Origin of the sequence: Rhodococcus oxybenzonivorans, assembly GCF_003130705.1 — a bacterium.
GTDB classification, from domain to species: Bacteria; Actinomycetota; Actinomycetes; order Mycobacteriales; family Mycobacteriaceae; genus Rhodococcus_F; species Rhodococcus_F oxybenzonivorans.
In genome coordinates this window covers 5,449,219-5,679,904 of sequence record NZ_CP021354.1, presented here as the reverse complement: position 1 = coordinate 5,679,904, position 230,686 = coordinate 5,449,219, and the positions used below count along the sequence as shown (strand labels likewise).

Here is a 230,686-nt window from a genome sequence, read left to right as displayed (position 1 = left end):
GTCTTCGCCGCGCTGCTGACCGCGCTGGTCCAGCAGATCCCGATGGCCGCGCTCGCCGGACTGCTCATCGTGATCGGTATCCAGCTCGTCAAGCTCGCCGATTTGCGCACGGCCCGGCGCACCGGCGACCTGTGGGTGTACGGGGTCACCGTGGCGGGTGTCGTCTTCCTCAACCTGCTCGAGGGAGTGCTCCTCGGCCTGGCTCTCGCCGTGATCCTGCTGCTGTGGCGGGTCATCCACCCGAAGATGCGTGCGGAGCCCATCGGTGGTTCCGGGACCGAGGGATCCGGCCGGTGGCGCGTGACCGTCGAGGGGTCATGCAGCTTCCTGTCCATGCCTGCATTGACCGGGCTGCTCGCGAAGGTGCCCGACGGTGCGCACGTCACCGTGGAACTGGCTGTCGACTTTCTGGACCACGCCATGTTCGAGGCGATCGACGAGTGGAAGCGGCACCATGAGCGGTCGGGTGGGATTGTGGTGATCGATGCTCTCGGCACCGTCGACATGGACTCCATCGGTGACGCGCCTCCACAGCGCGGGGTCGGAGTGGCGAGCGCCCGGAGGTTCGCCCCCTGGAAAAGCTGGCAGCCGCGGCACTCTCGCGCAGACGACTCCACGCCGGTCGCCCTGCGCCCACTGCTGGCGGGAGTGGCCGAGTACCACCGGCGCAACGCCGCACACCTGCAGTCGCACCTCGACGACCTGAAGGACGGTCAAAGCCCCGATTCGCTGTTCCTCACCTGTTCCGATTCTCGCATCGTGCCCAACGTGATCACCAGCAGCGGTCCGGGCGATCTCTTCACGGTGCGCAATGTCGGCAATCTCGTCCCGGTGGGCCGACAGGACGTGTCGGTCGAAGCCGGGCTGACGTTTGCATTGGAGGAACTGAACGTCAGCTCCGTCATCGTGTGCGGCCACTCGGGTTGCGGTGCCATGAAAGCTGTACTTGGACAGGGGAAAGAACGAGACGACCACTCGATCGCCGAGCAGGGGCCCGTCGAGCAGTGGCTGACGTTCGCGCAGCCGAGCCACAAGGCGTTCCTCAGTGGTCATCCGGTGGCACGTGCGGCTGAGGAGCTCGGCTTCGACGAAGTGGACCGGTTGGGAATGGTCAACGTCGCGGTACAGCTACAGACCCTGCAACGGCATCCGGTGGTCGGCGCAGCAGCGGCCGAGGGCCGAGTGCGCGTGGCGGGAATGTTCTTCGACATCCCTTCGGCACGCGTACTCGAAATCACCTCGACCTGTGTGTCCTATCTGGACACTGTGCCCAGCTGACTCAGAGCAGGTGGACCTTCTTGTACAGCCGCTTGGACGGGCCGCCGACGAGGCCGACGCTGTCGAGGAACTGCATCAGCTTGGAACCGGACGTGCGGACGGTGTCCTTGTAGTGCTGGTTCCGCTTGGCCTCGGCGATGGCACGCTCCGGATCGAGGCCGGCATTCGAGTACACCTCCTTGCGGATCATGCTCTTCATGACGAAGTAGACGACGACGGCCGTGTTGAGGCGCTCCAGCTGCAGTCGTGCCCAGCTGGCGCCCTCGATGCGTCGTCCGACTTCCTCGCGTGCGAAGCGGATGTGCCGGGCTTCTTCGAGGACGTGGATCTTGCTCACCGTCCGAGTGACGGGCTGCACCCGCTCGTCCTTCATGAAGTCGCGCTGCATCATGTCGAGGATCTCCTCGGCGGCCATCACGCTGGCGTACGCATTGGCGCCCTTGAAGAAGCCACCCCAGATACGTCCGAGCTTGTGGATCACGGGGTGCGGGCCGTAACTCGGCATGTCGAGGCGTTCGCCGGCGCGAGCGAACATCACCGAGTGGCGGCACTCGTCGGCCACCTCGGTGAGGGCGAACTGGACGTGCCGGGAGTGCTTGTCGCGCCCGTACACGTCGCGGAGCAGCATCTGCATCAACAGGATCTCGAACCACAACCCGACGCTCGAGACGCTCGCCGCCTCGTGCTTGGTGAGCTCGATCTTCTGCGCGTCGGTCATCTCGTCCCACAGCGCGGTGCCGTACAGGGTGCTCCACTCGGGCGTGAGCCCGAACTTGTCGTCGGGAATGGGTGCTTCCCAGTCGACCTCCACCATCGGGTCGTAGGACTTGCGGGCCGAGGACGCCAGCAGGCGCTGAGCGGTCTCTTCGCGGTCGGAGACGACAATCGATGCGGTCATGACTACCCCTTGATCAGTGGCCGGTGCGGTCAATTAAGTGTGACATCGTGTTACTGATACTGAACGATACAATGACAGGGGTCACAAGGGCAACGTTCATTCAGTCGATGTCGGCCGTTCGCTCGGCGGCATCCCGCTCGGCTGCATCGACGCGAACCGACGGGTGTCGGCGACCGGGCGCCCACATTCCGAGCAGGACCGCGGAGGCGAACAACACTCCGGCCAAGACGACGGAGGCCTCGTCCATTCCCTTCAGGAATGCGTCGCGCGCGAACGTCGCCAGCTGCTCGCCCTGTGGGCCCGCCGTTTCGGCGACGTGCAGTGCGGCCGCCAGTGAGCCGGAGACCGGTTCCTTCGCTTGTTCGGGAAGTGCGTCGACCGCCGGCTGGACGTTCCGGCTGTAGCCGGTGGCGAGGATGCTGCCGGCCAGGGCCACTCCGATGGCCGACCCGATCTCGCGGGCGGCGTCGTTGACGGCAGAGGCGACGCCCTGCTTGGCATCGGGAGTGTTCTGGACAATCGCGGCGGTGGCAGGTGCGGTGCACAGCCCGATGCCCAAGGCCGCGACGATGAGGGGGAAGGACACCTCCAGATAACTCGAATCCGCATCCAGGCGAACCAGCAGGAAGATTCCCGCGCCGAGGATGGCGGTCCCGGCCGCCAGAAGTGGCCGGAGGCCGACGTGCGGGACGACCAGCGGCATGACGGCGGACATCATGACGACCGGAACCGCAATGGGCGCGAGCGCCAGCGCCGACTGCAGGGGCGAGTACTCCAGCACCAACTGCAGGTACTGGATCGCCAGGAAGAAGAGCCCGAGGGAGGCGAGAAACTGCAGGAGCAGTGACATCGACCCCGACCCGAAGGCACGATTGCCGAACAATCGCACGTCGAGAAGGGGATGTTCTCGGCGGAGTTCCACCCAGGCGAAAGCGCCGGCGGCGACGAGTCCGCCGACGAGCAGAACCAGGACGACAGGATCCAGCCAGCCTCGATGCGGGGCCTCGATGGTGCCGAAGACGAACATGCCGACGGCGGTCACGATCAATGCAGTGCCGGGCAGGTCGAGCGGAGAATGGCTCGCGTCCCTGGACGAGGGAATGGTGAAGCTGACGAGCAGGATGAGCCCGGACACCACCGCGAGGCTGACGAAGATCGCCATCCACGACCACTTTTCGAGAAGCGCACCGGACACCAGCATTCCGGCGATGGCACCCGAACCGGCCACGCCGGACCAGATGCCCACGGCCCGCCCGCGCTGCGACGGCGGAAAACCCGCTGTGAGCAGCGACAGCGTCGCGGGCATCACGAAGGCTGCCCCCACTCCCGCAGCCACTCGCGATCCGATGATCCACTCGGGCGCGTCGTTGATGAGGGGCACCGCGGTGGCGGCGCCGAAAACGAGCAGTCCCAGCATGAGAAGTTCACGTCGGCCGTACCGATCCCCGAGTGCGCCTGCGGGCAGGAGCAGGGCCGCGAGCGTCAGGGTATAGCCGTCAACGATCCAGGTGAGCTGACTCTGGGTGGCCCCGGTGTCGCGTGCCAGGTCCGGCAACGCGGTGTTCAGCGCCGCCATCGCTGCGACGACGAGCGCGACCGCACAGCAGGAAACCACCAGCATCCATATCTGCCGGAACGTCCATCCAGTCGTGTCCGGTTGGTCGGCCTGTACCTGTGGTGCCTCGTTGCGAGGATGCACGGTGGTCCTCCCGATAGGAAATGAGACTGTCAGTATCGTTGGTAGACTGTTAGTTCACAAGTGGTGTCCACGGCGAGAACGGCGGCCAGATGACCGAGCAGGATCCCCGCAAGCAGCGTTCCCGCGCGAGGCTTCTCGACGCAGCGACGACTCTGCTCGCCAAGGGTGGTACGGAAGCCGTCACCATCGATGCCGTCACCGCACTGGCGAAGGTGGCGCGTGCCACGCTGTACCGGCATTTCGGCAACGGCACAGAGTTGGTGGCCGCTGCATTCGGACGACTCATTCCGCCCGCTCCGACCGTTTCCGAGGAGGGCGATCTCCGCGACCAGCTGGTCGAGTTGATGGTCAGTCAGGCCACCCTGATCGAGAGCGCGCCGATGCACGTCACCGCGATGTGCTGGCTGGGAATGGGCCCGGCGCTGGAGGACTATTCCAGTGCGGCTGCGCTGGAGTCGGACAAGCCGGAACTGCGCACGCTGAGGCAGACGATCGTGGAACAGTACCGCGCGGCCTTCGACCGGATCTTCGGGACACCGGAGGCCGCCGAGCGGCTCGGTGAATTCGACTACGACCTCGCGCTCGCTCAACTGGTCGGCCCACTCGTCTTCACTCGCCTCGCGACGCTGACCCCGCTGGGCCGGGAGGCCTGCGAACGGATCGTCGACGACTTCCTGGCCGCGCGGGCCGCGCAGATCGCGTCGCGGCCGTCGCCGGTGATTGCCGAAGTTCCGCCAGCTCAGGCTCTGTGACGTCGACAGCTCGGGACCGCGTCGTTACCGTGGCACCTGCGCCCGGCATCCAATTGCCGGTCGTGTCGACAAGATGATGTGGGAAGGGCTTTCTCGATGATCACTGAAGCACTCAACTGGATCCTCGGTGCGTGGGGCGGGGTAGCCGCAGGAAGCAGTGGATACTCCATTCCGCCCGGAACCCTGCCCTTCGGAAGCTGACACCAGAGAATTAGCCCTCGCGGTCTCGTCGCAGCACATACTGCTCGAGCCGCCGTATACCCCGGACCCGTCGTGGTCGTAGCTGCTTGAGATAGCAGCCGGGGGTGTCGGCCAGTGCGCCGGCGAGCTCGTCGTCGATCAGCACCGTGCCGGGACGTGCCGAACTTGTCAGTCTCGCCGCGGTGTTGACGACGGAGCCGTAGAGATCCCCGAATCGTACGAGAGCCGGTCCCATCGCGAGGCCCACTCGGAGATTCGGGTCGCCCTCGTCGGGGAGTACCTGTTCCTGGAGAGTGAAGGCGATGGCGGCGGCGTCGGCCGGCGACTCGACTGCGAACATCACCTCGTCGCCCACGGTCTTCACCACCCAGCCGTGGTGTCCGCTGATCACGGACGCCGAAGCCGACTCGAACCGTTCCAGCAGGTCGGCGAGATCTCGCGCGCCCAATTGGCGGGTGAGCGAGGTGTACCCGACGATATCCGCGAAGCCGACGACCAAAGTGCGGCTAGCCACTTCCTCGCCCGGGTTGCCCACGTTGCGGCCCGTCGTGGACGCGATGTGCCGTCGCCACACGTAAGCCTGCAGCGACTCGACCGCGGGCAGGATGTCGGCGGTCAGTTCGCGCACTTGCCGCCGGATCGCTTCCGGGTCACTATCGGTGGAGCCGGCGAGCTGTTCGATGATGTGGGTGCTGATCAGCGACACCTGCCACTCGGCCAGTCTGGACATCGATTGGCCGAGCGCGCGGGCAGCCGCCACTTCGCGGTCCGGCGAGATGATCCCTCGATCGACGAGAGACGCGATGGTGCGCAGGGCTTCGATGTCTCCCTCGGTGAACATCACCCCGTGTGGGTCGGTGTCCACTGCGTAACCCATGGACACCCACAGTCGGTCCGCACGTTCGACCGATACTCCCGCGAACTCGGCGATCTCCAGTCGGGTGTATCGCCGAGGGCCACCGAGCAGCGACTCCTCCAGGTCGGCCTGGATGTCGCGGAGCAGGCTCGGCTCGACCTCCGGAACCGTCTCCGTCTCGTCGTCATTGGTGTCCGCGACCACTGCTGTCCTCTCGCGCGCTCATCACTTGCCTTCGATCTGCTCTCAATCTGCCATTGTGCGGGCCCGCCCGGTGCGGAAACGTCGGTGGTGTGTGCGAGAGTTGCTGGGCTCACGAGCCCGTTCGCGAGATCACCCCAGAAAGGACAGCGCCATGCCGCCCCGTAGACGTTCCGGTGCAGCCGCCACACCGGATCACCTGACAGCGGAGAATCTCGAGACTCTCGCTGCTGCGATCGCGGAGGGCAGACGCGCCACCGTGTATCTGCGCGAGGCGATGCCGAGCCTTCGTCTCGAAGCAGGCGCGTCGGCGAGAGCTCTTTCGGTGCAGGGTAATACGGTGATGATTCGGCCCAAGGGTGTCGACGACGAGCTTCCGTTCGAAGCGGAGGAGCTCATGATGAAACGCCTTCCGGCACCGAAGACCGCACCCGCGACAGTACCCGCGAAGCCCGCTGTCCACCAGGAGATCGAGCCCGGTCCGCCCGCCGCCAAGGCTCCGGCGCCGAGCACCGTGTCGGCGCCCGAGCCCGTCGCTGCCGCACCGAAACCCGCCGCGACGCCCGCGAAACGGACAACGAAGAAAGCCCCCGCCGGCGTGAGCGTCACCATCCACGCCGGAGCGGACAACGACTGGAGTGTCACCGTCGCGCACGGGGCCAAACGTCCGGGTAAGGCCGTCCCCGTCTCGCCGGAGGCCGTGGAGCGTGCCGTGCGCGAACTGGGCGAGGAGACGGCGATCGAGGCCGTCGAGTCGATCATCGTTGCGGCGCGCAACCTCGCCGCGGCGAGGGTCGAGGAGCTGAGCAGGCAACTCGAGGACGCCCGGAAGGCGCTGGAGGCGCTCGGCGCCGGGGAGTGAGCTGGCTGGCGGTCGCGATTCTCCGTCGCATTCCCCCACGCGCGCAATGGGCGGGGTGGGATTCTTATGGGGAGACACGCGGCCGTCGGGGCTCATTTTCCGGGAAGGTTCGAACAATGTTGAAACGATTCGCGGCGGTTGTTGCAGCCACGGTGGGAGTTCTGGGTTTTCTTGGCAGTGGTATCGCGACGGCCGCGCCTCCGGCGGTCCTCGGGGGTGGGTCGGGGATCGTGGTGAATGACGAGTTGGTGTGCACGCTCACCACGATCGGGAATGACAGCGGCGGTCGCCTGGTCGGTGTGACGGCGGGCCATTGTGGTGATGTCGGTTCCACCGTGGTCTCCGAAGCTGCGTTGGACACCGGAGTGGTGGGCACGTTCGTGAAGTCGAACCCGGCGCTCGACTACGCGGTGATCCAGTTCGATCGGGCGAAGGTGGTGCCGGTCAACCGGGTCGGCAATGTCACCATCACCCAGATCGGTGCCCCGGCCAGCTTCCCGCAGGTCGCATGCAAGGAAGGACGAACCACCGGCAACACCTGCGGAATCGTGTATGGCGACCTGATGCAAACCCAGGAGACGTGGACGCAGGCGTGCGTGGTGGAGGGCGATTCCGGTGCACCGCTGGTCGTCGGTACCACCCTCGTTGCCATGGTCAACGCCTATTTGGCTGCTCCGTGCATCGGCCCGGAGATCGGAACCAACATGTCGGTGATCGTCGGCGACATGAATGCGAGCGGCGGTCCGGGCGCAGGCTTCCGGCCCATTTAGGCGCCTTCGGCGCTCGTGAGTGGTTAACGAGTCTCTGGACTCGTCAACCACTCACGGGCGCGGAGCGCCTACCCGCAGACAGCGCCGCCGGAAGCGGAGCCGACCAGCTTGGTGTACTTGGCCAGAACGCCACGGGTATAGCGCGGCGGGAGTGGCTCCCACCCGTTCTTCCGGGCGGTGAGTTCCTCTTCGTCGACGAGCAGATCGAGGGTCCCGGTGCCCACGTCGAGCCGAATCTGGTCGCCGTCGCGGACGAAGGCGATGGGCCCGGCGTCGACGGCCTCGGGTGCGACGTGGCCGACGCACAGGCCGGTGGTGCCGCCGGAGAAGCGGCCGTCGGTGAGGAGCAGCACGTCCTTGCCGAGGCCGGCGCCCTTGATCGCGGCGGTGATGGCCAGCATCTCCCGCATTCCGGGACCGCCCTTGGGTCCCTCGTAGCGGATGACGACCACGTCACCGCTGGTGATGGTGCCGTCCTCGAGGGCGTCCATCGCGGCTCGCTCGCGGTCGAAGACGCGGGCGGTGCCGGTGAACACGTCGGAGTCGAAACCCGCCGACTTCACCACGGCACCCCCGGGTGCGAGTGAACCCTTCAGGATGGTGATGCCACCGGTCGGGTGGATGGGTGAACTCATCGCGCGGAGCACCTTGCCGTCCGGGTCCGGGGGCGCGATGTCCGCGAGGTTCTCCGCCATGGTCTTGCCGGTGACCGTCAGGCAGTCGCCGTGAAGGAGTCCGGCGTCGAGAAGCGCCTTCATGACGACGGGAACACCGCCGATGTGATCGACATCCGTCATGACGTGTGAGCCGAACGGTTTGACATCCGCCAGGTGCGGGACACGTGCTCCGACCCGACTGAAGTCGTCGAGGGTCAGTTCGACCCCGGCTTCGTGAGCGATGGCGAGAAGGTGCAGGACGGCGTTGGTGGATCCACCGAACGCCATGACGACGGCGATCGCGTTCTCGAATGCCTCTTTGGTGAGGATGTCGCTGGTGGTGATGCCCCGGCGAAGCAGTTCGACCACGGCTTCGCCGCTGCGCCGGGCGAAGCCGTCGCGGCGGCGGTCGGTCGCCGGGGGAGCGGCGCTGCCGGGAAGGGACATACCCAGTGCTTCCGCGGCACTGGCCATGGTGTTAGCGGTATACATTCCGCCGCAGGCACCTTCGCCGGGACAGATTGCGCGCTCGATGGTGTCGACATCTTCACGACTCATCAGTCCGCGGGAGCAGGCGCCGACCGCTTCGAACGCGTCGATGATGGTGACTTGTCGTTCGCTGCCGTCGGACAGTTTCGCGATACCGGGCAGGATCGAGCCGGCGTAGAGGAAGACGCTGGCCAGGTCGAGCCGGGCGGCGGCCATCAGCATTCCGGGCAGCGATTTGTCGCACCCGGCAAGGAGGACCGAACCGTCGAGGCGCTCGGCCTGCATCACCGTTTCGACGCTGTCGGCGATCACCTCGCGCGACACCAAGGAGAAGTGCATGCCTTCGTGCCCCATGGAGATCCCGTCGGAGACGGAGATGGTGCCGAACTCGAGCGGGTATCCACCGCCCGAATGAACCCCGTCCTTCACCGACTTCGCGAGGCGGTCGAGCGAGAGGTTGCAGGGGGTGATTTCGTTCCACGACGATGCGACGCCGATCTGCGATTTCCCCCAGTCGTCGTCGCCCATGCCCACCGCGCGGAGCATTCCGCGGGCTGCGGTCTTCTCCAGTCCGTCGGTGACGTCGCGGCTGCGGGGCTTCGGATCCGAGATTGTCATGAGTCACAGCCTAGGCGCGCGCCGACAGCCCGGTCGCCCGAATCCCGTGGCAGGCCGGTGCTACCCGACCCGCATATCGATCAGTGCGATTCCAGACGGTGCACGGTGCCGCCCAGTCGGTAAAGATGGTCGGCATGAGTAACTCCCTCCCCACCGTGCAACTGTCCGACGGGCTGACCGTGAGTGCGCAGGGATACGGGGCCATGTCCGTCGCCCCCGTGTACGGACCCGTGGATCCCGGTGAAGCCCTCGCGACCCTGCACCATGCAATCGACATCGGTGTGACGTTCATCGATACGGCCGACGTGTACGGCGGAGGTGCCAGTGAGGTGGCGGTGGGCAAGGTCCTGAAGGAACGCCGCGACGAAGTGCAGTTGGCCACCAAGTTCGGTCTCGTGGGCAACATCGCCAATGGTCAGCGCGGCATCAACGGCAAGCCCGAGTACGTGGCGCAGGCGCTCGAGGCTTCGCTGGCCCGGCTCGGTGTCGACCACATCGACCTCTACTACCTGCACCGCGTCGACCCGACAGTGCCGATCGAGGAGACCGTCGGGGCAATCGCCGAGCAGGTCGCCGCAGGCAAGGTCCGGCACATCGGACTGTCGGAGGCCACCGGGGACGAACTGCGGCGAGCGTCGGGAGTGCATCCCATCGCCGCGATCCAGAGCGAGTGGAGTATCTGGAGCCGCGACGTGGAACGGCAGGTCGTCCCGGCGGCGGCAGAGCTCGGCATCGGATTCGTCCCGTACTCGCCGGTCGGGCGCGGCTTCCTCACCGGCACCTACGACCCGGCCGCCCTGGACGAGCACGACCTGCGCCGGCGCTTCCCGCGGTTCGGTGACGACGCACTGACCGCGAACTCGAAGGTGCTCGACGTCGTTCGCGAGGTGGCCGCCGAACTCGAGGCAACCCCCGCCCAGGTGTCGTTGGCGTGGCTCGACGCGAAAGGACGCGCATTCGGGCTGCCGACGGTGTCCATTCCCGGGACCCGGTTCGCTGCCCGCGTCACCGAGAATGCCGGTGCGCTCGCGCTGACGCTCACCGACGACCAGATCGCTCGTCTCGACCTGCTCGCCGATCTCACCGTCGGCCACCGCTCGGCCGATCCCCAGTGGGTGTCCTTCGGGCGGGAGTAGCGCAACCGGCGGGTAACGGTCGCCGGGGAGTAGTTTGATCTGCGATGAGCAGAGTGTGGTTGGTGTGGGGTGTCGGGGTCATCGCCTACATCGTCGCCGTCCTCCACCGCACCTCATTCGGTGTTTCGGGTCTCGCTGCAACCGAACGGTTTTCGATCAGTCCCAGCGTGCTCTCCAGCTTCGTCGTCCTGCAGATCGTGGTGTACGCAGGAATGCAGATTCCGGCGGGAGTGCTCCTCGACCGGTACGGTTCGCGGCGCATGATCGCGTCCGGCGCCCTCATCATGGCGTCGGCGCAGATGCTTCTCGCGGTCACCGAGTCGCTGCCGATCGCCATCGCCGCGCGGGTGCTCGTCGGAATCGGCGACGCGATGACGTTCATTTCGGTGCTGCGTCTGGTGCCGCAGTGGTTTGCGCCGCGACGCGTCCCGCTGGTGTCCCAGCTGACCGGCATCTTCGGGCAGATAGGCCAGATCCTGTCGGCATTGCCGTTGATGCTGTTGCTCAACGGTCCCGGATGGAACTTCGCCTACGGCAGCGCCGCCTCACTGGGGTTGCTGTCGTTCGTGCTGGCCGTCTCGGTGATCCGGAACTCGCCGCCCGGCCTCGAGGTAGTGGCCGCGCCCGCGGGACTGCGGGAGGTGGGACGGCAGATCAGAACCGTGTGGGCGCGTCCCGGCACTCGGCTCGGATTCTTCACGCACATGGGCACACAGTTCTCGATGACCACGTTCGCGCTGCTGTGGGGGGTGCCCTACCTGCGGTCTGCGCAGGGTCTATCAGCGGCGGAGGCAGGCTCGCTGCTCACCCTGTCGGTGATCTCGGCGATCGTCGCGGGGCCGATCATCGGCGTCCTCAGTGGGCGTTTCCCCATGCGCCGGTCATATCTTGTTTTGTCGATCATGATCAGCAACGCCGCGATGTGGACGGCGGTCCTCGCTCTTTCGGAGCCGGCGCCGATGTGGATGCTGGTTCTGCTCGTGGTGGTCGTTTCGGTGGGCGGTCCCGGTTCGATGATCGGGTTCGACTACGCCCGGATGTTCAACCCGAGCACGAGCATGGGTACCGCGCAGGGGATGGTCAACATCGGCGGTTTCCTCGCTTCGTTGCTGGTCATACAGGCGATGGGGCTCATCCTCGACGCGATGGGAGGGTACTCGTTCGCGGCGTTCCGCGTGGCGTGGCTGGTGCAGTACCCGGTCTGGGCGGTCGCGATCATCGGTGTGCTGGTGACCCGCGGCAAGACCCGCAGGCAGATGGGACTGGTGTTACGACCCATCCGGCAGGTGTGGCGGGAGCGCGGTCGACGGTGAAGCCTAGTTACACTCTTACATGATGTGTAACACTATAACGCATGAGCAATGAGCGATCGGATGATCAGGCCGTCCTGACGGCACCCCCGATGCAGTGGGATGCCTGGGGTGCGCCGGAGAAACGGAAGGTTCTCTCTGACGGGATCAAAGCCCTGCTGCAGCAGGCGCTGGGGGTGTTGATCACCGAGGCTCCGGAGCGGAACCCGGGGGATGTCGTCCTCGCTCCCAGCGCCCTGTCCGAGAAGGACCGGGCCGCCCTGGCGACCATCGTCGGGGAGCGGTTCTGCAGTACCGCGCACACCGATCGCCTCCTGCGTGCCGGCGGAAAAAGCACTCTCGACCTGCTGCGCCGTCGCAGCTCGGAACCGCAGGATGCGCCCGACGCGGTGATCACCCCGGGAACCGACGACGAGGTCGGTGAAGTGCTGCGCTACTGCACGGACAGCGCGATCGCCGTGGTGCCGTTCGGGGGAGGCACGAGCGTTGTGGGCGGTCTCGATCCGGTGCGCGACCGATTCGCCGCCGTCGTGTCGCTCGATCTGCGGAGGTTCGACACCCTGCTCGACCTCGATGCCGAGTCCGGTGTCGCGACCCTGGGCGCCGGTGTGACGGGACCGCGTGCCGAAGAGCTGTTGGGGGCGCACGGCTTGTCGTTGGGGCACTTCCCGCAGAGCTTCCGGTTCGCCACCATCGGCGGCTTCGCGGCGACCCGGTCCTCGGGGCAGGCGTCCGCCGGCTACGGCCGGTTCGAGGACATGGTGGAGGGGCTGCGCGTCGTCACTCCGGCCGGCATTCTCGACACGGGACGGGCGCCGGCGTCCGCTGCGGGACCGGACCTGGGGGAGTTGTTCGTCGGCTCGGAGGGAACCCTCGGCGTGATCACCCGGGTGCGCGTGCGGGTGCATGCCGTTCCCGAGTCGACCGTCCGTGAGGGCTGGAACTTCCCCGACTTCGAGACGGGCGCTGCCGCTCTGCGCGCCCTGCGGCAGGAAGGTGCTGTTCCCACCGTGCTGCGACTGTCCGACGAGGCCGAAACCGGTGTGAATCTGGCGACCACCGACAAGATCGGTGACGAGGCCGTCGCCGGTGGCTGCCTGGCGATCACCACGTTCGAAGGCACCGCCGCACACACCGCCGAGCGGGTGGCCGAGGCTCGCGCGGTGCTGCAGGCGCACGGAGGCACGTCGTTGGGGGCGGATCCCGGGAACAGCTGGGAGCACGGACGTTTCGATGCACCTTATCTACGCGACTCCCTGCTCGACGCCGGTGCACTCTGCGAAACGCTCGAAACCTCCACGCACTGGGGCAATCTCGCCGCGCTGCGTGCGGCGGTCACGACGGCGCTCACCTCGGCTCTCTCCGAGCAGGGCACTCCACCGCTCGTCCTGTGCCACATCTCCCACACGTATCCGACGGGGGCCTCGCTGTACTTCACCGTGGTCTGCGCTCAGGCGGCCGACCCACTCGAACAGTGGCGACAAGCGAAAACCGCTGCGGGTGACGCGATCGTCGCCACCGGCGGGACCATCACGCATCACCACGCGGTCGGCGTCGACCACCGCCCGTGGATGCGTAAGGAAATCGGTGATCTCGGGGTCACCATCCTGCGGGCCATCAAGGATGCGGTCGACCCGGCCGGAATCCTCAATCCCGGAAAGTTGATTCCGTGAGCACGACGAAGACCGTCGAGCGGGTCACGGTCCTGATCAACCCGCTGGCCGGGCACGGCCACGCCCCGGTCGCCGGACGTAAGGGCGTGGCGCGGCTGCGTGAACGCGGTGTAACGGTCACCGAGATCATCGGGACCGACGCCGATCATGCGCGCACGCTCGCCCGCCGGGCCATCGATGACGGCACCGATGCGCTGGTCGTAGTCGGTGGGGACGGTGCGATCAGTATCGGCTTGCAGGCCGCGGCACGGTCGGGAACACCGATCGGACTGATCCCCGCAGGTACCGGAAACGATCATGCGCGCGAGTTCGGGGTTCCCGTCGGCGATCCGGTCGCGGCGGCCGATGTGATCGCGGACGGTGAGGTCCAGGAGTCGGATCTCGCCCGGATCACGCTCACGGATGGGGCGGTGGTCTGGGCGGGCACGGTGGTGGCGAGCGGTTTCGATTCGCTCGTCACCGATCGGGCCAATCGGATGACGTGGCCCAAGGGGCCGATGCGGTACAACTTGGCCATGCTGGCGGAGCTCACGCGGCTTCGTCCCCTGGACTATTCGATCGAACTGGACGACGCCACCGTGCAGGTGGACGCCACGTTGGTTGCGGTGGGCAACGGCCGATCCTACGGCGGCGGAATGCAGATCTGCCCCGGAGCGAACAAGGCCGACGGCCTTCTCGACGTCACCGTGGTGGGATACGGATCACGGGCGCGGCTGGTCCGGTTGTTCCCCCGGGTCTACAAGGGCACCCATGTCGATCTTCCCGAAGTGCAGACCTACCGTTCGCGGACGGTGCGGTTGCGGTGCGAAGGCATCACGGCCTACGCGGACGGTGACCGCGTCGGTCCGCTCCCGGTAACGATCGAGGCCGTGCCCGGCGCGCTACACATCCTCAGCCACACCCCGGTCTGAGTCCGTCATCCCACGGAGCCGATCCATCTCCCGACGTTCGCGTTTGGTCGGCCGGCCGGCCCCGCGGTCGCGTCGGGGAAGAGAGGCGAGAACCTCGAGAGGAGGAGGTGGCGGTGTGGTGTCGGTGTAACACTCCGCGGCGATGACAGCACCGACTCGCTTGGCGATGGGGCGGGTCACCTCCACGATGCGTTCGGTTCCGGCGGCGCGAATACGGACCTCGTCGCCCACCTTCACCGGCTGCGCAGGCTTGGCCGGGGAGCCGTTGACCCGCACGTGCCCCGACCGGCACGCCGCAGCTGCCGCCGAGCGCGTCTTGAACAGCCGGACCGCCCAGGTCCAGCTGTCGACGCGCACGCTCGCGGGGTCGGTACCCGAAGTCACCACGCGACCAGAATACGAGAGGCCCGACCTCGATAAGCGGAGGCCCTCATCGACCAACGGCGCGAGTTCACTCGCTTCCTGATGTCGTACAAGTTCGGGATCGACGAGATGATGACCAAGATCAACATCCTGAAGGACGAGTTCACCTACATTCACGACCACAGTCCGATCGAACATGTGAAGTCGCGCCTGAAATCGGCAGACAGCGTCCTCGGCAAGACCGCCCGCAAAGGACTCCCGCTCACCCTGGACGCCCGGCACCTCGACGCTAAGATGGAGGGTTTGCACGAGGAGGTGCGCGGGCCCGGCGCTGCGGGTCATGCCGGACTAGTCCCGGACCGGATAGTGGTCGGTTGTACCGCGGGTCCGGTGACGTCGCAATGTGGTTGGCAGGCAACGGAATCTGGGGGAACCTGTGCCGGCGCCGCCGGCGTGCGAATGAGGGCGGCTGCGATGATCGCGCCGACGACGAGCATGGCGACGCACAGGTACATTGCGATCCGGAAGCCCTGCGAGAAGCTGTCGGGTTCGGCCAGGCTGGCGGCGTCGATCCCGGCGAGACCCGGCAGCGCGGCCACGGCGAGTAGCTGGCTGGTGCGCGCCACGGCGTTGTTGACCCCGGACGCGACACCGGCTTGCTCGACGGGGACCGACCCGAGAACCGCGGTGGTCAGCGGGGCGACGATGGCCGACAGTCCGAGTCCGAACACGATCACGCCCGGCAGGACGTCGGACCAGTACGACGCGTCGGACCCGATCCGTGTCATGAGGAGGAGGCCAATGGCCGCGAGCGCGGGGCCGAGCGTCATCGGCAGTCGGGGACCGTGGTTCTGCGAATAGCGACCGGCGCGGGAGGAGAGGGCCAGCATCGCGAGAGTGATCGGCATGGTGGCAAGGCCGGCGGCAACCGGCGAATACCCCGCCACCAGCTGAAGCTGCATCACCAACAGGAAGAAGACCCCACCGATCGCCGCGTATACGGCGAAAGTCACCAGGTTCGCTGCCACGAACATGCGGGACCTGAAAAGCGCGGGTGGCACGAGGGCATCGGGGGATCGGCGTTCCACCACGACGAACGCGGTGAGCGCCACGGCCCCGAACGCACCGGCGATCGGATTCATTTCGATCAGCCCGTAAGTGAGGGCGCCCAGCCCGAACACCGCGAACACCGACCCGAGGACATCCAGATGATCCGGCGGATGAGGGTCGCGGCTTTCGGGTATGTGTCGGATAGACGCCCAGATGACTACGGCGGCCAGCGGAACGTTCAGGAAGAAAACGGATCGCCACCCCGCCACTTCCACCAGCCACCCGCCGAGCAACGGCCCGATAGCCCCCGCCACCCCGCCGAGTCCGGACCACAGTCCGATCGCCGCACCGCGGTCGTCCTCGTGCAGGGACGCCGAAATCAAGGCGAGACTCCCCGGGGTCAGCAGCGCGGCTCCGATTCCCTGGAGAATGCGGGCGACCACCAGAAAGGTGATGTCGGGCGCGAGGCCGCACAGCACCGACGCGACGGTGAACCACACTGTCCCCCAGACGAAGACACGTCTTCGGCCCCAGCGGTCGCCGAGGGCCCCGCCCAGCAGAATCAGGGACGCCAGCGCAAGTGTGTAACCACTGAGGGTCCACTGCAAACCCTCGACACCCGACCCGAGATCCTCGCCGATGTGCGGCAACGCGATATTCACCACCGTGCCGTCCAGAAGGGCAAGGCCGGAGCCGAGGACGGTGGCGACGACAACCCAGCGGCCCTGTCGCGTGTTCAATCGGAGAGCCGCCGCCATGTCAGGCTCCGGCCGGGATGCCCGGAGCGTCGCCGGGAGCGAGATACGCGCCGATTTTCCGGAACAGAATATCGGCTTCGTTCTTGTACGCACCGGTGTCGTCGAACGCGGCTTGGTCGTAGGTGACGGCCACGGCGATCGCGATCTTCTTCGACGGCAAGTACGCCTCGGCCGCCGCGTATCCGCTGAAGAGGGGATTCTGCATCAACCAGTTGCCGACGATGGGCTGCCCGAGCCCGTAGGTGTAGTCGTCCGATTGCGGGAAACACGTGGGACAGCCAGGCAGGGTGGTCGTCTTGCCCCGCAGGTCCGTCGAGATCATGGCCTCGTACGACTCACGGGACAGGAGTTTGCCTGTGCCGATGGCTATCGCAGTGTCGTGGAGGTCGTAGATGTTCGAGGTCTGGATGGCGCCGTGGGTGATCGTCCACGACGGGTTCCAGAATGTCGATTCCTCGTAGAACGAGGTGCCGGGCGGAATCTGCAGTGCCTCCCGCCGCTCGGACGAGAACGCGTGCAGGACCGGTTCGGTGATCGCCGCCGTCCCCGGATCCGTGGTGTTGTCCAGGCCGAGTGGTCCGAGCACCTTGTCCTGCATGAGAGTCGTCATCGGCTGACCGGTGATCTTCTCGAGCGCCAACCCGAGAATGACGTAATTGGTATGGGCGTAGTTCCAGTTGGTTCCGGGCTCGTAGAGCAGTGGCTTGGAGGTGGCGTAAGCCAGAAGTTCTTCGGGGGTCCAATTACGGAAGGGGTCGGCGTAGATCGCCTTGTCGAAGTCGGTATTGCCGAGCACGTAATCGACGTAGCCCGAGGTCATCTGGGCGAGCTGACGGAGCGTCACGCGGTCGGTGTGGGGAATGTCGGGCAGCCACGTCGACACCTTGTCGTCGAGGCTCACCTTTTTCTCGTCGACGAGTTGGAGCAGCAGCGTGGACACGTACGAGATGGCTACCGCGCCATTGCGGAAGTGCATGTCGGTGGTGGCCGGCACCCCCGTCATCGACTCGCCGACGGCCTCGGTGACGATTTCCTTGCCGTCCACCGTGACACGAACGATCACCGCCCGTAGGTGGGCCTGCGCCATCGCGTCGCGCACGATCGTCATCACCCCGTCCGCCTGCGCCGAATCTGTGGATTCTGTTCCCGACGCGGCCGCGCTCGCCGAGGTGTCCGGGCCCGACGCCTGATCTGTCGTCGTACACGCAGCTCCCAGAGCCAGGACGCACGCCAACAGGAAAGCCCGCCGATGAAGTGCCATGAACCAGCTTGGCACTATGGGGCCGGTCGGCGCTGGAGATAGGCGATCGCCAGCCCACACGCCACCACTGCGACCACCGGAGCCGCGGTCGACATTCCGTCCCACGCGCTCGGTTCGAGCGCGGAGTCTCCTCCCTTCAGGGGCGCATAGGCGGTCCAACCGAAATCGGCTGTCAAGGGAATCGCGAACGCCGCCGGTCCAGCCAGCGACGTGGTCACCACGGGAGCGCTCGACGGCAGGCTCGCTGTCAGGGTGAACGCGGCGGCGGCCGGCAGAAGAAGCACCACGGCACCGGTGTACACATTGTCCCAGGGCGCCGTGTCGAAGACCGCCGACACCGCCACGAGGGCGAGCGCCGCGATGCCGAACAGAGGTTGGGGCAGTACCCGGCCGAGTGCCGCGCCGAGCGCCACGAGTGCGGCGGGAACGAGTAACCACAGCCACGAATCCGTGAACCAGGCCGTCTGCGCGCCCTCGCTCGCCGCGATGAACGCCGTCGCCGCGAGAAGCACTGTTCCGGTACGGTTCTCCAACCACACTGCCGCGGCGATGACGACCGGAACCAGAGCGACCCCGAGTATCCACCGATCCTGCACCGCGGGGCCGGTACCCAGAGCATCGATCGCACGGACGAGCTGCCAGTACAGCAGCAGTCCGAGCACCGGCAGGACCAATCCGACCACCAGCGGCCTGGTGCGGCGGTCGGGCGAGGACTCCGACGATGCGTCGAAGTCGCCGGACTGCAGCGCGACCATGACCACGATCGCGGTCACCGCGAGGAACGCCAGGGCGAGCAGATCCGTGTTGTGCGGCGGCTCGGGTAGGTAGTCCGCGTACCTCCTCGGCACAGCGGTGGAGTGCCGGTACTGGTCGAGTGGTCCCGCCAGGAGCAACCCGCCGACCACGCCCGCCGCGAGGGCGGTCTGGAGTCGGGCGCGGTCGCTCGCGCCGGACAGACCCGCCAAGCCGCCCAGCAGCAGTCCCACACCGATCCCGTTGGTGTACAGCACGAACGGTGAAGACCCGACCACCGGGCCGATCGCCAGAAGCGTCAGGCCGGACACCGCCGACATCGCCAGGCCGAGTCGGGCGCGCAGGCGTGTGGCCACCACCACGGCGACGAGCGCGCCGAGGACTGCGCCGACGACGCCGCTGGTGAACAGCGTCCCGACGCGGGAGCCCACGATCACGAACGCGTACTCGGTGGGCATCGGCGAGGTCGACGCCACGCCGACGGCGAACCCACCGAGCACCATGCCGACGTGTGCGGCCCGGATTGTCATGGAACGAGCATTGCGCACACCCGCCGGGTTGAAGAGATCGACGCGCAGGGGAAGGGTGGACCGTGTCTTCGTGCGTCCTGGGTTGGGAAGGTGGTCCGTGGTCATCGACAACGACGTCTACAACCGTCGAGGCGAGTCATGGTGGGAGGAGGACAACCCACTGAACTTGCTGCACGGGAGCCTCACGCCAGGACGTTTTGCATACTTCCGCACGGTGCTCACCGAGCATCTGGGGTCCGACTATCGCGGTCTCTGCGCGCTCGATGTCGGCTCCGGCGGCGGATTTCTCGCCGAGGAGTTCACCCACATCGGTTTCCGGGTGGTCGGGGTCGACCCATCGGAGGTGTCGATCGCTACTGCGCGCAGGCACGCCACCGACGCCGATCTGGACATCGAGTACCGCATCGGTGCCGGGGAGAAATTGCCGGTGCCCGACGCCTCGTTCGACGTCGTCTACTGCTGCGATGTCCTCGAACACGTCTCCGATCTCGACGGCGTGATCGCCGAGACGGCCAGGGCGCTGAAGCCGGGTGGTCTGTACCTGTTCGACACCATCAACCGGACCTTCGTCAGCAAACTGGTGGCCATCAAGATCATGCAGGAATGGCGTATGACCAGAATGTTCGATACACCCATCCACGACTGGTCCATGTGCGTGCGGCCGCAGGAACTGGAATCCGTGATGGGGCGGCACGGGCTGCGACTCGGGGCGATCGTCGGACTCGGGCCGCGGTCGAGAAATCCACTGCGCCTCCTCGACCTCGCCCGGGCAGGCGGGCGAACACTGACCTACGGAGAGCTGAGCCGCCGACTCGACTTCGGGCAGGTGCGCAGCACCGCCATCTCCTACATGGGGTACGCGGTCAAGAACGGCGAAAGCCCGCCGCGACGTCGCGACGGGCTCCCGCAGACGCGGAACTAGCTGTAGTCGTAGAAACCCTTACCGCTCTTCTTGCCCAGATGTCCCGCATCGACCTTGCGCTTGAGCAGCGTCGGCGGGGCGTAGTGAGGCTCGGCGAACTCGGCATACAGCGACTCCGCCGCGGCGAGCGTGATGTCGAGGCCCACGGTGTCGATGAGGGTCAGCGGACCCATCGGGTAGCCGCAGCCGCCCTTCATCGCCTCGTCGATGTCCTCGGCGGTGGCGTAGCCCGACTCGAGCATGCGGACCGCCGACGTGAGGTACGGGATGAGGAGCGCATTGACGATGAATCCCGCGCGGTCGCCGGCACGCACCGTCTTCTTGCGCAGGGTGTTCTTGACGTAGTCGGTGACTACGGTGACGGTCTCCTCGGAGGTGACTAGGCTGACCACGATCTCGACCAGCGGCATCACGGGAACCGGGTTGAAGAAGTGGATACCGACGACCTGTCCCGGGCGCTGCGTGGCGTTGGCCATCTTGATCAGCGGGATGGACGACGTGTTCGACGCCAGGATGCCGGACGGCTTCACGATCTTGTCGAGCTTCTGGAAGATGTCGACTTTGAGCGACTCGATCTCCGGTGCAGCCTCGATCACGAGGTCGCGGTCCGCGAAGTCGTCGATGTCGAGGGTGACGCGCACGCGGGCGAGGGCGGCGTCCGCGGCGTCCTGGTCGAGCTTGCCCGCCTTCACCGCTCGGGCCAGCGATTTCTCGATCCGACCCTGCGCGGCCTCGGCGTACTCCTGCTTGGTTTCGAGGATCAACACCGAGCTACCGGCCTTGATACATACTTCGGCGATACCGGCGCCCATGGTGCCGCCGCCGATCACTCCTACTAGTTCCACGATTCTCCTTAGTCATGCCCGTGAGTGGTTAGCGAGTCCAGAGACTCGCTAACCACTCACGGGCGGCGTAGCCGCCTACTTCAACAGGGCACGCGACATGACGACGCGCTGGATCTGGTTGGTGCCTTCGTAGATCTGGGTGATCTTCGCATCCCGCATCATGCGCTCCACCGGGAAGTCCGTGGTGTAGCCGGCTCCACCGAACAGCTGGACTGCGTCCGTGGTGACCTCCATGGCGACGTCCGAAGCAAAGCACTTGGCGGCGGCGGAGATGAAACCGAGATTCTTCTCGCCACGCTCCGCGCGGGCGGCGGAGGTGTACACCATGAGGCGCGCGGCCTCGACCTTCATCGCCATGTCGGCGAGCATGAACTGCACGGCCTGGAAATCGCTGATCGACTTGCCGAACTGTTTGCGGTCCTTGGTGTACGCGATCGCCGCGTCGAGAGCGCCCTGCGCGAGGCCGACGGCCTGCGCGCCGATGGTCGGCCGCGTGTGGTCGAGGGTCTGCAGCGCCGTCTTGAAGCCGGTGCCGGGCTCGCCGATGATGCGGTCTCCGGGGATCTTGCAGTTCTCGAAGTACAGCTCCGCGGTGGGTGAGCCCTTGATGCCGAGCTTCTTCTCCTTGGGGCCGACGACGAAGCCCTCGTCGTCCTTGTGCACCATGAACGCGGAGATGCCGTTGGCACCCTTGTCGGCGTCGGTGACGGCCATGACGGTGTACCAGCTCGACTTGCCGCCGTTGGTGATCCAGCACTTGGACCCGTTGAGGATCCAGTCGTCACCTTCCTGCTTCGCGCGGGTGCGCATGCTCGCGGCGTCCGACCCGGCTTCGCGCTCGGAGAGTGCGTACGAGGCCATCGCCTCACCGGAAGCCAGCTGCGGCAGCACCTGCTGCTTGAGTTCCTCGGAGCCATTGAGGATCAGGCCCATGGTGCCCAGTTTGTTCACTGCAGGAATCAGGGAGGAGGAGCCGCAGACGCGGGCGACCTCTTCGATCACGATGCAGGTGGCGACCGAGTCGGCGCCCTGGCCGTCGTACTGCTCCGGAACGTGGATGGCGTTGAAACCCGAGTTCACGAGAGCGGTGAGCGCTTCCTCGGGGAACCGCGAGTCCTCGTCCACCTCCTTCGCGTATGGCGCGATCTCCTTCTCGGAGAGCGCGCGGATCGCGGACCGCAGTTCGTCGTGCTCTTCTGCGAGCTTGAACAGATCGAAGTCCGGATTTCCGGCCATGTTGGCGCTCCTTGTCGATTGCAACGGCATCGAACGCGAGCGGCACTCCGTGCCAGGGCTATCTTCGGCTACGCGTGCCACAATGTTCGTCGTCGGGCATAGTACTGCTAGTACTGTGCAGTCAACCACGGCACTGAGTGCCAGTCAAGAGTGACGGGCGCCTCAGGGATGACGCTGCGACAACTGCGTCGCGATGCCATCCGTAATCTTGTCCACCGGGTCCCCGGCGGATACGACACGACAACCACCGCATTCTGTTCCCGCGATGGCGCGCCCGCGGCGACCCCGAATGTCCGGCGAACATCGAGCAGGGCGCGTTCCAGCGCGTCGGCGGTGGCCGCCGGATCACCCTTGATCATGTTCCGCAGGAGATGGTTGTGGCACGCGGTGACGGCGGCCGCGAACCCGATCACCTTCAACACCGGCTCGGTAGGGACCACGTTCCGGAGGTAGTCGACGAACAGTCGCTCGTACCGCACGCCGGTCACGATCTCACGGTCGCGCAGCGCCGGGACGCGCTGCACCACCCGATACCGGCGCTCGGACAGTTCCCGGTTTTCCTGAAACCGGTCGAACACCAGGCAGGCGGTGCTGCAGACCGCCGCCCACGGGTCGTCGGATTCCGACGTCAGGTAGTCGCCCGCCTGCTGGAGCAACGATTCGTGGTCGGCGAAGATCACGTCTTCCTTGGAGCGGAACTGACGGAAGAAGGTGCGGCGGGACACGCCCGCGGCCGTCGCGATCTGCTCGACGGTCGTGGCCTCGTATCCGTTCTCGGCGAAGAGACGAATGGCCTGCGTGACGACATGGACCCGGAAGTCCGCCGCATCGATCCCTGGGGTGTCGAGTCGCTCGGGCATGGCCTCAGTATCCATTGGTGCCGAACCTGCCGTTTCCTGGACGCCGGTGCTCCGCGGGGCGGATACTCGTAAATAGTGTGTCCGTCCTGGTGAGGGCGGGGCGAGGTCGAGTTCGAGTGTGCCCTGGACTACGTGAGGTACCCATTCCGGAGACGGGAGAAGAGCGCCGGCTCCCGACTCCCTCTGTCTCGGCAGACTCACCGCGCGCGCTGATCCTGTCGGGGATCCGTTTCCGAAGGGAAAGACAGTGGCACCCGCCAAATCGCAGAAAACGGTCAGTTCGGGTCCGGGTCACGCGGAACCGTTTCCCCTGTCGGCAGCGCAACGGGCCACCTGGTTCGCTCAGCAACTCGAACCCAGGGTCCCGATCTTCATCGCCCAGTACGTCGAATTCGCGGGCGCCCTCGACGTCGACCTGCTCCGGCGGGAGACGGTCGAGGCGGCTCGCGAGTTCGAGTCGCCGTTGCTCAAGGTCGACGACATCGACGGTCAGCCGCTGCAGTACGTCGATCACGCGACCGACACGTCGATCGCCTACCTCGACTTCCGCGGCGAAGACAATCCCGAGGCTGCGGCGCACGACTGGATGGAACGTGACTACGTCACCCCGATAGACCTCAGCACCGATCGCCTGGTGGAGACGTCGATCCTGCAGATCGGTGACACGCACTTCCTCTGGTACAGCCGGATTCACCACGTGGCGCTCGACGGATACGGTGCCATGACGATGCTCCGCCGCATCGCGCACCGCTACTCCGCGTCGGTTGCCGGTCGGGCGCCGGATGCGAACCGCGCGGTGAGTCTGCGGCAGCTGTACGACCTCGACAACCGGTACCGCACGTCCGACCGATTCGTCAGCGACCGGGAGTACTGGGCGCAGCGGGTGGCCGGGGTCGAGGGGACCACTCTGGCTCGCACGACGGGACACGTGTCGGCTACCAGCACGGTCGAGAGCGCCGCACTGTCCGAGGCCGTGGTGGCGGTGCTCGATTCCCGCGACAATCTGTCGGCGGCCACCCTCATCGCCGCTGCCGCCTGCTATCTGTCGCGGCGTACCGGCAGGACCGATGTGCTGGTGACCATCCCGGTGTCGGCGCGGACCACAGCGGTGCTGCGCAATTCAGGCGGGATGCTGGTCAATGTGGCGCCGTTGCCGGTCAGTGTCCGCGGGGAGGACGCCGTCGGCGAGCTCGTCGAACGGGTGCAGCGCGAACTGGTGGGCGCGTTGCGGCATCAGCGGTGCAGTCTCGACGACATCCGCCGCGATGCCGGTGACAAGGCGGCGGAGCTGTACGGGCCCATGGTGAACGTCATGCTGTTCCGTCAGGAGGTGGCGTTGGGCCCCCTGACGGGGGATTTCCACATCGTCACGTCCGGTCCGGTGGAAGACCTGCTGATCAACGTGTACCAGAGCGGGACCCCGACCAAGATTTTCGTCGACTTCCGGGCCAACCCCAGCCGTTACGAGCGCACCGAGCTGCGGGAGCATCATCGACAGTTCCTGGAGCTGCTCGAGGAACTCGCCACCGCCGATCCGCAGTCGCGGGTGGACAGTGTTCACCGGATCAGTGCCCGCACCGGTGAGCGCCTGCTGCGCGAGGCGGCGGAAGTGGAGTACTGGCGCAGGCAGCTGGGTGGGCTGCCCGACCTGCTGCCGTTGCCCAGTGACCGGCCGCGGCCCGCGCAGCTGTCGCAGGCGAGTGATCGAGTGTCCGTGATGCTGACGGGTGCGCTGCACCGACGTGTCGCCGGACTCGCCGCAGCTGCGGGCACCACCACCCGCACGGTGTTCCTCGCGGCTCTGTCGGTTCTGCTCGGCCGGGTCACCGGCAGCGAGGACCTCGCCGTGGGAATCCCGGTGGACGTGAGCGAGCGCACCGATGTCGTCGTGGTCCGGACCCGGTACGCGGGCGAGGTGTCGTTCCGGGACTTCCTGCATCAGGTCCGGGACGTCGCCGCCGAGGCAACGGCCCACACCGAGGTCCCGTTCCAGCAGCTGGTGCGGGAACTCGACATCTCGGTGTCGGATGCGTACGCGCCGATCTTCCAGGTGCTCCTCGACACCCGGGAGGACAGCGCGCGCAGTGCGCCCGTCGCGGGCCTCGATCTGTGCGCGTCGGTCACCGAGGCGATCGACGAGTCGGGTGAACCGGCGGGTGTCACCGTCGAATTCGGCTTTGCCGCCGACCTGTTCGACCCTCACACCATTCGCATCGCGGCCGAGCGGTTCGGCCGCATCCTCGACGCGGTGGCCGCGGACCCGGACGTTCCGATCGGCGACATCGCCATCCTGTCCGACCAGGAACGTGCCGCGCTGACTCCGGTGCGGGGTTTACCCGGCCGGTCCGAGCGAACCCTGTCCGCCCTGTTGGCAGACGCTGCGGCGCTCGATCCGGCGGCGACGGCTCTGTACCAGCAGGGCGAGGAGGTGTCCTATCGGGAATTGGACACCTGGTCGACCCGGGTCGCGCGAGTGCTGATCGATCGTGGGGTGGGCCCCGAGTCGTTCGTGGCGACGGCGTTGCCGCGGTCGTTCCGTTCGGTGGCCTCGGTCTGGGCGGTCACCAAGACGGGTGCGGCATTCGTGCCGGTGGACCCGAACTATCCCGCCGACCGAATCGACTACATGCTCGGCGACTCCGGTGCGGTGGTCGGTCTGACGGAAGAAGCACTGCGTGAGCGGTTGCCCGACTCGATCCCCTGGCTGGCGCTCGACGATCCCGATTTCCGGTCCGAGTGCGCCGCCCGGTCCGACGCGCCGCTGACCGAGGCAGACCTCGAGGGGCCGGTGTCGCTCGACAGCGCCGCGTACCTGATCTACACGTCGGGCTCCACGGGGCAGCCCAAAGGCGTGGTCGTCACGCACCGTGGTCTGGACTCCTTCTCGGTCGACCAACGGGAGCGGTTCGGCGCCACCAGATCGTCTCGCACGCTGCACTTCTCGACGCCCAGTTTCGACGCGTCCGTGTTCGAGTACCTGCAGGCATTCGGGTGGGGGCGACGATGGTGATCGTGCCGCCGACCACTTACGGGGGCACGGAGATCGCCGATGTACTGCGATCGGAGCGCGTCACGCACGGCTTCATCACCACGGCGGCGCTCAGTACGATTCCGCCGGATTCGCTCGGCGACTTCCTCGACGTCGTCGTGGGCGGGGAGGCCTGCCCGCCCGAACTGGTGGCCCGGTGGGCTCCGGGCCGCCGGTTGCACAACGCGTACGGCCCCACCGAGACCACCGTGATGGCGAACATCAGTGCGCCGATGACACCCGGCGGCCCGATCACCCTGGGCGGGCCGATCCGCGGCACCCAGCAGGTGGTCCTGGACGCTCGGCTGCATCCGGTACCCGTCGGCGCACCGGGCGAGTTGTACATCGCCGGTGCCGGCGTGGCCAGGGGTTATCATGGACGGCCCGCGCTCACCGCTGTGCGGTTTGTCGCTGACCCGTACGGCCCCGGCCGGATGTACCGCACCGGCGACGTAGTGCGTTGGCGGCCCGACTACACGCTGGAGTATCTGCGGCGCAGCGACTTCCAGGTGAAGGTCCGAGGATTCCGGATCGAGCTCGGCGAGATCGATGCCTTACTGCAGGCGCATCAGGACGTGCGGTTCGCGGTCACGATCGGGCGGCCGGGCCCGTCCGGGGACACCGTGCTGGTGTCGTACGTCGTGCCGGCCGCCGGCAGGCCGATCCAGACCGCTGAGCTGTTGCGGCAGGTGCGGAATCGGTTGCCGGCGTACATGGTGCCCGCGGTCATCATGGTGCTGGACGACATCCCGTTGAACCCGGTCGGGAAGGTAGACCGGGCAGCGTTGCCGGAACCGAAGTTTCTGTCCGCCGCCGCGGAGTTCCGGGCGCCCGCCGATCCGGTGGAGGAGTCGATCGTCGAGGTCTTCACGGAGATTCTCGGTGTCGAGCGGATCAGCGTCGACGACAGTTTCTTCGACCTCGGCGGCAACTCGCTGGTCGCGACGCGGGTGATCGCGCGGATCAATGCCGCCCTGGGATCGGACGTGGGCGTGCGTGCCCTGTTCGATGCACCCACCGCCGAACTGCTGGCCGCGCATATTCGGCGTGCGGGTATGCAACTCGCGGATCGCCGGCCTCTCGTCGGGGGTGAGAGGCCCGACCGGATTCCGCTGTCACTGGCACAGCAGCGCATGTGGTTCCTCAATCAGTTCGACACGGGGTCGGTGGCCTACAACATTCCGATGGCGGTACGGCTCCTCGGTCCGCTCGACTCGGACACCCTGAGGGACGCGGTCGGTGACGTGATCGAGCGGCACGAAGCGCTGCGCACCAAGTACCCCGCGTCGGCGGACGGCCCGTACCAGGAGATCGTCGACGCAGCACAGGTTGTTCCCGACCTCACCCCGCGGGTCGACGGCGACGAGTCACTGAACGAGCGGATCGAGACGCTCCTCGCGGTCGGCTTCGACGTCAGCCGGGCCGTGCCGCTGCGCGCCGCGCTGCTGTGGATCGGCCCGGACGAACACGTGCTCGTCATGGTGGTGCACCACATCTCGGCCGACGGTGCGTCGCTCGCACCGCTGGCCCGCGATCTCATGGTGGCGTATTCAGCCCGGCGGGCGGGTGCCCGTCCCAATTGGGAACCGTTGCCGGTGCAGTATGCCGACTACAGCGTGTGGCAGCGTGCGCTCCTCGGTAGCCCTGAGGATCCCGGCAGTCTCATGTCCCGGCAACTCGGGTATTGGCGGGATACGTTGGCGGAACTGCCCGAGGTCACCGATCTGCCGCTCGACCGGAACCGGCCCGCCGCACGGTCACTTCAGGGTCGATGCGCGTCGTTCCCCATCGACGCCGGTCTGCACCGGCAACTGCTTCTGCTTGCGCGCGAGCACAATGCGACGCTGTTCATGGTGATGCACGCGGCCTTCGCCGTGTTGCTGTCGCGCATGTCGGGATCGGGCGACGTGGCCGTGGGCACACCGATCGCAGGGCGCGGTGAGGCGGCGCTGGACGACTTGGTGGGGATGTTCGTCAACACGCTGGTGCTCCGGACCCGGGTCCGGTCGGACGCGTCCTTCATCGACGTGCTTGCCGAGGCCCGTGACACGGACCTCGCTGCGTTCGGGCATACCGATGTGCCCTTCGAGAGCGTCGTCGACGAGCTCGCTCCCGTGCGTTCGACGTCGTATTCACCGCTGTTCCAGGTTTTGCTGGAATTCCAGAACACGGTGCGAGCGCACCTCGAGCTGCCTGGTCTGACCGTCGAAGCGGTGGACGTCGACCCGGGTGTCGCCAAATTCGACCTGCAACTCTCACTGGCGGAGCATTACGACGACAAGGGCTCTGCGGCAGGCATGTCGGCGGGTTTCCTGTACGCCACCGACGTCTTCGAACGCGCGTCGGTGATCAGATTCGGGGAACGGCTCCTCCGCGTACTGCGGGCGGTCGTGACGGATCCGGCCACGACGGTGGGGGACATCGACGTCATGGGCGCGGTCGAGCGCGGCCTCGTGCTGGACCAGTGGAATCACGCGGGCGTTCGCGCCGGGTCGCTTACCCTCGTCGAATTGTTCGCACGCGCGGCGGCCCGGACCCCGGAGGCCGTCGCGGTGGTGTGCGGCGAAGACAGGATTACCTACGCCGCGCTCGAGGAACGCGCAAATCGGTTGGCCCGATTGCTGATTGCGCGTGGTGTCGGTACCGAATCGCTGGTCGCCGTGATGGTGGACAGGACACCGAACCTGCTTGTTGCGTTGCTGGCGGTGCTCGGGGCCGGCGGCGGCTACGTCCCGGTCGACGTCAGCTATCCGGCCGAGCGCGTTGCCGCGATGTTCGAGGATGCGCACCCGGTGTGTGCTGTGGTGAGTGCGGAGTTCGGGGCCCTGGCGCCGGACGGCACCGCGCTGGTGGTGATCGACGATCCGGCGACGCACCGCGCCCTGAACAGCTTCTCGGGCCTGCCCGTCACCGACTCGGACCGGTTGCGTCCGCTACGGGCGGACGCCGTCGCCTACGTCATCTTCACGTCGGGGTCGACCGGACGCCCGAAGGGTGTGCAGGTATCGCACCGCTGTGTGGTCGCGTTGCTCGCCAACACCCGGGACCTGTTCGGGTTCGACTCGTCCGATGTGTGGACCCTCTTCCATTCGTACGCCTTCGACTTCTCCGTGTGGGAACTGTGGGGGGCACTCGTCCACGGTGGCCGGCTGGTCGTGGTCGACTACTTCACCGCACGGTCGCCCGATACGTTCCTCGAACTGCTGCACCGCGAGCGGGTGACGGTGTTGAACCAGACGCCGACCGCCTTCTACCAGCTGATGGAGGCGGATCGTGCGGCGAGCGCGGTCGAGGACGCCGCCGACGGGGCGGCTCTGTCGTTGCGGTACGTGATCTTCGGTGGTGAAGCGCTCGACATCGGTCAACTCGGCCGGTGGTACTCCCGGCACGACGACCGTGCACCCGTACTCGTCAACATGTACGGCATCACCGAGACCACGGTGCACGTCAGCTTCCTCGCACTCGATCGCGCGCTGGTGTCCGCGGCGTCCGGGTCGGTGATCGGCGGCGGGCTCCCGGGGTTGCGGGTGTATGTCCTCGACGGCAGGCTCCATCCGGTGCCGCCCGGTGTGGTCGGCGAGTTGTACGTGTCCGGCGAACAGGTGTCCCGCGGGTACGTGGGCCGATCCGAGCTGACGGCACACCGTTTCGTTGCCGACCCCTTCGCCCGCGACCGGGTGGGTGCGCGCATGTATCGTTCCGGCGACATCGTGCGGTGGGGCCCCCAGGGCCGGCTCGAGTACGTGGGCCGCAGTGACTTCCAGGTACAGCTTCGCGGCTTCCGGGTCGAACTCGGCGAAGTGGAGGCGGCCCTTGCCGCGTGTGCCGGGGTGGCGCAAGCGGTGGTCGTGGTCCGCGTCGACGACCGTGACGGCGATCGGTTGGTGGGGTACGTCGTTCCCGAGGCGGGCGCCGCCGTCGACCCGGCAGCGGTACTCGATGCGGTCGGGTCGTCGGTACCCACGTACATGGTGCCGTCGGCAGTGGTGGTTCTCGACGCGCTGCCTCTGACCGTGAACGGCAAGCTGGATCGTAAAGCGCTGCCGGAACCGGACTTCGGCACGGCGACGGTTGGGTTCGTCGCTCCCCGTAACCCGGTGGAGGAGATCGTCGCCGCGGTGTTCGCCGACCTTCTCGGCATCGCGCGCGTGGGCGCGCACGACAACTTCTTCGACCTGGGCGGCAACTCGCTGACCGCCACCCGGCTGGTGGCGCGCATCAATGGCGCAGTCGGGGACCGTCTCGGCGTGCGCGACGTGTTCGACGCTCCCACCGTGGCCGGGCTCGCCGCCCGTGCCGAGGCGGGGATCGCGGTGGACTGGGCGCGGCCGACGCTGGCCCCGAGGGATCCGGCGCGCGAGGTCCCTGTGTCGCTTGCGCAGCAGCGGATGTGGTTCATCAACCAATTCGACACCGCCTCGGCGGCCTACAACGTGGCCATTGCCCTGCGGCTCGCCGGCACGCTCGATGTACCTGCCCTGCAGGCGGCGATCACCGACGTCGTCGAGCGGCACGAGTCGCTCCGCACCGTCTTTCCTCTGACCGATCGGGGGCCGCGGCAGGTGATACTGCCCGCCGCTGAGGTGGTGCCGATTCTTCACCCGGAGCCCACCACCGGGCTGGACAACCTCCGCGAGCAGGTCGACCGGTTACTGTCGACGGGGTTCGACGTGACGGTGGAAACCCCGCTACGGGCCCGGCTGTTCGAGCGGGGCGTGGCCGAACACGTGCTCGCCGTCGTGGTGCACCATATCGCCGCCGACGGCTTCTCCATGGTGCCTCTTGCTCGCGACGTTCTGGCCGCGTACACCGCCAGACACCATGAGACTGCACCGGATTGGCGCCCCCTGCCGGTTCAGTACGCCGATTACACCCTGTGGCAGCGGGACTGGCTCGGTCCCGAGGACGATCCGTCGTCGCCGCTCGCACGTCAACTCGGCTACTGGACCACGACTCTCGCCGACCTTCCGGACGTGCTGGAACTTCCCACGGACCGGCCGCGTCCGCCTGCCCGTTCTCTGCAGGGCGGCCGGGTCGAGTTCAGGATTCCTCCCGAACTCCACAAGGACATCGTGCAGGTCGCGCGCACCCACGGCTCCACCGTCTTCATGGCCCTGCACGCGGCCTTGGCGGTGTTGCTGTCGCGGCTGAGCGCCTCGGACGACATCGCCGTCGGCACCCCGATCGCGGGACGAGGCGAGGCCGCGCTCGACGACGTGGTGGGAATGTTCGTGAACACCCTCGTGCTCCGCACCCGCGTCGACGGAGCCCGCACGTTCGCCGAACTCCTCACCGGCGTACGTGAGACCGACCTGGGTGCGTTCACCCATGCGGACGTCCCGTTCGAGCGGGTCGTCGAAAGCCTGCGACCCTCGCGGTCGACGGAGTATTCGCCGCTGTTCCAGGTGATGCTCGAATTCCAGAACACCGAGCGGCCCGTACTGGAACTGCCGGGTCTGCACGTCGAAGCGCTGGACCTCCCCTTCGACACGATCAACTTCGACCTGCAGGTAAGCATGCGCGAGAACACCGACAGTGACGGCGCTCCCGCCGGTGTCACCGCCGCGCTCGGGTACGCCACCGACATCTTCGACGAAGGCACCGTGGCCGGCTTCGCGGAGCGCCTGGTCCGGATCCTGGCCGCAGTCGCGGCCGATCCCGACGTCCGGGTCGGCGACGTCGACGTGCTCGCCCCACTGGAACGGGCCGCCCTGACCTCGGTGACCGGCGGCCCCGGCGTGCCTGCGCGCACGTTGCCCGAACTGCTGGTCGACGCCGCCGTCGACCCGGCCGCCGAGGCGCTGTCCTCCGAGGGGCGGCGCGTGACCTACCGTGACCTCGACGACCGGTCGAACCGGCTCGCGCGACTCCTGATCGCACGCGGGGTGGGTCCGGAACATGTGGTCGCGCTGGCTTTGTCGAGGTCGATCGAGTCGGTAACGGCGGTGTGGGCGGTGGCGAAGTCCGGCGCCGCCTTCGTGCCGGTCGACCCCAACCATCCCGCCGAGCGCATCGAGTACATGCTCGACGACTCCGGCGCCGTGGCCGGCCTCACGACGGCCGAGCTCCGGCCGTCCCTTCCGGGTGCGCTCCCGTGGCTGGCGCTCGACGATCCCGGGATGGAGGCGGAGCTGGCGCTTCTCCCGGCGACGGCGGTGTCGGATACCGACCGGACATCGGCCCTGCAGGTCGATCACCCGGCGTATCTGATCTACACGTCGGGTTCGACCGGCAGGCCGAAGGGAGTGGTGACCACGCACCGTGGCCTGGCGAATTTCGCTGCGGCGCAGCAGCGCACGTTCGCCACGACGTCGGCGACACGAGCGCTGCACTTCGCCTCCCCGAGCTTCGACGCCTCGATTCTCGAGCTGATGCTCGTGGTGGGACCGGGCGCCACGATGGTGATCGCGTCGCCGTCCGTATTCGGCGGCGAGGAATTGTCGGACCTGCTGCGTCGTGAGCGGGTCACCCACTGCTTCGTGACGCCTGCGGCACTGGCCTCCGTCGATCCGGCCGGGCTCGACGACCTGGTCTGTGTGGTCACGGGTGGCGAAGCCTGCCCGCCCGAGCTGGTGGCACGCTGGGCGCCGGGCCGGAACATGTTCGACGCCTACGGGCCGACCGAGTCGACGGTGGTGTCGAGTATCAGTTTCCCGATGGTGCCGGGTGAGCCGGTGACCATCGGGGCACCCACTCTCGGCTTCGGTGAGGCCGTCCTCGACGCGCGGTTGCAGCCGGTGCCGGTGGGAATCGCGGGTGAGTTGTATCTTGCCGGTCCGGCGCTCGCGCGCGGGTATCACCGCCGCTACGCCCTCACCGCCGAACGTTTCGTCGCCAACCCGTTCGGGCCGGCCGGCAGCAGAATGTACCGGACCGGTGACCTCGTGCGGTGGATGAAGGACGGGCAACTGGAGTATCTGGGGCGCACCGACTTCCAGGTGAAGATCCGCGGCTTCCGGATCGAACTGGGCGAGGTGGCCTCGGCGTTGCTCGCACACGAGGATGTGGCGGCCGCCGTCGCGGACGTGCGGCACAGTGCAGGGTCGGCCGATCGCCTGGTCGGGTACGTGGTTCCGGTGCCCGGGGCCGACCTCGACACGGGGGTGCTCCTCGACTTCGCCGGTTCGCGCCTGGCGTCGTACATGGTGCCTGCCGCGATCGTGGTGATCGAGGCGCTGCCGCTGACCGTCCACGGAAAGCTCGACCGGAAGGCATTGCCGGAACCGGATTTCGGCGCTGTCGTCACCGGCGGCCGGGCGCCGGGCACGGAGACGGAGGAACTGCTTGCCGCGTTGTTCCGAGACGTGCTGGGACTGGACTCGGTGGGGGTGGAGGACTCGTTCTTCGCGCTGGGCGGCGACAGCATCATGTCCATCCAGTTGGTCGCGCGGGCGAAGGCGGCGGGTCTGATCCTTTCACCGCGTGATGTCTTCGAGCGTCGCACCGTGGCGGGCCTGGCTGAGGCGGCACACCGCGAGCGACCGGATTCTGTTGTCCTCGAGGAGCTTCCCGGTGGCGGTGTCGGTGCGGTACCGCCGACGCCCGTCGTCGCGTGGATGCTCGACCGCAGCGGGGGCAAACTGAACCGCTTCTCCCAGGCGGTGCTGGTGACGGCGCCCCCCGGGCTCACCCACGAGGACCTCGTCGGTGCCGTCGGCGCGGTGCTGGATCGTCACGACATGCTGCGCGCACGACTCACCCGGGACGACGGGCAGGAAGGACTGGGCGGGCAGTGGGGAATGACGGTGCTGCCGTCGGGGTCCGTGTCCCCGGAAGCGGTGATCCACCGCGTACCCGTCACCTCGCTCGACGGCGGGGAGTTCGCCGCGATCGCGGCCGCCGAACTCGATGCGGCGGCGGACCGCCTGGATCCGGCCACCGCGAGCATGGTGCAGGTGCTGTGGTTCGACGGCCCCGGCGGGCTCGGACGTCTGCTGCTGGTCGCCCATCACCTGGTGGTCGACGGGGTGTCGTGGCGCATCCTGATCACCGATCTGGCTGCGGCGCACGCACGCATCGCCGAAGGCTTCACCGCCGCGTTGCCGGGCATCGGCACGTCGATGCGGAGATGGGCGCACGGACTGGTGGACGCCGCGGAACGACGAAGCGACGAAGTCGAGCTGTGGCAAGCCATGCTCGACGGAGCCGACCCACTCCTCGGCTCCCGGCCGCTGGATCCGGCGATCGACGTCGACACTGCACAGGGCAGTATCACCGTCGAGGTTCCGCCGAGCGTGACGGGCGCCCTGCTCACCACCCTTCCCGCGGCGTTCCACGGCACCGTCGGCGACGGCCTTCTCACCGCGCTGGCGCTCGCCATGATCCGCTGGCGTCGGCAGCGCGGTGTCGACACGACCGATGCCCTGATCAATCTCGAAGGCCACGGTCGCGAGGACCACGTCGTCCCCGGTGCCGACCTGTCCCGGACCGTCGGCTGGTTCACCAGCCTGTTTCCCGCACGTCTCGACCTCACCGGTATCGATGTCGATGCCGTCCTCGTCGGCGGTGCCGCTGCCGGAACCGCGATCAAGACGGTCAAGGAACAACTCCTCGCGATCCCCGACCACGGGATCGGGTTCGGGCTGCTCCGGTACCTGTACCCGGAGACCGGGGAGATGCTCCGCCGGTTCCCGCCGCCGCAGGTGAGCTTCAACTACCTCGGCCGGGTGGCGACCAGTTCGGGTGATGTGCCCTGGCTTCCCGTCGAGGGTAGCTCCGATCTCGGGGGAACACAGAACCCCGACATGCCCGTGGCGTGGGTCGTGGATGTCAACGCCGCGACGACCGTCCGGGACGGTGACCCCGTCCTGGCGGCAACGTGGACGTTCCCGACCGGTGTGCTCCGCAGTGCGGACGTGGAAGAGCTCGCCGACCTCTGGGTTCGGACCCTCACCCTGCTGGCCGAACACGCGAACCGGCCTGACGCCGGCGGCCTGACGCCGTCCGACCTCGATCTGGTGTCCCTCGGGCAGGCGGACATCGACCGCCTGGAGAACGCATATCCCGCACTCGCGGACATCTGGCCGCTGTCGCCGTTGCAGGCGGGCCTGCTGTTCCATGCCCAGTTGTCCGAGGAACACGTCGACGCCTACATGGTCCAGTTGGTGCTCGACCTGCACGGCGTCGTCGACGCCGGCCGCCTGCGCCGCGCCGCGCAAGGCCTGCTCGACCGGCATTCCAACCTGCGAGTGGCATTCGCCGAGACCAGCACGGGACCGGTGCAGGTAGTCCTCGAATCCGCCACGGCGCCGTGGTCACACATCGACCTGTCTGGGCAGCCGAGCTCCCGGATCACCGCGGAAGTTGCGGCGGCGATGGCCATGGACCGCGCCCTCCCGTTCGATATGTCCGCGGCCCCGCTGCTGCGATTCACGTTGCTGCACACCGCACCCGGCCGTTACCGACTGGTGCTCACGCACCACCACATCCTTCTCGACGGCTGGTCGACGCCCTTGGTGATCAAGGACCTGCTCGTCCTGTACGCCACCGCGGGCGACACCACCGCGCTCCCGGCGGTCACCTCCTACCGTGACTACCTTCACTGGATTGCGACACAGGATTCCGAACGGTCCACCGGCGCCTGGGTGTCCGCACTCGCCGGCGCGGACGAGCCGACCATCGTGGCACCCGGCGCGCGCGGCGAGCCGAGCTTCGCCGACCCGGAGGACGTCCGCCTGGACGTGGGAGACGAGAAGACCCGGGTGCTCGAGGGACTCGCCCGCGCACGCGGTCTCACGACCAACACGCTCGTGCAGGTCGCCTGGGGGCTGGTACTCGCGACACTGAGCACCCGCGAGGACGTCACGTTCGGAGCCACGGTGTCCGGACGCCCGCCCGCGATCGCCGGGATCGAGTCGATGGTCGGCCTGTTCATCAACACCGTGCCCGTCCGGCTGCGCCTGCGCCGCGAGGAGACACTCGCCGAACTCCTCGAACGGTTCCAGGCCGAACAGTCGGCCCTCCTCGACCACCACTACGTGGGCCTGACAGAAATTCAGCGCGCCGCTGGAGACGGTGCCGTCTTCGACACGTTGACCGTGTTCGAGTCGTATCCGGTGGACCGGATGGGGTTGTCGGAGAACACGGACATCGACGGCATACGGCTCGCAGGGGTAGAGGGGATCGACGCCACCCACTATCCGCTCACCCTGATCGCGCATGTGGACACGGCACTGCATCTGCGACTGCGGTACCAGCCGGCCGTGATCGACAGCGAGTTCGCCGAGTCGGTGGCGGCCCGGGTTGCCCGGGTCCTGCAGATCATGCTGTCGGACATCGACATTCCGCTCGCCCGGCTGACCCTGCTGTCGGAGGCGGAACTGCAGGAATACACCGCCGTGTCCGGCGCACCGTCCGGCGCACCACGCACGCTGCCCGAGTTGCTCACCCAGGTGGCCGGCGAGCGTCCCGGCGCCGCCGCACTCCTCTTCGAGGGACGGGAGACGAGTTACCGCGAACTCGACGAGCGATCCAACGCCCTGGCTCGCGTGCTGATCGCGCGGGGCGCCGGACCGGAAACGTTCGTGGCACTCGGCCTTCCGCGCTCACCGGAGTCGGTGCTGTCGGTGTGGTCGGTCGCCAAGGCTGGTGCTGCGTTCGTGCCGGTGGACCCGAACTATCCCGCCGACCGCATCGAGCACATGCTCGCCGACTCCGGTGCGGCGCTCGGGGTGACGACCTCCGCGTACCGGCACCGCCTACCCGATTCGGTGCCGTGGCTGGTGCTCGACGACCCGGATATCGACGACACTCTGGCCGCCGCGTCCTGTGCTCGCGTCACCGACGTCGATCGCCGTTCACTGCTCGTCGTCGACCACGCCGCGTACGCGATCTATACGTCCGGCTCGACCGGCCGACCGAAAGGTGTCGTGCTCACCCACCGCGGACTGGCGAATCTTCTCGCCGAACAGAGCGCGCACTACGTCATCTCTCGTCAGGCGCGCTGCCTCCACATCTGTTCTCCCAGTTTCGATGTGGCCATCCTCGAGCTGATCCAGTCGTGCGCCGCCGGGGCGACGCTGGTCATCGCGCCCCCCGGGATCTACGGCGGTGCGGAACTCGCGGCGCTGCTGCGGCGTGAACGCGTCACCCACGCGTGCATTACTCCGGCGGTACTCGCCACGGTGGACCGCGACGGCATCGAGCACCTCGAGGTGCTCGTGGTGGCCGGCGATGCGGTCGGTGACGAACTGGTGGCCAACTGGGGTGTGGGCCGGGCGATGTTCAACGGGTACGGGCCTACCGAGGCCACGATTCTCACCACGTTGAGCCGGCCGATGATGCCGGGTGAGCCGGTCACGATCGGCAGCCCGGTGCGCGGCATCACCCTGTCCGTTCTGGACCCGCGACTGCAGCCGGTGCCGGCCGGGGTGCCGGGCGAACTGTACATTTCGGGACCGGCCCTGGCCCGCGGGTACCACCGTCGTCCGTCGCTCACCGCCGAACGGTTCGTTGCCAATCCCCACGGCGCCGGCCGGATGTACCGGACCGGTGATGTCGTGCGGTGGCGCCGCGACCACACCCTGGAGTATCTCGGACGCAGCGACTTCCAGGTCAAGATTCGCGGGCAGCGGGTCGAGCTCGGGGAGATCGACTCCGTCCTCACCACCCACCCGAATCTCGACTTCGCCGCCACCGTGGGAAGGCCCGGTCCGCTCGGCGACACGGCGTTGGTGTCGTATGTCCTGCCGCACGATGGTGACGAAGTGGTGGCGCCGGAGGTACTCGCGTTCGCGGGACGCATCCTGCCCAAGTACATGGTTCCCGCCGCCGTCGTCGTACTCGACGAGATCCCCCTGACACCCGTCGGCAAACTCGACCGGAAAGCGTTGCCGGCGCCCGACTTCGCGTCGACGTCCACGGGTTTCCGGGCGCCTGCCACACCGGTCGAAGAGGCTGTCGCACGGGTCTTCTCGGAGGTCCTTGGAATCGCGCGGGTCGGGGTCGACGACAGCTTCTTCGAACTGGGCGGTGATTCACTCAGCGCCACCCGCGCGGTCGCACGCATCAACGCGGCACTCGACGCCGGGGTCGGGGTGGCCGCCCTGTTCGACGCACCGGTAGTGGGAGACCTCGCCGTGCGGATCGAGTCGGCGGCCACCGCGAGTGTTTCCTCGGAGGCTCTCACCGCCCGGCCGCGTCCCGAGCGGGTACCGTTGTCGCTGGCGCAGCAGCGCATGTGGTTCATCAACCAGTTCGACACCTCGTCGCCGGCGTACAACATTCCGATCGCACTGCGACTGACCGGTGTACTCGACCGTGCTGCCCTGCTCGCGTCGGTCGGTGACGTCGTGGAGCGGCACGAATCCCTGCGCACCGTGTTTCCCGGTTCGATCGACGGGCCGCACCAGGTCATCGTCGATCCGGGGCGGGCAACCCCATCCCTGCACCCGGTCACAGTGTCCGGTGACCATGATCTGCGGGACGCGATCGCCGCCCTGGCCGCCACCGGCTTCGATGTGAGCGTCGACGTGCCGTTCCGGGCGACTCTTTTCGAGGTCGATGCCGAGTCACACGTTCTTGCCATCGTCGTCCATCACATCGCGGCCGACGGGTTCTCGATGATGCCGCTGGCCCGCGACATCATGCTCGCCTACACCGCTAGAACTATGGGGGAGACACCCGCGTGGACTCCGCTGCCGGTGCAGTACGCCGACTTCAGCGTGTGGCAGCGGGGCGTTCTCGGCGCCGAGGAGGACCCCGACTCTGTTCTGTCGAGACAACTCGGGTACTGGACCCGCACCCTGTCCGGGATACCGGAGGTGCTGCAGATCCCGCTGGACCGGCCGCGCCCGCCCCAGCGCTCGTACCGCGGCGACGTCGTGGAGTTCACCGTGCCCAAGCAGCTGCACACAGCGCTGAACGAGATTGCCTCCGAGCATAATTCGACGCTGTTCATGGTGGTGCATGCCGCCTTCGCAGTGCTGCTGTCGAGGTTGTCCGGAACGGACGACGTTCCGATCGGCACACCGGTCGCCGGCCGGGGGCAGGCGGTACTCGACGACGTCGTGGGCATGTTCGTCAACACCCTGGTTCTACGAACTCCGGTGGACGGCGGGGCATCTTTCTCCGAGGTGCTGACCGCGGTGCGGTCGGTGGACCTCGGTGCATTCGAGCACGCCGACATCCCGTTCGAGCGGCTGGTCGATCAGCTCACCCCGGAGCGGTCGACCGCTCACGCCCCGCTGTTCCAGGTACTCATCGAGTTCCGCAACGCCACCGGCACCCGCCTCGAGCTGCCCGGCCTCGTCGTCGACTCGCTCGAGGTCGATCTCGGCGTCGCGAAGTTCGACCTCGAACTGAGCCTCGCCGAACACGTCGACGAGGACGGCGCCCCCGCCGGAATCGGCGCGGGTCTCCGATACGCCACCGACGTGCTCGATCGCGCATCCGTCCTCCGTCTCGGGGAGCGCTTCGTGCGTCTACTCGAATCGGTGACCTCCGACGCGTACACGCCCGTCGGGGACATCGACATCCTCGACCCCGGCGAACGCGACCGCCTCCTGCCCGTCGCCGCCCCTGCCGCGGCCGAGCCGGCCGAGCCGGTGACGACACTGCCGGAGCTCTTCGCCCGTGCCGCGGAACGGAACCTCGCAGCGACGGCCGTCGTGTACGAGGGCGCTTCGCTCACGTACCGAGAACTCGACGCGAGGTCGAATCGCCTCGCACGGCTCCTGATCGCCCGAGGCGCAGGCCCCGAATCGCTGGTAGCGGTGGCCACAGCACGATCCCTCGAACTCGTGGTGGCGTTGCTTGCGGTGGTGAAGTCGGGCGCAGGGTACGTTCCGGTCGACGTCACATACCCGGCCGAGCGGCTGGCTTTCCTGTTCGCCGACGCACGACCGGTGTGCGTGCTGACCACCGAGGCAGAAGCCGAATCGGTGCGCACGCAGGGCTTTCCGACCATTGTTGTGGACAGCCCCGACACCGTGGCCGAATTGGGCGGTGTGTCGGCCCTGCCGGTGACCGACGCGGAGCGGACCGGACCCCTGCACCCGGATGCCGTCGCGTACGTCATCTACACCTCCGGGTCGACGGGGCAACCGAAAGGCGTTCAGGTATCGCACCGCAACGTCGGCACCCTCTTTGCACAGACTCAGCCGCTCTTCGGGTTCGATGCCTCCGACGTGTGGACCATGTTCCACTCTGCTGCGTTCGATTTCTCCGTCTGGGAGTTGTGGGGTGCCCTCCTCCACGGCGGACGGCTCGTGGTGGTCGACTACTTCACGACGAGGACACCCGACACGTTCCTGCGATTACTCCGCGACGAGCGGGTGACCGTGCTGAACCAGACGCCTACCGCCTTCTACCAGCTGGCGGAGGAGGACCGGGTGGCCGGCGGCACCGAGTTGGCGCTGCGTTACGTCATCTTCGGCGGTGAAGCCCTCGACCTGGCGCAACTGACCCGCTGGTACAGCCGGCACGACGACTCGGCGCCGACGTTGGTCAACATGTACGGCATCACGGAGACGACCGTGCATGTCAGTCACCTGCCGATGACCGAGGCGCTGGCCGCCGGGGCCTCGGCGTCCGTCATCGGGCGGGCACTCCCGGGACTGCGCGTGTACGTGCTCGACGGGCGACTCCACCCGGTGCCGCCCGGAGTGGTGGGGGAGCTCTACGTGTCGGGCGCGCAGGTCTCGCGCGGATACCTCGGCCGGTTCTCCCTCACCTCCACCCGGTTCGTCGCAGATCCGTACGTGCCGGGTTCCCGGATGTACCGGTCGGGCGACCTGGGTCGGTGGAACGCGGACGGGCAACTGGAATACCTCGGCCGCAACGACTTCCAGGTTCAAGTGAAGGGCTTCCGGATCGAGCTCGGTGAGGTGGAATCCGCGCTTCTCGCCTGCGAAGGGGTGGCGCAGTCGGTCGTGTTGTCGCGCCGTGAACGATTGGTGGGCTACGTCGTACCCGAGGCTAGCCGGTCGCTGGACCCGTCGTGGATCATCGAAACGCTGGGCGGCCGGCTGGCCGCGCACATGGTTCCGGCCGCCGTGGTGGTGCTCGAGAGCCTGCCGCTCACGGTGAACGGAAAGCTCGACCGGCGTGCGCTGCCTGATCCCGACTTCGGGCGGCAGGTGTCGATCGGGCGTGTTCCGGCAACCGAGACGGAACGCATACTCGCAGATTTGTTCGCCGAGGTGCTGGGCCTCGAGTCGGTCGGCGTCGACGACTCGTTCTTCGCCGTCGGCGGCGACTCCATCATGTCGATCCAGCTCGTCACCCGGGCGAAGGCGTCCGGGGTGGGCATCACCCCGCGGGACGTGTTCGAGCGCAAAACCGTGGCCGCCCTCGCCGAGATCGCGACGGCGGGAGAGCAGGCGATCACCCTCGACGAGTTGCCCGGGGGAGGCGTCGGCGAGGTTCCCCTCACGCCGATCGTGCAGTGGATGCTGGGCAGGGGAGGAGACTTCCGCCGGTACTCGCAGGCCGCACTGTTCACCACCCCCGCCGACCTGGACGCGGCCACGCTGACGGCGGCCCTGGAGGCGGTCCTCGACCGTCACGACATATTGCGGGCCCGACTGTCCCGAAGCGAACGGGCGGAGCACGGTTGGTCGATGGTGGTGCAGCCGACCGGCTGGATGCGGGCCACCGCGGTCGTGCGCACGGTGCCCCTCGACCTCCCGGACACCGAGCGAGGAGCCGAGGAGACGTTCGGTGACATCGCCGCGCGGGAACTCGACGCGGCCACCGACCGGCTGGACCCGGAGTCGGGTGTGATGGTTCAGGTGGTGTTGTTCGAGAGCGCGGCCACCCCCCGGACCGCCGGACGGCTGCTGATCGTCGCCCATCACGTCGTCGTCGACGGGGTGTCGTGGCGGATCCTGATCCCCGACCTCGCCACGGCGTGCGCCCAGGTGCAGTCGGGGGTGCCGCCGGCCCTGCCCGCCGTCGGAACGTCGATGCGCCGGTGGGCGCACGGGCTTGCCGACGCGGCGCTGGAACCGAGTCGCACCGAGGAACTCGCGTTGTGGCGAGGGATGCTCGGCGCACCGGACCCCCTGCTCGGCTCCCGAACCCTCACCGCATCCGACATCCGGACCGCCGAGGTCGAGGTACGGGTGCCGGTGGACGTGACCGAGGCGCTGCTGACCGCGGTCCCGCAGGCCTTCCACGGCAGCGTGGGGGACGGCTTGCTGACGGCCCTGACCCTGGCGCTGGTGCGATGGCGGCGGGCACGCGGAATCGAATCCGAGGGCGCTCTCGTCACTCTCGAAGGACACGGACGTGAGGAGCAGGTGGTTCCGGGGGCCGATCTCGCCCGGACGGTGGGCTGGTTCACCAGCATCTTCCCCGTCCGGCTCGACCTCACCGGGGTGGACGTGGACGACGCCTTCGCCGGAGGCCCGGCGGCGGCGGTCGCGCTCAAGGCCGTGAAGGAGCAACTGCACGCCATCCCCGACCACGGCATCGGTTTCGGCCTTCTGCGGTATCTCAATCCCGAGACGGCGCTCCCGCTGTCGGCTCTGCCTTCACCGCAGTTGAGTTTCAACTACCTCGGCAGGCTTGGTGCCGCCTCCTCCGGGGACGGCGATTGGACCCCGATTTCCGAGGCCGGACTGGCCGAGGCAGCACACACGGGTCTGCCCGTGCCTGCTGCGGTCGACGTGAACGCCAGAACCACCGACTCCGGCGCGGGCGCCGAACTGGCCGCCACGTGGGCGTTCCCGCTCGGGGTGCTCACCACAGCGGATGTCGGTGAGCTGGCGCAGCTGTGGGTGTCTGCCCTCGCCGCGCTGACCACGCAGGTGAAGTCCGGGGGTGGCGGTTTCACCCCGTCCGATCTGAACCTGGTCCGTCTCGATCAGGGTGCGATCGACGACCTGGAGCGGCGTTACCCGTCGATGATCGACGTGTGGCCGCTGTCGCCGTTGCAGGCGGGCATGTTGTTCCATGCCGAGCTGGCCGACGAGTCGGTGGATGCCTACCTCGTCCAACTGAGCCTCGAACTCGACGGCCACGTGGACGCGTCCCGGCTGCACCGGGCGGCCGCCGCACTCCTCGAGCGGCACCCCAATATGCGCACCGCCTTCGTCCACGACACCGAAGGGCGGGCCGTGCAGGTCGTAGAACGCGGAGTGACCGTGCCGTGGCGGGAGATCGACCTGAGCACGTTCGGTGACGAGGGAGCCGTCGTCGAACTCGAGCGGCTGCTCGCGGCCGACCGGACCACCCCGTTCGACATGGCGACGGCCCCGCTGATCCGGTTCCTGCTCGTGACCATGCCGGGCGGTCGATACCGGCTGGTGTCGACGAACCATCACATCCTCCTCGACGGCTGGTCGATGCCGTTGCTGATCCGGGAACTGCTCACGCTGTATGCCACGGACGGCGACCTGTCACCGTTGCCGCGGGTGCGCGACTATCGCGACTACCTCGCGTGGATGACCGGACGCGACCCCGATGCGTCGGCCCGGGCGTGGGCGAACGCCCTTGCCGGCGTGGAGGAACCGACGTTGCTCGTCCCCGGGGACCGCGCCCGGCGCCTCTCCACCGTGTCGCGGGAGTGGGTGTTCGACCTCGACGAGGACCAGACCGACCGCTTGCGCGAGTACGCGCGTTCGCGGGGGCTGACCCTCAACAGCATCGTGCAGACCGCCTGGGCAATCGTGCTCGGGATGCTCACTGGACGAGGCGACGTCGTCTTCGGCGCGACCGTGTCCGGGCGGCCGCCGGAGCTGTCCGGCATCGAGACGATGATCGGCCTGTTCATCAACACCGTGCCGGTGCGGGTGACGTTGCGCCCTGACGACACGCTGGGCGCGCTCCTCGAGCGGGTGCAGGCCGAACAGGCGGCCATGCTCGACCACCACTACACCGGTCTCGCGCAGATACAGGAAGTGGCGGGGGCGGGCGTGGGGTTCGACACGCTGACGGTGTTCGAGTCGTATCCGGTGGACCGCGCCGGGATGTCGGAAGACACCGATATCGCGGGCCTGCGGGTAATCGGCGTGGAGGCGGCCGACGCCGCCCACTACCCACTGAGTCTCGTCGCCTCGGCGGAGGCCAGGCTGCATCTGAAGTTCGAGTACCTTCCCGACCTCTTCGACGCGCCCGCGGTCGAGAGCATCGCGGGGCGGGTGGTGCGGGTACTCGAAGCCTGTGGCGGTCCCGACGTGCCACTCGCGGGACTGTCGCTGCTCACCGATCGCGAACGCGACACGTTGGTGCCGGTGCGCGGCGCGCCGGGCGTCTCCACTCGAACGCTCGCACAACTATTCGCGGACGCGGCCGCGCAGGATCCTGATGCGGTGGCGCTCTCGTCGGGCGAGCGTGACGTGTCCTACCGGGAGCTCGACGAACTGTCGAACCGCCTCGCGCGCGTCCTCCTCTCCCGCGGCGCCGGCCCCGAAATCCCTGTGGCCGTCGGCATTCCGCGCTCGGTCGAGTCGATGCTGTGCCTGTGGGCGGTGGCCAAGGCCGGGGCCGTCTTCGTCCCCGTCGACCCGAATTATCCCGACGAGCGCATCGCGCACATGCTCACCGATTCCGGATGCGCCCTCGGCCTGACGACGGCAGAACATCGGCCCCGGCTGCCCGGCGACACCACCTGGCTCGTTCTCGACGAACCGTCGTTCGTCGACGAGTGCGCGTCCGCGTCCGCGGTGCCGGTGACCGACAACGAACGCGCCGCTCCCGTCACACTCGACAGCGCCGCCTACCTCGTCTACACGTCGGGTTCCACCGGTCTGCCCAAGGGTGTCGTGGTGTCGCATCGCGGCCTCGACAACTTCGCGCGCGAACAACTCGCCCGCTTCAGCGCCGGTCCTGGGTCCCGCACACTGTACTTCTCGACACCGAGTTTCGACGGGGCCGCGTTCGAATACCTGCTGGCGTTCGGAGCCGGAGCGACGATGGTGATCGCACCGCCCACGATGTTCGGCGGTGACGAACTCGCCCACCTCATCGCACGCAGACGTGTCACGCATGCGTTCGTAACCACCTCGGCGCTCGCGTCCCTCGATCCGGCCGGACTGGAACACTTCACCGACGTCACCGTCGGCGGGGAAGCCTGCCCACCCGACCTCGTGTCCCGGTGGGCGCCCGGGCGCCGGCTGTACAACGGCTACGGGCCGACCGAGACCACGATCATGTCGAACATCAGCGAGCCCCTGGTAGCCGGTGAGCGCGTCACGATCGGCGGACCGATCCGCGGGGTCACCGAGCTGGTGCTGGACGCCCGCTTGCAGCCGGTGCCCGTGGGTGTCCCGGGAGAGCTGTACGTGGCCGGGGCGGGCCTGGCTCGCGGCTACCACCGCCGTCCCGGGCTCACCGCCGAACGTTTCGTGGCCGACCCCGCAGGATCCGGCGAACGCATGTATCGAACCGGCGATATCGTGCGCTGGACTGCCGACCGGACCATCGAGTACGTGGGCCGTCGCGACTTCCAAGTGAAGGTTCGTGGATTCCGCATCGAGCTCGGCGAGATCGACGCCAACCTCACGGACGAGCGGGACGTCCGATTTGCGGTCACCGTCGCGCATCGCGGTCCCGCGGGCGACACGCTCCTCGCGTCGTATGTGGTGCCGATACCCGGCCGCCAACTCGACACCGCCGAGATCGGCCGGCACCTCGCCGAACGTCTGCCCGGCCACATGGTGCCGTCGTCGATCACCGTGCTGGAGAAGATTCCGCTCACCGCGGTCGGCAAGCTCGACCGCAGGGCACTGCCGATACCCGATTTCGGACTTGCCGCAGGCGAATACCGCGCGCCCGCGAATCCGGTGGAGGAGACGGTGGCCGACACGTTCGCCGAGGTCCTGGGCATTGACCGGGTAGGTGCGGACGACAACTTCTTCGACCTCGGCGGCAACTCCCTCAGCGCCACCCGCGCCGTGGCCCGCCTCCGCGGTGCCCTTGGTGCCGATGTCGGCGTCCGGGTGCTGTTCGAGGCGCCGACGGTCGCCGCGTTGGCCGCGCGCATCGAACACGCGGGCGCAGGCCCGTCGGGTCGCCCCGCCCTCACCGCGGGGCCTCGTCCCGACCGCATCCCGCTGTCGTACGCCCAGCAGCGCATGTGGTTCATCAACCAGTTCGATACGTCGTCGCCGGCATACAACATTCCGATGCTGGTGCGGCTCACCGGCGAACTCGACGTCGAGGCACTGGCTTCCGCGCTCACCGACGTCGTGGCCAGGCATGAATCGCTGCGCACCCGTTTCCCGCTCAGGGACGGTGAGCCCGTGCAGGAGATACTCGAACCGGCGGTTCCCGATCTCATGCCGATCGCCCTCACCGACGAGTCCGTGCTCGGGCAGGAACTGACGCGATTCGTGTCGACCGGTTTCGACGTCACCACCGCCCCGCCGCTGCGCATCGCCCTGTTCTCGCTCGGCGACGCCACTTCCGTACTCGCCGTGGTGGTCCACCACATCTCGGCGGACGGATTCTCGATGGCGCCGCTGGTGCGCGACGTGATGATCGCCTACGAATCCCGCGTGCGGGGCCTGCCACCGGCCTGGACGCCGCTGCCCGTCCAGTACGCCGATTACACGTTGTGGCAGCGGCGACTGCTGGGCTCCGAGGACGATCCCGAGTCGTTGCTGTCGCGGCAACTCGCATTCTGGGAGTCGAACCTGTCCGGGCTCCCCGAACTCCTCGAGCTTCCCACCGATCACCACCGGCCCGCTCAGCAGTCGTTCATCGGCGACCGGGTGCGGTTCGTGGTGGACGCCGAGCTGCATGAGCGAATTCGGGCAGCGGCGCGTCTGCATCACTCGACGGAGTTCATGATCATGCACGCCGCGCTGGCCGTGCTACTCGGCCGCCTCGGCGGTACCGGGGACGTCGTGATCGGCACCCCCATCGCCGGACGTGGGGAAGCGGCACTCGACGATCTGGTGGGGATGTTCGTCGGCACGCTCACCCTGCGCAGTACCGTCGAACCGGGACAACCCTTCTCGGGTCTCCTCGCGCAGGTGCGGGACGCGGACCTCGCTGCGTTCGCGCATGCCGACGTTCCCTTCGAGCGCGTGGTGGACGCGGTGGGACCGGTGCGCTCTACCGCTCATTCACCGATCTTCCAGGTTTCCCTGGAGTTCCAGAACAACGAGCGCCCCGTGCTGGCATTACCGGGACTGCGAGTAGAGGGCCTCGACCCTGCCCTCGACGTCGTGAAGGTCGACCTCGAGGTAATTCTCGCCGAGAAATTCGACGCGGACGGCGCGGCGGACGGGATGGACGGTGCCATCGACTTCGCCACCGACCTGTTCGACGCGAGCACGGTCCAGGGCTTCGCGGAGCGGTTCGTGCGTATCCTCACCGCCGTTACGGCGGAGCCGGGAATCCCCGTCGGCGACATCGAGATACTTCGCGCCGACGAGGTCGCGGAACTGACGCCTGCCCGGGGACCGCTCGATGCGCCCGCTCTGTTGTTGCCGGACCTGCTGGCTGCGGCAGCCGAGCACAACCCGGCTGCGGCAGCGATCCGTTATCAGGGTCGGTCGATGTCGTACCGCGAACTCGACGAGGCCTCGAACCGCCTGGCGCGCAGACTGATCGAGCTGGGGGTCGGACCGGGAACTTCGGTGGCCCTGAGCGTGTCGCGGTCGGTCGAGTCGGTGCTGTCGGTGTGGTCCGTCGCCCGGACCGGCGCGGCGTTCCTGCCGGTCGATCCGGGATATCCCCTCGAACGGATCGAGCACATGCTCGCCGACTCCGCCGCGGTGTCCGGCATCACGGTCCGCGCACATCGAGATCACCTGCCCGACCTCGTGACCTGGCTCGTGCTCGACGATCCGGATGAAGAGAACCGGATAGCCGCACAGTCGCCCGACCCGGTCACCGATGCTGATCGCACTGCGCCGCTGCACGAATGGCATCCCGCCTACCTGATCTACACGTCGGGCTCCACCGGAATGCCGAAGGGTGTGACGGTCACCCACCGTGGCCTGGCGAATCTGGCGGCCGAGGAACGCGACGTGCTGGCCGTCACCGATCACTCCCGGGTGCTGCACTTCGCGTCGCCGAGCTTCGATGCGTCGGTATTCGAATTGGTCATGGCATTCTGTGCGGGTGCCACCCTGGTGATCGCGCCGCCCACGATCTATGGCGGCACGGAACTTGCCGAACTTCTCGGCAGCGAACGAGTGTCCCACGGGTTCGTCACCCCCACGGCGCTGGCATCGATGGACCCTGTCGGCTTCGAATCCTTGCGGACGCTGGTCGTTGCCGGAGAGGCGTGCCCACCGGAACTCGTCGCCCGCTGGGCACCGGGCCGCCGGATGTTCAATGCCTACGGGCCCACCGAAACCACGATCATGTCGAACATCAGTGCCGCTCTGGTGCCGGGTGAGCCGATCACCCTCGGAGCTCCCACCCGGGGGGTGTCGGAGGTGGTCCTCGACTCCCGCCTGCGGCCGGTTCCGGTGGGCGTGGTGGGTGAGCTGTACGTGTCGGGGCGGGCACTGGCCGCGGGCTATCACCGACGGCCTGCGTTGACGGCGTCGCGTTTCGTGGCCGCCCCCTGGGGTGCTCCAGGGGAGCGGATGTATCGCACCGGTGACGTGGTGCGCTGGCGGTCGGACGGAACGCTGGAGTATGTGAGCCGCAGTGACTTCCAGGTGAAGATCCGCGGTTTCCGCATCGAGCCCGGAGAGATCGACGCCGCTCTCACCGATCACCCCGCGGTCGGGTATGCCGTGACGATCGGCCGGTCCGGGCCGAGTGGCGAGTCACTCCTCGTGTCCTATGTGCGCCCGGCGGGAGGCGGGAACGTCGACACCGCCGAACTGATCCGCTTCGTCGGTGAGCGGCTACCCGCACACATGGTGCCCGCCGCCATCGTCGTGCTCGATCAGATTCCGCTGACCCCGGTGGGAAAGTTGGACCGCGCCGCCCTGCCGGCGCCGGAGTTCCTCTCCGGGCACCGGTTCCGGCCACCCGCGAACGATCTCGAGGCGGTGGTCGTCGACGTCTTCACCGAGATCCTCGGCCTCGACGGAATCGGTGCTGACGACAACTTCTTCGAGAGGAGCGGCAACTCACTGCTCGCCACCAAGGTGGCCGGGGCACTTCAGCAGAGACTGGACCGAAAGATCCCGTTGCAGTGGATGTTCCTCGATCCGACACCGTCGGGGATCGCCCGCCGACTCGCCCTGCCGACTGCCGCGGGAGGAGTGGAGGATGTGCTGGCGGTGCTGATTCCGTTGCGCAGCGAGGGCACAGAGCGCCCGCTGTTCTGCGTGCACCCCGGCATCGGACTCTCCTGGGGGTACGCCGGCCTCGTCCGTCACCTGCCCGCCGACCGCCCCGTCTACGGACTGCAACTGCCCACGATCAGCGGTGACGGCGAATACTCGTCCCTCGAGCAACTTGCGCACCGCTACGTCGAGGAAATGAAGGCAATCCAACCCGAGGGTCCGTACGACCTGCTCGGCTGGTCGCTCGGCGGCGTGATCGCCCACGCCATGGCCGTCGAACTACAACACGACGGTGACGAGGTCGGGGTGCTGGCCGTGATGGACAGCTATCCCGACAACGGTGAGGACCCGCTGTTCGGGAAGCTCGACATGCGCGATCTCCTACGCGGACTCGGACTCGTCGTCGACATCGAGGGCGACCTCACCTACGAAGAAGCTGCCCGGCTGCTCAACGAATCCTGGGGAACCGACTCCGGGGTGCGAGCCGAGCATCTCGAGCGGATCAACGCCGGGTACGAGAACTCCCGAAACCTGGTCCATCGGTTCGTGCCGCAGGTGTACGAGGGCAGCCTGCTCATCTTCCCGGCGACCGCCGCCGACGACACCACCACGCGACCGCGGTCGGCGCAGGAATGGCAACCCCTCGTCACCGGAAACATCGACGAGCACCCGGTCGACTGCGGCCACAACGACATGATCGAGCCGCAGTCCGTCGCCGTCATCGGACCCGTGCTGACGCGATACCTCGAAGCCCGAGGGGGGCCGACGCCATGACGCTGCTCGCCACCTGGGCCGCCACCAACCTCCGGATCGCCTGCAGTGGGCGATGAATTCCTGCTTGGCGCAAATCGGAATCGAGCACGCCGAGCACCGAGCACGCGCCATCGACATCGGCGAGCGGCTGCACGTGCTCGAGGATTACCCGACGCCCCCGAACTGCACCTCACCCTTCGCGCCGGTCTGGATCACCGAGATGGTGAACCGACAACAGGAGAAGTAGGAGCATTCGAGCTCACGTCCGTGGCTCCACTGCTCATCGGTACGGGCGGCAGCGTTAGTCCTCTCGGCGCCTGACCTTTCCGGCTCGCGGCGCAGCGGTGTTTTCGAACGCCATCACAGGCGGGCGGTGACTGTCTTCAGTTGGCAGTAGTGCTTGAGTGCCTCAAAGCCCTTCTCTCTCCCGAACCCGCTTGTTTTATAGCCTCCGAACGGGGTTTCGACACCACCAGCGAAGTACTCGTTGATGAACACCTGGCCCACCTCGATCGCACCGGCGACACGGTGAGCTCGGCCGAGATCTTGGGTCCACACGCCCGCGACAAGTCCGTAGTCGCTGTCGTTGGCGATTTCGACGGCCTCTCGGTCAGACTCGAATCGGAGCACGGTCAGCACTGGGCCGAAAATTTCTTCGCGGGCCACGCGCATGGTGTTATCGACGTCGACGAAGACTGTCGGCTCGATGAACAACCCGCGGCCGAGCCGTCCGGTGTCGGCCACTTTTCCCCCTGTCGCGACGCGTGCACCTTCACGGGGTCCCAGCTCGAGATAGGAGCGGACCTTGTCGAATTGGCCGCGGGTGGCCAAGGATCCGATGTCGGGGTCCTCGATGCCCGGTCCAATGACCGTAGTCTTCGCTTGAAGGACGAGCCTGTCGACCAACTCGTCGTGCACTGATGAATGCACGAGTAACCGGCTGCCGGCAGAACACACCTGTCCAGCCTTGGTGGTGAAGGCAGTCCACGCGCCTGCCGCCGCGGCGTCGAGGTCGGCGTCGCTGAAAACTATGTTGGGCGACTTACCGCCCAACTCGAGAGTAAGCGGAATCAGTCGTCGGGCGGCGGCTCGCATAATGGCCCGGCCAGTTTCGACTGAACCGGTGAAGACAACCTTGCGGACGAGGTCGTGGCCTGTCAGCGCAGCGCCTGCGTCGGCGCCAAACCCGGGGACGACATTCAGGATGCCCGCGGGTAATCCGGCTTCCACGGCGAAGCGGCTCATCTCGAGGGCAGACAGTGGTGTGTCTTCCGCGGGTTTGAGAACCACCACATTGCCCATCGCGAGCGCCGGGGCAATCGCCCGCGCGGCCTGGTTGATCGGCGCGTTCCATGGGGTGACGACACCGATGACACCGAACGGTTCATTACGGGTATACGAGAGATAGTCGGGTCCGAGTGGAATCGTCTCGCCGTGGACCTTGTCTGCGGCTCCACCGTAGTACTCGAAGTATCGTGCGGCGGTCTCGATATCTATCTTCGACTGCGAGAGCGTCTGACCAGTGTCCAGCGTTTCGATTCGGGCGAGGTCCTCCGCGTGTAGCCGCAGTGTGCGAGCTATCTCGAGCAGGATACGACCGCGGGTGGCGGCCGGAGTATCACGCCATGAGGCGAAGGCGCCCTGCGCTACGGCGACAGCTGAGTCGATGTCTTCCGCCTGACCGAGCGCAACCTCGGCGATGACCTCGCCTGTTGCGGGGTCGCGGGTGGAAAAGTACTTCCCACCCTTGGTGGGCTCGTCATGTCCGCCGACGAACGCTCCGTACCGTTCTCGCATGGTGCTTCCTTCTTCGAGTGTGCACCGCGTGGCCGCCGGTCACGTCTCGGTGAGGCCGCACATCGGCACAGCGTTTCTGCTTTATAGCGTCGATCGCCTCAGCGATCTCTGTCAAGCACAGCCGAATCGGGGTTCGGTGCGGCTGGCGTATGAACGTCCATGGGGCGGGCTGGGTGCTTCACTGATCGGGTGGACACCCAGCCCACTCCGGGACGAGCGGGGGAACGAAATACCCATATCGGTCCGGCACAATCGAGCTTGCCGGTTGGTCACCGACGACGAGGGTGTGAATGATCCCGCGCAGTCGACTACGCGTGTGGCACGGGGCGAGCGGGTTGATCGCCGCCGTGTGTGTCACCGTAGCTTCGCGTGGGTACGAGAACTTTGCGTCTGAAAATGCACACGACTTGCCCGTCCTGCTTGTAGCCACGGGTTTCGACGTACACGACGCCCCGGTCCGCCTTCGACTTCGAGGGGGTAACGTCCAGGACCTGTGTTTCACCGTAGATCGTGTCACCGTGGAACGTGGGTTTGACGTGCCGCAGTGATTCGATCTCGAGGTTGGCGATCGCCTTGCCGGAGACATCCTGTACCGACATGCCGAGCAGCAGCGAATAGATGTAGTTGCCCACCACCACGTTGCGGCCGAAATCGGTCGTCTCGTCGGCGAAGTGACTGTTGATGTGCAAGGGATGGTGGTTCATCGTGAGGAGACAGAACAAGTGGTCGTCGTACTCGGTGACGGTCTTGCCTGGCCAGTGCTTGTAAATGGCGCCGACCTCGAAGTCCTCCAGGTAACGGCCGAACTGCATGTTCTGTTCTTTTTCGATGGTTGTCATGTTCAGACTCCAGTCTTCACGGTTTCGGGTTCGGCCTGCCACACGTCGAGGCGTTCCATGCCCGCGGCGCGGCCCTGACCTGCGATGACCAGGGCCATCTTGCGGGAAGCTTCATCGATCATCTCGTCGCCGAGCATGACGGCGCCCTTGCGGCCCCCTCGATCAGAGGTAAACCACTCGTAGGCGGCGAGAATGTTCTCGGCATGGTCGTAGTCGGCTTGTGCGGGACTGAAGGTATGGTTGGCCGCCTCGATCTGGCCAGGGTGCAGCACCCATTTTCCGTCGTAGCCGAGGGCGGCGGCGCGGCCGGCTACCTGGCGGAAGCCGTCGACGTTTCGGATTTGCACGTAGGGACCGTCGATCGCCTGTAGCCCGTTTGCCCGAGCCGCCATCAAGATCCGCATAAGCGGGTAGTGGAATGCATCCCCGATCTCGTAGCCTGGGGGCTGCTCACCGATGACCAGTGACTTCATATTGATGCTTGCCATGAAGTCTGCCGGTCCGAAGATAATTGTTTCGGTGCGCGCCGAAGCGGCCGCGATCTCGTCGACGTTGATCAGTCCGGCGGCATCCTCGATCTGCGCTTCGATGCCGATACGCCCGACCTCGAACCCCATAGTCTTTTCGATCTGCGTCAAAGTCAGGTCCAGCCAAGCGATCTGTGCTGCGGACTGCACCTTGGGAAGCATGATGCAGTCGAGGTTCTCACCCGCTCCCTCGACGACCTCCACCACGTCTCGGTAGGTCCAATGGGTGGTGAGGTCGTTGACTCGCACTACGCGAATCTTCGATCCCCAGCCGCCTTCGTTGAGTGCGGCGACAATGGTTTTTCGTGCGCCGGGCTTCGCGAGTGGTGCGCAGGCGTCTTCGAGGTCGAGAAAGACCTGATCAGCGTCGAGGCCCTTCGCCTTCTCGATCATCTTCGGGCTCGAGCCGGGGACTGCGAGGCAGGACCGCCGCGGTCGTTGCGTTTTCGTCATTGAATCTCCCTATCTTGTTTCTTCGAGTTGGTAGATGGCTGTGGTGCTCTCGGGCCGGCCCAACACTTCGTCGGTATGTTCGCCGAGCAGTGGTGCTCGCCGAAGGCGGGTCGGGGGAGCATCCGCGAATTTGATCGGGGTATTGGCGATCGTCAGCGGACGGGGTACGCCGGGATGCTCGACCTCGACCAGCATGTTTCGGGCGTGTACATGTGGATCGGTGTAGATGTCTTCGATGGTATTGACCGGCGCGACAGGCACCTTGCCGCCAAGTGCTTCTATGATCTGATTCTTGGTCCGCGTGGTGGTCCACTCGGTGATCGCAGACATGGTGAAGTCACGATTGGCGAGTCGCCTGACGTTGTCCAATGTGCGACTGTCGGTTGCCAACTCGGGGCGACCGATCACCACGCAGAGTTGCTTCCAGTGATTATTGCCCGGCGCAGCGATACTGACCCACCCATCAGCGGCGGGGACAACATCGAAAGGACAGAGCAGGGGATGGCTATTTCCTTGACGCGTCGGCACATCACCTGTGTAGGAGTGCTGGTACACGGTTCGTTCGCACATTGCCAGCATGGCGTCGTACATCGATACGTCAACGAAACTACCCACCCCGTCGCGACGCGCACGGTGCACGGCCGAAAGCACGCCGATAGCCGCAAACAGTGCCGGCACGGTATCACCGAGCCCGGGACCCGTCTTGATCGGGGGGCGGCCGGGTTCGCCTGTGATTTCCATCAGGCCACTGAGAGCTTGGACGGTGATGTCGTAGGCGGGCCAGTCCCGCATCGGGCTGCTGCCGGTGCGTTCGTCACCGAATCCGCGGATCGCCGCGTACACCAGGTGCGGATTGGCTTCGCGGAGACGCTCGTACGACAGTCCGAGCCGGTCCATGACCCCGTGACGAAAGTTCTCCACGACGACGTCGGCGTGGGCGACGAGTTCGAGCAGCGAGGAGCAACCCGCTTCGGTGGTGAGGTCGAGCACGACCCCGCGTTTGTTGCGATTGACGCTCTGGAAATATCCGCCGAACGCGCGTAATTCGTCGTCGGGTGCGAACGGTCCCTGTGCTCGGATGAAATCACCGTGAGGCGGTTCGACCTTGATCACGTCGGCGCCCAGATCCGCCAAGACCATGGTGGCGAAAGGGCCGGCGAGCATTGTGGTCAGGTCGACCACCACCACATCGTTCAGTGGTCCCTCGGTCGGGGATTTCATCGCGCCGGCCTTCCGAGGATCGAGTCCGAGATGATCTTCAACTGGATCTCTGAGGTGCCCTCGAAGATTTTTGTCAGCTTCGCGTCCCGCCAGTGCCGTTCGACGGCGAAATCGGTGGTGTAGCCAGCACCACCGTGAATGTGAAGTGCCTCGCTGGTTACCCGCTCGGCCATTTCCGTCGCGAAATACTTGACCATGGACGCCTCCACCGGGCTCGACTTCCCCGCGTCGACTGCCGCGCATACGCGATACATCAGTGAACGCGCTGCCTCTACCTCGGTGGCCATGTGTGCGATCTTGAATCGTATTGCCTGGTTGTCCCCGATTGGCCGGCCAAACTGAACACGCTGCTGCACATAGGAAATCGAGTCCTCGAGCGCCCCCCTGGCGACACCGATCGCTCGTGCGGCGGTATGAACCCGGGCGGTCTCCAGGTCTCCCATGGCGACTTTGAAACCTTCGCCCTCCGGCCCGACCAGGGCATCGGATGCGGCGTATGCGTTGTCGAACGAAAGCTCCCACGTTCGCCATCCGTGGTAACCGATCTTGCGCACCGGGGTACCTGTCACGCCCTCAGGCAGCTCCCCGCGAGGTTTCGGCATGATGAAGCAACTGATTCCCCGGGAGCGATGTTCCCGATTGAGCGGTGCGGTACGCGCAAAAACCTGAAGGTAGTCGGCTCCGTCGGCGAACGTGCACCACATCTTCTGGCCGCTGATCCGCCACCCGTCTGCGTCCCTGGACGCCCTTGTCGACAGAGCTGCCACATCGGATCCTGCATCGGGCTCGGAAAGAGCAAACGCGCTGAGGAATTCTCCAGTCGCCATGCGCGGTAGGTACTTTCGGCGCTGCTCCTCGGTGAACCCCGCCGTGAACTGCTGCCCACGAGCAATCAAACTCGACACACTCATCCACGCGCGGGCGAGTTCCTCGACGATGACGGCGTACTCGAAGACCCCGAGGCCCAGTCCACCGTACTCCTCCGGAATGAGGACACCGAAGAATCCCAGATCCGCCATCTTCCGGCGCAGTTCCATTGGGATGTCGCCCTTGATCGGGTCGAGTTCGTTCGCCACCGGCAGTACTTCCTTGGCGGCGAATTCCCGTGCCATTGCCTGAATCGCGAGACGCTCTTCGGTGAGATATTCGCTTCCGGGCGACTCGACGTCGCCAACTACAGCAGTCATAGGACTCAACCCTTCGTGTGTGCCGTATAGCGGCACGGTGTTCCGATATCGATAAGGATGCCGTACAGACGTCGATTGAGTCAACCCCCGTTCGGGATAGCTACAGCGATGTGGAGGTGTCTTTGTGCACGTCAAAGTGTGCGACGGCCTCGTCCCTGCCTGTGGTCGGTACGGACAGGCATCCGAAACGGGGAGGTGAGGCGGGCGGAACCGTGCCCATAGTTAGCACGGTATGTCTATCCGAGGCAGCCGACAGCCTCAGTGCCGCGTCCGGTCGGTTCCATGGGGCCACGCCTCGAAACCCCGACCGTTCTGTCGCAGCGCTCCCCGCGCGGTCGATGGCACGCAGTCTCAGTTTCGGTGCAGAATCCCGGGTGCGGGAAGTACCCGGATGGTGTCACGTCGACTGACGGGGTTGGCCCGTCCGCGTACATCATGCCGCGGCTGTGCGCCGGTAGAAGACTGCCCTGGACTCCGCTCTGGCTCGACTGCGATTGTGCGCGGAAGAGGGAGCTCATCTGGTGTCTAACGGCCCGCGACCTACCGGTTGAGCAAGTCGTCAACGCACGCGAGTAGATGTTCGTTCTCGCGTCGGCTGCCTATGGAGACTCGAATTCCCTCGGGTCCGACCTGTCGGACGAGCACACTGCGATCCGCCAGCCGTCGGACCTTCGTCATGGCACCGTATTGTCGGGGGAGGAACAAGAAATTCGCCTGGCTGGGGACGACCTCGACTCCCTCGGCCGACAACGCGCGAGAAATCCGGCTTCGCTCCGACACCGTTTCGGTGATTCGGGATTCGAGCGCACTCGTCACCTCGGGTTCAAGACATGCGAGGGCAGCAGCCTGGGCGACAGACGAGACGGAGAAAGGAACCTGTACCGCCCTGAGGAGAGCACAGACCTCCGGGGACGACAGTGCATAACCGATACGCAGCCCGGCCAAACCTGCCGACTTCGACAGTGACTTCAGGACGACAGCGTTGGGAAACCGGCCGAGAAGTCTCGTACCGCTGGCCGCGTTCGGATCGGTGACGAACTCGCGATAGCATTCGTCGACCACGACTACTAGATCCTCGGGCACAGACTCCAAGAAGGATTCGAGGGCGGCATGATCGACGGTCGTGCCGGTGGGGTTGTTGGGAAGGCACAGGAACACCACACGTGTGCGGTCGGTGATTGCGGCGGCGATGCGGTTGAGGTCGAGTCGGTACTCGGAGGTGAGCGCAGCTCGAATGGGTGTCGCGCCCACTAATTGCGCAGCGTGTTCGTAACTCGGGAAGGACGGCCACGGGCAGACGACATCGGTTTCGGGGCCCGCGCAGGCGATCACGATGTTGCGCAGCAGGGTGCTCGATCCGCTTTCGACGACGACGTGATCGGCCGGGAGATGCCATCGTTGCGCGAGAGCGCCGGTCAGGTCGCTGCTTGTGAAGTCGGGGTAGCGGTTCGCGTGCGTAATGCTGGTGCGGATCGCCGCCTGCACCCTCTCCAGCGGGGGGAAGGGTGATTCGTTCGATGCAAGTATCGCTGTTGGACGAGCGAGTGGCCCGACGCGCCCGGGTAGATAACCGTCCATTTTGAGGATGCCGGCGCGATGCCGAATCATGTGAGAGCGGATTCCGCGGCGCGCTGCACCCAGGACGCGAACTCTTCTGCTTCGTTGCGGTCGGCGACATAGCGGCGAACCACGCGTTCGACGTAGTCGGCGACCTCGGTCGCAGGCAGTTTGTGGCCACGCACCTTGCGTCCGAAGCTTGTGTCCAAGCCGAGGCTTCCCCCGAGATGCACCTGGAATCCCTCTACCTGGTTCGAGTCGGCGTCGGTGACGATCATTCCTTTGAGGCCGATGTCTGCGACTTGTATCCGTGCGCAGGAATTCGGGCAACCGTTGAAATGCAGAGTGATCGGGCGTTCGAGCTGATCCTCGATATCGGTCAGGCGTTGTTCGACCTCGGTGATGACGGTGGCCGCCCGCGCCTTGGTCTCGACGATTCCGTACTTGCAGAATTCGATGCCGGTGCACGCCATGGTGCTTCGACGCCACCGCGTCGGCCGCGACGGGAATCCGAGGGTTTCGAGGTCGGATTGCAGTGGGCCGATCTGCTTGCCAGGCACATCGAGGATCACGAGTTTCTGCATCGGGGTGATGCGGACTCGACGCGACCCGGCGGCTTCGGCGGCATCCGCGAGGGCGATGAGCATGCTTCCGCCGACCCTGCCGACGACGGGTGCGATTCCTACCGCGTGGAGACCATTCTTTTGGCGCTGAATTCCGACGTGGTCGCGTGGTTCGTCGAGCGGCTCCGGCGCGGGCCCATCTGCCATCGGCCGTCCGAGGTACTCCTGCTCCAGTACGTTGCGGAACTTTTCGACGCCCCAGTCCGCCACCAGAAACTTGAGCCGCGCCTTCGCTCGCAGGCGTCGGTACCCGTGGTCACGAAAGAGGGACACGATGCCGATCCACACGTCGGGCACGTCCTCGAGCGGCACCCAGGCGCCCAGGCGCTCCCCGATCCGAGGATTCGTCGAGAGCCCACCGCCGACCCAGACGTCGAGTCCCGGGCCGAAGTCCGGGTGTTCGACCCCGATGAACGCGACATCGTTGATTTCGTGAACCACGTCCTGCAGTCCGGAGATGGCGGTCTTGAACTTGCGAGGCAAGTTGGAATACTCAGGGTTGGCGATCAACCGTCGGGTGATTTCATGTACGGCCGGCGTAGCGTCGAGGACTTCGTCGGCAGCGATTCCGGCCATGGGTGAACCGAGTACGACACGGGGAGTGTCCCCCGCGGATTCTGCGGTCGTCAGGCCGACACCTTCGAGTCGACGCCAGATCTCCGGCAAATCCTCTACTCGAATCCAGTGGAGCTGAATGTTCTGACGGTCGGTCAAATCCGCTGTATCGCGGGCGAATTGCCTGGAGACTTCGCCGACGACCCTTAGCTGCTCGGTTGTCAGAGCCCCACCGTCGATTCGGATCCGGAGCATAAAGTGCTCGTCCTCGAGCTCCTCAGGGGTCAGGGTGGCGGTTCGACCACCGTCGATGCCTGGTGCTCGCTGGGTGTAGAGGCCCCACCAGCGAAAGCGACTGCGTCGATCAGTCGGGTCGATCCCGGCGACACCGGTGTGGCAGTACACCTCCTCGATCCGCTTACGGACATTGAGGCCGTCGTCGTCCTGCTTCACCTTTTCGTTTACGTTGAGGGGCTCGCGTTCGCCCTGTGCCCACTGCCCCTCTTTTCGTAGGGGCTTCACCGCGGTGGGGCGGGTTCTCGGTGTCGTCATCGATGGTCCTCCAAGTAGGGTGACCCAAAATATAGCGCACGAATAGATCGTGTGCTAACTATGTATGCACTACCTATTTGCCCGAGTGAAGGATGAACATGAGCAGAAGTACTTTTCTGGTCGACGCCGACTGGGTCGTCGACCACGGGCAGGACTCTGATGTCGTACTGGTGGAGGTGGACGAGGACACCGCGCAATACGACATCAACCACATCGACGGCGCTGTTCGTATCGACTGGAAGCGCGATCTGCAAGATCCGGTCCGCCGCGACTTCATCGACAAGCGATCGTTCGAAAAGCTTCTGTCCGCCAAAGGTATCGCGAACAGCGATACGGTGATTCTGTACGGCGGAAACAACAACTGGTTCGCCGCCTACGCCTACTGGTACTTCAAGCTGTACGGGCACCGAGACGTGCGGTTGCTCGACGGCGGACGCAAGAAGTGGGAACTCGACGGACGCCCGCTCTCGCGCGAAGACGTCATCCGACCGGGCACCAACTACGTCGCCTCGGAACCGGTGTCCGGGATTCGCGCGCACCGCGACGAGGTCATCGACCAAATCGGAAGGTCGAGCATTGTCGACGTCCGCTCTCCCGACGAATTCTCAGGCAAGATCCTCGCCCCGGCGCATTACCCGCAAGAACAACCGCAGGTTGCCGGGCATATTCCGACGGCTGTCAACGTTCCGTGGTCCAAGACGGCAGCCGACGACGGCACCTTTCTGCCAGATGACGACCTCCGCGCCCTCTACGCCGATGCGGGTCTTGACGAGGTGAGCGACATCATCGTCTACTGCAGAATCGGAGAACGTTCGGCACACAGCTGGTTCGTACTCCACGAACTGCTGGGCTATTCCGAAGTTCGAAACTACGACGGCTCGTGGGTCGAATACGGCTCGTTGGTCGGCGTACCGGTCGAGAAGTAATCAGCCGTGTCGCGCTCTCGCATCAACGAACTCAACCAACGGGTCCGCTACATGATGTTCACGGTTTTCAAGGTGACCGCAGGTGCACTTCCGGACCTGCGGGGCGGCGTTGCCGAGGACGCGCAGGCCGCCTTCGACGGGTTCGCAGAATTGGGTGTCACCGTCCGCGGTATCTACGACGTCTCGGGTCTGCGCGCAGACGCTGATTTCATGATCTGGACGCATGCCGAGTCCGTCGAGGAATTGCAACGCGCGTACTCGCATTTTCGGCGTTGCTCCCTCGGGCGCGCATGCGCCCCGGTGTGGAGTGCGGCCGCGCTTCACCGGCCCGCCGAATTCAACCGCAGTCACATCGCCGCCTACGTGGCCGATGAGCAACCGGGGCGGTACGTCTGTGTGTACCCGTTCAATCGGTCACTGGAGTGGTATCTGCTGCCGGACCCGGAACGGCGCCGCCAGCTTGCCGAGCACGGTCGTGCGGCCCGCAACTACGCGGACGTGCGGGTCAATACCGTGAGTTCCTTCGGGTTGAGTGACTACGAATGGATCCTGGCGTTCGAGGCGTCTGATCCCAGTCGAATCGTGGACATGATGCGGGATTTGCGCGCGACGGACGCGCGTCGTCATGTTCGGCTGGAGACGCCCTTCTTCTCGGGGCCTCGCACGGAGCTGGGCGTCCTCATCGATTCACTCCCGTGAACCGGCCAGAATGGTTAGTGCAATATTAATTATCGCACTAACCATTCTGGTATCGTGATCTTATGACCTTGGACAGTGACCAGCGAATCGCGGGTAACGACTTGCTCGCGCTCGATCGGCAGGTGTGTTTTGCGCTCGCCATCGCGAACCGAGCCGTGCTCTCCGTCTACCGTCCACTGCTCGAGCCGATGGGGTTGACCCATCCGCAGTACCTGGTGATGCTCGCCCTCTGGGGGAAGTCGCCGATGGCTGTCAAGGAGATCGGCACAGCCTTGCAACTCGATTCCCCAACCCTCTCGCCGCTCCTCAAACGCCTCGAGGCTTCCGGATTGATCACGAGGACCCGCAGCCGGGCCGACGAGCGGCAACTGAACGTCGAGTTGACCGATGCCGGAGTTGCACTCCGTGCCGAGGCCGAAAAAATTCCGCCGGCCGTCATCGACAAGCTCGGCGTCAGCTTGACCGAACTCGAAGAACTCCACAAGATCCTCACCCGAATCAATCAAGCCGCGCTTCGAGCGGGAGCGCTGGACCACTGACGGCCCAGGCGTCGATATCAACCTCAGCGCAATGTGAACAGGATTCGTGATGTCGCGACAGACCGAACGCACACGGCCGAGCCCGATCCAATGGCTCGGATACGCACTAGGCCGCAAACTCCCTCACTCGATGCAGGACTGGGTTCGAAACGACCTGACAGGGGATCGGGCGGTTCCACGGCACCTCGTACGCAGCATGGTGCCGTTCATCCCCGTCTTCGCCGCCTTCCTGCTTTTTCCCGGTCCCTTGTGGTTGCGCGGCTCGATGATTCTGCTCGGCCTCCTGCTCGCCCTCTTCTACGCGGTGTCCTACATGGCCCAGAATCGTGCACGACGACTCGAGCGTCACGGATTACCGCCCGATCTCGAGAATCCGAAGAAGGCCTCTCAACACGAAGCAGAAAAGGCGGCATACGAGAGACTTCACGGCCCGGCGCACCTTGGGCATGTAGAACTGCGACGGAGCGGGAACGAACTCGCCTAGCATCGCAGATTGGGTGACAGGTCCTTCTGGAACCCGCGTGAATGTACGCTGGATTTCCTGAGGAAGCTGTGTCAGCCTCCGGATTGAAGCAGTCCGATGACGGAACCTGGATCGCAAGATACACAGCGCGCCGATCTAGACGCGGTCGCAGATGAATTGACTGCGGTCGGCTTCGAGGACGTCCGAGAAATCGGCCGCGGTGGATTCGGCGTGGTGTACCGCTGTACACAACCGATGCTGGATCGAACGGTGGCGGTGAAGGTCCTGACCGCACATCTGGACGAAGAGAATCGAGCCCGCTTCTTTCGCGAACAACGCGCGATGGGACGCCTCACAGGACACCCGAATATCGTCAGCGTTCTCAATGTCGGTTCGACCGCCAGCGGGCGTCCTTACCTGGTGATGCAATACCATCCACAAGACTCACTCCAGGCCCGGCTTCGACTATCCGGCCCGCTGGGCTGGTCCGAAGCACTCCGCTTGGGCGTGAAGATAGCGGGTGCACTGGAGGCCACGCACCGGGTCGGTGTCCTGCACCGCGACGTCAAGCCAGCGAACATCCTGCTCACCGACTACGACGACCCTCAGCTGACCGACTTCGGCATCGCTCACATCGCCGGTGCCTTCCAGACCGTGGAAGGTACTATCACCGGCTCGCCGGCTTTCACCGCCCCCGAGGTCCTCGCCGGCGGTCCCCCTAACGCGGCTTCCGACATCTACAGCTTAGGTACGACACTTTTCTGCGTCATCACCGCGCACGCACCGTTCGAACGGCAAGAGGGTGAGCAAGTAGTCGCCCAGTTTCTTCGCATCACCACGGCACCCGTACCTCGCCTCGAGGATCAGGAGGTTCCAGGTGACGTCCGGGAGATCGTCGAACGAGCGATGGCTCGCGACCCGGCGAACCGGTTTGCCACCGCCGAAGAATTCGGGCACCAACTGCAGACTGCACAGGCACGACACGGCCTTCGTGTCGACGACATGGCGATACCGAACGGTTCTCGGCAGGACTCAGTCGGTCCTCCCTCGCCCGGCGGGCTGGTGAGTGGGCGCACACTTCCAGGCCACGCAACGCCGAATACTGCAGAAGTGGCCTCAGCAGTCGGAAACAGTGCTGACTCTTCGCCGCGGCGGCGTGGTAGTGCTGGAAACCTTCCCCTTGATTTGACCGGCTTCGTCGGTCGCCGACACGAGATTGCTGAGACACGCCGACAGCTCGCGGCCTCCAGGATCGTCACACTCACAGGTATGGGCGGCGTCGGCAAGACGCGGCTTGCTCTTCGGGTCGCCCACGATGCGCGGCGAGGATTTGCGAACGGAGTCTGGTTGGTCGAGCTGGGGGAGCTGCGGGATGCGCAGCTGGTGACCAATACCATCTCGGAGGCCCTGGGGTGCCGCCACCAATCGGGTAACTCCGCCCTGTCGGCGCTCACCGAGTATCTCGCCGACAAGCAGCTGCTTCTCGTTTTAGACAATTGTGAGCATCTGCTCGAAGCGGTGGCTGCACAGGCAAATACGCTGTTGCGATCGTGCCCGGGACTGCGCATCCTGGCGACGAGTCGCGAGCCTGTAGGACTTGCCGGGGAGGTGGTGCTGCGCGTACCCCCGCTGTCGGTCCCGGATGACCGGCGTGTTCCATCGCTTCGAGAGCTACCACAATACGAATCCGTCATGCTCTTCGTCGAGCGGGCAACGACAGTTCAACCCGACTTCGAACTGACGGCCGAGAACCAGTCCGCCGTGACTGCGATTTGTCAGCGGCTGGACGGGCTTCCGCTCTCCATCGAGCTGGCAGCGGTGCGCTTGAGAGCGATGTCCGTGCAGCAAGTGCTCGATCGACTGACCGATCGACTTCAGTTGTTGAAACTTGGCAGTCGGGCGGCGCCGAGTCGCCAGCAGACACTCCGAATGTCTATCGATTGGAGTTACGAGCTGTGCTCGCCCGACGAACAGCAACTGTGGGCGCGGTTGACGATATTCGCCGGCAGCTTCGAACTCGATGCGGCCGAGGACATTTGTGCCGGCGCCATCGCGTCGGCCGATCTACTCGACCTGCTTGCGGCCTTGGTCGACAAATCGATCGTGATCAAGGAAGAAGCAGGTTCGGTGGTCCGCTACCGCCTCCTCGAAACCCTGCGAGACTACGGGCGGGAAAAACTCCAGCGACTAGGCGGCCTCGCAGTTCTGCGGGAACGGCATCGCTGCTGGTACCAGAAACTGGTCATCGGAGCGGAGACGGACTGGGTGAGCCCCCGGCAACTGGACTGTATTCGCCGGCTCGACCGCGAACAGCCCAACCTACGAGACATCCTGCGATTCTGTTCAGAATCACCGGAAGGAGCTGAAACTGGTCTACACATCGCGTCCGCGCTCTTCCCTTACTGGATCTCCCGGGGACACCTCAGCGAAGGCCGCCTCTGGTTCGGACGGCTTCTGCAGGCGCACGACAGGCAGCCCACAGTTGATCGCACCAAAGTTCTTTACCAGTCCAGTGTTCTCGCCGGCATGCAAGGCGACACCGCTGACGAGGCGGCGCTACTCGCCGAGGCTGATGCTGGGACCGATCAAGGCCCCGATAGCTCGCTCCCCGCGTTGGCACATTTCGCCGCCGGATGTCTGGCGCTGTACAGCGCCAACCCGGTGCGCGCCGCTGCGTCGTTCAACAGCGCTGTCACCGCTGCGGTCGACGAGAACTACCTTTTCTGTCGTATCGCCAGTCTGTTAGGTCTCGAGTTTTGCAGCATCTCGACAGGTGACGCGCGAACCGGGTACCAGTGTCATGAGGAAATGTATTCGCTGACCGAACAACACGGCGAAATCGTGTACCGCGGACGATCATGCATGACCGGCGGATGGGCATTGTGGATCGAAGGTGAGCTGGCGGGTGCTGTGTCTGTGCTCGAGGAGGGTCTACGGTTGTCGAGCCAAGTTGATGACCAGGTCGGCGTCGCTCGGTGCCTCCAAGTCTTGGCTTGGGTGGAAGCCGACCAACGCCATGCAGTTCGTGCCGCGACCTTGCTCGGCGCAGCGGAAGGCATGTGGCGCGAGATCGGCGGATCGGTTTCGACCTTCCTCGACAAGACTCACTATCAGCGGGAGTGTGAACAATGGACTCGCCGGGCGCTTTCCGAGCGGGAATACCAACGGCAACTTCTGTATGGCCGGAATTTGGGTGACGACGAGGCAGTCGCGTTCGCCCTCGGCAGGCAGTCGCAGGGTGCAAAGACGTCTCTGCCGGATACCCCGGTCGCATTGACCCGTCGTGAACGCGAAGTGGCGAACCTCGTCGCAGAGGGGTTGACCAATAGACAGATCGCCGAGCGGTTGGTCATCGCACAACGCACGGCGCAAGGGCATGTTGAACATATTTTGTCCAAGCTCGGCTTCACGTCGCGAACGCAGATCGCCGCGTGGGTTGCCGGCCGGCCTCCGAAGTAGTGACGAGCAGAACCTCGCACCTGCAGCGCCGGTACCGACCGTCATGGAAGCCGATTTAGACCAGAATCGCGTCGTCGGCCTGTTCGCAGATCGCTACATTTCCTCGGACAGCGTTACCTGAGTGCCGACCTGTACTGATCCGCACGGCTACAAGTGCGATGAGTGCGCACACGATGACGATTCCGGCGAAGGTGGTGACGGCCGAGTGGAAGGAGGTGAACTGTATGAGGTAACCGGTTCCCACGGGAAGTAAAGCAGCCGGGATGTAACCGGCGATGTTGAGTGCCGCGTTGGATTCCGCGCCGTTTCGTGATGGGACCCGGGTGCTTATCAGCGTCAGGGCGGCCAGCTGCCCCAGGCCCTGCGCGGCACCGGCAAGACCCGCAGCAATGACGAACACCGCGGGTGTCGATACGACGGTAATGCTCACTATGAGGGACGACATCGCGGCAATCGCGGCTATCGAACTCAATGCAAGGTGGGTTCGGAAAGAAAAACGGGCAAAGGCGAACTGAATACCGGTGGCCACCAGGAACATGCTGCATGCCGTCACCCCGGCGAGTAGGGTACTGCGATTGCCGATCCCGGTAACGAGGACAGTTGGACCTAGGGAAAGAAAGAAGGACGTCGACGTTATTCCTGGGGCGAAGGCCGCGATCCCCCATGTAAGTTCGCGTCGATTGGGCCGAGGAGCCGAAGGCCACGTCCATAGGGGATCAGAAGGGCGTTGCTCTACGATGGCGCGTTGAAGCGGTAGCTTCGTTGCGAGAACAAGTGCAAACAAGGATATGGAAACCACGATCCCGAATATCCAAAGCTGAGGCGTATCCACCGCTTGTGTAAGGGCACCGGAGAGCATTGGGCCGAGCCCTGCCCCGAATACCATTGCTGCAGAGGCGATCATGGAACCCGCCCGGCGGCGGTGTTCAGGTGCAAGGTCGATCGTTGCCGACATCCCTGCGGTGACGGCCGCGCCTACTGCGGCACCCGCCAAGAGCCTGGCCGCGAACAACCATAAGACGTCGGTGGCCAACAGGAAGAGTGAGGACGCCACTACTGCGGCAAACAGGCCGGGAACGAGAACGATCTTTCGTCCGTATCGGTCGGCGAGTTTACCGGCGACGACGAGTGTGCCGATCAATCCAACCATGTACGCGCCGAAAACGACGGTCAAGGTTCCGGAGCTGAAACCCCAGGCAGCCTGCCAGCGCGCGTACAGCGGCGTGGGCGCATTCGACAGTACGAATATGGCTGTCACTGTGCTTGCGGCCGCCAGCGACCATTTCAGCTTCCGTCGGGGGATTGATGCCTCCATGCGAAGGTCCTCCTGTTCGATACTGGTCGTACCAGTACGCAATTATTCGTACTTCATAGTACGACAAGATTCGTACTTAGGCTATGGTGGATTCATGACCCACCTCGCGCCGACTTACCGCAAGACAGAGAGCGAGGCGGCTCTGCCGCCGGCGCTTCCTGAACCGGCAACATCCGCGCTACGCCTGGAGCGAGTGATGGGCGTTCTTGCCGACCCGCTGCGGCTTACGATCGTCAAGCGACTCCTGACCGACTCGGAGGAGTACGACCACACGTGCGGTTGGTTCGGCTTCGACCGTCCCAAGTCGAGCCTCACCCACCACTTCAAGGCACTCAGAGAAGCGGGTGTCATTCGGCAGCGGCAGCATGGTCTCGAGCGCCGTAGCCGCGTTCGGCTCGAGGACCTCAATGAACGTTTTCCCGGCCTCGTGGAGCTGGTTCTCAACTGGCAACCGGGCGACGGCGATGTTCTGTGAGCTCATGCCCGCGGAGGTTCGGCCCACTCTCGGATGCTTTGATCTCTGTCACTCTTGTCAGGAGCGCAGCTCAGGCGTTTGACTGAGGTATGGGCTTCGATGGCTCACGATGCCGGCCTGGGTCCTCTCGAGACTCGGCTCGGGCAACTCTGTTCTGCCTGTGGCGTCGTGCGGTGCGCCGGATTGCGGAGTCGCAGCGTCTACCCCAATTCGAGGGTGGATTCGAACGCTTGTCATTCTCCGACGAGCACGCCGGCCATCGTGCACAGCGGCGCCCGGCCCGACAGTGAGGATTTACATGCCTACTCATCACGCTGTTCACGTTCGGTCCGCCGGCGAACCGATGACGGTGGTCGATGTCGAAACCACTTCACCCCCACCTAATTACGTCCGGATCACCGTCTCTGCCTGCGGAGTCTGCGGTACCGACCACGCCTTCGTCAACGGCGGATTCCCCGACATGTGCTGGCCCCTCACCCCTGGGCATGAGATTGCCGGAACGATTGCCGAACTCGGTGCTGGGGTCGACGACTATACAGTTGGCGACCGGGTCTCGGTAGGTTGGTTCGGGGGACATTGCGGCCACTGCACTCCCTGCCGTCAAGGTGCCTTCATCTACTGCGAGAAGCTGCAGGTGCCGAGTTGGCAATACCCCGGAGGCTACGCCGAGTCGGTGACAGTACCTGCCAACGCACTCGCCCGGATACCGAGTGAACTTTCCTTAACTGAGGCAGCACCGATGAGCTGTGCCGGCGTCACAACTTACGACGCGCTACGGAAATCCAAGGCTGTCCCGGGTGACCGGGTTGCCATCCTTGGAATCGGCGGTCTTGGCCACCTCGGAGTGCAGTTCGCGCGGGCGATGGGATTTGAAACGATCGCTGTCGCCCGTGGTGCCGGCAAGCGCGAGGACGCTCGTGCACTCGGCGCCCACCACTACATCGACTCCACCGACGGCGACGTCAGTCAAGCTCTGCGGGCGCTGGGGGGCGTGGCGGTCATTCTGGCAACCGCCGCGAACTCGAAGGCGATGGGGGAGATGATCGGCGGGCTGCTTCCGCGCGGCGAACTCACGGTCGTCGGCGTCACGCCCGAGCCATTGCCCATCAGCCCGCTTCAACTGATCACTCCGGGCATCACCGTGACCGGCCACCCCTCCGGTACCGCCCGAGACGTCGAAGAGACGATGCAATTCGCTGTCTTGTCGGGAGTGCGCGCCCGAATCGAGGAACGACCACTGGCCCGAGCCGCGGAGGCCTATGCCGCGATGGAGGAAGGACGAGCGCGCTATCGCATGGTCCTCACGATGTAAACCGTCTTCACGGAATGCTTTGCGCCAAAGGTTTTAGGATGAAAGTAAGAATCATTTAGCCGTCTGAGCGTGCTTGGCACCATCGTGAGATGCGCGAGTGCTGAATCTCCGCCATGAACTCTGCCCAGGAGCCGCGATTGGCGCCGCGACGGCAACCGACGGTATCCCACCTCGATCTCCATTGACTTTCTGTGAAACCGTGCACATACTCATTACTGACACGGCGTACCGCAGAGCGGCACAGAGTCGGGCGTCGTGGTCGCCGAGCCTCCCGTGTGGTCGGTGTGGTTCGCGGTCGGACAAGCGACTTCCCTTGGAAAGGAACAGACTCATGCCATTTGTGGACACGGAGAGGTTCACTGAGGCGCTCAACTTGGATCCGGAATTCAAGATTGCGGCACGCTTCTGGGACGCCATCATCCGTTTGGAGATCGGCGACGAGACGTACATATTGGTGGTCCGCGAGGGGCGGCTGAAGTCGATGGCACCGCCGGCGGGCAACAACTTCATGACAGTCTCGCGAAATTACGACATAGAGGTCTCGGCACCGGCCGAGGAGTGGAACAGATTCTTCCAGCGAGTGCCGCGGCCGTTCTATCAGGACCTCTTTTCCGCGATTTCCCGGCACAACTTCCGATATGGCGGGGACATGAAGATGTTTTTCGCCTACTACGCCGCCCTACGGCGGCTGTTCGACTTCATGCGTTCGTACACCAGGGTTGCCGAGGAGGCGAAATGACCACGACCAAGTTCGACAAAGCAGTTGGACGGTATGTGCATCTGACGATCGACGACATCGAGTATCGGGTCTACTACGAGGAGAGCGGCTCGGGTATTCCCTTGCTGCTGCAGCACACCGCAGGCTGCGATGCCCGCCAGTATCGCCATCTACTGGAGGACGAGGAGATCACGGCAAACTTCCGGGTGATCGCATGGGACCTGCCGTATCACGGCCGGTCGCTACCGCCGCTGTCGGTACGCTGGTGGGAGCAGGAGTACACCCTGACCCAGGATTTTTTCATGAAGTTCGTGGTGGCCATCGCCGACGCTCTCGACTGCCCGGACGCGGTCTACATGGGTAGTTCGATGGGCGGCAATCTCGCGCCGGATCTGGCTCTGCATTACCCGGGGATGTTCCGTGCCGTGATCGGCCTGGAGGCGGCCTTGCATTCGCCGGGCTTCTACCTCGACTACTGGTTCCACCCCGAAATCAGCAACGACTCGAAGCCGGCAGCGATGTACGCGCTCACATCGCCGACTGCACCCGAGGTCGGCCGCCGGGAGACAACATGGGTCTACAGTCAGGGGTCGCCGCCGGTGTTCAAGGGTGATCTGCAGTACTACAGCGTCGAGCATGATCTTCGGGATACGGCGAAGGACATCGATACCTCGAAGACCGCCGTATACATCCTCAATGGTGAATACGATTTCGCTACAGGACCCGAGGAGGCTGAGGAACTCGGGGCGCAGATTAAGGGTGCGAAGGTAGTCCCGATGAGCGGCCTCGGCCACTTCCCGATGAGCGAGGATGCGGAGCAATTCTTCCGCTGCATCAAGCCGGTGCTCTGGGAGATTCGGGACGCTGCCGTGCCGTCGAAGGCCCTTTCGGCTACCCAGTAGCTCCACCGACCGGTTGTGCGGCCGCGGACTCGTGGTGGTTGCGAGGGTCAAGCCGACGGAACCCGCGCGGGGCCGCTAGCGGTGGGGCGCCTCCAACCCCCGCCCTTGGTGGCCGCGCCACCCTCCACCGAAGGCGGGTCCGGCATTTCTGCCATTGCGGTCGGCCGGCCCGTTGGGTAGGAGAGGCCGAAGCAAGAAAGGGAATAGGGGTTGTGGTGACTGAGGCCGCGTGGGCGGAGATACACGACGACGGGTTCATCGGGATGATTGGTCCATTACTCCGCCGCCACACAGCAACTGGCGCGCGAGAATACGGGCTGCGGTGCGGACTGAAACACCGCAACCTTCGAGGAGTAGTGCAAGGGGGATTGATTACGGCCTTCGCCGACCGGGCACTAGGATCGACTGCCCTCCATGAATCCGGCACGCAGAACATGGCCACCGTGCAGCTGAACGTCAACTTTCTCAGTACCGTTCGGGTGGGCGACCTGCTGACGAGTTCGCCACGCATCGTGCGGCGTACGGCATCGATCGTTTTTGCCGATTCCGACCTGCGCGTCGACAACGTGGTAGTCGCCACGGCAACCGGAGTCTTCAAAATCCTTGCCAACAGTTCGCCATCAAGAAAATATGGCACAGGCGAGGGCGGATACAGCTGACCTGCGAGTGCGTAGACCCGAGGGCTGGACATTTCGACATGCTGTGCCGATAATCGGCACAAGAGGAAATGTGTGCTGTCAGCGGCGCTCATTCAACGGCGGTCGAAGGGATTGCAAGTGCAGGGCATCGAACGGGGTTTGCGGGTACTCGAAGCTGTGGCAGAGGCTCAGCCGGTGGGGGTCGGGGAACTGTCACGGACCCTTCAGCTGCCGAAATCGACGGTTCAGCGCACTTTGCAGGCTCTGGCATCGGCGGGTTGGATCCGTAGTGACGGAAGCGAATACACGAGGTGGAAGCTGACCTCTCGGGCGCTCGCGGTGGGTAGGCGTGGATGGGACAAGGGTGACCTGCGTACCGTAGCCCTCGAGCCGATGCGGGAGCTCCGGGATTTGACGAACGAAACCATCACTCTACAGGTTCGCGATGGCGCCGAGCGTGTCGTGCAGATCGAGCGGATGGACTCACATCAGGCGGTCCGCACATTTATCAAGGTCGGTGCCACGTATCAGCTGCCCCATACTTCTGGCGGGCTGGCCATCCTCGCGCAGTTACCGGACGACGAGGTGGACCGAGTGCTGTCGAGTCCGATCGAACAGCTGACTCCGCAGACCGACACCGATCCTGAGTCGATCAGGAAAAAGATCGACGAGATTCGCAGGGTCGGATATGCGGTCAGTATCAACCAGAATCGCATGGGGGTGTGCGCTGTCGGAGCGGCCGTGCGGGGGGAGGACGGATGCCCTGTCGGGGGCATCGGAATCTCGATGCCCGAGACGCGGTTCGACGAACAGCGAGTGTCTTGGTGGGGAAAGCAGGTGAGCGACACAGCAGCGAATGTGAGCTCACTGCTCTGATCCCCGAAAGAGGTGCGTCGCACCGAGCTGCGCGCGGCGACTCCCGCGCAGCGATCGTCACGAATTCGGCTGGCGCGACGGTATCCGCTCAGCCGCGCGAGATCGATGAGCGTTCAGTCTCCGATAGACGGTGAACGGTGCTGTCACGAGCTGCGCATTCCCGCGGGAGCGTACGCGGCGGGCCAGCGCCCATTTGGCAAGGGCGGGTCACACCAGATCTCCCGAGGCGGGACGCACGCGTGCCGCACACTGGCATAGTGTCTCAAAAAACGCTATTCTGATGGCTGGACCTTTTCGACGGATCGGTATGCGATGGACGCCGCAGCGCGACACTTGAACGAATCGGTGCGGGCGCATGGGTGACCGCAACAATGGAAATGAGCCAGCACATCGACGGGTGTCTATTGCGCTGCGCGAGCAAATTGCTGCAGGTCACTTCCGCGGTGGCCGACAGCTTCCCACTGAACTTTCGCTTGCCGAAGAATTTGCGGTGAGTCGGCAGACGGTGCGCCGAGCATTCCACGACCTGGTAGCGGATGGCCTTGTGTACCGAATTCCGGGCCGGGGTACGTTCGTCTCCGAAGACGCGAGTATGCGCCTTCGCCGTCTTGGACACATTGAGGCACTGACCAACCTCCCTTCTGATACCACCACCGAAATAGTTGCGCCCCTTCGGCGCCGGATTGACATCGAAGCCGCAAGCAGACTGCGCCTCGACAGCGATTTCGTCAGCACGATCACGTACGTACGTCGCCATGCAGGTGGTGTGTTCGTGACGACGACTGTTCACCTTCCCGACGCGCACGCGCGCCACCTGTCCGGTGGCACGGAGATGCAATCAGGTGAGATCGGGTCGCAGACGATCATTGGCCTTCTGGAACCACATCTGGCGTCACCCGTGGCAGATCTTGTGCAGTCGATCACGGTCGCACCGGCCGCCGAGGACATCGCCCACTATCTCGGCTGCCCCACCGGGCACCCGTTACTCCGTGCCGATCGCTTGTACCTCGACTCGGACAGTCAGGTAGTCGAGCTGGCGGTCAACTACTACTTGCCCGAGAACTACACCTACCGAATCACTATGGGCAGAAGTCGACAGTCCGCGGCGAGCCACTACTGACGTCGACAGGAATCCGGGCCGTCGGCGGAATCCTCCAAATCGCCATGTCCGATGAACACCCGAGAAGAACCAACCCGGCCCTGTGAGTCATGGTTCAGGTGGAGTGTCGACTACAGGGGCGGCCTGTAACAGATTCGCTCGATCGCGTACTGAATGGGGCAGGGTGTTGGAGGCCCGGGTGGCGGTGGATACCCGCTCGCTAAAGCGCACAGATCGGCAGAAGCATAATTTGATGCAGGGGTGACCCGGCAGAAGCGTTCGATGAACCGGCGGGTTGTCATGCCGAAATGCTCGAGGATTTTCTCGGAGATAGGGTCCCCGTGTGGTGCCCACATGCTGGCGAAGAGACTGATGCGCTCAGACTCGAGCCCAAGGCTTGGTCTGCAACGACGGTTTTGAGGGACACGTACCGAATCTGCAGAATGTCCGCTGCTGGGGCTTCGCCGTCCGAGTGTTTGCGTCCTTTGCCGGCTTCGATCGGAGCAGCACGACGCCGTTCACGCCATCGGCGATACTCACGCGAGTCCACGTACTTTCCGCACTCATCGGAATCGGTGACGCCTGGCACCGCGGGAATGATGATTCGATCGGTCAACCGCTCGGCCGCTACAGTGTTTGGCGTGATGCCGTCTGTAGCGACCGAGCGCTGGCGGTAACCCCCGGCAGCTACGCGGGCACCGAGGGTTTCCGATCGGCATCACCCGATATGTCGCTTCGATACGTTTCCGGCACCGATATGGCACCGAGCAGCGTGATTATGGCGGTGACCACGATGTACCACGGAAAAAACTGGGCGTAGCCGGCATTGGCCAGGCTAGTGGCAACAAGCGGGACCGTTCCGCCGAAGAGTGCCACTGAGAGCGAGTACGGGAATCCCAGGCCGCTCACTCGGACGTGCGGTGGGAAATTCTCGACCATCACGGCTGACGTGATCGATGTGCACAGGCTCAACAGCAGTAGACCGATGAGCTGGATGATGATGAGTGTTGTGAAGTTCGTGCTCGAGATAGAGAGCAGGAAAGGCGTGACGATCACAGTGCCGATGCTGAATGCATACATGCACGGTTTGCGCCCGTATCTGTCGGAGATCAACCCGGCGAGTGGCTGGGCAGCGGTGTAAAGAATCAGGGTGATGATCCCGACTGTCATGGCAGTGGTGGCAGAGACACCGTTCTGGATCTGGAAGTAAGTTGTCAGGTAGGTAGCCCAGAAGTACTGTCCCACGCCCATTCCGGTTGCGATCGCGAACACAATGATGGACTGTCGGGGATAACGTTGCAGGGCAGCGAGTGGATTGCGGCCTGTCGGCGTGGCACCCGATTCGGAGTCGGCCACTTTGAGCGTTTCCTGGGTCCCGCGGCGGATATACCAGGCGGCGACCGCGGCTAATGCGCCGACAGCGAAGGGAATTCGCCAACCGTAGTCGCGCATAGCGTCTTCACCGATGAGTGCGACGAACGCAGTAATGAAGGCAAGGCACGTCAATTTGCCCAGGCCGGAGGCGACGAACATGAAGCTCGAGTAGAAGCCGCGCCGCCCGGCTGGCGCGGATTCGACGATGAAGGCACCCGCCGTCGTGTACTCGCCTCCTGCGGACAATCCCTGCAGGATGCGGGCAACAGTCAAGATTATGGGCGCGGCGACGCCGATCTGGTTGTACGTGGGGCATAGGGCGATTAGCAAGCTACCGCCGGCCATAAGGGTGATGGTCAGACTCAGGGCTCGTCGGCGGCCGTACCGATCTGCGAAGTGTCCAATGAAGAGTCCTGCCAACGGCCGCGCGAGGAACCCGACGGCGAAAACTCCGAATGCGCCCAGGAGGGGCACTAGTCCCGACGATTCCGAGGAAGGGAAGAAGGAAGACGCGAAGTACACCGCTAGGTAGGAGTATGCGAGGAAATCGAAGAACTCGACCGAGTGTCCGATAGTGCCGGCAATCAGCTGCCGTCTCGGGTTTATTATCGCCGTCTCATCGGATGTGTCCATTTTCATTTGCTGGGCGCCTTTCGCGGAGGATGAGGTCGTTGACGGTGGTTTTGAAGGTTCTCGGGTGGTTCCGCGTGGTGGCGTTCGGCCCGGTAGGAACCGTCAGGAACCTTCGAATTCGCGGAACAAAGATGCACGGAAGTGCCTCTACAGGTGAAACTTCGTTCAACTCGGTCCGGCTTCGATGCCACTGGGGCACGGTCGTTGCAGTTGGAAGTGAGACGTTCGATGCGAGTGCGGAAGCAGGAGAGGCAACTCGTCCGTGCTGCTGAACGGCACAGTGTTTCGCTAGGTAAGTATCGTGCTTAGGGTCACAGCTGTCAAGGTTGACGTGCATGTGGTTGCTGCCCCCATATTCCCCGGGTTGAACGGCTCAGTAGCTGATGGTGAAGGCCTCTCGCAAGGCTTGTGGGGTATGCCGCTCAGCGGTATGGTGTTCCGAACTGGGGTTTTTTCAGGAGAACTCTGCAGAAAAGGAGTGGGTAATGACTGGTGCGGTGCAGGAGTCGAGCGTCGTCAGCATGCGTGATCTCGCACGATGGGCTGCCGGTATCGACCCAACGTCCGCAGATCTCGAGCTTGCGCAACGTGCTCTGATTGATACCGTCACCGTTACCCTTGCGGCACTCGATGATCCGGTAGCGGCGTGGACTGATGGCCTGCCGGCTGCGCTGCGTTGGGCAACGGTCGGGCACGTACTCGATTTCGACGATCTGCACATACCGTCCACGACGCACATCAGTGTGGTGTGCGTACCCGCCACCTTGGCAGCGGGCGGTGGTGCGCGAGAGTACCTAGCGGCGGCGGGAGTGATGGCGCGCCTTGGTAGCGCTCTCGGTTGGAACCATTACACGCAGGGATGGCATTCCACCGCGACGGTCGGTGCCATCGCGGCTGCTGTCGCAGCGGGGCTGTCTCTCGGGCTCGACTCGGACGGCGTTGCTACAGCGATGGCGCACGCTGTTCCCGCCGCGGGCGGTGTCCGTCAAGCATTTGGCACCGCAGGCAAGCCGATGCAGGTGGGATTCGCTGCGGATGCCGGCGTACGTGCAGCCCGACTCGCCGCAGCAGGCGCGACTGCCGACCCGCGCGCTGTCGATGAGTGGTTTCGGCTCGTCGGAGGCCGGAACTCCCCGCAACTTGCAGGTCCCCCCATTCCGGATGGTCTGGGGCTAAAGCTTCATCCGTGCTGTTACGCCCTTCAGCGCCCTATCACCGCGATTCGGTCGCTGGGTGCGCTTCCGATCGACGAGATTGCCGGCATACGACTGCACACTCCACGGAGTGCAGTTCTACCTTTGATTCACGACTATCCGAGTACGGGTCTGGAAGGCAAGTTTTCGCTGAATTACGGCATAGCCGCCACCCTGTTGGACGGGTTCCCCGATATCACAAGCTTCACGGATACTGCTGTACAGCGTCCGGAGGTGCGGAGCATCCTCGACCGCATCGGCCTGATAGCTGATCCTGAGGGGGATGGGGTACTCGCCGGCAACTGCAGGGTAACTGTCGAGTTCAGTGACGGATCACAGGTCGAAGCGGTAGAGGAACTCCCGATGGGGCATCCGCGTAGGCCTGCATCCAGCGAGGACTTCGAGGCTAAAGTTCGCGGATGTGTTGGTGAGGAGCGCTCAGGCGAGGTAATGACATTGGACTGGCTTTCGGCAGCGGAGTTGTTACGGCGGTGTCTGCCAGGTAGTGGGTAAGGGCCCGCTCGATTCCAAAACGCATGCTGCACCGGTGGTTTCTGTGCTTCTTGTGGGTATTACCCGAGCCGTGTGCGGTTGCAACCTGGGTGCATGTAAGCGCTCCTTGGGATCGTCAGTCGATGGGGACCGGCGAACGCACAGGACGGTTCCGGCTCGGCGGTAGGCTGGATTGGACACGGGCTGCAGACTGCTCCGGTGACGTGAGGAGGGGAACCTCACGTCACCGGGTTGGGTATCGCCGCGATGAGCAGGGGAGTCGGAGGTCGTGGCTGGACGAGTCACGCCACGACAAATCGCCTTCGGCGCCGTGAGTGGGGTGAATCCTAGGCCGTCAGCCGCCGGTACAGCTCCCATGCATTGCGCTCGACGCGGTTGGACTCGAGCATCCCATCGGCGCGGACGTTCCACACAGCGGTGCCCGTCAGATGAATGGGTCGCCCGTCCGGTTCGGTGCCCATGATGCCGCGGTTGCGCCCGGTCATTTCCCAGAGCGAGGCGACGCGCGAACCGTCCGAGTTTTGGAAGGTCTCGATGGGGATGAACTCCAGATCCTCGACAGTGGCTTGGAAATTACGCACCCATTCCTTGAAGTCGGCTCGGCCGCGGATCGCCTGTCCGCCGGTGACGATGACGAAATCATCGACGACGAGTTCGTCGATCGCCTGGGGATTCTGGGGTGACTGCCACACCCGGGCCCAGAAATTCTCGACTGCGCGAACTCCGTGTTGCACTGCCATTTTGCCTCGATTCTCTCTAACTTGGAAATACCAAGTTAGCATGGGTATGACGAGGCACCTCTGCCGGGCTGCACGAGTTACCCATGCGCCTGTGAGCTGCCGCCCTCGAGTTGCTGTGCGGGGAGGCACTTCTCGTCAAGGCATCGGGAGTTTCACGGACAGAATGGGCTGCGATCGACGAGGACTAACCCTGTGTGCCGGCCGTCAAAGCCGGATCAGATTTCTGGACATGAAGGCTGGACGCGCTCACGCGTCGACCGTCGTCGGTGACGAACGCCAGGGACACGGCCTCGCCAGTGGTCTCGTCGGTGTACTCGGGGGAGGTGCTACCCGGACGCGGCAGATGGTCGCGACCGAACTGGCCCAGTGCCCCGATAACGACGTGCAACTGCTTGCCCTTCTCGGTCAGAACGTACTCCTGACGTTCCCGCGACCCTTCCTGACGATAGGCGCGGCGTTCGAGGATTCCTTCGTCGACGAGCATCGCCAACCGTGCGGTGAGCACATCGGACGCCACCCCGAGACTGCGGGTGAACTCCGAGAACCGACTGTGGCCCCAGAAGGCGTCGCGGACGATGAGCAGCGTCCATTTGTCCCCCAGGACTGCGAGGGTGCGCGCGATGGAGCAACGGGCAGGGGTGGCCGGCGAGGGATTCATGCGACGAGGATAGTCCTCACTGGCTTGGTGCGTCCAAGTCAGCGGCTCCGCCGCCCGTGAGTGGTTAACGAGTCCCTGCACTCGCTAACCACGCACGGGCGCGCAGCGCCTCAGGCCCGAATCCCCGTGACGACGGCGTCGAGGAACTCGTCCGCGATATCCTCGGGTGTCTCGGCGCCCGCGGGGGTGATCCAGAGGTAGCTGTAGTTGAACATGCCCAGCAGGCCCTTGACCATCAGCCGCGGGAGAGCACGGAACTGGCCGTCGCGGATGCCCTGCTCCAGCGCGTTCCGCCAATGGGATTCGTACCGTTCACGTTCGGCGATGATGCGATCGCGACGCTCGTCCGTCAGGGCGTGGTACTCGCGGAAGAACACCGTCCACTCCGCACGGTGGTCGGCGATGTTCCGCATGAGCGCCCGTGCGAGGCCACGCAGCCGTTTCTCCGGGTCGGCCTCGGACAGCGCGAGTTCGTCGGCGACCGTGTTCATCTGCGCGAGTTGCCGGCTGCTGATCTCGTAGAGGATTGCCTCCTTGCTGCCGATGTAGTGATACAGCGCGCCCCGGCCCAGCCCGGTGGCCTCACCGATCTCGGCGACCCCGGTGCCGTGGTAGCCCGACTTCGCGAACAATTCGGCGGCCACCTGCAGGACTCGGTCCCGGTTGGCGTCGTACTTGTCGCTCATCGAAGGGCCCCTTTGTCTCCCGGCGGTCGAAGATGTGAGTCTAGACGGCCCAGATCACGGGTTCGGCGCGGCCAGCCCGGTGATCAGGGCGTCGAGAAAGCCGTCGGCGATCTCCTCAGGGGTGCGGGCGCCGTCGGCGGTGAGCCAGAGGTAGCTGTAGTTGAACATGCCGAGCACACCCTTGATCATCAACGGCGGCAGCAGGGTGAACACCCCGTCCCGGACGCCCTGGTCGAACGCATGCCGCCAATGCGATTCGTACCGTTCGCGCGCCGCGACGACCCGCGCACGCCGATCACCGGTCAGGGCGTGGTACTCGCGGAAGAACACCGTCCACTCCGCGCGGTGCTCGGCGATGTTGCGGAGCAGGGCCCGTGCCAGACCGCGGAGGCGGCGCTCCGGATCCGGTTCGGTCAGGGCGAGTTCGTCGGCCACGTCGTTCATCTGCGCGAGTTGCCGGCTGCTGATCGCGAACAGCACCTCCTCCTTGCTGCCGATGTAGTGGTACAGGGCCCCGCGGCCGAGCCCCACCGCCGTGCCCAGGTCGGCGATCCCGGTGCCGTGGTAGCCCGACCTCGCGAACAACTCGGCGGACACGCGCAGAATTTCTGCGCGGTTGAGGTCGTACTTGGTGCTCATCGAATCACCGTTCGACGTGCACGATCAGGGCCTGCCCCTGGCCGCCGCCCCCGCACAGCGCCGCTGCGCCGACGCCACCGCCGCGGCGGCGCAGTTCGAGCGCGAGGTGCAGGACGATCCGTGCCCCGGACACACCGATCGGGTGGCCGAGCGCGATCGCGCCGCCGTTGACGTTCACCCGGTCCGCGTCGAGACCGAGGCGTTCGGACGAAACGAGTGTGACCGCGGCGAACGCCTCGTTGATCTCGACGAGATCGAGTTCGCGGGGCGCGATCCCTTCGCGTCGGCACGCGGCCTGGATGGCGTTCGACGGCTGCTCGTGCAGACCCGAATCGGGTCCGGCGACCACGGCGCGTGATCCGATCTCGGCCAGCCACGACAGTCCGAGCCGGACAGCCGTCGACTTCCGCGTGACCACGACGGCGCAGGCACCGTCGGAGATCGGTGACGAGTTCCCTGCCGTCAGCGAGCCGCCTGCGGCGAAAGCCGGAGGCAGACCGGCGAGGTCCGCTGCCGTGGTGTCGGCCCGGATGCCCTCGTCGTGGCTCACGTCGGTCGACTCACCCCGCCCGGACCTGATCGGAACGGGAACGATCTCGGCCGCGAAGACGCCGTCCTTGCGCGCGCGTGCGGCCGCACGGTGCGAGCGAGCGGCCCACTCGTCCTGGGCATCCCGGGTGATCCCGTACTCGGAATTCCGCGACTCGGTCAGCGCCCCCATCGACGACCCGGTGAAGGCGTCCTGGAGCCCGTCGAACGCGAGGTGGTCGATCAGTACCGTGTCGCCGTACTTGTGCCCGCGACGGCTGTTCGTCAGGAGGTGCGGCGCCGTGCTCATCGACTCCTGGCCGCCGGCGACCACGATGTCCGCGTCGCCGGCGACGATCATCTGGTGCGCCAGCGTTATCGCGTCGATTCCGGAGAGGCACATCCGGTTGATGTTCAGTGCCGGTGTCGTCATGGGGATTCCGGCGGCCGCCGCCGCGACGCGCGCCGGCAGCTGTCCGCTGCCTGCCGTGAGCACCTGACCCATGACGACGTGGTCGACGGCGCGTGCGTCGACACCGGCGGATTCCAGCGCACCGCCGATCGCGTGGCTACCGAGTTCCTGGGCGCTCAGGCTCGACAGCGATCCCATGAAGCGTCCGAACGGGGTTCGTGCCCCCGCGACGAGGACGGTGGGGTCGTGGTCGGTCATTGTTCGTCTCCTTCGCGAGCGTGGTGCCGCCCTGCGGCCGTTCCGGCCGCAGGGCGGTTGATGTCAGTTGGTACGCGACGTCTCGAAGGCGTCGGAGAACGCGTACCCGTCGAGCAGGCGTCCCGCGGTGACCAGGTACTGGATCGTCGGGGTGCCCTCCTCGAGCCAGTTGAGGCGGGCATCCCGGTAGAGGCGCTCGATCGGGTGCGCGCGCGTGTATCCGATTCCGCCGTGGATGAGCAGAGCCCGGTCGGTCACCCGGCCGACGGCCTCGAGGCCGAACAGCTTGCACATGCTGGCCTCAGCGGGAATCCGTTCGCCGGCATCCCACTTCTGTGCTGCGTCGGCGAGGATCCCGCGCAGGGCGTAGACGTCGGTGGCCATTTCCGCCAGGTAGCGCTGGATGGCCTGCCGTGTGCCGATCGGCTTGCCGAATGTGACACGGCTCTTCGCGTGGGCGATCGACAGTTCGAGGGCGCGCTCGGACGTGCCGAGGGAGCTTGCGGCGATGAACACCCGGCTGATCTCCAGTGCGCGTTCGAGGTGCTCGTTTCCCTGCCCCTCCACGCCGACGAGGGCGGTGGCGGGCACCCGGACGGAATCGAGGGTGACGCGTCCGTGCTCGGTGCCCTTGCATCCCATCGTCTCGGGAAGCGCTGCGATCGAGAGACCGTCGGTCTCACGGGGAACGAGAAACGCGGAGACGTCGGTCGCGGTCGTCTTCGCGAAGACGATGAAGTGAGACGCGATGTCGGAGTTGGTGATCAACCACTTCTCGCCGTTCAGGATGTAGTCGCCACCCTCGCGCACCGCGGTCGACCCGAGGTCGGCGCCCGTCCCGAAGCCCGGTTCCGTCAGCGCGAACGCGACCGAGTTCCGGCCCGTGGCCGTGCTCGGCAGGACATCCGCCTTCTGTCGGTCGCTGCCGATCTCGGAGAGCGCGTGGGCGAAGGAGTTGTGCACGTGGACGATGACCCGGAGCCCGCCCTGTACTTTGGCAAATTCGGCGATGATCGGCAGGTACTGGGCGATCGAGAGGCCGCTGCCGCCGTACTCGCGGGGGACGAGCAGGCCGAGCGCGCCGATCCGGTCGAGGATGGGCATGACGATGTCGTGCGGAACCTGCTCGGCGTCCTCGATTTGCTGTTCCAGCGGATCGAGTTCGGACCAGATCGCTTCGAAAATGCGGTCCCGGAGCGCCCGGTACTCCGAGTCCGGAATGCCGACCGAATGCGTGAGTGTCGCGGTCATGATGTTGTGTCCCTTCGTTGTTTGTCGTTGCGGTCGTGGTGTGTCACAGCGCCCAGCCACCGTCGACGGTGAGGACGGAGCCTGTGCAGAATGTGGCGTCTTCGCTGAGGAAGACTGCGGCCTTCGCGATTTCCTCGACGGTGCCGAATCGGCCGAGGACGGTTTCTCGTTCTATGCGCCTGCGTGCGGAGACGGGCACCGCGTCGGTCATGTCGGTGGTGACGAAGCCGGGGGCCAGCACGTTGACCCGGATGCCGTCACGTGCGACTTCCTTGGCGAGTGAGCGACCGAAGCCGATCATCGCGGACTTCGCACCCGCGTACGCGGTGTCGCCGGCGTGACCGATCAGGCCGACGACCGACGACACCAGCACGATGCTCGGTGACGTGCCGTGCACGAGGTGGGGTAGCGCCGCCCGCGCGAGGGCGACGGTGCCGCGGAGGTTCGTCTCTATCACGCTCCACCAGGCGTCCGGGTCCGTCTCGACGAGCCGCCCGCCCGACCACTGGCCCGCGTTTAGGACGAGCGAATCGAGGTGTCCCCAGTGGGAGACGACGCGCTCCACCGCCGTGAGCGCCGTGGTGTCGTCGTGCAGGTCGAAGCGGATCGGAAGTACCTGTTCGGGAGCGTCCGCTGCGAGTTTCTCGGCGTCCTCACGTCTCGTCCGGTACGTGCAGCCCACCCGGCAGCCGCGCTGCGTCAGGGCCGTGGTGACGGCGGCCCCGATGCCGCGGGACCCGCCGGAGACCAGCGCGACGCGGGCGGCGTCGTGATCGTTCTCGTTCATGCCCAGAAATGTACTGATCGATCCAAAAATAGTCCAGCGTGTGCGTAGAAGTCGATCTGAACGCAGCATACCTGGATATTTAGGCGGGTTTACGACTTGGATCGATCGGTACAAGAATGCTTGCGGTCGACGTCCGGGATGTGCTAGACCTGTGATCGTGGCCACACGGGGCGACGGCGCGGACGATGTCCGATCGGCGAATCCCGGACGAGGCCCGACGGCCCGATCACAAGCGCGGTGGCACCGGATCGACACGGCAGCCACACGCCCCACATCAGCAGCGATGGGAGATTCGATATGAGAGTCATCGACGACCTGGAGGTCACTCGGGTCAAACCCCAGAAGGTTGCCTTCGCGTCCTTCGTCGGAACGGCAATCGAGTGGTACGACTTCTTCATCTTCGGGACCGCGGCCGCCCTGGTATTCGGGAAGGCGTTCTTTCCGTCGCTGAGTCCGCTGTCGGGAACGCTGGCAGCCTTCGCGACATTCGGTGTCGCGTTCGTGTCGCGTCCCGCAGGCGCGATCGTCTTCGGGCATTTCGGAGACCGGATCGGCCGCAAGAAGATGCTGGTGTTCTCCTTGGTGCTGATGGGGTCGTCGACGGTCGCGATCGGACTCATTCCCACGTACGGAGCGATCGGCCTCGCGGCGCCCGTGCTCCTCGTCGTCGCGCGCCTGGCGCAGGGCTTCGCGGTCGGCGGCGAATGGGGCGGTGCGGTGCTGATGGCAGTCGAACACGCACCGCGCGAGAAGCGGGCGTTCTATGGCAGCTGGCCGCAGGCAGGTGTACCTGCCGGACTCGTTCTCGCGACGCTCGCATTCCTCCTGGTCGAGCAGCTTCCGGAGGACCAGGTACAGGCGTGGGGATGGCGGCTTCCGTTCCTGGCCAGTGCCGGGTTGGTCGCGGTCGGCATGTACGTGCGACTGAAGGTCGTCGAATCGCCGGAGTTCGAGAACGTCAAGCGCAACAAGAAGATTGCCGACTTCCCGATCCTCGCGGTCCTGCGGGGTGAGAAGCGCGCGCTGGGCGTCGGGATTCTCACCCAGGCCGCCTCCCTCGTGCCGTTCTACCTTGTCACCGTCTTCGTTCTGTCGTACGGTCCGAAGGATCTCGGCATCTCGCGGCAGACGATTCTGTTGAGCATCCTCGTCGCGTGTGTCCTCGACATCCTGTCGGTGCCCTACGCGTCGATGATCGCGGACCGGATCGGAGCACGGAAGATGTTGATCTACGGGTCCCTCTACATGGCCGCGATCGCGTATCCGTTCTTCTGGTTGCTGTCGACCGGTGTGGGTCTCGCCGTCCTGCTGGCGATGATTCTGATCATCACCATCGGTCACGCCGTCACCTATTCCGCGGTGGCCGGATACGTCACCGGTCTGTTCCCGGCCGAAGTCCGGTACACCGGCGCGTCCGTCGCCTATCAGTTCGGTGGTGTCGTGTTCAGTGCTCCCGCTCCGTTCATCGCGGTGGCGATCGCTGCCGAGACGGACGGTTCGTGGGCCCTGGCCGCGTACATCGCCGCGGCGTGCGCCATCACGGTCCTGGTCCTGACCCTGACGAAAACTGCAAAGGTGAATCACTGATGTCTTTCGACAGACTCGCAACGTCCGCACTCGCCGGTGCCTGGCAGGACATCGAATCCCTGCTGGACCGCGACCCGTTCGGTGGCGACTTCAACACGGCCCACGAAATCTGCACCCGCTATGCGGCCGACCCGAATCGGGTGGCGCTGACGGTCCGGCACGAGGACGGCTCGGCCGATCGCTGGACGTACCGCGAACTCGACAGGCTCGCCGCCAAGGCGGCACGGGTGTTCGCACGCGCGGGACTGAAGCGGGGAGATCGCGTCGGCGGACTGCTCTCGCGACAGGTCGAGAGTTGGATCACCGCACTGGCGGCGTGGCGCTCCGGGCTGGTGTACGTGCCGCTGTTCGGCGGGTTCGCCCCGGACGCGATCGGCCTGCGCCTCGACGCGGCGGGAGTCCGCGCGGTCGTGGTCGATCAGCGGTACCGGCCGGCCCTCGCGCAGGCGCAGGCGACCCACGGACTCGATCCCGCCGTGTTCGTCGTCGGCGACGTCGCGGCCGGCACGGACGACAGGTCTTTCTGGACCGAGGTCGACCGGGCCGACGCCGACGGCCCGCTCGCGACCACGGCGCTCGGGGACACCGCCACCCTGCTGTTCACCAGCGGAACATCCGGAACACCGAAGGCGTGCACCATGACCCACGCCACCTTCGTCTCGGTCATGCCCTACGCGAAGTGCGTTCTCGGGGCGACCCGCGACAGCGTCGTCTTTTCGACGTCGGACCCGGCGTGGGCGTTCGGGCTGTACAGCACCGGTGCCGCCGTCATGGCGCTGGGCGTGCCGCGCGTCATGTACTCCGGGAAGTTCGTCCCCGAGGCCTGGCATCGCGTCATCCGGGAAGAGAAGGCCACGATCCTCACTACCGCGCCGGCTGCCCTGCGACGACTGACGGACACCTTCGCACAGGACGGGGTGCCGCCGACGCTCCGCACCGTCGCCGCTGCCGGTGAACCGCTCACCGCAGCGGTCGCCGCGGCCTGGGCCGGCACCGGTGCCCCCGCCGTGCGCAACGGGTACGGACTGTCCGAGGTCGGCATGCTCCTGGGCGACACCCAGGGCACCGAAACGAGGTCCGGCCCGGGCTGGATGTCCGCCACGATTCCGGGGTTCGACACCTTCCTCGCGGACCGGGACGGGCAACCGGTGGCCGACGGCCAACCGGGTTTGATCGCGGTGCGGCGGCCCCGGCACCAGATGTCCAGCGGCTACGAGAACACCCCCGACCTGTGGGCCGACCGCTGGCGCGGCGACGTATTCCTCACCGAGGACCGAGCAGTCACGGACCCCGGGGGACGGTGGCAGATACTGGGCCGGGACGACGACATGATCATCGCGTCGGGGCACAACATCAGCCCGGTCGAGGTCGAGAACGCGCTGTTGCAGCACCCGGCGGTCGCCGACGCCGCGGCAGTCGCGTACGACGATCCGATCCGCGGTGGAGTGGTCCGGGCCGTCGTCGTCCGCGCGGACGCCCGGGCTGACGACGGCGATCTTGTCACGCAACTCACACACCTCGTCGCGCAGCGCGTCGGACCCTACGCGGCACCCAAAGTCGTCGACTTCCGGTCCGACCTCCCGCGCACCGAAGTCGGCAAGCTGCGCCGGGCGGCCGTCCGCGAACTCCCGATCACATGAGCGGGGGCAACCGCATGCGCGCACTGATGGTCACCGCGCTCGACGGTCCCCGGGCGCTCGCCCCCGTCGAGGTCGACGAACCCGTCGCGGACGAATCCGCGATCCTCGTCGAGGTTCATGCGGTCGGGGTGTCATTCCCGGATCTGCTTCTCACCCAGGGCCGGTACCAGTACAAGCCGGAACTGCCCTTCGTCCCCGGCGGCGAAGTCGCCGGGATCGTGCGGTCAGCACCCGATGGCAGCGGATATTCTCCGGGCGACCGGGTCGTCGGATTGACCGGTGTGGGCGGCGCGATGGCCGAAGTGGTCGCACTGCCGCCGGAGACGACGTTCCCTCTCCCCGACACAATTTCGATGGCCGCGGGCGCCGCCCTCCTGTTCAACTACCTCACCGTGCATTTCGCGCTGGTACATCGTGGACGCCTCGAGAAGGGGGAGTCGGTGCTCGTCCACGGCGCGGCCGGAGGCATCGGCACCGCCGCGATGACACTGGCGCCCCACCTCGGCGCGTCGCGGACCATCGCCGTCGTCAGCAGTGAGGAGAAGGCGCAGTACGTGCGGAGCCTCGGCGCCTCCGACATCGCGGCCACCGGGAACTGGCGGGACCAGGTCCTCGCGATCACCGACGGCCGCGGGGTCGACGTCGTGGTCGACCCCGTCGGCGGCGACCGCTTCACCGACAGCGTCCGATCACTGGCCACGGGCGGGAGGATTCTCGTGATGGGCTTCACCGGCCGGGACATCCCCTCGGTGAAAGCGAACCGACTGCTCCTCAAGAACGCATCCGCAGTCGGAGTCGCGTGGGGCTCGTGGTGGGCCGAGGACCCCCGACGACTGTCGGCGCAGTGGAGCGAATTGTGTCCCTTGCTCGCATCGGGCGCGTTGACGATTCCGGAGCCGAACCGGTACCCGTTCGAGGCGGCGGCCGAGGCCCTGCTCGATCTCGAACACCGCCGAACCGTCGGGAAGAGTGTCCTGACCCTCCGGTGAGGCGGCTCCGCCGCCCGTGAGTGGTTAACGAGTCCCTGCACTCGTCAACCACTCACTGGCCGTAGGCCTGGGGTTTGATTTGAGAAAGCTACCGGTCCTGATTCACATTCGGCCCGAAAGACCCTGCGGCTGAGCCCACACAGGCGGCCCTCGGTGCTGCCTCCGGTTAGGAAAACACCTCGTCCTTGTAATACCGATCTGGGATGTCTGGAAATAGTCGGTATGGTCTCCGCCATCGACGGCGGACGAACCATGAACTGAAGGGCTGACGGTTGACCGCTGATCGGGAATCCTGGTTCCGGCTGATCCGGCGGCGCCTTACCGTGGCCGCAGGAACGCGCCGACCGACCAGGAGATCCCATCATGGCAGTTCGACCCACCCTGCATCCCGAAGTTGCAGCGATGCTCGCCACCCTCGATGCGGGGTTTCCGGACATCACGGCGGTGCCGCCCACCGAACTGCGTGAGCTGATCCGCGATCGGCGCGCACCCTTGCAACACCTACCGGACATGCGTGAGGTCACCGATCTCACCATCGAGACTGCCGACGGCAACCTCGCGCTACGGATTTTCCGGCCGCACTGCGGCGATCCGGAACTGCCTGTGGTGGTGTTCGCCCACGGTGGCGGATTCGTGTTCTGCGACCTCGACAGTCACGACGAATTGTGCCGCTCCATGGCGCAAGGCGCCGGCGTGGTCGTGGTGTCGGTCGACTACCGGTTGGCCCCCGAGCATGCCGGCCCGGCCGCGCACGACGACGTCTACGCCGCCCTGGAGTGGACCTCGAAGAACGCCGCCGAATACGGCGGTGACCCCACCCGGATCGCACTGGCGGGCGACAGCGCCGGAGGTAACCTCGCCGCGACGGTCGCGATTGCGGCCCGCGACCGGGGTGGCCCGGCCGTCGCCGCGCAGGTGCTGCTGTATCCGGTGATCGACGACGACTTCGGCACCGAGTCGTACCGCCTGTACGGGACCGGGTACTACAACACCACCAAGGCGATGAAGTGGTACTGGCAGCAGTATGCGCCGAACGGGACCGAGGATGTGCGTCTCGTTCCCACCCGGGCGGAGACACTGGCCGGTCTGCCGCCGGCGGTCGTGATTACTGCCGAACTCGATCCGCCGTGCTCATCGGGTGACGCGTACGCGGCGCGCCTCACCGCGGACGGTGTCCGAGTCCGTCACCATCGGTTCGACGGACTCTTCCACGGATTCCTGACCTTCCCTTCGCTCTCGCTCACCGCGCCGGCACGCGAACAGATCTGGGAAATGATGCGCGACGTACTCGATAACGCATAGCACCTGCGCTACCTGTGGTGCGGTCGGCCGGTCACCGGTCCGGCCGCCCCACATCAATTTTCGAGGGAATTACCGGTCGGGGATGACGAGGTCGTCGAGTTCACAGAAGGTATGGCACACCCGGTCTCGGACAATGATGTCGGTGCACTCGGGGTCGAACCACCGGTCCACGACGCTCCAGTGGATCGGATGATCCAGGTATTGACCCGTCACGGCACCATGGTCGGTGAACTCCTGCTCGAACACGTGAGTCCACCGCTGCCGACCCAGGGCGGCGTCGACTCTGCTGAGCTGCCACGCCGTGATCGACGAAATATGTTCGGGCATCCGGAGCAGGTCCCGCTCGAACCGTTGGACGACGGAGTCCGGTGTACCCGACTCCACACGGAGCAGCAGTGCGCGGTACAGGCGGCTCGAATGCTGTCCGGGTCCCCGACCGCCGAGTCCGGGGTAGTACTCGACCCCGTCGACTCTGTCGGCAATCGGCTGGGACAGTGCGGAGTCGATGTCGTCCGCGCGGTTCCGCCAGCTGGCGGTGTCGGTGAGCTGAAGATGCACGATCAGGTCGCCGCCATTGATGACCCCCGGCAAAGTCGGGGCGATGAGTAACCGTTTCACGCCGACGGCAAGGATGGCGTGACGCGCATTGTTCACGTACTCGTCCCGCGCAATGGCATCGGCTGCCTCGGTGAAGTGAACGACCCTCGTGACGTTATACATCGCACACACCGTCGACGTCCTCGGCCGCTGCCGCCATGGAACGGGTTCGGTCGAGGATCATCGGGTCCATCCGCGACCACCACCGGCCGAGCTCTGGGTCGGGGCGGCCCCGCCGGGTCATGTCCCACCAGGCGTCGACCCCGTCGACCACCCACGTGATCGTGATGGTGTTGGGCTCGTCCGCCCACCAGATCGGGGGGCTGACGAGAATTCGATCCAGGGTCATTCCGCGTATCCGTCCCCCTGGTACATACTCGGTGACGTACGCGTCGACGAACTCCCGGGCACGTCCGGGTTTTGTGACCACGCGATCGACCACGTATACCTTCTCGCCTACCATGGCCTGAACGTAACGGTACTCGAGCCGTTGGAGCACAGGCTCTCCCTCTTGGCGGGAGAGGTGCGGTTCCGGTGAGACGGGCGCGAACGTCATCGAGGACCTGTATCCGGCGTGGGAAACCCTCACTGCGCGAGGGACGTTCGGCGATCCTCACTGCTGGTACACCCGGAGCCGGCAAGAGCACTTTGCTCCGCGACCACATTCCCGACCTGGATGGATACCGCAGCCCCGACGCAGACGTGGTCAAGGATCACCTGATCGAACAAGCACTCAGCGACGGCGATTATGCGGAACTACTCGGCACCGAACTCGCGGAGGGAGCCCCGCTGGCGCCGCGGGAGCTGACAGCGCTGGTCCACGACGAATCCACCGCCCTGATCGATCAGATCCGACGGCTCTGTTTGGACCGCGGCGAGAACGTTCTGATCGAGGGAACACTCCGGTGGCCAGGACAGGGCCCGAAGGTATACGAGGAACTCGTCCGCGCCCAATACACCTCGCAATGCGCCCGCAACGCCCAAGCACTCGCCGAGACAGCACGCAACCGAGAAGGCGTGACGGTGGTGCAACTCGAGCTGTTCCGCCGCGGTACCGCCGGAGGCTTCGAAGTCTTCGAGTAAGTCGCCGAAGAGGTTGGGCCGGGCGTCGGTCTGCGACCTCTGGATCGCGACGTGAGTCGTCCTGCCCCGCAAGGGCCCGGCGGACCTGTCGGCCCCTTCACGGAGGTACAAGAAGTGGATATCTTCGTGCCCCCAATGGTGCAGCACTACGGTTGTTCCGGTTCTTCACGTTTGACGCCGTCATCAGGGTTCGGCTCCGATCGCATCGCCCCGTTGTCCTTAGCCCAGAAGAACCCGAAGATCCCCAGCTCGAAGAGCCTACCCAGGCATATCCGCCCGATTCTCGGCGAGTACTACCGCAACGCCCGGCTGACGGGCGGCGGTGTCATCGCGTCCCGCCGCGGCCAGGTCAATGCCCTTGAGGTATGGATGAGTGAAGGGCGACCCGTAGGACAATCGTGCCCACTGGGGGTATGGAAGCGCCCTTCTCCATCCAGTTCGAGTATCAGCTTCCAGGAAGGGACTGGAACATCGTGAAGCTGGTCACGACATGCAGGTACTCGGGCCAACGGAGTATCGAGGCCTTGCACCTAGGTTCCCCAGTTCAGCCGGGAACGCCGGCCCGGGGAGATCGGTCCTCCACGGCGACTGGGCTTCACGCGCCCGCTAACCGAGGCGCAACTGCTGGCTCCGAGATCGCGAGGTCACCGTGTCGGCGACAGTCGCCGCCCAGCTATCACCGATTTGGCGATTCCGGCGCGCGCCGTTGTGCCACCCAGGTCGCGATCTGAGTGCGGGAGTTGAACCCAAGTTTCCCGAAGATGTGCTCCACGTGTACGTCGACGGTGCGTCGGGAGATGACCAGCTTGGCCGCCACGTCCTTGCTCGACATTCCCTGCGCCACCAGGTCCGCGACCTCGCGCTCTCGAGGTGTCAACAAGCTGTCGGCCTGTCGGGGCTCGACGGGGGAGACGCGGCGCTCCCGGAGCGCGAAGGTCAGCATGTCCTCGACGGTGAGCTGGCCTCCGCGGGCAAACGCGGTGTCGAAGCCAGTATTGCCCATCGCCTGCCGAGCCATGTTCTCGAACTGTTCGCGTCGCGCGAGCAGGTGTTTCGCTCCGAATAGAGGGACCCCAACGGTCTGCCAGACCTGGTCCGACGCGCCCAGGAGCACCGCGGCCCGCTCGCAGTCGCTGCTCGCCGCGGCGGTCCAGGCGAGAACGTCCAGGATGAAGGCCAAGCCCAGACTGTCCTGGGTGAACCGCTTGAGCTGGAGCGCCTCACACAGATCGGCTTCGGCCTGCTCGAGCTCGCCCTGGAGGAGCCTCAAGAACCCCTTCGCCCACATGGCGTAGGACAACAGCCAACGCTCGCCGGCCTGCTCACATTGCGCGCAAGCCTCCTCGACCACATCGGCGGCTCTGTCAAGCTCGCCCGACAGCACGTAGGCCATGGTCAGCGCAGGCCGCACACTGTTGGGGTAGTCCGCAGGTACGTCGGCGCGCCCATATCGCTCGAGCGCTTCAACCAACAGTGGAATCGCAGCGCTCGGGTCGCTGCCCAGTGCGCGCAGACCGCGCATATGGGCGGCGTAAGCCAAGCCTTTTGGCTCGTCGAGTTGCACCGCAAGCTCTTGGACGGCGTCAATCAACGCAGCCGCAGCAGCCTCATCGCCCTGGAAGACAGCGATGTCAGCGGCGGTGCCCAGCGCCCAAACCCGCTCGAGACTCGGTTCTTGATCCATTGCCAACGCCCGGTCAAGCCACAGGCGGCCTTCGGTCATGAAGCCGAGCGCAGCCCAGAGAAACCAGGGCAGGCCCGCCATCCGCAGTCCGACGCGCACCTCGTCCGGCCGCGCGAGGCAGAACTCGAGCGCCGAGCGCACGTTCGGATGCTCCACACGGAGCAAGGCCGCCCACTCCTCCTGACCCGGACCGAACCAGTCCGCGGCAGCCTTCTCGATCAGCCGCCAGTACCAATCCCGGTGCCTGCGCTGCACCTTCGCTTCAAAGCCGGACTCTCGTAGTCGGGCCTGGCCGTACTCCCGGATGGTCTCCAACATGTGGAACCTGACACGCCCGCCGTGCTCGCCTCGGATCAAGATCGATTTGTCGGTCAGCCCGGCCACCGTGTCGAGAAGGGCCTCCTCGGCAAGCAACTCGTCCGCGCAGACAGCCTCGAGCGCGTCAAGACCGAACCCCCCAGCGAACACTGATGCACGCGCCCACAGCGTCTGCTCCGTTGGCGTGCAAAGCTCGTAGCTCCAGTCGATCAGTGCCTGAAGAGTCTGATGCCGCTCCGGCAAGTTACGACTGCCCTCGCGAAGCAATTCGAACCGACTATCCAGCCGATGCGCGAGCTCCTCGACCGTGAGCACGCGCAACCGTACTGCTGCCAGTTCGATCGCCAAGGGGATCCCCTCCAGCCGCTGGCAGAGCTGGATGACCGTGTGTTCATTGTCAGGGGTGATCTCGAACCCGGGAACGACCGCAGCCCCCCGGGCGGCGAATAGGTTGACAGCCGCGAACTGCGTCGCCGAGCCGGGAGTGAGACGGACATCGACGTCGGGCACCGGCAGCGTCGGAACCGGGTACACATGCTCACCGGCGATCATCAGCGCTTGTCGGCTCGTGGCGAGGATCCGCAGTTTCGGCGCCGCCCGGAGCAGCCGGTCCACCAGGTCCGCGGCTGCCTCGAGTATGTGCTCGCAGTTGTCGAGGACTATCAAGGTGTGTCGGGGGCGCAAGTAGTCGGTGAGGACCAACGGGGCGGGGGCTGACTGCTCGCGAATCCCGAGTGCATCTATCAGCGTGTGCGGCAGCAGGTCTGGGTCCTTCAGGGACGCCAGTTCGACCAGGCAAACCCCATCCGGGAAGGCGCGGCGGATATCGCGGGCAACCCGCAGTGCGAGGCGGGTTTTGCCGACCCCGCCTACCCCGGTCAACGTGACGAGCCGGTCGGCGGAGAGAAGCTTTCGGACAGTCTGGGTCTCGGATCGACGGCCTACGAAACTCGTCAGATCCGCGGGCAGGTTGTCCGGCTGGTTCGCCGACCGTGAAGCCATGGTCCGACCAGACTAACCCTCACGTCCGACCGGGAGTGGTCGGGCCGGAGCGCGAATAGGTAATGGGATACGTCTTTCACACGATGCGCCCCGTGGTGGTCCACAGGCAGGCTGTACAGGCACATCAAACCTAGTCCACCGCTTTGGGAGGCCCCGATGACCGCGACCGCAGCCACCGAAATCGAAGTCCTCGACTTCGAGCCGGCCGGGCCTGGGGCCCGCTGGGAGACTGCGGTCCGCGATGTCTCGGGGCCGATGACGGTGCAACACCGCAAGAGGCGGGGCAATGCCACTCGCTTGCGTTCGCGAGACGTCGGCGACCTCCAGCTCGCGGACTGGGACTGCCCGCCCCTGCAGAGCGTGCTGTCGCTGGGTAAAGATCGTGACGCTGAGCGCGATGTCGTCGTGGTCGTGGCAGGTGACTGGGGCGACGAGCGACTTTCCTTCGCGGGCACGGATGCCGCGCTGGTGAACGGGACAGTGGTCGTGGTGACCGGCGGTTACGACGGTGACGGCTTCTCGGTGCCGGAGCGGGTCAGGAAACGCACGCTGACCCTGCCGCGGGCCGCGCTGCTGGCAGCTGGTTGCGACGCGAACATTCCTGGCTGCCTCGTGCTCGAGCAGGACCGGCCGCTGGTTGGCGTCCTGCTCAGGGTCCTTGACGAGGCGTGGAGCCGGGTGCCAGGCATGAATACTTCAGAGGTCGAGGCAACCCGCGGGGCGCTGGTGGCACTGACTGCCGGCATCATCCGCGCAGAGACCGGCTCCGTCACAGGTCGATCGGCCTTGGCTGCTTTGCGCGCGCAGATTGACAACTGGATCACGCGCAATCTTCGTAGCGGTCCGATCCATATCGAGGATCTTGCGGCCGCCCACAACGTCTCGACACGAACCGTCCACCGGGCCTTCTCGCTGACCGGGGACACCATGACCGCGGTCGTGCGTGCACGGCGTATGGCCGCGGTCCGCGAGGAGCTTGTGAACTCCAACATGACCATCGCGACGATCGCTCACCGATGGTGCTACTACGACCCCAGCCATCTTCGCCGGGAGTTCCACCGCTGCTTCGGGGTCTCGCCGAGTGAGTATCGGGAAAGCCACGGCTGCTGATGCCCGTTCTGACTAGCAACGCGTGAAGAAGGGTGCAGATATGGAATTCGGAATGGACGCGACCGTGGAGGTGAGTTCGATCGGACCCGGGGACGTGGCCTGGTCGCCCTCGGCAGAACGGATCGCCGACGCCCGGATCAGTGACTTCATCGACTGGCTGCAGGCGACCGGCCGATTGGAGGCCGCCTCCTACCAGTCCTTGTGGGACTGGTCGGTGACCAGTCCGGAGGAATTCTGGGCGTCGATGAAGGACTACTTCGGGGTGTGTATGACCGGCGTTGGCCCGGTGCTGGCAACCCGGGAGATGCCCTTTGCCGAATGGTTTCCCGGCAGGCGGCTGAACTATGTGGACACGGTGCTGAGCCACGCCAAGTCGTCCCGCCCGGCGATCATCGACGACTCCGAACCTGGCGGGCCGGGGACGCGGACGGTTTCCTGGACCGAGCTCGCCCGCCAGGTGTCCGCGCTGGCGAACTGGCTGCGCGCTCGGGGGGTAGGCGAGGGCGACTCTGTGGTCGGATACCTCCCCAACATTGCCGAGGCGGTCATCGCCTTCCTCGCCACCGCGAGCGTCGGAGCGACCTGGTCGTGCTGCGGACAGGACTATCAACCGGAGGCGGTTGTCGACCGCCTCGGACAGCTCGCGCCGGTGGTCCTCGTCACGGCCGACGGCTACCGCTTCGGCGGACGCGAGGTCGACCGGCTCGCGGCCCTGCCAGCCCTGCAGGCCGGAATGCCGACGCTGCGTGAGGTGCTCGTCGTCGGCCGACTTCACTCGGGTACGAGTGTTCCCGCAGGCACCACGCCCTGGGTCGAGGCAGTCACAGGGGGTGGGCCGGCCATGACTCCCGCGCACGTGCGGTTCGACCACCCCCTCTGGGTGCTGTTCTCCTCGGGTACGACCGGGAAGCCGAAGGGGTTTGTTCACGGCCACGGTGGAGTTGTGCTCGAGCACCTCAAAGCCCTGGCTCTCCATCTCGACCTAGGTCCTTCCGACACGTACCTGTGGTACACCTCGCCGAGCTGGATGGTCTGGAACTCCCTCGTGAGCGGCCTCCTCGTCGGCGCGACGATCGTCTGCTACGACGGAAGTCCGTCGTACCCGACCGACGACGCGCTGTGGGCTCTCGCGGCCCGGCACGAGGTCACCGTGCTGGGCACGAGCCCGGCTTACCTCCAGGCCTGCGCCCGAGCGGGCCGGTCACCCGGCACCGACCACGATCTGCGTCGGCTGAGGACCCTTGGGGCCACCGGCTCCGTGGTCGCTCCCGAGCTGCACTTCTGGGTTGCCGATCACGTCGGCCGCGATGTGCCGCTCGCCTCGGTGACAGGGGGCACCGATGTCGCCAGCGGATTCGCGGGCTTCGTGCCGATCCTGCCGGTGCGGGCCGGGGAGATCACAGCCCCATACCTGGGCGTGGCCCTTGACTCGTGGGACGCCGACGGCCGAAGCCTGCGCGATGCCGTGGGCGAGCTGGTGGTCACCCAGCCGATGCCGTCCATGCCGACCAGATTCTGGAACGACAGCGACGGGGCCCGCTACCGAGAGACCTATTTCGAGAGCTACCCCGGGGTCTGGCGGCATGGTGACTGGGTCACCATCACCGAACGAAACACCGTGATCGTCCACGGACGCTCCGATTCCACGCTGAACCGTAACGGGATCCGGTTCGGTACCGCCGACATCTATCGCGTCGTCGAAGAACTCCCGGAGGTAGAGGAAGCCCTCGTCATCGGGGCGGAGCAGCAGAACGGCGAGTACTGGATGCCGCTGTTCGTCGCACTGTCCGATCACGCCGATCTCGATGACGCGCTCCGCGAGAGCATTGTCGGGCGGATCCGCGAGGCGGTCTCGCCCCGAGTCGTACCGGACGACGTGATCGTCGTCAGGGCGATCCCGCACACCCGAACGGGCAAGAAGCTCGAAGTCCCGGTCAAGCGCATCCTGCAAGGGAACGACGTCGCCGCGGTCGCCGAAGCACGATCGATCGACGACCCGTCCCTGCTGGAAACCTTCGCCCGCTACGCAGCCACTCGTGCTGCGAACTCACCATTGCAGGGCGCGTGAGAACCACGACCCGCTGGCGGTGGGCCTGTCGGTTCGGTCACGCCCAGCGAATCGTGGCGGCCGTGTACCCGTGTCCGGCACGGTCGACCTACGTCCCGGAAATATCGCGCTCATACCGTTGAACTAACCGCGGTGGGCCGGAGGCCCACCCGATGCCACTGACCAATCACTCCCCTTCTGGAGGCACTTCATGAATACCGACACCCGCCCGCCCGCCGCAGCCGCCCCGCCGATCCGAGCGACCGTATACGTCGGTCGCTGGCCCGAGATCCCCGCGGGAGACTGGCCTGATGTTCCCAGCGGGACCTTCTCGCCCACCACCGCGACCCTCATCAGCGGTCCGACCGAAGCTGTGCTCATCGACGCCCAATACCTCGAGGATGACGTCCGGGACCTGGGCGACCTGATCGAGCGCACCGGGAAGCAACTCACGACGATCTACGTGACGCACGCCCATGCCGATCATTACCTGGGCATCGGTCCCCTGATGGAGCGGTTCCCGGACGCGAAGTGCGTTGCGCTGCCCCACGTGGTCGAGGCCATGAAGGAATCCATGGAACTGCAGCAACAGCAGTGGGCGATGCTGTTCGGTGACGCCTGCGTCGTCAGTGATGCGCTCCCCGACCCGATCGACGACAACACGCTCTACGTCGACGGCTCGCCTCTCAACATCGTCGAGGTGAAGCAGGCCGACATCCATCCCACGACAATTGTGCACATTCCGGAGATCGATGTCGTCGTTGCCGGTGACTCCATCTACAACGAGATCCACCCGATGCTCGGTCTGTCGACGCCCGAGGAATGGCAAGACTGGCTCGAGACCGTGGACCTGGTGGAGAAGCTGGCCCCCAAGGTGATCGTCGCCGGCCACCGCAGGCCCGACGGCGACGACCACGCCGTCGATTCCATGATCGCCGAAACACGGTCCTACATCCAGGACTTCGCCGCTGCCTACGAGGTTGCGGACGATGCGGAGGACCTGGTCCGCATCATGTCGGCGAAGTATCCGGGGCATGGAAACCTCTGGACCCTGCAGTTCTCGGCCATGAACGCGATCCAGCTTCGAGACGCAGGTTCGACCGCGACGGACATCCGGCCGTAACTTCCCGGGCTGGACCCCACGCCCAGCGAACGACGCCGCAGCCCGGGACTCGCAGAAACAGCGGAGCCTCGAGCCTCGACGCGGGGCCCTCCTGTCCCGGCCCATCGCGGCGATGGGTGCAGTTCTAGGCGTTCGGCTCGAGCACCGCCACTCGATACCGCGTGGTGGCCGCGAGACATTGTGCGACTCGCTCACCGCGCAACGGCACCACGGTCGAGTCGTACGTCGCGCCGTGGAACAGGCCGGGCCGAACCGGGTTCGTCTCGACGGCCGACCCCAGTCCCGAAGCGGATATCGATGGGATTTCGCGGCCGGGGTAACGGCAAACCGCACGTGGCGGACGTGTACTCAGATTAGGCGCAAGCATCCCTTCAACGGTGTGTTCCACATCACTAACTTCTTCAACAAGCGTACAAATGTCGGAAGGATCTCTAATGCCACGTGAGGATATTGAATTCTCAGCGGACAATGTCACCTTGCGCGGGTGGTTCTTTCCCGCGGAAGGGGCCCAGTCCAAGTGCCCAGTGGTGGTGATGGTCCATGGACTGTCCGCCGTCAAGGAAATGTATCTCGATGACTACGCCGAGTCCTTTTCCCAAGCGGGACTGAACGTTCTGGTGTACGACCACCGAAACTTCGGCGCGAGCGACGGCGCTCCGCGCCAGCACATCGATTCGATGACCCAGGCCCGCGACCTTCGGCACGCCATCACGTATGCGACTGGCCGCGAGGACGTCGACCCCGGCCGTGTCGGCATCTGGGGATCCAGCCATGGCGGCGGCCTCGTGCTGAGCGTGGCCGCGGTCGATCGTCGGGTGCGAGCCGTTGTCGCTCAGGTCCCCTTCATCAGCGGGTCCGGCCAGATGACGCGGCTCGTTCGTCCGGACTTCCTGCCAACGGTGCGCGCCCAGCTGGACGACGAACGACGCAACCTCTACCACGGCGGGGAGCCCACGCTGATGCCGGCCGTGGACGCCGATCCGCTGGCTCCCGCGCTGATGTCCAGCGTCGAATCCTGGGAGTTCTTCACCAAAACCGCGCAGGACAGGGCTCCGTCCTGGCGCAATGAGGTGACCCTCGGTTCCCTCGAGCGGATCGTCGAGTTCGAGCCCGGCGATGGAATCCACCGGATCTCACCGACCCCACTACTGATGATCGTGGCTGACCAAGACATCAGTGCGTACGCAGAACTTGCCTTCGAGGCCTACGAACGGGCCCTGCAGCCCAAGCAGTTGGTCGTGCTGCCTTGTGGCCACTTCGACGTCTACACGGGTGCCGCGTTCGAAGCGTCGTCAAAGGCTGCGTGCGAACACTTTGTGCGCGCCCTGGCGTAGGACCCGTCCGCGACTACGGGTCCATCAAGAACCTTCGTGCGGGCAACATCAGATCTCAGTTTGATGAGCCCATTCGGACCGCCCGACAGAAGCAATCGCTATCGCGGCACAAGTCCCGCCGCACCAATCCAATGAGGAGGAACCGCCATGCCGTACTGGGAGATCTTCACCCCCGAGAACGCCTTCACCCCCGAGGACAAGGAGCAGCTGTCCGAGGCGATCACGTCGATCTACGTGGACTACGTCAACCTGCCACCGTTCTACGTGGTCGTCCTGTTCAAGGACATGCCGAAGGAGACGATGTATGTCGGGGGAAAGGCGAACAACAACTTCGTCCGGATCCGACTCGATCACATCGCCCGGCAGATGGAGACCGCAGAGGTTCGCGCACTGATGATGACAGTGGCCGAGGAGAAGCTCGCGCCCTTCATCAAGGAGCGCGGCTACGACTGGGAGATCCACATCGACGAGACCCCCATGGACCTCTGGCGCACGCAGGGTCTCGTGCCGCCACCGCCGGAGTCGGACATGGAGAAGCTCTGGGCCAAGGAGAACCGACCCATTCCGTACGACGTCGCTGCCTCGTGATTGAGGATCCCGCGGTACGGCGCTGTGCCCCAGGCCTTGTCGGTCCTCTCGATCGGGGACTGTGCAGTGACGTCGCGGGCCTTGGCCGCCTTACGCAGGTCGTCGGACGCGAGCTGGCAGCAGAGTTACTTTTCACTGGCGGGATGATCGACGCGGTGATGCCGGTCGCACTCGAACTGGCGGAGAAGATCGCGGCGAACCCCCCGCTGGCTGTAGCCGCGACCAAACGCGGCCTCCGCCTTGCACTGGATCCGGACTGGCATGAACTCGGAAGCTGGGTAACCCCCACTCAGGCGTCGTTGTTCACCACCGAAGATCACGTGAAGGTGTTCACTCATTCCTCGAGAAGCGCGAGCCGCGGTATGTCGGTCGCTGATCGCGTCGGCCGCGAGGAAGGCGTTCGCAGCGGCGGGTCGGTGAGCGATCGCCACCGATCGCGGAGAACAAGGATCGCAACCCTGTGAGTTCTACACGTGACAGCGCCGCTGATTCGCGGACACCCGCAACGAATTCCGTACTCGTCACGCGAAGCGGCGCGATACTCACACTGACGATCAATCGGCCCCATCGCAAGAATGCTCTCGACGAGGCCGCTTTCACCCGACTTCGGGAAGAGCTCCGAAACGCAGGAGCCGACGAGACCGTCCGTGCTGTCGTCCTGACAGGGGCCGGAGGGGACTTCTGTTCCGGCGCCGACCTTGCAGGTGAGAAGGAGCCGCGACACCCTCTGAACCGGATGCGCTGGATGGGTGACATCGCCGAGGCGTTGCATCACTTGCCGCAACCGACTGTGGCCAGAGTCGAAGGAGTCGCGGTGGGAGCCGGTTGCAATCTCGCGCTCGGATGCGATCTGGTTGTCGCCTCCACCACGGCACGCTTCTCCGAGATCTTCCCCAGACGCGGAATGTCAGTCGATTTCGGCGGCTCGTGGCTCCTGCCTCGCGTCGTAGGGCTTCAGCAGGCGAAGCGACTGGCCTTCCTCGGCGAGATCATCGATGCCCACGAGGCACTGCGGATCGGAATTGCGACCTGGGTGAAGGCACCGGACGAGCTCGACCACTTCGTCCTGGACCTGGCTACTCGGCTGGCCAGCGGTCCTCCCATCGCGCTTGCACAGTCCAAGGTGATGATCAACCAAGCGAGCAGCTCGACATTCCGTGAGGCCTTGGAAGGTGAGTCCCGTGCCCAGCTGATCAACTTCGCGACCGACGAGCCCTTGGCATCGCGGGCGTTTCTCGACAAGACCGAACCCACATTCGAAGGGACCTGGCAATTATGAGCGAATCGACCACCGCCGTTTCCGGCGCGACTACCGAGAGTCAGTGCACGTCGGCGCACTCCAGGGCCAGCGCGGACGGGCGGCGGTCGGCTCCCCTGCGGCGCTCGAGCGTTGGCTTGCCGTCCTCGAGGACCAGATCGGTCTTGGCCGGGTAGCCCGCGTCGACCGCGACCGCGACCGCGGCCGCGGTGCCGGCCAGCCGGCGGCGGTAGAACCCGACCAGCGCCGGGGCCTCGGCCGGGATACCGGCCTGCTCGCAGAACTGCGCGGCCAGCCCGTCCGGCAGGTCAAGCACGCCGCGCCCGGTGTCGACGACCATGGCCGGGACATCACCGAGCTTCGGGAAGTACCCGAGCCGTTGATACGCCTGCAGAAGCATCGTCAGGGCAAGCAGGTGAGGATCGCTCTGCATCTTGCCCCGATCGCGCCGCGGATGTGGTCGTCCCACCGGACCGCTGTGCTGGCCCCTTCCTTGTTCGCGATTCCTGGGTGCGGACCGCTCATCGCAGCGAAGGGGTCGGTGAGACTGCTCGTGTCGATAGAATGCACTCCAAGGATGCGTTCGCACGGCACAACGGCACCGCGCCGCTTCCAGTATGGTCGTCGAACCGCGCTCGACATCGACTCTCGCGCACCGGGAACCGTCAGCTCAATGCCGCAATCCATCGCATCGCACTCACTCAGGCCCGCTGTCATCCCGACGCGCGAGCACTGTTGGCACGTCGCAAGGCCAGCGGCGACGGTGGAATGGAAGCACTCCGCATCCTCAAACGCAGACTCTCGGACGTCGTCTTCACAGCGATGGCCGCAGATCTATCACTGATGGTCACCGCAGCCGCTGCTTGACAGAGGAGCAAGTGACAGTCCCGTCCCGGACGCCGAGTTGGACGTTCTCGTGGGTGATCTGGGTGAGATCCTCCATCACGGGAAGCGCCAGCTCGCGCAGTACCAACCCGCGGGGGCAGGGAGGCGATCTCCCACAGGCGGAGCCCGATGTGGTGGCGGCCGCGGCGTCGCGTTCGAGGGCGCCCCAGTCGAGCAGGTCGGCGGCGAGCCGGTGGGTGGTGGGCACCGGCAGGTCGGCGCGCCGGGCCATATCGCTGAGGGCGAGTTCGGGTTGGCGGCGGAGGTGTAAACGAACGTGGCCGGGGCGTCCGATCAGGATGGGCGCCCGTGCCACGTTCTGCGATGCTGTCACCGCAGTTCGCGCTTGAGGATCTTTCCTGTCGCGGTCATGGGAAGTGAGTTCGCGATCTCGATGATGCGTGGGTACTTGTAGGCGGCCATCTGCTCCTTGGCCCAGGCGATCAGGTCGTCGCTGGTCGTATCGACACCGGTGTTGAGGATGACGAATGCCTTGATTTCCTCACCATGACTCTCGTGCGGGACGCCGATCACGGTGGCGAGGCTGATATCAGGGTGGCCCATGAGGACTTCCTCGATCTCACGGGGATACACGTTGAAGCCTCCGCGCAGGATCATGTCCTTGGAGCGGTCGACGACGTAGTAGAAGCCGTCCTCGTCCTTGCGAGCCAGGTCACCGGTGCGGAACCAACCGTCACGCAACACTTCAGCTGTCGCGTCGGTGCGCTTGTAGTAGCCCTTCATGACGTTGTGCCCCCGGATCGCGATCTCACCGATCTCGGACACCTCGTTCCAGTCCTGGTCGATCAGCTTGCACTCGATGCCCCAGATGGGAACACCAATCGATCCGGGTCGGGGAGCCTGGTCGGGGTCGCTGAACGTGACGACCGGCGAAGTCTCCGACAAGCCATAGCCCTCGAGAATCTGCACTCCGAGCTTCTGTTGTGCTCGGGTGATGATGTCGACCGGCAGACTCGAACCGCCGGATACACCGATGCGGAGGTTCTGCGCGATCCGCTCGACGTCCACGTCGTCGGTCAACGCTTCCAGTAGGCCCCACCACATGGTCGGGACGCCGGCGAAGAACGTGATGGCCTCGCGCTGCATGAGGTCGATGACCTGTCCTGCATCGAAGCGGGGCACCAGATGCAACGTTGCGGCTATCGAGAAGCCGGCGTGCATCTGCACGGTCGCGCCGAAAGTGTGGAACAAGGGCAGCGCCAGGACATGCGTGTCAGTCGCCGGCTCGCTGGAGAAGAGGCGGTTGCATGTGAGGGAGTTGAAGGAGATGTTCGCGTGCGAGAGTTCGGCGCCCTTCGGCTGTCCGGTGGTGCCGCTGGTGTAGAGGATGGCGGCCGTGTCGGTCGATTCGGTGGCGGCGGACTCGAACGATGCAGACATGGTGGCCAATGCCTGTCCGAGAGTCTCGACTCCTTCGATCGGGCTAGGCGCGGCTGGGTTCGCCGTGATGAGGAGGAAGTGCTTGGCGCTGGACTCGAGGAATCCGCTGTGTCCTTCGGCGCCCATGGGCAGGGCCGGGGTGCCTTCGAAGCAGAAGTATGCCACGGCGTCGGAATCGGTGAGGTGGTAGGCGATCTCACGGGTCTTCAAGAGAACGTTGAGGGGGACGACGACGGCGCCCGCCTTGAGAGCCCCGTAGTACACGATGGGAAACCACGGGATGTTGGGGCTGCTGAGGGCAATCTTGTCGCCGGGCTGGATGCCTTGTTCGACCAGTAGGTTCGCCACCTGGTTGGCGGCTCCGTTGACCTGCGCATAGGTCAGGCGTGTTTCGCCCAGGACCAGCGCATCGCGTTCAGGGTACTTGCGGGCAGAGTCTTCGAGGAGGACGGATAGGTTGAACATCGAGCTGGCTCCTTGGCTGTTCCGGGCACCGGGAACCGTTCACTTGGGGGCGAACTGTTCTTACGGTTCGATTTTCGTCAGTCGGCCAGGAACCTCAGGACTTCAGGGACGAAGGTCTCGTGGTGCTGGAAGACGCCGCCGTGGCCCGAGTTGGGGTAGATCGTGATCGTGGAGTTGGGCAGGCGTTCGGCCAGGTCCTCGGAGTGTTCGCTGGCGACCATGAGGTCGTGGTCGCCGTTGGCGACGAAGACTGGTGCGGTGATCTTTGAGAGGTCGTCTGGTGCGTGGAGTCCGCCGGTGGTGATGGCGCGGAGCTGCGCGAGTCGGGCCTGGTTTGAGATCGGCTTGTCGCGGTCGTTGGTTCGCTCGGCGAGGCGGTCAAAGTAGGCGTTGGCGGCCTTCTTGCCCTCGAGGGTGCGGGGGAAGAAGAGGAAGTGGCGGGCATCCTTGCGAGCCAGTGCCGCCTTGGCGTAGGCGCCGCCGACAATGAACGGCATCTTCCAGATTCCGCCGCCGCCGCGTGGCCCAGTGCCGGCAAGGACCATGCGACGTACGAGGTCGGGTGCCTGCAGGGCGATCATCTGAGCCACGGCTCCGCCCACGGAGAAGCCGAAGAGGTCGACTTTCCCGTGGCCGAGTGCCCGGATGAAGGCGATGGCGTCGGCACCCATTTGCTCGAGGTCGGTGGGCACCTTGGAGCCGGTGCCACCGACGCCCCTGTTGTCGAAGGCGATGACGCGGTGCTGGGCGGCAATGCCGTCGATGACGCGAGGGTCCCAGTCGTCGAGGACCGCGGTGAAGTGGTGTAGGAAGACCACCGGAACGTCGGTGTCGGTGCCGAGTTCGCGGTAGACGTAACGCACTCCGTCCACGTTGATGCTGCTGGTCGGCACGTCTTTCCAGGTGGTCATGAGATCTTCTTCCGTGATGTGGTCGGGGTGGAGGTTTGTCGTTGGGATCCGCGCTGGTCAAGGCGAGCCAGGACGTCAAGCACGGTGCGATCTGTGGTGAGCTTCTTGTCGAGCACCGGTCCGATGACGCCGCGTGCAGCCGAGATCGCCGACCACCGGGAGGGGTGAATCACGCGGGGTGTGCGACGTTCGAGCCCGTCCGCGATGGCATTGGCTGCCGATGTCGGTGTGACGCGCTTCATCAAGGTTTTGGGGAGTGCGCCGAGGAGGTCGAGGACGACCGGGTCCTCGTCGACACCGTGCTTGATCATGGCGGTGTCGACCAGGGAGAAGTAGGCGGTCAGGACGGAAGCGCCGACGTCGGTGAGCTCAATCCGCAGGGCACGCCCGAGCTGCTCCACTGCTGCTTTGCTCATGGCGTAGGGAATGGTGCCCATGCCGTTGACGAAGGCGAACACTGATGAAATCAGCACGACCTGCCCGCGGTTGGCCAGTACCTGTTCCAGTGCGGCGTCAATGGTGTTGACGACCCCCGACACGTTGACGGCCAGCGCAGCGTCGACGTCGGACTCTGGTGTGGTGCGAAGAGTTGCGGCCTTCGGTAGGAGTCCGGCATTGGCGACCACCACGTCCACCCGACCGAAGTGCTCCACAGTCGCAGCGACCGCGGCGGCGAGCTCGTCGCGCCGGCGTACGTCGGCGATCACCCCGAGAGCGTGAGCGGCGTGGAGACGCGCTGCGCGTTCGGGGGTGTCTGCGGCGAGATCGGCGATGGTTACCCGTGCACCCCTGCGGAGGAGTTCTTTGGCTGTAGCGCTTCCGATCCCGCCGTTACCGCCGGTGACCAGGACGACCTTCCCGTGGAGGTCATAGGTTTTGGGGCTCGGCAGAAACCTCATCACAGGCCCCGACGCTTCCCGAAGGTGAAGCGGCCGTTGCGCCGTACCATCGTCAGAGTGGTTTTGATCGGGCCGCGCTTGAGATCTGGCTCCTGACCGCGGCTCAGTCGGTGCAGTTGGTCGGTGTTCCAGCTGATGTTGAGAAGTCCGTCGAGCTGCTTGAGGTCGGCAACACGACCCAGGAGTGGGCGAAGTCCGTAGCTGATTTCGTGTGTCTTCAACTCAGCGTCTTCGTCGGCGAAGATGTCGGCAGCAGCCTCGGGGTTGGTGGCGGAGGGGCGTGCGATGCCCACGAGGTCGCACTCGCCACTCCTGACGGCCGAGTCCATGCCCGCGTGGGTGCGGAAGCCTCCGGTGACGGCGATCGGCACGTGGCCTGCAATGCCCTTGACGGACGCTGCGTATTCGAGGAAGTACGCCTCGCGAGCGCGGGTGCTCGCCGCTGCGGAGCCCGACATGGCGGGGGACTCGTAGTTGCCCCCGCTGATTTCGATGAGGTCGACGCCTTCGTTGACGAGGGCGGCAACGACGTCGCGTGACTCGGCCTCGGTGAAGCCGCCTTTCTGGAAGTCAGCCGAGTTGAGTTTGACGCTCACGGCGAACCCCGGGCTGACTGCCTTGCGGGTGCGGCGGACGATCTCGAGCAGGAATCGCCTGCGCCGCTCGGGGTCGCCGCCCCATTTGTCGGTGCGTAGGTTCGCCAGGGGCGAGAGGAACTGGGTGACGAGATACCCGTGGGCGGCATGGATCTGAACGCCGTCGAAGCCGGCGGCCTCACATACGGTCGCCGCGCGGGCGAACCGATCAACGATGTCCTCGATCTCGGTGTCGGTCAGTTCGCGTGGTGTCGCCGCGCCAGGCATCGCCAGTGCGACAGCGCTGGGAGCGACGGGGGTGTGGCCGAGGTTGAGTGGGTTTGCCTGTCGGCCGGGGTGATTCAACTGGACGAAGATGGGTGTGCCGCCGTCGTGGGCGGCCTTGGACCACGAAGCCAGGGCATCGTGGTCGCGGTCGTCCTCGATGACGACGTTGCCGGGCTCCCCGAGCTGAGTGCGATCCACTGCGACGTTGCCAGTGATGAGCAGTCCGTAGCCCCCCTTTCCCCAGCGTCGGTAGAGGTGTGCCAGCTGCTCGTTCGGAGCGTTGTCGCTGCCGGCGAGTGCCTCGCTCATCGCGGCTTTAGTGATGCGGTTCGGCAGGCGCAGGCCGCAGGGAAGGTCGAGCGGGTTGCTCAGGGCCGTTGTCGGATTTCTCACGGTTACTCCAGAAGTTGATTGGAGTACGATCATAATATGATGGTCGTCATACAATCAAGAGGTGGATGAGGAAGGGATGCTCTGATGGCCAGATACGGCAGTGATCACAAGGAGGCGACGCGACGGCGCATCATTGAGACAGCGGGTCGTCGCCTCAAGCGTGACGGGATCGATGGTGCCGGCATCACCGCGTTGATGTCCGATGCGGGACTGACCAACGGCGCCTTCTACGCGCATTTCGCATCGAAGGATGATCTCATCGCTGCCGTCGTCGCTGACCAGCTCGAAGCACAGGCCGCCACCATCACCCAGCTCCCCGAGGGACGCGAAGCCCTCACCGACTACGTCCGCTGGTACCTGTCGCTGGATCACCGCGATGACGTTGCTAACGGGTGCCCTTCCGCCGCGCTGCTCGACGAGATCGCGCGGCAGGGTGGAGAAGTAGGGGTGGCCTATCAGCGCGGCGTTGCCGCGATCGTTGATGAGGTTGCGCATCGACTGGCAAGGGATTGGTCCCTTGATCCCACTCTGGCCAGGACGCGAGCAGTCGGGCTGATGACTGTCCTCATCTCGAGCATGCAGCTGGCGCGAGCGATGACAGGCGAGCAGGCGGTGGAGGAGATTCTCACGGCGGGGCTCGAGAACGCCCGAGCGCTCCTGGCCTCCTGATGCGGTAGTTCGAGTTCGGCGACGAAATCGCTCACGTGCGGCAGGTGATCGAGGCCGACGTGTTCGGCGCCTCCCTCTTCGGCGGTGAAGATCCGTAGCTGCTGTTTCGGGCTGGCGGTGGCCTGCTCGTACGAGCGGTGGGCGTATTCGACCGGAATCTGCCGGTCGTTTTCGCCGTGTGCGATCAGGAACGGGACGGTGATGTTCTCCACGACACCGTCGAGGTTGACGCCGTCGGCGAAGTCGAGGAACTCGTCCAGGTCGTCGTGACCCCAGACCCACATCACGTGTTCCCAGTAGTGCGGCACCGGGCGTTCACCTTCCCGGTCGACGCGGCGACGCTGCACCTTGCCCCAGTCGTGGTTTGCGCCCCATGCCACACACAGCGCGGCCGCGTTTTTCGAACGCGGCCGCCCGAGTCCCTGCAGGCGCAGTGCTTCGCGGCTGCCGGGGCAGTCGACCATCAAGGTGGCGATACCGCGGCGGGCGAGTTCGTGGTAGAAGCCGGACTGGTAGATGTGCTCTATGGCACCGCCTCAGTGCGGCGATCACACCGCTGAGTGCCGGCACCAAGCGGGTGAACCGGGCGAAGAACACGACCATCCTCGAGGAGCCGTTGACTCCCAGCGACCGTTGGCACCACCCGAACGGTGTGCTTCCGACCGTCTTCGGCTTGGCGATGGCTCCGGTGTTCTTGTCGACTGGTGAACATTTGCTCAACTTCTCGATCGATGGGCACCACGCCGCTGAGATGCCGTTCGACGTCGAGGCGGTAGACGCGCCCAGCACCTCGCAGGCGATCCCCGCCCTCGAGGACCTCATCGGACGGTTGCGGCACGCTGGTCAGATCCGATTCGTTCAATACCTCCACTCATGGAGCAATCAGTGTCGCGAAATAGGACACGAGTCACCTCATCCGTACTTCTACCCTTTTCGAGTGTGCAGTTCATGCGCATATTCGGAGCCGTTTCATTCCCCCGTTTGAGGAGTAACCATGGCCTTGTTCGCTGTGATCTGGTCGTATACCACCGATGCGTCGGTCAAAGAGGCTGCGCATGCCGAACATCTGATTTTCGTCAAGGATGCGGCTGCCCGAGGCGTGCTGCAGGAGGCCGGCGCCTGGGTCGACGGCGCCGGAGCCTTACTGGTATTCAAAGCGGACAGCGAGGACGCCCTGCGTTCTCTGCTTGCGGAGGATCCTTACGTCACGCAGGGCGTCGTCGTAGAGGAGCGCATCTACCAATGGAATCCAGTCATAGGCCCTCTCGTCGGCGTCTAACGGCGAATGCGGCACACACCTCAGTCCCTAGTGGCTCGCTGTTGAAGTTACTTGGCGGTTTGCCGCGGTAAGTACTTGGTCGGCGGTGTTGGTTCAGACGAACGGGCTTGCCGTTCGCTTATTCTGAACCCACCTCCGCCAGGCGCCGTCCTAGCGATTTGCGTCGCCCGGCAACCTTGCCGGTGGCGATATGGCAGTGAAGTCCCCATTTCCCTGTGAAATGCATTCTCACCGTCACAGACTCGTTCTTCGCACGCCAGTGCGGCGCGAAAGATGTGACTCCACCTACGATTTCGAATCGCTGAGTCCCACGCTGATTTCGGTGAATGGTCGAACCGCATGCGCGGCATTGCCGCGCTCCACTTTCGACCTGTGCAGCATTCTCCTGGGATGCTCGACCTTCTCGATCGGCCGGGTTCTGTCGCGCATCTTCCCGCTGCATGCGTTCCAAAGATTGCTTATATACGTAAAAAGTTCTCTTATTGCGTTTCCGGAGTTCGGGTGTCATGCTTGCCCTACAGCGTGTTCCAAGTCACTCGAGTGGTCATTGCTGAATCGTTTTGTGAGGTGTCCGAGGGCTTTTGGCAGCCCACTGGCTATCGCCACACAAGAGTGGTTTCCCAATCACTTCGACTACCGCCGCTCGACTGCACTGAGACCGGAAAGTCCGATATCGACCCGCCCGCGGTGACAGTACGCACTACAAGATTGTCGAGAAGATTCTTGTACCGGCACACCTGCCGCTTTGCGCGTGCGGGTGATGAGACACAGCACCTCCGCGCCGAGGGGCGATTCCAACCACCTCTGCGCCTACACAGATCGGGGAACAAAAATGTCCGTGAACTTGGACAGACCAACGTTGCCGTCGTCGATCGCTGACGGGACAACGTTGTATATCGCAGGTCGATGGAGCACCGCCACCGACACTTTCGAGCGTCTAGATCCCTCCGATCTCCGCCGTGTGACGGGAATCTACGCTTCGGCGACTCCCAGTAATGTCGAGGCTGCGTACGCGGCCGCAGGCGGTGCTCAACCAGCGTGGTCCGAGACGACAGCAATTGAGCGGTCGAACTATCTTCGTTCTGCCGCTGACCTTCTGGAAAGCCGCGTTCACGAAGCTGCCCTCACGATCACCGCAGACATGGGGAAGGCGATCCGTGACGCACGCGCCGAAGTCCTGCGCAGTGTCGCCATCCTCCGCTACTACGCCGGTGAGATTCTGCAACCCAGTGGAGAGACATACCCCAGTGCCGACTCACACACGATGCTGATGACGGTAGAGGAGCCGCTCGGCGTCGTCTGTGTAGTCACACCGTGGAACTTCCCTTTCGCGCTTCCGGCGTGGAAGATCGCGGCGGCAATAGGTTTCGGGAACGCGGTTGTGTGGAAGCCCGCCGAACCGGCCTGCGGATCCGCAGTCTTCCTGACGAGGATTCTCGCAGAAGCCGGGTTGCCCGCGGGGGTCGTCAATCTGGTGACAGGCAGTGGTAGAAAGCTCTCGGCGGCGCTCACCGGGAACCCGCGACTCGCAGCCTTGACCTTCACCGGTTCGGGTGCAGTCGGGTCGCGACTCCGTCAGGCCGTCGCCGATCGCAACATCAAGGTCCAGCTCGAGCTGGGCGGCAAGAACCCGTCCATTGTTCTCGCTGACGCCGATGTCGAGGATGCAGCGCTACAGATCGTGAAGAGCGCGATGCTCCACACGGGACAGCGTTGCACCGCGACGAGCCGGGTTTACGTCGACCGCGCCGTCGCTCCCAGGCTACGAGAACTGCTGGTGAAGCACGCTGACGCGCTCGTCGTCGGTAATCCGTACGACGCGGCCACCGATATCGGCCCACTAGCCTCGGTGGAGCAACGTGACACGGTGGCCGGCTACCTGCAACTCGCCCGCGAAGAGAACGTCCAGTTTCTCACGAGGCGCGAGTTCGATTCCGACACTTGCTATATCGCACCCACCATCCTGACCGGAGTGTCGGAGAAAAGCAGGCTCGTCCGGGAGGAGATCTTCGGACCAGTCGTGACCGTGCAGGAAGTCGATGGTTTCGACGATGCGCTGAAGGCCGCGAACGACACGGACTACGGCCTGTCCTCGGGAGTCTTCACCAGAGACATCGCGACCGCGATGACCTTCATCCGGCGCACACAATCAGGGTTGGTGCACATCAATCGCGAGACCAGCAGTGTCGAGCCGCATGTGCCGTTCGGTGGGCTCAAGAGCTCGAGCAGCATGAGCCGAGAACAGGGGAAGGCCGCACGTACCTTCTTCACAACCACCAAGACCGCGTATGTCCGCTGGACCTAGAAGCCACGCCGGACGGGATTCCCATAAGTCAGCTCAACACAGACTGCGACACAGAGCGCAACCGACAAACCCCAGCATCAAACCCCAATCAACACTCGGTAACAAGAGGAGACAACAATGAGCACTACCGCACCAGCCGTGACCGAAGTACTTGACGTTCTCGTCGTAGGAGCAGGATTCGCCGGGTTGTACCAGCTCGAGAATCTACGGAGTCGAGGGTACTCGGTGAAGGTCGTCGAGGCGGGTGAGGACCTGGGCGGAATCTGGCACTGGAACCGCTACCCGGGTGCCCGAGTAGACAGCGAAGGTCCCATCTACCAGTTCACGCGCCCCGACCTATGGGATGACTTCGGGTTCTCCGAGCTTTACCCCGGAGGTGACGAACTGCGCCGCTACTTCAAGTACGTCGACGGGAAGCTCGATCTGAGCAAGGACATCTACTACAACACGCGGGTCGCTTCCGCCGAGTTCGACGAGACGGCGAACACCTGGACCGTGACCGCGAAGAACGGAAACCTTTTCGTCTGCAAGTATTTCGTTTTGTGCACCGGATTTGCGGCAAAGCCGATCTTCCCGAAGCTCCCGGGAATGGACAGCTTCGCAGGGATCAACCACCACACCGGACTGTGGCCCGAAGGCGGAATCGATTTCGCAGGAAAGCGAGTCGCCATCATCGGTACCGGCGCCAGCGGCGTGCAGGTCGCTCAGGAGGCGTCGAAGGAAGCCGCACAGCTGACCGTCTTCCAGCGCACTCCCGTTCAGGCGCTCCCGATGCGACAGCGCCAGCTCACCGACCAGGACAACGCGACGATCAAGTCCGATCTGGCGGACAGATTCAGTCGTCGTCCGGCGTCATTCTCCGGCTTCGACTTCGACTTCATTCCCAAGTCAGCCTTCGAGGTGAGCGACGAAGAGCGAACCGCCACCTATGAGCGACTGTGGGAGCACGGTTTCGAGTTCTGGCTCGGAACGTACCAGGACGTCTTCGTCGACGATGCTGCAAACGACACGGCCTACGAGTTCTGGCGTGACCGGACGCGTGCCCGGATCAAGGACCCGGTGATCGCCGAGAAGCTGGCGCCGATGAAGAAGGCGTACCCCTTCGGCGTGAAGCGCCCCTCGCTCGAGCAGACCTACTACGACATCTTCAACCAGGACAACGTGCGTCTCGTCGATCTGCACGAGGACCCGATCGAGACGATCACGCCCACCGGGCTGAAGACCGCTTCGGAAGAGCACGAGTTCGACATCATCGTTTACGCAACCGGCTTCGACGCCGTCACCGGTGGCCTGACCGCGATCGACATTCGCGGCACCGACGGTACGTTGCTCCGGGACAAGTGGTCGAACGGCGTGCGGGCAAACCTTGGGGTCGCGACGGCAGGATTCCCCAACCTGCTGTTCCTCTACGGACCACTCAGCCCGTCGGGCTTCTGCAACGGGCCCAGCTGCGCCGAGATCCAAGGTGACCTCGTCATCAACACCATCGACTACATGCGAGACAACGGATTGAGCCGTATCGAATCCGAGGCGGATGCGGATGCTGCCTGGTCCGATCACGTCGCCGAGCTGACGGCCGAGGCGCTCTACGACAGAGCCGACTCCTGGTACATGGGTGCCAACGTCCCGGGTAAGCCGCGGCAGTTGCTGAACTACCCCGGTGGTCTTCCCCTCTACCTGGCCAAGTGGGACGAGACCGTGTGTGCGGGATACAAGGGCTTCGCGCTTTCCTGAACAGTCAATCTCCCTCCCTCGAGTAGTGATGAAAGTGAGCAACACATGTCCGTGAGCAAAGAATCCCTGTTCCTCAACGACCTGTACGCGTCGTGGCTTACCCGGTCCGAAGGAATGGACCTCGCCAGTCAGCGAGATATGTTCGAAGAGTGGCATCTTCCGACCATCGAGCCTACCGACGTCACCTATGAGGAAGTGACAGCCAACGGTGTGCCGGCAATGTGGGCCAAGCCTCTGGGGGCCGCCGAAGACCGCGTAATCGTCTTTACCCACGGTGGCGGCTTCGCGACGGGTTCACGCTTCTCACACCGCAAGCTTGCAGCACACCTGGCTAAATTGGCGGGTGTTTGCGCCCTGATCGTGGACTTCCGGCTCGCGCCGGAGCACAAGCACCCAGCCCAACTCGAAGATTGCATGGCCGTCCACAAGTGGCTCCGCACGCAGGGTTACAAGGCGGAGTACACGGCGACCGTCGGCGACTCGGCGGGCGCCAATCTCGCGATCTCGACAACGTTCGAGCTCGCGCGTCTGGACCTTCCCACTCCTGCTGCCGTCGTCGCGCTTTCACCATGGCTCGATATGGAGATCAAAGGGATGACGGTCGAATCGAACGACGCGGTCGACGTTTTGGCCAAGAGGGCGGTTCTGGAAACGATGCGGGGAATGTTCCTCTCCGAACCCGCAGATGCAACGGACCCGCGGGCGAACCCACTGCTCAGCGATTACACCGACTTCCCTCCGGTGTACGTATCGGTCGGTGGCTATGAGACGCTTCTGGACGACTCACGTCGGTTGGCCGAACTGATCGAGAAGGTGAGTGGCGAGGTGGTGTTGGACGTGGTCGATGAGCAACAGCATGTATTCCACTTCAATGCGGGTCGGGCACCCGAGGCGGATCAAGCGCTGAGCCGGATCGCCCAGTGGCTGCGTCCCAAGTTGGGCCTCGCCTGAACCTCAAATCCGCAGCGCGTATGAAGGCGAAGGTTCTCGGCGGCAAGGGGTGAAGGTGTTCGCGGCGGCGGCCTAGACCGGTCTACACCGGTTTAGGCCGCCGCCGAGTTCGCACCGGTCGGGCACCAGTCGAAGGATCGATCGCAGTAAAGATAAGGGAAATACACTCATGGATCGTCCAGTCCTCTTCCGAGGCGACGGGTTCGTCGAGACAAACGGCCCTGCCATCGGTGCCGGATGCGGCCTCGCCCCCACGTGCGACCTCCGCGTTGCCGGTGAAAGGGCGCTCCTTGCAGAGACCTTCGTGAAGCTGGGAATCATCCCGGGTGACGGTGGCACGCGGCTGCTCGACGAAGCCCGCGCTCCTGGCCGGGGATCACACGGAGGCAGGCAACACCCTCAGGGAGAAGCGAACTGCCGCCTCCACTGACGAGTGACGTGCCCGAGAAACGAAGAACTCCGTGGAAGTGAATTGACGCTTCCACGGAGTTCTTTTACAAGTCTTGGGCGGATCCGAATTCCGAGCACCACGCCAGGACGGAATTGGTGAATTCCTGCAGCCTGTCCTCGCGGGTGGTGTCGATCGCACCGTGTACCTGGTGTCCATTGCGGACGACGACCTTGCCACGTGGCCGGCGCACGACCGTGCGACGGCAATCAGGAGTTCGAGGATGTCACTCGGCTTGAAACCTGGCCGAATGGGCATGCGAATTGCACTTCTTCAGTGGTGTGGGTAACGAAGAGAGCGAAGAGGTGATGGAGGACGGTACACACTTGCGGCGCTCAGGTGGGGGCGCCTCGTAGAAAAAGCTGTCGGATCAGCGAGTCCGACCACTCGAGTCGGGATCGATGTCGGTAACGCAGCGCATCACGCGTGTGCCCGTCGACGATCCCCGTTCAGGAGGAGGTCCCCTGAGGCGACGTCGCCCTCACTACCGATGTGTCGGCCAGCGCATGGACGCGATCGGCGGAGTAACCGAGTTCTTCGAGGATGGTGAAGGTATCCTCGCCGAGCAGGGGAGCGTGCCGGCTGAACGAGATCGGTGTGCGTGACATCGCGAACGGAGTGCGGGTGGCGTAATACTCGCCTTCGGTGGGATGTTCGCGCTTAGTGATCAGTTCCTGGTCCAGAACGTAGGGGTTTTCGTGCGCATGGGCGAGATCGAGTAGGTCGGACGCGGGAATTCCGTGTGCCTCACACATGGTCAGCCATTCCTGGGTGGTTCGGCTCGGGACGGCCTCTCGGATCGCTGAGAGAAGTTCGCCCATGTGGGTGTGGCGGTCGTTCACCGAGGCGTAGCGGGGGTTGTTCACCAGGTCGCCGCAGCCGGCGACGGTGAAGAAGTCGTTCCAGTTCTTCGCCGAGTACGGCATGATGCAAATCCAGCCGTCGGCTGTTTGGTGTGGGACTCGTTCCGGTGTCAGCACGCGTGCCCATCCGAAGTTCCCTTCGGCCGGGGCGAAGGTGTGGCCACCGAAGTGTTCGACGAGATTGAAACCGATCATCGCGTCGACCATCGGTACGTCGACCTCCTGGCCGAGGCCGGTATGGTTCTTCTCCATCGCGGCGGCGAGGACGGCGATGACGATGTAGAGACCGACGACTTTGTCGGCGATGACGTATGGGGCATAACGTGGTTCACCGTCGATGAGTTCCGTGAGTTTCGCGGCGCCTGACGCTGCTTGCACGATGTCGTCGTAGGCGGGGTAGTCCCGAAAGACGGTTTCGGATCCGTATGCCTGTGCGGTGCAGAGGATCAGTCCCGGATTGTTCTCCGAGAGCCGCTCATAGGTGATGCCCAACTTCTGCCGGGAGCGTGGCCGTAGATTCGTCACCAGCACATCCGCATTGCGCACTAGATCGTCGAGGATCTCGCGGCCCTCCTCGGAGGCAAGGTCGATCGCGATGCTGCGCTTGTTGCGCTGGAGGTTGAGTGTCAGAGCGCTCATCCCGTCATGGCGGCGGGAACCTATATCTCGGCTCATGTCACCGTCGAGGCTCTCGACCTTGATGACGTCTGCGCCCATGTCGGCGAGGGTTGCGGTGGCGAAGGGGCCCATGATCACGGTCGTCAGATCGATGACGCGCAGACCATGGAGAGCGCCGGGTGTGAGTTCCACTGGAACCTCTTTCGCTGCACAGGAAGCATTTTTATGACTATGACAGTCGGGGTAATTTTCCGCAATAAAGGAGTCTATTGCAGATATACGTAACATTGTGTTGGGTAGTGACCACTCGGAGGGATAGAACCTCTAGGGGCAATTGCGTACTCGCTCGGGCAGTGTTTCAGTCGGCGAACTGCTTGCCGAGGAATTCGACGACGGCGCTGTGCAGTTCAGCGCTGCGCGGAATGGCACCGGTCATCCAGTACACGGCATGGACAAGGCCTTCATACAGTTCGACCTGCACGGGGACGCCATGGTCGGCCAGCCGCCGGCCGTAGTCCACGCCCTCGTCCCGAGTGACCTCGTATTCGTTGAGCAACAGCAAGGTCGTGGGAAGTTCAGACAGATCCGCGGCCTTGGCCGGGGAGGCGTACGGATTCTCAGCGTCTTCCGGCGTGGCCAGGTACTGCTCCCAGAACCAGTCGATCGCTGCCGTGGTGATCAGGTACCCCTCGGCGTTCTCCTCGCGCGACGGGAATCGTGCCGTGCCGTCGATGACCGGGTAGATCAATACCTGAGCGCGCAATGCCGGGCCGCCGTTATCGCGCGCTCGGAGGGCTGTGACCGCGGCGAGGTTGCCTCCGGCGCTGTCGCCCATGACGGCTACCCGCATGCTGTCGCCACCGAAGTCGGCTGCGTGCTCGATCACCCAGTTCAGTGCGGCGAATGCATCGTCGGGTGCGGCAGGGAACTTGTGCTCGGGTGCCTTCCGGTAACTCGGTGCGGCGACGATGACTTGCGCGTCGGAGGCCAGCGCGCGGCATGGCTGCTCGGTGACGTCGAGGCTGCCGGCGACCCAGCCACCACCGTGGATGTACAGCACGACCGGCAGCGGAGTGTCGGACTCCGGGATGTAGAGGCGAATTGCCTGATCGCCGCCGGGTCCGGGGTAGACCGTATCGACAACACGCGCGACGTCTGCCTTCGGTGCCTGGAGGCCGCTGAAGGACTCGACGACCTCACGGACTTCAGCAATGCTCATCTGCTCGAACGACTTCAGTCCCTGCTCGTTCAGAGTGTCTATCAAATTCTTGACCGCAAGATCGAGTGCCATGGTGTGTTCTCCTTCGTGTCATGGGCAAGTCTGTTCAGCAGGCAGGTGGCGCCACACTATGGGTGCGTCCGGCGCCGAAAGTGTCCGAAAATGGCACATGCATCCGCCGCGTGGGTGTGTTTCACAATCGGACACGCCGACGCCCTACTGCGGTTCTAGGTTCGTTCGGAGTGATCAACCGACGGCTGGAGTTTCAGCGTCGCCGACAGGGAGGTACGGCAGTGAACGCGATTGCAGCGATCGAAGGAAACGGTGACCATCGGGTCTTGGTGTTGCACGGCTGGGCGCTGGACAGCAGCGTGTGGCTCAAAGCACGCGCCCTGACGGATCAGTCCCGCTTCACCTACGCGTACGTCGACTTTCCGGGATACGGGGTGAACCGTCCCGAGGCGCCGGCCGACGGAATCGACGGGATGGCCGCGGTCGCCCTCGGCGCCGCCGACCAGCTCGGATGGTCGACCTTTTCCGTACTCGGACATTCGATGGGCGGCACCACAGCTCTTCGGGTGGCGACCCTCGCACCTGAACGCGTGACCTCGGTCGTCGCACTGACGCCCGTCTCCCCGGCGGGTACCCCTCTCGACCAGGCGACCTACGAATCTTTCGCCGCGGCCTGGGCAGACCCGGGTGCAGCCATCCGGGGCGCACTGGCACCACACATCGACGAGACAGATTTGAAGAACCTCGTCGACCGCAACCGCTCGACGATGGACCAGGCGACGTGGGAGTCCTACCTGAAGAACTGGACCAGCCCCGACTTCCTCGACCGGATAGGCACCTACGAAGGGCCTACCACCCTGATCGTGGGTGAAAGCGACCCCTTTGTCACGGCCGAGTACCTAGGGGACACATTGGTGGCCTTGCCGCACGGGAACCTGAGGACCGTGCGGGGCAAAGCCGGGCACTACCCCATGGTGGAGAACGCTCCGGAGACGGTGGCGTTGTGGGAGCAATCTCTGTACTGATCTGACCGGGAACGCAATCCCGGTACGGGAATGCCACGTTCGAATTATGAAGTCAGGGAGAATTCACCATGTTGAATCACGTTGCGACGGTGAGCCGTCCCTTCCCGGTGCGTGACGACGCGACCGCGTGGGTGGAGGCGTGGCCGGATGCGCGAATACTTCGTGTGAACGGGCGTGGTCAGGTCCGGCTTGTGGACGGACAACTGATGCTGGAACCGGCCACCGACTTCTACGCCGAGCCTCCCGTTCACGCCGTCCTGCTCGGCGTCTGCGGCTCGGTTCACGAGTGGGCGGTGCGGGACGAGTCCCTCGCTGACAATTCCACGACAGGAACCGTGGTCGAGCTCGGTGACCTGCGCTCACACGGAGCAATCCTCGACGCTGCCGACACCGACCGGTATGTCACAGCGATGGCCTTGCTGACGTGGCAGGACGACGCCCCCTTCTGCGTCAAGGATGGGGCGCCGGCAACGATCACCTCGGGTGGTTGGATGCGCGTGTGCACGGCGTGCGGTCGGGAGGAGTACCCGCGTACCGATCCCGCGATCATTTGTCTCGTGCACGACGGGGCAGACCGAGTCCTGCTGGCGCGTCAGGCGAACTGGCCGGCACGGAATTTCTCGACGCTCGCGGGCTTCGTCGAGGCGGGCGAGTCTCTGGAAAGCTGTGTGGCACGGGAAGTTGCGGAGGAGGTCGGTCTCACGGTCTCCGATGTGGTCTACGTCGGAAGTCAGCCCTGGCCCTTCCCGCGATCCCTCATGCTCGGATTCCATGCGACGGCCGACCCCCGAGACGAGCTCGTCTTCAGTGATGGCGAGATCGGCGAAGCTGTCTGGTGTACCCGCGCGGAGGTACGGGAGGCTCTGGCTGCCGGGGATTGGACGAGTTCGACGGAGGTGCACATGTTGTTGCCCGGTGCAGCCTCGATTGCGAGGCGCATGCTCGAGGCCTGGGCGCGAGCCGGTGACTGACGTTCTGTCTCGATCGGCACGGTTCCGTCATCGAGTGGCGCTACTGCGGAAGGAACCGGCTCCCGTCGATACCCAGTGCGCGCATTTTGCGGTAAAGGGTGGAGCGAGCTACCCCCAGGCGTTGCGCAGCCAGTAGTTTGTTGCCGTCGGTCTCGACGAGTGCTTTGAGCAACGCGTCACGCTCCGCCAATTCGAGCGACGTCGAGGCATTTCGGCGGCGTAGATCACCGTCGCGGTATCCGTCGGGCAGATGCTGCACCCCGATGTCGGAGCCCATCGACCGCAGGAGCGAGGACGCCAGAACCGATTCGAGTTCTCGGACATTCCCCGGCCAGTCCCGCGCGATCAGCAGTTGCAGAGCAGCGGGTTGCAGTCGCAGGCCGTTGCGGTCGGGGGAGTGCTTACGTAGTAGGGCGACACTGATGTCGGCGATATCTTCGGACCGAAGTCGCAGTGGATCGATCTCGATGCGGCGCATGAAGTGATCGCACAGTCGTCCGGCGGGACCTTGACGGATCGCTTCGCCGGCGGTGGCAATGATCTGAGCGCGATGGTCGGCTGCCTCACTGAGGACCGCGCAGACGTTGGGGACCAGTTTTTCCGGCAGGAGATCGAGATGCCGGATGATAAGGGCGCCGTCGACCTTGTTCCAATTGACCAGTCCGGCAATCCACGCGTCGGGATCGACAGAGGCGGTAGCAGCGTCGAACACGGTGAAACGGCCGTCGGCATCCTGCATCCGGTGGAGGGCGCTAGCGGCGAAGAACTTGCCGACGCCGGGTTCTCCGGTGACGAGGACAGGTGCGTCGATCGAGGCGAGCCGCTCGAGTTCGGTCTGCAGTCGTTTCGTCGACAAACTGCGGCCGGGAATCCTGACAGTCTCCGCGCGCTTTTCGGCGGCGGCGGAGGCTGACGCCAATTGACGGGCGGACGACTTCTTCGTATCGCGGAGATGCTGCCGCATCTCGATGACGATGCCCGCCGGTGATCGGGAGTCTCCGACTCTACGGGCAGTCGCGGATACTGTGACGTTATCGGCGAGCCTGACTTCCCCGATGAATTCGTCGCGGCCGGCGAGCATTCGGCATGCCCAATCCCAGAGGAGCGCCTGGTCGGACGTGTCGATGATCTGCGCGGCCATCGGAGTGGTCATGATGACATCCTGGTTCAAGGACACCACTGCGGAGGAGCCGCGACGAGAGGCCTGCAGGAAGGACTGGAGAAGCCGTTGCTCGCGATCGGAGGACTCGGCATAGAGGCGCGACTGAATTTCGCGAACGGCTGATTTCGCCAGGGCGCCCATCAGCGCGTTGGAATCCGACAGGTTGGAGGTGATGTCGAGTATCCCCTCCACGGTGCGGGTGATCGGATGGATGATCGGAACACCGACGCACGCCAGGCTCTGCAGCGCCTCACGGTAGTGCTCGCCACCGCTGACCTGGAACGGTCGTCGCTCCTCCAACGCGGTGCCGATCCCGTTGGTGCCGGTGTCTTCCTCGGCATACCGGAATCCGGGTGCCACGTAGGCGCGGTCCAGACGCGCTCGCAACCCAGCGTTGCCAGCCCTGCGGTCGACGATCTGCGCGGCGGAATCGGCCAGCAGGATGGTCGCGGGGGCGTCCAGCAGGTGGAGGACGAGGTTGTCGATCACGGGATCGGCGGCTCTTCTCAACCGGCTGTCGCGATCCACGTCCGGCGTGTAGGGAAGGTCGTCATCGCCGGACGAGACGCCGATAACTTCACACCGTCGCCACGACGCTTCGATCTCGGGTCGGAGATTGCTCATCTCTTGGTTCTCTCGCGATGGCGCTGATGTCCGGAATCGTCCACGTTCGTTCCATGGCCCGCGGCGCGCCTTGTTGATACTCATAGCCACCTTACATAACCACTGAATTCCTGAGCTGATTCCGCCTGGCAATGTAACTTGGCTCACATCGGGCGCAGTGTCCTGTTTTGCTACAGTCCGTTCGCTGATCGGGTGGCAACATCGAGGGCCGCGGGCGCGACGCGACGGTTCCCGTGTGTGCAGATCGAGGAGGGCATCCGGTACTTCGGGCCCTCGGGTCTGCGGCGACTTCGACTGCTGTCGGGGATGGTGCGGGCCAACCGGCCGTGGCGCTTGGTCACCGGACTGTCGAAGGTCCTCGTCGGCGCCTTCGCCACTGGTGCTGTCGCGCTGGCTACCAGCACCATCTGGATGTTCGCCGACACGATGGGTCCGTGGCGTATGAGTGCGGCAACGGTCCTGTCGATCGTGGCGATGATTCTCTGGTTGATCCTTGATCATGAACTCTGGGAGCGGCCTCGGTCGCCGGAGGAACGCGACCGTTCGGTGCTGTACAACACCGCAACCGTCGTCACCCTGGTCATCGGCGTGATCGTCCTCCACGTGGCCCTGTTCTGCCTGCTGCTGTTCACGGCGTGTCTCACTCTTCCCCCGGAACTGCTGTCCCGCATTCTGGGGCACGGGGTCAACTTCTCCGATTACCTCACGCTCGCCTGGCTGCTGGCGTCCATCGCCACCATCGGTGGGGCGCTCGGGTCGGGCCTCGAGGACGACGCTGCCGTCACTGAGGCGGCGTACGGGGCCCGGCAGCGGCAGCGCATCGAGGGGACGCGGAGTCGGTCGAACGAAACGGGATGATCGCAGGTTTGCACAGCTCAGCAGACCTGAAACACCGGGCATCGCGACCGGCCGAATCCGCCCAAAAGAGGCGCGCGGCTATGCAAGCATGAAGTGTTGTGTTTTGTGGTGAAGCCGAACGGATGAGCCGGGGGGCGGGGAGAAGCGTCCGCCTCACACAAGCGCGTGTCCAGGTTCGGACGCGGCCACGATTTCTTCGGTCGGGGATACCGTACGCGGAGGAGCCGCCGTGAAACGTCTCGACACGCCCAACCCCCTGACGCACAATCCGGACGCGGCACTCTTCCCGCTGTCCGCGGCGCAGCGTGCCACGTGGTTCGCGCAGCAACTCGAGCCCGCGGTGCCGATTTCGATCGCGCAGTACGTGGAGCTGCACGGCGACCTCGACGTCGACCTGTTGCGGAGGGAAACCGTCGCCGCCGGTCGCGAATTTCAGTCACCCTTTCTGAAGGTGGTCGAGGTCGACGGCCGGCCGATGCAGTACGTGGACCACACGACCGACACGTCGATCGCCTTCCTCGACTTCCGCGGCGAGAACGACCCGGTCGCGGCTGCCCACGACTGGATGGACAAGGACTACCGAACCCCCCTCGATCTCGAGGCCGATCGACTGGTCGAGACGTCGATTTTGTGCGTGGGCGAGTCGCACTACCTTTGGTACAGTCGCATCCACCACGTCGCCCTCGACGGATACGCCGCCATGACGATGCTCAGCCGCATCGCGCACCGGTATTCGGCCTCGGTAAGCGCGCGGGAACCGGACCAGAGTCGGGCGGCCACCCTGCGCGAGCTGTACGACATCGATGCCCGCTACCGATCCTCGGCTAGGTACACGGCGGATCGGACGTACTGGGCACAACGTATCGAGGCCGTAGAAGGATCGACCCTGGCCGAGCGGCCCGCGCCGGCAGTGGCCAGGAGCAAGGTCGAAAGCGCCGTGCTGTCCGAGGCGGCGACGACCGGCCTCCACGGGTCCGGCAGGCGGGCAACGGCGGCCGCCGCAGCCACTATCATCGCCGCATTCGCCTGCTACCTGTCGCGCCTGACCGGTAAAACAGATGTGCTCGTGCACGTTCCCCTGTCCGGCCGGACCACGTCGTTGCTGCGCAATTCCGGCGGCATGATGGTCAATGTCGCGCCCCTGTCGATCTCGGTCGAGGAAGGGGACACGGTCGGGGCCCTCGTGTCGCGGGTTCAGCGTGAACTGATGGGAGCGCTGCGCCATCAAAGGTGCAGCATCGACGATATTCGCCGCGACATGAGCGCGAGCAATGCCACCCGGCTGTACGGTCCCATGGTCAACGTCATGCTCTTCCCGCACGACGTCCAGCTGGGCGACTTGGTGGGCGAATACCACATCGTCACATCTGGCCCGGTGGAAGATCTGCTGGTCAACGTGTATTCGAGCGGCACGCCGGCAGACGTCTCCGTCGATTTCCGGGCGAATCCGGATCGGTACGAGGACGCGGCGCTGCGCACGCATCACCGGCAATTCGTCGAGTTGCTCGAGGAGTTCATCGCGGCCGACACGGACGTGTCCCTGTCGACCGTGCACTGCGCGACCGCCCGCATAGGCGAGCGACTACGCCTCGAAGCGGGTCACCTCGAGTTCTGGAAAGCACGGTTGTCGGGTCTTACCGAGGTGCTGAATCTGCCCTCCGATCGAACCCGGCCCGCCGTGCAATCCCTGCGGGGAGACCGGGTGGGACTCCCGATAGGTGCCGACACACATCGCCGGGTGGTCGAGCTGGCATCGGAGCACGGTACGACAACCTTTCCAGTGCTGCACGCAGCCCTGGCAGTTCTCCTGAGCCGGCTTGCCGGTACCTCGGATGTGGCCGTCGCTACGACTGCCGCCGCGGACGGCGGCCGGGACATCGTGGTGCTGCGGACGCGCGTTCGACCGGACCTGGCCTTCACAGCCCTGCTCGACCACGTGCACGAGGTGGAAGTGGAAGCATTCCAACATGGGGACGTTCTGCTCGAGCAGGTGGTGCGGGCGCTCGAGATCGGCGATTCCGCGGCGTATTCGCCGATTGTCCAGGTGCTTCTCGAGCGTCGCGACGATCCGGAGGGTGTCCGGCCCGAGATCGGCCGATTCGACCTTCGGGTGGCGACGGAAGAATTCTTCGACGCCGACGGCACTCCGTGCGGAATCACGGTGAGTCTCGGATTCGCCACCGATCTGTTCGACCCGGAAACGGTGGTCGGGCTCGGAATGCGATTTCGGCGCATCCTGGAGACGGTCACGGCAAACCCGGAAACAGCTGTCGGCGAGATCGATATCCTCACCGACTCCGAACGAGCCACTCTCGTCCCCGTATCGGGAGTGCCGGGCCGATCCGAACGCACGCTGTCCGAAATCTTCGACATGGCAGCACGAAACCATCCTGACGGCATCGCACTCACCTTTCGCGGCGTCGAGGTGACATATCGAGAATTGGACGAACGCTCCAACCAAGTGGCGCGGGCTTTGATCACACGTGGGATCGGTCCGGAGAACGCTGTCGCGCTGGGCTTGCCGCGCTCGATCGAGTCGGTCCTGTCGATGCTGGCGGTAGCGAAATCGGGCGCGGCCTTCGTGCCGGTGGACCCGAACTATCCGGCCGAGCGCATCGTGCACATGCTCACCGATTCCGGAGTCGCCGTGGGTGTGACGGTGTCTGCCGAGCGATCCCGGCTGCCCGATTCGATTCCGTGGCTGTTACTCGACGACGCCGAGTTCCGTACCCGCTGTGCGGCTTTACCGGTATCCGCCGTCACCGACGACGAACGGGTGCGACCGCTGCGCATGGAGAACGTGGCCTATCTGATCTATACGTCCGGTTCGACGGGACTCCCCAAAGGAGTGTCGGTCACCCACGGTGGCCTGGACAGCTTCGCGGTGGAGCAGCGCCGCCGATTCGGAGCGACGCAGACCTCACGGACCCTGCATTTCTCCACACCGAGCTTCGACGCGTCCCTGTTCGAGTATCTCCAGGCCTTCGGTGCCGGTGCCACCATGGTGATTGTTCCGCCGAAGATATACGGCGGCACCGAGTTGGCCCGGATCCTGAAACTCGAGCGAGTCACTCACGGGTTCATCACTACCGCTGCGCTCGGATCGATCGACCCGGACGGACTCACCGACTTCCAGGACGTGGTGTTCGGCGGCGAGATGTGCCCGCCGGAACTGGTGAAGCGGTGGGCCCCGGGCCGCAGGTTGTGCAACGCATACGGACCGACCGAGACCACCATCATGGCGAACATCAGTGAATCGATGTCGCCTGCGGGAGCGATTACCCTGGGCGGTCCGCTCCGCGGATTCCACGAGGTGGTCCTCGATGCGCGGATGAAACCGGTACCGATCGGAGTGGCCGGGGAACTCTACCTCTCGGGTGACGCGCTGGCGCGCGGCTATCACGGCAAGCCGGCGCTGACCGCGGAACGCTTCGTCGCCAATCCTTTCGGCGACCCTGGCCGTCGGATGTACCGAACCGGAGATGTCGTACGGTGGCGGGCCGATCACACGATCGAGTACGTGGGTCGCAGCGACTTCCAGGTGAAGATCCGTGGGTTCCGTGTGGAACCCGGCGAGATCGACACGGTACTCCACACTCATCCATGGGTGAGAACTGCGGTGACGATACCGCGGACCGCGCCGTCCGGTGACACCGTCCTCGTGTCGTATGTACTGCCGGTTCCCGGCCGGCGGCTCTCGACTGCCGATGTGATGGACTATGCCCGAAAGCAGCTGCCGCCACACCTCGTTCCATCCGCGATCATGGTGCTGGACGAGATGCCGTTGACGCGGGTGGGAAAGCTCGACCGTGCGGCGCTGCCGGCGCCGGAATTCGGCGGCGCGGCCACCGAACGTCGTGCACCGGCGAATCCGGTGGAGCAGACTGTCGCGCAGGTATTCGTGGACGTGCTGGGAGTGGAGCACATCGGCGTCGACGAAGACTTCTTTGATCTCGGCGGAAACTCCCTCGTGGCAACCAAAGTAATCGCTCGCGTCAATGCCGCACTGAGCGTCGACCTCGGTGTCCGGGACCTTTTCGAGGCGCCGACGGTGAAAAAGTTGGCAGGGCGGATCGAGCCTGCGGACGTGCGGAGAATCGACCGCCCGAGTTTGGTCGCACGCGAGCGTCCGGACCGTATACCCCTCTCGCTTGCGCAGCAGCGCGTGTGGTTCATCAATCAGTTCGACCCCTCTTCGCCTGCATACAACATTCCCATGGCGGTCCGATTGTCGGGCACCCTCGACATGGAGGCACTCCGGGCCGCCGCCGAGGATGTCATCGAACGACACGAATCCCTGCGCACCAGGTATCCGGACTCGGCAGCAGGACCGGAACAATCGATCGTGACTGCGCCGCAGGTGGTTCCCGACCTCACGCCGAGAGTCGTCGACAACGAGCACGAGGTTCGCGAACACATTGCCGCGCTGATTCACCAGGGCTTCGACGTCAGCGGTGAAGTACCCGTGCGTGGTGCACTGCTGCGAACCGGCCCCGACGAGCACGTCCTCCTTCTCGTGGTCCACCACATCGCCGCCGATGGCGCTTCGCTGGCACCGCTGGCACACGACCTGATGGTGGCGTACTCCGCGCGAGTTCGCCAGCAGAGGCCGGACTGGCTCCCACTCCCGGTTCAGTACGCCGACTACAGCCTGTGGCAACGGGCGGTCCTCGGCAGTGATCAGGACCCCGAGAGCGTGATGTCGGCGCAATTGGACTATTGGAAGAAGACACTCGCCGGCCTCCCCGACGCGATAACCCTTCCCTTTGATCGTCCGCGACCCGCGAACCGGACGCTGCGAGGCGACACTGCCCCGTTCTCGGTGCCTGCGGAACTGCATCGGGAGCTTCTGGTGCTCGCGCGTCAACATGACGCGACCATGTTCATGGTGATGCACGCGGCTCTGGTGGTGCTGGCGGCGCGGCTGAGCGGATCCGACGACATCGCGATCGGGACGCCGATCGCGGGACGCGGCGAAGCAGCGCTCGATGACCTGGTGGGGATGTTCGTCAACACGCTGGTTCTGCGAACCACCGTGGATCCCGGGATCACGTTTGACGACATGATTTCCCGTGCACGGAACGCCGACCTCGGAGCGTTCGGGCACACGGAAGTGCCCTTCGAGAGTGTCGTGGAGGCGCTCGATCCCGGCCGGTCGACCAGCTATTCACCCCTGTTCCAGGTTATGTTGGAGTTCCGGAACACAGCGACGGCTCACCTGGAACTGCCGGGACTGGCCGCAGAGGTCATCGAGGTCGACACCGGTGTGTCCCAGTTCGATCTGCAGTTGACGCTCGCGGAGCGTTATGACGAATCCGGCAGTCCCGCAGGTATCTCCGCAGCCTTCACGTTCGCGACGGATATTTTCGACCGGCCGACGGTGGTGAGTTTCGGGGAGCGATTCCTCCGAATTCTGCGTGCTGCGGCGACGGATCCGATTGCGGCCCTGGGAACTATCGACATCCTCGCGCCGGGTGAGCGGGAGTTGGTGTTGGGGGGGTGGAATGCGACGGGGTGTGTGGTTTCGGGGTGTCGTTGGTGGGTTGTTCGAGGAGCGGGTGGGGTGTGTGCCGGATGCTGTGGCGGTGGTGTCTGGTTCGGTGGTGTTGTCGTATGGGGAGTTCGGTGTGCGGGTGCGTCGGTTGGCGCGGTTGTTGATGGGGTTGGGGGTGGGTCCGGAGTCGTTGGTGGGATTGCGGTGGGGCGGTCGGTGGAGTTGGTGGTGGGATTTATGCGGTGCTCGAGGCGGGGGTGGGTATGTGCCGGTGGATGTGGATCAGCCGGTGGAGCGGGTGGAGTATGTGTTGGGTGTGGCGGCTCCGGTGTTGGTGTTGAGTACGTCGGTGGATCGGGTGGGTTGCCGGGTTCGGTTGTGGTGGTGGAGCTGGATGTTGTTGATGTGTCGGGTTTTCGGGGTGCCGATTTCGGATGGGGAGCGGTTGGGGGTGTTGCGTGGGGAGAATCCGGCGTATGTGATGTTCACGTCGGGTTCGACGGGTCGGCCGAAGGGGTGGTGGTTTCGCATGCGGGATTGTGAATCGGTTGTTGTGGATGCAGGGGAGTATGGCTGGGCTGCGATGATGTGGTGTTGTTGAAGACGCCGGTGACGTTCGATGTGTCGGTGTGGGAGTTGTTCTGGCCGTTGTTGGTGGGGGCGCGGTTGGTGGTGGCGGAGCCGGGTGGGCATCGTGATCTGGCTTATCTTGTGGATGTGATCGTCGGGAATGGGGTGACGACGGTGCATTTCGTGCCGTCGATGTTGGCGGTGTTTGTTGCGGAGCCGGCGGTGGCGCGGTGTGTGAGTGTGCGGCGGGTGTTCGCGTCGGGGAGGCGTTGTCGGCGTCGGTGGCGTCGAGGATGCGGGGTTGGTGCCGGTGTGCGGGTGCATAACTTGTATGGGCCGACGGAGGCGTCGGTGGATGTGACGTTTCATGAGGTGACCGATGCGGATGTGGTGGGGGTGCCGATCGGGGTTCCGGTGTGGAATACGCAGGTGTTTGTGTTGGATGGGTGGTTGCGGCCGGTGCGGTGGGGTGGTGGGGAGTTGTATGTGGGGGTGTGCAGTTGGCGCGGGGTATCGGGTCGGGTGGATTTGACGGCGGATCGGTTTGTGGCGAATCCGTTCGGGTGTGGTTCGCGGTTGTATCGGACGGGGGATCGGGTTCGGTGGTTGTCGGGTGGGGAGCTCGAGTATGTGGGTCGGGTGGATTTTCAGGTGAAGTTGCGGGGGCAGCGGGTGGAGTTGGGGGAGATCGAGGCGGTGTTGTTGGGGTATGGGGGTGTGGCGCAGGCGGTGGTGGTGTTGCGGGTGGTTGGGTGGGGAGTTTGTGGTGGGGTATGTGGTTCCTGAGTGTGGGGTGGTGGTGGAGGGTCGGGCGGTGGTGGAGTGGGTGGCGGGTGTGTTGCCGGGGTATATGGTGCCGTCGGTGGTGGTGGTGCTCGATGAGTTGCCGGTGACGGTGAATGGCAAGCTCGACCGCAAGGCCCTCCCCGAACCCGACTTCGGCGCCGAGATGCTCGGATACATTGCTCCCCGTGGCGCTTTCGAGGAGATAGTGACTGCGGTTGTCGCCGACCTGCTCGGAATTCCGCGGGTGGGAGTGAACGACAACTTCTTTGCCATTGGCGGAAACTCCCTGACTGCCACTCGCTTGGTGGCGCGCGTCAATGCCGCGGTCGGAAACCGGATCAGCGTTCGCGACGTGTTCGACGCGCCCACCGCGGCCGGTCTGGCGATGCTCGCGCAGTCGCACGAAGGGCGTGAATCTCGCCCGCCGCTGAAGGCGAGGGAAAACGGTGCGGAAGTCCCCGTATCACCCGCCCAACAGCGGATGTGGTTCATCAACCAATTCGACACCTCCTCGTCCGCATACAACGTGGCGTTTGCGTTGAGGCTGGACGGTGAACTCGACATACCTGCGCTCCAGGCGGCGGTCGCCGACGTGATCGAGCGGCACGAGGCCGTGCGCACCATCTTCCCCCTCACCGACCACGGACCACGTCAGGTGATCGTGCCGACAACGAGCGCGCTGCCCGACCTCACTCCGGTCGGCGTGACAGGAGAGGCCGAACTCCGTGCACGTGCCCAGCGGGTGCTGTCCGAGGGATTCGACGTGACGCAGCAGGCTCCACTGCGCGCGAGCCTTTTCCGACTCGACGAGAATGCGCACGTGCTCGCGGTGGTCGTGCACCACATTGCGGCCGACGGCTTCTCGATGTCTCCGCTGGCCCGCGACGTCATGGATGCGTACGTGTCGAGAGCGAATTGGACCGCGCCGGATTGGGTCCCGCTACCCGTGCAGTACGCCGATTACACGCTGTGGCAGTACGAGTGGCTGGGCTCGGAGGCAGACGAAACCTCACCGATGTCGAGACAGCTCGCCTATTGGACCACCGCGCTGTCAGACCTGCCCGAAGTACTGGACTTACCCACCGACCATCCCCGCCCGGCTGTCCGATCACTTCGCGGCGGACGCGTCGAGTTCGAGATCGCTCCGCAGATTCACGCCGGCGTGGTCGCGTTGGCGCGGCAACACACCACGACGGTGTTCATGACGGTGCATGCCGCGCTGGCGATCTTGTTGGCACGACTGAGCGGGTCCGACGACATCGCCGTCGGGACGCCGATCGCCGGGCGTGGCGAGCGTGAACTCGACGACATGGTGGGGATGTTCGTGAACACGCTCGTCCTCCGCACCCGAGTCGACGGCGGCGTCACCTTCACCGAGTTCTTGGACAATGTCCGGGAAACCGACCTCGGTGCCTTCCTGCACGCCGATATTCCGTTCGAACGCGTGGTGGAGGCAGTGAGTCCGTCCCGCTCGACGGCCTACTCACCGCTGTTCCAGGTGATGTTCGAATTCCAGAACATCGAGCGGCCCACGCTGGAACTTCCGAATCTGCGGGTGCGGAGCATCGATGTGGCGATCGAGACCGCAAACTTCGACCTCCAGTTGACGCTGGCCGAGAACCTGGACGCGGATGGCAACCCCGGTGGGATCACCGCGGGACTCGGTTATGCGACCGACCTCTTCGACGAGGCTACGGTGGCCGGGTTCGCGGAACGACTCCAGCGCATCCTCGCGACCGTCACGGCCGGCCCGGACACCCCGGTGGGTGACATCGACATCCTCGGCGTTCGCGAACGCGCCGACCTGATTCCGGTGACGGGCGCTGCGGCGGGTGCAGCGCGGACGCTGCCGGAACTGCTCGCGGCGGCCGTCGCCCACGATCCGGACGCCGTCGCATTGGTCTTCGAGAGTCGTCACGTGCGTTACCGCGAACTCGATGAGCGTTCGAATCAGCTGGCTCGAGGTTTGATCGAGCGTGGGGCCGGGCCGGAAACCGTGGTGGCCGTGTGCGTGCCCCGCTCCGTCGAGTCCGTTCTGGCCGTGTGGGCTGTGGCCAAGTCGGGTGCCGCGTTCCTTCCGGTGGACCCCCAGCACCCGGCAGCACGCATCGAATACATGCTCACCGACTCCGGGGCCGTGTTGGGTGTGACGACCTCGTCGCACCGTAGCGCACTGCCCGGCGGGGTGCCATGGGTGGTGGTGGACGAAGCGGACGGGCTGTCGACGTACGCGGCGTCGGCAGTCGCCGAGGACGAGCGGACTTCGCCGGTCCGGCTCGACAATCCGGCCTACCTGATCTACACCTCGGGGTCGACGGGCCGACCCAAAGGCGTGGTGACCACGCATCGCGGCCTGGCAGATTTCGCCCTGCAGGAGCGGGAGACCTTCGCCACGACGGCCGCGTCCAGAGTGCTGCATTTCGCGTCACCGAGCTTCGATGCCTCCGTACTGGAATTGCTGTTGGCCGTCGGGGCGGCCGCCACCATGGTGATCGCACCACCGACCGTGTACGGCGGCGCCGAATTGACGCAACTCCTGGAAGCCGAGCGGGTGACGCATTGCTTCGTCACCCCGGCCGCGCTGGCGTCGGTTGATGCCGCTGAACTCACCGACCTCGAGTGCGTGGTCACAGGCGGCGAAGCGTGTCCCCCGGAACTATGTGCGCGGTGGGCACCGGGCAGGCGAATGTTCAACGCGTACGGTCCGACCGAAGCGACAGTCGTGTCCAGTATCAGCGACGTCCTGTCACCGGGGGCGCCGGTCACCATCGGCGCGCCTACTCGTGGCTTCTCCGAGGTGGTGCTCGACTCGCGTCTGCAGCCGGTCCCGGTAAATGTGCCCGGGGAGTTGTATCTCGCAGGCGCCGCCCTCGCGCGCGGTTATCACCGGCGGATCACTCTGACGGCCGAACGCTTCGTCGCCGATCCCTTCGGCCCGGCGGGCAGCCGGATGTATCGCACCGGGGATCGGGTGCGTTGGACGCGGGACGGCCAACTGGAATACCTCGGCCGCAACGACACCCAGGTGAAGATACGGGGCTTTCGCATCGAACTCGGTGAGGTCGAGTCGGCCCTGCTCGCCCACGACGATGTGGCCCAGGCCGTCGCGAGCGTGTGGAACGGGGGCGGCAGTGGTGATCGGCTGATCGGTTACCTCGTGCCGGAATCCGGCGTGTCGATCGACCCGAGGGCGGTGCTCGACTTCGTCGGTGGCCGGTTGGCGTTGTATATGGTGCCGGCCGCGCTGGTCGTGCTCGACTCGCTTCCGCTGACTGTTCACGGAAAGCTCGATCGCACAGCACTTCCCGCCCCCGATTTCGGAGCCTCGATGCCGCAGAGCCGGCCGCCGCGAACGGAGACGGAGGAGCTTCTCGCGGGACTGTTCGCGGATGTTCTCGGGATCGACTCGGTAGGTGCCACGGCCGATTTCTTCGCGCTCGGCGGCGACAGCATCATGTCGATACAGTTGGTGGTCCGCGCCAAGGCCGCCGGGGTAATCCTCTCTCCCCGAGACGTGTTCGATCGCAGAACGGTGGCCGGGCTCGCGGAGGTGGCGCGATTGGAGGACGGCCGCCCGATCGCGCTCGATGAGATGCCGGGCGGGGGCGTCGGCACCCTGCCCTTGACGCCGGTGGCGCGCTGGTTGATCGAGCGCAGCGGCGGCCGACTCGACAGGTTCTCCCAAGCGCTGCTGCTGGCCGCCCCCGCCGGTCTCACCCGGGACATTCTCGAGGGTGCCGTGGACGCGGTGCTGGATCGGCACGACATGCTCCGGGCACGATTGCTCGCCGACGACCAGGTTATGGAAGTGCTCCCGTCGGGAGCGGTGCGGGCGCAGGGGTTGGTTCGCCACATTCCGGTCGAGACGGTCGACGGGGACGGCTTCACAGCGCTCGTGGCCGCAGAACTCGATGCTGCGGCCGACCACCTGGATCCTGCTGGCGCAGCCATGCTGCGGGTGGTGTGGTTCGACGTTCCGAACGGCGTCGGGCGACTACTCGTGGTGGTCCATCACCTCGCGGTCGACGGTGTGTCGTGGCGCATTCTCGTCGCCGATCTCGCGTCGGCGTGCAGTCAGCTCCAGGCGGGCGCGACTCCTACTCTGCCGGAGGTAGGAACGTCGATGCGGCGGTGGTCGCACGGCCTGCGCGACGCGGTGCCGCAACGAATGCCGGAACTGCCGATGTGGGAGAGAATTCTCGACGGCCCCGATCCGTTGATCGGTTCGCGCCCGCTAAACCCCGAAGTCGACGTCGCCGCGACCGTGGACACGGTCACCGTCGACGTGCCGTCGAGCGTGACCGCCGACCTGCTCACCACGCTTCCGGCGGCCTTCCACGGCAGCGTCGGCGACGGGTTGCTGACCGCGCTGGCCTTGGCACTGACCGCCTGGCGAGGTGAACAGGGCAGTGCCGCAGCGGACACCGTGATCACACTCGAAGGGCACGGACGCGAGGAGCACGTCGTCGCGGGCGCGGATGTGTCCCGCACCGTGGGCTGGTTCACCACTGTGTATCCGGTGAGAGTGGACATCACCGGGATCGATGTCGACAACGCCCTGACCGGAGGCCGCGCGGCAGGGCAGGCAGTCAAGGCGGTCAAAGAACAGTTGCTCGCCATTCCGGATCACGGGATCGGTTTCGGAATGCTGCGGTACCTGGATGAAGACACGGCAAGGACGCTTCGCCGGTTCCGGTCTCCCCAAGTCAGTTTCAACTATCTAGGCCGGGTCATCACCACAGGCGGAACGGAGGACTGGCTCCCGGTGGAGAGCACGCTCGGCGGAGCCCAGAACACCGACATGCCCGTTGTATCCGTTCTCGACATCAACGCCGTGGTCGACGACCGCCCCGACGGCCCCCGCCTGAGGGCGACGATCGCCTATCCCCGCGGCACACTCGACAACGCCGACGTCACGGCCTTCGCGAATCTGTGGCGCAACGCGCTCGGCGGACTTGCGGCGCACTCGGCCCGGCCGGGAGCGGGCGGGCTGACACCGTCCGATGTGCCGCTGGTGCCGGTCAGCCAGCAGCAGATCGAACGCTGGGAAGAGCGGTTTCCGGCGCTGCGGGACGTGTGGTCGTTATCGCCGCTGCAGTCGGGATTGCTCTTCCACGCGTCCCTGGTCACCGACAGGGTGGACGTCTACACGGCACAAATGCGGATCGATCTGGAGGGGACAGTCGACGCCGAGCGTCTGCGGGCTGCCGCGGCCGGACTGCTGGCGCACCACTCGAACTTGCGGTCCGCGTTCGTCTACGACGACGACGGGGTTCCGGCGCAGCTGGTGCTCGATGCGGTGGAGGTGCCGTGGCGGGAGGTGGATCTGACCGGACACGGGCCGGAGGCCGCCGCGGAGTTGACACGCCTCCTCGACGAAGACCGCAGCGCCAGGTTCGATCTCGAAGCACCGCCACTCGTACGATTCATGCTGCTGCACACAGGTCCTGGGAGCTACGTGCTCACCATCACCAACCATCACATCGTCCTGGACGGCTGGTCGATGCCGCTGCTGGTGCGAGAATTGCTCGTGCGTTACGCCGATGACCGCCCGGATATCCTGCCGGAGGCACCGTCGTACCGCACCTATCTGGAATGGGTAGCGAACCACGACCGGGAGACATCGGCTCGGGCCTGGGAGCAGGCCCTCGACGGCGTCGAGGAGCCGACACTGGTGGTGCCGCTCGCGTCGGCGACGCAGTACGGAGTGCCCGGCGAGGTCGACGTCGACCTGCCCGCCGATGTGATCGCCCCGCTGGCGGCGGTGGCACGGCGCCTCGGCGGCACGATGAACACAGTGATCCAGGCGGCATGGGGAGTATTGTTGTCGCGGTTGCTCTCCCGCGACGACGTGATCTTCGGCGCCACGGTCTCGGGCCGACCCCCGCACCTACCCGGTGTCGAGAACATGGTGGGATTGTTCATCAACACCCTGCCGGTGCGAGTACGGGTGAACCCGGCGGAAACCATCGCGGAACTGCTCGACCGCATGCAGGGGGAGCAGACTGCCCTGCTCGATCACCACCACGTCGGGCTCGGTGAAATTCAGCAGCGAGTCGGTCTGGGAACCCTGTTCGACACGCTGTCGGTGTTCGAATCGTATCCGATCGACACGTCCGGCTTGGGCGAGGACACCGACATCGCAGGCATGCGAGTGACGGGCGTCGATGCCCGCGACGCCACACACTATCCCCTCACCCTGATGACAAGTCTCGAGCCACAACTGCGGCTGAGCCTTCGCTACCAGGCCGATGCCATCGACCACGAGACGGTCACCCGAATGGCGGGGCGACTCACCGCGATTCTCGGCACCATCGCCCGGGACGTCGACACTCTGGTAGGCGACGTCGATCTCTTCGCGCCGGGTGAGCGGGAGTTGGTGTTGGGGGGGTGGAATGCGACGGGGTGTGTGGTTTCGGGGGTGTCGTTGGTGGGGTTGTTCGAGGAGCGGGTGGGGTGTGTGCCGGATGCGGTGGCGGTGGTGTCTGGTTCGGTGGTGTTGTCGTATGGGGAGTTCGGTGTGCGGGTGCGTCGGTTGGCGCGGTTGTTGATGGGGTTGGGGGTGGGTCCGGAGTCGTTGGTGGGGATTGCGGTGGGGCGGTCGGTGGAGTTGGTGGTGGGGATTTATGCGGTGCTCGAGGCGGGGGGTGGGTATGTGCCGGTGGATGTGGATCAGCCGGTGGAGCGGGTGGAGTATGTGTTGGGTGTGGCGGCTCCGGTGTTGGTGTTGAGTACGTCGGTGGATCGGGTGGGGTTGCCGGGTTCGGTTGTGGTGGTGGAGCTGGATGTTGTTGATGTGTCGGGGTTTTCGGGGGAGCCGATTTCGGATGGGGAGCGGTTGGGGGTGGTGCGTGGGGAGAATCCGGCGTATGTGATGTTCACGTCGGGTTCGACGGGTCGGCCGAAGGGGGTGGTGGTTTCGCATGCGGGGATTGTGAATCGGTTGTTGTGGATGCAGGGGGAGTATGGGCTGGGCTGCGATGATGTGGTGTTGTTGAAGACGCCGGTGACGTTCGATGTGTCGGTGTGGGAGTTGTTCTGGCCGTTGTTGGTGGGGGCGCGGTTGGTGGTGGCGGAGCCGGGTGGGCATCGTGATCCGGCTTATCTTGTGGATGTGATCGTCGGGAATGGGGTGACGACGGTGCATTTCGTGCCGTCGATGTTGGCGGTGTTCACGGCGGAGCCGGCGGTGGCGCGGTGTGTGAGTGTGCGGCGGGTGTTCGCGTCGGGGGAGGCGTTGTCGGCGTCGGTGGCGTCGAGGATGCGGGGGTTGGTGCCGGGTGTGCGGGTGCATAACTTGTACGGGCCGACGGAGGCGTCGGTGGATGTGACGTTTCATGAGGTGACCGATGCGGATGTGGTGGGGGTGCCGATCGGGGTTCCGGTGTGGAATACGCAGGTGTTTGTGTTGGATGGGTGGTTGCGGCCGGTGCCGGTGGGGTGTGGGGAGTTGTATGTGGGGGTGTGCAGTTGGCGCGGGGGTATCGGGGTCGGGTGGATTTGACGGCGGATCGGTTTGTGGCGAATCCGTTCGGGTGTGGTTCGCGGTTGTATCGGACGGGGGATCGGGTTCGGTGGTTGTCGGGTGGGGAGCTCGAGTATGTGGGTCGGGTGGATTTTCAGGTGAAGTTGCGGGGGCAGCGGGTGGAGTTGGGGGAGATCGAGGCGGTGTTGTTGGGGTATGGGGGTGTGGCGCAGGCGGTGGTGGTGTTGCGGGGTGGGTTGGGTGGGGAGTTTGTGGTGGGGTATGTGGTTCCTGAGTGTGGGGTGGTGGTGGAGGGTCGGGCGGTGGTGGAGTGGGTGGCGGGGGTGTTGCCGGGGTATATGGTGCCGTCGGTGGTGGTGGTGCTCGATGAGTTGCCGGTGACGGTGAATGGCAAGCTCGACCGCAAGGCCCTCCCCGAACCCCACTTCACTACAGCGGGGTATCGCGCTCCCACGACACCCGTGGAGCAAGCTGTCGCCACAGCTTTCGCGGACGTCCTCGGTGTCGACCGCGTCGGCGCGGACGACAGCTTCTTCGCTCTCGGTGGCGATTCGCTCAGCGCCACCAGGGCGGTGGCCCGCATCAACAGCGCGCTGGAGACGACACTCTCCGTGGGCGTGCTGTTCGACAACCCCGTGGTATCCGACCTGGCCGATCGGGTCGGGCCGACCCTGCTGACGAAATCCGCCGCCCCGGAACTGACAGCGCGACCGCGGCCCGATCGGCTTCCCCTTTCTCTCGCGCAACAGCGTATGTGGTTCATCAACCAGTTCGACACCTCCTCACCGGCCTACAACATTCCGGTCGCGCTACGACTGGACGGCGTGATAGACCTGCAGACTCTCCGGGCGGCACTCGGTGACGTCATCGAACGGCACGAGACACTGCGTACCGTGTATCCCGGCTCCGCCGACGGACCCCATCAAGTCATTGTCGAACCGACAACCGCTGTCCCTGAACTGGATTCGACACCCGCTGCCGAAGGGGACCTTCGAGATCTCCTCGCCACCTTTTTCGGCAGGGGATTCGATGTCACCGAGGAACTTCCCATCCGGGTGACGCTGGTTAGCCTCGCTCCCGAGAGTCACGTCCTCGCCCTCGTCGTCCATCACATTGCGGCCGACGGGTACTCGATGACGCCCCTGGCGCGCGATGTGATGCTTGCCTACACCGCGCGCAAGCAACAGCGCGCGCCCGGCTGGGCACCGCTGCCCGTGCAGTACGCCGACTACAGCCTGTGGCAGCGCGAGGTCCTGGGCACCGAGGACCAGCCCGAGTCGGTGCTGTCGGAGCAACTCGGCTACTGGATCCGGACGCTGTCGGGGAGCCCGGAGGTTGTGCCGCTGCCCCTGGACCGACCGCGACCCGCGCAAAGATCCTCCCGGGGTGCCGTCATCACCACCGACATCGCGCCTACCGTGCACTCCGCCTTGCTCGACCTTGCACGCCATACTCGTTCGACTCTGTTCATGGTGATGCACGCCGCCTGGGCGGTGCTGCTCCAACGGCTGTCCGGCTCACACGACGTGGTGGTGGGAACGCCGATCGCGGGCCGCGGCCACCGATCGCTCGACGATGTAGTGGGGATGTTCGTCAACACGTTGGTGCTCCGCACGTCGGTGCCGTCGGGGGCGTCGTTCGCCGACGTACTCACCGAGGTGCGCACGGCAGACCTCGGCGCATTCGAGCACGCGGACATCCCCTTCGAGCGGCTCGTAGACGAATTGGTGCCCGAGCGGTCCACTGCGCACACACCCCTGTTCCAAGTGCTCCTGGAGTTCCGGAACGACACGCGCGTACGTCTGGAACTGCCGGGGTTGGCAGTCGAATCTCTCGACGTCGATTTCGAAGTGGCGCAATTCGACTTGCAGCTGAGCCTGGCAGAGCGGCTCGATGAGAACGGGATGCCGACCGGGATCACCGCCGGATTCCGGTACGCGACCGACGTGTTCGATCGGACATCGGTCGAGCGTCTCGCGCAGCGCTTCCTCCGTGTGGTCGAGACCGTGTCGGCAGACCCGACGGTGCTCGTGGACGACATCGATCTCCTCCACCCGGCCGAGCGCGAGTTCGTACTCACCTCCGCGCATCGACCGGCACAGCACGTCGCGCCGTCGACGTTGGCGGACGTTTTCGACCGTGCGGTGGCCGCCGCCGGCGATGCCGTCGCCGTGCGCTGTGACGGCTCGTCCGTGACCTACCGGGAACTCGACGACCGGGCGAACCGGCTCGCGAGACTGCTGGCCGACCAGGGCGCGGGCGCGGAAACACTCGTGGCCGTGGTCATGACGCGGTCGGTCGACTTGGTGGTTGCGCTTCTGGCGGTGGTGAAGTCGGGCGCCGGGTACCTCCCGGTCGATGTGACCTCTCCTCCGGAGCGGCTGACCTTCCTGCTGAGCGATGCCCAGCCGAGATGTGTACTCACCACCACCGCGGACGCACCGGTTGTCGATACTGCCTGCGCCCCCGTCATTGTCGTGGACGACCCCGACACCCTGACCGCGGTGCAACGCTTCTCGCCACTGCCGATCACGGATGTCGACCGGTGCAGCCCGCTGCACCCGGACTCGGTGGCGTACGTGATCTACACGTCGGGCTCCACCGGACGGCCGAAGGGAGTGCAGGTCTCGCATCGCAACGTGGTTGCCTTGCTGGCACAAACCCAGTCGCTGTTCGGTTTCGGGCCCGAAGACGTGTGGACCATGTTCCATTCCGCCGCGTTCGACTTCTCGGTGTGGGAAATGTGGGGAGCGTTCGCGCACGGTGGCCGGCTGGTACTGGTGGACTACTTCACCGCGCGCTCACCCGAGAAGTTCCTCGAACTCCTACGCGGCGAATACGTCACAGTCCTGAACCAAACTCCCACTGCCTTTTACCAGTTGGCAGAGGCGGATCGTCTGGCCGGTGGTCCCGCACTGTCCCTCCGGTACGTGATCTTCGGTGGGGAAGCCCTCGAATTCGCGCAACTGCAACGCTGGTACGCACGCCGGGACGACACCGCGCCGGTTCTGGTCAATATGTACGGCATCACGGAAACGACGGTGCATGTCAGCCACCTGCCGATCGACCGGGACACCGTGACGGAGCAGCCCGCATCCGTGATCGGCCGGGGCCTACCCGGGCTGCGCGTCTACGTCCTCGACGACCGGCTGCATCCGGTCCCGCCGGGCGTGACCGGGGAACTTTACGTCGCAGGGGAACAGGTGTCGCGCGGATACCTCGGACGTCCCGCCCTCACGTCCGCCCGGTTCGTTCCCGACCCCTTCCTGCCGGAGTCCCGGATGTACCGGTCCGGTGACCTCGGCAGGTGGAACCGCGACGGGCAGCTGGAGTACCTCGGCCGCAACGACCTCCAGGTGCAGATGAAGGGTTACCGGATCGAACTCGGCGAGGTGGAGTCGGCACTCCTCGCGTGTGAAGGAGTGGCGCAGTCTGCGGTGACGGTGCACGGGAGTCGATTGGTGGGGTACGCCGTGCCGGAGACCGGCGTATCGATCGACCCGGCGGTGATCATCGACGCAGCCGCAGAGAGGCTGGCTTCGCACATGGTGCCGGCAGCAGTGGTGGTTCTCGACGAGATGCCGTTGACGGCGAACGGCAAGCTCGACCGGAAAGCTCTGCCCGAACCGGACTTCGGTCAACAAGTCACCACGAGTCGTACCCCCATCACCGAGACCGAACGCATTCTCGCCGGCCTGTTCGCCGAGGTCCTGGGCCTCGACACGGTGGGCGTCGACGACTCGTTCTTCGCCATCGGTGGCGACTCGATCATGTCCATCCAGCTGGTCACCCGCGCCAAGGCAGCCGGGGTGGTGATCTCGCCGCGAGACGTGTTCGAACGCAAAACGGTTGCGGCTCTGTCCGAGATCGCCGGACAGGGTGACGAGACGGTTGTCCTCGAGGAGCTGCCAGGTGGCGGCGTCGGGGAGATTCCGTTGACCCCTATCGTGCGTTGGCTCCTCGGCCGAGGCGGAGATTTCCGGCGTTACTCGCAGACCGCACTGTTCACCGTGCCCGCGACCTTGGACGAGGACACCCTGACGCAGGCCGTCCAGGCCCTGCTGGATCGGCACGACCTCCTGCGGTCGCGTCTGTACCGCACCTCGCACACCGAAGAAGGCTGGTCGATGGAGGTGCAGGCCGAAGGGGCGGTGCGGGCGGCCACGCTGGTACGCCGGGTGCCGGTGGACCGTGTCGACGTCTCCGATCTCGCCGCGAGAGAACTCGACGCGGCCCTCGATCGGCTCGACCCCGAAACGGGCGTGATGATGCAGGTGGTATGGCTCGACGCGGGTCGCCGGGGGGATGGCCGGTTGCTGATCGCCGTCCATCATCTGGCGATGGACGGAGTGTCCTGGCGGATCATGATCCCGGACCTCGCCACGGCGTGCGCGCAACTGCAGTCCGGCGCGACACCGGTGCTGGAGCCACCGGGAACGTCGATGCGCCGATGGGCGTACGCACTCGCCGACGCCGCGCACGAGCCTCGTCGAACAGCCGAACTCGAACTGTGGCAACGGATACTGGACGCGCCCGACCCTATCCTGGGCGCACGCCCCGTGGCCGAATCGGACACCGCCCTCACCGCCGAGGACGTGGAAGTGCACCTTCCGGCCCCGTTGAGCGAGACACTGCTGACAACCGTGCCACAGGCATTCCACGGCAGCGTGGGAGACGGGCTGTTGACGGCGCTGACCATGGCGCTGATCCGGTGGCGGCGACACCGGAGGATCGATGTCGAGGACGCCTTGGTGAATCTCGAAGGCCATGGCCGTGAAGAGCAGGTGGTGCCCGGGGCAAATCTCTCCCGTACGGTCGGATGGTTCACCACCATCTTCCCCGTACGTTTCGATCTCGGCGGCGTCGATCTCGACGACGCGTTCGCGGGAGGCCCCTCCGCAGGAGCTGCGGTGAAGGCTGTCAAGGAAATGCTCCTCGCCGTACCCGACCACGGCATCGGCTTCGGACTGCTCCGCTACCTGAACAACGAAGCTGCCGAGACACTTTCACGACTGTCGCCGCCGCAGGTCAGTTTCAACTATCTCGGCAGAATGGGCGGAACTGCTCCGGAGAACGCCGAGGGATGGGTGCCCGTCGACGAACCTGCCCTACGCGAGAAGGCGGCTGCAGACCTACCCGTCGCGGCGGTCGTCGACGTCAATGCGATGACCATCGACGCGGGCGAAGGCCCGCAGCTGAAATCCACGTGGAGTTACCCGCCGGGCGTCCTCACCCGCGACGAGGTCGACGAACTCGCGCAACTGTGGGTACAGGCACTCGCCGCCCTCGGTGCGCACGTCGAGTCGGGCGGCGGCGGCTTCACGCCATCGGATTTCGATCTCGTCGAACTGGGGCAGGATGCGATCGAGACCCTCGAACGTCGCTGCCCCGACCTGACCGACGTGTGGCCGCTGTCGCCTCTGCAATTCGGCATGCTCTTTCAGGCCGAGCTTGCCGACGCCTCCGTCGATGCCTACCTGGTGCAGATCGGTCTCGACCTTCGCGGTGAGGTGGATGCATCTCGCCTGCGTCGCGCCGTCGCCGCTCTGGTCGACCGACACGCCAACCTGCGCACCGCTTTCCTGCACGACGCCGAGGGCAACACCATGCAAGTCGTCCGGCGACACGTCGAGGTGCCCTGGCGTGAGGTCGATCTGACCGCGCTCGACGACACCGCGGCGGCGTCCGAGATCAGACGACTCGAGGCAGAAGATAGGATCCGCCCGTTCGACCTGACCTCTGCCCCGCTGATCCGCTTCACGCTGATCGCGTTGGCACAGAACCGATACCGGCTGGTGTCGGCCAACCATCACATCCTTCTCGACGGCTGGTCGATGCCGCTGCTGATCACGGAGTTGCTGACGCTCTACGCCACCGACGGTGACCCGTCACCCCTCCCACGTGTGCGCGGCTACCGCGACTATCTGGCGTGGATGAAGCACCGGGATCTCGAACCCTCCCGGGCGGTGTGGGCCCGGGCTCTGGCGGGGGTGGAGGGGCCGACACTGTTGGCAGCCCGGGTGAGCGGAGCGAGGGATGATTCAGCAGCCGTCGAACGTCGGCGGCAGTTGTCCACCATTCCGCAGGAGTGGGTGTTTGATCTGGACGAGGACGAGACCACCCGCCTGCGCGAGCTGGCGCGTTCTCGCGGGGTGACGATCAACACTCTCGTCCAGGTGTGCTGGGGAATTGTGCTCGGTACGTTGACCGGCCGCGACGACGTACTGTTCGGCGCCACCGTCTCGGGGCGGCCTCCCGAGCTGGCGGGCATCGAGACGATGATCGGCCTGTTCATCAACACACTGCCCGTCCGGATCGAGCTGCGTCCCGAAGAATCGATCGGTGCGCTCCTCGAACGTGTCCAGGCCGAGCAGGCGGCGTTGCTGGATCACCACTACCTGGGTCTGGCCGAGATTCAGCGCGCCGCGGGGCCCGAGGTCGGCTTCGACACCTTGACCGTGTTCGAGTCGTACCCGGTCGATCGCGCCGGGCTGTCGACCGACACCGATATCGCGGGCATGCGCGTGGCGGGGGTGGATGCGCACGATGCCGCGCATTACCCGCTGAGCCTGGTGGCGTCTGTCGACACTCGTGTGCACTTGAAGTTCGAGTACCTGCCCGACGTCTTCGCGGCGGACGCAGTCGAAGGCATCGCCGGGCGTGTGCAGCGAGTACTCGACGCCTGCACCCGGCCGGAACAGCCCTTGGCCGCGCTGTCGCTGCTCACCGACGACGAGCGCGCCGAACTGGTTCCGGTCCAAGGTCGTCCCGGCGGGTCGGCCCGCACTCTGCCCGAAATTTTCGCCGATGCCGCCGCGCTCGATCCGGACGCGATCGCACTGTCCTTCGAGGACGAACACATGAGCTACCGCGAGCTGGACGAGCGGTCGAATCGTGTGGCCCGCGCTCTCATCGTCCGCGGTGTCGGACCGGAGAGCTTCGTGGCCATCGGAATACCGCGGTCCCTCGACTCCATGCTGTCGGTATGGGCGGTGGCGAAGACGGGAGCGGCGTTCGTGCCGATCGACCCCAGCTACCCCGACGAGCGCATCACGCACATGCTCACCGATTCCGGAGCCGCACTCGGATTGACCACCACGCAGCACCGTGGCCGCCTCCCCGGCACCGCGCACTGGCTGATACTGGACCACCCCGACTTCACAACCGAATGCGCCGATTGTTCGGGGGCGCCGGTCACCGCAGTCGAGCGGACCGGTCCAATCGTGCTGGACACCGCCGCGTATCTGGTCTACACCTCAGGGTCCACGGGCGTGCCCAAGGGTGTCCTCGTCACTCATCGTGGTCTCGACAACTTCGCCCTCGATCAACTCGAAAGGTTGAGCGCAACAGCGCAATCGCGCACACTGCACTTCTCGACGCCCAGCTTCGACGGTTCGGTATTCGAGTATCTGCAGGCCTTCGGGGCCGGCGCGACGATGGTGATCGCGCCGCCCACGGTGCTCGGCGGCGAAGATCTGGCACGGTTCCTCGCGGAACGGGAGGTCACCCACGCGTTCATCACCACCGCGGCGCTGGCGTCACTCGACCCAGCCGGGTTGGATCACCTGGCGGACGTGGTGTTCGGCGGTGAAGCGTGCCCACCTGACCTGATCGCCCGCTGGGCACCGGGCCGTCGGCTGTACAACGGGTACGGGCCGACCGAGACGACGATCATGTCCAACATCAGCGAACCGCTGGTACCGAGCGGTCCGATCACCATCGGCGGCCCCATCCGCGGCGTGACGGAACTGGTACTCGACACCCGACTGCAACCGGTCCCGGTAGGAGTTCCCGGCGAACTGTATCTCGCCGGCGCAGGTCTGGCCCGCGGCTATCACCGCCGACCGGCGCTCACCGCCGAACGGTTCGTTGCCGATCCCAGCCGACCCGGCGAAAGGATGTACCGCACTGGGGATATCGTGCGGTGGACGGCCGACCACAGCATCGAGTACATGGGCCGCAGCGACTTCCAGGTCAAGGTCCGGGGTTTCCGCGTCGAACTCGGCGAAATCGACGCCACCCTCATGTCTGAGCCGGACGTCGGGTTCGCGGCCACGATCGCGCACCGCGGTCCCGCCGGTGACACGCTGCTGGTGTCCTACGTCGTGCCGACGGCGGGTCGCGTCCTCCACAGTGCCGTGCTCACCAGGAGTCTGGAGCGCCGTCTACCGTCGCACATGGTGCCGTTCTCGATCGTGCCGCTGGATCGAATCCCGTTGACGGCAGTCGGCAAGCTGGACCGCACGGCACTGCCAGAGCCCGACTTCCTTTCCACGACAGGTCCCTACAGGCCGCCGGCCGACCCGATCGAGGAAGCGGTAGCCGACGTCTTCGCGGACGTACTCGGACTAGGGCGGGTGGGTGCCGATGCCGGGTTCTTCGACCTCGGCGGCAATTCCCTGAGCGCGACCCGCGCGATGGCCCGGTTGCGGGCGTTACTCGGCATCGACTGTGGGGTCCGTGACCTGTTCGAGGCGCCCACCGTGGCCGTGCTGGCCGCACGGATCGAGCACGCCGGTGCGCGGCAGTCCGAACGCCCGGTGCTCGCACCCCGCACGCGCCCCGAGAACATCCCGCTGTCGTTCGCTCAGCAGCGCATGTGGTTCGTCAACCAACTCGACACCACCTCGGCCGCCTACAACATCCCGATCGTGGTCCGACTGAGCGGTGCGCTCGACGTGCGGGCACTGAGCTCGGCGATCACCGACGTCTTTGCCCGCCACGAGTCCCTGCGAACGACGTTCCCGATCGGCGAGGACGGGCCCGTCCAACGAATTCTGCCCGCCGAGAGCGCAGCGCTGACACTGATCCCGGTCGCCGTGGTGGACGAGCATCATCTGCGAGAGAAGCTGTCCCGGCTGGTGTCGGCGGGATTCGATGTCACCGCGCGGGTGCCACTACGGGTGCGCCTGTTCTCGCTCGCCGCCACCGAGCACGTGCTTGCCGTTGTGGTGCATCACATCTCGGCGGACGGGTTCTCGATGGTCCCGCTGGTGCACGACGTGATGACGGCATACGAAGCCCGTGCCCGCGGCGACGCGCCCGCGTGGGCACCGCTGCCGGTGCAGTACGCCGACTACACCCTGTGGCAACGGGAATTGCTGGGCTCGGCCGACGACCCCGAGTCGCTGATCGGGACGCAGCTCGCCTACTGGAAAACCGTGCTGGCAGGAACACCGGACCTCCTGGAACTGCCCACCGATCACGACCGGCCGCCCCAGCAATCCTTCCGCGGTGCCCGCGTCGGCTTCACTGTCGAGCGGGGCCTTCATCGACGGATCAAAGAACTGTCGCGGCGCCTTCGCTCCACGGAGTTCATGACCGTCCATGCCGCACTCGCCGTGCTGCTGTCGCGGCTCGGCCGCACCGACGACGTGGTGATCGGAACGCCGATCGCCGGGCGCGGAGAACCCGCGCTCGACGATCTGGTCGGCATGTTCGTGGGCACGCTCGCCCTGCGCACGCAGGTCGATGCCGCAACGTCCTTCACCAGCCTGGCCGCCCAGTGCCGTGACGTCGACCTCGGTGCCTTCACCCACGCCGACGTTCCCTTCGAGCGCGTGGTGGAGGCAGTGGGTCCGACTCGATCGACGGCGCACTCACCGATCGTCCAGGTCTCCCTAGAGTTCCAGAACAACGAGCAACCAGTGTTGACACTGCCGGATCTGGAGGTCCGTGCACTCGACCCCGAACTCGCCGTCGTCAAGGTGGATCTCGAATTCCTCCTGGCCGAGAAGTTCGACGCGAACGGTGCACCCGCAGGCATGGATGGCGCCGTCGATTTCGCCACCGATCTCTTCGATGCCGGCACCGTCCGAGGTTTTGCCGACCGGTTCCTGCGGATTCTCGACGCTGTGGCCGAGAACCCCGACCGGCCGGTCGGCGACCTCCCGCTCCTCGACGAGGTGGAGACGCGGGCGCTGGTCCCTGCCCGCGGTGCACCCGACATGCGCCCGGAACTGTGGCCCGACCTGCTCACCGCTGCCGCCGCACTCGACCCGGATTCGGTGGCGCTGTCCTGCGAGGGCAGGCACGTGCGTTACCGCGAACTCGACGAGTGGTCCAACCGGTTGGCCCGCGTCCTCCGGAGCCGTGGGGTGGGACCGGAGACCTTCGTCGCGCTCGGAATGCCCCGCTCGATCGAGGCCGTGGTCTCGATCTGGTCGGTCACCAAGGCAGGCGCGGCCTTCGTGCCCGTCGATCCGGCCTACCCGCGCGAACGCATCGACTTCATGCTCACCGACTGCCGAGCCTCGTTGGGCCTCACCGTGCGGGCTCACCGAGCCACTTTGCCGGACACTGTTGCGTGGCTGGTGCTGGACGACGAAAACGTCACCGAGCAGGTGGCGGCGGAGTCGTCCGCGCCGCTGACAGATGAGGACCGGACGAGCCGATTGTTACTCGCCCATCCGGCGTATCTCATCTATACCTCTGGTTCGACGGGGAAGCCGAAGGGCGTCGTCGTCACTCACCAGGGCATGGCCAACTTCACCGCGGAAACGCGCGACTGCTTCGAGGTCACGCCCGAGGCCAGGGTGTCGCATCTGGCGTCCCCGAGTTTCGATGCGTCGGTGTTCGAGCTGATGATGGCGTTCAGCGCCGGGGCGCGGGTGGTGATCGTGCCGCCCACCATCGTCGGTGGCAGCGAACTGGCTCATCTGTTCCGGCGCGAGCGCGTCACCCATGCCACCATCACACCCACGGCGCTGGCGGCGCTCGACAACGACGAACTCCACTCGCTTCGTGTCCTCGACCTGGTCGGCGAGGCATGCCCGCCGGAGGTCGTCGCGCAGTGGGCGCCGGGTCGCAGCCTGCACAGCGGGTACGGACCCACGGAAACCACCATTCAGGCTAGTGTCAGCGCCCCGATGCATGCCGGTGAAGGGGTGAACATCGGGGGGCCGGCAGTAGGACTTGCGTTCCTGGTCCTCGACGAGCGACTGCAACCGGTGCCCGTCGGCGTGCACGGCGAGTTGTACATCGTCGGGCCGGGTATGGCACGCGGGTACCACAACCGGGTGGCGCTCACCTCCGAACGGTTCGTCGCCTGCCCCTTCGGCGAGCCGGGGTGCCGGATGTACCGGACCGGCGACGTGGTGCGCTGGCGTAAGTCGGCGAGTCCGGCGACGGGGGATGTCACACCGCACACCCTGGAGTACATCGGGCGCAGCGACTTCCAGGTCAAGGTCCGCGGCTTCCGCATCGAACTCGGCGAGATCGACGCCGTGCTCGCCCGCCATCCAGCGGTCGCGTTCGCTGCCACCATCGGTCACACAGCTCCCTCGGGCGACGCCGTACTCGCCTCGTATGTGCGGGTACAGGACGGACAGGAGGTGCGGCCCACGGAATTGCGCACCTACGCGTCCGAGCGCCTGCCCGCACACATGACTCCGGCCGCGGTGATCGTCCTCGACGAAATCCCGATGACCCCTGTCGGCAAACTCGACCGAAAAGCGCTGCCCGCACCAGAATTCGGTTCCAGTGGAGCGACGTTCCGGGCACCGGCCACGGACACCGAACGCGTGATCGTGGAAGCGTTCGCCGAGGTACTCGGCGTGGAGCGGGTCGGCGCCGCGGACAGCTTCTTCGACCTCGGCGGTAACTCCCTCCTCGCCACCCGGATCGTCAGCGCCCTCGAGGCCAGACTGGAGCGGACGGTTCCGCTGCAATGGATGTTCCTCGACCCCACGCCTGCGGGGATTGCCCACCGTCTCGAACTGCCGGCCCGGGCCACCGGGGTGGAAGAGGCGCTCGCCGTCGTGATTCCGTTGCGGGCGCAGGGAAGAGGTACCCCGTTGTTCTGCGTGCACCCGGGAATCGGGCTTTCGTGGGGCTACGCCGGCCTCGTCCGGTACCTACCGCCGGACCGGCCGGTGTACGGACTGCAGCTTCCCGCAATCAGCGGTGAGCCGTTACCCGAGTCGATCGAACAACTCGCCCGCCGCTACGTCGACGAGATCAGGACGATCCAGCCCGAAGGTCCCTACGACCTGTTGGGCTGGTCGCTCGGCGGGGTCATCGCACATGCCATGGCCGTCGAACTCCGGGCCTCGGGTGACGAGGTGGCCACCCTGGCCCTCATGGACAGCTACCCCGAGGACGGACAGCAACCCGCAGTCGGTCAGCTCGACCTGCGGGAGCTGCTCCGGGGCCTCGGCGTGGAGACCGACCTGTCGGACAACCAGCTCACCTACGAGCGTGCGGCCCAGTTGCTCGGTGAAACATTCGGGGCCGAAGCCGGCGTCACCGCAGAGCATCTCGAACGGATCGCTGCGGGGTACGAGAACTCCAAGCGTCTCGGGTACCGGTTCGTTCCGCGGGTGTACGACGGCAACGTGCTCTTCTTCCCTGCCATCCGCAACGGAGACGGCGGCGCCCGCGCGCGGTCCGCCGAGGAGTGGCGGTCGCTCGTGACCGGCCGGATCGACGAGCAACCCGTCGATTGCGGGCACAACGACATGATCGAACCGCAATCCCTCGCCGTCATCGGGCCCGTCCTGGCACGCTCGCTCGAGGTCCGTGATAGGTGACCCGGCCAGGACGGACATGGGCCTGCTTCCCTGAATCGGCCCGACAGGAGTAGTCTGACCTGCGGTCTGCAGAGTGCAGTCGCCGCTCACGTCCGTGAGCCTGTCGAGGAAGTGGAGGTGAGGCGTCCGATGAGAAGCCAACCTCCCAGTATCTACTGAAACCGTTTCACCTCGCCGGGGAACGGTTTCACAGTCGTGTGTCCACTTGCCGCGCTGCATATCCTTCCTCGAAAGACCAGTGCCATGCCACAATTGCGTCCCATTCGTTCGCTGCTCCCGAGCCGTTCCGCCGGTCTGTCCGACGCCGAGACCGGTCACGTCACCCCCCGTCGCGCACCCGAACCGACGCCCGCCGAAGAAACAGTAGTCAACAGCGCCGTCTACCGCGACGGAAAGAAGATCGCCACACCGGCCACGCTGTCGGAGGCGCTGGGCAGCTTGCCGGACGCGTCATCGATGGCCTGGATCGGCATGTACCGGCCCAACGACGCCCAGTTGTACGCTGCAGCAGCGCAATTCGATCTTCACGAGCTGGCCGTCGAGGACGCGATCGTCGCGCACCAGCGTCCCAAACTCGAACGTTACGGCGAAACGTTGTTCGTGGTGCTGCGGGCCGCGCGGTACTGCGACGAAACCGAGCGCGTCGAATTCGGCGAGCTGCACATCTTCTGTGGGCCGACGTTCGTGCTCACCGTGCGGCACAGTGAGTCACCCGACCTGTCGGCGGTGCGCCGGAGGATGGAAGGGAACCCGGACCTGCTGAAGCTGGGACCCGAGGCGGTCCTGTACGCGATCCTCGATGCGGTGGTCGACGGCTACGCTCCGGTGGTGTCGGGACTGCAAAACGACATCGACGAGATCGAAACCGAAGTGTTCAGCGGCGAACCCGGTGTGTCGCGGCGAATCTACGAACTCACGCGCGAGGTCATCGAATTCCAGAGGGCCACAAGGCCGCTGCTCGGAATGCTGCGCGGGCTGTCGGCGGGATTCGAGAAGTACAACACCGACGAGGAACTGCAGCGGTATCTCCGTGACGTCACCGATCACGCGACGGTCGTCGTGGAGCGGGCGGACGGGTTCCGTCAGTTGCTCGGCAACATCCTCACCGTCAACGCGACTCTGGTGTCGCAGGAACAGAACGAGGAGATGCGGAACCTCACCCAGGCGAGCTACGCGCAGAACGAGGAAATCAAGAAGGTATCGGCCTGGGCGGCAATCCTGTTCGCCCCCACCCTCATCGGGACGGTGTACGGCATGAACTTCGACCACATGCCCGAACTGCACTGGGTGGGCGGGTACCCGTTCGCCCTGTCGCTGATGATGCTCACGTGCGCGGGCTTGTACACCATCTTCAAGCGGCGTGGCTGGTTGTGAGCGAGGTCGGCTGCGGGTGAACCCGCAGCCGACCTGACAACTAGTTAAAGCTCGTCGACCCGCAGCCTCGGGCTGTCAGAGCTCATCGACACAGACGACGAACTTGCGCTCGGGGTATTCGTAGCCGTTGGAGGACGTGGTGCACGAATCCACGGACGTGGCGCCCTGCACGATTTCGGTCACCTTCACCCCGTCGACGGCGGTGGGGTCGGTGCACTCGATGCGCTTGGGATCCTCGCCGCCGACGTCCATGCATCCGCCGATGACCCAGTCGACGTCGAGGCAGATCGCGCCCTGCTCGACTCCGCCGAGGGTCTCGTAGTAGTACGAATCGGCGTCGCTGATGCACTGGCTGTTCTGCTCCGCCTTGGCGATCACCTTGTAGTTCGATTCGGGGCTGCCGCACGCCGCCTTGTCGATCTCGGCGTCGGTAATCGTGCCGCCGAGCTTGACGCACTCGCCGATCGCTACCTCGAAGTCGACGTCTCCGCCGGCGTCCACACCTTCCTGTCCGTCGATCACGGTCGTCGACTCAGTGGTAGTGGCCGAAGCCCCCGACTCCGGCACTGCCGTGGGAGTGACCTCCGAACCGCACCCCGTGACGAGAACCGCCGTCGCCGACAGAGCGACGACCGCGGTACACACCCGCCGAACCAGACCTGCCATCTCAACCCCACCTCGTTCTGGATGGCAGTGCCACCCGAATTTCCGGGATGGCGGTGCCACCTACTTTCCCGGATGACCGCTTGCCATCCCGGCTCCACGCGCATGCCGTGTCGCGCATTATTTGATTACATCGGTCACCGATTTACCAATCGTAATGACACTATGGACGGGTGGATCTCCCCGTGATGCCTCCTCTGCAACCGATGCTCGCGAAGTCCGCGTCGTCCGTTCCGACGCAACCGGAGTCGGGTCCCGTGTGGTCGTACGAGCCGAAGTGGGACGGCTTTCGGGCCCTCGTTTTCCGGGACGGCGACGAGGTGGTGCTCGGCTCGCGCGGCGGAAAAGACCTGGCCAGGTACTTCCCCGAGATGGTCCGGGCCGCCGTCGCGGAGCTCCCGGAGCGCTGTGTGGTGGACGGTGAGCTCGTGGTGCCCCGCACTGTCGACGGCCACACCCGGCTCGACTGGGAATCCTTGTCGGAGCGCATTCATCCGGCGGAGAGCCGAGTGACACTGTTGTCCGAGCAGACCCCGGCTCAGTTCGTCGCCTTCGACCTGCTGGTCCTGGGCGACCGGGATCTCAGTCGTGAGGACTTCTCGATCCGCAGACAGGAGCTGGTCGGCGCCGTCGGTGGCGGCCCCAGTTGCCATGTCACCGCGGCCACGGAGTCGAGCGAGCTGGCAACCGAGTGGTTCCAGACGTTCGAGGGCGCCGGCCTCGACGGAGTGGTGGCGAAAAAGCTCGCCGGGCCGTACCTGCCGAACAAGCGGGAAATGGTGAAGGTGAAGCACGCCCGCACCGCCGACTGCGTCGTCATCGGCTACCGGCCCCACAAGAGCCAGCCCGGAATCGGGTCGATGCTTCTCGGGCTCTACGGCGGTGACCAGCTGTCGATGGTGGGCGGTGCGTCGGCCTTCACCTCGGCGAGGCGAATCGAACTGCTCGCCGAGTTGGAAGAGCTGCGTGTCGGTGACGACGTCGTCGCCGAGGGTGAGCCCACCCGCTGGCGGTCGGGCAACGACCGCACGTGGGTGCCACTTCGACCTGAACGGGTGGTGGAGGTGGCGTATGACCAGATGGAAGGCGCACGTTTCCGGCACGCCGCGCGGTTCCTGCGCTGGCGACCGGACCGGACGCCCGACGAGTGCACATTCGAACAACTGGAGGTTCCGGTGCGATACGACCTTGCCGACGTGCTGGCCGGGGGTTCGTGATGGCGAGCCCGGCCGTCGAACTCGACGTGGACGGCGTCGCCGTTCGCCTGTCGAATCCCGACAAGATCTACTACCCGAAACTCGGTGCGGACGGTGGCACCAAACGTCACCTCGTGGAGTACTACCGCTCCGTCGCCCTGCAGGGTGCGCTGCTGGATGCGCTGCGGGACCGGCCGACGCATCTGCAGCGGTTCCCCGACGGAGTCGAAGGCGAGGAGATCTACCAGAAGCGGGTGCCGGCCAAGCGTCCGGAACACGTCGGTTCCTGCGAGGTGACTTTCCCGTCGGGACGAAAGGCGGATGTACTCCGCGTCCGCAGCGCGCCCGACATCGTGTGGGCTGCGAACCTCGGCAACATCACCTTCCATCCGTGGGCGGTCCGCTGCCCCGACGTCGACCATCCCGACGAGCTGCGAATCGACCTGGACCCGCAGCCCGGCACCGGCTTCGACGATGCCCGTGCGGTGGCTCTCGACGTCGTGCAGCCCCTGCTGGACGAGCTCGGCCTGGTCGGCTTCCCGAAGACGTCGGGTGGTCGTGGCCTGCATATCTATCTGAGCATCGCGCAGCGGTGGGACTTCGTAGAGGTCCGCCGGGCCGGCATCGCCCTCGCGCGGGAGATCGAGCGGCGCAGCGGTGACCGGGCCACCACGTCGTGGTGGAAGGAGGAACGCGGCGAACGGATCTTCCTCGACTTCAACCAGAATGCGCGCGACAAGACCATCGCCTCCGCGTACTCCGCCCGCAAGACTCCTATCGCGACGGTGTCGACGCCGGTGACCTGGGCGGAACTCGTCGACGTCGACCCTGACGACTTCACCATCGCCACCGTGCCCGCCCTGCTCGACAAGCGTGGAGACCCCATGGCGACCATCCGTGACGTGGAGCAGTCGCTCGACGTCCTGCTCGACATGGCAGACCGGGACGCCGCGAACGGCCTGGGCGATCTCCCGTACCCGCCCAACTATCCCAAGATGCCGGGCGAACCGAAGCGAGTGCAACCGAGTCGGGACCGAGACCGAAAGTAGCCGACGCTGACGTACGCTCAGGCGGGCGACTTGCGTCCGAACATGGGGAGGTCTTCATGGAGCGTTCGACAGCCGGTGCTGCCGGACTCGTTCTCGGTGTCGTTGCGACGGCACTCGGAACTCTGATGACGACGCCGGCCACCGCGTCGGCGGGATCGTTGTCCTGCGTGTCGCCTCCGGGCCGCGACACCACCTCGGTCATCGACCGCACCGCGTGTGGCGCGAAATCCGACCCGAGCAGCAACTCTGCAGCGCTCGGCAACGATGGTGTCGGTTTCGCCGACGCAGCCGAGGCGGGGGCGGCACTCGGCGCCGGGGTGGGCGGGGGTGTCGGTGCCGCCGAAGCTCGCGGCGGCGGCGTTGCCGCGATCGCGATCGGACCGAAAAGCGTCGCCATCGGGACGGTCGCCGGATCAGGCCCCGCGCTGGTGTTGAGCGGCCCCGGAGGTCAGGCCCTCGTCGCCGACCCGGCCCGCGGTGTCGTGTGCTCCGGCGGGCCTGCGCTTGCCATCAATTTCCTTGCAGGTCAAGCATGTTTCACCGATGGGGTAACGGTCTGGCGGGTTTCCTGATCACACCCCCGGTCGGCGTCGTATGGTGACGGCAGTCACAATGGGCTGACGCATCTGCCGCATGAAGCGGCAGTAGATCGGAGGTGGTCGATGACGACCAGCGTTCGAAGTCACAGGCCCGCGGCCGCGCCCCGGACCGAGTTGCATGTCGACCCTCGGTTCCTTCCCCTCGCGGACCGCTTCTTTGCGATGTACCGGCAACCTCAGCAAGGTGGCGGCGCGCTCACCGCGTATTTCCGCGGCGAGAAGGTGCTGGATATCTGGGCGGGTTGGGCCGATCGTGATCGCCGCTGGGACCGCGACACCGTCGCATTGTCGTTCTCGACGGGCAAAGGGGTGGCCAGCACCGTCGTGCACAGGCTCGCCGAGCGCGGTCTGCTCGATTACGACGCGAGGGTGGCCGACTACTGGCCCGAGTTCGGTGCGGCAGGCAAGGACGCCATCACGGTCCGCGACCTGCTGACGCATCGCGCCGGTTTGCATCGAGTGCGAGGTCTGATGCGCAGCCCACTCGATTTACTCGACTACGACGCGGTCGTGCAGGCTCTCGCGTCGACACCGGCCGACCCACGCAGACTCCGCGGTCCCGGATATCACGCCGTCACCTACGGGTGGTTGGTGGCCGAACTCGTCGCACGGGTGACGGCGAAACCGTTCGTCCGGGTGGTGGAGGAGGAGATCGCCGGTCCCCTCGGAATCGACGACTTCTGGTACCTGGTCCCGGAGCAGCACCGGCCACGGATCGCGAAACTGTTTCCGCACATCAACCCTGCTGGATTGAATTGGGAGCTCACGTCTACCGTCCTCGCGCGCGTCGGCCCCACGCGCGGGCTCGCCGAGGCGGCCATGCCCACCGGATTCGACGTGCTGGTGCGCAACCCGGCCGTGCACGGCGCAGTGATGCCCGGATGGAACGGTGTGTTCAGTGCCCGCGCCCTCGCCCGCATGTACGGCGCGATCGCGAACGGCGGTGTGCTCGACGGACGCCGTTTCCTGCGCCGATCCACCATCGAGCAGATGTCGACCGTGCAGACCCGCGACCGCGATTACGTGCTCGGTATCCGGCCCCAGTGGTCGCTCGGCTATCACCGCCCGATCCTGGCTTCCCGAGAGCAACCACGGAACGCGATCGGGCACTACGGTGTCGGCGGGTCCGGGGCCTATGCGGACCTCGACAGCGGGTTGTCCCTCGGCTTCGTCACCAATCGGCTCGGCAGTTCGTTCACCGCTCTCGGTGATCTGCGTCTGGCGCGGCTCGGGGTCGAAGCGCAGGCGCTCGTACGTAACGACAAGTAACCACGAAAGGAATCATGATGAGTGATCACGTGTACCGGGTCGTCGAGGTCGTAGGTTCGTCGGGAGACAGCATCGACGGCGCCATCAAAAACGCCGTCGGGCGCGCGCAGGAGACCGTACGCAACCTCGAATGGTTCGAGGTGGTTTCGACACGGGGTCACATCGAGGACGGTGCGGTGGCGCACTTCCAGGTGACGCTCAAAGTTGGATTCCGACTGGAGCCGGGCGGAGCGGTTTGACGGGAGCGGGGACGGACGCTGTCCTGGCGGACGTCCCCTTCGTCACATCCTCGCGCAAAAGTGGAACACGTTATAGTCTGGGCTTCCAGTCGATGTCGGACTGCGTGTACTCAGGTAGGGGAGAGCCGTGACTTATGTGATTACGCAGCCTTGCTGCAACGACGCCTCGTGCGTCGATGTCTGTCCGGTCAACTGCATCCATCCCACACCGGACGAGAAACCGTTCGCGACCACGGAAATGCTGTACATCGACCCCGACACCTGCATCGACTGCGGTGCCTGCGTCGAGGAATGCCCGGTCGAGGCAATCTATGCCGAGAACGACCTCGAAGAAGTCGACGCCCCCTACCTCGACATCAATGCGCAGTACTACACCAAACACCCCATCGGTCCCGACTGGCCGGATCCGGTGAAGCTGCCATCGATCGACGCCGCGCTCGGCACGCTGCACGTCGCGATCGTCGGGTCTGGTCCCGCGGCCTGTTACGCCGCGATGGAACTGACCGCCAAACCGCGCATGGAGGTCGACATGTTCGAGCGCCTGCCCACCCCCTACGGGTTGGTGCGCGCCGGTGTCGCCCCCGATCATCCGGGCACGAAGGGTGTCACCGATCAGTTCCGTTCGGCAGTGGGCAAACGGAACGTGCATTGCCACTTCAACGTGGAAGTCGGCGAGGACGTCACCCACGAGGAACTGCTGCGGCACCACCACGCCGTGATCTACGCGGTAGGCGCTGCGGGTGACCGCAGGCTCGACATACCCGGCGAGGATCTGCCGGGCAGCCACGCGGCCACCGAGTTCGTCGCCTGGTACAACGGCCATCCCGACTACGCCGACCGCACGTTCGACCTCTCCGGCGAGCGCGCCGTCATCGTCGGCAACGGCAACGTGGCGCTCGACGTGGCCCGGATCCTGGTCACCGATCCCGATGTCCTGGCGACCACGGATCTGGCCGACCATGCGCTCGAAGCGCTGCGGTCGAGCAACATCCGGGAGGTTGTGGTACTCGGGCGCAGGGGTCCTGCCCAGGCGGCATACACCAACCCCGAACTCCTTGCCCTGGGCCGAATGCCCAACGTGGACGTCGTCGTCGACCCCGAGGAAGCCGTGCTCGATCCGGCCAGCCGTGCACTCGTCGACGCGGACGATGCGGAGCCGTCGCTGCAGTTGAAGGTGAAGCAGGTGGAGGAGTTCGCGCAGCGGGCCGCCAACCCCGCACACAAGCGCATCGTGCTTCGCTTCCTCACCTCACCGGTCGACATTCTCGGTGACGGGCACGTCGAATCCGTGCGGATCGCCCGCAACGAGATGGTCGCGGACGCCTCCGGGGTTCTCGGTGCCAAACCGTCGGATGTCATCGAGACGCTCGACACCGGGCTGATCCTGCGATCGATCGGCTATCGCGGCCGTCCGGTGGCGGGGCTCCCGTTCGACGACCGGCGCGGGGTCATCCCCAACGAGAACGGGCGGGTGATCGACCCCGAGACGGGCACGCCGATCCCCGGTGTGTACGTGGCGGGCTGGATCAAGCGGGGCCCGACAGGCGTGATCGGCACGAACAAGTACTGCTCGGCCGAGACCGTACACATGGTGATCGATGACTTCTCGGCGGGCAGGCTCGACGCGCCCGAAGACCGGGAGGCCCTCGATCGGTTGATTGCCGAACGGGCGCCCAATGCGATCGACTACCAAGGTTGGCAGCGTATCGACAAAACCGAGCGCGCCGGGGGCCGTGCCGCGGGTCGGGCCCGCACCAAGCTTGTGACCATTGACAGCATGCTGGCCGCAGCCCGCGCCGACACCTCGCCGTGAGCACTTCTTAACAGTCCAGTGATAACAAGTACTCACAGGGCGCAGAGCGGCAACGATTGCGGGTAAATTGCTCGGCGCCGGATGATGTGTGTTAATGGCAGTGCGCGATTGTTAGGTCCGTCGGGGACGCGCGTAAACACACGTCGTCGAACGAGAGTGGTCATATGGGCAAGACAGGAATCTGTACTTCGCGGAATCAGCGCTGGTCATCGCGCGTCGCCGTCGCAGTGGCCGGAGTGGTGGTTTCCGGAACGGCGCTGGTAGGACCCGCTCAGGCCGTCCCGCTGTTCCCCGGTGGACCGGAGATTCCCACCCTTCCCGGTCTGCCCAGCGCCCCGCAGCTTCCGCTCCCCGAACCGGCGCCCGCGCCGGCCAACTTCTCGGCACCGTCCCTCAACCCCGGTGAGGGTGAGGTCGTGGGTGTCGCGCAGCCGGTGATCATTCGGTTCAACGAGGCGATCGGTGACCGCGCCGCCGCCGAGCGTGCCATCAAGGTCACCACCAGCCAGCCCGTCGAGGGTGGGTTCTACTGGATCAACGACAGCCAGGTGCGCTGGAAGCCCACCGACTTCTGGCCGGCCAACACGCAGGTCACCGTGGATGCCGGAGACGCGCATTCCACGTTCACCATCGGCGACGCCCTGGTGGCGACCGCCGACGACAACACCAAGCAGATCACGATCACCCGCAACGGTGAGGTGGTCAAGACCATGCCGACCTCGATGGGTAAGCCGGGCCACGAGACCCCTAACGGTACCTACATCATCGGCGAGAAGTTCCGCGACATGTACATGGATTCGTCCACGTACGGGGTGCCGGTCGACTCCGAAGAGGGGTACCGCACCTACGTCGAGTACGCCACGCGCATGTCGTACAGCGGCATCTTCGTCCACGCTGCGCCGTGGTCGTTGGACGCGCAGGGCAACACCAATGTCAGCCACGGGTGCCTCAACGTGAGCACCGAGGACGCCAAGTGGTTCTACGAAAATTCGAAGAAGGGCGACGCGGTGGTCGTGCAGAACACTGCCGGTGGCGTGCTCAGCGGCTCCGACGGTCTGGGTGACTGGAACCGCTGAATCTGATCCCGAACACCACGCCGTAGCCCGCACAGTTCGCTGTGCGGGCTACGTTTTTCAGGGGGGCGTCGGTGGGGGACCGGCCGCTACCAGATTTTGACGCGCTGCTCCGGATCGAGATAGAGGGCGTCGCCGGGCTGGACGTCGAACGCGTCGTGGAAGGTGTCGAGGTTGCGCACCACTCCGTTGCACCGGAACTCCGGCGGCGAGTGCGGATCAACCGCGAGACGCCGGAGAGCTTCGGCATCGCGTGCCTTGGTCCGCCACACCTGCGCCCAGCCGAAGAACACGCGCTGTAGACCGGTGAGCCCGTCGAGCACCGGAGGCTCCGTTCCCTCAGTCGCGATCTTGTAGGCGGCGATCGCGATGGAGAGGCCACCGAGGTCGCCGATGTTCTCGCCGATCGTGAACTCCCCATTGACCGCATGGCCGGGCAGTGCCTTCGGCTCGAACTGGTTGTACTGCTCGATCAGAGCCTTGGTGCGCTTACCGAACTCACTGCGATCGTCGTCGGTCCACCAGTCGACCATGTTCCCGTCGCCGTCGTACTTGGCGCCCTGGTCGTCGAATCCGTGGCCGATCTCGTGGCCGATGACCGCACCGATTCCGCCGTAATTAGCGGCATCGTCGGCGGCGGCATCGAAGAACGGCGGCTGCAGGATAGCGGCCGGAAACACGATTTCGTTCATTCCAGGGTTGTAGTAGGCGTTCACCGTCTGCGGGGTCATGAACCACTCGTCGCGGTCGACGGGGCCACCCACTTTGCCCAGGTCACGGTCGTACTCGGCCGCGTACCCGCGCCGATAGTTGCCCACCAGGTCGTTGCGGGAGATGGTGACCGACGAGTAGTCGCGCCACTTGTCCGGGTAGCCGATCTTCGGCGTGAACTTCTCGAGCTTGCGCAGCGCGGCCTCACGGGTCGCGGGGCTCATCCACTCGAGGTCGGCGATGTTGCGGCGGTACGCCTCCTGCAGGTTGGCGACGAGTTCCTGCATACGGGCCTTGGCGTCGGCGGGGAAGTGGCGCTCGACGTACAACTTTCCGACGGCCTCACCGAGGAGGTCCTGAACCAGGGACACACCGCGCTTCCAGCGCTCACGGTTCTCCTCGGTTCCGGTCAGCGTCTTACCGTAGAACGCGAAATTCTCGTCGACGAGTGCCTGCGTCAAGTACGGCGCCCGTGAGCGGATGACGTTCCACGTGGCCCACGCCTTCCACGTCTCCAGATCCTCGGACGTCCACAGCCCGGTGAGTGTGGTGAGGAAGTCGGGCTGGCGGACAACGATCTCGGCGAACTGATCGCGGGTGCCGCCCAGCCCGTCGATCCACGCGGCCCAGTCCAGGCCTTCCGGCAGCTGGTCGAGGGTTACCAGGTTGTAGCTCAATTCCGCATCGCGCCGTTTCACGACGTCCCAGTGTCCGGCCGCGATCTTCGTCTCGAGGTCGAACACGCGCTGGGCGTCGTACCCGACACCGGCGAGCTCGAACATCTTGCCGATGTGCGCCACGTACGCGGCCCGGATCTGTGCGTGCTCGTCCTGGCGGTAGTAGGACTCGTCGGGCAGTCCGAGGCCGGATTGGCTGAAGTGCACCAGATAGCGTTCGGAGTTCTTGGCGTCCGTGTCGACGTAGTGGCCGACCGCGCCGCCCACGCCCGTCCGCTGCAGGCGGCTGATCACTCCGGCCAGCGCCGAGAGATCGCCGGCCTCGGCGACGGCTGCGAGTTCGTCGGCGATCGGCGTCAGGCCTGCGGCTTCCACGGCGCCCGAGTCCATGAAGCTGCCGTACAGGTCACCGATTCGCTGAGCGTCGGTCCCAGCCGGAGCGCCCGAACCGGCAGCCTCCTCGATGATGTTCTGGACGTCGACTTCGGCCTTGTCGTACAGCGTGCGGAACGCGCCGTCGATGGCCCGATCCGCGGGTATCTCGTAACTGTCGATCCAGCCGCCGTTGACGTGGAGGAAGAGGTCGTCCTGGGCACGGATGCCGCTGCCGAGGTGGGTGAGGTCGATGCCTGAGCGTTGAGCCGTGGTCATGGCTCCATACTTACACCGTTTACCCGCCGATGCGGGCGTGCATTTCCCAGACCAGCACCTCTGCGCCGGAGTGTGAGGAGATCTCCTGACCACCGGATGCGCTGGTACGGACGGCATCGCCCTCGTACAGGGTGCCGACACCTTCCATGTCGGCGGTGCCCTGAGTAATGAAGACGTGCAGGAACGGTGCCTCGGGCAACCTGATCGGTGCGCCGGGAAACACGCGGGCGACGTGCAGTGCGGCGTGCTTGTTGTTGATGCGGATCGCCGAATGATCGCGATATTCGGGCATTCCGGACGCCACCGGCACCAGTCCACCCTTCAAGATCTCGTCCTCGATCTCGAGCTGTTCGTAACTCGGTGTCAGTCCAGCCTCGTCGGGGACCACCCACATCTGCACGAAATGAACGGGTTCGTGGTGCTCTTCGCCGGCCAGCCGCCAGCTGTCGTTCTTCTCCGAGTGCATGATCCCTGTGCCCGCACTCATGCGTTGAGCGAGACCGGGATAGATGATGCCCGAATGGCCGATCGAATCCTGGTGCACGAGTGAGCCACGCAACACCCAGGTGACAATCTCCATGTCCTTGTGGGGATGTGTCTCGAATCCCTGTTCCGGAAGCACGGTGTCGTCGTTGTTCACGAGCAGGAGTCCGTGATGGGTGTTGTCGGGGTCGTAGTGCTGACCGAAGGAGAACGAATGCTTCGAATCCAACCAGGAAATCCTGGTTTTCAGCCGATCTCCGGCGCGGTGCACGTAGACATGGGGGGTGGTGACTGCCGGCATCTCGATCCTCCTTCGGGTCGTACCCGGTCTAGAGTACGAGGTGCTCGCCGTCCGTATGCACAAGACGGTGTCGATTGCGTATCGAAGTCCGCGCCGTATCGAAGCGGATAAGCCACCACAATGGCGAAATAGTCGAGCGCAGTGGCACATTCGCAGTACCGTCGAGCGTATGCCACTGGTCTGCAACGCGTTTCACTGCGGGTGTTTCGCGACCAGGACGGGCGTCCAGTACCGTGTCGCATTTCCCGACGCCGGACGTCGATCGGCGTACAGTTCGAAATGTGTGGACCCGAGTCGGACCGATACCGAACTCCCGCACCGACCCGGAAGGAGCGTGATGAAGGCGAACCAAGATCGACATGGTCAGCACCTCCCCGAGCATCAGCGGATTGCCGACCTCGTCGACGACATGGAAGAACGTCTGACCGCCGAGCGTGAGGCCAAAGGAGTCGAAGGCAATGCGTCCGATCGTGAAAAGGTCGAGCCGGTAGAGCCCGAGGATCAGGCCCCCGAGTAGCGCCTCCGGCACCCGTGAGTACTTATTAACCTTCCGCGGTTATTAAGTACTCACAGGCGCGGTAGCGCGCTGTCAGGGGAACCACAGTGCCTGCGCGTTGTCCTCGGCGAGGCACCTCGCGGCGGGGTCGGGGAGAGCGTCGAGCAGGGCGTGGATCTGGCGGGCGCGGGCGTCGACGGTATCCGCGCTTGCGATTGTGTCGGTGCCGACCACGAAGCGATCGGGGTGGCGGGCGAGAAGTGCGATCCAGTCCGGGTCGGTATCGGTGCCGTCGGTGATGTGGTCGAGCAGCACCCAGGACAGTTCGATGGTCAGGCGGGCGTGACGTTCGATCAGTTGGCGTACCAGATCCAGCTGGTTGGAGGGACGGGTGCGGCGGAAGACACCGGCATGGCACCAGACCACCGAGGTGGTCGGATGCCGGTCGAGCGCGTTCTCGAGTTTGCCGACGTATTCGTGCCGGTCCGGAAGGCCCGGTGACGCCGAGTCGTGGTGCAGGGAGATCGGGACCTTCTGCTGGGCGCAGAAATCGAGAACCGCGTCCATGGCCTCGTGATCGGGTGCGGGAACGTCGCCGAGTGTCAGGTTGGTGAGATCGTCGTGGCGGAACATCACCTCACCGATCCCGGCCCACCGGTCCGAGCGGCTCCAGACGAATTCCAGGTGGTCTATCGCCAGCTTATCGGTGGGATCGAAGCCGCAGATCAACGGCGCCACCTCGAGTTGCCCCTCCGCCTCGAGGTCGGGGAGGAGGTCGAGGACGGTCGCATCGGTCAGCGAATGGTAGTGGCACGGTGCATTGTCGTCGAGGTAGTAGTCGGGCTGAACGGGCTCGGCGACCGACCATTTCTTCTTCACCGGAAGACCGAAGACTACGGCACGCCGGGCCCCGTTGCGGACGAGCGCGTCGCGCAGCTCGGCGGTGTCGGCGGGAGCTTGCAGAAAGTCGACGAGATGGACATGGGTGTCGATCCACGAACGAGAAGCCATGGTGCGATCTTCTACCATCCGGTCGGTGCCGTCGCATTTTCTCCGCTGAACCACATGACCTCGTCGGTGCTGCGCAAACTCATCTGTGCGGGGTACTCGGTGTATCCAGGAAGGTCATCGGGCCTTCTCCGCACGAGGAGGCATCATCATCGTCGAGTCGCTGATCTTCGGGGTGATCGCGTCGAGCGCGCTGGTTATCGGAGCGCTGGTCGGCGGCCGATTCACCATTCCCAAACGCATGCTCGCCGGCATGCTGGCGTTTGCCTCGGGCGCCCTGATTACGGCGTTGACCTTCGAACTCTTCGAGGAGTCGTACGAGAAGGGCGGTATCTGGCGGGCCGTGCTCGGTCTGGCTGTGGGGGCCGTCGTGTTCACCGTTCTCAGCGAGCGGCTCGACCGTCTCGCCGAGGGCACGCATCGACAACGTCAGGGGAGCGAGAAACTCGACGTCGACGCAGCCGCGTCGGAGACTGCCCCCTCGACGGCTTCTGTGAGCGGGATGGCCGGATTCGCGCTCCTCGCCGCGGTGACGCTCGACGGCGTGCCGGAGAACATTGCGCTCGGCGTATCTCTCGGTGAGGGTACCGGGGGCGTAACCCTTCTCGTCGCGATCTTCGTCTCCAACTTTCCCGAGGCCTTGGTCGGCAGTGCATCGATGCGTGCACAAGGAAGGACACAGGCCTTCGTTGTCGGCACCTGGGTGGTGTGCGCCGCTCTGCTCACCGCGGCCGTCGTCATCGGCGCGGGTCCGCTGGCCACGAGTTCACCCGAGACCATTTCTCTGCCACTTGCATTCGCCGCCGGTGCCGTACTGGCCTCGCTCGCCGACACCCTCATGCCCGAGGCATACGAAAAAGGCGGCCCGACAGTCGCGTTGAGCACTGCGGCCGGATTCGTCCTCTCGTACGTCCTCGCCACCGTCTGAAGCCCGGACAGCTGAAATCCGGACAGCCGGACCGGATGCCGGCTCCGTGCGTCTCCGACCGCCGTCGGGATCGACGGCGGTCGGAGAGGGTCAGTTACCGGAGGACGGTCGAGCCGTCAATACCAGTACTTTCGCCCGCCGACGGCGCGCCCTGTCGTACCGAGCACCATCAGGACGAGACCGATGACCAGGAGGATGATCCCGATTGTCGTGAGGATCGAAATCTTCGCGACGAGACCGATGATCAGCAGAATGATTCCGAGGATGATCACGGTATTGCCTCATTTCCTTTTCGACGGACCGAGACTACTGACTCGGCTGTGGCACTTCACAGTTCACCTTCGGGTTCACGCCTGCGTAGTTGAGTGGGCCTGCGATCACGGTGACGGCGATGGTGCCCGCGCTCGCGCAGTCGGCGTTGGCCTCTTGGAAGTAGCCGCGCTGCCAGACGGCGATAGCCCCGATGATCAACCACACCACGACGATGATCGTGACGAGTCGTCCGATGCGCATTTCCGACCTCCCATGGTGAGTGCCGGCTCGAGCCGGGGCACAGTGTCACACTTTGCTTCTGTGGGGCGAGGCAGGCCGCGCCGATGTTGTTACGTCGGCGTTGTATCGGTCGGCTTTGAATGGGCACCGGGCGTGTCGTTCGATCGGGTCTCATTCGATCGGACGTCACTGGTCCGGGTGTCGTTCGACCGGGTGCCGGTCGTGTCCGTATTCGTGTTCGCGTCCGCATTCGTGGACTTGGTGGTGGGATCGAGCTTGTCGGCCCGCTTCCACTCCTTGTCCAGCTCTTCCCGGGACGTGCTGGCAGTGCGCTGGTGCGTCGCCGCCTCGTGCTGAAGTCGCGACGCCTCCGCGGCTTTGGCCTCGGCATCTGCCTGGGCCCGCCGTGCCTCGGCGGCAGTCTGATCGGCGATCGCTTCACGCTGCCCGACGATGGAAGCCTGTTCCTGGGCTTTTGTGCGGATGTCCTGGGCCTCGTGGAGCCGTGCTTGCTTGCGCTTGCGCGTTGCGGCAACGGCCAGCGCGATCAGGGCAAGGACGACGACGATCGCGACGACGATCCAGATGACGGTCGTGGTGGTATCCATGTGCTACTCCCAGCAGTCGTAGGGTAAAGATACCCACTCGACCCCCTCGGCAAACAGATCGAAAGCCAATCGAAACCAACTGTGGGCGGGCGCGGTGGCCAGGGAACGGAACCGGCTACCGTGATCGAATGACTGAACTGCTGCAGAAGCAGGGGGTGCGGGGGCAGTTGCATCGCCCGGAGGGTGATCCGGTGGCCGGGTTGGTGCTGACGCACGGGGCGGGAAGTAACTGCGACACAAAGCTGTTACGAGCGATGGCCGAGGGTTTCGTGGAACGAGGCGTGCTGGTCCTGCTGTTCGACCTGCCCTTTCGACAGCGCCGTGCGTCGGGCCCGCCGCATCCGTCGAGGGCAGCGGAGGATCGCGAGGGCGTTGCGGAGGCCGTCGCCGTCATGCGTGACTTCGGGCCCGAGCCGGTGTGGGCCGGCGGGCATTCGTACGGCGGTCGTCAAGCGTCCATGCTGGCCGCGGAGGTGCCCGCCGGGATCGATGCCCTCCTGTTGCTGTCCTATCCGCTGCATCCACCGGCGAAACCCGAGAAGCCTCGCACAGACCATTTTCCGGACCTGCGCACGCCCGCAGTGATCGTGCACGGTTCGAAGGATCCGTTCGCAACCACCGAAGAAATGGAATCGGCACTCGAACTGATTCCGGGGACGACGATCCTCGTCGAGTTCGACGGTGCGCGCCACGACCTGGCCCCGGACAAGTTTCCCGTGGTCGACCGTGCTGTCGCCGCGATGTTCGACCTTCTTCAGCGTCGGGAAAAGTGATCGGTATGTTCGATTGATGAGCAACGTACAGAGTGGCGCGCCCCACTGGTTCGCCTCGGCCCTGGCCTGCCCGGTGGAGGTCGGCCAGGTGGATGTGGCCGCCGCACAGATCCGGTACCGCGCGTGGGGGCCGACGGGAACCCCCGGAATCGTGTTGGTGCACGGTGGAGCGGCACACAGCAGGTGGTGGGATCACGTCGCACCCATGCTGGCCACCGGACGACGGGTGGTCGCTCTCGATCTCTCCGGACACGGAGACAGTGACTCTCGCGAGCACTACGGGCTCGAGCAGTGGGCCGAAGAGGCCCTGGCCGTCGCGAAACCCGCTGGTATCTCCGGTCCACCGGCCTTCGTCGGACACAGCATGGGCGGAATGGTGTCCTATGTGGCCGCCCAGTTGTTCGGCGAGGATCTGGCCGGGGTCCAACTGATCGATTCACCCGTTCGCGCCCAGACACCCGAGGAGGAAGCGGCACGGCAGCAGCGGGCGTTCGGGCCCAAGAAGGTGTATTCGAGCAAGGCCGATGCGCTCGCCCATTTCCGGTTCGTGCCGCCGCAGGAGTCGGCGGTTCCGGCCGTCCGCGACCACGTCGCGGAGACCTCGATGCGGGAGGTGGAGGGCGGCTGGTCGTGGAAGTTCGACCCCGGATTCTTCGCCCGCAGCGGCAGCGATCGGCTGGTCGCGGCAGAACCCCGCTGCCGCATCGCGTTCTTCCGTGCCGAGAACGGGATCGTCGACGAAGAGATGATGAGGACTATGAGGGCGCGATTCGGCCCGACCGCGCTGGTGACGGACATCCCGGACGCGGGGCATCACGTGATGATCGACCAGCCGTTGGCGTTAGTGGTGGGTATCCGCACCGTCCTTGCCTCCTGGGACGCCGAAGATTCCGTGACAGGGATGCCCGCCTGAGTCACGCTCCTGATCGGACCGCGGAAACGAACTGCTCGATCAGCGCCGCGTCCTTGACGCCGCGGGAAGATTCCACACCGCTCGACACGTCGACACCCCACGCGCCGGTGGCGTCGATTGCGGTCCGGACGTTGCCGGGATTCAGGCCGCCGGCGAGGATCCACTCACCGTCGGGTCGGGCCTGCCCCGCCCAGTCCCACGGCACTCCCGCGCCGGCTGTCGCCCCGTCGACGAGGAGGCGGTCGGCCCCGAAATCGCCGGACGAATCCCCGGCAACCACCGCACGGATCACCGTGAGCCCTGCCTCTCGCAATCGGGTGACGTCCTCGGCGGACCTCACATCGTGCACCTGGACGGTGCCGAGCCCGGCTGCGGCCGCGATCTCGATCACCTCCGGTACAGAACTTCCCTTGAACACCCCCACCGCCACGGTGGGACCGGTGACGGAGCGGATCAGCGCCGCCGCATCCTCCACCGCAATTCGGCGCACGCTCTCGGCAAAGACGAAGCCCACGGCGTCGACACCGAGTCGCACGGCCACATCGACCGAGGCTTGGTCACGCAGACCGCAGACCTTGATGAACGTCACCACACGATTTTAACGGTCGCTTCGAGTAGCCGACGCAGTGCGGGTTCGCGCTCTAGGCTTCGTGACGTGGAATGGCTCAGCGACCTCAGCGTGATTTCAGGGCCTCTGCCCTGGATTCTCACCGGCCTGGGCGCACTCGGTGGCGTGTGGTTGCTGGCCGCCCGTGTCCCGTGGTTTCGCAGGAAAGCCCTGCCGCTCTGTCTCGCAGTGGCCGCCGTGGTCACCCTCGCCGTCTATATCGCCGTCGAGAAGATCCTCCGACCCTTTCCTGACCCGATCGAAATTTCCATCTATGTGTGGATCGGGGTGGGTCTGGCCGCAATTCTTTTGCTGATTCCGAGGATTCGGGCCGGACGTACGGCGGCATCGGCGGCGGTGTCGGTACTGGCGGTAATCGCGGTCGTGCTCGCGTCGGCGACGCAGATCAATCTGGTGTTCGACGCGTATCCCACTGTGGGCACCGCTTTCGGAGACGAACCGTTCGATCGCGTGGATCTTCACGATCTGGGGGGTGTCACCGAGAGGGTTGTCACCGGGACGCCTCTCGACGCGTTGTGGACTCCTCCGCCGGGGATGGGCGATGAGGGCCGCGTCCTCACCGCGCACATCCCCGCCACGCAATCGAATTTCACCGCCCGCGACGCCGAAATCTATCTGCCCCCTGCATATTTCACGAATCCTCGGCCTCTGCTGCCCGTGCTGGTACTTCTCGCCGGCCAGCCCGGCGCTCCGGAGGACTGGCTCGCGGGCGGCAAGCTGACATCTACGATGGATGCCTTCGCGGCCGAGCACGAAGGTCTTGCTCCCGTCGTGGTGGTCGCGGACGCTACCGGCTCACAGATCGCGAACCCGTTGTGCGTCGACTCGCCCATGGGCAACGTGGCCACCTATCTGGCCAAAGACGTTCCGGCCTGGGTGGCCTCGAACCTTCAGGTCAACCGGGACCCCCGAGCCTGGGCGATAGGCGGCCTCTCCTACGGCGGCACCTGTTCGCTGCAGATGGCAACCAACTATCCCGAGGTGTACCCCACGTTCCTCGACATCTCCGGACAGGAAGAGCCCACACTCGGTGATCGTCAGAGGACGCTCGACGCAGCGTTCGGCGGAAGCGAGTCTGCATTCGAGAAAGTCAATCCGCTCGATCTGATGGCGACGAAGAAATACCCGGACTCGGCCGGGGTCTTCGTCGTCGGCAGCGACGACGCGGACTACCGGCCCGGCGCGCAGAAGGTTTTCCAGGCCGCGAAGGATGCGGGCATGGATGTGCAGTACCTCGAGGTCCCCGGGGGTCACAGCTTCGCCGTGTGGTCTGCCGGACTGGAGAAGGAAACGCCCTGGCTCGCGCAACGGTTGAGGCTCATCAGGTAGCGGGCGCGGTCTCGTTCCCAATAACGAGAACCTGTTCTATATTTGCGGGGAAGTGTCATTGTCTTTTCAGCGACTGGAGTCCCCGGCATGTATCAGTGGTCCGACACCGATCTGATGTTCCGCGACGCGATCCGCGGCTTCATCGACAAGGAGATTCGACCCCACGTCGACAAGCTCGAGACCGGGGAGTTGCCTCCGTTCGACATCATCCGCAAGCTCTTCGCCACTTTCGGTATCGACGAGATGGCGCGGGACGCCCTCGAGAAGTCGCTGGCCCGCGAACGCGGCGAAGACCCCGAATCCGCGGAGAAAGGCGAGAAATCGGCCGGTCTCGGTGCGGGCAGCATGGGCGTCATCATGAATGCCGAGCTGGCGGGGGTGAGTCTCGGGCTCGTCGCCTCCCTCGGCGTGAGCCTCGGCCTGGCGGCGGGCACCATCCGCAGTCGAGGCACTCTGGCGCAGAAGGAGCGTTGGCTACCCGGCCTGGTCACCTTCGAGAAAGTGGGCGCCTGGGCCATCACCGAACCCGATTCCGGCTCGGACGCCTTCGGTGGCATGAAGTCCTATGTCCGGCGCGACGGAGACGACTACATCCTCAACGGGCAGAAGACCTTCATCACCAACGGGCCCTATGCCGACGTCATGATCGTGTACGCGAAGCTCGACGACGGCGACGCGTCGATCGACCGCCGCGACCGCAAGGTGCTCACGTTCGTCCTCGACGCGGGCATGGAGGGGCTTACCCAGGGTGCGCCGTTCAAGAAGATGGGGATGAACTCCTCGCCCACCGGTGAGTTGTTCTTCGACAACGTGCGCGTCGGCCGCGATCGACTGCTCGGCGAGACGGAAGAGGGCGGCGCATCGGACGGGAAGTCCAGTGCGAAGGAGAGCTTCGCCGCCGAACGTATCGGCATCGCCTCGTTGTCGCTCGGGATCATCAACGAATGTCACCGTCTGTGTGTCGACTACGCCAAGTCCCGCAAGTTGTGGGGCAAGGAGATCGCACAGTTCCAGCTGGTGCAGCTCAAGTTGGCCGAGATGGAGATTGCCCGGATGAACGTGCAGAACATGGTCTTCAACGCCATCGAACGGGCGGAGGCGGGGGACCCGGTGACACTGGCAGAAGCGTCGGCGATGAAGTTGTACTCCTCGCGCGCGGCCACCGAGGTGGCGATGGAGGCGGTGCAGTTGTTCGGCGGTAACGGCTACATGGCCGAGTACCGGGTCGAGCAGCTGGCGCGCGACGCGAAGTCGCTGATGATCTACGCCGGAAGCAACGAGATTCAGGTGACGCACATCGCGAAGGGTCTGCTCGGCGTCTGAGGTCGTCGATGCCCCGGGAACAAATATCGTACGGCGTACGTTAGAGGGGTGTCGTCAAGGAAAGGACACCACTGTGAAGGTCACGGCAAGCGCACTGTCACTGAACGTCGCCGACCCGACTGCATCGGCCGATTTCGCCAAGACCCATCTCGGTTTCGTCGAGGACATGGCAGCCGACGGATTCGTGTCGCTGAAGCGTGAGGACGTCGGCTTCAGCCTGGTCTTCCTGCGGACAGGACTCGAAACGTTCAAGCCCGCGCACATCGCGGGTGCGGCCGGGGAGGGTCTGCTCATCGCGCTGGTCGTCGACGGCATCGACACCGAGTACGAGCGGCTGCAGGCCGAGGGTGTCCCGATCGTCACGCCCATCGAAACGGAACCCTGGGGTGAGCGCTACTTCCAGATGAGCGACCCGAACGGAGTGATCATCCAGTTGGTGGAGTGGGTGTAGCCGTTCACACCGAAGCCAGGAACGGCTCGACGGCCGCGAGCACTTCGGTGCTCGCGGCCACCGCGCTCGAGTGGTCGAAGCCAGGAAGAATCACCGACGACGCCCCTGGAATGAGGGACGCCGCCCGCCGCGTGTCCCCCAAACGTTCGGCATCCTTGGATCCGACGAACAGCAGCGTCGGGACGGCGATCCGACGTAGCACCTCGTCGTCTACACCCGGTTCGTCACCCGAACGCCGCATGTACGCGGCCAATGCCTTCGCGTCGTTAGCTTTGAATGCCGCACGGGTGCCTGCGTCGATCGGCCAGGAGCGTCGGGCATTCCATCGTTCGAGGAACGCATCCATCCCGTCCTGCTCGAGCACGTCGATACAGCCAGGGAAGAACAAGCGATCGAAGGCGCCGGCCTGCGGGAGGCTGCTGCCGCCTCCGATGATCAGACTCTCGAGGCGTTCGGGGTTCTGAACGGCCAGTGTCAGCGCGACACGTCCACCGAGCGAGTAGCCCAGAACGTGCGCGCTGGGCAGCCCGACCTCGTCGAGGACCGCCACGATGTCGGCGCTCATCAAGTCCATGGCATACGACGCCGGATCGTGTGGTTTGTCGCTGCGGCCGTGTCCACGGAGGTCGACGAGGATCAACCGGTACCGATCCCGAAGTGCGCGAACGTAACCGAACCCGCGCCAGATGGCATGTGACAGCGCAGTGCCGTGGATGAGGACGAAGGGTTCCCCGTCGCCGACGGTCTCGTACGCGACCCGGACACCGTCGACGGGATTGGTAGCGTGCTTCACCCGCCCAGTGTGCACGATCTTCCCGTCGGTCCTACAGCAGCCCGTCCTCGGTGAGTTCGAGCCGCCGCGTCACCCCGATGTCCTCGAGAAAACGACGGTCGTGACTCACCACGATCAGTGCTCCGCGAAAACTGCGGAGCGCCTGCGTGAGATGCGACAGACTCGGGAGGTCGAGGTTGTTCGTCGGCTCGTCCAGCAGTAGCAGGCGGGGTGCAGGTTCGGCCAGCAATATCGTTGCGAGAGCTGCTCGCAACCGTTCGCCGCCCGACAATGCCGAGGCGAGCACGTCGGAGTCGTTCCCTCGGAACAGAAATCGAGCCAACTGTGCGCGAATCTGCTCCTGCGAGGCATGCGGCGCCGCCGCGGCGACATTCTGCGCCACCGTGAGCGCCTCGTCGAAGACGTCGAGCCGCTGTGGCAGGGACTTGAACGGTACGCGCGGTCCCGCTTTCACGATTGCGTCGAGCAGCGTCGTCTTGCCGACACCGTTGCGCCCGACCAGTGCGATACGCTCCGGCCCGACGACGTGTAGCGACACCCGTTGTCCGCTGCCGAGTTTCAGGTCCTGCACCGAAATCACGTCCTGGCCCGAATGCACCTCGGTGTCGGGAAGTTCGATGCGCACCTCGCGGTCGTCCCGGACGGCACTCTCCGCTTCCGTCAAAGACTCCCTGGCCTCGTCGACCTTCGCGATGTGGTTGTTTCGCAGCTTCCCCGCCGATTCCTGGGCTTGACGCTTCCGCATCCCCATCACGATCTTCGGTTCACGCTTGGTCTCGAACATCTTCTGGCCGTAGCGTTTGCGCCGATCCAGCTTGATCCGCGCCTCGGCGAGCTCCCGTTTCTGCTTCTGTACGTCACCACGCGCGTCCCGCACCGCGGCCAATGCAGCTTCCTGCTCCGCGTCCACGATCTCCTGGTAGACGCTGAAGTTGCCGCCGAACATCCGGATGCCGCCGCCGCGCAGCTCCGCGGTGGCGTCCATGAGGTCGAGCAGATCACGGTCGTGGCTGACCACCAGCATGGCGCCCGAGAACTGCTCGACGACGGAGTAGAGCCTGCGGCGCGAACTCCCGTCCAGATTGTTGGTGGGCTCGTCGAGCAGAAGTATCTCCGGTTCGGTCAGCAGCTTTGCGGTGAGGCCGAGCAGGACCGTTTCACCCCCGGACAGTGTGCCGACCGTGCGATCGAGGTCGCTCGCGGAGCCGAGCACCCGTTCGAGCCCGAGTTTGTGCAGCGTCGAGATCGCGCGTTCCTCGATGTCCCAGCGACCCTGGGCAGCGTCGAAGTCCTCGGGGGTGCCCACCCCGGATTCGATCCGGTGCAGCGAGTGGCGAAGATCGGCGATACCGAGGATGCGGTCTACCCGCAGACCCGGATCGAGGGTGATGTCCTGCGGCAGGTAGGCCACCTCGCCGCGTGCGACGATCGACCCCCGGTCGGGCTGCAGTACGCCGGCGATCAGGCGAAGGAGGGTGGATTTTCCGGCACCGTTGAGGCCGACCACGCCGGTACGGCCCGAGCCGAACACGGCGTCGACGCCGTCGAAGACCGGTTCGCCGTCAGGCCACGAGAAAGTGAGATCGGACAGGGACAGATATGACTGGGCCATGGGGTACTCCGAGGTGTGTGCGGATGAAGACTCGCGGAACTACCTCGTCAGGAGCAACGGCCCGTGTCCTTTCGTCTGACGCGCCCTGCGCGCATCGGGTGAGTTCAGGGTAGGGCCCACCCGATGCCTCGGCAATCGAATTAAATCTGCGGGCCGTCCGCGCGCAGTTCGTCCACCTTCGCCATCGCCTCGCGCAGTTCGGTGAGCCACTGCTCACTGTGCTTGCCTGCGAGTCGAACCGTCCACATCAGGGCGTCCGAGCGAGATCGCGCCACCCCGGCGTCGACCAGTGTGTCGAGAACCTTGCGTTCGGGCTGGCGAAGTCGGGTCATCACCGGGACGGCGAGGTGAGTGAACAACGAGCGGCGGCCGTCGAGGGTGACTCCCCACGCCACCTTCCGTCCGTAGCGGAGTTCGGCCTCGTGTGCGATGCGCATTCGGTCGGCGCGAGTGCTCTCGCGGAAGCGTGCGATGCGCCCGTCGACGGCGGCCTCCGAGGCGGAGTCGCCGGACTCGACGGGAGGCAGCTCTCCCACGACGACGATCTCTTCACGGTCGACCTCGACGGTGGCCGGCCCGGTGAACCAGTCGTCGGGCAGTCGGCCGGCGAACCAGTCGGCCGCGTCGCTCGCATCGGGAACATCTGCTTGCTGCCATCCGCCGGGACGGCCGAAACGGCGGTCTCCGGGGGCCTGGGCGTTCTTCATGGCGTCCTCCTGGGAGCCTGGATGCTCTGTCTGTGTGACGAAGCATTGATTACATGATTACACCCTTATCCTCAGGGCCGCCAGCATCTCAGGCATGATCGACTACGTGCGCACCTCAACAGTTCGTCACAGTCCCACCGGCCCCAGGCGTAAGGCCACCGCCGGCATAGCCGTCCTCGCGATGACGCTGTCCGCCTGCGGCCTCTTCGGACCTGATCAGCCGGATACCGTCAGCCAGGAGTTCGTCGATGCTCTCAATGCCGACGACGTCCAGGCAGCCGCGGCCCTCACCACCGACCCCGCCGCCGCATCGGCGGCCATCACCGCCCTCTACGACGGGCTGGGCAACAAGGACGGAACCTTCGCCCGTACCGACGTGCAGGAGTCGGGCGACGACGCCGGAACCTTCACGATGGAGGTCACCTGGCCCTTCGCCGAGGGGCAGGAGTGGAAGTACAGCACGAGTGGCAACGCGGCGAAGCAGGGTGACGACTGGAAGATCACCTGGGATCCGGCCGTGCTTGCGCCCGGGCTCACGGAAGACACGACCGTTCGCTACACCCCGACGACCGGGCGGCCGCCGAAGGTGCTGTCGTCGTCTGGCGCGCCGATTCTCACGGAGCAAGTGGTCACTCTGGTGAACCTGGACCAGGGTGCGGACACCGCCGCAGTGGCAGCGCTGCTCGCCCCCCTCGCGCCCACGATCACCCCGGCGTCACTGCAGAAGGATGTGGCCGATGCCCAGGGCAAACCCGTCACCGCGATCAGTCTGCGCGCGGAGGATCTGGCACCCATCGAGGCGCAACTGACTGCACTTCCAGGGGTGACGCTCGTCCCGCAGGCGCGACTGCTGAGCACCGACAAGGCACTCGCATCCCCGACGCTGTCCGGACTCGCCGACCTGTGGCAGCAGGGGCAGGACGCCTCCGCCGGGTGGGCCGTCCAGCTGGTCTCAGCCGATGGCTCGGCGGAGAGCATCGCGGGGGAGGACGGCCCCGTCGCCCCCGACATCACGACCACCCTCGACCTCCCGATGCAGACGGCGGCCGAGCGGGCTCTGGCGGACATGCCGCAGCAGGCCGCGATCGTCGCCCTGCGCCCGTCCACCGGTGCCGTGCTGGCGGTCGCGCAGAACGCTCCCGCCGACGCGCTCGGCCCGATCGCGCTCACCGGCCTGTACCCGCCGGGGTCCACCTTCAAGACGGTCACGACGTCGGCTGCCCTGCAGGCCGGATCCGCCACCATCGACACCGTGCTGCCCTGCCCCGGAACCGAGAACATCGAGGGCAGGCAGATACCCAACGACGATCAATTCGACCTTGGTCAGGTCCCGCTGCACACCGCCTTCGCCCGATCGTGCAATACCACGATGGGCCGGTTGGCTGTGGGGCTTCCGGCCGATGCCCTACAGAACGCGGCCCTGCAGTTCGGACTCGGGGTGGATTATGTGACACCGGGTTTGACAACCGTGACCGGCAACGTACCGATCGCCGACAGCTCGGCGGCCCGTGTCGAATCTGCGATCGGTCAGGGTCAGGTGACCGCGTCCCCCTTCGGAATGGCATTGGTTGCGGCGTCGATCGCTCGCGGCTCCACGCCGGCGCCCATGATCGTGACGGGGCAACCGGGCACTGCCGATCGGACGGCCCCGCCGGTACCTGCCGAGGTGACCGCGGATCTGCGAACGATGATGCGTGAAACTGTGACCGGCGGTACCGCTACTGCGCTACAGGACATTCCGGGACTGCTCGGAAAAACCGGCACGGCGGAGTCTGGTAACGGTCCGGCCCACGGCTGGTTCGTCGGAATCAAGGACGATCTCGCATTTGCCGTATTTGTCGCCACAGGAGACAGCTCGGCCCCTGCTGTGCAGGCCGCGGGGCGTTTTCTGCGCTAAACCGGTTCGCGGGTCGTGCTCGACGAGATAAGTTGTGGCTCAACCGTAACTCCTTCGTAGGCAAGTTGTGCTTGTTACGCATGTGACTGAAAGCAAGATGGTGGACATGGGGAATGGACGATCGCTTGGACGCCGCAACAAATACGTGATCGCCCTCATAACGGCTGTGATATCAGCGGTCGTTCTGGCGTCCTGCGTGATGTCGACAGAGGAGGCCGACGCCAAGTCGGTCGTCGCCTCCTTCGTCGAAGCGCTGAACGAGCGCGATGCCGCTGCCGCTGCCGCACACACCTCGTATCCCAACGCCGCAGAGTCGGCGATTCAGCAGATGTTCGACGGCTTGAAACCCGAGGACGCCCAGTTCGACCTCACCCAGTTCATGGACCTCGGTTCCGACTCCGGGTTCTTCACCGTCGGTGCCGCGTGGAACTTCGGTGAGGGCAAGGACTGGAGCTATCAGGTGCAGGGCGGCGTGCGGCACCTGTCGGTGGGCTGGCGCATCTCGTGGGATCCGTCGATCCTCGCGCCCGACCTCGGTAACGGGCGTAGCGTCCGATACGACCGGACGGACGCCGCTCCGCCCAGGATTTTCGACGCCGCCGGTGCGCTGCTGATGAACGAGCAGACCATCAATGCGATCACCTTGGATCCGGCCACGATGCCGGATCCTGTCGTGACCACCCGCCGCCTGGCCGAAGTCCTCGAACCGGTGGCTCCGCTGGTGACGGCAGACACGATGATGGCCGACCTCGCCCAGAAACCGGGAGAGCAAGTCACCGCAGTCCTCCTGCGCGATCAGGACTACCTGTACCTCGAGGAGGACTTGAACATCCCCGGGGTCGTGGTTATCAAGACACCGAAACTGATCACTGCGGATCGCCGCATCACCACTCCGCTGCTCGACCCGCTGCGGAAGGTGTGGCAAGCCAACCGTGACGCCACCGCCGGCTGGGCCGTCCACCTCGTCGATCCGAACGGCACGCTGATCCCGCAGGCGGGATTCCAGGGCCCACCCGGACCCGACATCGTCGCCACCATGGATTCGCGGCTGCAGTTGGCTGCTGAAGAAGCGGTGGTCAGTGTGGGCACCCCGGCCTCGATCATCGCGATCCAGCCGTCCACCGGGGCCGTTCTCGCCGCCGCGCAGAACAACCAAGCGATGGAGCAGGGGCCGATCACCTTCCAAGGTCTCTACCCGGCCGGGTCGAACCTCGACCTGATCAAGAAGGCCGCCGGACTGCAGAAGGGTGTCGACCCGTCGTCGCTGTCGATGGAGGACATCGCGAAGGCAGGGAACCAATTCGGACTCGGGATGAACTACAACGTTCCGGGGCTCGACCACCAGACCGCGGTGTTCACTGCCGACCAGTCGGGAATGAACCAGGTGATGAACCGCAAGAACGAGGACCTGCCCGCCGTGACACCGTTCGGAATGGCAATGGTGGCGGCGTCGATCGCCCGGGGCAGTGCGCCCGCACCGATGATCGTGCAGGGTCAGCCGGGGACCAGCGAGGTGGCGGCTCAGCCGCTTCCCGCGAACGTCACCGATCAGCTGCGCGCAATGATGCGGGACAACGTGGTGCGCGGCGGCGCTTCCTTGCTGAACGGCTACCCCGACCTCATCGGCATGAACGGGGCCAGTGGCGATGACCGCTGGTTCTACGGATCCCGCGGAGACCTCGCCTTCGCGGTGCTCGTTGCCGACGCGGACGGTGGCGACCGCGCCGTGAAGATGACCGACATGCTGTTCCGGGAGATGGCCAAGCCGGCGAGCTGACCCTGCGCCCACCGGCGTCGTGCGGCAGCGCTGAAGGGGTCAGTACGCAAGGGTAAGTTTTTCACCTGTGCCCCTGCTCGATATCGGTCTACTCATCGTCGCGGGGTTCTTCGCGGGACTGGTCGGCTTCGTCACCGGACTGGCCTCCATCGTGTCGTACCCGGCCTTACTCGCAGCGGGACTGCCGCCTGTCACCGCGAACGTCACCAACACCGTTGCGATGGTGGCCGTCGGCGTCGGTGCGCTCTCCAACTCGACGCGCGAGGTGGCGGACACGGGCCCGAAGTTGTGGCGCTGGGTGCTGGCGTCCGCTGCCGGTGGAATAGTCGGGGCCGCGATCCTCCTGGGCGCCCCCGAGGGTTCCTTCGAGGCCGTGGTGCCGTTCATGGTGGCGTTCGCCGCGCTTGCCCTGCTCCTGCAGCCGCGGATCCGCGCGTTCGCCGGGGAGCGCGACCTGCCCCGTACCTACATGCTGTCCCTGTTCGTCGTCGCAATCTACGGCGGCTATTTCGGCGCAGGAGCCGGCGTGATCTTCCTGGCGAGCGCATTGATCCTCACGTCCGAGACGATCTGGCGCGCCACCATCCTGAAGAGCTTCCTTTTGGGTATCGCGAATCTCGTGGCGGCTCTCGGCTTCGCGGTGTTCGGACCCGTTCACTGGGGCGCCGCGGCGGCGATGGCGATCGGTGCCCTTGCCGGCGGTTGGTGCGGTCCGCCGGTGGTCAAGCGGATTCCGCCGTCGATACTCCGTGTCGTGATCGCGGTGGCAGGGTTCGGCCTCGCCGGGTGGCTGTGGATGCGGTAAGCGGACGACCACGAACCGGGTCAGTGCACTCCCTTCATCAGACGCTTGATCCACGGTGAGCCGACCGCCAGCAGCACGCCCACCGCGATGGACCCGAGGCCGATAGCGGTGAAGTAGGGGACCTCGTTGTTCTCGTTGTAGAAACCGGCCAACGTGCCCGCCATCGCAGTACCCAGCGCCACGGACAGGAAGAATAGGGCAACCATCTGCGTGTGGAAAGCCTCCGGGGCGAGCTTGGTCGACAGCGACAACCCTACCGGCGACAGGAGCAGTTCCGCGAAGGTGAACAGCAGGAGAATGCCGCACAGGCCGAGGAGTGGAGCGCTGTTGGCGCCACCACCGGACATCGGAATGAACGCCAGGAACGCCAGCCCCATGATCATCGTGCCCATCGCGAACTTGACGGGGGAGGACGGCTGGCGTGGCCCGAGCTTCGTCCATGCGGCGGCGAACACGCCCGCGAAAATGATGATGAAGACCGGGTTGATCGATTGCACCCAGGAGGGCGGGAAGTCCCATCCGAACAGGTTGCGGTCGAGTCGCTTGTCGGAGTAGACCGCGACGGTGGTGAACTGCTGCTGGAACAGCGACCAGAAGACGGCACTCGCGATGAACATCGGAATGAATGCGTAGACCCGGCTCCGCTCGATCGCGGTGATGCGGCGACTCGACAGGATGATGGCGAAGTAGCCGATGGCCGCGACGACTGTGAGCGCCACGACGACATCCGACATGTTGCTCGTGGTGACCAGACCGGTCAGGCACGCCGCGGCGATCACGATCACTGCTGCGGCGGCGATGGCGATCCACTTGGTGCGCTGGTCCGACGGCAGCGGGTTGGGGGCGGTCGCACCGATGCCGCGCAGATGCTTGCGGCCCAGCGTGTACTGAACCAGACCGAACGCCATACCGACGGCGGCGAGGGCGAAACCGGCGTGGAAGCCCATGGTGTCCTGCGCCCAGCCGGTCAGCAGGGGACCGACGAGAGCGCCGAGGTTGATACCCATGTAGAAGATGGAAAATCCGGCGTCGCGGCGCTCGTCGTGCTCGTCGTAGAGGTCGCCGACCAGCGAGGTCGCGTTCGCCTTCAGACCGCCACTGCCGAAGGCCACACACACGAGTCCGACCCCCACACCCCACAGGCCCGGGAAGACGGCCAGTGCGATGTGCCCGAGCATGACGAGTACCGCGCTGTAGAACAGGGTGCGCTCGGAACCGAGGAGCCGGTCGGCGATCCACGCCCCGAGGATCGTCGAGAGATACACCGTGCCGCCGTAGGCGCCGACGATGCTGGTGGCCGAGGCCTCGGAGATTCCGAGCCCGCCGTCGGCTGCCGAATAGTAGAGGTAATAGATCAGGATGCCCTGCATCCCGTAGAACGAGAACCTCTCCCACATTTCCACGCCGAACAGGTTCGCGAGGGCGAACGGCTGGCCGAAGAAACCGGTGTCGGCTCGCTTTTCGTCCTGCCGCGGATCGACGGTGTCACTCATGCAACGACTGTCCCACTTCGCACGTCGGTTCGGGCGGCGACGCGGCGGATTCGCTGCCGATCAGCTGGGGGTGCGTACCTTCGTGACGGCTCTCGCGACCGCACGCCAGCCGAGAAGGAACACCGCCAGAACAGTGCCCGCCACCAGGATGAAACTGAAGGCCGTGCCCTGACCACTGACAACGCGGAGCAGCATGCCGACCACCAGTGTCGAGAACCACACCAGCAGCCCCGTCGGCACGATCAACGCGGCGTCGAACTTGTCGCGGTACAGCGCTACGGTCGCGACCCAGCCGACGGCGAGGCCGCTGAGGAAGGGCCACGCCGTGATGGCGAGTCCCGTCAGCGCGGTGGCTTCGTCGTGGCTCCGGCGGCCGATTGCGCAGAAGACGACCACGAGCACGACATCGACGACCAGTGCGGGAAGGAACTTCTTCACCCGGTCAGCGTAATGCGGCGGCACATGCGACCCACGTGCACGGCCGACTCTTGTTCTCTCGTAGCGGAGGCGCAGCATCCGGGGCGACGTGGACCGTGTTGACCATCTCCTCAAAATCTCCAGCCGAGACTGTAGACTTTTGGTAGCGACGGTTCTAAAGTATTGATCGTCAACAGAGGGAATCAATTAGCGGGGTGGCCGACGGGCTGCCGAGGAAAGACGAAGGCACGGGGCGGAGCCGGAATGACGAAGAGGTGGCTCCGCCCCCCGAACACCCGGCGTGAGAAGGAGAAGGTCAGCTACTCACGCTGTTCACAAGAAGTCGAGGTGAGAGGCGGGTGTTGCGTATCCATCATCAGGATCCGTATGCAATGAATGTCTTGTCCTTGTGCCGGCCGCGGCCGGTGCAGCTATAACCCCTTCGGACCCCGGCGCGAGCTCGCGCCGGGGTCCCTTACGACGCAACGAAGGGCTTGACGCAGGAACTGTGGATAACTCCACCGGCACCACCAATGAACTCGACAACGACGACTACCCCGCATACACCATGGGGCGCGCCGCCGATCTTCTCGGTGTCACCGCAGCGTTTCTTCGGAGTCTCGACGACATGGGGTTGCTGGTGGCGTACCGCTCGGAGGGCGGACATCGCCGCTATTCGCGGCGTCAGCTCCGGCTTGCCGCCCGCGTCCGGGAGCTCGTCGACACCGGCACGGCAGTCGAAGCGGCCTGCCGCATCATCTCGCTCGAAGACCAGCTCGCCGAGGCTCGGCGCGAAAATACCAGCAGCTAGGCAGTGTCGGCTTCGCCGGTGCTGTGCGGGGTGTGTCTCGCCCCCGGCTGCTCCCGGCGCTCGAACTCGAGGTCCATCTCTAGGTCCTCATGCTGATTGTGGCGGAAGAGAATGAGGAAGACGATCCACCCGATCAGGGCCACGAGAATGTAACTGACCACGCGGTAGACGAAGACGGCTGCAAGCGCCTGCGACGCCGTCGTTCCCGCCGCCGTCAGGGTGGCAATCAAGGTGCCATCGACGAACCCGAGTCCTCCCGGCGCCAGCGGAATACTGGCAACCGCCTTGGCGGCAGCGAACGCGATGAGCAAGCCGGCGAACGAGGGTTCGGCGCCGACGGCCCAGCAGGCGAACCCGAGACAGGCCACATCGGCGAGGCGGTGCACCGCCGACCACCCGAAGGCGGCGAGGGAATCGCGCCGGCCCAACTCCACCGAATCGAGCTGGCTGAGGATCTCCTTCCATCGCTCGACACCGGTTTCCGGAGGGTTCTTACGGAACCTGTTGTACCGAGTGAGAACCCGATGTCCCGTCGACTCGATGCAGTCGGGGTTACGGGATATGTATCGCAAGCCGTAGAACAGGGCGAATGCGGCTATCAGTGACAACACCAGGGTGATGGGGCTGACTCTGGTTCCGACGGCGAACGCGCCGGCCACGCCGAGAAACGCGAGGCTGCCTGCGGCGATCACCCCGGAGATCGCGAGCTGCCACGATGCGACGACAGGCGTCGCGCCCCACTTGCGGGTCTGCTTGTAGGTGAACGCGGTGGAGAAGACCTGGCCTGCCGGCAGGCTGACGGCCATCGCAGTGCTCGCGTAGATGACGGACACGGACTTCAACTGGGAGACGACGACGCCTCCGGCTCGCAGTAACCGCTGCTGGACGGCGCCGTAGCCGCTCAGCGACACCGCCTGCGCCGCGATGCAGGCTGCAACCCATCCCCAATGGATCTCGGTGAGTGCTTTCCACGAATCGCTGAGGGTCGGCCACAGGTATATGCCCTCGATGGTCAGGAGGGTGAGCAGCCCGGCCCCGAGCAGCCACTTGATCCACCAGAATCGACTTCGCTGCCGAGGTGGCTCGGCAGTGGGCGGGTCGGAACGAGGCAGGGCCACATCCCAAGCGTAACCAACGGGTAGCGGATTACTCCGGATAGTCCTCCGGCCAAGCCAGATGGGTGTTGCGACGACGCCCACGTAACTGCACCTGTTCGCCCAGCTCCCAGTGCGCCTGCTCCTCCTCGTCGGCGAAGTACAGCGCGCTGGTGGACGCCAGGACGCGGCTGGGATGAAGCTTGGCGAGCTCGGTGAGGCGCGACGCCTCGTTGACGGGGTCACCGATCACGGTGTACTCAAACCTTTCTGCGGCACCGATATTTCCGGCGACGGCCAGGCCCGCGGACACGCCGATCCCGATGTCGAGACCGGTGATCTCGTGGAGCGCGAACCTCAGCTCGCGCGCGGCCGCCAGTGCGGCGGTCGGGGCGTCGGGGCGGTCGAGCGGGGCGCCGAAGATTGCGAGAGCCGCGTCACCCATGAACTTGTTGACGAATCCATGGTGTCGGTCGATCACATCGACGACTACGCGGAAGAACTCGTTGAGCAGGTTCACGACCTCGCCCGGGGGACGCTCCGCGGCGGCGCCGGTGGAGCCGACCATGTCGACGAACAGAACGGCCACGAACCTCGTCTCGCCGCCGAGTTCGGTACCGAACTGCAGCGCCCGCCGCGCGACGTCCTCACCGACGTGCTGACCGAACAGTTCGCGCAGCAGCCGCCGTTCGTCCGATTCGCGCATCATGCGGTTGAACCCGACCTGCAACCGTCCGATCTCGCTTCCGTCGAACACCTCCACCCGCACGTCGGTGGCGCCGCGCTGAACCCGTTCGATGGCCCGCCGCAACTGTTTGATGGGGTCGGAGATCTGGCTGGCGGTCAGCATCGACAGTGCGAAGGCCTGTGCGATCGCGATGATCGACAGCAGCATGATCGCCCAGGCCAATGCGTTGGGGGAGAACACGAGGTCGGTGGTCAACTGTGTGACGCAGAGCAGGATGATGCCGATGACGGGCATCAACGTGCCGAGGCCCCACGTCATCGCCAGGCGGGTGCCGACTCCGGGGGCCATGGTCCGGTCGAATTCCCCCTCGCTGAGGGCGCGCGCCGCCACCGGGCGCAGAATGCGTTCCCCGAGCATGTAGGTGAAGCCGAACGTGGTGGTCGCGGCCATGCAGACGGTGACGATCACTGCGACCGCCAGTTCGGGCATCTCGGTGATGGTGAGCAGCACGAAGATGATCCCGCCGAGTATCCACAGGACCAGATGCACGATCGCCTGCCGCAGCGGTGCGTGCAGCGCCGACATCTGTTCACTGCGGGTGGGCGGGCCGCCGCGTAATTGCCAGCGGATGACGGACCGCAGCATCATCGCTGCCGCAGTGAGACTCACCACCGCGGCGAAGGCCAGATACCCGCCGAAGATCGCAACGTTGCGCACCCGGTCGGCGATAATGGCCTGCGATTCGGGAATCGGCACGCCATATCGCACGAACGCGAAAACCAGGATGGCACCGATGAAATTGGCGAGGAGCATCGAGACCATATAGAGCGGCCACCTGCTGCGGACCGTCGCCGCGATCGCTCTATATGATTTCCGCACGCCGTTCAATTTAGCGGTGGGCAAGTTCGGGAGCGCAGGACACATCCCCTAATGGGTCCGGACACGCCTGTTTCGGGCGCGAACTCCCCGGCACCTGGTGAAGCTCGATACGCTCCGCAGGTGAACTCGAACGAGGGCTCGATACCGGTGACCACAGCGGAACGTAGGCATCGTGCCTCGGCGTCCGTGCATCCGGTGGTGCGGGTGGCGGCGGAGTGGACGTGGCGCCTGCTCGTCATCTTCGCCGGTTTGCTGACTCTCGGCTACATCGTCGCCAGGCTCGACACCGTGCTCATTCCCGTGGGGCTCGCACTGCTTGCCTCGGCTCTTCTGGTGCCACTCGTGGACTGGCTGCAGGAGAAGGGTGTGCCCCGATCGGCGGCGGTAGTGGTGGTCCTGGTCGCGTCCATCGGCGTCGTCGCCGGGATCATGACGTTCGTGGTCGAACAGTTCGTCGCGGGTCTTCCAGCCCTGACCGACCAGTTCGAGGCGAGCATCGCCCAGATCCAGAACTGGTTCACCAGTGGGCCGTTCCACTTCAGCGAGGATCAGATCCACCAGGCCGGCGACTCCGTGGTCAAGTCGATCCAGGACAACCGCGAGCAGCTCACCAGTGGTGCGCTGACCACGGCCACCGTCATCGGGGAGATCTTCACCGGGGCACTGCTGACCCTCTTCACTCTCATCTTCTTCCTCTACGGCGGTAGCCAGATTTGGGAGTTCGTCACCCGGCTCGTGCCTGCTGCTTCCCGCCCCCGCGTTCGGCTGGCCGGAAGCCAGGGGTTCGGCTCGCTCATCGGTTACGTCCGCGCCACCGTTGCGGTCGCAGCCGCTGACGCCATCGGCATCGGGGCCGGACTCGCCATCCTGGGCGTGCCTCTCGCACTTCCCCTCGCGTCGCTGGTCTTCATCGGTGCGTTCATCCCGATCGTCGGTGCGTTCCTCACCGGATTTCTGGCTGTCCTCGTCGCACTGGTCACCAAAGGCCTTCTCACCGCACTGATCGTGCTGGGCATCATCATCGGCGTGATGCAGCTCGAGGCGCACGTGCTGCAACCGCTGTTGCTCGGTCGCGCCGTCCGCCTGCATCCCCTCGCGGTGGTTCTCGCGATCACGACCGGAATCGTGCTCGCCGGGATCGTCGGCGGGCTACTCGCCGTTCCGATCGTCGCGGTGCTCAACACGGCGGTCCGTTCGCTGCTGTCCGGGGACCCCGAGGCCACCTTCGACGCGATCGAGGTCGACGATCCCGCTGTTCCCCTCTACCCGGCGGAACCCGACGAACCGGATGAACCGGATGAACCGCAACACTCTCGATCCGACGGTTCCCATGACCGACGACCATGAGCGCCGCACTCGGCTGCACTACCGGCCGACCGTGCGAGCCGCCGCCGAGCGAGACACCCAGCCGGATGCACCGCTGTGGCGTGCGGCGCAGGCGTTCCGGCTGGTCACCCTGGTGTATGCGGTCAGCTACCAGTTCGTGTCCGTTCAGTACTACTCCCATCAGCGGCTGAGCTGGTTCTTCGTTGCGCTGATGGCGGTGTGGTCGGGAGTCTCGGCGGTGCTGCTCTCGCACGGGAAGACACCGCGCTATCAGATCGTCATCGCGGACCAACTCGTCGTCATCGCCTTGATGGCGTCGACGAGACTCGTGTCCGACCCCGACTGGTATCAGCACCACCAGACTCTGCCGACGACGTTGTGGGTCACCAACGCGGTGATCTCGGCCGCTGTCTTCGGCGGGCCGTGGCTGGGGATGGCATCGGGCGTCCTGATGGCCACTGTGAGCGCGGTGGTACGCGACCAGGTCAACCTCGATTTGTGGCGTGACGCCACGGCGCCTGTGCTGGTGTCCGTCGGACTTGCGCTCGGGCTTGCCACCACGACGGCGAGACGGGCGCAGGCCCAGCTGGAACGGGCCGTACGGCTGGCAGCCGCGACGGAGGAACGCGAACGCCTCGCCCGCGAAGTCCACGACGGGGTTCTCCAGGTACTTGCCCTCGTTCGTCGGCGCGGAAACGAAATCGGTGGTCCCGCAGCCGAGCTCGCGCATCTGGCGGGGGAGCAGGAGGTGGCGCTGCGCATGCTGATCTCCGAACAGGGCGCCGGGGTGACGGCAGACCTGGGCGGTGCGGTGATCGACTTGCGGCTCCTCCTGAGCACCCGGGCCAGCACCACGGTGTCGGTGTCGACGCCGGCCGACCCGGTGACGATCGAGCGGGGACGGGCCACGGAACTGGCCGCGATCGTCGACACGGCGCTGTCCAATGTGGCGCAGCATGCCGGGGCCGGAGCCAGGGCTTACGTGCTGCTCGAAGACCTCGGGGACGAGGTGATCGTCAGCGTGCGCGACGACGGTGCCGGGATCGCCCCCGGCAGACTGGCCGAGGCGGAAGCCGAAGGGCGCATGGGAATATCGAAGTCGATCCTGGGGCGGGTCCGAGTACTCGGCGGGACTGCCGAACTCGACACCGAACCCGGGCAGGGCACCGAATGGGAGATCCGCGTGCCGAAAGGAGAGGACCAGCATGGATGAGGAGCAGGCCGGCGGTCACATCACCGTGATGGTCGTCGACGATCACCCGATGTGGCGCGACGCCGTCGCCCGGGACCTCGAGGGTGCCGGGTTCACCGTCGTCGCGACGGCGGACGGCGTCGCCGCCGCAGGCCGCCGCGCCGCCGCAGCGCGCCCGGACGTCGTACTCATGGACATGCAGCTGCCCGACGGAAACGGGGCGACCGCCACCGCTGCGGTGCTCGAGGTGTCTCCCGACAGCCGGGTCCTCGTGCTGTCGGCGTCGTCGGAGCGTGACGACGTCCTCGACGCAGTGAAGGCCGGCGCATCCGGGTACCTCGTGAAGAGCGCATCGGTGGAGGAGCTGCGGGAGGCTGTGCGAGCCACCGCCGCCGGGCAGGCCGTCTTCACCCCGGGCCTCGCCGGCCTGGTTCTCGGCGAGTATCGCCGGATGTCGAGTGCGCACGCCGATGAGCGGGGACCCGCCGTTCCGAAGCTCACCGAGCGGGAAACCGAGGTGCTGCGTTTCGTCGCGAAAGGATTGAGCGCCAAGCAGATCGCAACCAAGCTGTCGCTCAGTCACCGCACCGTCGAGAACCACGTGCAGGCCACCTTGCGCAAGCTGCAATTGGCCAACCGCGTCGAACTCACCCGGTACGCCATTGAGCAGGGCCTCGAGTAGCCGTGAGTACTTGTTAACAACGCGTTGTTAACAAGTACTCACGGGCGGCGGAGGCGCACTAACCTGGTCGGCATGGAGGCACGGGATCTACGCGTATCCGATGCGGAGCGCGAACACGTCGGTGAACTGCTGCAGCGAGCGGTGGGCCAGGGGATGCTGTCGCTGGGGGAGTTCACAGAACGAATGGATACGGCGCTGGCCGCGAAAACGCGCGGCGAACTCAACGCCGTCCTCGTCGACCTGCCGGGGATTCAGCTGATCTCGGAGTTCGTCCCGCCCCCGTATCCCGACCGGCCGTACGCCGCTAGGCCGGTCCCACCCTCGCCGGCACCTGCACCTGCACCGTCGGTGGGCCACCACGTGTCCGTGCCGCCGCCCGGTGAGATCATCCGCGGTCGGATGTCCTCCATCACCCGCACGGGCTCGTGGAGTGTGCCGGCGTCCCTGAGAGTGGACACCCGGGTGTCGAGCGTGAATCTCGACTTCACCCGCGCAGTCATGGCGACACAGGTGGTGTACCTCGATGTCGACGACTACGCGAGTTCCCTCACCCTGATCGTCCCCGCCGAGGCGACCGTCGACCTCAACGGGATCGAGACGGTGGGCGGCAGCGCCACCAACAAGGTGCGCAGCGGCCCGCCCATCGGCCCCCTGCACCTGGTGGTGCGCGGCAAAGTCCGGTTCGGCACCGTCACTGCCCGGCATCCGTTCGGCACCTCGCTCCGCAATATGTTCCAGTGAGCGGGTTCGTCGAAACCCCCACCCCGCTCGAGTAGGTCTACTCATGTGCGGACGGACTGGTCGCCGGACGATGAATGCATGTCCACACCCGGCAATCCCTCCGTCGATCCGCGCCTGATCGCCCAGCTGTCCGGCGATTTCTCCGCTCTCGGCCAGCAGATGCGGCACGTCGGCGAAAATCTCGCCATCCTGCAGGCGCAATTGTCGACCGTTTCGCAGCCTTCCTCCGAGCCGGCACCTCGGCCCGGACCCGTACCGCAGCCGAGATCGGCGCAACCTCCCCAGCCCCAGCAACCTCCCCAGCCCCAGCAACCTCCCCAGCCCCAGCAACCTCCCCAGCCGATGTACCGGCCGCCGGCCCCTCATCCTTCTGCGCCTCCACCTCCGGTATCCCAGGCGCCGCCGCAGTTCCGGCCTGCACCCATCCCGCCGCCCAGAGTGGCCCGGGAACCGTGGTGGCAACGCGACGGGGTCATCAGCCGCATCCTCGCGGTCGCGGGTGTGGGTGTGACGCTCATCGGGGTTGTCATGCTGCTGGTGCTGGCTGCCCAGGCCGGGTTCTTCGGTCCGGGACTGCGGGTCGCCTCCGGAGCGATTTTGTCAGTGGTACTCGTTCTCCTCGGTGCGCGTGTGTTCGACCGACCGGGTGGCAGGGTCGGCGGAATCGCCCTCACCGCAACGGGTATCGCCGGTGCGTATCTCGACGTGGTCGCCGTCGCCGTCGTGTATCACTGGCTGCTTCCAGCCCTGGCGATGGTCGTGGCACTCGGGGTCGCCGGAGTCGGCGTCGCTTTGGCCGTCAGATGGTCGTCGCAACCGCTCGCCGTACTGGTCGTGACGGGTGCCGCGGTGCTCGCCCCGGTCCTGACCGACGGCATCTCGCTCACCCTGATCGGGTTCCTCTTCGTCGTCCAGGTGGCCGGCTTCCCGGCCCAACTCGTTCGTGCGTGGCCTTATCTGGCGATCACGCGCACCCTTCCCGTGGTGCTTGCGCTGCTGATCGTGATCGTCGACCTCGCGGCCGACGACGGGCAGATGAGAACTTGGGCGTTGGCCAGTGCTGTGCTGGTCGCGTCGTTCGGTCTGGTCTCGTCGATCATGCTGCTCCGGAGAAATGGGCGTGACATCACCGCGACTGCGATGATCGTGACCACCGCAGTCCCGATGCTTCTGGTGTCAGACCTCTTCGGCCGAGTGCAGTCCACCTTGATCACACTCGCGCTCGCGGCCGCGATGTTCGGGACCTGGATGGTGGTGCGGCCGCTGCCTCTGCATGCGCGCAGTGCGCTCGCAGGCACCGGGGCCCTTGCGCTGCTGCTCGCGTGCCTGGTCGGTGCCGGTGGAGAGAGTGCACCGCTCGTCGTACTCGGGATGGCAACGTTGTTCCTCACCATCGGTGGCCAGGTGTCCTCACGCATCGCCTACGCGGTCGGTGCAGCGTTCGCGGTGATCGGTGGTCTGATCTTCCTCGACAGCGCCCCGCCGTTCGTCCTCGTCGACGAGTACAGCGCGGTCGACCTGCTCGGGATCACGACGGTGCTGTCCGGGTTGGTTCTGATCGGCACGGTGGTGTTGCTCGTCTGGTACGCGCACTCGTTGCGGCTGATCCGCAGCGCTACCGCACAACCCGTCTGGGTTCTTGCCGGACTCGTGATCCTCTATGCGGTCACCACGGTCGCGGTGTCGGTGGGGACGGCGATTACGGGCACATCCGTCGGTTTCATCGCCGGTCACTGCGTCGCCACGATCGTGTGGATGATGGCCGCAACTGCTGCACTCGTGTTCGGTCTGGCTCACCGCGAGTATGCCCACACCGCACTGGGTGCCGGACTGGCGCTGACTGCGGCCGCACTGGCCAAACTGTTCGTGTTCGACCTGGCCATGCTCGACGGCCTGTTCCGTGTACTCGCCTTCCTAGTGGTCGGCTTGCTGCTACTGCTCGCGGGTACGCGTTACGCCAGGGAGTTCGCGGAGCGCGACACCGGGCGCGGCTCGTCGGTCAGCGCCGATTCTGCCGAGCGATGAGTTCGCTGACGCTCACGGCGTTGCCGTCGTCCGCGCGGTGCCTGCCGCTCGACGTGTCTTCCACGTCGGCCGGCGGGTGTTCGACACCGCGTCGACGGGAGCCGTTGGTCCCCGGACTGCCGTTGGTCCCTGGACTGCCGTTGGTGGCCGGACTGACGTGTGCCGTGCCGCCGGTGGCACCTGAGTTGCCGTTGGTGCCCGCGCGTCGAGTGCTACTCGCGGGGTCCGGGGCGTCGGGCAGGGCACGACGCCGGGTCGGCATCGAGGGAACCGGCCGGGCAGGAGACGACTGGGGGGTCTCCTGCTCGTACGGTGCCGGCACCGAACGCGGCGATCGGGTGGGAAGCGACGGGGCCTGTTGCGTGGGCGTGCTCGGCCGCGGTTCCGCGGGTGACGAGACCGGGCGGGGTCCGGCCGCGGAGGTGGACCGCAAATCTGCGAGCCAACTCTCGATCGGCCGAGACTGCGTGGCAGGGCCGGGAGCCGGCGCCGCTTGCCGTGGCGGCTGCTGGGCCGGGCGAGGCGGTTGCGCGGGACGGGTCTGCCGATTGGTGCGCGACGGAGCGGTGGCAGGACGCGGAGCGGCCGGCGAGGGCAGAACCGTGGTGGGGGGCTCGGCTGGTGGTGCGTCGTCGACCCGCTTCGGCGGCTGGGCAGGCCTGCCCGTGGCCGACCTCCGGGCCTCGGTCTCCGCGCGCCGTGCTTTCGCCTCGTCCTCGGACATCTTCGCGGCGAGCGCCTGAGCGGTGACGAGCGGAATCGGCTCGGTGAGCGGTTCGGGCTTACGGGGAGCGGGCGGCGCCGAAGGCTTCCTGCGCGGGGGTGCTGCTCCCACAGGGGTCAGTTCGGGGACGTCCGCAGGCATCAGTTCGCTGTCGAGGATCGGCTCGGCGAGACCCGTCTTCTCCTGGATGCGCTTCATCCACGCGGGCGCCCACCAGCAGTCGTCGCCGAGGAGCTTCATCGTGGCCGGGACGAGGAACATACGGATGAGCGTGGCGTCGATGATCAGCGCGGCGATCATGCCGTAGGAGATGTACTTCATCATCACCAGTTCCGAGAACCCGAACGCACCCGTGACGACGATGAGAATGAGGGCGGCGGCGGTGATGATCCGCCCGGTGTGTGCGGTGCCGACGCGGATGGATTCCGTCGTACTCGCGCCCTGCGCACGCGCCTCCACCATGCGTGAGAGCAGGAACACCTCATAGTCGGTGGAGAGGCCGTAAACGATGGCGATGATGAGTACCAGCACCGGCGACATGATCGGGCCCGGGGTGAAGTTCAACCAGGCCGACCCGTGACCGTCGATGAAGATCCAGGTCAAGATGCCGAGCGTGGAACCGAGACCCAAGGCGCTCATCAGCGCGGCCTTGATCGGCAGCACCAGGGATCCGAACGTCAGGAACATCAGCAACGTGGTCAGGAAAAGGACAGAGATCACCATGGTGGGCAGGTGTTCGAGCAGTGCGGCGATACTGTCCTGCTCGATGGCCGGCGTTCCACCGACCAGCACCTGCGTGCCGTCGGGAGCGTCCATCGCGCGCAGATAGTCGATCGTGGGCTTCGACTCGTTACGGTCCACCAGGCCCGCCTTGAGGACGACGACGCCGTCCTTGACCGCGCCCTCCGGGGAGAACTTCTCGATCAGACCCGGCGCGCCGCTGGCTTCCTTGATGATCTGGCCCAGCGCCTTGTTGTCGGCGTTCGACACCACCAGCTTGACGGGTTCGGTGCGCATGCTGGGGAAGATCTCGTCGAACTGTTCCTGCGCGGCACGAGTCGAGCTGTCCGGCGGCAGGTACGTCTCATTGATGCCACCGAACTTGATGCCCGTCAACGGGACGATCAACAGGAGCAGCCCGACCACGATCGGAATGGTGACCTTCAGCGGATTGCGCATCACCCAGCGGGTGAGGCGGCCCCAGACGCTGGCCTCGATCTCCTCCGTGTTCTTGGTTTGGCGGAAGCGCTCGAAACTGAGGGCGTCGATGCGCTTGCCCAGGATGCCCAGTATCGCGGGCAGGATCGTGATGGACGTGAGCGCCGCGAGTCCCACCGTCGCAATGGCGCCGTAGGCAACGGACTTCAGGAAGCCCTGAGGGAACAGCAGCAGACCACCGAGGCTGGCGACGATCATGGTGGCCGAGAACACCACGGTGCGTCCCGCGGTCATCACTGTTCTCCGGACGGCGGAGCGGGTGTCGTACCCCTCCGCCATCTCTTCTCGGAAACGGCTGACGACGAACAACCCGTAGTCGATGGCGAGGCCGAGACCTACGAGGGAGACCACAGGCGCGACGAACGAGTTGACTTCGGTGAAGTTGGTGATGAGGCGGACGACGCCGTTGGCGCCGACGACGGTGAGACCGCCGATGATCAGCGGCAACGCCGCCGCTACGACACCACCGAATACAAAGAAGAGCAGGAGGCCGACGGCTGGGATCGCAAGGATCTCCATCCGCTTGATGTCCTTGGCCATCGTGTCGTTCAACGCGCCCGACACCGGTTGCAAGCCGGCGAGCTGCACGTCGACGCCGTCGATGTAGAACTCGTCCTTGATGTCGCGGAAGTTGGCGGTGACCTCGGTGTCGTTGTCACCGACGATGGCGATGCTCTCGATCGCGTGCTGCTTGTCCGGGCTCGAGGCGGCGATCAGGGTCGGGGCAGACCCGACCTTGAAGTACCCGCCGTTGATCTTGAGGATCTTGTCGGGGTGTTCCGCGGCCAGCGATTCGAGGTTGGCGACGATCTTCGCCTGGAACTCCGGATCCTCGATGGTCTTGCCTTCGGGAGCCGTGTAGAGCGCCACCACATCACTGTTGGTGTCGCGGCCGAAGGTGCTGTCGGCAAGCTTGGACGCGGCGACCGATTCCGAGCCCGGATCATCCCAGCCGGACTGGCTGAGATGCTTCTCCAGACCCAGACCGTATGCAGCGGAACCGAGCAACAAAGCCACCATGATGCCGATGACGGTGAATCGGGCCCGGTAGACGACGCTTCCCCAGCTCGCGAACACTGATCAACTCCTACTCGGCAGCACTCTTCCGCCCGACGAGCAGGGCGGAAAGCGGTCGGAACGGCTGCAACCAGGCACCCTCGTCGGGCAATGTGTCGAGGCTGACCCGAGGAAGTGGTTCCCGGAACACGCCGGGGATGTCCTCGAGATCGACGAAGTCCAGAAGGTCGGACGCAACCGCCCAGCTGGCGTGCTCGCGGAACCCGAGTATCTGGACCGGTATGCCGGTCGCGGCGATGTTCTCCAACGGTTCACGAAATGCCTGACCGTCGGCGGAGGCGACCATGACACCGGCCAGCCCCTCACCGTGCCGGAGCGCGATGTGGTCCAGCATGTCGGAGTCGACGTCGCTGTCCTCATCGATCTTCGGCTTGGCGAACACCGCGAAGCCCACATTACGCAAGGCTTCGACCCACGGTCTCACAACATCGGCGCTCCCAGCCGCGATATTGGTGAAGACGGTCGCTTCGGGTTCGAGTGTGTCGGTGCCGGACGCCGACAGTTCGGCGGTCCGGGAGAGGAGCCAGCGGCCGAGGGCGTCGAATCGCGGCCGGTAGGCCGCGGTCGGGCGACCGCCGAGGATGGCGCCCAGGCCCATGTCGAGGTTCGGAGCGTCCCAGACGAGAAGGACTCGCTTCTGGTGGCGTCCGTCACGTGCACCCACCACGGGAGATCCTGACGACACCGCGGTGCCGGCAGAGCCCGTAGGCAACCCGCCGGAGATGTACTGCTCGCTGACGCTCATGACCTGATCTTCCCCCAAATCAACTCGGTGATCGCACTCCCGACCTGATGGGCCTTGTCCTCGAACTTCGTCACCGGACGCTCGTGTGTCATCGGGGACTCCCAGTCGAGGGAGGTCAACAGTGGTTCCGCGTTTCCCGCCTCGGCGATCGCCTCGGCATACTCGGCGTGATCGGTTGCAACGTGCAACACGCCACCGGGCTTCAACCGGCTCGCGATCAGCGCAAAGGTGGGGGCTTGCAACAGGCGGCGCTTGTGGTGACGGGCCTTCGGCCACGGGTCCGGGAAGAAGACACGGACACCGGTCAGCGATTCGGGTTCGACCATGTTCTCGAGAACGTCCATGGCGTCACCGCGCAGAACGCGGATGTTGGGGATGCCGTCGCGCTCGATCTGCTGCAGTAGCTGTGCGAGCCCGGGGCGGTACACCTCGACGGCCATCAGATTCACGTGCGGTTCGGCTTTCGCCATCGCCGCGGTGGCGGTTCCGGTGCCCGAGCCGATCTCGAGGATCAGAGGTGCGTCGCGCCCGAACCACGTGGCCGCGTCGAGGCGGGTGTCCGAGACCTCGGCACCGATTTTCGGCCACTGCCGATCCCACGACTCCTGCTGGGCAGGGGTCAGCGCCCCCCGGCGGGAGCGGAAACTCGTCACCCGGGGGTGCAGTCGAGATCCCGTCTTACGCGGAGTCTGTCCCTCCTCGGGGACGGCGGGTGCTTCCTGATCGGCGTGGTTCACCGGACCATTGTCACGCATGGGGGCGTTTCTGGCATACGGGTCTGAAGTTGACATTGAGACTTTCTGGTCGATCGGCGGCGCAGCCTGCATGGTTGCCCACGCCGGTTTCGCGGAAGTCTGACAGAATCCTGACGGTACGAAGGGGGGTGATCGCGTCATGGGCACTGTAGATGCCAGGGGCGGGGAATTGGACGAACTCGCAGATCGGGTGGCGGTATCGGACCGTGCGGCGGGGGAGAGCGTTCGGGAAGTCGCGGCACTACTCCACGCGCCGATTCGTGTGCACATCACCGGTCGTGCGGGTGTGGGGAGAACCACTGTCGCGACCGCAGTAGAAGAAGGAGCAATTCCGGGTGCCGAGATCGAAGAGCCCGGCCCGCTCGATGTGCCCGGCGCGCCCGACCCCGTTCTGGACGGTGACGTCGTGGTGTGTGTTCTCGTCGAATCGGTGCGTGCCGCCGATCGTGTGGCAGTCGCCGGGGTGGACGCCGAGCGCGCACTGCTCGTACTCAACAAGGTGGACGCACTCGGCGAATCACGCGAGCCGGCCGACGTGTGGGTGGCGGCGCTCGCGCGGGCGGCGGAGTGCTCGTCGGACGCCGGCCTGCCCGTGCTGCCGCTCATCGGCTCCCTGGCGACCGCACGAGCTGTGACGGAGGCCGACCTGGCCGTCCTTCGTCAGCGTCCGCACGACCTTTCGTCAGTGTGGGATGCCCACGGTGTCGCGATAGCGAGTGCGGCGCTCGAGGCGAATCCGCAGCTCGGCGCGCCGGCAGTCACCGCATTGCTACGCATGGCCAGCGGCGTGGAGGAGGTAGTGGGAGCGGTCGCCGCGCGAGTGGCGCACGTCCGGGCGGGCCGAGGCGAGTGTGCGCTCCGTTCTCTCCGGTCGTTGGCAGCCCGCAACACCGGAGTCCGCGACGCACTCGAGGAGTACCTCGCGGGAGATGCCGCCGCGGCGCTCGCGGCCGCGGCCGGCCGACTCCACCTGGCCGACTGGAATCGGGAGGCCCCGGCCGAGCCCGGCACCGCCGAGGACGCCGTCCGGTGCGCGCAGTGGTGGCGCACGCAACTCAGTGGAAACCCCACTGCCCGGCAACGAGGGGCCATCGTCGACGTCCGGCGGCATTACCTACGGATTTGGCAGCGGATGGGCGGCCGTCCGGACGACAGCCGGCCCGTCGCCGCCCGCGGTCCCGGATGACGCAGGAGTTGACGGATCTGCCCGCTGAGACCGTCGATGTCGTTTCCCGGTGGAATCCCGCAGCAACCGTCCGGCTCGTGGCCCGGACCGACTCCAGACACGAGCTCTTCGTCGCCGGGCCACGTCGGGCGGGCAAGACCACCCTCGTCGACGCGCTCCGCTTCCTCGACGAGTCCGCCTTCGATCTCGTCGACGACCCGCTCGACGCCGGCGTGGTGCTGATGGTGCTCGACGCCGCCGCGCCACTCGGGCGCGAGGAACTGGCCGTTCTCGATGTGGTCTTGCGTCCCGCATGCCCGGTGGTGTTCGCCCTGACGAAAATCGATGTCCACAGAGAGTGGGCCACCGTCCGCGAGCGTGACCGCGCCCTGCTCGCCGGTCATGCGGAGCGGTTCGCCGACGTGACCATCCACCCGGTCGCGGCCGGAGCCGGGCGCGCCCCGGCCCGCGGATCCGGGGTCGAGGCACTGCTCGAGGCCCTCCTGTCCGCGGCGGGTGGCCAATCGAGGAGCGCGCGGTCGAGCGCCGAAAGGGTTCTCGAGCAGACTCGCCGGATGATCGTGGCCACCGGCCGATCCATTCGGGAGGCCGATTCCGGTGCCGACCTTCGTGCCGAACGGACCCACCTGCTCGCGCACCGCGACGGCCGGCGTGCCGAGCGGGTTGCTCGACTGCGCAGCGAGGTGCAGCTCGGCAAGGTCGAATTGATACATGAGGTGTCCACGCAGATCCGGGCGGCGGGGGTCACGGTGCGCGCCGACATCGATCGGGCGGGACGTGCGAATCTCGCCGACTACCCGGACCGGCTCGCCGACATCGTGGCGCAGCTGGGCGTCGACCTCGAAGGCGTGGTGACCACGCGACTCGACCACCTGCTTGCGCGCGCCGGTGTCGCCGCGCCCGCTCGGCGGGACACCGGCCCGAAACCCGATTACCTCGTCCCGGGGCGCCCCGAACCTCGCCACCGGGGGCTGGAAGACCGCATGACGATCCTGATCGGGGCATCGGCGGGTCTCGGGCTGGGCCGCCTGATGGTCGCACCGTTGTCGGTGGTGCCCGCCCTCGACATCGCGTCCGTCCCGCTCACCCTGACCCTCGGCGGCGTGGTGGCCTGGTGGCTCGCCCGTGCGCGTGGTCACATCGCCGAGCGCTCCCATGTGCGTCAGTGGGCCAGCGAGTCGCTCACGACCGTGCGTGCGCAATGGGAGCAGCGGGTTCTCGGCCGGTTGTTGTCCGCCGAAGCGGAGATCAGCGAGATGATCCTCGAGGAGAGCAGGTCGCGCGCCCAGGAGGTCGACACTCGAGTGGCGTCGATCGACGGAGAGTTGCGGAAACTGACGTCGAGGCGCAACGGTCAGCTTGCTTCATGCGAACGGGACATCGCGGCCATCGATCGCGGGCTGCGGGAAATTCGCGACATCTCGAAGGAACCGAAACATCGTCCGGAACGTCAGACTACGTAGAGGCGGTCGGCCGAATGTGTCCACATGTGTGTGGAACCATGTTGAATTGCGTCCGCCTCTCTGTGAAACTGTGGGATGTGAAGGGAGATCGCCGTGGCCACCGCTGAGAGTTTTCTGGTCCCCGATGTGCCCTCGTTCGATCCCGACACGTTCGGTGAGGACTCCGGAGCCGTGGCTCTGACCGCGCCCACGCATGACATCGACGGTGACGGCCTGCTGGACACGCAGACCTTCGAATCCGGAAATGCGCTGGTAGTCATCTCGGATTTGGACGGCGACGGGGATGCCGACTACCTGACGACGATTTCCGACAACGGCGCTTACGCATCCTGGGAATTCCACCGCGGCACGGACGGCGTCGCGCAGTGGAAACAGACTGATGACGGGACCCTCGGTAACGGCTAGTATCTCCCCGAAAACGCCCGTCAGGCGCGGGAAAGGCGCCGGACGGCTCTACTGAATCGTTTCTGTGACCTTTCCGACCGCACCCGGTTCCCCTAGATGGGACCCGCGGCGTTAACCTCTAGGGATAGGACACCCGGCGCCCGCGTCTTCCATGTGGCATGGACGGCCTGGCTGGACCCCGCCGAGAGGGGAAAATCGGACCGTCTGGCACTCGTTGCGAGGGGCTCTTTCGCAACGGACGGCAGATGGTCCGGTTCCGGCTCACCCCAGGAGAGTTTGATGACCTCAGCGACCATTCCCGGTCTGAACGGAACTGACGGCACGCCCCCCACGGAGCACAGTGAGCTGCTCGCCTGGGTTCGAGAGGTTGCCGAACTCACGCAGCCCGATCGCGTCGTCTTTGCAGACGGCTCGGATGACGAATGGGATCGACTGACCTCGCAACTGGTCGACGCCGGTACGTTCACCCGCCTCAACGAGGAGAAGAAGCCGAACTCGTTCCTCGGCAACTCCGACCCGTCGGATGTGGCACGTGTCGAATCGCGGACCTACATCTGCACCAACGAGGAGATCGGAGCCGGTCCCACCAACAATTGGATGGACCCGGCCGAGATGAAGGCCCTCATGACCGACCTCTACCGCGGTTCGATGCGGGGTCGGACCATGTATGTCGTCCCGTTCTGCATGGGACCTCTCGGTGCCGAGGATCCGAAACTGGGCGTCGAGATCACCGACTCCGAGTATGTGGTCGTCTCGATGCGCATCATGACGCGCATGGGTACCGCTGCCCTCGAGAAGCTGGGCAAGGACAAGCCGTTCGTCAAGGCACTGCACTCGGTGGGTGCGCCCCTCGAAGAGGGTCAGGCCGACGTGCCATGGCCGTGCAGCGACACCAAGTACATCACCCACTTCCCCGAGACCCGGGAAATCTGGAGCTACGGTTCCGGCTACGGCGGCAACGCCCTGCTCGGCAAGAAGTGCTACTCGCTGCGCATCGCCTCGGCCATGGCCCACGACGAGGGCTGGCTGGCCGAGCACATGCTGATCCTCAAGCTCATTTCGCCGGAAGACAAGGCGTACTACATCGCCGCTGCCTTCCCGAGCGCATGTGGCAAGACCAACCTCGCCATGATCCAGCCCACCGTTCCGGGCTGGCGCGCCGAGACCCTCGGTGACGACATCGCGTGGATGCGATTCGGCGAAGACGGCCGCCTGTACGCCGTCAACCCGGAGTTCGGATTTTTCGGTGTCGCACCGGGCACTAACCATGGTTCCAACCCGAATGCCATGAAGACGATGGAGTCGGGCAACACGCTCTTCACCAACGTCGCCCTCACCGACGACGGCGATGTGTGGTGGGAAGGCCTCGAAGGCGACCCGCAGCATCTGACGGACTGGAAGGGCAACGACTGGACGCCCGAGTCCGGTGAGAAGGCCGCCCACCCGAACTCGCGGTACACCACCCCCATGTCGCAGTGCCCCATCCTCGCTCCCGAGTGGGACGACCCGCAGGGTGTGCCGATCTCGGCGATTCTGTTCGGTGGACGTCGCAAGACCACGGTCCCGTTGGTCAGCGAGTCGTTCGACTGGCAGCACGGCACGTTCCTCGGTGCCACCCTGTCGTCCGAGCAGACCGCAGCCGCGGAAGGTGCCGTGGGCACCGTGCGCCGCGACCCGATGGCGATGCTGCCGTTCATCGGCTACAACGCCGGTGACTACCTGAATCACTGGATCAACGTCGGCAAGAATGCCGACTCCCAGAAGCTGCCGAAGATCTTCTACGTCAACTGGTTCCGCCGTGGCGACGACGGCCGGTTCCTGTGGCCAGGTTTCGGCGAGAACTCGCGCGTCCTGAAGTGGATCGTCGACCGCATCGAGCACAAGGCCGGCGCCGAGTCGACCCCGATCGGTTACGTCCCCACCGCAGCGGACCTCGAGCTGGACGGTCTCGACGTGAACACGGCGGACGTGGACGAGGCACTGAAGGTGAACGTCGACGAGTGGAAGCAGGAGTTGCCCCTCATCGAGGAATGGTTCGAGTTCCTCGGCGAGAAGGTGCCGTCCGGTATTCGTGACGAGTTCGAGGCACTGAAGCAGCGCCTGGGCTAGTCCCCGTACGTAACCGAATGCCGCAGTAGTTCAGTCTGACTGAGCACTGCGGCATTCGGCGTCGAAGGGGCAGATTACGGTCAGCCCTGCGCGGCTGCCCACTCTTCGACCCGCCGCTGGGCCTCCTCGTCCGAGACGTTCTCGACGCGGGTCATGATCGCCCACCGGTGCCCGAATGGGTCGAGGATGGAGCCGAAGCGGTCACCGGTGACGAAGGTGGACGGCTCCTCGAACACGGTTGCCCCGCGCTCGACGGCGCGGCAGAACGTGGCATCGACTTCCTCGCAATACAACACATACGAATGGTTGACGGTGTTCGTGCCGTCGGGTGCGTGGAGGCCCATCGTCGGCATCGGATCACTGAGCTGCAGCCGGCCGTTGCCGAAGTCGAGCTCGGCGTGCATGACGGAACCGTCGGGGCCGTCCATGCGCTGAACAACGGTCGCGCCGAACACCTCGGTGTAGTAGTCGATGGCCGCGGCTCCGCCGGCCACCACCAGATACGGCGTAATGGTCGTGTATCCGTGCGGGACAGGGCGCACAGCGTCTGCATTGGTCATGGTCCCAGTGTGCCGCGCGGGCAGGTGTCTGCATTGAACAAACCCGACCGATTCGGAGGGAACCCGGCAGGACTGCCGCCAATCCCATACCATTCGGTCTGTAAGTGTCATGATTTCGAAGCTCACCGACGAAAGGATTGACGAATGCAGCCAGGAACCAGTAAGGGCATGAAGCGACTCGCCGGAGGTGCCGCATGTGCCGCGGCCGCTGCGGCCGCCGTATCCATGGCCATGCCGGCGACTGCTTCGGCAGCAACGGAGGTAGCCCCTCCGACCGTGGTGACCGAGGTGGACGGGAACACCCTCGACATCACGGTGACCAACCCGAATGTCTTCGAGCTCACCGATCCACAGTCTTGTGGCGCAGTCGCGTTCGACGCCACGAGGCTCCCGGAAGTCCTCTCCAACCCCGCCGTCGTTCTCCAGCCGGGATTTGCGGCGTGGATGACTCCACTGCCCGAACGGGTGGTTGCGAACGCCACCGGTGACGCGGTCAAGACGTTCACCACATCGGAACTCGCGGACGGCGCCTACGCGGTGATCGGCGAGTGCCTCTCGCTCAGTACCGTCGCGAACCCGCAGACCACGCTGCCTCAGATCGTCTTCGTCGGCGGCCCGCTGGATGGTATCCAGTTCGGCAGCTAGACGTCGAAGCGCTTCGCGCTCGTGCGCCTTTCCGGTAGCAGCAGCTACCAGAAAGGCGCACGAGCGGCGGAGCCGCCTAGTCTGTGTAGCCGGGCGGGTAGAGCACGGACTTGGTCTCACAGAAGGCTTCGACGCCTTCCGGTCCGTCCTCGCGCCCGATGCCCGAGTTCTTGTACCCGCCGAACGGGGAACCGGGATCGAAGGCGTACCAATTGATTCCGTAGGTACCGGTGCGGACCTGGGCTGCCACCTCGAGTCCTTTCTCGACATCGGTGGTGTACACCGAGCCGGCGAGCCCGTAGTCGGAGTCGTTCGCGATCTTGATGGCTTCGTCCACGGAATCGTAGGGAATCACGCACAGCACGGGTCCGAAGATCTCTTCCCGGGCGATGGTCATGGAGTTATCGACGTCCGCGAAGATCGTCGGCTCCACGAAGTACCCGGTCTCGAGGTTTGCCGGACGTCCGCCGCCCAGCACCAGGCGCGCACCTTCCTCCTTGCCCTTGGCGATGTAGCCCTCGACTCGTTCCCGCTGCTTCTCGGAGATCAGAGGACCGAGCTGCGCCGCCGGGTCGGACGGTAGCCCGACAGGGAAGAAAGCGGCGGTGGCGACCATGCCGTCGACCACTTCGTCGTACCGCGACCGCGGCGCCAGGATGCGGGTCTGACCGACGCAGGCCTGACCGGTGTTCATCAACCCGGACATCACGAGCATTGGCATCGTCGACGCGAGATCGGCGTCCTCGAGGACGATCGCGGCGGACTTTCCGCCCAGCTCGAGGGAACAGCGCTTGAGATTCTGTGCCGCGATGGCGCCGATCTTGCGGCCCACCGCGGTGGAGCCGGTGAAGGTGATTTTGTCGATGTCGGGGTGCGAGACCAGGTACTCACCCGTCTCCGCGCCACCGGGCACGAGCGACAGCACGCCCTCGGGCAGACCGGCCTCGGTGAAGATCTCGCCGACGATATTGGTGGTCAGCGGAGACTCCGGGGCCGGTTTGAGTACCATCGTGCACCCGGCGAGCAGGGCCGGGCCCAACTTGTTGATCGCCAGGAAGAGGGGCACGTTCCAGGCGATCACGGCGGCCACGACACCGACTGGCTCCCGAGTGACGCGGGAGCGGCCGAACGCACCCGAACGTTCTTCCGTCCACGGAAACGAATCGGCGAGTCCGGCGAAATAGTTGATCGTGGCGAGGGACGGGGTCACCTGCATCATCTGCACCGACGCGGGAGGTTGACCCATCTCCGACGAGAGCACGCCCGCGATGTCGGCCGCGCGTTCTTCGAGAAGCTTCGCGGCCTTCGCGATCACCTGAGCCCGTTCGGTGGGCGACATGCGTGGCCACGGGCCGTCGTCGAATGCGCGCCTTGCGGCGGCGACGGCGGCGTCGATGTCCTGCGGCCCGGCAACCGGAACCGAGCCGACACGTTCTTCGGTTGCGGGAGAGAACACTTCGAGCACCTGATCGGTGGACGGCGCCACCCACTTGCCGCCGATGTAGAGCTTGTCGTAGTCGGTCATTCTTCCATTCCCTCGTTGATTGCCCACCCGGTCAGCGAGCGGTGTCGGTGAAACTGTCGAATCCATAACGTGCGTGTGGGCCGATCGCCGCGACTTCGAAGAGTCCCGTGCCCACCACGGTGTCGCCACCGTCGTCCAGACGGAAGCGGGTCAGATTGTCGACGGGGCAGAACATGCGCAGTCCCGGCTCGATCTCGGACGCCTGCTTGCGCAGCCCTTGAACCACCAGTTCGCCCTGCCACATCCCATGCCGCCAATCGGCTTCGAGCCCGTAGCCGGTGCCGATCCCGATGTAATTCGAAACCAGGAATTCGCAGGTGACACTGACGGTCTCACGCCCGGGCCGGTGGAAGGTGAGTGAAGCCGCGGTCACGTCCCGGGTGCCGGGCTCGAATTTCAGCTCGTGCTCGGGCCTGCCGAGCCATTCGGGCTCACGACCGTCGTCGGGCCAGATGCGGACCGCCTCTTCGACGATGCGTCTGCCGCGTTCGTCTTCTTGCAGCACCACGCAGATCGAGTAGTCGTCGAACTGCATGACCGAGTAGATCCAGAAGAAGTTCTGGATACCATCCACGGCGCGTCTGCCGGGCGGCTCGGATTCGCCGACCGGGCGTACTCCCCACGACCGGTCGCGGTTGCCGCGCCAGCTGTCCGGCGTGACCGTTCGGGGTGCGCCGTCGATCGTCAGCTCGCCTGTCCAGGTACCGGTCTGGACGAAACGGCTGGTGTCGAAGGTGACCCGTTCGAGCTGGCGGCGGAAATGTCGTGGCTCGAGCGTCGCGGGGACGGCGGCGTCGAAGGTGAGGTCGAACGAGAGGTCGTACTCGCCGGGTTCGAGCACGATCCGCAGTCGTTGCAGGCCCTCGAGAACCTCGACGCGGAAGGGGCCGACAGTGGTGTCGGAGCGGTCGGCACCGAGGGCCCTGGAACCGCGCACGACGATGTGGTCGTCACCGCGGCGTAGCACCGCGAACGCGTCCGCCACACCGAGATTGGGGTACTGGCCGAGACCGACGATGAGGAACAGATCCGTCTCGGTCGACGGGTAACAATTGAAGTAATACCGGTCGTAGAAATTCCGATCGGACGTCCCCGCCCGGCGGATCGGCTCGGCCACCTGATGCACCGGGTAGTCGTCCATCGGTGACAGCGGATTGCCCGCGAAGTCTGCGTTCATCGGAGCTTCTCCCCGTACGTTCCGTCGAGCATCGCTTCGAGCGAGGCTCGGTGCATGATCATGTCGTCGGGGTCTTCCGGTGCGACGGCTTGCCCGAAGTGGATGGCGCGGGTCTGGATTCGCAGCATGATGGTGGCCTGCCGTAGCGCCGCGTACACGGTGTAGTACTCGAGGTTGCGGGGAGCGTGGCCCGTCAGTTCGTCGTAGGTCGCGGCGATGTCGTCGACACGCAGGAAGCCGGGCAGACCGCCCAGGCCTGCGACTTCGGCAATGTCTTCGAAGAACCGATGCAGGTACGCCATCCATCCGAGGTCGAGTTCACGTGGTCCGAGTGTGGCCATCTCCCAGTCGAGTACCGCCACCGGCCGGAAATCTTCGTACATGATGTTGCCGATGCGGGCGTCTCCCCAGCAGAAGACGGCGGGTGACGAATCGTCGGGGCGGTTCTGCTCGAGCCAGGCGAAGCTGCGCTCGATCAGCGGGGACCGCGGCCCCGACAGGGTGGTCCACTCGTAGTACTCACGCTGCTGGCGGATGTGCGCGGCGAGGGACTCGGCGGCCGTCGGGCCGGCATTGGGGAGCCGCAGGAAATCGAACCGGTCCCACGGGCGGTCGATGTCGTGCAGTTTCGCGAGCACCTCCACCGAGGTGTGCTGGAGTCGTGCGCGCTGGGCGTCGGTCGCCTCGGTCACCCAGGACCCGAAGTTGTACGGCATCACGTCCGGCGGGACCTGGCCGGAGACCCGGGCCATGACGAAGAACGGCGCACCGAGTGGTTCCGGATTCGTCTCGGACCAGTAGACGACCGGGACAGGGACCGACGAATGTTCGCGGACCTGGGCCATGACCTGGAACTGGTTGTCGAGGTCGTAGCGGGGGAAGACGGGCATGGTGCTGTCGGCCGGGGCTACCCGGGCGACCAGCGGATGTCGTTCGCCCGACCACACGGCGTCGAACAGGATGGTTTCGCTGGACATTCCGTTGGCGTCGGGAAGGTGGACGTGCGTGACCTCGGCGACGGTGCCGACGGGCAGCTGGGCGGACAGCCAACGCTCGAGCCGTTCGCGCAGGATCTCGGGGTCGCGCTTGGAGCTGCTGGGTCGGGCGACCTCGGACTGATGGGTGGAGTCGTCGGCAGATCGGGCAGCGCTCGTGCTCACGAGTCACCTCCTCCTCGACTGAACGTGGTGTGACCCTGAACACTAGAACACGTTACAGAATTTCGGAATAGAAGGGGAGAACTGTCGCCCGGATCGACGGGCGTCAGCTGTCGAGCGCGAGAACTCCGGCCCCGACGAGCGTTCCGGTGGCGCCCAACTCCGCGGGTACGACGCGCAGATCCGAGACGAACGTCAAGCGGGCGTGCCGGGCGGCGGCCGCGCGCAGCGGCTGCCACAGCGCCGGACCGGCCTGGGCGAAACCGCCGCCGACGACGGCGAGGTCGATATCGAGCAACGCCGCGGCGGAGGCGATGGCCACGCCCAGGGCGGTGCCCGCGCGGTCGAGTGCTGTGACGGCCACAGGATCGCCCGACACGGCCGATGCCGCGATGTCGATGCCCGTCGTACCGTGCCAGCCCTGCGAACGCGCCCACCGCACGGCCGCGGGACCGCTCGCCACCGTTTCGAGGCAGCCGACGCCGCCGCAGGTGCAGGCCTCGGTGCCACCCGGAACCACCAGGTGACCGATGTGTCCGGCGTTTCCGGTACGCCCGGTCGCGATACGTCCGCCGAGAACCACACCGCCGCCGATGCCCGTCGAGACCACCAGGGAGACGAGATCCGACGTTCCGCGCCCGGCTCCGTGGCGATGCTCGCCGAGGGCCGCTGCGGCGCCGTCCATGGCGAGCCGCGTCCGCGCGGCGGGGAAGAGGTCGCGGACGGCGTCGACCAGGCCGAACCCGGCCGACCACTCGTCGATGTTGATGGGGGAGACACGACCGCTCGTCGAGTCGACCGGTCCCGCGCAGGCGATGCCGACGGAGGTGATCGTGGCGTCGGCCGCGACTTCGCGCAACAGCGTGGCGCACGCGTCCCAGACACCGGACGCGGGGGTCGGGGTGATCGACGGTTCCGGGACGGTGCCGCCTTCTCCGACCAGTCCCGCGGCGATCTTGGTGCCGCCGATATCGAGCGCCAGGCGGGCCACGGTCAGCGCTTCTTCAGCACGAGGACGAGATTGCTCACCAGGAATTCGCGCAGCCCCGGGACCCGCACCATCCACCACGCCCACCGCGGATGGTAACGAGGAAAGGCTGCGAGAAGCTCGGCGTCGGTGGTACGTTCGGCCCACCGAAGACCTTCGGTGGCACCGACTTTGAACAACGACACGCCGTAGCGGTTCTTGGGTTCACGACCGGTCTTGCGGGCGTACCGGCGGGCGGCATATTCGCCACCCAGCGCATGCCACGGGCCGGTCTCGTGCCCGCCGAACGGTCCCCACCACAACGTGTACGACAAGACGATCAGGCCGCCGGGTTTCGTGACCCGGACCATCTCGTCGGCCATCGCCCACGGTGTGCTGACGTGCTCGGCCACATTGGACGAGAAACAGATGTCCACCGAGGACGTGCGGAACGGCAACGCGAGCCCCGAACCGCGGATGGCCCCACCCACGGTCAGACCGGCTGCGTGCATCTCCGACGGGTCGGGCTCCACCGGGACGTACCGGGCACCGGCCTCCAGGAAGACATCGGCGAAGTAGCCCGGCCCGCCGCCCACGTCGAGCACCGTGGTTCCGGTGAGGTCCTGGTCGGTGAGTCCGCAGTACAGGTCGCCGATGAGCTCGACCGAATCGCGGGCCAGTGCCCCGTAGAACAGGTCGGGCGCGGTCTGCTCGTGCCGGAAGTCGCTCAGCAGCCCGAACGACCGCTTCAAGGTCGCCCGTCGACCGAATCGTCGGGTCACGGGTGGCGTCGTCACGGATAAGAACCTTAGCGACTGGGGCCCAGCGGACGGCAATCGTGCGCGACGCTGCAACGCTCGACCCAGTACGACCGATAGGGTGTTCGAGGACTATCGAGCGGCAACCCCGCCTCGGACCGAGAAAGAGCCGCACCGACCACAGGAGTTCATGAACGTGCACGAGGTTCTGCTGCTCTGCTGGCGAGACACCGGGCACCCGCAGGGTGGAGGCAGTGAGCGGTATCTCGAGCAGGTCGGGGCGCAGCTCGCCGCGCGGGGAATCAAGGTGACTCTGCGGACCGCCGGTTACCGGGGCGCGCCCAGGAAAGAGACGGTCGACGGTATCGAGATCAGTCGCGCGGGCGGTCGGTACAGCGTCTACCCGCGCGCACTGGCGGCCATTGCGGCAGGCCGGCTCGGGTTCGGACCCCTCAAGGGAATCCGGCCGGACGCTGTCATCGATACCCAGAACGGCATCCCCTTCTTCTCCCGCACCGTCGCGGGTGCACCGGTGACGCTGCTGGTGCATCACTGCCACCGCGAGCAGTGGCCGGTCGCAGGAAGGCTGGTCGGCAAGATCGGCTGGTGGGTGGAATCGCGACTGTCCCCGCGTACTCACCGCGACAACCAGTACCTCACCGTGTCGCTGCCCTCGGCCGACGAACTGGTCGAACTCGGTGTCGAGCGCGAACGGATCGCCGTCGTGCGCAACGGTGCCGACGACATTCCCGTCGGCGTCGCGGTCGGCTCCGCGCAAACCCGGACCGGCCACCCGAGCGTGTGTGTCCTCTCGCGTCTCGTCCCGCACAAGCAGATCGAGGACGCCCTGGAAGCTGTTGCGGCGCTGCGGCCTACGATCGCCGACTTGCACCTGGACGTCATCGGCGGCGGCTGGTGGGAACAGAACCTCCGAGACCGTGCCCACGAACTCGGCATCGGTCACGCAGTCACCTTCCACGGCCACGTGGACGAGTCGCGCAAACACGAACTGCTGTCACAGTCGTGGGTGCACGTAATGCCTTCCCGTAAGGAGGGATGGGGTCTCGCGGTGATCGAGGCTGCGCAGCACGGTGTTCCGACCGTCGGTTACCGCAGCTCCAAGGGCCTGACGGATTCGATCGTCGACGGCGTGACCGGGGTCCTCGTCGGCGGCATCGACGCCGCCACCGCCGACGTCGGCGACCTCACGGCGGCCGTCAGTGCGTTGCTCCTCGACGCGGAGACCCGCATGGTTCTCGGTGAGAAGGCACGTGTGCGTGCGGGAGAATTCTCCTGGGAGCAGACCGGCAACGGTGTACACGAGGTGCTCGCCGGTACCGCCGCAGGTCTGCGGACCTCAGGACTGGTGTCGCCGGTGCTGCCGCGTCCGGAGGCGCGGGACCGCACGCTCCGTGCGCTTCAGGGCCTCGAACACGCCGGCGCCGAGTAGTCCCCCGATCAGCAGCGCTGCCCACAGCGCGTGTGCTGCGATCACCGTCGCCCGCATCTGCGCGGTCGCTTCCCGGGCCGTCACGTCGCCGTCCACTCGATACAACGCGAGATGCTCGTCCGAGAACAACGGTTGCAGCGCCGCCAATGTTTTCGCGGATTGCCCGTGTGGCCCGGGCGTGTCGCGCTCGACGAGCACCCAGCGCACGCCGAGCGACGCCAGATCCGAGGGCGAACCCCCGCCCTGGAGGACCCGTTCCACCTTCTGCGCGCGGGAACCCTCGCCTGCGACGGCACGCCCGTCCACCACCAGTTCGCCCGACTGCAGGACGTCCACGGGCAGCAGGCGGGGCGCCGGGTCCAGGACGGCCGCCTCCCCGCTGTACGGGAACCGGCGGAACATGCCGGTGGGCAGGACCGCGACGTCGCCGCTGTCCGGTTGGGCCTCGAGCCGGGACGTCACCTGCTCCCATGATTGGGGGTACCGAACCGGCCGGAGCGCGCCGCCCACACCCCATACGAGGTCGGGCAGGGCTAGCACCACGATCAGGGCGGCCGACACCGACCAGAGGGCGGGGCGTCGCAGCACCGCCGCGGCCGCGGCCAGAACGTAGAGCGGTGCCGCCGCGGCCACCCACTTCTGACCGTCCCGGAACAGGCCGGCGCCGGGCACGTTCTGCACCGCCCACCGGCCGAGGTCGAGACCCCAGGGCGTGGCGCCGATCGTCGGCATCACTACCGCCGCCACGGCGAGGACCGCCAGGGCCTTCACCACGGGATGGCGACGTCGCCGCCACAACGCCGGTACCCCACAGAGGACCACGGCGAGCAACATCACGGTTCCTACCAGGGCGAACAGCGTCATGCGACTGTTCGGAACGGCAGCGTCGTTCCACACCCCGCCGAGTCCGAGCAGGCTGCCCACTGTCGCGAGTCCCGGCTCGGCGCGCGCCGCGAACGCCGCGACCCCGGCGGGGTCGGAGCTGTCGGCACCTCCCGTGGAGAGCGCGGTGGCCGCGAGCCAGGGCGCGCTCGCGAGACCGAACAGCACCAACACACCGGCCGACCTCCACAGCGCAGACGGTCGCCCACCCGGAACCACCAGGACCGCCAGCGCCGTCACTGCCGCGAGCATCACACCGGTCGGGGTGAGGCCTGCTGCCGCGAAGCAGGCGGCGAGCGCGAACCAGCCCGACCGGCGACCCCGGCGAATGGCGAGCGCGGCACACACCGTCCACGGCAGCGCCGCATACCCGGCCAGCAGGCTCCAATGACCTTGGAGTAGTCGCTCGGCTACGTACGGGTTCCACAGCATCACCGTCGAACCCACCAGCTGGGAGCCGAGCCCTGCCGTGGGCAGCACGGCGCGAACCATCCGGGCCGCGCCCCAGCCGGCGGCCCAGAGGGAGAGGAACAAGGCCGCCTTCACCACCAGCCCACCGTCGACGATCGTGCTCAACGCCGCGATCAGAGCGTCCTGCGGTACCGCGCGCGCCGCGGCATCCGTCAGACCCAACGCCGAATCCGTCGGATACGAGCGTGGTGTGCTCACCGCGTCACGCAGCAGCAGATATCCGGGACCGAAAAGAGGGCCGAGAATCAGTGCGGCCAAGACCAGGCTGTAGCCCGCCGGAACGGACAGTGTTCGGCTCCGGGCGGTCATGAGCGGCCACGATACGTGGTACATCGGCTCGGCTCGTTCGCCGCGTAGTGCATCATGGGGCGCATGACCCGCCAGAGCCTCACCACCTCGGCAGTCGCCGGAGTGACCATGGTGACGGCCGGGTCGATGGTCGCGAACGTGGCGTCCTACCTGCTGCATCTTCCGGCCAGCCGCTGGCTCGGGCCTGCCGGTTACGGCGAATTCGCGAGCCTGCTGGCCGCCCAGCTGGTTCTGGCCGTGCCTGCGCTCGCGCTGCAGACCGTCGTCGCGCGCGAAGTAGTCAGGGGCAGGGGTGCGCACGCGGTGCGTCAACTCGGCTATCGATGCGCCGTCATCGTCGGAATCGCGGCGCTTCTCCTCGCACCCGCCGTTGCATGGGCTTTGGAGACGGGCATGCTCGCCACCGTCTCCGCGTTGATCACCGCGCCGGTGCTGGTCCTGCTCGCCACCGAACAGGGACTCCTGCAGGGCGCCGCGCGTTTCGGTCCCCTCAGCATCGTCCTCGCCGGCGCCGGGATAGCGAAGGTGGCCCCCGCCGTCGTGGTCCTCGCCGTGGGCGGCGGTCCGGGATTCGCGCTCGCCGCCAGTGCAGTCGGAACGGGGGTCGTCGCGCTGGCCGCGCGCGTGTTCGCCGACCCGGACCCGGCCGGGGCGACGAGCACGCCCATCGGAGTCGCAGCCGTCCTGAAGGCGTCGCAGGTGCAGTTGGCGCTGATCGCGTTGTCGTCGATGGACCTCGTCCTCGCCCGAATAGTCCTCAGCAACGACGACGCCGGTCTCTACGCCCTCGGCGCAGTCGCGACCAAAGCCGCGTTCTGGCTTCCACAGGCGGTCGGTGTGGTGCTGTATCCCCGGATGGCCAGCCCAGCACACTCCGTGCAGGCAGTCCGATCGGCGATCGCCGTCCTGGTCGGCCTCGGCGCCGTTTTGGTCGCGGTCGTCGCAGTGAGCGCCCCGCTGGTCCCACTCCTCGTCGGCGAGGCGTACCAGCCGGTGCAGTCACTGCTGTGGCTGTTCGCCCTCCAGGGGGCCTGCCTGGCGGTGCTCCAAGGCGCCTTGCTGTCCGCCATCGCCGGGGAGCGGACGTACCTGGCAGTCATCGCCTGGATCGGCTTCGCCGTCGAGATGGCCGGCATGCTCACCCTCGCCTCCACCGTTGGTCAGTTCATCGGTGTGGCCGTCACCGTTGCGGCGAGCACCGCGATGGTCGCAAGCGTTCTCGCGGTCCGGAGCGCCCGGCACGCGGTAGCGGTCTAGGTCGCTCGCTCGGATCGCTTCGTGCGGCACCCAGCCCACCGGCCGCAGACACGACGAAGGGACCCCGGTTATTCCGAGGTCCCCTTCGTCGTGTCTACGTGGTGTCCGGGTGGACTGCTCTACCGCTGGTCGTACCTGCGCGGATCGGCGACCGGAATTTCTTCGGTCTTGTCCGTGGTCCAGTCGTGCTGTTCCGTCGGCGCGTCCGAACCCTCATAGTGGCGTCCACCTTCCGCGGGGGGTACGCCTCCGCCGGTGGTCCGGGCCGGCTGCGGGCCCTTGCCGCCGCGGAGTCCGAGGATGATGCCCGCGATCAGTGCGATGAGTCCGAGGATGCCCGCGATGATCGGGACGGTGCGCCCGAAGGTGCTGATCTTGTCCATTCCGTCACGGGCCTGCTGGACCTGGTACTCGATGGTCTCCTCGTTGAAGGGCAGTTCGACCTTCAGGACGTCGATTTCGGGCCGGGCCTTGTTGCGGGCGTAGTACTGGTGCAGCTGCTCCTGGCCCTTGACGACGACACCGGTTTCGGGCTCGACCCACAGGTCGCGGACGTTGGTGTACCAGCGCGTCATGGTGACGGGCAGCGTGCCGCCGGGGACGCCCCAGGCTTCGGCGGGCAGGGTCAGCTTGTTGGTGGGCGAGTTGACCACCTTCGACAGATCGACCGGCTCGATGGTCTGGTTGTAGTGGTACACCTTCAGGCCGTTGATCTCCGTCTCCTCGACGAAGTTGATGTCCTGCGTGGCGCGAGCGCTGAGGTCGAAGTAGGGGTAGCTCTTCTGCTCCGCGTTGAACGGGAACTTGTACTGCAGTCCGTCGCGCGGAACTTCCTCGGCAGGCTGGTTGGGCTGCGTCTGGATGGTGCCGACCGGGTCGTTCGTCGGCATCGACGTCTGGCGGTCGACGGTGTTGCGGTCGACGATCGCGGACAGCAGGCCGGTGTCGCCCTGCTTGTCGGTGCGCCGCAGCGTCTGCCCCGCCTGGAGAGTGACGACGTCCGCGTTCGCGGGGTCTTCGGTGGTGACGTAGCGCTGTGACACCAGTGGAACGTTCGTGTTTACTTCGGCCTTGCCTGCGAGGAGAGCCTGCGAATTGAGTACGCTGCCGGAGCCTTCGGCAATCGTCGTCACTTCGAGGTCCAACGGCGTCTTCTCCAACTTGCCCACCGTGTAGGTGGGAATGAGTATGGCGACGGCCAAGAGGAAGGCACCGAGGCCCACCAGAATGCAAGCAAGTATCCGGCTCGGCCCTGAGCGCTCCGCCATGCTGTCTCTCCTAACCCAATTCTGTCGATTGAGATTCCCCCACCGGCAGCATGGCTGCACGGATCGCATGGAGCCCACATCGACACCACGTGAGGCAAAACACTAACAGTCCCGAAGGCCCATCTGCCCCATCGGATAGTAAACGCACCGGCGCTTCTCCAGCGAAGTGACACGGGCGCAGTTTTCCGTCTCGAGGCCGGGACCAGGCACACTGTTGTTGATGACCAGTTCAGTTCCGACCTCGGAGGCGCCGGTGCCCGCCGAGACCCGCGACACACCTCGAGGGTTCATTCCCGCCCTCGAGGGAATGCGTGGGCTCGCCGCTCTCGGTGTGCTGGTGACGCATGTCGCCTTCCAGACAGGAGCGACGCACACCGCGGTTTTGGGTCGGATCTGGGGACGGTTCGATCTGGCGGTGGCTGTGTTCTTCGCGCTGTCGGGGTTCTTGTTGTGGCGCGGGCACGCCGGGGCCGCGCGGGGCTTGGGACCCGCGCAGGGAATGGTGCGGTACTGGTTGTCACGGGCGACACGCATCCTGCCCGCCTACTGGGTCGCGGTGGCGGTCGTCCTGACTTTCCTCCCCACCGCGCACGCGAGTTTCCGCACCTGGTGGGCCAATCTCGGTCTCGTGCAGGTGTTCGTGCCGCTGACCCTCACGGACGGGCTCACCCAGATGTGGAGCCTGTCGGTGGAGGTGGCGTTCTATCTGGTGCTTCCCCTTCTGGCCTTCGCGTTGGTCCGACTGCGGGGCTCGGCCGCCCGACTGCGGATCCCCGCGATCACGGCACTCATCGCGGTGAGCCTGACGTGGGCCTTCCTACCCATCCCGGCGCCGGAGGGCATCCATCACGACAATTGGTTGCCCGGATACCTGCCGTGGTTCGGCGCGGGGATGGTGCTGGCCGAGTTGTCGGTGTGCCCACCCGGGCGGATGCACCGCTGGGCACGGCACCGGGTCGCGATGTTCCTCGTCGCGGCGGTCGCCTTCGGTCTCACCACCACCGAGCTCGCCGGGCCGGAGGGGCTGGTACGACCCGAACCGTGGCAATACGCCATCAAGATGGCTCTCGGTGCCGTGATGAGCTTCGCGCTGATGGCTCCGCTGGTGTTGTCCGACACGTCGCGGCACCGATTCCTGGCCAGTCCCGTTGCTCTGGCCGTCGGCCGTTGGTCGTACGGAATCTTCATCTGGCACCTGGCGGTGCTCTCGATCGTCTTTCCGGTGTTCGGTCTCGTGCCGTTCGCCGGGCACTTCGTCTACGTACTGATCCTCACCGCGGTGCTCAGTATTGCGGTGGCCTCGGCCAGCTACGCGCTGGTGGAGGAGCCTGCACGGCGCGCGGTCATCCGGTGGAACACCCGCCGCGCGGTCGCGGAGCCACCGACGGGCAGCACGGCGAGTCCGGCGGCGATCAACGCCACCAGCACCGGGAACTGAACGAGGAACGAGTGCCCCACGTATCCACCGGGCGCACGCCACGGTCCCGTGGAGAGCATCGCCACCCCGAGCATCGTGGAGGCACCTGCTACGCCGACGAGAACCCTTGCCGTGGTGGCAGATCCGCGTAGGCGAATCAGGCCGGCGGCGAGCGCGGTCAGCAGGATGGTTGTCGCGCCGCCGACCGGTCCGGCGATCACCGTCGACGCCACGAGAAGTCCCAGCCATCCGGCTGTCGCGCTGCCCCACGTCCTCGGCGCGGCGCCGAGGTCTCGGACAGCTTCCCGTGCGCGCCGAGGCAGGCATGCCGCCGCGATCAGCGGTACGAGGAGCAGCAGCCCGCCGAAGATGCCCAGGCGGTACCAGCGGTCGGTGGGGAAGTCGAGGGTGACGGTGCCCTCTGTTCCGGCCGGCAGGATCCATCCCTGCTGCCACCCGTCGACGACGACGGGGGCAAGTTCGCGTCCGTCCGGTGCGGTGGCGATCCAGCCGACATTGGTGCTCTCGGGGACGACGACCAGGCGATCGGACTCCGACCGGGAAACGGCAAGTTCTCGATGATTCTCCGTCCAGGCGGTGGTCGACATCTGTTCGGTGGGCACCGCACGCGCGCCCGTCCCCGCGTCGAGGCGGAGATCGTCGACGAAGAAGGCCGACCCGGGTTGCACGAAAACGTCCTGCGCGCCGGCGGCGAGCGGAACAGGGGCAGGGGAATCGCACAGCGTGGCCGGCACGGGGTCACCCGACAGCAACTGTTCCGCGGTGGTGGAGATGCTCGTGCGCACGAGGCGTCCGGCGACCGAGATCACCGGGCCCTCCTCGCAGGGCACCGAGACGGGGTGGTCACCGGAGTCGTCGCTGGGGCCCGACCCCGGCAGCAGGGCGCCGTCCGCACCCAGCACCCCGACCTCGGCGAGCCCCGCGGGTTGCAGCTGCGCGAAGCCGAGGGCGTTCTGATCGAGAACGTCCTGCCAGGACACCAGGCTGAGCATGATCCGATCCGTCACGCGGGGTTCCACGGCGACGGTGAGATCGTCGCCGACGTCTCGGACTTGAGGGCCGTCGCCGAGGTCGACGGCGACCGTCGTCGGAGCGGCGGGTATGGCTCCTGCGCTGGGGGTCAGCTCGAGGCCCGTGACGAGTGTGGGCTCCGGAAGGCGAAGGGTGAGGCTGGGTTTCGCCCCTTTGCCGCTGGTGGTGTCCTGCATGGCCGACCAGCTGGTCCGCGGGTCACCGTCGGTGGCGGCGAAGGCGGATCCGCGGAGATCGCCGATGTTGCTCGTGCCGTGCGCAGTCGGTCGGTCCGGGCGGGTCAGAAGCTCTTCGAGCGCGGCGCCGTGGCGTGCCCGCACTGTGAGTTGCGGTGTGACGGCGGTGGGGGCGGGCACCGACAAGGTGCGCTGGAAAGTGCCGGCCTCTTCCGGTGGCAGCGCGAAGGCGTTGCTGCAGCGGACACGGTCGGGGGCCTCGGCGCAGGCATTGCGGCCGGGCAACTCCTGGGTGAGGTTCCACCCGGACACCGACGCGCCGTCGGGGGTGGGAGGCAGCACCGTGCGGTATCGGATGGGGACGGTCACGGGTGGTGCGTCGCGGCGGGAAAAATCCTGCACCGACACCTCGCTGATCCCGAATTGAGTTCCGGCGGAACCGTTCTCGGTGCGGGTAGCGGTGATGCGCACCCACGGAGTGTCGCCGCCCGGGACGGACACCGTGATCGGCTTCCCGGGTGCATCCACCTTGACGGCGGTGCTGCCGTTGGGCGTGGACACCTCCATCCAGCGGACGGGAGCGCCGATGGCCGCCGGGCTCGTTGTGATCTGCAGCAGGGAGCTCGTCGGAGGAGTGTCGAAGTCGATCTGAAGCCACTGGCCGAGCGCCCGCTCGATGCCGTTGCTGAACCAGCCCGTCGCGGGGTCACCGTCCACGGTCGCGGCGGCACTGCTGGCAGGTGAGGTTCCGCCTAGCTGTGTGGCGTCGGACGCGGCACTGGACACGCTGAGCCGGGCACCTTCCCACTTGCCCTCGACCAGCGGTGTATCGGCCACCGAATAGTCGGGTACGAGGTTGTGGGTGCGGCGCGCGTCCTCCGGGGACCGCAGCGCCGAGCTGTGGTTGTCGACCTGACCGTAATCCGTCTCGCGGTTCCGGGGAGTGTCGGTGACGGTGACGTCTTGCACCGGCAACCCGGCCTGCTGGGCATCGGCCGCGAGGAGCACCGGCCCCGCCCCGGGAAGGGTCCCGTTCTCGCGCAGGCGCTGCAGCGACTCCGGGCCACCCTGTACGAGCGGGACGTCGTCGAGGTCGGCGGTGTACGGCCCGCTCGTCGCCGGGGAGCCGTCCGGCATCGACACCGCGAAGATCTCGATGGCCGGATACCGGGGCCGGAGATCGCTGTCGATCACGAGGCCGTCCACCTCGCCGGGCCCGATGTCCTCGCCGAATTCGGCCACCCGGGTCAGACCGGGTGAGCCGGTGACCGCTTGGTGGGCCATGATCGGTCGCGTCGACCGCGACGTGTCGGGATCGAGATCGTTGCGGAGTACCAGGTAGTGGATGCCCTGGCCGAGCAACGTCGGGGCCAGACCGTCCGACGGGCGGCCGTCGGTGATGAGGCGCTGGACCGAGTCCATCGCGCGGATCGTGCCGGGCGGGGTGAGCGGGACCGCGTCGCGGGACGCCCACGGTGTGGTTGCCAGCGCCTGGATCGGTTCGTCGCGGGTGAGCCCCCACACCTGACTGCCGAAAGGCGCACCCGGTACGACGAGTGCTCGCTCGGCGTCGGACCCGTCCGGGCTCGTTCCGCCGGCGTTGTGCTCGAGCCAGGTCGCGGCCTGCTGCCAGTAGTCGGGCACTTCCGGATAGGTCCCGCGCGGTGCGAGTTTCCCCGTCCAGGCCAGGGAGGTGGCGAGCGTCAGGGCGACGAGGACCAGGCTGGTGACCGCGACCATCGGTTCGCGTTCGGGATGAGCGAGCGCGCGGCGCCACCGTACCGCCGGGACCGAACCCGGCAAGGGCACCTGGGCGAGCAGATGAGCGAGTCCGAGGACCAGCGGTAGCCGCACGAGCGGCTCGAGCTTGTGCACGTTGCGCAGCGGAGCGCCGGTGGAGTCGAGGAACAGACGTACCTGTTCCGCGACGGGAGATCCGAGTTCACCGATGTAGCCGGCGGCCAGTCCGGTGACGCCGACGAACAGGATGAGCACGAGGCGTCCGCGCGCAGGCATCGCGCGCATGCACAGTCCCGCCAGCCCGGCCGCCGCGATGACTCCGGTGGCGGCAACCGCGGCGGGCTGGGTGACGAGGACGGCACCGGCGATGCGCTCGGGGGAGACGAACGGCGTCCAGCTGTCGGTGCCGCGGAGGATCTCGGCGAGCGAGGTCCACTGGGTGGTCACCCCGGACGATTCGATGTAGTCGAGGAACGGCGGGCTCACCTTCCCAAGGAGCAGGAGGGGGACGATCCACCACAGGGTGGCGAGTGCGAGAAACGGAAACCACCACACGGTGAACGTCCACCAGCGCCGGTTGGGCCGGTGCGATATCCACCAGAGGCCCGCCACCAGGCACGCTGCGACGGTCGCGACGGCATTCACCGCACCCATCAGCGCCACAGCCAGCGCCGATTGTGCCGCCAGCCGCGCAGGTGAACGCGACAGTAGCGGGCAGCGGACTGCGGGACTCGGATTGCCGAACGCCACGACGAGCGGCAGCAGAACCCACGGGGCCAGCATCATCGGCAGAGTTTCCGAGGAGATCGAGCCGAGGGTGGTGAGGACGCGCGGGGAGAATGCGAAGGCGATTCCGGCGATGACCCGCGAGGAGCGACTCCCGACGCCGAGGGCCTCCGCGAGACGGACGATGCCCCAGAACCCGGCCACGAGCAGCAGGGCCCACCACACGCGTTGGGTTATCCAGGGAGGAATGCTGAGGACGTCGCCGAGCGCGAAGAAGGCACCGTGCGGAAAGAAGTACCCGTAGGCCTGGTTCTGGACCTGGCCCATCGGCGCCTGGCTGCTCCACTGATGTGCAGCCCGTTCCAGGAATCCGATCGGATTCTGGGTGAGGTCATATTTGGTGTCGGCCGCGAGCCGGCCGGGAGTTTGCAGAAACGAGAGAAAGAACGCTACGACAGAGGCGCCGAACAACCACCGTCGGGACAGAGGCTCCCCCGAGGGGGCCATGGACGACATGGCCACCGGCTCGGAGGTAGTGCGGGAACTCGCGAAGCCGGCGCTCTCAGCGGCTGCCGTACTCAACCTGGTTCAGCAGTGAGGAGTCTGCGTTGCCGCTCCGGTCGATCTCGGGGCGGGTGTTGTCCTGTGCGGCTGCCGTGATGCCGAAAGTCGCCACAGCGCCGAGAACGACACCGGCCGCAGCGCTGATCACACCGGGCACCAGGAACTTCGCCATCTCACATCTCCCACCGTCGTGCCATCGACGCGCGCGACTTACCGCCGCGTACGAATTGCTCGGGCCAAGGTATCACTCGCGGCCCGTCTGGCTGGTCATTGGTGCCTTTCCCGCAGGTCCGGGCGAGTGCGAGTGGCGGCGTCAGTCTGCGGCGACCACGCCGAGCGCTCCCAGGAGGGTGCGGAGCTTGGCGGTCGTCTCGTCCAGCTCGGATCGAGGGTCCGATCCGGCGACGATGCCGCCGCCCGCGGTCGCAAGCACCTCGAGGCCGTCGGCGGTGATCTCGGCGCAGCGGATGGCTACCACCCAGTCGCCGTCTCCCTGCGCGTCGCACCATCCGACGGCGCCGCCGTAGAACCGCCGTTCCCCTTCTACCTCGCGAATGGCGGCCAGCGCCAGGTCGGAAGGGGTGCCGCACACGGCCGGGGTGGGATGCAGCAGTGTCGCAAGAGTGAGTGCGTCGGTCGCCGGATCCCGCAACAGCCCCCGGATCGGTGTCGCGAGATGCCACACCTCATGAGTGCTCGTCAGGATGGGTGCCTCGGGAACACTCAGCTCTGTGCACAGCGGGGCGAGGACCTCCTCGATCCAGGCGGTGACGAACGCATGCTCGGCCAGGTTCTTCGTCGAGTCCAGGAGCCCGCGACCTTCGCGTTCATCGGCGCCGGGATCGGTGCGCCGCGGCGCGGTCCCGGCGAGGGGACGGCAAGTGATCGAGCGGCCGCGACGGCTGATCAACATTTCGGGGCTCGCACCGACCAGGCTGTGGCCGCGAAAACCGTCTCCGGCCGACGTGAGGTCGACGGCGAACCCGTTGGCCAGGGGGTTCGACTGAATCAGCCGCGCCGCCAACGCCTCCGGATCGACCGGTGTCTCCGACGCCAGGACGACACTGCGCGCGGCCACCACCTTTCCCAGCGCGCCGCTCCGCAGGCGGTCGACGAGAGCACCGACCCGGGCTACGTGTTCAGCCGGCTCGGGTACCTGCCGAGCCACGCGGACGGCCGGGAGGCGCTCCACGCGAGGGGGCCGCCACGGGCCGCTCGTGACTTCCGACCAGGCGGGAGCGGTTAGCGCAGCCGGACGGGCGGGATCGAAGGGCAGTGCGCCCACGACGAGTTCGGTGTCACCGTCGGCGAGCGCGGTGATCGCCGCCGACGCGGAGTCGTATCTACTGCGGGCGCCGACCGTGCGTAACGTCCGGTCGGCGCGGGAGAGGAGGAAGCCGTCCATGGTGCTGCCGACAGTAGTCGGCCGGCGCAGCCCTCATCCGATCACTTGCCGCAGGGCGGCACGATCAGCACGGGACGGTGACTGTGCCGCAGCACGTGATCGGCGACGCTGCTCTGCAGCAGGGACCGCAGTCCCGTCGTACCCCGGGTCCCCGTGACGATGATGTCCACTCCGAGTTCGTCGGCGGTCTCGACGATTGCTGTCCAGATCGTGGTGGTGCATTCGATGGTTCGGCCTTGCGTGGTCAATCCGGCGGCCTCGGCGAGTTCGATACCTTCGGCGTTGGTGACCTTGGCGTCCGAGAAGGCGACGTCCTCGGTCTCCTCGTCGGGAACCCACTCGGGCTGCATCACCCCCGACAGTCCCGACATGCGTGCGGCCTGACGGACCATCGGTTCCCATACCGTCACCAGCACAGCGCGATTGGACGCGAGAAAGCGGCCCGCGCACTGCACGGCGCGCTTGGCGTTGTCGGATCCGTCGTAAGCGATCAACATCAGACCTGCAGGCACGACGACCTCCTGGGAAAGGGACCTTTCGCCCACCAGATTACCAAGAGCGCCGGTCTTGACAGGAGATTCGGAGTGGCCGGGACGGCGAATCGGGTCACTGGGCTACCGTCGGGGGCATGCGGATCAAGTATGCCCTCGCGCTCGTCGCCTGTACCGGCCTGGTCGCCGGGTGCTCCTCGGGCGGCGACACTGCCGCGCCGTCGTCCTCGACGGCACCGTCCTCGACACCGTCGTCCCCGACCACGGCGGAGCCGGCCTCGCATACCGATGTGCCCACTGCCGCGCCGGTGTCGTGCGAAACGAACTTCCTGCAGTCTTTGCCGTTGCGGCGCAAGCTCGCTCAGTTGCTGAACGTCGGCGTGACGGGGACCGCCGACGCTGTTCAGGTGGTGCGGAACGAGCAGGTGGGTGGCATCTTCATCGGCAGCTGGACCGATGAGGCCATGCTCGCCGGCCGGGAGGTTCCGCAGGTGGCGTCGGCTTCCGCGCTGCCACTGATGGTGACCATCGACGAGGAGGGCGGGCGCGTGTCGCGTGTCGAGGACCTGCTCGGACCGGACCCCTCCGCGCGGCAGACCGCAGCCACCATGACCGAGGAAGAGACCTATCGGATGGCTCTGGAGCGGGGGCGCGGGCTGAAGGATCTCGGAGTGACCGTCAACTTCGCGCCCGACGTCGATGTGAGCTCCCAGCCCGACGACAGTGTGATCGGTGACCGCTCCTATTCCGACAATCCGGCCGTCGTCACCCGGTACGCCGACGCGTACGCCCGCGGCATGCGCGACGCCGGAATTCTGCCGGTGATCAAGCACTTCCCCGGTCACGGGTCGGCCTCGGGCGACTCGCACACCGGAGCAGTCACCACTCCGCCGCTCGAGCAGCTGCAGACCTACGATCTGGTTCCGTATCGCGACCTCGTCACCACGGGCGTCGGTGTCATGCTGGGCCACCTCGAGGTGCCGGGACTGACCGCGCCCGGCATTCCGGCCAGCATCAGTCCCGACGCCGTAGCCCTGCTGCGCGGCGGCACCGGCTACGGCGCCCCTCCGTTCACGGGTCCGATTTTCACCGACGACCTCAGCGGTATGCAGGCGATCACCGACCGCTACGACATCACCGAGGCAGTCGAGACGTCACTGGCGTCCGGCGTCGACATCGCGCTCTGGCTCACCACGGACGACGTCCCGCGTGTGCTCGACCACCTCGAAAGCGTTGTGGCCTCGGGTAAGTTGCCGCAGCAACGGGTCGACGACGCGGTGCTGACCGTGGCGCGGGCGAAGGGTGCCTTGCCCTGCTAGTGGGTGCCCACAGGCTTCGGGTCGGCGTGCAAGGGTCGGCTTGAACCCGGCCCTCCCGGAGTGTCCCGGGTGAGCGGCCAGTACAGTGTGCCCTGATCCGTGGCTGCGTAGAAGTTCGTTCGCCAGGTGGGGCCCCTTTTCTTACCGTAGAGTAAGATAGCGGGTTCGACGATTATTGGAGGACGAATGGCCGGCGGCACCAAGCGATTGCCTCGCGCAGTGCGCGAGCAGCAGATGCTGGATGCGGCCGTCGATGTCTTCTCCGACAGGGGCTTTCACGAGACCTCGATGGACGCGATCGCCGCCAAGGCGGCAATCTCCAAGCCGATGCTCTACCTGTATTACGGGTCCAAGGACGAGTTGTTCGCCGCATGCATTCAACGTGAGGGTCTGCGTTTCGTCGAGGCGCTCGCGCCGGCGGGAGATCCCGGACTCAGCCCGCGTGAGCAGCTGCGCCGGGCACTCGAGGGCTTTCTCGGCTTCGTCGGAGCGCACCGCAAGTCGTGGATGGTGCTCTACCGGCAGGCGATGGGTCAGCAAGCGTTCGTGGGATCGGTGCAGTCGAGCCGCGACCGGTTGATCGAATTGACCGCGCACCTGCTGCAGTCCAGCACCAAGGACCCGGATCCGGGCCAGGACTTCGAACTCATCGCCATCGCCCTGGTCGGTGCCGGTGAGGCAGTCGCCGACCGGGTGGCCGGCGGCGAGGTCGAGGTGCACGCGGCGGCCGACCTGCTGGAGTCGCTGGCGTGGCGGGGTCTCGCCGGCAAGAAGAAGTCCGACTGAACGAACGGGACGTCGGTTCGGTCAGATCGAACCAACGTCCCGTTCGTACTCGTCAGCGCAGCGTCGCCGTGAGGTGTGGATACCCCTTCTTCGGGTGCTTGAGCGACAACTCCCAGCCTTCACCCGTATGGTCGGCGTAGACATTCAGTGTGGCCGGCAACAGGATGGGCTTGCCGAAGCGCACGCTGTAGGTGACGGCCTCGGGAATCCGGCCCTCCACGGAGCCGAGCACGGCGGCCGCACTCCACATGCCGTGCGCGATGGTCTTCGGGAAGCCGAAGGCCTTGGCGCCCAACGTCGACACGTGAATCGGGTTGCGATCGCCCGACACCCCGGCGTACTTGCTGATCGTCTTCTGGTCGACCCGCAACGTGCGGAGGGGCGGCGGCGGCACCTCTTCGGGTTTCGGTTCGGGACCCGGCTGACCGGACAGCGACGTCTTCTGCTGCCGCAAGAAACTCGACGTCTGCCGCCATACCAGTTCGCGTCCCACCCGGATCTCGCTGACCACGTCGATCAGCAGACCCTTGCGATGCTCGCGGAGATTCTCGGCGTGCACCGACACGTCCAGCGGCTCACTCACCGAGATGGGACGAAACTGTTCGATCACGTTCTCGGCGTGGACGGAACCGATGGCGGGGAACGGAAATCCGTCCGAAACCATCAGCTTCATCACGATCGGGAACACCAGCGTGAACGGGTAGGTCAACGGCAGGGTGTCGCCGAAGCGCAGGCCGGTGACCCTGTCGTACGCCGCAAGGTTGTCGGGGTCGACTTTGACGCCGCTGAGCGCCAGTGTGGTGTCCGGGGCACGGTCACCGCTCGCCCCGACGACCGGAAGCGCGCTGCGTACGGCGCGGGCGTAGATGTCGAGAGTGCCCGGCATCGCGGGAAGTTCGACCACTTTGCCCGCCATCAGGCGCCCAGCAAGCTCTGGCCGCAGACACGGACGACCTGTCCGGTGACGGCGTTGGACGCGGGATTGGCGAAGTACGCGACCGTCTCGGCGACGTCGACGGTCTGACCGCCCTGCAGCAGCGAGCTCATGCGGCGTCCCGCCTCGCGGGTGGCGAAGGGGATGGCCGCGGTCATGGCGGTTTCGATGAAGCCCGGTGCGACGGCGTTGATGGTGATGTTCTTCTCCGCCAGAACGGGTGCCGATGCTTCGACGAGCCCGATGACGCCGGCCTTGGACGTCCCGTAGTTGGTCTGGCCACGGTTACCGGCGATGCCGGCGATGGAGGACACGTCGATCACCCGGCCGCCTTCCTTCAGTGCACCCTTGGCGACCAGCGACTCGGTGATCTTCTGGGGTGCAAGGAGATTGACACCAATCACCATGTTCCACCGGCCCTCGTCCATGTTGGCGAGCGTCTTGTCCCGGGTGATACCGGCGTTGTGGACGATGATGTCGGCGCCGCCGCTGTGGCGTTCGAGGACGTGCTCGGCGAGCTTGTCGGCCGCGTCAGGTGCAGTCACATCCAGGGCGAGGGACGTGCCGCCGACCTTGTTGGCCGTCTCGGACAGCGCGTCGCCGGCCGCCGGGATGTCGGCGCAGATGACATGCGCACCGTCGCGGGACAGGACCTCGGCGATGGTGGCACCGATGCCGCGCGCCGCACCGGTGACGATGGCGACCTTGCCCTCGAGCGGCTTGTCCCAGTCCGCGGGGGCGGTGGAATCCTCGGCGCCGACGCGGATAACCTGCCCGCTGACGAACGCGGACTTGGCGGAAAGCAGGAATCGGAGCGTCGACTCCACGCCGGAGAGTCCGGGTGACGCCTTCGGGGAGACGTAGACGAGTTGTGCGGTGGCGCCACGCTTCACCTCTTTGCCGACGCTGCGGGTGAAGCCTTCGAGGGCGCGCTGGGCGACGTGCTCGTCGACGTCGGTCGTCTCTTCCGGAGTGGTCCCGAGGACGACGACGCGAGCGGACGGCGCGAGGTTACGGATGACCGGCTGAAAGAACTCGAACAGCTGCTCGAGTTCGGTGACCTGGCCGATGCCGGTGGCGTCGAACACCAGGGCGCCGAAGTTGTCGTCGGCGGCGGAGGCGGCCGGGTAATCGGAGAGCAGCGCGCGAAGCGGCTCGGCCAGGCGGCCCTTGCCCCCGATCAGCACCGGGCCGGCGAGGGGCGGCTCGCCGTGCTTGTAACGCCGCAGGTTCTCGGGCCGGGGCAGGCCCGCCTTCGCGGCGATGAACGCCCCTGGCGCGGAGGACAGAAACTGGGAATAGATGTCGGGAGCTCCCTTGCTGGCTGCCACGGTCCTACCTTCTTCTCGTCGTTTGGCGGTCAGTCACCGAGCACCAAAAGAAGTGCGGTGTCGACAAGTAACTTACTCCTGAGTAAGAATAGTAGCCAACAGGTAATCGCACCAGATCCTTGGAGACGTCAGTGACCAGCAAAGCTCGCACCAATTCGAACTCCGACGCGACGCCGAAGCCAGGCGGGAAGCAGCAGCGTCCCGTCGCCATCGTCGGCGGCAATCGCATCCCGTTCGCACGCTCGGACAAGGCGTACGCACAGGCGTCCAACCAGGACATGTTCACCGCGACCCTCGACGGCTTGGTGAGTCGCTTCCATCTGCAGGGCGAGAAGCTCGGACTCGTCGCGGGTGGCGCCGTTCTCAAGCACAGCCGCGACTTCAACCTGATGCGGGAATGTGTGCTCGGCAGCGCGCTCAGCCCGTACACGCCCGCCTTCGACCTGCAACAGGCGTGCGGTACCGGCCTCCAGTCGATCGTCGCCGTCGGTGACGCGATCGCGGCGGGTCGCATCGACGCCGGTATCGGTGGCGGTGTCGACACCACGTCCGACGCACCGATCGGCGTCAACGACGACCTCCGCGAGTTCCTGCTGTCGCTCAACCGGGCGAAGAGCACGGGCGATCGCATCAAGCTGCTCGCCAACGTGCGGCCGTCGATGCTGGGTATCGAGATCCCCCGCAACGGTGAACCCCGGACCGGCCTGTCCATGGGCGAGCATGCGGCGATCACTGCCAAGGAGTTCGGCGTTCGACGCGAGGACCAGGACGAGCTGGCCGCCGCGAGCCACAAGAACATGGCCGCCGCCTACGACCGCGGATTCTTCGACGATCTGGTGACCCCGTTCCTGGGCCTCACCCGCGACGACAACCTGCGTCCGGGGTCCACCGTCGAGAAGCTGTCCACGCTGAAGCCGGTATTCGGGGTGAAGGCGGGCGATGCGACGATGACCGCCGGAAACTCCACGCCGCTCACCGATGGAGCGTCCGCGGTCCTGCTGTCGAGCGAGGAGTGGGCGGCCGAGCGCAAGTTGCCGGTCCTGGCCCACCTCGTCGACTCCGAAACCGCGTCCGTCGACTACATCCACGGCAAGGACGGCCTGCTCATGGCCCCCACCTATGCCATCCCGCGGCTGCTGGCCCGCAACGGCCTCACCCTGCAGGACTTCGACTACTACGAGATCCACGAAGCCTTCGCGTCCGTCGTTCTCGCGACGCTGCAGGCGTTCGAGTCGGATGAGTACTGCAAGGAGCGTCTGGGGCTCGACGGCGCCCTCGGCTCGATCGACCGCAGCAAGCTGAACGTCAACGGGTCGTCGCTGGCGGCCGGTCACCCGTTCGCGGCGACGGGCGGGCGCATCGTGGCGTCGCTGGCGAAGATGCTTCGAGAGAAGGCCGGCACCAACGGTTCGGCCCGCGGATTGATCTCGATCTGCGCCGCCGGCGGGCAGGGTGTGACGGCAATCATAGAGGCGTAATTCGACTGGCCTTTCCGGTAGCTGTCGGATCGGAAAGGCCAGTTCGCGCGCGTCCGGTGAAGGGATCCGGCGACGAGGGGTGGTCGAATCCCCGAAATATTTCTCCGCAGGTGTAACGCTGGAGATTAGCTGGCGATACTCCCATCAGCCCCGTGTTGCTGCCTGACCCCCGACCTGGCAGCAGCGCGGGGCTCCTGCATTTTCGGCGGCCGGTAGTCTGTCGTGGGGGGTCCGGACCGGAGATCGCTGAAATCGGACGCCGCTTGAAATGCACCGAGCGCCGACGGCAAGCTGAAGCCGGCAACGAAGATACTCGGTGAGAGGGCCACGGTGAACGACGAAGACCGCGAAGCAGGGAGCGCAGCACCCCAACGGTCGACGCCTGATGCTGCTCCCGAGAACCCGGTTTCGCCCGACCCTCAGCCCACACCGCCGAGCGCTGACGACGACGCGCCCACGACTCGACTGGACCTCGGCGATCTGGCATCACGCCCCGAACCGCTGTGGGTGGAACCTGCGCCCAACGAGGACGAGACGCAGGTGATCCCGGTGATCACACCGGACGCCGCGAGCGGGCCGACACAGGCGTACACGGCAGGTCCGGCGGATGAACCGACGGTCCTCGCGCCCGCATCTCCTCCACCGCCGGAAGCGGCGCCTCCGGCGGGTGGAGAACCGACCGGCGACGTCCCACCCCCCGCCGCTCCGCCCCCCGCCGTTCTGCCCCTCGACGCGGGTGGTCCGAAGGGGCCCCGGTGGGGAAAGATCGCCGCGGTCATCGGTGGTGTCTTCGCGATTATCGGTATCGCCTACGCGGCCGACCTCGCGATGTCGTCCGGGAAGCTGCCGCGCGGAGTGACGGTGGCCGGGGTCGACGTGGGCGGTTCGTCCCGCGCCGACGCCGAAGCCATCCTGCAAGCGCAGGTGGGGCCGCGCGTGAATCAGCCGGTGTCGGTGAAGGCCGGCGACGTATTCGCCGAGCTCGTGCCTGCCCAGGCGGGACTCGATGTCGACTGGCAGGCCACGCTCGACCGGGCTGATGCCCAGCCGCTCAATCCGTTCACCCGAATGGCGTCGTTCTTCACCTCCGACGAGATCGGTGTCGCGTCGACGCGGGACGAGTCCGCGTTAGCGGCTGCCGTCGACAACCTGCGGTCCCGCACCGACCGAGCCTCCCGCGAGGGAACGGTGGTGTTCGAGGGGCCCACACCTGTCCCCGTCGACCCATCCGCGGGCCAAAACCTGAACGGCGAGGGCGCCGAGGCGGCAATCGTGGAGAACTGGGCGTTCGGCGGCCCGGTGGAGTTGCCCGTCGACGCGGTGCCGGTAACCGTGACCAAGGAGGGCGTCCAGAGGGCGCTCGACGAGATCGCGGTGCCGGCCGCCTCCGCTGACCTGGTCGTCCCGGGCCGCAACGGCTCGGTCGCCACCCTGCCACGGCAGCAGATCGGCGCCGTGCTCGGATTCCGCCCGGACGGGAACGGTGGCTTGACGCCCGAGTACAACGTCGACGCTGCGATCGGAATACTCGCGCCGCAGCTCGTCTCGACGGAGATCATGCCCAAGGACGCCACGATCACGCTCGACGGGGGATCGCCCCGCGTCGTTCCCGCAGTCGTCGGTGACCTGATCCAGTGGCCCAAAACGTTGGAGACATTGCCGCAGCTCCTCGCGACTCCCGGTTCGCACACCACCCCGGCCGTGTACGGCCCGGTCCCGCCGGCCCTGACCACCGAGGCGGCGCAAGCCCTCGGCGTCAACGAGGTGATCAGCGAATTCACCACCGGCGGCTTCTCCGCGGCTTCGGGTACCAACATCAGGCTGGCGGCCAGCGAAATCAACGGTGCGCTGATCAAGCCCGGCGACACGTTCTCCCTCAACGGACACACCGGTCCGCGTGGAGCCGCTCAGGGTTACGTGGAGTCGGGGATCATCAACAACGGCCGCCCCGACACGGCCGTCGGTGGCGGTGTCAGTCAGGTGGCGACGACGCTCTACAACGCGGCCTACTTCGCCGGCATGGAAGACGTCGCGCACACCGAGCACTCCTACTACATATCGCGCTATCCGGAGGCGCGGGAGGCCACGGTCTTCGAAGGGGCCATCGATCTCCAGTTCCGCAACACGGCGAAGACCGGGGTCATGATCCAGGCGATCGGCGGCAGTTCCGAACTGACGATCAGGTTCTGGGGAACGAAGACCGTCGACGTCGACTCGATCACCGGCAATCGCACCAGACCCACGACTCCCGATACGGTCACTTTGCCCGCCGGGGATCACTGCATCCCGTCGAGCGGCGCGCCCGGCTTCACCGCCAGCGACACCCGCGTGATCACCGACCGCGCCACCGGCCGGGAAATCTCCCGCAACACCCGGACCGTGCGCTACGACCCCGTGCCGATCGTGAAGTGCGAAGCACCCGAACCTGTCCCCGCCCCCAAGCCCGACGATCGCACCCCCGCGGCGGCCCCCACCTCTCCATCCGCCACCCCGTCTCCGGCGCCGAAGCCCGACCCGGACGACGGCGAGTAGCCGCACCCCTTCTGGGCAAGCGCACTCATTCTCGCGCCCCATTTCGTACGCGGAAGCCGATAAGGGGTGCGGCTGTGCGGGAGTTGTCCACAGATCGAAGATCGGTAATGCGGCTGAACTGTGCGCCCGCGAGGATCATCGCTATGGAACACGATCCGGCGGAGTTGATCCTGAGGCGGGACGCACTAGCGGCCGGTTTCACAGACGACGAGATACGGCGCCGCTACTCGCGAGGAGAGTGGCGACGGCTCGGTTCCGGCGCGTATCTCGTCGAACCGGCGTTCAAGCGTGCGACGCCCGAAGCACGTCACCGGCTTCTGATCGACGCCGCAGTTCCCCGAATGTCGCGGGACGCAGTACTGAGTCACCAATCGGCAGCTGTCGTATACGGATTACCAGTGTGGAGAACGCCACTCGATCGGGTGCACTTCACCAGAAATCGCCAGGGTGGCGGGCGTATCAAGAACCGTGTGGCGGTGCATTGCTCGTCACTGAACGACCAAGTAGTGGAGGTGGACGGGTACCTCGTGACCACTCCGTCACGGATGATCGTGGATCTCGGCCGTACGCTCCCATTCGAGCAGGCCGTTGTGACCGGAGACGCGGCCGTTCGGACCTTCGGTATCAGGCGCGACGAATTGGAATGCGAACTCGCATCTGCTCAGGGCCGGAAGGGTGTGAGTGCTGCCCGCCGTGTGGTGCACTTTCTCACCGGATACAGCGAAAGTGTCGGGGAATCCCGCAGTCGAGTGATGTTCGCGGCAATGGGGCTTCCCTCGCCATCGCAGCAGGGTGTGGTTCGGGGATACGACGACAGAATCCTCGGCCGCGTCGACTTCTACATCGAGAGCTCGGCGTTCCTGGGCGAATTCGACGGACTCGTGAAATACGCCCGGTTGCTGAAAGCTGGTCAACAACCGGGCGACGCGGTGTTCGACGAGAAACGGCGCGAAGATGCGATGCGAGAGCTCGGCTTCCAGATGGTCCGATGGACATGGGAAGACCTGGGTGATCCTCTTCGGCTCGCTGCTCGCATCCGGCGGGTCCTCGCACGAGGAGGCGCATCGCTTCCACCGTCGGGAAGGGTTGAGCCCTCGGCGCTGCCTGCGCCGCGGCAGCTGACGTTGCGCACTGTGTGAGCATCGAAACGCACCCCTCCTCTGCAGACGCACCCGGAATAAGGTCCGGAAAGCGGTGCGTGTGCGGAGAAGGGGTGCGTCTGCGGAAACCAGAAGCTACAGCCGATCAGAACGCGGCTTCGTCGAGCTCCATGATGTCGTTGTCGATGTTCGCGATGATGCCGCGGATGGCGGTGAGTTCGGGGAGGACGTTCTTGGCGAAGAAGGACGCGATGGCGACCTTGCCCTCGTAGAACGCCTTGTCCTTGTCCGACGCGCCTTCGTCGAGCGCCTTGATCGCGATCTCCGAGTGACGCAGCAGCTGCCAGCCGATCATCAGGTCACCGACGGCGAGGAGGAAACGCACGGAACCGAGTCCGACCTTGTACAGCTCGGACGGCTGCTCCTGGGCGCCCATGAGGTAGCCGGTGAGGGTGGCGGCCATGGTCTGGACGTCGTCGAGCGCGGTGGCGAGCAGTGCGCGCTCCGCCTTGAGGCGACCGTTGCCTGCCTCGCTGTCGATGAACTTCTTGATCTCGCCGGAGACGTGGGCGAGTGCCACGCCGCGGTCGCGAGCGATCTTCCGGAAGAAGAAGTCCTGCGCCTGGATGGCGGTGGTGCCCTCGTACAGCGAGTCGATCTTGGCGTCGCGGATGTACTGCTCGATGGGGTAGTCCTGCAGGAAGCCGGAGCCACCGAAGGTCTGCAGGCTTTCGGTCAGGTACTGGTACGCCCGTTCGGAGCCGACACCCTTGACGATGGGCAGCAGCAGGTCGTTGATGCGGAACGCGAGGTCCTTGTCGGCACCGGAGACGAGCTTGGCGGTGGCCTCGTCCTGGTGTGCGGCGGTGTAGAGGTACACGGCGCGCAGGCCCTCGGAGTACGCCTTCTGCATGGCGAGGGCGCGCCGGACGTCGGGGTGATGCGTGATGGTGACGCGCGGGGCGGTCTTGTCCGTCATCTGCGTGAGGTCGGCGCCCTGGACGCGTTCCTTGGCGTAGTCGAGCGCGTTGAGGTAACCGGTCGACAGGGTGGCAATTGCCTTGGTGCCCACCATCATGCGGGCGTGCTCGATGACGTCGAACATCTGCGCGATGCCGTTGTGGACCTCGCCGACGAGCCAGCCCTGGGCCGGGACGCCGTGGCCGCCGAAGGTGACCTCACACGTGGTGGACACCTTGAGGCCCATCTTGTGCTCGACGTTGGTGACGAAGACGCCGTTGCGCTCACCGAACTCGTTGGTCTCGAAGTTGAAATGCGTCTTCGGGACGAAGAACAGGGACAGGCCCTTGGTGCCCGGTCCCGCGCCCTCGGGGCGGGCGAGAACGAGGTGGAAGATGTTCTCGAAGAGGTCGTCGGAGTCTGCGGAGGTGATGAACCGCTTGACGCCTTCGATGTGCCAGGAGCCGTCGTCCTGCTTGATCGCCTTGGTGCGGCCCGCGCCCACGTCGGATCCGGCGTCGGGCTCGGTGAGGACCATGGTGGCGCCCCAGCCGCGTTCGACGATGGTGGCGGCCCACTTCTTCTGCTCTTCGGTGCCGTTGTGGAACAGCACGTCCGCGAACGCGGGTCCGGCCTGGTACATGTGCGCGGCCGGCTGCGAGCCGAGGATCAACTCTCCGATGGCCCAGACCACGGAGCGGGGGACGGGAACGCCGCCGATCTCTTCGGAGATGCCCATGCGGAACCACTCGGCGTCCCACAGTGCGCGGAAGGACTTCTTGAAGGACTCCGGCAGCGTGACGGTGTGGGTTTCGGGATCGAAGACCGGAGGGTTGCGGTCGGCGTCGGCGAACGCCTCACCCAGCGGTCCCTCGGCGAGGCGAGCAACTTCGCTGAGCATGTTGCGGACTGTGTCGGCGTCGAGATCGCCCCACACGCCTTCGCTCAGCGGCTGCTCGAGACCGAGGACCTCGAAGAGGTTGAACTCCAGGTCGCGGACGTTGCTCTTGTAATGGCCCATGTCTTCTGTCTCTCCCAGTGAGATGGTGCGGTCTATCAGTAAGTACCGCCCAAGTTATTACTCGTCGGTAACATCGCCGATATTACGCCCCAATATCCCGACTGCCAAGACTCGGGCGGTGTGCCACAACGAGCGCGTCGATCGCGGTTCCTGCATCCGTCTCGCGGAAGCGCCGTTCTGCAAGATCGATGTCGACGCGCCCATTCAGCTCGGTCGTCAAATCCTCTGGGGTGAACAGTATTTCGGGATCCTGAGGCCCCCCGACTCCTTGCGACAAGTTAACGGCGTCATGCCCCAGAATCATGAGGATTCCATCAGGTTTCAACGCGGATATGGCGCGGTTCACAACCTTGCGACGCTCCGCAGGCGGCAGATGGAGGTAGATGACGAGGACGAGGTCGTACTCGGTGCCGAAGTCGGATTCGGTGACATCGGCGACGCGGTAGTCGAGCCGTTCACGCACCGAGCGGGGTGCTTCGGCCGCCACTCGCCGGGCCTTGTCGATCGCGACAGCGGAGTAGTCGAGCCCCGTCACTTCCCACCCGCGGGTGGCGAGCCACAGCGCGTTGCGGCCCTCCCCACAGGCCAGGTCGAGCGCCCGACCCCGGTTGAGCGCGGTGACCTGCTCGACCACGACGGCGTTGGGTGGCGCACCCCACACCAGTTCGCTGTCTGCATACCGTTCGTCCCAGTCAGATGCGTCCATGGCCCCGACGCTAGTGCGCGTCGGGGCCATGGAGGAAACGTGGAACGACTCGGGACTCAGGGAGTCAAGGTGGTGCGCATCAACAGCACGTTGTAGTTGCTGTGCACCGTGGTGAGGAAGTAGAGGTCGGGACCGGACGACCACGGGTGGATGTACGCGCCGTACGCGCTGGGGAGTTCGCGGGCGTCGACGAGGGTCTCGGGTCCGCTCCATGGTCCGGTGATCGAGGGGGAGCGGCGCATCACGACGGAGTTGTTGTGGTCGGTGGTCAGCATGAGGAACTGTCCGAGGTATTCGTTGTAGGCAACGGACAACTCACCGACGCCTCCGGCGACGATCGGCCTGGCGACGTCCGGGTTCCCCTTGATCCACTTGCCGCCGTCGAAGTACTCGTAGGCGCCGAGGTCCATGATCTGGGCCTCGGGGACGCGAGCGACGTGGACGAGTCCGCCGCGGCCGGCCGGCGTTCCGTACTGGTAGACGAAGCCACCGCCCTTGACGAACGCGCTCATCTGGAAGTTGGCGTTGCCTCCGACGTTCGGGCGCTGAGTTTCGGGTGCGACGGTCCAGTTCTCGCCGTTGTCGTGCGAGTAGACGAGACCGGAATAGTTGGTGTCCCACGTTCCCGCGGGACCCCAGTTCTTCACCGACATCATGCTCATCACCTGGGTGTTGCCCACGGCGACACCTGCGGTGGGGATGCGGCTGATCTCGACGAACGGGATCTTGGGGCTGGGAACGAGTTCCTTGGACTGCCCGAAGATGTCGCGCGGCGAACTGTCGAAGTTCATGCCGTCGGAAAGGATGCCGTCGGAACTGCGGAACAGGGTGCTGCTGCGCCACGCCCAGATGCTGCCCGACAGCAGGTTGGGCAGCCCGAGCCCGGCGGAGTCACCGAACGCGGTGAGGACCTGCCCCTGGCCGTTGTCCCACATGATGCCGAGGTCGGTGCCGAGGACGTTGGCGTCCTGGGTGCGGTTCGGGCTGAGCAGGCCGGTCTGCTGGGCAACGGCTTGGGTACGGCCGGTGAGATGCGGGATACCGTTGGTGCCGTTGAGCCCTGGAATGGGGTTGACGACGTTCGGGTTGGCCGCGGCCGGTACGGCGAAGGCGATCAACGACGCGGCGACGCTGGCGATGGACGCTGCGGCAAGGGCTGTGGTGCGCTTCACGAAGTGGTACTCCATCTCTAGCAGCAGGCGGCTTCCCCGGGTCCGTGGGACCCTTCCCCCTACCGGTGATCAACTGCCGGAAATCGAAGGAAGTCTAGCAAGTCGGGTCCCACCGAAGTGTCGCTTCGAGTAGCGAGTTCGTTTCTGTCCGGACACGACGGCCTGAGGTTACCGACGAGTAACAGTAACCGGTGCTACCCGCTGGGGCGGTGCCGACGTAACGTGTGGAACGAGCAAGTCCACACCGCGCGGAGACGACGCGGGACCTGATGAGGAGATCGATCGATGGGAAAGCAGATTGCCACCCTGACCGGAGGTCGGCAGTCCGCCCTTCTCGGGCTCGGCGTGTACCGGCCGGAACGGGTCGTCACCAATGACGAG

At 65.8% G+C, this 230,686-nt stretch carries 159 protein-coding genes and 10 pseudogenes (2 of these 169 running past the window's edge); 93 read left to right on the top strand and 76 right to left on the bottom strand.

What is annotated here, in order from left to right:
* Positions 1-1,278 carry the 3' portion of a SulP family inorganic anion transporter gene (locus CBI38_RS26215; protein ID WP_109333489.1) on the top strand. 1,008 nt of this gene lie to the left of the window's left edge, so only the last 1,278 of its 2,286 coding nucleotides appear in the window; the start codon falls outside the window, past its left edge; the stop codon is at positions 1,276-1,278.
* 1 nt (position 1,279) lies between these two features.
* On the opposite strand, the gene CBI38_RS26210 is transcribed toward CBI38_RS26215, so the two are convergent.
* Together CBI38_RS26210 and CBI38_RS26205 are read right to left on the bottom strand one after the other, a co-directional pair.
* The gene (locus tag CBI38_RS26210; protein ID WP_109333487.1) at positions 1,280-2,176 is read right to left on the bottom strand and encodes an AurF N-oxygenase family protein; all 897 of its coding nucleotides are present in this window, start codon (positions 2,174-2,176) and stop codon (positions 1,280-1,282) included.
* 100 nt (positions 2,177-2,276) lie between these two features.
* Complete coding sequence (locus CBI38_RS26205; RefSeq protein WP_109335375.1) at positions 2,277-3,797, bottom strand: MFS transporter; 1,521 nt, start codon at positions 3,795-3,797, stop codon at positions 2,277-2,279.
* 167 nt (positions 3,798-3,964) lie between these two features.
* On the opposite strand from CBI38_RS26205, the gene CBI38_RS26200 reads away from it, so the two are divergent.
* Positions 3,965-4,627, top strand: a complete 663-nt coding sequence (locus CBI38_RS26200; protein ID WP_109333485.1) for a TetR/AcrR family transcriptional regulator — start codon at positions 3,965-3,967, stop codon at positions 4,625-4,627.
* A 211-nt stretch (positions 4,628-4,838) separates the two neighbouring features.
* Here the strand turns inward: CBI38_RS26200 and CBI38_RS26195 are convergent, their stop codons facing one another.
* On the bottom strand, positions 4,839-5,888 hold the full coding sequence (locus CBI38_RS26195) for an adenylate/guanylate cyclase domain-containing protein (RefSeq protein WP_109333483.1): 1,050 nt from the start codon (positions 5,886-5,888) through the stop codon (positions 4,839-4,841).
* A gap of 151 nt (positions 5,889-6,039) precedes the next feature.
* Here CBI38_RS26195 and CBI38_RS26190 point away from each other — a divergent pair, with 151 nt between their 5' ends.
* Both CBI38_RS26190 and CBI38_RS26185 read left to right on the top strand, forming a co-directional pair.
* Positions 6,040-6,747: a DUF6319 family protein gene (locus CBI38_RS26190; RefSeq protein ID WP_109333481.1), complete on the top strand. Its 708-nt coding sequence runs from the start codon at positions 6,040-6,042 to the stop codon at positions 6,745-6,747.
* 116 nt (positions 6,748-6,863) lie between these two features.
* Positions 6,864-7,517 (top strand): S1 family peptidase, encoded by a 654-nt coding sequence (locus CBI38_RS26185; RefSeq protein WP_109333479.1) that lies wholly within the window; start codon positions 6,864-6,866, stop codon positions 7,515-7,517.
* A 68-nt stretch (positions 7,518-7,585) separates the two neighbouring features.
* Here CBI38_RS26185 and ilvD read toward each other — a convergent pair whose 3' ends face one another.
* Positions 7,586-9,280, bottom strand: coding sequence for a dihydroxy-acid dehydratase (gene ilvD / locus CBI38_RS26180; protein WP_109333477.1), 1,695 nt, complete (start codon positions 9,278-9,280; stop codon positions 7,586-7,588).
* A gap of 125 nt (positions 9,281-9,405) precedes the next feature.
* On the opposite strand from ilvD, the gene CBI38_RS26175 reads away from it, so the two are divergent.
* From CBI38_RS26175 to CBI38_RS26160, 4 genes are all read left to right on the top strand, one after another.
* Positions 9,406-10,416 carry an aldo/keto reductase gene (locus CBI38_RS26175; RefSeq protein WP_418328352.1) on the top strand — a complete coding sequence of 337 codons (1,011 nt, stop codon included), beginning with the start codon at positions 9,406-9,408 and terminating at the stop codon, positions 10,414-10,416.
* Positions 10,417-10,460: 44 nt separating this feature from the next.
* Complete coding sequence (locus tag CBI38_RS26170) at positions 10,461-11,729, top strand: MFS transporter (RefSeq protein ID WP_109333475.1); 1,269 nt, start codon at positions 10,461-10,463, stop codon at positions 11,727-11,729.
* 89 nt (positions 11,730-11,818) lie between these two features.
* A complete protein-coding gene (locus tag CBI38_RS26165) occupies positions 11,819-13,399 on the top strand; it encodes an FAD-binding oxidoreductase (protein ID WP_109335373.1) in 1,581 nt (526 codons plus the stop codon).
* Positions 13,396-14,310, top strand: a complete 915-nt coding sequence (locus tag CBI38_RS26160) for a diacylglycerol kinase (protein WP_109333473.1) — start codon at positions 13,396-13,398, stop codon at positions 14,308-14,310. Before CBI38_RS26165 ends, CBI38_RS26160 begins: the two co-directional genes overlap by 4 nt.
* On the opposite strand, the gene CBI38_RS26155 is transcribed toward CBI38_RS26160, so the two are convergent.
* Positions 14,281-14,697 (bottom strand): RNA-binding S4 domain-containing protein, encoded by a 417-nt coding sequence (locus CBI38_RS26155; protein WP_109335372.1) that lies wholly within the window; start codon positions 14,695-14,697, stop codon positions 14,281-14,283. The genes CBI38_RS26160 and CBI38_RS26155 overlap by 30 nt on opposite strands.
* Positions 14,698-14,742: 45 nt before the next feature.
* On the opposite strand from CBI38_RS26155, the pseudogene CBI38_RS39370 reads away from it, so the two are divergent.
* Positions 14,743-14,949 (top strand): annotated as a pseudogene (locus CBI38_RS39370) (GTP pyrophosphokinase); the annotation flags it as partial.
* Positions 14,950-15,011: 62 nt separating this feature from the next.
* Here CBI38_RS39370 and CBI38_RS26145 read toward each other — a convergent pair.
* The 3 genes from CBI38_RS26145 to CBI38_RS26135 are packed head-to-tail and all read right to left on the bottom strand — an operon-like array spanning position 15,012 to position 19,130.
* The gene (locus CBI38_RS26145; RefSeq protein WP_109333471.1) at positions 15,012-16,481 is read right to left on the bottom strand and encodes an MFS transporter; all 1,470 of its coding nucleotides are present in this window, start codon (positions 16,479-16,481) and stop codon (positions 15,012-15,014) included.
* 1 nt (position 16,482) lies between these two features.
* The gene (locus tag CBI38_RS26140; protein WP_109335371.1) at positions 16,483-17,742 is read right to left on the bottom strand and encodes a serine hydrolase domain-containing protein; all 1,260 of its coding nucleotides are present in this window, start codon (positions 17,740-17,742) and stop codon (positions 16,483-16,485) included.
* 14 nt (positions 17,743-17,756) lie between these two features.
* A complete protein-coding gene (locus CBI38_RS26135) occupies positions 17,757-19,130 on the bottom strand; it encodes a hypothetical protein (protein ID WP_230989974.1) in 1,374 nt (457 codons plus the stop codon).
* Here CBI38_RS26135 and ubiG point away from each other — a divergent pair.
* On the top strand, positions 19,123-19,947 hold the full coding sequence (gene ubiG / locus CBI38_RS26130; protein WP_230989973.1) for a bifunctional 2-polyprenyl-6-hydroxyphenol methylase/3-demethylubiquinol 3-O-methyltransferase UbiG: 825 nt from the start codon (positions 19,123-19,125) through the stop codon (positions 19,945-19,947). The two genes, CBI38_RS26135 and ubiG, sit on opposite strands and share 8 nt — an antisense overlap.
* Here the strand turns inward: ubiG and CBI38_RS26125 are convergent.
* From CBI38_RS26125 to CBI38_RS26115, 3 genes are all read right to left on the bottom strand, one after another.
* Entirely contained in the window at positions 19,944-20,792 is an 849-nt protein-coding gene (locus CBI38_RS26125; RefSeq protein WP_109333464.1) for a 3-hydroxybutyryl-CoA dehydrogenase, read from the bottom strand. The two genes, ubiG and CBI38_RS26125, sit on opposite strands and share 4 nt — an antisense overlap.
* 75 nt (positions 20,793-20,867) lie before the next feature.
* Positions 20,868-22,028 carry an acyl-CoA dehydrogenase gene (locus CBI38_RS26120; RefSeq protein ID WP_109333462.1) on the bottom strand — a complete coding sequence of 387 codons (1,161 nt, stop codon included), beginning with the start codon at positions 22,026-22,028 and terminating at the stop codon, positions 20,868-20,870.
* Between the two features lie 107 nt (positions 22,029-22,135).
* Positions 22,136-22,903, bottom strand: coding sequence for a TetR family transcriptional regulator (locus tag CBI38_RS26115; protein ID WP_230989972.1), 768 nt, complete (start codon positions 22,901-22,903; stop codon positions 22,136-22,138).
* Between the two features lie 232 nt (positions 22,904-23,135).
* Between CBI38_RS26115 and CBI38_RS40960 the strand changes: the two are divergent.
* The 3 genes and pseudogenes from CBI38_RS40960 to CBI38_RS26105 all read left to right on the top strand — a co-directional run.
* Positions 23,136-28,300 (top strand): annotated as a pseudogene (locus CBI38_RS40960) (condensation domain-containing protein); the annotation flags it as partial.
* A 45-nt stretch (positions 28,301-28,345) separates the two neighbouring features.
* Positions 28,346-49,834 carry a non-ribosomal peptide synthase/polyketide synthase gene (locus CBI38_RS26110; RefSeq protein ID WP_472515506.1) on the top strand — a complete coding sequence of 7,163 codons (21,489 nt, stop codon included), beginning with the start codon at positions 28,346-28,348 and terminating at the stop codon, positions 49,832-49,834.
* Positions 49,835-49,865: 31 nt separating this feature from the next.
* Positions 49,866-50,060, top strand: a pseudogene (locus CBI38_RS26105) (DNA alkylation repair protein); the annotation flags it as partial.
* A gap of 113 nt (positions 50,061-50,173) precedes the next feature.
* On the opposite strand, the gene CBI38_RS26100 reads toward CBI38_RS26105, so the two are convergent.
* From CBI38_RS26100 to CBI38_RS26070, 7 genes are all read right to left on the bottom strand, one after another.
* A complete protein-coding gene (locus CBI38_RS26100; RefSeq protein WP_109333458.1) occupies positions 50,174-51,610 on the bottom strand; it encodes an aldehyde dehydrogenase family protein in 1,437 nt (478 codons plus the stop codon).
* Between the two features lie 308 nt (positions 51,611-51,918).
* Complete coding sequence (locus tag CBI38_RS26095; protein WP_204164825.1) at positions 51,919-52,449, bottom strand: MaoC family dehydratase; 531 nt, start codon at positions 52,447-52,449, stop codon at positions 51,919-51,921.
* A gap of 2 nt (positions 52,450-52,451) precedes the next feature.
* On the bottom strand, positions 52,452-53,429 hold the full coding sequence (locus tag CBI38_RS26090) for an HpcH/HpaI aldolase/citrate lyase family protein (RefSeq protein WP_109333456.1): 978 nt from the start codon (positions 53,427-53,429) through the stop codon (positions 52,452-52,454).
* A 9-nt stretch (positions 53,430-53,438) separates the two neighbouring features.
* On the bottom strand, positions 53,439-54,650 hold the full coding sequence (locus CBI38_RS26085) for a CaiB/BaiF CoA transferase family protein (protein WP_109333454.1): 1,212 nt from the start codon (positions 54,648-54,650) through the stop codon (positions 53,439-53,441).
* Positions 54,647-55,837, bottom strand: coding sequence for an acyl-CoA dehydrogenase family protein (locus tag CBI38_RS26080; RefSeq protein WP_109333452.1), 1,191 nt, complete (start codon positions 55,835-55,837; stop codon positions 54,647-54,649). The genes CBI38_RS26085 and CBI38_RS26080 overlap by 4 nt, the downstream gene beginning before the upstream one ends.
* Before the next feature lie 540 nt (positions 55,838-56,377).
* Positions 56,378-57,445, bottom strand: coding sequence for an aminotransferase class I/II-fold pyridoxal phosphate-dependent enzyme (locus CBI38_RS26075; protein ID WP_109333450.1), 1,068 nt, complete (start codon positions 57,443-57,445; stop codon positions 56,378-56,380).
* Complete coding sequence (locus tag CBI38_RS26070; protein ID WP_109333448.1) at positions 57,442-59,124, bottom strand: nitrite/sulfite reductase; 1,683 nt, start codon at positions 59,122-59,124, stop codon at positions 57,442-57,444. The genes CBI38_RS26075 and CBI38_RS26070 overlap by 4 nt, the downstream gene beginning before the upstream one ends.
* Positions 59,125-59,222: 98 nt before the next feature.
* Here CBI38_RS26070 and CBI38_RS26065 point away from each other — a divergent pair, with 98 nt between their 5' ends.
* The 5 genes from CBI38_RS26065 to CBI38_RS26045 all read left to right on the top strand — a co-directional run bounded on the left by CBI38_RS26065 (position 59,223) and on the right by CBI38_RS26045 (position 65,210).
* The gene (locus CBI38_RS26065) at positions 59,223-60,050 is read left to right on the top strand and encodes a sulfurtransferase (protein ID WP_109335369.1); all 828 of its coding nucleotides are present in this window, start codon (positions 59,223-59,225) and stop codon (positions 60,048-60,050) included.
* A 6-nt stretch (positions 60,051-60,056) separates the two neighbouring features.
* Complete coding sequence (gene hemQ / locus CBI38_RS26060; protein WP_109333446.1) at positions 60,057-60,749, top strand: hydrogen peroxide-dependent heme synthase; 693 nt, start codon at positions 60,057-60,059, stop codon at positions 60,747-60,749.
* Between the two features lie 62 nt (positions 60,750-60,811).
* Positions 60,812-61,288 (top strand): MarR family winged helix-turn-helix transcriptional regulator, encoded by a 477-nt coding sequence (locus CBI38_RS26055; RefSeq protein WP_109333444.1) that lies wholly within the window; start codon positions 60,812-60,814, stop codon positions 61,286-61,288.
* Positions 61,289-61,337: 49 nt separating this feature from the next.
* Positions 61,338-61,772, top strand: a complete 435-nt coding sequence (locus tag CBI38_RS26050; protein ID WP_109333442.1) for a DUF5313 family protein — start codon at positions 61,338-61,340, stop codon at positions 61,770-61,772.
* A 96-nt stretch (positions 61,773-61,868) separates the two neighbouring features.
* A complete protein-coding gene (locus tag CBI38_RS26045; protein ID WP_109333440.1) occupies positions 61,869-65,210 on the top strand; it encodes a protein kinase domain-containing protein in 3,342 nt (1,113 codons plus the stop codon).
* Positions 65,211-65,265: 55 nt separating this feature from the next.
* Here CBI38_RS26045 and CBI38_RS26040 read toward each other — a convergent pair whose 3' ends face one another.
* Positions 65,266-66,525, bottom strand: coding sequence for an MFS transporter (locus CBI38_RS26040; protein ID WP_109333438.1), 1,260 nt, complete (start codon positions 66,523-66,525; stop codon positions 65,266-65,268).
* A 94-nt stretch (positions 66,526-66,619) separates the two neighbouring features.
* On the opposite strand from CBI38_RS26040, the gene CBI38_RS26035 reads away from it, so the two are divergent.
* The 7 genes from CBI38_RS26035 to CBI38_RS26005 all read left to right on the top strand — a co-directional run bounded on the left by CBI38_RS26035 (position 66,620) and on the right by CBI38_RS26005 (position 72,566).
* Positions 66,620-67,000, top strand: a complete 381-nt coding sequence (locus CBI38_RS26035) for an ArsR/SmtB family transcription factor (protein WP_109333436.1) — start codon at positions 66,620-66,622, stop codon at positions 66,998-67,000.
* A gap of 298 nt (positions 67,001-67,298) precedes the next feature.
* On the top strand, positions 67,299-68,312 hold the full coding sequence (locus CBI38_RS26030) for an alcohol dehydrogenase catalytic domain-containing protein (RefSeq protein ID WP_109333434.1): 1,014 nt from the start codon (positions 67,299-67,301) through the stop codon (positions 68,310-68,312).
* A gap of 331 nt (positions 68,313-68,643) precedes the next feature.
* Complete coding sequence (locus CBI38_RS26025; RefSeq protein ID WP_109333432.1) at positions 68,644-69,051, top strand: hypothetical protein; 408 nt, start codon at positions 68,644-68,646, stop codon at positions 69,049-69,051.
* Positions 69,048-69,932, top strand: a complete 885-nt coding sequence (locus CBI38_RS26020; protein WP_109333430.1) for an alpha/beta fold hydrolase — start codon at positions 69,048-69,050, stop codon at positions 69,930-69,932. The genes CBI38_RS26025 and CBI38_RS26020 overlap by 4 nt, the downstream gene beginning before the upstream one ends.
* Before the next feature lie 215 nt (positions 69,933-70,147).
* Complete coding sequence (locus CBI38_RS26015) at positions 70,148-70,591, top strand: PaaI family thioesterase (protein ID WP_230989971.1); 444 nt, start codon at positions 70,148-70,150, stop codon at positions 70,589-70,591.
* Between the two features lie 117 nt (positions 70,592-70,708).
* Positions 70,709-71,446 (top strand): IclR family transcriptional regulator, encoded by a 738-nt coding sequence (locus CBI38_RS26010; RefSeq protein ID WP_109335367.1) that lies wholly within the window; start codon positions 70,709-70,711, stop codon positions 71,444-71,446.
* A 355-nt stretch (positions 71,447-71,801) separates the two neighbouring features.
* Positions 71,802-72,566 carry a GntR family transcriptional regulator gene (locus tag CBI38_RS26005; RefSeq protein WP_109333428.1) on the top strand — a complete coding sequence of 255 codons (765 nt, stop codon included), beginning with the start codon at positions 71,802-71,804 and terminating at the stop codon, positions 72,564-72,566.
* A 666-nt stretch (positions 72,567-73,232) separates the two neighbouring features.
* On the opposite strand, the gene CBI38_RS25995 is transcribed toward CBI38_RS26005, so the two are convergent.
* Positions 73,233-74,552 (bottom strand): MFS transporter, encoded by a 1,320-nt coding sequence (locus tag CBI38_RS25995; protein WP_230989970.1) that lies wholly within the window; start codon positions 74,550-74,552, stop codon positions 73,233-73,235.
* Positions 74,553-75,037: 485 nt separating this feature from the next.
* Here CBI38_RS25995 and CBI38_RS25990 point away from each other — a divergent pair, with 485 nt between their 5' ends.
* Positions 75,038-76,258 (top strand): MmgE/PrpD family protein, encoded by a 1,221-nt coding sequence (locus tag CBI38_RS25990; RefSeq protein ID WP_109333422.1) that lies wholly within the window; start codon positions 75,038-75,040, stop codon positions 76,256-76,258.
* 326 nt (positions 76,259-76,584) lie between these two features.
* Here the strand turns inward: CBI38_RS25990 and CBI38_RS25985 are convergent, their stop codons facing one another.
* The 7 genes from CBI38_RS25985 to CBI38_RS25955 all read right to left on the bottom strand — a co-directional run bounded on the left by CBI38_RS25985 (position 76,585) and on the right by CBI38_RS25955 (position 82,217).
* Positions 76,585-76,998 (bottom strand): ester cyclase, encoded by a 414-nt coding sequence (locus tag CBI38_RS25985; protein WP_109333420.1) that lies wholly within the window; start codon positions 76,996-76,998, stop codon positions 76,585-76,587.
* A gap of 184 nt (positions 76,999-77,182) precedes the next feature.
* Positions 77,183-77,656 (bottom strand): winged helix-turn-helix transcriptional regulator, encoded by a 474-nt coding sequence (locus tag CBI38_RS25980; RefSeq protein ID WP_109333418.1) that lies wholly within the window; start codon positions 77,654-77,656, stop codon positions 77,183-77,185.
* 110 nt (positions 77,657-77,766) lie between these two features.
* Positions 77,767-78,342 (bottom strand): TetR/AcrR family transcriptional regulator, encoded by a 576-nt coding sequence (locus CBI38_RS25975; RefSeq protein ID WP_109333416.1) that lies wholly within the window; start codon positions 78,340-78,342, stop codon positions 77,767-77,769.
* A 54-nt stretch (positions 78,343-78,396) separates the two neighbouring features.
* On the bottom strand, positions 78,397-78,981 hold the full coding sequence (locus CBI38_RS25970) for a TetR/AcrR family transcriptional regulator (protein ID WP_061040812.1): 585 nt from the start codon (positions 78,979-78,981) through the stop codon (positions 78,397-78,399).
* A gap of 4 nt (positions 78,982-78,985) precedes the next feature.
* Complete coding sequence (locus CBI38_RS25965) at positions 78,986-80,179, bottom strand: acetyl-CoA C-acetyltransferase (RefSeq protein WP_109333414.1); 1,194 nt, start codon at positions 80,177-80,179, stop codon at positions 78,986-78,988.
* Between the two features lie 63 nt (positions 80,180-80,242).
* On the bottom strand, positions 80,243-81,430 hold the full coding sequence (locus tag CBI38_RS25960) for an acyl-CoA dehydrogenase family protein (RefSeq protein ID WP_109333412.1): 1,188 nt from the start codon (positions 81,428-81,430) through the stop codon (positions 80,243-80,245).
* A gap of 43 nt (positions 81,431-81,473) precedes the next feature.
* On the bottom strand, positions 81,474-82,217 hold the full coding sequence (locus CBI38_RS25955; protein WP_109333410.1) for an SDR family NAD(P)-dependent oxidoreductase: 744 nt from the start codon (positions 82,215-82,217) through the stop codon (positions 81,474-81,476).
* 297 nt (positions 82,218-82,514) lie between these two features.
* On the opposite strand from CBI38_RS25955, the gene CBI38_RS25950 reads away from it, so the two are divergent.
* The 4 genes from CBI38_RS25950 to CBI38_RS25935 all read left to right on the top strand — a co-directional run bounded on the left by CBI38_RS25950 (position 82,515) and on the right by CBI38_RS25935 (position 87,735).
* Entirely contained in the window at positions 82,515-83,804 is a 1,290-nt protein-coding gene (locus CBI38_RS25950) for an MFS transporter (RefSeq protein ID WP_109333408.1), read from the top strand.
* On the top strand, positions 83,804-85,444 hold the full coding sequence (locus CBI38_RS25945) for an AMP-binding protein (protein WP_109333406.1): 1,641 nt from the start codon (positions 83,804-83,806) through the stop codon (positions 85,442-85,444). The genes CBI38_RS25950 and CBI38_RS25945 overlap by 1 nt, the downstream gene beginning before the upstream one ends.
* A 14-nt stretch (positions 85,445-85,458) precedes the next feature.
* Positions 85,459-86,433, top strand: coding sequence for an NADPH:quinone oxidoreductase family protein (locus CBI38_RS25940; RefSeq protein ID WP_109335366.1), 975 nt, complete (start codon positions 85,459-85,461; stop codon positions 86,431-86,433).
* A gap of 363 nt (positions 86,434-86,796) precedes the next feature.
* Positions 86,797-87,735 (top strand): alpha/beta hydrolase, encoded by a 939-nt coding sequence (locus CBI38_RS25935; protein WP_109333404.1) that lies wholly within the window; start codon positions 86,797-86,799, stop codon positions 87,733-87,735.
* 69 nt (positions 87,736-87,804) lie between these two features.
* Here the strand turns inward: CBI38_RS25935 and CBI38_RS25930 are convergent, their stop codons facing one another.
* Positions 87,805-88,455 carry a Dabb family protein gene (locus CBI38_RS25930; RefSeq protein WP_109333402.1) on the bottom strand — a complete coding sequence of 217 codons (651 nt, stop codon included), beginning with the start codon at positions 88,453-88,455 and terminating at the stop codon, positions 87,805-87,807.
* On the bottom strand, positions 88,448-88,795 hold the full coding sequence (locus tag CBI38_RS25925) for a hypothetical protein (RefSeq protein ID WP_109335365.1): 348 nt from the start codon (positions 88,793-88,795) through the stop codon (positions 88,448-88,450). The genes CBI38_RS25930 and CBI38_RS25925 overlap by 8 nt, the downstream gene beginning before the upstream one ends.
* Positions 88,796-88,866: 71 nt before the next feature.
* Here CBI38_RS25925 and CBI38_RS25920 point away from each other — a divergent pair, with 71 nt between their 5' ends.
* Positions 88,867-89,415, top strand: a complete 549-nt coding sequence (locus CBI38_RS25920; protein WP_257792459.1) for a zeta toxin family protein — start codon at positions 88,867-88,869, stop codon at positions 89,413-89,415.
* A gap of 676 nt (positions 89,416-90,091) precedes the next feature.
* On the opposite strand, the gene CBI38_RS25915 is transcribed toward CBI38_RS25920, so the two are convergent.
* Positions 90,092-92,032: an ATP-binding protein gene (locus CBI38_RS25915; RefSeq protein WP_230989968.1), complete on the bottom strand. Its 1,941-nt coding sequence runs from the start codon at positions 92,030-92,032 to the stop codon at positions 90,092-90,094.
* A 135-nt stretch (positions 92,033-92,167) separates the two neighbouring features.
* Here CBI38_RS25915 and CBI38_RS39365 point away from each other — a divergent pair, with 135 nt between their 5' ends.
* The 8 genes from CBI38_RS39365 (at position 92,168) to CBI38_RS25880 (ending at position 99,900) form a co-directional block, all read left to right on the top strand.
* The gene (locus CBI38_RS39365; RefSeq protein ID WP_230989967.1) at positions 92,168-92,413 is read left to right on the top strand and encodes a hypothetical protein; all 246 of its coding nucleotides are present in this window, start codon (positions 92,168-92,170) and stop codon (positions 92,411-92,413) included.
* 162 nt (positions 92,414-92,575) lie between these two features.
* Positions 92,576-93,529 carry an AraC family transcriptional regulator gene (locus tag CBI38_RS25910; protein ID WP_109333397.1) on the top strand — a complete coding sequence of 318 codons (954 nt, stop codon included), beginning with the start codon at positions 92,576-92,578 and terminating at the stop codon, positions 93,527-93,529.
* 40 nt (positions 93,530-93,569) lie between these two features.
* Complete coding sequence (locus CBI38_RS25905) at positions 93,570-95,597, top strand: acetoacetate--CoA ligase (protein ID WP_109333395.1); 2,028 nt, start codon at positions 93,570-93,572, stop codon at positions 95,595-95,597.
* Between the two features lie 190 nt (positions 95,598-95,787).
* Positions 95,788-96,699, top strand: coding sequence for an MBL fold metallo-hydrolase (locus CBI38_RS25900; protein ID WP_109333393.1), 912 nt, complete (start codon positions 95,788-95,790; stop codon positions 96,697-96,699).
* Positions 96,700-97,133: 434 nt separating this feature from the next.
* Entirely contained in the window at positions 97,134-98,033 is a 900-nt protein-coding gene (locus CBI38_RS25895) for an alpha/beta hydrolase (protein WP_109333391.1), read from the top strand.
* 147 nt (positions 98,034-98,180) lie between these two features.
* Positions 98,181-98,621, top strand: a complete 441-nt coding sequence (locus tag CBI38_RS25890) for a tautomerase family protein (protein WP_109333389.1) — start codon at positions 98,181-98,183, stop codon at positions 98,619-98,621.
* A 158-nt stretch (positions 98,622-98,779) separates the two neighbouring features.
* A complete protein-coding gene (locus CBI38_RS25885; protein ID WP_230989966.1) occupies positions 98,780-99,085 on the top strand; it encodes a Clp protease/crotonase-like domain-containing protein in 306 nt (101 codons plus the stop codon).
* The gene (locus CBI38_RS25880; protein ID WP_109333387.1) at positions 99,082-99,900 is read left to right on the top strand and encodes an enoyl-CoA hydratase/isomerase family protein; all 819 of its coding nucleotides are present in this window, start codon (positions 99,082-99,084) and stop codon (positions 99,898-99,900) included. Before CBI38_RS25885 ends, CBI38_RS25880 begins: the two co-directional genes overlap by 4 nt.
* A gap of 40 nt (positions 99,901-99,940) precedes the next feature.
* Here the strand turns inward: CBI38_RS25880 and CBI38_RS38545 are convergent, their stop codons facing one another.
* A complete protein-coding gene (locus CBI38_RS38545) occupies positions 99,941-100,312 on the bottom strand; it encodes a hypothetical protein (RefSeq protein ID WP_204164824.1) in 372 nt (123 codons plus the stop codon).
* Positions 100,313-100,443: 131 nt separating this feature from the next.
* On the opposite strand from CBI38_RS38545, the gene CBI38_RS25870 reads away from it, so the two are divergent.
* The gene (locus tag CBI38_RS25870) at positions 100,444-100,746 is read left to right on the top strand and encodes a transposase (RefSeq protein WP_204164823.1); all 303 of its coding nucleotides are present in this window, start codon (positions 100,444-100,446) and stop codon (positions 100,744-100,746) included.
* Here CBI38_RS25870 and CBI38_RS25865 read toward each other — a convergent pair.
* The 5 genes from CBI38_RS25865 to CBI38_RS25845 all read right to left on the bottom strand — a co-directional run bounded on the left by CBI38_RS25865 (position 100,727) and on the right by CBI38_RS25845 (position 105,729).
* On the bottom strand, positions 100,727-101,098 hold the full coding sequence (locus CBI38_RS25865; RefSeq protein ID WP_418328289.1) for a helix-turn-helix domain-containing protein: 372 nt from the start codon (positions 101,096-101,098) through the stop codon (positions 100,727-100,729). The genes CBI38_RS25870 and CBI38_RS25865 overlap by 20 nt on opposite strands.
* Positions 101,095-102,630: a long-chain-fatty-acid--CoA ligase gene (locus CBI38_RS25860; RefSeq protein WP_109333385.1), complete on the bottom strand. Its 1,536-nt coding sequence runs from the start codon at positions 102,628-102,630 to the stop codon at positions 101,095-101,097. The genes CBI38_RS25865 and CBI38_RS25860 overlap by 4 nt, the downstream gene beginning before the upstream one ends.
* A 77-nt stretch (positions 102,631-102,707) precedes the next feature.
* Positions 102,708-103,541, bottom strand: coding sequence for an alpha/beta fold hydrolase (locus tag CBI38_RS25855; RefSeq protein WP_109333383.1), 834 nt, complete (start codon positions 103,539-103,541; stop codon positions 102,708-102,710).
* A complete protein-coding gene (locus tag CBI38_RS25850) occupies positions 103,538-104,440 on the bottom strand; it encodes an SDR family NAD(P)-dependent oxidoreductase (protein ID WP_109333381.1) in 903 nt (300 codons plus the stop codon). The genes CBI38_RS25855 and CBI38_RS25850 overlap by 4 nt, the downstream gene beginning before the upstream one ends.
* Entirely contained in the window at positions 104,440-105,729 is a 1,290-nt protein-coding gene (locus tag CBI38_RS25845) for an NADH:flavin oxidoreductase/NADH oxidase family protein (protein WP_204164822.1), read from the bottom strand. Before CBI38_RS25845 ends, CBI38_RS25850 begins: the two co-directional genes overlap by 1 nt.
* A gap of 51 nt (positions 105,730-105,780) precedes the next feature.
* Between CBI38_RS25845 and CBI38_RS40345 the strand changes: the two are divergent.
* Positions 105,781-105,906 (top strand): annotated as a pseudogene (locus tag CBI38_RS40345) (TetR/AcrR family transcriptional regulator); the annotation flags it as partial.
* A 245-nt stretch (positions 105,907-106,151) separates the two neighbouring features.
* On the opposite strand, the gene CBI38_RS40340 reads toward CBI38_RS40345, so the two are convergent.
* Positions 106,152-106,829, bottom strand: coding sequence for an alpha/beta hydrolase family protein (locus CBI38_RS40340; protein WP_335743631.1), 678 nt, complete (start codon positions 106,827-106,829; stop codon positions 106,152-106,154).
* 530 nt (positions 106,830-107,359) lie between these two features.
* Here CBI38_RS40340 and CBI38_RS25825 point away from each other — a divergent pair.
* The 5 genes and pseudogenes from CBI38_RS25825 to CBI38_RS39355 all read left to right on the top strand — a co-directional run.
* Positions 107,360-107,644: a YciI family protein gene (locus CBI38_RS25825; protein WP_109333375.1), complete on the top strand. Its 285-nt coding sequence runs from the start codon at positions 107,360-107,362 to the stop codon at positions 107,642-107,644.
* Positions 107,645-108,476: 832 nt separating this feature from the next.
* The gene (locus tag CBI38_RS25820) at positions 108,477-109,949 is read left to right on the top strand and encodes an aldehyde dehydrogenase family protein (protein ID WP_109333374.1); all 1,473 of its coding nucleotides are present in this window, start codon (positions 108,477-108,479) and stop codon (positions 109,947-109,949) included.
* 117 nt (positions 109,950-110,066) lie between these two features.
* Positions 110,067-111,683, top strand: a complete 1,617-nt coding sequence (locus CBI38_RS25815; RefSeq protein WP_109333372.1) for a flavin-containing monooxygenase — start codon at positions 110,067-110,069, stop codon at positions 111,681-111,683.
* Positions 111,684-111,728: 45 nt separating this feature from the next.
* Complete coding sequence (locus CBI38_RS25810) at positions 111,729-112,634, top strand: alpha/beta hydrolase (protein ID WP_109333370.1); 906 nt, start codon at positions 111,729-111,731, stop codon at positions 112,632-112,634.
* Positions 112,635-112,848: 214 nt separating this feature from the next.
* Positions 112,849-113,013, top strand: a pseudogene (locus tag CBI38_RS39355) (enoyl-CoA hydratase-related protein); the annotation flags it as partial.
* 130 nt (positions 113,014-113,143) lie between these two features.
* Here CBI38_RS39355 and CBI38_RS39350 read toward each other — a convergent pair.
* The 3 genes and pseudogenes from CBI38_RS39350 to CBI38_RS25790 form a co-directional block, all read right to left on the bottom strand.
* Positions 113,144-113,304, bottom strand: a pseudogene (locus CBI38_RS39350) (acyl-CoA dehydrogenase); the annotation flags it as partial.
* Between the two features lie 227 nt (positions 113,305-113,531).
* Positions 113,532-114,755, bottom strand: a complete 1,224-nt coding sequence (locus CBI38_RS25795; protein WP_109333367.1) for a CaiB/BaiF CoA transferase family protein — start codon at positions 114,753-114,755, stop codon at positions 113,532-113,534.
* A 166-nt stretch (positions 114,756-114,921) separates the two neighbouring features.
* Positions 114,922-115,854 carry an alpha/beta hydrolase gene (locus CBI38_RS25790; protein WP_109333365.1) on the bottom strand — a complete coding sequence of 311 codons (933 nt, stop codon included), beginning with the start codon at positions 115,852-115,854 and terminating at the stop codon, positions 114,922-114,924.
* Between the two features lie 221 nt (positions 115,855-116,075).
* On the opposite strand from CBI38_RS25790, the gene CBI38_RS25785 reads away from it, so the two are divergent.
* Both CBI38_RS25785 and nudC read left to right on the top strand, forming a co-directional pair.
* Entirely contained in the window at positions 116,076-116,819 is a 744-nt protein-coding gene (locus tag CBI38_RS25785; RefSeq protein WP_109333363.1) for an alpha/beta fold hydrolase, read from the top strand.
* Positions 116,820-116,887: 68 nt separating this feature from the next.
* The gene (gene nudC, locus CBI38_RS25780; protein ID WP_109333361.1) at positions 116,888-117,790 is read left to right on the top strand and encodes an NAD(+) diphosphatase; all 903 of its coding nucleotides are present in this window, start codon (positions 116,888-116,890) and stop codon (positions 117,788-117,790) included.
* A gap of 40 nt (positions 117,791-117,830) precedes the next feature.
* Here nudC and CBI38_RS25775 read toward each other — a convergent pair whose 3' ends face one another.
* Positions 117,831-119,576 (bottom strand): sigma-54-dependent Fis family transcriptional regulator, encoded by a 1,746-nt coding sequence (locus tag CBI38_RS25775; protein ID WP_230989964.1) that lies wholly within the window; start codon positions 119,574-119,576, stop codon positions 117,831-117,833.
* A 213-nt stretch (positions 119,577-119,789) separates the two neighbouring features.
* Between CBI38_RS25775 and CBI38_RS25770 the strand changes: the two are divergent.
* The 8 genes and pseudogenes from CBI38_RS25770 to CBI38_RS25760 form a co-directional block, all read left to right on the top strand.
* Positions 119,790-120,434: pseudogene (locus CBI38_RS25770) on the top strand (hypothetical protein); the annotation flags it as partial.
* Positions 120,435-120,663: 229 nt separating this feature from the next.
* A pseudogene (locus CBI38_RS40665) lies at positions 120,664-122,688 on the top strand (condensation domain-containing protein); the annotation flags it as partial.
* Positions 122,689-122,805: 117 nt separating this feature from the next.
* Positions 122,806-125,859: pseudogene (locus CBI38_RS40660) on the top strand (amino acid adenylation domain-containing protein); the annotation flags it as partial.
* Positions 125,860-125,938: 79 nt separating this feature from the next.
* On the top strand, positions 125,939-126,529 hold the full coding sequence (locus CBI38_RS40035; protein ID WP_250645719.1) for an AMP-binding protein: 591 nt from the start codon (positions 125,939-125,941) through the stop codon (positions 126,527-126,529).
* 8 nt (positions 126,530-126,537) lie between these two features.
* Complete coding sequence (locus tag CBI38_RS40030) at positions 126,538-127,284, top strand: AMP-binding protein (RefSeq protein ID WP_204164820.1); 747 nt, start codon at positions 126,538-126,540, stop codon at positions 127,282-127,284.
* Positions 127,265-134,788 carry a non-ribosomal peptide synthetase gene (locus CBI38_RS40955; RefSeq protein WP_230989963.1) on the top strand — a complete coding sequence of 2,508 codons (7,524 nt, stop codon included), beginning with the start codon at positions 127,265-127,267 and terminating at the stop codon, positions 134,786-134,788. The genes CBI38_RS40030 and CBI38_RS40955 overlap by 20 nt, the downstream gene beginning before the upstream one ends.
* A complete protein-coding gene (locus CBI38_RS40950; protein WP_335743604.1) occupies positions 134,671-147,300 on the top strand; it encodes an amino acid adenylation domain-containing protein in 12,630 nt (4,209 codons plus the stop codon). The genes CBI38_RS40955 and CBI38_RS40950 overlap by 118 nt, the downstream gene beginning before the upstream one ends.
* A gap of 243 nt (positions 147,301-147,543) precedes the next feature.
* Complete coding sequence (locus CBI38_RS25760) at positions 147,544-148,674, top strand: magnesium and cobalt transport protein CorA (RefSeq protein ID WP_109333359.1); 1,131 nt, start codon at positions 147,544-147,546, stop codon at positions 148,672-148,674.
* Between the two features lie 75 nt (positions 148,675-148,749).
* Here the strand turns inward: CBI38_RS25760 and lppU are convergent, their stop codons facing one another.
* The gene (gene lppU / locus CBI38_RS25755; RefSeq protein ID WP_109333357.1) at positions 148,750-149,340 is read right to left on the bottom strand and encodes an LppU family putative lipoprotein; all 591 of its coding nucleotides are present in this window, start codon (positions 149,338-149,340) and stop codon (positions 148,750-148,752) included.
* Between the two features lie 170 nt (positions 149,341-149,510).
* Between lppU and CBI38_RS25750 the strand changes: the two genes are divergently transcribed.
* The 7 genes from CBI38_RS25750 (at position 149,511) to CBI38_RS25720 (ending at position 156,578) form a co-directional block, all read left to right on the top strand.
* Positions 149,511-150,554, top strand: a complete 1,044-nt coding sequence (locus CBI38_RS25750; protein ID WP_109333355.1) for an ATP-dependent DNA ligase — start codon at positions 149,511-149,513, stop codon at positions 150,552-150,554.
* Entirely contained in the window at positions 150,554-151,582 is a 1,029-nt protein-coding gene (locus tag CBI38_RS25745; RefSeq protein ID WP_109333353.1) for a DNA polymerase domain-containing protein, read from the top strand. The genes CBI38_RS25750 and CBI38_RS25745 overlap by 1 nt, the downstream gene beginning before the upstream one ends.
* A gap of 56 nt (positions 151,583-151,638) precedes the next feature.
* Positions 151,639-152,154, top strand: coding sequence for a DUF6764 family protein (locus tag CBI38_RS25740; RefSeq protein WP_109333351.1), 516 nt, complete (start codon positions 151,639-151,641; stop codon positions 152,152-152,154).
* 90 nt (positions 152,155-152,244) lie between these two features.
* A complete protein-coding gene (locus CBI38_RS25735) occupies positions 152,245-153,450 on the top strand; it encodes a serine hydrolase domain-containing protein (protein ID WP_109333349.1) in 1,206 nt (401 codons plus the stop codon).
* 17 nt (positions 153,451-153,467) lie between these two features.
* The gene (locus tag CBI38_RS25730) at positions 153,468-153,689 is read left to right on the top strand and encodes a dodecin (protein ID WP_109335362.1); all 222 of its coding nucleotides are present in this window, start codon (positions 153,468-153,470) and stop codon (positions 153,687-153,689) included.
* A gap of 127 nt (positions 153,690-153,816) precedes the next feature.
* Positions 153,817-155,502: an FAD-dependent oxidoreductase gene (locus CBI38_RS25725; protein WP_109333347.1), complete on the top strand. Its 1,686-nt coding sequence runs from the start codon at positions 153,817-153,819 to the stop codon at positions 155,500-155,502.
* Between the two features lie 164 nt (positions 155,503-155,666).
* Positions 155,667-156,578: a L,D-transpeptidase gene (locus CBI38_RS25720; RefSeq protein ID WP_109333345.1), complete on the top strand. Its 912-nt coding sequence runs from the start codon at positions 155,667-155,669 to the stop codon at positions 156,576-156,578.
* An 86-nt stretch (positions 156,579-156,664) separates the two neighbouring features.
* Here CBI38_RS25720 and CBI38_RS25715 read toward each other — a convergent pair whose 3' ends face one another.
* Entirely contained in the window at positions 156,665-158,614 is a 1,950-nt protein-coding gene (locus CBI38_RS25715) for a M13 family metallopeptidase (protein ID WP_109333343.1), read from the bottom strand.
* 19 nt (positions 158,615-158,633) lie between these two features.
* Positions 158,634-159,398, bottom strand: coding sequence for a pirin family protein (locus CBI38_RS25710; RefSeq protein ID WP_109333342.1), 765 nt, complete (start codon positions 159,396-159,398; stop codon positions 158,634-158,636).
* 337 nt (positions 159,399-159,735) lie between these two features.
* Between CBI38_RS25710 and CBI38_RS25705 the strand changes: the two genes are divergently transcribed.
* Positions 159,736-159,915, top strand: a complete 180-nt coding sequence (locus tag CBI38_RS25705) for a hypothetical protein (RefSeq protein ID WP_109335361.1) — start codon at positions 159,736-159,738, stop codon at positions 159,913-159,915.
* A gap of 72 nt (positions 159,916-159,987) precedes the next feature.
* Here the strand turns inward: CBI38_RS25705 and CBI38_RS25700 are convergent, their stop codons facing one another.
* Positions 159,988-160,905: an amidohydrolase family protein gene (locus CBI38_RS25700; protein WP_109335360.1), complete on the bottom strand. Its 918-nt coding sequence runs from the start codon at positions 160,903-160,905 to the stop codon at positions 159,988-159,990.
* A gap of 85 nt (positions 160,906-160,990) precedes the next feature.
* Between CBI38_RS25700 and CBI38_RS25695 the strand changes: the two genes are divergently transcribed.
* Complete coding sequence (locus CBI38_RS25695; RefSeq protein WP_230989961.1) at positions 160,991-161,830, top strand: ZIP family metal transporter; 840 nt, start codon at positions 160,991-160,993, stop codon at positions 161,828-161,830.
* A gap of 116 nt (positions 161,831-161,946) precedes the next feature.
* Here the strand turns inward: CBI38_RS25695 and CBI38_RS38530 are convergent, their stop codons facing one another.
* From CBI38_RS38530 to CBI38_RS25685, 3 genes are all read right to left on the bottom strand, one after another.
* Entirely contained in the window at positions 161,947-162,102 is a 156-nt protein-coding gene (locus CBI38_RS38530) for a DUF6131 family protein (RefSeq protein WP_201453406.1), read from the bottom strand.
* A gap of 34 nt (positions 162,103-162,136) precedes the next feature.
* On the bottom strand, positions 162,137-162,343 hold the full coding sequence (locus CBI38_RS25690) for a hypothetical protein (RefSeq protein WP_109333340.1): 207 nt from the start codon (positions 162,341-162,343) through the stop codon (positions 162,137-162,139).
* 89 nt (positions 162,344-162,432) lie between these two features.
* Positions 162,433-162,930: a hypothetical protein gene (locus CBI38_RS25685; protein ID WP_109333338.1), complete on the bottom strand. Its 498-nt coding sequence runs from the start codon at positions 162,928-162,930 to the stop codon at positions 162,433-162,435.
* Positions 162,931-163,058: 128 nt separating this feature from the next.
* Here CBI38_RS25685 and CBI38_RS25680 point away from each other — a divergent pair, with 128 nt between their 5' ends.
* Positions 163,059-163,703, top strand: a complete 645-nt coding sequence (locus CBI38_RS25680; RefSeq protein ID WP_109333336.1) for an alpha/beta hydrolase family protein — start codon at positions 163,059-163,061, stop codon at positions 163,701-163,703.
* A gap of 16 nt (positions 163,704-163,719) precedes the next feature.
* A complete protein-coding gene (locus CBI38_RS25675; protein ID WP_109333334.1) occupies positions 163,720-164,616 on the top strand; it encodes an alpha/beta fold hydrolase in 897 nt (298 codons plus the stop codon).
* A 1-nt stretch (position 164,617) separates the two neighbouring features.
* Here the strand turns inward: CBI38_RS25675 and CBI38_RS25670 are convergent, their stop codons facing one another.
* The gene (locus CBI38_RS25670; RefSeq protein ID WP_109335358.1) at positions 164,618-165,205 is read right to left on the bottom strand and encodes a phosphoribosylanthranilate isomerase; all 588 of its coding nucleotides are present in this window, start codon (positions 165,203-165,205) and stop codon (positions 164,618-164,620) included.
* 66 nt (positions 165,206-165,271) lie between these two features.
* Here CBI38_RS25670 and CBI38_RS25665 point away from each other — a divergent pair, with 66 nt between their 5' ends.
* The 3 genes from CBI38_RS25665 (at position 165,272) to CBI38_RS25655 (ending at position 168,347) form a co-directional block, all read left to right on the top strand.
* Positions 165,272-166,573: an alpha/beta hydrolase gene (locus CBI38_RS25665; protein WP_109333332.1), complete on the top strand. Its 1,302-nt coding sequence runs from the start codon at positions 165,272-165,274 to the stop codon at positions 166,571-166,573.
* 87 nt (positions 166,574-166,660) lie between these two features.
* Complete coding sequence (locus CBI38_RS25660) at positions 166,661-167,896, top strand: acyl-CoA dehydrogenase family protein (protein ID WP_109333330.1); 1,236 nt, start codon at positions 166,661-166,663, stop codon at positions 167,894-167,896.
* A gap of 73 nt (positions 167,897-167,969) precedes the next feature.
* Complete coding sequence (locus CBI38_RS25655; RefSeq protein ID WP_109333328.1) at positions 167,970-168,347, top strand: VOC family protein; 378 nt, start codon at positions 167,970-167,972, stop codon at positions 168,345-168,347.
* A gap of 4 nt (positions 168,348-168,351) precedes the next feature.
* Here CBI38_RS25655 and CBI38_RS25650 read toward each other — a convergent pair whose 3' ends face one another.
* The 3 genes from CBI38_RS25650 to CBI38_RS25640 form a co-directional block, all read right to left on the bottom strand.
* Positions 168,352-169,158, bottom strand: a complete 807-nt coding sequence (locus tag CBI38_RS25650) for an alpha/beta fold hydrolase (protein WP_109333326.1) — start codon at positions 169,156-169,158, stop codon at positions 168,352-168,354.
* A 13-nt stretch (positions 169,159-169,171) separates the two neighbouring features.
* Positions 169,172-170,752, bottom strand: coding sequence for an ABC-F family ATP-binding cassette domain-containing protein (locus CBI38_RS25645; RefSeq protein WP_109333324.1), 1,581 nt, complete (start codon positions 170,750-170,752; stop codon positions 169,172-169,174).
* 140 nt (positions 170,753-170,892) lie between these two features.
* Complete coding sequence (locus CBI38_RS25640) at positions 170,893-171,459, bottom strand: hypothetical protein (protein WP_109333322.1); 567 nt, start codon at positions 171,457-171,459, stop codon at positions 170,893-170,895.
* A gap of 94 nt (positions 171,460-171,553) precedes the next feature.
* Between CBI38_RS25640 and CBI38_RS25635 the strand changes: the two genes are divergently transcribed.
* The 3 genes from CBI38_RS25635 to CBI38_RS25625 all read left to right on the top strand — a co-directional run bounded on the left by CBI38_RS25635 (position 171,554) and on the right by CBI38_RS25625 (position 175,938).
* Positions 171,554-173,356, top strand: coding sequence for a penicillin-binding transpeptidase domain-containing protein (locus CBI38_RS25635; RefSeq protein ID WP_109333320.1), 1,803 nt, complete (start codon positions 171,554-171,556; stop codon positions 173,354-173,356).
* A gap of 97 nt (positions 173,357-173,453) precedes the next feature.
* Positions 173,454-175,133: an NTF2-like N-terminal transpeptidase domain-containing protein gene (locus tag CBI38_RS25630; protein WP_109333318.1), complete on the top strand. Its 1,680-nt coding sequence runs from the start codon at positions 173,454-173,456 to the stop codon at positions 175,131-175,133.
* A 67-nt stretch (positions 175,134-175,200) separates the two neighbouring features.
* Positions 175,201-175,938, top strand: a complete 738-nt coding sequence (locus CBI38_RS25625; RefSeq protein WP_109333316.1) for a sulfite exporter TauE/SafE family protein — start codon at positions 175,201-175,203, stop codon at positions 175,936-175,938.
* A gap of 20 nt (positions 175,939-175,958) precedes the next feature.
* Here CBI38_RS25625 and CBI38_RS25620 read toward each other — a convergent pair whose 3' ends face one another.
* Both CBI38_RS25620 and CBI38_RS25615 read right to left on the bottom strand, forming a co-directional pair.
* On the bottom strand, positions 175,959-177,431 hold the full coding sequence (locus CBI38_RS25620; protein WP_109333314.1) for a peptide MFS transporter: 1,473 nt from the start codon (positions 177,429-177,431) through the stop codon (positions 175,959-175,961).
* 60 nt (positions 177,432-177,491) lie between these two features.
* The gene (locus tag CBI38_RS25615) at positions 177,492-177,869 is read right to left on the bottom strand and encodes a DUF3054 domain-containing protein (RefSeq protein WP_109335357.1); all 378 of its coding nucleotides are present in this window, start codon (positions 177,867-177,869) and stop codon (positions 177,492-177,494) included.
* A 547-nt stretch (positions 177,870-178,416) separates the two neighbouring features.
* Here CBI38_RS25615 and CBI38_RS25610 point away from each other — a divergent pair.
* Positions 178,417-178,659: a helix-turn-helix domain-containing protein gene (locus CBI38_RS25610; RefSeq protein ID WP_109335356.1), complete on the top strand. Its 243-nt coding sequence runs from the start codon at positions 178,417-178,419 to the stop codon at positions 178,657-178,659.
* On the opposite strand, the gene CBI38_RS25605 is transcribed toward CBI38_RS25610, so the two are convergent.
* Both CBI38_RS25605 and CBI38_RS25600 read right to left on the bottom strand, forming a co-directional pair.
* The gene (locus tag CBI38_RS25605) at positions 178,656-179,777 is read right to left on the bottom strand and encodes a lysylphosphatidylglycerol synthase transmembrane domain-containing protein (RefSeq protein ID WP_109333312.1); all 1,122 of its coding nucleotides are present in this window, start codon (positions 179,775-179,777) and stop codon (positions 178,656-178,658) included. The two genes, CBI38_RS25610 and CBI38_RS25605, sit on opposite strands and share 4 nt — an antisense overlap.
* Before the next feature lie 28 nt (positions 179,778-179,805).
* Entirely contained in the window at positions 179,806-181,263 is a 1,458-nt protein-coding gene (locus CBI38_RS25600; RefSeq protein WP_109333310.1) for an adenylate/guanylate cyclase domain-containing protein, read from the bottom strand.
* Between the two features lie 177 nt (positions 181,264-181,440).
* On the opposite strand from CBI38_RS25600, the gene CBI38_RS25595 reads away from it, so the two are divergent.
* The 5 genes from CBI38_RS25595 to CBI38_RS25575 all read left to right on the top strand — a co-directional run bounded on the left by CBI38_RS25595 (position 181,441) and on the right by CBI38_RS25575 (position 187,286).
* Entirely contained in the window at positions 181,441-182,667 is a 1,227-nt protein-coding gene (locus tag CBI38_RS25595; protein ID WP_418328288.1) for an AI-2E family transporter, read from the top strand.
* Entirely contained in the window at positions 182,651-183,859 is a 1,209-nt protein-coding gene (macS, locus tag CBI38_RS25590) for a MacS family sensor histidine kinase (RefSeq protein ID WP_109335354.1), read from the top strand. Before CBI38_RS25595 ends, macS begins: the two co-directional genes overlap by 17 nt.
* Positions 183,852-184,520 (top strand): response regulator, encoded by a 669-nt coding sequence (locus tag CBI38_RS25585; RefSeq protein WP_109333308.1) that lies wholly within the window; start codon positions 183,852-183,854, stop codon positions 184,518-184,520. The genes macS and CBI38_RS25585 overlap by 8 nt, the downstream gene beginning before the upstream one ends.
* Before the next feature lie 72 nt (positions 184,521-184,592).
* Positions 184,593-185,261 carry a DUF1707 SHOCT-like domain-containing protein gene (locus CBI38_RS25580; RefSeq protein ID WP_109333306.1) on the top strand — a complete coding sequence of 223 codons (669 nt, stop codon included), beginning with the start codon at positions 184,593-184,595 and terminating at the stop codon, positions 185,259-185,261.
* Positions 185,262-185,339: 78 nt separating this feature from the next.
* Positions 185,340-187,286 carry a DUF2339 domain-containing protein gene (locus CBI38_RS25575; RefSeq protein ID WP_109333304.1) on the top strand — a complete coding sequence of 649 codons (1,947 nt, stop codon included), beginning with the start codon at positions 185,340-185,342 and terminating at the stop codon, positions 187,284-187,286.
* On the opposite strand, the gene CBI38_RS25570 is transcribed toward CBI38_RS25575, so the two are convergent.
* The 3 genes from CBI38_RS25570 to trmB are packed head-to-tail and all read right to left on the bottom strand — an operon-like array spanning position 187,261 to position 191,805.
* The gene (locus CBI38_RS25570; RefSeq protein WP_109333302.1) at positions 187,261-190,305 is read right to left on the bottom strand and encodes an MMPL family transporter; all 3,045 of its coding nucleotides are present in this window, start codon (positions 190,303-190,305) and stop codon (positions 187,261-187,263) included. The genes CBI38_RS25575 and CBI38_RS25570 overlap by 26 nt on opposite strands.
* A 10-nt stretch (positions 190,306-190,315) precedes the next feature.
* Entirely contained in the window at positions 190,316-191,050 is a 735-nt protein-coding gene (locus CBI38_RS25565; protein ID WP_109333301.1) for an NYN domain-containing protein, read from the bottom strand.
* Positions 191,047-191,805 carry a tRNA (guanosine(46)-N7)-methyltransferase TrmB gene (gene trmB, locus CBI38_RS25560; RefSeq protein ID WP_109333299.1) on the bottom strand — a complete coding sequence of 253 codons (759 nt, stop codon included), beginning with the start codon at positions 191,803-191,805 and terminating at the stop codon, positions 191,047-191,049. The genes CBI38_RS25565 and trmB overlap by 4 nt, the downstream gene beginning before the upstream one ends.
* A gap of 139 nt (positions 191,806-191,944) precedes the next feature.
* Between trmB and CBI38_RS25555 the strand changes: the two genes are divergently transcribed.
* From CBI38_RS25555 to CBI38_RS25540, 4 genes are all read left to right on the top strand, one after another.
* The gene (locus CBI38_RS25555) at positions 191,945-192,991 is read left to right on the top strand and encodes a hypothetical protein (RefSeq protein ID WP_109333297.1); all 1,047 of its coding nucleotides are present in this window, start codon (positions 191,945-191,947) and stop codon (positions 192,989-192,991) included.
* Complete coding sequence (locus CBI38_RS25550; RefSeq protein ID WP_109333295.1) at positions 192,988-194,454, top strand: GTPase Era family protein; 1,467 nt, start codon at positions 192,988-192,990, stop codon at positions 194,452-194,454. The genes CBI38_RS25555 and CBI38_RS25550 overlap by 4 nt, the downstream gene beginning before the upstream one ends.
* 93 nt (positions 194,455-194,547) lie before the next feature.
* Positions 194,548-194,859: a DUF6802 family protein gene (locus CBI38_RS25545; protein ID WP_109333293.1), complete on the top strand. Its 312-nt coding sequence runs from the start codon at positions 194,548-194,550 to the stop codon at positions 194,857-194,859.
* Between the two features lie 279 nt (positions 194,860-195,138).
* Positions 195,139-196,968, top strand: coding sequence for a phosphoenolpyruvate carboxykinase (GTP) (locus tag CBI38_RS25540; protein WP_109333291.1), 1,830 nt, complete (start codon positions 195,139-195,141; stop codon positions 196,966-196,968).
* 80 nt (positions 196,969-197,048) lie between these two features.
* Here the strand turns inward: CBI38_RS25540 and CBI38_RS25535 are convergent, their stop codons facing one another.
* Positions 197,049-197,528 (bottom strand): VOC family protein, encoded by a 480-nt coding sequence (locus CBI38_RS25535; protein ID WP_109333290.1) that lies wholly within the window; start codon positions 197,526-197,528, stop codon positions 197,049-197,051.
* 144 nt (positions 197,529-197,672) lie between these two features.
* Here CBI38_RS25535 and CBI38_RS25530 point away from each other — a divergent pair, with 144 nt between their 5' ends.
* Positions 197,673-198,173 (top strand): hypothetical protein, encoded by a 501-nt coding sequence (locus CBI38_RS25530; RefSeq protein WP_230989960.1) that lies wholly within the window; start codon positions 197,673-197,675, stop codon positions 198,171-198,173.
* A 76-nt stretch (positions 198,174-198,249) separates the two neighbouring features.
* Here CBI38_RS25530 and CBI38_RS25525 read toward each other — a convergent pair whose 3' ends face one another.
* The 5 genes from CBI38_RS25525 to CBI38_RS25505 form a co-directional block, all read right to left on the bottom strand.
* Positions 198,250-199,698 carry an aldehyde dehydrogenase gene (locus CBI38_RS25525; RefSeq protein WP_109333286.1) on the bottom strand — a complete coding sequence of 483 codons (1,449 nt, stop codon included), beginning with the start codon at positions 199,696-199,698 and terminating at the stop codon, positions 198,250-198,252.
* Positions 199,699-199,729: 31 nt separating this feature from the next.
* Positions 199,730-200,875: an Rv3169 family protein gene (locus CBI38_RS25520; RefSeq protein ID WP_109333284.1), complete on the bottom strand. Its 1,146-nt coding sequence runs from the start codon at positions 200,873-200,875 to the stop codon at positions 199,730-199,732.
* Entirely contained in the window at positions 200,872-202,035 is a 1,164-nt protein-coding gene (locus CBI38_RS25515; RefSeq protein ID WP_109333282.1) for a phosphotransferase family protein, read from the bottom strand. The genes CBI38_RS25520 and CBI38_RS25515 overlap by 4 nt, the downstream gene beginning before the upstream one ends.
* Before the next feature lie 103 nt (positions 202,036-202,138).
* Positions 202,139-203,023 (bottom strand): ROK family protein, encoded by an 885-nt coding sequence (locus tag CBI38_RS25510; RefSeq protein ID WP_109333280.1) that lies wholly within the window; start codon positions 203,021-203,023, stop codon positions 202,139-202,141.
* Positions 203,024-203,025: 2 nt separating this feature from the next.
* Positions 203,026-203,781 (bottom strand): class I SAM-dependent methyltransferase, encoded by a 756-nt coding sequence (locus CBI38_RS25505; protein WP_109333278.1) that lies wholly within the window; start codon positions 203,779-203,781, stop codon positions 203,026-203,028.
* Between the two features lie 172 nt (positions 203,782-203,953).
* On the opposite strand from CBI38_RS25505, the gene CBI38_RS25500 reads away from it, so the two are divergent.
* Complete coding sequence (locus tag CBI38_RS25500) at positions 203,954-205,207, top strand: glycosyltransferase family 4 protein (protein WP_109335353.1); 1,254 nt, start codon at positions 203,954-203,956, stop codon at positions 205,205-205,207.
* Here the strand turns inward: CBI38_RS25500 and CBI38_RS25495 are convergent.
* Positions 205,115-206,869 carry an MmpA family trehalose lipid delivery protein gene (locus tag CBI38_RS25495; protein ID WP_109335352.1) on the bottom strand — a complete coding sequence of 585 codons (1,755 nt, stop codon included), beginning with the start codon at positions 206,867-206,869 and terminating at the stop codon, positions 205,115-205,117. The genes CBI38_RS25500 and CBI38_RS25495 overlap by 93 nt on opposite strands.
* 54 nt (positions 206,870-206,923) lie before the next feature.
* Between CBI38_RS25495 and CBI38_RS25490 the strand changes: the two genes are divergently transcribed.
* On the top strand, positions 206,924-208,126 hold the full coding sequence (locus CBI38_RS25490) for a polysaccharide biosynthesis protein (protein ID WP_109333276.1): 1,203 nt from the start codon (positions 206,924-206,926) through the stop codon (positions 208,124-208,126).
* A gap of 119 nt (positions 208,127-208,245) precedes the next feature.
* Here CBI38_RS25490 and pgfA read toward each other — a convergent pair whose 3' ends face one another.
* A complete protein-coding gene (gene pgfA, locus CBI38_RS25485) occupies positions 208,246-209,394 on the bottom strand; it encodes a cell envelope lipid trafficking protein PgfA (RefSeq protein WP_109333274.1) in 1,149 nt (382 codons plus the stop codon).
* Positions 209,395-209,614: 220 nt separating this feature from the next.
* Between pgfA and CBI38_RS25480 the strand changes: the two are divergent.
* A pseudogene (locus CBI38_RS25480) lies at positions 209,615-210,679 on the top strand (acyltransferase family protein); the annotation flags it as partial.
* Positions 210,680-210,702: 23 nt separating this feature from the next.
* On the opposite strand, the gene CBI38_RS40335 reads toward CBI38_RS25480, so the two are convergent.
* The 4 genes from CBI38_RS40335 to CBI38_RS25460 form a co-directional block, all read right to left on the bottom strand.
* Positions 210,703-215,022, bottom strand: a complete 4,320-nt coding sequence (locus CBI38_RS40335; protein ID WP_109333272.1) for an alpha-(1->3)-arabinofuranosyltransferase — start codon at positions 215,020-215,022, stop codon at positions 210,703-210,705.
* 46 nt (positions 215,023-215,068) lie between these two features.
* A complete protein-coding gene (locus tag CBI38_RS25470; protein WP_109333270.1) occupies positions 215,069-215,242 on the bottom strand; it encodes a DUF2613 domain-containing protein in 174 nt (57 codons plus the stop codon).
* 141 nt (positions 215,243-215,383) lie between these two features.
* Positions 215,384-216,475, bottom strand: coding sequence for an isochorismate synthase (locus CBI38_RS25465; RefSeq protein WP_109333268.1), 1,092 nt, complete (start codon positions 216,473-216,475; stop codon positions 215,384-215,386).
* 41 nt (positions 216,476-216,516) lie between these two features.
* A complete protein-coding gene (locus CBI38_RS25460; RefSeq protein ID WP_109333266.1) occupies positions 216,517-216,987 on the bottom strand; it encodes a universal stress protein in 471 nt (156 codons plus the stop codon).
* A gap of 116 nt (positions 216,988-217,103) precedes the next feature.
* On the opposite strand from CBI38_RS25460, the gene CBI38_RS25455 reads away from it, so the two are divergent.
* Positions 217,104-218,285, top strand: coding sequence for a glycoside hydrolase family 3 N-terminal domain-containing protein (locus CBI38_RS25455; RefSeq protein WP_109333264.1), 1,182 nt, complete (start codon positions 217,104-217,106; stop codon positions 218,283-218,285).
* Between the two features lie 186 nt (positions 218,286-218,471).
* On the top strand, positions 218,472-219,071 hold the full coding sequence (locus tag CBI38_RS25450; RefSeq protein WP_109333262.1) for a TetR/AcrR family transcriptional regulator: 600 nt from the start codon (positions 218,472-218,474) through the stop codon (positions 219,069-219,071).
* 52 nt (positions 219,072-219,123) lie between these two features.
* Here CBI38_RS25450 and CBI38_RS25445 read toward each other — a convergent pair whose 3' ends face one another.
* Together CBI38_RS25445 and CBI38_RS25440 are read right to left on the bottom strand one after the other, a co-directional pair.
* Positions 219,124-219,987, bottom strand: a complete 864-nt coding sequence (locus CBI38_RS25445; protein WP_109333260.1) for a MaoC/PaaZ C-terminal domain-containing protein — start codon at positions 219,985-219,987, stop codon at positions 219,124-219,126.
* A complete protein-coding gene (locus CBI38_RS25440) occupies positions 219,987-221,336 on the bottom strand; it encodes a 3-oxoacyl-ACP reductase (RefSeq protein WP_109333258.1) in 1,350 nt (449 codons plus the stop codon). Before CBI38_RS25440 ends, CBI38_RS25445 begins: the two co-directional genes overlap by 1 nt.
* Before the next feature lie 131 nt (positions 221,337-221,467).
* Between CBI38_RS25440 and CBI38_RS25435 the strand changes: the two genes are divergently transcribed.
* From CBI38_RS25435 to CBI38_RS25425, 3 genes are all read left to right on the top strand, one after another.
* A complete protein-coding gene (locus CBI38_RS25435; RefSeq protein WP_109333256.1) occupies positions 221,468-222,814 on the top strand; it encodes an acetyl-CoA C-acetyltransferase in 1,347 nt (448 codons plus the stop codon).
* 330 nt (positions 222,815-223,144) lie between these two features.
* Entirely contained in the window at positions 223,145-225,346 is a 2,202-nt protein-coding gene (locus CBI38_RS25430) for a VanW family protein (RefSeq protein ID WP_109333254.1), read from the top strand.
* 143 nt (positions 225,347-225,489) lie between these two features.
* Entirely contained in the window at positions 225,490-226,485 is a 996-nt protein-coding gene (locus CBI38_RS25425) for a hypothetical protein (RefSeq protein ID WP_109335351.1), read from the top strand.
* 106 nt (positions 226,486-226,591) lie between these two features.
* On the opposite strand, the gene CBI38_RS25420 is transcribed toward CBI38_RS25425, so the two are convergent.
* From CBI38_RS25420 to CBI38_RS25410, 3 genes are all read right to left on the bottom strand, one after another.
* Complete coding sequence (locus CBI38_RS25420) at positions 226,592-228,427, bottom strand: acyl-CoA dehydrogenase (RefSeq protein ID WP_109333252.1); 1,836 nt, start codon at positions 228,425-228,427, stop codon at positions 226,592-226,594.
* 82 nt (positions 228,428-228,509) lie between these two features.
* Positions 228,510-229,133 (bottom strand): class I SAM-dependent methyltransferase, encoded by a 624-nt coding sequence (locus CBI38_RS25415; RefSeq protein WP_109333250.1) that lies wholly within the window; start codon positions 229,131-229,133, stop codon positions 228,510-228,512.
* A 56-nt stretch (positions 229,134-229,189) separates the two neighbouring features.
* Positions 229,190-230,305: a DUF4185 domain-containing protein gene (locus CBI38_RS25410; protein WP_109335350.1), complete on the bottom strand. Its 1,116-nt coding sequence runs from the start codon at positions 230,303-230,305 to the stop codon at positions 229,190-229,192.
* A gap of 285 nt (positions 230,306-230,590) precedes the next feature.
* Between CBI38_RS25410 and CBI38_RS25405 the strand changes: the two genes are divergently transcribed.
* Positions 230,591-230,686: the 5' end (the start) of a beta-ketoacyl-ACP synthase III gene (locus CBI38_RS25405; protein WP_109333248.1), read on the top strand. It continues 924 nt past the right edge of the window; 96 of the gene's 1,020 nt are visible here — the first part of the coding sequence; it begins with the start codon at positions 230,591-230,593; its stop codon lies off the right edge, out of view.

Coding starts and splice junctions, on each gene's coding strand:
- CBI38_RS26210 (WP_109333487.1), bottom strand. CDS start 2,176: ATGACCGCATCGATTGTCGTCTCCGACCGCGAAGAGACCGCTCAGCGC.
- CBI38_RS26205 (WP_109335375.1), bottom strand. CDS start 3,797: ATGCTGGTGGTTTCCTGCTGTGCGGTCGCGCTCGTCGTCGCAGCGATG.
- CBI38_RS26200 (WP_109333485.1), top strand. CDS start 3,965: ATGACCGAGCAGGATCCCCGCAAGCAGCGTTCCCGCGCGAGGCTTCTC.
- CBI38_RS26190 (WP_109333481.1), top strand. CDS start 6,040: ATGCCGCCCCGTAGACGTTCCGGTGCAGCCGCCACACCGGATCACCTG.
- CBI38_RS26185 (WP_109333479.1), top strand. CDS start 6,864: ATGTTGAAACGATTCGCGGCGGTTGTTGCAGCCACGGTGGGAGTTCTG.
- ilvD (WP_109333477.1), bottom strand. CDS start 9,280: ATGACAATCTCGGATCCGAAGCCCCGCAGCCGCGACGTCACCGACGGA.
- CBI38_RS26175 (WP_418328352.1), top strand. CDS start 9,406: ATGGTCGGCATGAGTAACTCCCTCCCCACCGTGCAACTGTCCGACGGG.
- CBI38_RS26170 (WP_109333475.1), top strand. CDS start 10,461: ATGAGCAGAGTGTGGTTGGTGTGGGGTGTCGGGGTCATCGCCTACATC.
- CBI38_RS26165 (WP_109335373.1), top strand. CDS start 11,819: ATGCAGTGGGATGCCTGGGGTGCGCCGGAGAAACGGAAGGTTCTCTCT.
- CBI38_RS26145 (WP_109333471.1), bottom strand. CDS start 16,481: ATGGCGGCGGCTCTCCGATTGAACACGCGACAGGGCCGCTGGGTTGTC.
- CBI38_RS26140 (WP_109335371.1), bottom strand. CDS start 17,742: ATGGCACTTCATCGGCGGGCTTTCCTGTTGGCGTGCGTCCTGGCTCTG.
- CBI38_RS26135 (WP_230989974.1), bottom strand. CDS start 19,130: ATGACCACGGACCACCTTCCCAACCCAGGACGCACGAAGACACGGTCC.
- CBI38_RS26120 (WP_109333462.1), bottom strand. CDS start 22,028: ATGGCCGGAAATCCGGACTTCGATCTGTTCAAGCTCGCAGAAGAGCAC.
- CBI38_RS26115 (WP_230989972.1), bottom strand. CDS start 22,903: ATGGATACTGAGGCCATGCCCGAGCGACTCGACACCCCAGGGATCGAT.
- CBI38_RS26110 (WP_472515506.1), top strand. CDS start 28,346: ATGGGCGCGGTCGAGCGCGGCCTCGTGCTGGACCAGTGGAATCACGCG.
- CBI38_RS26100 (WP_109333458.1), bottom strand. CDS start 51,610: ATGCGAGAACGGTACGGAGCGTTCGTCGGCGGACATGACGAGCCCACC.
- CBI38_RS26095 (WP_204164825.1), bottom strand. CDS start 52,449: ATGACAACCATCGAAAAAGAACAGAACATGCAGTTCGGCCGTTACCTG.
- CBI38_RS26090 (WP_109333456.1), bottom strand. CDS start 53,429: ATGACGAAAACGCAACGACCGCGGCGGTCCTGCCTCGCAGTCCCCGGC.
- CBI38_RS26085 (WP_109333454.1), bottom strand. CDS start 54,650: ATGAAATCCCCGACCGAGGGACCACTGAACGATGTGGTGGTGGTCGAC.
- CBI38_RS26080 (WP_109333452.1), bottom strand. CDS start 55,837: ATGACTGCTGTAGTTGGCGACGTCGAGTCGCCCGGAAGCGAATATCTC.
- CBI38_RS26075 (WP_109333450.1), bottom strand. CDS start 57,445: ATGATTCGGCATCGCGCCGGCATCCTCAAAATGGACGGTTATCTACCC.
- CBI38_RS26070 (WP_109333448.1), bottom strand. CDS start 59,124: ATGACGACACCGAGAACCCGCCCCACCGCGGTGAAGCCCCTACGAAAA.
- CBI38_RS26065 (WP_109335369.1), top strand. CDS start 59,223: ATGAGCAGAAGTACTTTTCTGGTCGACGCCGACTGGGTCGTCGACCAC.
- CBI38_RS26055 (WP_109333444.1), top strand. CDS start 60,812: ATGACCTTGGACAGTGACCAGCGAATCGCGGGTAACGACTTGCTCGCG.
- CBI38_RS26050 (WP_109333442.1), top strand. CDS start 61,338: ATGTCGCGACAGACCGAACGCACACGGCCGAGCCCGATCCAATGGCTC.
- CBI38_RS26045 (WP_109333440.1), top strand. CDS start 61,869: ATGACGGAACCTGGATCGCAAGATACACAGCGCGCCGATCTAGACGCG.
- CBI38_RS26040 (WP_109333438.1), bottom strand. CDS start 66,525: ATGGAGGCATCAATCCCCCGACGGAAGCTGAAATGGTCGCTGGCGGCC.
- CBI38_RS26035 (WP_109333436.1), top strand. CDS start 66,620: ATGACCCACCTCGCGCCGACTTACCGCAAGACAGAGAGCGAGGCGGCT.
- CBI38_RS26030 (WP_109333434.1), top strand. CDS start 67,299: ATGCCTACTCATCACGCTGTTCACGTTCGGTCCGCCGGCGAACCGATG.
- CBI38_RS26025 (WP_109333432.1), top strand. CDS start 68,644: ATGCCATTTGTGGACACGGAGAGGTTCACTGAGGCGCTCAACTTGGAT.
- CBI38_RS26020 (WP_109333430.1), top strand. CDS start 69,048: ATGACCACGACCAAGTTCGACAAAGCAGTTGGACGGTATGTGCATCTG.
- CBI38_RS26005 (WP_109333428.1), top strand. CDS start 71,802: ATGGGTGACCGCAACAATGGAAATGAGCCAGCACATCGACGGGTGTCT.
- CBI38_RS25995 (WP_230989970.1), bottom strand. CDS start 74,552: ATGGACACATCCGATGAGACGGCGATAATAAACCCGAGACGGCAGCTG.
- CBI38_RS25990 (WP_109333422.1), top strand. CDS start 75,038: ATGACTGGTGCGGTGCAGGAGTCGAGCGTCGTCAGCATGCGTGATCTC.
- CBI38_RS25985 (WP_109333420.1), bottom strand. CDS start 76,998: ATGGCAGTGCAACACGGAGTTCGCGCAGTCGAGAATTTCTGGGCCCGG.
- CBI38_RS25980 (WP_109333418.1), bottom strand. CDS start 77,656: ATGAATCCCTCGCCGGCCACCCCTGCCCGTTGCTCCATCGCGCGCACC.
- CBI38_RS25975 (WP_109333416.1), bottom strand. CDS start 78,342: ATGAGCGACAAGTACGACGCCAACCGGGACCGAGTCCTGCAGGTGGCC.
- CBI38_RS25970 (WP_061040812.1), bottom strand. CDS start 78,981: ATGAGCACCAAGTACGACCTCAACCGCGCAGAAATTCTGCGCGTGTCC.
- CBI38_RS25965 (WP_109333414.1), bottom strand. CDS start 80,179: ATGACCGACCACGACCCCACCGTCCTCGTCGCGGGGGCACGAACCCCG.
- CBI38_RS25960 (WP_109333412.1), bottom strand. CDS start 81,430: ATGACCGCGACACTCACGCATTCGGTCGGCATTCCGGACTCGGAGTAC.
- CBI38_RS25955 (WP_109333410.1), bottom strand. CDS start 82,217: ATGAACGAGAACGATCACGACGCCGCCCGCGTCGCGCTGGTCTCCGGC.
- CBI38_RS25950 (WP_109333408.1), top strand. CDS start 82,515: ATGAGAGTCATCGACGACCTGGAGGTCACTCGGGTCAAACCCCAGAAG.
- CBI38_RS25945 (WP_109333406.1), top strand. CDS start 83,804: ATGTCTTTCGACAGACTCGCAACGTCCGCACTCGCCGGTGCCTGGCAG.
- CBI38_RS25940 (WP_109335366.1), top strand. CDS start 85,459: ATGCGCGCACTGATGGTCACCGCGCTCGACGGTCCCCGGGCGCTCGCC.
- CBI38_RS25935 (WP_109333404.1), top strand. CDS start 86,797: ATGGCAGTTCGACCCACCCTGCATCCCGAAGTTGCAGCGATGCTCGCC.
- CBI38_RS25930 (WP_109333402.1), bottom strand. CDS start 88,455: ATGTATAACGTCACGAGGGTCGTTCACTTCACCGAGGCAGCCGATGCC.
- CBI38_RS25925 (WP_109335365.1), bottom strand. CDS start 88,795: ATGGTAGGCGAGAAGGTATACGTGGTCGATCGCGTGGTCACAAAACCC.
- CBI38_RS25910 (WP_109333397.1), top strand. CDS start 92,576: ATGACCGCGACCGCAGCCACCGAAATCGAAGTCCTCGACTTCGAGCCG.
- CBI38_RS25905 (WP_109333395.1), top strand. CDS start 93,570: ATGGAATTCGGAATGGACGCGACCGTGGAGGTGAGTTCGATCGGACCC.
- CBI38_RS25900 (WP_109333393.1), top strand. CDS start 95,788: ATGAATACCGACACCCGCCCGCCCGCCGCAGCCGCCCCGCCGATCCGA.
- CBI38_RS25895 (WP_109333391.1), top strand. CDS start 97,134: ATGCCACGTGAGGATATTGAATTCTCAGCGGACAATGTCACCTTGCGC.
- CBI38_RS25890 (WP_109333389.1), top strand. CDS start 98,181: ATGCCGTACTGGGAGATCTTCACCCCCGAGAACGCCTTCACCCCCGAG.
- CBI38_RS25885 (WP_230989966.1), top strand. CDS start 98,780: ATGCCGGTCGCACTCGAACTGGCGGAGAAGATCGCGGCGAACCCCCCG.
- CBI38_RS38545 (WP_204164824.1), bottom strand. CDS start 100,312: ATGCAGAGCGATCCTCACCTGCTTGCCCTGACGATGCTTCTGCAGGCG.
- CBI38_RS25870 (WP_204164823.1), top strand. CDS start 100,444: ATGCACTCCAAGGATGCGTTCGCACGGCACAACGGCACCGCGCCGCTT.
- CBI38_RS25860 (WP_109333385.1), bottom strand. CDS start 102,630: ATGTTCAACCTATCCGTCCTCCTCGAAGACTCTGCCCGCAAGTACCCT.
- CBI38_RS25855 (WP_109333383.1), bottom strand. CDS start 103,541: ATGACCACCTGGAAAGACGTGCCGACCAGCAGCATCAACGTGGACGGA.
- CBI38_RS25850 (WP_109333381.1), bottom strand. CDS start 104,440: ATGAGGTTTCTGCCGAGCCCCAAAACCTATGACCTCCACGGGAAGGTC.
- CBI38_RS25845 (WP_204164822.1), bottom strand. CDS start 105,729: ATGATCGTACTCCAATCAACTTCTGGAGTAACCGTGAGAAATCCGACA.
- CBI38_RS40340 (WP_335743631.1), bottom strand. CDS start 106,829: ATGGTCGACTGCCCCGGCAGCCGCGAAGCACTGCGCCTGCAGGGACTC.
- CBI38_RS25825 (WP_109333375.1), top strand. CDS start 107,360: ATGGCCTTGTTCGCTGTGATCTGGTCGTATACCACCGATGCGTCGGTC.
- CBI38_RS25820 (WP_109333374.1), top strand. CDS start 108,477: ATGTCCGTGAACTTGGACAGACCAACGTTGCCGTCGTCGATCGCTGAC.
- CBI38_RS25815 (WP_109333372.1), top strand. CDS start 110,067: ATGAGCACTACCGCACCAGCCGTGACCGAAGTACTTGACGTTCTCGTC.
- CBI38_RS25810 (WP_109333370.1), top strand. CDS start 111,729: ATGTCCGTGAGCAAAGAATCCCTGTTCCTCAACGACCTGTACGCGTCG.
- CBI38_RS25790 (WP_109333365.1), bottom strand. CDS start 115,854: ATGGCACTCGATCTTGCGGTCAAGAATTTGATAGACACTCTGAACGAG.
- nudC (WP_109333361.1), top strand. CDS start 116,888: ATGTTGAATCACGTTGCGACGGTGAGCCGTCCCTTCCCGGTGCGTGAC.
- CBI38_RS25775 (WP_230989964.1), bottom strand. CDS start 119,576: ATGAGCAATCTCCGACCCGAGATCGAAGCGTCGTGGCGACGGTGTGAA.
- CBI38_RS40035 (WP_250645719.1), top strand. CDS start 125,939: ATGCGACGGGGTGTGTGGTTTCGGGGTGTCGTTGGTGGGTTGTTCGAG.
- CBI38_RS25760 (WP_109333359.1), top strand. CDS start 147,544: ATGCCACAATTGCGTCCCATTCGTTCGCTGCTCCCGAGCCGTTCCGCC.
- lppU (WP_109333357.1), bottom strand. CDS start 149,340: ATGGCAGGTCTGGTTCGGCGGGTGTGTACCGCGGTCGTCGCTCTGTCG.
- CBI38_RS25745 (WP_109333353.1), top strand. CDS start 150,554: ATGGCGAGCCCGGCCGTCGAACTCGACGTGGACGGCGTCGCCGTTCGC.
- CBI38_RS25740 (WP_109333351.1), top strand. CDS start 151,639: ATGGAGCGTTCGACAGCCGGTGCTGCCGGACTCGTTCTCGGTGTCGTT.
- CBI38_RS25735 (WP_109333349.1), top strand. CDS start 152,245: ATGACGACCAGCGTTCGAAGTCACAGGCCCGCGGCCGCGCCCCGGACC.
- CBI38_RS25730 (WP_109335362.1), top strand. CDS start 153,468: ATGAGTGATCACGTGTACCGGGTCGTCGAGGTCGTAGGTTCGTCGGGA.
- CBI38_RS25720 (WP_109333345.1), top strand. CDS start 155,667: ATGGGCAAGACAGGAATCTGTACTTCGCGGAATCAGCGCTGGTCATCG.
- CBI38_RS25715 (WP_109333343.1), bottom strand. CDS start 158,614: ATGACCACGGCTCAACGCTCAGGCATCGACCTCACCCACCTCGGCAGC.
- CBI38_RS25710 (WP_109333342.1), bottom strand. CDS start 159,398: ATGCCGGCAGTCACCACCCCCCATGTCTACGTGCACCGCGCCGGAGAT.
- CBI38_RS25705 (WP_109335361.1), top strand. CDS start 159,736: ATGAAGGCGAACCAAGATCGACATGGTCAGCACCTCCCCGAGCATCAG.
- CBI38_RS25700 (WP_109335360.1), bottom strand. CDS start 160,905: ATGGCTTCTCGTTCGTGGATCGACACCCATGTCCATCTCGTCGACTTT.
- CBI38_RS25690 (WP_109333340.1), bottom strand. CDS start 162,343: ATGCGCATCGGACGACTCGTCACGATCATCGTCGTGGTGTGGTTGATC.
- CBI38_RS25685 (WP_109333338.1), bottom strand. CDS start 162,930: ATGGATACCACCACGACCGTCATCTGGATCGTCGTCGCGATCGTCGTC.
- CBI38_RS25680 (WP_109333336.1), top strand. CDS start 163,059: ATGACTGAACTGCTGCAGAAGCAGGGGGTGCGGGGGCAGTTGCATCGC.
- CBI38_RS25675 (WP_109333334.1), top strand. CDS start 163,720: ATGAGCAACGTACAGAGTGGCGCGCCCCACTGGTTCGCCTCGGCCCTG.
- CBI38_RS25660 (WP_109333330.1), top strand. CDS start 166,661: ATGTATCAGTGGTCCGACACCGATCTGATGTTCCGCGACGCGATCCGC.
- CBI38_RS25645 (WP_109333324.1), bottom strand. CDS start 170,752: ATGGCCCAGTCATATCTGTCCCTGTCCGATCTCACTTTCTCGTGGCCT.
- CBI38_RS25640 (WP_109333322.1), bottom strand. CDS start 171,459: ATGAAGAACGCCCAGGCCCCCGGAGACCGCCGTTTCGGCCGTCCCGGC.
- CBI38_RS25635 (WP_109333320.1), top strand. CDS start 171,554: ATGATCGACTACGTGCGCACCTCAACAGTTCGTCACAGTCCCACCGGC.
- CBI38_RS25630 (WP_109333318.1), top strand. CDS start 173,454: ATGGTGGACATGGGGAATGGACGATCGCTTGGACGCCGCAACAAATAC.
- CBI38_RS25620 (WP_109333314.1), bottom strand. CDS start 177,431: ATGAGTGACACCGTCGATCCGCGGCAGGACGAAAAGCGAGCCGACACC.
- CBI38_RS25610 (WP_109335356.1), top strand. CDS start 178,417: ATGGGGCGCGCCGCCGATCTTCTCGGTGTCACCGCAGCGTTTCTTCGG.
- CBI38_RS25600 (WP_109333310.1), bottom strand. CDS start 181,263: ATGGTCTCGATGCTCCTCGCCAATTTCATCGGTGCCATCCTGGTTTTC.
- macS (WP_109335354.1), top strand. CDS start 182,651: ATGACCGACGACCATGAGCGCCGCACTCGGCTGCACTACCGGCCGACC.
- CBI38_RS25585 (WP_109333308.1), top strand. CDS start 183,852: ATGGATGAGGAGCAGGCCGGCGGTCACATCACCGTGATGGTCGTCGAC.
- CBI38_RS25580 (WP_109333306.1), top strand. CDS start 184,593: ATGGAGGCACGGGATCTACGCGTATCCGATGCGGAGCGCGAACACGTC.
- CBI38_RS25575 (WP_109333304.1), top strand. CDS start 185,340: ATGTCCACACCCGGCAATCCCTCCGTCGATCCGCGCCTGATCGCCCAG.
- CBI38_RS25565 (WP_109333301.1), bottom strand. CDS start 191,050: ATGAGCGTCAGCGAGCAGTACATCTCCGGCGGGTTGCCTACGGGCTCT.
- trmB (WP_109333299.1), bottom strand. CDS start 191,805: ATGCGTGACAATGGTCCGGTGAACCACGCCGATCAGGAAGCACCCGCC.
- CBI38_RS25555 (WP_109333297.1), top strand. CDS start 191,945: ATGGGCACTGTAGATGCCAGGGGCGGGGAATTGGACGAACTCGCAGAT.
- CBI38_RS25550 (WP_109333295.1), top strand. CDS start 192,988: ATGACGCAGGAGTTGACGGATCTGCCCGCTGAGACCGTCGATGTCGTT.
- CBI38_RS25540 (WP_109333291.1), top strand. CDS start 195,139: ATGACCTCAGCGACCATTCCCGGTCTGAACGGAACTGACGGCACGCCC.
- CBI38_RS25535 (WP_109333290.1), bottom strand. CDS start 197,528: ATGACCAATGCAGACGCTGTGCGCCCTGTCCCGCACGGATACACGACC.
- CBI38_RS25530 (WP_230989960.1), top strand. CDS start 197,673: ATGCAGCCAGGAACCAGTAAGGGCATGAAGCGACTCGCCGGAGGTGCC.
- CBI38_RS25525 (WP_109333286.1), bottom strand. CDS start 199,698: ATGACCGACTACGACAAGCTCTACATCGGCGGCAAGTGGGTGGCGCCG.
- CBI38_RS25520 (WP_109333284.1), bottom strand. CDS start 200,875: ATGAACGCAGACTTCGCGGGCAATCCGCTGTCACCGATGGACGACTAC.
- CBI38_RS25495 (WP_109335352.1), bottom strand. CDS start 206,869: ATGACCGCCCGGAGCCGAACACTGTCCGTTCCGGCGGGCTACAGCCTG.
- CBI38_RS25490 (WP_109333276.1), top strand. CDS start 206,924: ATGGGGCGCATGACCCGCCAGAGCCTCACCACCTCGGCAGTCGCCGGA.
- pgfA (WP_109333274.1), bottom strand. CDS start 209,394: ATGGCGGAGCGCTCAGGGCCGAGCCGGATACTTGCTTGCATTCTGGTG.
- CBI38_RS40335 (WP_109333272.1), bottom strand. CDS start 215,022: ATGTCGTCCATGGCCCCCTCGGGGGAGCCTCTGTCCCGACGGTGGTTG.
- CBI38_RS25470 (WP_109333270.1), bottom strand. CDS start 215,242: ATGGCGAAGTTCCTGGTGCCCGGTGTGATCAGCGCTGCGGCCGGTGTC.
- CBI38_RS25465 (WP_109333268.1), bottom strand. CDS start 216,475: ATGGACGGCTTCCTCCTCTCCCGCGCCGACCGGACGTTACGCACGGTC.
- CBI38_RS25455 (WP_109333264.1), top strand. CDS start 217,104: ATGCGGATCAAGTATGCCCTCGCGCTCGTCGCCTGTACCGGCCTGGTC.
- CBI38_RS25450 (WP_109333262.1), top strand. CDS start 218,472: ATGGCCGGCGGCACCAAGCGATTGCCTCGCGCAGTGCGCGAGCAGCAG.
- CBI38_RS25445 (WP_109333260.1), bottom strand. CDS start 219,987: ATGGCGGGCAAAGTGGTCGAACTTCCCGCGATGCCGGGCACTCTCGAC.
- CBI38_RS25425 (WP_109335351.1), top strand. CDS start 225,490: ATGGAACACGATCCGGCGGAGTTGATCCTGAGGCGGGACGCACTAGCG.
- CBI38_RS25420 (WP_109333252.1), bottom strand. CDS start 228,427: ATGGGCCATTACAAGAGCAACGTCCGCGACCTGGAGTTCAACCTCTTC.
- CBI38_RS25415 (WP_109333250.1), bottom strand. CDS start 229,133: ATGGACGCATCTGACTGGGACGAACGGTATGCAGACAGCGAACTGGTG.